Consider the following 230686-nt stretch of genomic DNA (forward strand, 5'->3'; position numbering starts at 1 on the left):
CGATGTGGCCCCAGTCGGTCTGCAACGTCTGCACCTGCGCTCCGGGCATGTTCCGGGCATCGCCCCGGGCGTCCTCTTCGGTGAAATAGAGGTCAGTCGCCGAAGGCATCAGGCAGGCGGGCATGGTGATGGCCGACAGCGCCTCCCCGTAGTTGCCCGCAAAGACCGGGTTGTCGGCAAGGTTGCCCTGTTGCCAGGTGTCCAGAACCGTGAGCAGGTTGTTGGCGTCCTGGGTCAGGTGGTCCTGTTCCCAGCATTGCAGCAGGTGCTCAATGGATTCAAAGCCGACCCCTCGCCAATGTTCGTGACGAAAGAACGCCTGCGAGTACGCCCAGCCGGCATACACCCGGGCAAAGGCCCGGAGCCCCCGAACCGGCGGTGTCCGGTAGTGACCGTCCTGGAAGTCCCGGTCACAGGTCAGGGCCGCTTTCACGCCTTCCAGGAAGACGCGGTTGTGGGGATGGCATCGGGCCGTGCAGCAGGTGGCGAGGACCGCCCCGACCTGGTCCGGGAACAGGCTGCCCCACTGCAGTGCCTGCATGCCGCCCATGGACCAGCCCATCACCAGGGCCAGGCGGGCGCCGCCGAATACCTCGTCAACCAGCCGTTTCTGAAGCTGTACGTTGTCGAACAGGCTGACCCGGGGAAACCGGTGTCCACCCTGTGCCCCGAAGGTATTGGAGGGGGACGAGGATTCGCCGGCCCCGAGCAGCGACGGAATGACGATGCAGTACTGGTCCGGATCCAGGGGGCTGTCGGCGCCGACCCAGGGATGATTGCCGGCGGCCGCACCACCGTAGTACGTGGGCAACAGGATCAGGTTGTCTTTTGGTGCGTTCAGTTCACCGATCAGGTGGTAGTGCAGTTGTGCCGAGAACAGCGTCTCGCCGCTCGAAAGGGCAAGGTCACCTGCTTCGAAATCCTCGATAATCCATTGTTTTTCTGTCATTTGTTCCTAGTTCCCGGACCCTGGTGTGGGATGCCCTGGTCTCCTTTCAGGTCTAATTTACATACATGGTGGCATGTAAGTTGAATGGGGAATCCTTAGAAAGAAACGTGCCAGAAATCCATTGATCGGCCCGAAATGCCGGAGCCACACGAGGAATACCATGACTGACCTGACCGACACCAAAGCCCTGCAACAGTCGCTGGCCGACGCGGGCGTGAAGTACGCCATTGCCAGCTACGTGGACATCCATGGCGTGACCAAGGGCAAGTTTGTGCCCATTGCCCACCTTGGACAGATGATGGAAGGCTCCGAGCTCTACACGGGCGCAGCGCTGGACGGCGTGCCCCAGGACATCTCCGACGATGAGGTGGCGTCCATGCCGGATGCCAGTGGCGTCGCGGTCTGCCCCTGGAATCGCCAACTGGCCTGGTTCCCGGGCAACCTGTACCTGAATGGCGCACCGTTCGAGGCTTGCTCCCGCAACGTCTTCCGGCGTCAGCTGAGTGCCGCCGAGGACATGGGCTATCGGTTCAACCTGGGCATCGAGACCGAGTTCTTCCTGTTCCGGGACACCGAAGACGGCGGCTTTGCGCCGCTCAGTGACCGCGACAACCTGGGCAAACCCTGTTACGACCCGCGCACCCTGATGGACAATCTGCCGATCATGGACGAACTGGTGGATGCCATGAATGAGCTGGGATGGGACGTCTATTCGTTCGACCACGAGGACGCCAACGGCCAGTTCGAAACCGACTTCAAGTACGCCGACGGCCTGACCATGGCCGACCGCCTGGTGTTCTTCCGGATGATGGCCAACGAAATTGCCCGCAAGCACGGCGCCTTTGCCAGCTTCATGCCCAAGCCCTTCGCCGACCGGACCGGAAGCGGGGCGCACTACAACATGTCCCTGGCTGACCTCAAAACCGGAGAAAACCTGTTTGAGCCCCAGGGCGACGATCTGCACAACTGCGGCATCAGCAAGATCGCCTACCACTTCATTGCCGGAGTCCTCAAACACGGCGCCGCCATCAGTGCGGTGATTGCCCCGACCGTGAACAGCTACAAGCGTCTGGTACGCCAGGGCAGCATGTCCGGCTCCACCTGGGCGCCGGTGTTCATGTGCTACGGCTCCAACAACCGCACCAACATGATCCGGATTCCGGGCATGGGCGGGCGGATCGAATGTCGGGCAGCGGATATCGCCTGCAACCCCTACCTGGGCGGCGCCCTGATTCTGGCCGCCGGCCTGGAGGGCATTCGCGAGGGACTGGATGCGGGCGAGCCTCATCACGAGAATATGTACAACTACAGCGATGCGGATATTGCCGAGCAGGGCATCGAGTACCTGCCGCGCAACCTGGGAGAAGCGGTCGAGGCTTTCGAGGCGGACCCGCTGGCCAAAGAAGTGTTTGGCGAGACGCTGTTCAACAGCTTCATCGAGTACAAGCAGGCCGAGTGGGAAAGCTACCAGAACCACGTGTCTTCCTGGGAGCTCGAGCGCTACCTGAAAATGTTCTGATCCTTCCTCTCTACTATCCACTGGGGCGACTGTCGTCGCCCCAGCAGAATTCCGCCTTAAAGACTGTCAAATCGTTTACATTCTGTGTCCCGTCTTTCGACTAGAGTGCTGGGTTTTCGCCGCTGGGCATGATAAACATCAAGTCGCGATTTCGTTGCTTACCGGGCTCAGGCCCGGTTCCAAAACACAACAATAACGAGGAGTTCCCAACGTGGAGTCGAGTCCGCTGATCTCGATTGGTCTGCCAATCTCTCTGTTTATCATCATGGTTGGCATCGGTCTGACCCTGACGCTCCGCGATTTTGGCCAGGTCACCCGCAATCCTCGCAGCATTGTGGTGGGCACCATTGCCCAGATCCTGCTGATGCCCCTGGTGGCCTTCGCGATCGCCGGCACGCTGGGGCTAGCGCCGGCGCTCGCGGTTGGCCTGGTGATCATTGCCGCCTGCCCCGGTGGCACCACCTCCAATCTCTTTGTGCTGCTGGCCCGGGGCCACATTGCCCTGTCCATCCTGCTGACCGTTTCGGCCAGCCTGATAACAATCGTGACCTTGCCCTTTTTCACCAACTACGCGTTGCAGATGTACTTCGGTGAGGCTGCCAACATTTCCCTGCCGGTGGGCAAGACCATCGCTATGCTGGTGGTGATTGTCCTGCTTCCGGTCTCCATCGGCATGATCATCCGAACCCGGGCGCCGGCAACGGCACAAAAAGCCGAAGGCATTGTCAGCATTTTCGGCGGCATTGTGCTGCTGTTGCTGATCATCGCCCTGCTGTGGGGTTCCCGGGAGCGGTTGCCCGAGCTGCTCTCCCAGGCGGGGCCGGCGGCCTTCCTGCTCAACCTGATCGGTGTGGCCATTGGGCTGGGGGTCAGTCGCCTGGCGGGCCTGTCCCAGCGGGAATCCCTGGCGATCGCCGTGGAGTTGGGTATCAAGAACGGCACCATTGCGCTGATGGTGGCTCTGACCCTGCTAGAGTCCAGCGAAATGTCGATCCCGGCCGTGGTCTACAGCGTGTTGATGTATGGTTTTGGCTGCATCCTGATCGCCATGGGGCGCAGGTTAGTGCCCGCTCCCCAGTAACCGCCAGAACTGGCGCTGGAAGAACGGCGCCTGATGCTTCAGTGAGAACAGCCGGGGGGAGAACAGCCAGGTCTGGGTGATGCCCATAAGATAGGTGTAGCCCAGCAGCCCGAGGTCTTCCGGCGCTTCCTCCGATGTTATCCGCCCGTCCCTCTGGGCCCGCTCCACCAGAGCCTGAAACAGGGCAATGATCGATCGGGTCAACTGCCGTTCCCGTTTCAGGGTCCGGTTCATGGCCTCCGTCAGTTCGGTCTTGTTCAGCAGTATCTCGAACGACTGCCGGTACTTCCGGTCATTCGCGAGCAAGCCCAGCCAGCGTTCAATGAAGTGATTCAAGCCATCGATCGGGGTGTCGTTCATGGCCCGGCATTCGGCGACCAGAGCCTCCAGCGGTTCCTGGGAGTAGGCCAGCACCGCCTCGTACAGATCGTCCTTGGTCTGGAAGTGCCAGTAGATCGGCCCCCGACTGCAGCCGGCTTCCTTCGCAATTCGGCTTAGCGTGGTCAGCGAATACCCGTCCCGACTGAACAGCGTCAGCGCGGCGTCCAGCACTGTCTGGCGGGTTTTTTCGGCGTCTTCCTTGGTACGGCGCATCGGTAGTGTCTTTCTCCAGTTATCTGTGCAGCCTGCAGGTTGGTGTGGGGAGGTCCTGCCAAAACTGTGCGGAGCCATGGATGGCGAAGCTCAAGCGTCACATGGATGTGCCGCAAGGAGCGTGTTTTGGCAGGACCTCCCCACACCAACCCCCTCCGGAAGCCACAAAAAAAGGGCACGAATATCGTGCCCTTCGGCGGTTGATCAGGCAAGTCCGTATGAGCTTAAAGCTCGCCGTCCGCCGCCATCTCCATGTAGTCATCGTTGAAGCGCAGCTTCACGTTGCCCTCGTCACCCATGACCGAACCGTCCGGGAACTCGATGCCGACGAAGTCCGGGCTCATGGCACCCTGGCCCAGCAGGCCCTTGTCGAAGGAGAACTGACGGACGCTGTCCATCGCCTCGTGGGCTTCGTCGCTGTTGATGAAATCCACCGACATCTGCGGCTCCCAGAACATCCTCATGCCAGCCAGCTGGGCTTCGTACCCGGCCTGGTCGGTACCGGACAGCTCGCCCAGGAACGCGCGGGCTTCCTGGCCTTCCTCGCTGTCGGACGACAGGATGCTCATGGTTTCATACCAGGCACCGACCAGCGCTTTGCCCAGCTTCGGGTTGTCCGCCAGGGTCTCGGTGTTCACCAGGGTCAGGTCCTTGATGTGGCCCGGGATCTCGCTGGAATCGAACAGCTTGGTCGCACCGGGGTAGGCTTCCACTTCTGCCAGCAGCGGGTTCCAGGTCGCCACGTGGCGAACGTCGTCGGTCTGGAACGCCGACACCAGATCGGCATCGGAAATGTTCACCACGCTGATGTCGCGCTCTTCCAGGCCAACGGTGTTCAAGGCCCGGACCAGCAGGTAGTGGGATACGGACAGCTCCACCAGGTGCACGGTTTCGCCTTCCAGCTCGGCAATGGACGTGGCGTCCTTGGACACCAGACCGTCGTTGCCGTTGGAGTAGTCGCCCACGATCAGCGCGGTGGTGTCGACACCCGAGGCGGCGGGAATGGAGAGCCCGTCCATGCTGGTGGCCACCACGCCGTCAAACTGGCCGGCGGTGAACTGGTTGATGGATTCGATGTAGTCGTTGACCTGCACGATGTCGACGTCGATGTCGTACTTGTCGGCCCACTTTTTCATGATTCCGTAGTCCTCGGCGTACTGCCAGGGCACCCAGCCGGCGTAGATGGTCCAGGCGATGCTGAAGGACTCTTTTTCCTGGGCGAGTGCGCCCAGGGACAGGGAGGCCGTTACCAGACCGGCCGCAAGACGCTTGCTGAAGTCACGTTTTTTCATGGTGTCTCTCCTCGGGCCTTGCCCGTTTTTCCAGGGTTGGTGTTCCAGGGTTGTTGTCATTGGTTGCTGGGGTTGTCGGCATGTCATTCGCTGGCCTCTTCCACGATCACCACCGGGGTGCCCGGTGAAACCGCCTGACCCGCTTCCCGGCGGACATCGACCACGCGACCGCTAACGGGGCTCAGCAGTTCGATTTCCATTTTCATGGACTCGATGATCGCCACGGGCCGCTGGGCTTCGATGGTGTCGCCGGCCTGCACCAGGCACTCCCACAGGTTGCCGGCCACGTGGCTTTCCACCGCGTGTTGGCCCTTCGGGAGGTTGGCGATGTCATCCTCGCCGGTGTCTTCCAGCGGCGCTTCGGAACTGAAGTTGATCTGGCCGGACCTGATCCAGCGTTGCAGTTCCTCATCGAAGGCCTGTTGGCGCCGGCTGGTGAAGTCACGGACGTCGTCGTGGTTGTCTGCGAGGAACTGTTCATAGTCCCTGAGGTTGAAGCGGGTCTCCTCGACCCGGATCGGATAATCGCCGTTGGGAAAGTCGCGCCGGATCCGTTGAAGCTCGGCGGCGCTGACTTCGTAAAAACGCACTTGGTCGAAGAACCGGAGCAGCCATGGCTTGCCCTCTTCGAAGAATTCGGTGGTGCGATAGCGGTTCCACATCTGCAGGGTGCGCCCCACGAACTGGTAGCCGCCGGGGCCCTCCATCCCGTAGATGCACAGGTAGGCGCCGCCGATGCCGACAGAGTTCTCCGCGGTCCAGGTCCGGGCCGGGTTGTACTTGGTGGTGACCAGCCGATGTCGGGGATCCAGTGGCGTCGCCACCGGCGCGCCGAGGTAGACGTCGCCCAGTCCCATCACCAGGTAGCTGGCCTCAAACAGGGTTTTCTTGACCTGTTCGATGCTCTCCAGGCCATTGATGCGCCGGATGAATTCCAGGTTGCTGGGGCACCAGGGGGCGTCCTTGCGCACCGACTGCATGTATTTGGCAATGGCGGTGTGGCAGGCCTCGTCATCCCAGGACAGGGGCAGGTGCACAATGCGGGCGGGAACATCCCATTCCGGCTGCTGCTCCAGTTCCTTTTCGGCGCCGATCAGAAGGTCCAGCAATGTGTGCTGGTCCAGCTTGCGGCTGTCGTAATGCACCTGCAGGGAGCGAATGCCCGGCGTCAGCTCCAGAATGGCCGGGTGATTGCGGTCCCGGAGCCAGAGCATCAGCGCGTGGGCCCGGAAGCGCAGGCGGATATCCAGTTCCATGGGGCCGTATTCCACCAGCACGTAGTTGTCGCCAGCGGCGCGATAGACCACGCCGGTTTCGTGCTGGTCGGTGTTCAGTGCCGCCAAAACCGGCGTCTCTGGCCGGGTGGGCGTAATGTCCAGGGCAACTGCGGTGTCTGCGGAGAGTCCGGCCACGGATTCGTCCTGGGCACGGCGCAGATCCACCGCCTGGTCCTGGCTGACCGGCACAAACCGGACCTTGTCGCCGGCCTTGAGCTGCCCCAGTTTCCAGAGATCCGCGCTGATGACCGTGACCGGGCAGACGAATCCGCCGAGGCTGGGCCCGTCCGGGCCCAGGATCACTGGCATGTCCCCGGTGAAATCCACCGTGCCCACCGCGTAGGCGTTGTCGTGAATGTTGGACGGGTGCATGCCGGCTTCGCCACCGTCGCTGCGGGCCCATTCGGGTTTCGGTCCGATCAGGCGCACGCCGGTGCGGCTGGAGTTGTAGTGAATCTCCCAGTCGCTGTCGAAAAAAGTGTCGATGTCCCGCTCGGTGAAATAGTCCGGCGCGCCATGGGGACCGTAGGTCACGTGCAATTGCCAGGTCTTCCCGATCGCCGGTTTCAGGTGCGTCGGCAAGGTGGCCGCGGCGACCGGTTCGGCATCCGGCAGGGTGAGTACATCCCCGGCGCGCAGGGCCCGACCGCAATGGCCGCCGAACTGGCCCAGGGTGAAGGTACTGCAGGAGGTCAGATATTCCGGGCAGGTCAGCCCTCCCCGGAACAGGACATAGGCCCGGGCGCCGTCCGCGGTGGTGGCACCCAGTTTCAGGGTGGCGCCTGCAGGCACATCGACGACCTGCCAGAAACCAACCGGTTCATCGTCCAGGCTGGCGCCGAGTTCGGCGCCGGTCAGGACAATCTGGGTCGGTCGGTTAAAGACCAGGGTCGGGCCCTTCAGGGTGATTTCCAGACCGGGGACGCCCTCATCGTTACCCAGCAACCGGTTGCCGAGGCGGAACGAGTAGCTGTCGAACGGCCCCGAGGGTGGCACGCCGACTTCCCAGTAACCGATCCGGCCGGGGTAATCCTGAACGGTCGTCAGGGTCCCGCCGTTGACGACGTCGACGGTGGTTGGGCGGTAATCGAACTCATTGAGCGTGCGGGTGAACAGGCGGCCCTCGATGAAGCGCGGGTCGTCCAGGACCTGACGCACGTAGTTGAGGTTGGTTTCGATGCCGTAAAGCTGGCTGTCGTCCAGTGCGCTGATCAGGTGCTGGCGGGCGGTTTCGCGATCCCGGTCATGGACAATCACCTTGGCCAGCATCGGGTCGAACAGGGGCGATACTTCGGTACCCGGTTGTATCCAGTGGTCGATCCGCAGGCTGTCGTCTTCAGGCCAGCGGACGTTGGTCAGCAGGCCGGCGCTGGGCTGGAAGTCCTTGTTGGGGGCCTCGGCGTAGAGTCGCACCTGTATGGCGTGGCCATCCGGTGTCAGCTTGCTGGCCAGTTTCGACAGGTCCGGCAGGGTGCCCATACCCAGTTGCACCATCCAGCGCACGATATCGACCCCATAGACCTGTTCCGTGACCCCGTGTTCCACCTGCAAGCGAGTGTTGACCTCGAGGAAGTAGAACTCGGCGGTGTCCGGGTCATAGATGAATTCCACTGTGCCGGCGCTGCGATAGGCGATGCGCTCGCCCAGCTGGCGGGCGGTGGTGTGCATGCGCTCACGGACGGTATCGGTCAGCCCCGGCGCCGGGGCTTCTTCAATCACCTTCTGGTTGCGGCGCTGGGCCGAGCAATCGCGCTCGCCCAGGGCAACGACCCGGCCCTCGCCGTCACCGAACAGCTGTACCTCAATGTGGCGGGCGTGTTCGACGAATTTCTCCAGGAACACGCCGCTGTTGCTGAAATTGTTCTGGCTCAGACGCTGGACCGATTCGAAGCTGTTGCGCAGGTCCTCTGCGCCGTAGCAGCGGGACATGCCGATACCGCCACCACCGGCGGTGCTCTTGAGCATCACCGGGTAGCCAATCTGCTCGGCAGCGGCCAGGGCGTCGTCCAGGTTCGAGAGCAAGTCGGTACCGGGCAACAGCGGCACACAAGCCGCTTCTGCCAGGGCACGGGCGGTGTGTTTCAGGCCGAATTGTTCCATCTGTTCGGGGGTGGGCCCCAGGAACACCACGCCCCCGGCCTCACAGCGGCGGGCGAACTCGGCGTTTTCACTGAGAAAGCCATAACCCGGATGGATGGCGCCGGCACCGCTCGCCGCCAGGACCTCAAACAGTTTGTCCTGATCCAGGTAGGTGGCTACCGCCGACCCTTCCCCCAGTGGCCAGGCCTCATCGGCCTGACGCACATGAAGCGAGTCGGCATCGGCCTCGGCGTACACCGCAACCGAGGTCATGCCCATCTCGCGCAGGGTCCGGATGATCCGGCAGGCAATGGCGCCCCGGTTGGCAATCAGCACCTTGTCGACCTGTCGGTTCAGCTCCATACCAGCACCTCGATCGGTGTCGGGTTGTAGGCGTTGCAGGGGTTGTTCAACTGCGGGCAGTTGGAAATCATCACCAGCACATCCATCTCAGCCCGCAGCTCGACGTATTTGCCGGCGTCGGAAATGCCGTCGGCAAAGGTCAGCCCGCCGTCGGCGGTGACCGGCACGTTCATGAAGAAGTTGATGTTGTGGGTAATGTCCCGCTTGGTCATGCCCAGCTCCTCGTGCTCGGTGACCGCCACCAGCCAGCTGTCGCGGCAGGCATGCATGCATTTCTTCTCCAGGGCATAGCGGGTGGTATTGCTTTCGGCGGCACAGGCGCCGCCTAGGGTGTCGTGACGGCCGCAGGTGTCGGCCGTGATTTCCAGCATCACGTTGTTTTCCGAAGACATCAGCTTCGAGCCCGCGGTCAGGTAGACATTGCCCTGCTCGCGGATGGTGTCCACCGCACTGTAGCGTTCGGTCGGGTTGTGGGCGTTGTAGAACAGGGTGTCGGCAGCCTGGTTGCCTTCCAGGTCCAGGATGCGGACGGTTTCTCCGGCCTTGACCACTTTCAGGAAGTACTCACCCGCCGGTACGGTCTCGCGGAAATTGGCATTCTCGGGATGCAGTTCGCTCTCTTTAATCATGTCCGGCCTCCTCGCGATCAGGGCTGCATCAGGTGATACAGGGCGGTGTTGGCGAAGGCGCGGGTGGCCTCCGGCGACGAAATCTTGCAGGGATCGGCATCGGTCACCGGGGCGGCCCTGAAGAGCTGGTAACGCAGGGGATGGCTGGGGTACTCGGCGGCGGTGTTGAGCGGATGCGGGCAGGTGTGCAGCACCACAATGGTGTCCATCTCGAACCGCAGGTCCACGGTAGCGCCGGCGTGGGAATGATCGCTGACGTACGCCATGTTGCCGTCGTCGTCGGTTTTGACCTTGCTGAACCAGTTCAGGTTGGCGGTGAGGTCCTTCTTGCCCAGACCGTATTTGGCCAGTTCGTTCAGGAAGCTGGAAAACCCGTTGCGGTGGTAGTGGTTGTGGGCGTCCTGATAGGTTTTCCGGCCCCAGCGCTGCGCCACCAGGTCGGCGTTGCAGGTACCGCTGACGGTATCGTGCCAGCCCAGATCGTCACGAATGATGGAGGCAAAAACCCGGCCCATGTCGGATAACAGGACATGGCCCCGGGTCAGCAGGAAGGTGTGCTGGTTCTTCAGGGTGTCCGGCATGTTGTACCGCTCGAGCGGGTTCTCGGGGTTGTACATCAACATGCCGACATTGGCACCGCCGGTTTCGTCGATCAGGCGCAGCACGTGGCCGCGGCGCATGATGAAGGACCAGTGGGATCCGCCGGGAATCAGATCGTCGTAGAGGGGGGCTGCTGTCTGCAACATGGCCTTTTCCTCCTGGCTAGGGCGTTTAAAAAAACGAGAGGCGTCAGTAACTGAACGATCCTCCCGGGCTTTTGTCCCGCCGTGTAGCCTTGGAAAAGGCCGTCAACTCTCGGACCAGTCGCCTGCGATTCCCGTTTGGGAAAGAGCAGGCCGGAACCCTAGTTGACCATTTGTCAGATTGTCGCGCTTTGATTGTGGTTTCAGTAACCGACTTCTCGCTGCGTAGAGGGACCTCTGCAGTGTCTGTGCCAATCTCCCAGGCTGCTGTTTTCAAGCCCTTTCAGGGTATTTGATCGAGGGAATGTGCATTTTTTAGGGGCGTCCGCACCCTTACGGTGCACGCGTGGGAAGGCGGTTTGGGGTGGCAATGGAGGGGGCCGGTCGGGCATCAATCCCGGCAACTACTACCAAGGGATGAGTTTTTCGCCCCCATCGAATCATTCACCTTATCCCGGTTGGGGTCTACATTGAATGAGTAAGCGCGACAGGCCGCGTTGCCAGCGACAAACACAACAAGAGGTCGAGACCATGATCTACGCACAACCAGGAAAGGATGGCTCCGTCGTTTCTTTCAAATCCCGTTACGAAAACTACATCGGTGGCGAGTGGGTTGCCCCGGTAAAAGGTCAGTATTTCGAGAACATCACCCCGGTGACCGGTGATGTGATCTGCGAGATTCCCCGTTCCACCGCCGAAGACATTGAAGTGGCGCTGGACGCTGCCCACAAGGCCGCGCCGGCCTGGGGTAAAACCTCTGTCCAGGAGCGTTCCAACATTCTCCTGAAGATCGCCGATCGCATTGAGGCGAATGTGGAGAAACTGGCGGTCGCGGAAACCTGGGACAACGGCAAGGCGGTCCGCGAGACCCTGAATGCGGACATTCCCCTGGCGGCCGATCACTTCCGTTACTTTGCCGGCTGCCTGCGTGCGCAGGAAGGCCATCTGGGTGAAATCGACGCCAACACCGTGGCATACCATTTCCACGAGCCCCTGGGCGTGGTGGGCCAGATCATTCCCTGGAACTTCCCGCTGCTGATGGCGGCGTGGAAGCTGGGCCCCTGCCTGGCGGCCGGTAACTGCACCATACTCAAACCCGCGGAACAAACACCGGCCAGCATCCTGGTGCTGATGGAGATCATCGGTGACCTGCTGCCGCCGGGCGTGCTCAACATCGTCAACGGCTACGGCATCGAGGCCGGTCAGGCCCTGGCCAGCAGCAAGCGCATCGCCAAGATTGCGTTCACCGGCTCCACCCCGGTTGGCTCGCATATCCTCAAGTGCGCGGCCGAGAACATCATTCCCTCCACCGTGGAGCTGGGGGGCAAGTCGCCCAACATCTACTTTTCCGATGTGATGAAGGGCGAGCCCGAGTTCATCGACAAGTGTGTGGAAGGCCTGGTGCTGGCGTTTTTCAACCAGGGCGAAGTCTGCACCTGTCCGTCCCGGGCCCTGGTGCAGGAAGACATGTTTGAAGAGTTCATGCAGAAAGTGGTTGAACGTACCAAGTCGATCAAACGCGGTAACCCCCTGGATACCGATGTGCAGGTGGGCGCTCAGGCCAGCAAGGAGCAGTTCGACAAGATCATGTCCTACCTGGCCATTGGTAAGGAAGAGGGCGCCGTGGTGCTGACCGGGGGTGATCGCGAGGAGATGGGCGAGGAGTTCAACAACGGCTTCTACATCCAGCCGACCCTGTTCAAGGGCGACAACAAGATGCGCGTTTTCCAGGAAGAAATCTTCGGGCCGGTGGTGGGTGTAACCACCTTCAAGACCGAGGAAGAAGCCCTGGCCATCGCCAACGACACCGAGTTCGGACTGGGTGCCGGCTTGTGGACCCGCGATACCAATCGTGCCTATCGGATGGGCCGCGCCATTCAGGCCGGTCGGGTCTGGATGAACTGCTACCACGCCTATCCGGCCCACGCCGCCTTCGGCGGCTACAAGAAGTCCGGTGTCGGCCGTGAAACCCATAAGATGGCGCTTGAGCACTACCAGCAGACCAAGAACATGCTGGTGAGCTACGACACCAATCCGCTGGGTTTCTTCTGATCGATCACTGCGGTAAACGGGCCCTTCCACACGGGCCCGTGGGTGAGTCAGCACAGCGGATGTGCACCTTCCTGCTCCCGGCGTCTGGCCAGGAGCGCTTCTGCGGAAGTTTTGGGTTTTCTGTCGCTTTCTTTTGGCCCTTCCCAGGGCCTTTTTTGTACCCCGGGACCGGTCATCGGCGCGGTGGAAAATGCGCCTTTTGAACCCCGAAAAACAGTGCCAAAGTAGCATATGGGGGCTGGTTTGCCGCCGCTACGATGGTTAGTGAGTTATCGGCTAGACTGATAATGCAGCATCAACGCCTAACAACGACGACAAGACAAGAGGTGAGCATTATGTGGACCAAACCAGCTTACGAAGATCTGCGCATCGGTTTCGAAGTCACCATGTACTTCGCCAATCGCTGAAACGAGACGACGGCCAGCTCTCACACGCTGGCCGTTTTCGTTCCGGAGTTCCGTTCATGCAGATTCATGTCCTCGGCTCCGCCGCCGGCGGTGGCTTCCCCCAGTGGAATTGCAATTGCGCCAACTGCGACGGCTTCCGCAAAGGCAATCTTAACGCTCGTGCCCGTACCCAGTCCTCCATCGCTGTGAGTGAAGATGGTGAGTACTGGATCCTGTTCAATGCCTCCCCGGACATACGTGCCCAACTGGCCTCGTTTGCGGCCATGCAGCCGGCACGAGCCCTTCGCGATACCGGCATTGAAGCCATCCTGCTGATGGACAGTCAGGTTGATCACACCACCGGATTGCTGTCTCTGCGAGAGGGTCTGCCCATGGATGTCTGGTGCACCGAGCAGGTACACGAGGACCTGAGTGGTGGCTTTCCGCTGTTTCGCATGCTGCAACACTGGAACGGTGGCCTGAACTGGCGACCGGTCAAGGCCTCGGAGCAGGAGACGTTTACCATTCCTTGCGCCCCGTCCATTCGGTTGACGGCCATCCCCTTGCTCAGCAACGCACCACCCTATTCGCCACGCCGGGATAAGCCGCATCCCGGCGATAACATCGGGATCTTTCTGGAAGACACCCGCACCGGCAAAACGGTGCTCTATGCCCCCGGCCTGGGCGAGCCGGACCAGCGCATCCTGGACTGGATGGACAAAGCGGATGTGATGCTGGTTGACGGGACCGTGTGGCACGACGATGAGATGATTCGCCAGGAGGTGGGCACCAAGACCGGACAGGCCATGGGGCATCTTGCCCAGAGTGGTCCGGGCGGGATGATCGAGGTGCTGGATACAATGCCGGCCCGACGCAAGATTCTCATTCACATCAACAACACCAACCCGATCCTGAACGAAGACTCGCTTGAGCGTGCCGAACTGGCGCAACACGGTATCGAAGTCGCCTGGGACGGGATGCACATCGATCTGTCGGGGAAGCCATGAACGCCATCGCCACCACCGCCATGAACCGCCAGGATTTCGAGCATGCCCTGCGGGACAAGGGACGCTTCTACCACATCCATCATCCCTACCACAAAGCTATGTACGGCGGTCAGTGCACACCGGAACAGATCCGTGGCTGGGTCGCCAACCGCTACTATTACCAGATCAACATTCCCCGGAAAGATGCCGCGATCATGGCCAATTGTCCGGATGCCGGTGTGCGGCGGATGTGGCTGCAACGGATCCTGGATCACGACGGCCACGACGGTGACGAGGGGGGAATCGAAGCCTGGCTGTGTCTGGCGGAAGCGGTGGGGCTCACCCGCGACGAGGTCATTGACCAGCGCCATGTCTTGCCCGGTGTCCGGTTTGCCGTCGACGCCTATCTGAATTTTGCCCGGCGCGCGACCTGGCAGGAAGCGGCCTGTTCCTCACTGACTGAGCTGTTCGCTCCGGAAATCCACCAGTCACGCCTGGACAGCTGGCCCCAGCATTATCCCTGGATCGAGGAAACCGGCTACAGCTATTTCCGCAAGCGTCTGTCCGAGGCCCGGCGCGATGTGGAACACGGGCTCACGATCACGCTGGATCATTTCACGTCGCAGGCCGATCAGGCCCGGGCCCTCGACATACTTCAATTCAAGCTGGATATCTTATGGTCTATGTTGGATGCGCTGACTATGGCTTACATGCATCAGACGCCGCCGTACCACAGCGTCACCGATCAGCAGGTATGGCACCGGGGGCTGTGATGGATGACGTGATGGCCCGGACCCCGAAATTTCGCCGGGGCTTCCGCTTCCAGTGGGAGCCGGCCCAGGAGTCCTATGTGCTGCTGTATCCGGAGGGCATGGTCAAACTCAATGGCAGCGCCGGCGCCATCCTCAATGAGGTCGACGGCGAGCGCAGCGTGGCCGAGATCGTGGCGTCACTGGAACGACAGTTCCCGGACGCCGGCAGCCTCGGTAAGGACGTCACCGAATTCCTGCAGGATGCCAAGCAAAAACACTGGATCGAACTGACATGATGGCCGTTAAAACTGCTCAGGGTTCGCCCTCTGTGGGCCCGCCACTCTGGCTGCTGGCGGAGTTGACCTATCGCTGTCCGCTGCAGTGTCCCTACTGTTCCAATCCGCTCGACTTTGCCCAGACCGAGCAGGAGCTGAGCACCGAGCAGTGGGTCAGTGTGCTGCGTCAGGGGCGCGCCATGGGCGCGGCCCAGCTTGGCTTTTCCGGTGGTGAACCGCTGGTGCGACCGGATTTGCCCGAGTTGATCGCCGAGGCCCGGCACCTTGGGTACTACACCAATCTGATCACCTCCGGACTGGGCCTGAATGAGGCCAAGGTGGCGGCATTTGCCGACGCCGGACTGGATCATATCCAGGTCAGTTTCCAGGCCTCCGATCCGGAGCTGAACAACGCGGTTGCCGGCTCGCGCAAGGCGTTCGACCAGAAGCTGGCGATGGCGCGGGCGGTGAAGGAAGCCGGTTACCCGATGGTGCTGAACTTCGTGATTCACCGCCACAACATTCACCAGATGACCGACATTATCGATCTGTGTGACCGGCTGGGCGCGGACTATGTCGAGCTGGCCACCTGCCAGTATTACGGCTGGGCGTTCGAGAACCGGGAGGGCCTGATGCCGTCCAGGGCCCAGCTGGAGAAGGCTGAGGCGGAAGTGAACGCTTACCGTCGCCGGCTGGAGGCGGATGGGTCGGCCATGAAACTGATCTTCGTGACGCCCGACTATTACGAAGAACGCCCCAAAGCCTGCATGAACGGCTGGGGCAGCCTGTTCCTGACGGTAGCCCCGGATGGCACCGCACTGCCGTGCCACAGCGCCCGGTTGCTGCCCATCGAATTCCCCAACGTGCGGGACACGGAATTGCGAACCATCTGGTACGACAGCCCCGGTTTCAATCACTACCGAGGCGACAGCTGGATGCCGGAGCCCTGCCGCTCCTGCGACGAGAAAGGCAAAGACTTCGGCGGTTGCCGCTGCCAGGCCTACCTGCTGACCGGAAACGCCGACAACGCCGACCCGGTCTGTAGCAAGTCATCCCATCACGATCGGATTCTTGCGGCCAGGAGAGCCGCGGATCACGCCACGGCCGGCATCGAGGAGTTAACCTTCCGAAATGCGAACAATTCACGGCTTTTCTTTCGGGGCTGAATGCGCCGAATCCGATAACGCCTTCGCGAGTGCGAATAACACTCGACCGCCCCTCAGTGCCTGGCAAGCCGCCGCTGCGCTCACACAGCGGGGCGACCTGGCGGTCTCCGACTCGGGCGTTTTCTGGCTGGAGTTCGATCCGGCCCTCGGTGGTGCCGTGATTGTGGGCCTGTCGGACCGAGGCATCACCAGGCCCGCCGGCTCCCTGCAGGTACGCAGCCGGGTCAATGGCTATGGTGGCGGCGCCCTGTGTGCCGGTGCCGGTTGCCTGTACGCGGTATCGGAACAGCAGCAGGTGGTGCGCGTTGGTCTCGATGACTGCAGTCAACGGGTCCTGTTGACGACTGAATCCGGAGCCTTTGGCGGTCTGGTGGCCGATACCGGTCGCTCGCGGGTGCTGGCGGTGCGGGAGGGGAATGCCTGCCAGCAGTTGGTCGCCATGGACGACGCGGGGCACCTGTCGATTCTTCACCAGGGGCAGGATTTCTACAGCGCTCCGGCGCTGTCACCGGATGGCCGCAAATTGGCCTGGGTCAGCTGGCAACTGCCGGACATGCCCTGGATTCAGTCGACACTCTGGACCGCGGAGATCAACGACGACGGCTCCCTCTACAACACCCGGGCCTGGGCACCACCGGTCGAGGCCAGCGTTCAACAGCCGGTGTTTTACGGCGAGGATTTATGGTTGCTCTCGGATCATGAGGGCTGGTGGCAGCCCTACCGGTTCCTGAACCAGGACAGAGTGGGCGTCTGGTCGCCCACGGATGCGCCGACCCTGGATCATGCCAACGCCCCCTGGCAGCTGGGTGAACGGCACCATTGCGGTTTGCCCGGGGGAGGCTGGGCGCGGGTCCGTTATCGGCAGGGCGTCGCCGAGCTGTGGCTGCAGCGGCTGGCAACGGGAGCTCCGGAGCGGCGAGCCTGTCATTTCACCGATTTTCGCTGCGTTCAAAGTGTTGGCGACCACGTTTATTGCGTTGCCCGATCCGATGTCACGCTGGATGCCGTGCTGAAAATTTCCGCAACGACCGGAGAGCTCCAGGTTTTGGCCGGAGGCGAGGTGCCCTGGGAGACCTGGCCGGTGGTGCGCCCGCAGAATGTCTTCGTTCCGGCGGATAGCGGTGGGAGACTGCCCGTTCAGGGATTCCTGTACCGCCCCGAGCCGATGGCCGATGAGCTGCCGCCGCTTATCCTGATCGCCCACGGTGGGCCGACATCGGCCGCTTATCCGGTGTTCAATCCCCAGATTCAGTTCTGGTGTCAGCGGGGTTTTGCGGTGGCGGAAATCAACTACCGGGGCAGTACCGGGTTTGGCCGCGCCTTCCGGATGGCCCTCGCCGGTCGCTGGGGGGAGGCCGATGTCGAGGATATGGGGCGTGCAGCCAACCATCTGGCGCATCTCGGTCTGGTAGACGGTGATCGGGTCTTCATTCAGGGCCGCAGTTCCGGCGGCTACACCGCGCTCATGGCGCTGGTGCTCAGCGACCGGTTCGCCGGCGGTGCGAGCCTGTACGGGGTGACCGACCCGTTGCGGCTGCGGGCCGCGACCCACCGGTTCGAATCCGGTTACCTGGACTGGTTGCTGGGCCCGCCCGAGGCTTTCCCGGAGCGCTGGCAGGATCGCACCCCCCTGAACCGCGCCGCCAGCATCAACGCTCCGGTGGTGTTCTTCCAGGGCGGACTGGACCAGGTGGTGGTGCCCGAACAGACCCGCGCCATGGTCGGAGCGATCCGGGCGACGGGCGGAGCGCCGGAGCTGCACTGGTTTGACGGCGAGGGACACGGCTTTCGCCAGCAGAGCAGCCAGGCCGGCGCCATGGAATGGCTCTGCAGTTTTTACCGGAAACATGGCAGAAATGCCGATGTCCGGGCCGATAACTTGAGTTAAACTCTCGGGTATTCCTATAACAACAAACTGTCGAGAGCGCCCGATGAGTCACGACATATCTGCTCTGCGCAAGTTCGTTTCCCCGGAAATCGTTTTTGGTGCCGGGTCACGAAAATCCGTTGCCAACTTCGCCAGCAACTTTGGCGCCAGGCACGTGTTGCTGGTGTCCGATCCCGGGGTGGCGGCCGCCGGTTGGGTCCAGGAAATTGTCACCCTGCTGACCGACGCCGGCATCCGCACCACTGTGTTTACCGGCGTGTCACCCAACCCCAAGGTCGCCGAGGTGATGGAGGGGGCCGAACTCTACAAGTCCAGTGAGTGCGACGTGATTGTCGCCATTGGCGGCGGCAGCCCGATGGATTGCGCCAAGGGGATTGGCATTGTTGCCACCCATGGCCGAAATATCCTGGAGTTCGAGGGAGTGGACACCATCTCGAACCCGTCCCCGCCGCTGATCCTGATTCCGACCACCGCCGGTACCTCCGCCGATGTGTCCCAGTTTGCGATCATTTCCGACCCGGATCGCCGGTTCAAGTTTTCGATCATCAGCAAGGCGGTTGTCCCGGATGTGTCCCTGATTGATCCGGAAGTCACGGAAACCATGGATACCTACCTCACCGCCTGCACCGGTGTTGATGCCCTGGTGCATGCGATCGAGGCGTTTGTGTCGACCGGCAGCGGGCCGTTGACGGACACCCACGCCCTTGAGGCGATTCGCCTGATCAACCGCAACCTGGAACCGCTGATCAGCAACACGTCCGATCCGTTCCTGCGGGAACAGATCATGCTCGCTTCCATGCAGGCAGGACTGGCCTTCTCCAACGCCATTCTCGGTGCGGTGCATGCCATGTCACACAGTCTCGGCGGCTATCTGGATCTGCCCCACGGTCTCTGCAACGCGCTCTTGCTGGAGCACGTGGTGGCGTATAACTACAGTTCTGCCGAAGACCGGTTCCGCAGGGTCGCGGAGGCCATGGATATCGATACCCGGGGCATGGGCCGGGCGCAAATCAAGCTGCGCCTGATGCAGCGCATCATTGAGCTGAAGAAGCGGGTGGGGCTCGAAACGAGCCTGGCGAAACTCGGCGTCTCGGTCTCGGACATACCCTACCTGTCGGGCTTCGCCCTGCAGGATCCCTGCATTCTTACCAATCCCCGCAAATCGTCGTTGCGGGATGTTCAGGTTGTCTATGAAGAAGCCCTCTGACGACCAGGATAGTGGCTACGGAATTGGCGATCTGCTCGGGCTGGGAAGCCAGTCCGTGCGCAAGAACTATTACCCGGCGCTCCAGGACCGGATCGACGAGCTGGAGCAGGAGCGAAACCGATACAAGTGGCTGTTTGAGAACGCCCTGCACGGCATCTTCCGGGCCAACCTCCGCGGTGGTTTCCTCGACTGTAACCCGGCCATGGCCCGCATCTGCGGGTACCCGAACGCCGACGAGCTGAAGCAGCGGGTGATCCGGCTGCGGGAACAGCTGTTCTGCAGCTCCGCGGAGTTTGATGCCGTTCGCCAGGAACTGCTCGATGAGGGGCGTCTCAGTGCCAGGGAAACCCGGTTGCGGAGGGCGGATCAGACCCCGGTGCATGTGGCGCTGACCCTGTTGCGCCGGCCCGACCTGGGGCCGGAAGTGGTCGAGGCCTTCGTCGCAGATATTACCGAACGGGTCCAGGCGCGGCAGAAGCTGGAGCAGCTGAATCTCGATCTTGAACGGCGGGTCGAGGAGCGCACGGAGGCCCTGCAGAACGCCAATGTGGGCCTGCGGTACCAGATCGAGGAACGGGAAAAGGTCGAACGCGAACTGGTGCTCGCCATGGAGGCAGCCCGAGAGGCCAACCGCAGCAAAGACAAATACCTGGCCGCGGCCAGTCATGACTTGCTGCAGCCGCTGAATGCCGCCCGGTTGATGATCTCCGCTTTGCAGGATAGCCGACTGCCGCAGCAGGAAAGCCGGATGGTGCACCAGGTGCATCGGGCCCTGGAAGGCGCCGAGGACCTGCTGGCGGACCTGCTGGACATATCCAAGCTGGACCAGCAGGCGATGCAGCCGGACCTCGTGATCACCGATCTGGGGGCCCTGCTCAAGGGGTTGGGCGAGGAGTTCGATGCGGTCGCCACCAACGCTGGCTTGGATTTCCGGGTCCATACCCGGGCGGCGCTGGTCAGAACCGATCAGCGCATGCTTACTCGCATTGTGCGTAACCTGTTGAGCAATGCCTTTCGCTACACCCGCAGCGGTGGTGTCCTGTTGGGACTCCGCCGCCGTGGCGATCAGTTCCGGATTGAAATCTGGGACACCGGCGTTGGTATCGAGGCCGGTAAACTGCGGGATATCTTCACCGAGTTCCATCAGTTGTTGCCGCAGGGCACCGGCGGTCGTCAGGGCGTCGGGCTGGGGTTGGCCATCGTCGAACGGATGGTTCGGGTTCTGGGCTACGACATCGACGTGGCGTCACGACCGGGAAAAGGCTCCCGGTTTATGGTCAGCCTGCCGGTGGAACACACCCTTCAACGCCAGTCGGTAGCGCAACCCCAAAGCCTTCAGGCCTTCGACAGCGGTTTTAACGGCGCCCGGATCCTGGTGATCGACAACGAGCCGGCCGTGCTTGAGAGCATGCGTTTATTACTGGAACAGTGGAACTGTGCGGTGCTGGCGGCCCCCGGTGAAGCCGGTGCGCTGGCGCTCCTGGAGCGGCTTGGAACGGACGCCGCGCCCGCGGTGATTCTGGCCGACTATCACCTCGATGATGAGTTGACCGGTTGTGAAGCGATCCATGCCGTGCGCCGCAAACTGGGGCGCGACATTCCCGCGGCCGTGATTACCGCCGACCGCAGTGACGACACCCGGCGCCTGATGCGTGCCCAGAATCTGCCTATCCTGAACAAGCCGGTCAAGCCGAACCGGCTGCGCGCACTGCTGACGAGTCTGCTCTCAACCACTTGAAACGGTGGGGCGGGGAACGACTACACTCATGTAAGGATGATCCGTTGTTCAACTACAGGGGGAGCAACCATGAGTGCCCAGGAATCCGGACTGACTAACCATGAAGTGACCATCTGCCTCGCTGGCGGTGCTGTTCTCGGGCCGTTCAATGCAACCTGGACAAAGAACGAGGGCGGAGACGTAAGGGAACTTGTGCGGGAATACGATGCCTTTCTTCAGGGCGAAAAGCAGCACCGGTTCAAGTTTCACCTTCACGACACCTACACCAACACGGTGCATACCCTGATTGTGAATTTTGAGCAGGTGACGGGCATTTGTGATCATGTCCGGCTCCGATCGAATTCCGGCTGATACAAAATAGCCGGAGTGCCGTAGACGCTGACAATCCCGTGTGTAAATGGATAGACAGGAGGGAATATGAGCGAGTATCGAACCGAACGGGACAGCCTTGGTGAAGTCCATGTGCCCGCCGAAGCGCTTTGGGGAGCCCAGACCCAGCGGGCGGTGGAGAACTTTCCGGTCAGTGGCCAGCCACTGCCTCCGGCCTTTATTGCGGCCGTTGCTTACATCAAGTGGGCCGCAGCAGAGGCGAACGCCAGCCTGGGGCTGCTGGAGAACGACCTCCGGGACGCCATCGTTTCCGCCTGCGAGGCACTGGTGCAGGGTGAGTTTTCGGATCAGTTTCCGGTCGACCGCTATCAGACCGGCTCTGGCACCAGTACCAACATGAACGCCAATGAAGTGATTGCGGCAATTGCCGGAAAACAGGGGGTGGAAGTGCATCCCAACGATCACGTCAACATGAGCCAGAGCTCCAACGACGTGATTCCGACGGCGATTCATGTCAGCGCCGTCATGGCGGTGAAGCAGAAGCTGATTCCGGCATTGACTCATCTGCGCGGGATGATTTACGAACGCGAGGCAGAGTTTTCGGAGCAGGTCAAAACCGGGCGTACGCATCTGATGGATGCCATGCCCGTCACGTTGGGGCAGGAGCTTCGGACCTGGCGGGAGCAGTTGCTGGCCACTGAAAAGCGGGTTGAGGCTGCCGCGGACGAGCTTTTGTCGGTACCGCAGGGCGGCACGGCTGTCGGCACCGGGGTCAATGCGGCGCCGGAATTCGCCGAGCAGTTCATCAAGTTCCTGAAAGCCAACACCGGCCACGGTTTCCGCTCCCTGGACCACAAGTTCCTGGGACAGAGTGCGGTCGATGCGCCGGTTGCGCTGTCTTCCCAGCTGCGGGGCACTGCCATCGTACTGACCAAGATCGCCAACGACCTGCGCTGGATGAACAGTGGTCCGATTCATGGCCTCTCCGAGATCAGCCTGCCGGCCCTGCAGCCCGGCAGCAGCATCATGCCTGGCAAGGTGAACCCGGTTATCCCGGAGTCGGTCGCCATGGTCGGTGCCCAGGTGATGGGGCTCGACAGCGCTGTCGCCATTGCCGGTCAGTCCGGGAACTTCCAGTTGAACGTGATGCTGCCACTGGTCGCAGGGAATCTGCTGGATATGCTGGACCTGCTCAGCAACTCGGCCAACATGCTGGCTGACAAGGCTATCCGGGACTTCAGCGTCAATGCCGAGAACCTGGATGCCGGTGTGGGGCGCAACCCGGTTCTGGTGACTGCGCTGAACCCGGAGATTGGTTACAGCCTGGCCGCTGACATTGCCAAAGAGGCGTATCGAACCGGGCGCCCGGTGATCGATGTGGCGGAGGAGCGCAGCGGGCTCAGTCGCACGCGACTGGAGCAGTTGATGGACCCATTGAAGCTGACGCGCGGCGGCATCGCCTGAATCTGCGGCACCGCTGATGGATTGGTGAGGATCAGGCCGAGAAGGAGTTCGAGTACTTGCTGATATCACTGGAGTTGTTTGTGATGCTGGTGCTCGCCAATGGCGTACCGGTGGTTGTGGCCCGTGTCCTCAAGCGGCACTGGGCGGCACCAATTGATGGCGGCCGGCGGTGGCGGGACGGTCGCCCGATCCTGGGTACCAGCAAAACCTGGCGCGGCCTGATCTCCGGTTCCCTTAGTTGCGCCCTGTTTTCCCTGTGGGCCGGCCTTGGTTTTGCCTTTGGTCTGCTGTTCGGTCTGCTGGGGCTGATGGGCGATCTTGTCAGCAGCTTCACCAAGCGCCGGCTCGGGCTGGACTCGAGCGCAAGGGCCCTGGGTCTGGATCAGATTCCGGAATCGGCGCTGCCAATGGCATTGGCGGCGATCTGGCTGCCAGTTAGCTGGTGGAGCGCGTTGTTGATCGTGGCCCTGTTCACCGCCTCAAACATACTGTTTTCGCCACTGCTATACCGGCTGGGCATCCGTCGCCACCCCCACTGACCTTTAGCTGGTCACTGGGGACCTCGGGTGAGGGTATGGACCGTCACCTCCGGGGGACAGTTCAGCCGGACATTGACGACCGAAGTGCCCGAGCCCGGAGACGTATAGCCCTGCATGCCATTGGCCTGCCAGTACCCTCGGCCGAGGTGGCGCGGGCAGTCCGAATCCAGTGTCACCGGTATGCCGCCCGGCAGGCAGATCTGACCGCCGTGGGTGTGACCGCAGAGGAATACGTCGTAGCCGGCGTGCGCGGCTTCCCGCCAGATTTCCGGGGTGTGGCTCAGCAGGATGCTGGTGCCGTTAAGGGGAATGTCGTCCCCCGCCCGATGCAGGTTGTGCACCTTGTAGAAATGGGCGTCGTCCACGCCAGCAAGATAGATCTGCGCGCCGTTGTGCTCGATGGGCAGCATTTCGTTCATCAACAGTGAATAGCCCATGTCCTCAAGGCCAGGCACCATGCGGACGCTGTCGTGATTGCCCAGCACGGCATAGGCCTTGCCGCGAATGGCATCACGCAGCTGCAACATACCCTCCAGGGCCTCGTCCACCGGGCCCCAGGTCAGGCGTCGATAGTCGCCCGTGAGTACGCAGAGATCATAGTCCAGGGGCTCAATCTGGCGAATCACGGCCTTCAGATTGGCCTCGTCCATGTCCACATGCAGGTCGGTCAGATGAAGGATGCGGAAGCCCTCGAAGGCTGCCGGAAGATCAGGCAGGCGAAAACGGTTGTAGACGGTGTCGATGCGTCGGCTGTTATCCTGTCCGCGACCGAAGAGACCGACCAGTTTCAGGCAGAAACGTATGAAGCCAGGCGCGTTGGCGACGTTTTCCAGGTGGAAGGAGGATCCCCGGCGGCCGAACACGAGGGCCTCGGCTTCCCGTTCGATGTTGAGTCTCTGGCGCGCGTGGACCGGTCCCAGCCTGAGGCTGAGGCGATACTCCAGCAACTCATCCTGATTTTGAGGTGTGCGAGCCCTTGCCGTCATCTTTCTGTCCTTGATGTGCCGAACGGGCGATTGTCAGATCGCATAGTGGCAAACCCTGCCTGTCAGTATGGTTGGCGCTCCGGGGTATGCAACCAAACGAACGCAATGTTCATGTTCGGACGCCCCGACTGAGCCATTGGTAAAATTACACCGTAACAGCCACAATCTTGAACATTGAACGCCCCCAATCAACCGCATTTGAGAATCGAGGACATCATGGTGACATCGTGCGATATTCCAGGGCTGAATGTGCCCCGAAGCCGTTTCCCCGACCCGGAGCAGGATCTGCCGCAGACTGACACTGAAGCCCGTCTTGTCCTGGGTGGCGGCTGCTTCTGGTGCGTTGAAGCGGTATTTCTCGCCATGGACGGTGTCAACAAAGTGGAATCAGGCTATGCCGGAGGCAGCGCCGAAACCGCCAATTATGAAGCCGTCTGCACCGGAACAACCGGCCACGCCGAAGTCGTGGATATCCACTATGACCCGTCGAAAGTCAGTTTCGGGGCGCTGCTTAAGGTATTCTTCTCCGTGGCGCACGACCCGACCCAACTGAACCGCCAGGGTAACGACCGGGGTACCCAGTACCGCTCGGCGGTATTCTACGAAACGCCGGACCAGAAACAGATTGCCGAAGCCTACATCCAACAACTGGATGCAGCCGGCGTTTATCCGGCGCCCATAGTAACAACGCTCGAGCCGCTGGAAGCGTTCCATCCGGCTGAGGCCTACCATCAGAATTTTGCGGCGCGCAATCCCTATCAGCCGTACATCATGGCGGTGGCTGCCCCGAAAATGGAAAAACTGGTGGACAACTACGGCGATCGCCTGAAACCGGAGTACGTCGATAACGACTCTGACAACAACACGGCCTGAAGAGGTAAACGATGAGTGTTTCTGCTACGGGTTACGACCTGACACCGCTGACCAAAGCGCAAATCGATGAGAGGGCAGCCGACCTGACGCCCGAAGAGCGCCAGGTGCTGCTTGATCACGGCACCGAGCACCCGTTCTGCGGCACCCTGCTGGACAACAAGAAGAGCGGAGCTTATCACTGCCGACTGTGTGATCTGCCATTGTTCAGTTCGGATTCGAAATTCGATTCCGGCACCGGCTGGCCCAGCTTTTTTCAGCCTTACGATCCGGAGCACATCCGGTATCTGGAAGATACCAGTCTGGGTATGGCGCGTACTGAGATTCGCTGCCCGCGGTGCGATAGCCACCTGGGGCACGTCTTCCCTGACGGTCCGCCGCCGACCGGTCAGCGTTACTGCCTGAACTCCGTTGCCATGGTGTTCAAGGAAAACGGGTAACAGGAAACGGGGCGAAAGCCCCGTTTTTTATGGGCTGTTCCCCGTCACCGAGGCCACGTAGTGGGCGACCGCACGGATCTGCTCCTCCGAGAGCGAATCACTGAATGCCGGCATGAGGCCCACTCCGCCTTTCACAGCATTCTGGACCTGGGTCTCCGAGGGGGCCAGTTCATCGAGGTTCGGACCGATTTCACCCGCAGAGCCGGCATCCGAGAGAGTGTGGCAGATGGTGCAGGACGGCTGGGCCAGTTCCATAAAGACTTTCTTGCCCTGTTCGACCAGTTCGTCCGCGGTGGCGTTGGTGGCCAATAAAACCCAGGCAAGGCTCAGTGCTGAATGCTTGATCATGGCTTCGATCCAGAAAGGCGATGACAGGGGCGGCCCAGGCTGCGCACCGCCCCCCATTTGGCTTTAACTGACGGCAACGGTCACGCCATGGTCGCTCCAGCCGTTGTGGCCATAACCTCGCTCATTGTCGATCCGCCCCTCCGGCTGGCTATTGCCCTCGACATCGGTCGCCTTGCTGACGATCCGATATTCGCCCGGCGACAGGTCGGTGGCCATCACGAATGGCCGCCAGGCGAAGGGGCCCAGGTCCGGCCCGAGAAAACGTGCGGCCTTCCAGGACTTGCCGCCATCGATCGAGACCTCGACTTTGTCCAGGGGAACTGTGCCACCCAGCGCCACGCCGTAAATCATGTTGCGTCCGCTGGTCCCGGTTTCGAGGGGGGAAGTGACCCAGGACTTCACGTTCATCTCCCACATGGACGGCTGGTCCGGCGATCCCTTCTCGCCAACATCGCGGATGCGGTAGCTGGAGGCCTGGATCTTCACGTCGGTCTGGTTCTCGGTAAAGGCGACCTGTTTGACGTATTTGACGTTATTGACGCCGTAGAATCCCGGCACCACCATCCGCAGCGGGCCGCCGTGAGTCAGGGGCAGAGGTTCGTCGTTCATCTCCCAGGCCAGCAGGGCGTTTTCCAGGGCCCGGGTCGGCACCGAACGCTCCACTGTCACCTGTTTCGGATCCAGCCCATCCGGCAGCTCCTCGCCGCCGGTACTGGTGATGTATTCCATACCGTCGGCCATGCCACCAAGGGCTGCCACTACATCCTTCAGGGGGACACCGGTCCACATCACGCAGCCGGCCGCACCAACCGACCACTGGGTTCCTCCGGCGCCATGTGGAAAGAAGGCGCGGCCATTCCCTGAGCACTGCAGCACCGACGCTGTGGTTGTGACGCCGATGTCCTTGAGCTCGCCGATGGTCATCGTTTTCGGGTTCTTCACGCCCTCAATCCGGACCTCCCAGGCGTCCCTGTCGGCGACGATGGACTCGGGAGGGGTCGGCAGGTTGTTGCGGACGAACAGCCGGTCGCTCGGTGTGACGACACCCTGGCCAATGGCATCCCGTCGGGTTTCCATGGTGTTGGTGCTGTGGACGATGAGCGCGTTCCGTTCCTTCCAGGCGGCGTAGTCAGGCAGGGTCTTGGGTTCTTCCGCTTTCGCCAGTGGCGCGAATCCCAGCAGGCTAACGGCGGCCATGGCGCCGGCGCTGCCCAACAGAATCTGGCGTCGCCCCTGGTTGATAAGCCCGGGGTCATTTGCACCCCGCTGAATGCTGGTTCCCTGTTTCATGATCCGTCTCCCTCGGTCTTGTTATTTTACGGTTGACTCTTCGCTGAGGCGCTACCTGAAGCAAAGAATATCTTTATTACTTATAGTGCCTGATCACTTAATGATCAATCCGGGGGGTGGTTATTCAGAGCCGCCGCGAGTCGCTATAATCCGCGGCGGACGCGAAGGACCCGGGGATATCTGGAACGGTGGTGTGCTGATGATTCGACTGAAAATGAACCCGCTGACGGAGTCTGCCACGCTGCTCCGGCGCGCCGGGGTGGTGCTGGGCTCGGTGGGCTTAACGGCCCTGTATTCGCTGCTGATCCTGCTGAGGGCGCTGTTTGGCAGACTGAACCGACCTATTGTGGATCAGTATTGCCGGGAATGGTCGGCGGCGCTGTTGCGACTGGTGCGGGCTAGTCTGGCGGTGCGGGGGGCGGTTCCGGATTTCGGGGACGGCCGCCGCTACATCATCATGTGCACCCACGCCAGCCACTACGACATTCCGGTGACCTTCGTCTCGCTCCCCGGCTCCATCAGGATGTTGGCGAAGAAAGAACTGTTCAGCATTCCTCTGCTCGGTCACGCCATGCGGGCTGGAGAATTTCCCTCCGTGGATCGGTCCAACCGCCAGCGTGCCGTGGAAGACCTCAACCGCGCCCGCGCCATGATGGAAAGCGGCATTGTGTTATGGGCGGCACCGGAAGGCACGCGTTCGCCAGACGGCAAACTGCTGTCCTTCAAGAAAGGCTGTTTCCATCTCGCCCTGGATACCGAGGCCGTGATCGTACCCGTCGCCATCCGCGGGATTCATCGTGTGCTGCCGGCGCGGACCTGGCAGATCAATCTGGGTCAGCCGGTCGATGTTCGTGTCGGCACCCCCCTGGACACGGCCGGCAAGACCAAGGCGGATCTCGAGGAGGTCATGACCGACGTGCGGGGCAGGCTTGAAGAGTTACTGGGCAACGGCGAGGCAGAGTAACTGACCGCCGTTGCGGGGGGGGTCACGCCGTGGACGCGGATACCACAGTGGAAAACAGGTAGCCGGTGTAGGCCACGTAGACGACAAGGAGGACGGCGCCGTCCGCGCGACTCACGAGTCGTCGCCAGCCCGTGAGGCCAGAGCCCATCAACAGCAGTCCTACCGTCAGGGCCAGCATAAGGGTCCAGTCCCGATACAGGACTTCCGGGTCGACCCTCAATGGTTCAATGGCTGCGGCCAGGCCTACGACCGCCAGGGTGTTGAAGATTCCGGAGCCGAGTATGTTGCCCAGGATCAGGTCGTGTTCGTTCTTCTTGACGGCGGCGAGGGCCGAGGCCAGTTCCGGCAGCGAGGTACCGATGGCGACGATAGTCAGACCAATAATCAGATCACTCACGCCGAGCGCCTGGGCAATGGTCACCGCGCCCCAGACCAGAAGCCGTGAACTCACGATCAGCAGAATCAGCCCGACCACCAGCCAGACAATGGCCGTTTTCAGAGGCATGGGGTGAGCGATCACTTGCGCCTCCGCCTCGCCAGCGAGAGTATCGTCCTTGCCGCGCAGGCCCTGGAAAATGGACCAGCCCATGACGGCCGCAAACACCGCGAGCAGTACCCAGCCATCAAGGCGCGAGAGCTCACCGTCTATCAGTTGGGCGCCGGCAATCAGCGTCAGTACCACCAGCAAGGGCAGTTCTTTGCGGATCACCTGGGAGTGCACGGCGATGGGGGCGATGATCGCAGTCAGGCCAACGATCAGGGCGATGTTGGTGATGTTCGAACCGTAGCCGTTACCCAGGGCCAGGCCGGGGTTGCCGTCGGCCGCTGCCATCGCGGATACCGCAAGTTCCGGGGCGGAGGTGCCGAAGCCGATGATCACCATGCCAATCAGCAGCGAGGGCATGCCCAGGTGCTTGGCGGTCGCGGCAGCACCCTCGACGAATTTATCGGCACTCCAGACCAGCAAAATCAGTCCGGCAATGATTGCGCCCACAGCCATTAGCATAGAAAAACCTCAGTTGATGAAACGTCCGAGCATGAACACCCCGGCATAGCCCAGCGTGTAGGCCACCAGAAGGTGGGCAAGATACCGCATGTAGGCACCAAAGGTCAGCCCCGGGATTTTGCTCATTGCCACGATGCCGGCGGCGGAGCCGATGAGGAGCAGTGAACCTCCGACGCCGACCGCGTAGGTCAGCCCCATCCACTCGCCCGGGCTCATGGTAATGCCGGCTTTGAGCAGGGCCGCGGTCAACGGCACGTTATCGATCACTGCCGAGAAAATGCCCATCAGGTAATTGGCGTACAGCGGCGGCAATACATCGTAAATGGCAACTAAAGAATCGAGCGCATGGATTTCCTTGAGCATGCCAACCAGAAGCAGGATGCCAAGGAAGAACAGCAACGTCTCGAACTCAATGATACGAATGTATTCGAGGATCGGGTCCAGGTCGGAATCATCGCTCATGAATCGGGATACCAGGAACATGACCGAAAGTCCGAACAGGAAGGTCAGTACCGGCGGTACGCCAAACAGAGCGTTGCCGCTGATTGTGCCCAGGATTGTTAACAAAAACAGTCCGCTGATGACGGCATCGACCGGTCGGATTTCATTGCGCGTGGAACGCAGGGTGACGATACCGGTCAGACCCCGTGACAGGAAAACTGCGAGCACAAATACGGTGATGGACGCGGGGATGGCAAGGGTGAGCAATGTCAGTATTTCCACCTTGTCCGCGAGGAATATCATCAGCGTGGTGACGTCGCCGGTAATCAGTGAGACGCCTCCGGAATTCACCGCGAAGACCACCAGGGTGACAAACTGAAGGCGTTTTTTCAGGTCCAGATCCAGCGACAGGATCAGTGAGCATGAGACTAACGTAGCGGTGATATTGTCTGCCAAAGACGAGAAAATGAAACAGAAAAGTCCGGTCAGAAACAGCAGCTTTCGTTCGCTTACCTGCTTCGGCATGATCAGGTAAATCAGGTTCTCGATCATCCCTTTCTTGTTCAGGTAAGCAACGAAGGTCATAGCTGCGACCAGGAACAACCAAAGACCCGCTATCTCGGCAATGCTTTCAGACAGGCCGGTCGAGATAGCAGCGGTTTCGCCCTCACTTCCGCTGGCAAGAAACAGAAGAATCCAGCTCAGGGTGCCAAAGAACAGCGTCACCTTGGCTTTGTTGATGTGAATGACTTCCTCGAAAATGACGCCAAGCAGCGCCAGAACAGCAAGAGCGATCAGAACAGCTTCTAGGGCAGACATTGGGGAACCCCGTCCAGATTGCAGTTGGAGGGCCGTTTCAGGGGCCCGGAAAAGTTAATGGGGCGGGATTTTAGACCTTTGACCTGAAGCAAACCACTGTTCGTAGTTGACCCATGTGGTGGCAAACGTTGGCTAAGAGTCATGCGCAATGCGAATCGATTGACAATCGCAATTTATTATTTCGGCGAAAATCGGGATAATTGCGCCCACATTCAGACCGGAAGCGAACGGCAGCGCCCTTTACCTTGCGCTTGACCGGCTTTCGACAGGCTCCCCTGCTGATCGTGGGGGAGTACACAGGCTTAATACTAGCTAGGGTATAGACCAATGGCCGTTAGACAGGCAGACGTAGTGCTGGTCGGCGGTGGCGTCATGAGCGCCACCCTCGGCATGATGCTCAGGCAGCTCGATCCGTCCCTGGACATCGTCATGGTGGAACGTCTCGACCACGTTGCCCATGAAAGCACCGACGGATGGAACAACGCAGGTACCGGCCACGCCGGATACTGTGAACTCAATTACACGCCGGAGACCGAGGATGGTGACGTAGCCATCGATCGGGCACTCCAGATCAATGCCCAGTTCGAAGTGTCACTCCAGTTCTGGTCCTACCTGGTGGAGCAGGGCATGTTGCCCGACCCCAAGACCTTCATCAATCGCACGCCCCACCAGAGTTTTGTCTGGGGCGAAAAGGACGTGGCCTTCCTGAAGCGCCGTTTCGAGCGTCTGAGTGCCCATCACCTGTTCCGGGAAATGGAATACACCGAATCCCCGGAGGATCTGGAAGAGTGGATGCCGCTGGTGGTCAAGGATCGTGACCCGATGCAGAGAGTGGCCGCCACCCGGATCAAACACGGCGCCGACGTGGATTTCGGCTCGCTGACCCGCAGCATGGTGAAATACCTCGAAAGCCAGCCCAATTTCGAGCTGATGCTGAGCAGCCCCGTGCACTACATCGACCAGCGCGACAACGGGCGCTGGAAAGTCCGGGTCCGGAACCAGAAGACTGGCGAGCTCACCAAGCTGGAGACGGGCTTTGTATTCCTGGGTGCTGGTGGCGGCGCCTTGCCGATGTTGCAGAAGTCCGGTATTGAAGAGGCGAAGGGCTATGGCGGTTTTCCGGTCAGTGGTCAGTGGCTGGTGTGTCGCAAGCCTGAGATTGTCGAGCAGCACCATTCCAAGGTTTACGGGAAGGCTCCGATTGGGGCGCCCCCGATGTCCGTGCCGCATCTGGACACGCGGATCATCAATGGCGAGCCGGCCCTGCTGTTCGGGCCGTTTGCGGGCTTCACCACCCGATTCCTGAAGCAGGGGTCGATCTTTGATCTGTTCGGGTCGGTCAAGCCCACTAACCTGCGGCCGATGCTGTCCGTGAGCAAGAGCAACATGGACCTGACCCGCTACCTCATTGGTGAGGTATTCCAGTCCCACAGCGACCGGGTCGCATCCCTGCGCAACTTCTTCCCGGATGCCCGCGAGGAAGACTGGGAGCTGAAGATGGCCGGTCAGCGGGTACAGATCATCAAGCAACTGGACGGCGGTGGCGGGAAACTCGAGTTCGGTACCGAAATCGTGGCCGCCAAGGATGGAACGCTGGCAGCCCTGTTGGGCGCGTCACCGGGAGCCTCGACAGCCGCCAATGCCATGCTTGATGTCCTGGAGCGCTGTTTCCCGGAAAGCCTCAAGAACGCTGAATGGCAGGAACGCCTGAAACACCTGGTTCCTTCCTACGGCCAATCGCTGGTTGAGGACGAGGCATTACTTACAAAAGTGCGTGAAAGAACGCTCTCAACGCTCAAGTTGGGCTGATATTCCAAATCGGTATATGTGGCTCTGAAGCACTGTAAGTGCAGGTTTTAAAAACCCGCACTTACAGTGCTTTTTTTGTTTTGGGGCCAGTCAGATTTGCGATTTCTCAAGTAACGCGTAGGGTTAATAGACACCCCACGCAAAGGAGAGAGCCTATGAGCGAGCATAAGTACAATCCGGACAAGGGGTACATTGCACTCCTTGGTTGGAGCTTGAACGCTATAGAAGCCGCAGACAAATTCGACCGTCGTTATGTGGTGGTCGCTCCGGACTGGGCAGAAGCCTACTGCAAAGAGCACGACATTCCCTACGTGCCCTGGAACTTCGAACGCCTCAACGACCGATCCGTCGAAATCGCCCAGACCCTCAAAGATATGGGCGTGGATGTGGCCATTCCGCTGTTTGAGGAAACCGTGGAGTGGGCAGGGGCTATTAACTCGGTCCTGATGGACAAGCCGCGCCTGTTTGGTCAGGCCATGCTGCTGCGCGACAAGGCATTGATGAAGCGTCGTGCCCAGCTCGGTGGTATTCGGGTCGGGATCTTCGAGGAGGCGCACGATAAGGGCGACGTCATCCGTTTCCTGAAACGCGTCAACCAGACACTGCTGAAACTGGACGGTGACCCGAATGACCCGATTCACCTGAAAGCCTTCGACAAGGCCGGGTGCCTGGGCCACCGGGTGATCCGTACGCCCGATGAAGTCGATACCATCCCGGAAGAAGAGTTTCCCGTACTCATGGAGTCCCACCTTGATGGTTGGGAGTTCGCGGTGGAGGCCTGGATCCATAATGGCAAGATCGCGTTCCTCAATATCTCCGAGTACGTGACCCTGGGCTATTCCGTGTTCGTGCCCGCGACGCCGGACCTTGAAAAGTATCGAGACCAGATCCGGGGCGAGATCGAAAAGCTGATCAAGACCTTCGACATCGATTTCGGCTTTATTCATCCGGAATACTTCGTGACCAGCGACAGCACCATGTACTTTGGCGAGGTGGCTTACCGTCCACCGGGATTCAAGGTATTCGAGCTGCTGGAGCGTGCCTATGGTTTCAACGCCTATCAGGGCATGATCCTGACCTTCGATCCCAAGACTACCGCCGAGGAAGTGAAAAACTTCTTCCCGAAAGAGGTAGTGGATGCCAAGGGTTACGCCGGATGCTTCGGTGTCTATCCGCGTCGCCGGGTGGTCAGCAAGCTTGAGATTCCGGAGGAGACCGAGAACCACGAGTATTTCGAGTCTCACGAACTGACCCCGCCGCTGGAGGAAACCGTGACCAAACGGACCGCCTTCGGTACGCATTGGGGACTGATCTATTTCTTCGGCGACGATCCGTACGTCATGCGGGATCTCCTGAAACATCAGGAAGAACTCGATTTCTATGTATAATCAGGAGAAGCTTTAATAACAGACGGGTTTGGTGCAGGCCCTGAGGATAATCGTTTGAACGATCACCAACCGGGCAGCGCAGTACCGGCAGTCAATTTCGACAAGCTGGTGCAACGACTGGATGAGTCAATCCAGGTTTTGGAGGAAAGCCGGCCATTTGCCAAGGCCGGCAAGCTTCCGCGCGTGTTCGACATTGCCCGACGGGTCCTGCAGCAACCGGAGGGATGCCGGGTCATAGAGGAGCGCGCCGAGCGGCTTGAGCTCGCCGGCGTGTATATCGGCACTGATTGGGCCGATCCCGGCATTCTTCTGCCCGCTCTCACCACCCACTCCCTGCAGAGCAAGAACGCAGACACGGTGGTAATCGAAGCCTTCAGTGAGCTCCGCCTTCTGGCGGTGGCTCGCGGATTCTACCTGCATCCGTCGGTTTCGGCGGAGCAGGCTCATCACTACCTGACCCAGGTGCTTGCCATTAATCTCGGCCTGCTGTTCGGCATGACCGGCGAGGCGGAGCGTGAGCAGGGCAGGTTAGCCAACATCAGCCAGGCCGTGGTTCAGTATATCGCTGAACACATTGGCTACGAACACGTCATCGACAGCCTCATCGAGGAAATCTGGCGGATACTTCAGCAGCGGCCGATTCAGGTCACCGACGTGCGTCGGATGATTACCCAGATTGCCCTTTGCCGCGCCGATCCCCAAGCGGACCTCGGTGGTGCCGGCCGTGGCGCCGACCGTCTGATTTCCAGCCTGTACGGGCCCACCCGAGCCTGCAGTGAGGATCCCGGGGCCGTGGTCTACGAACAGCGTCTGGAGTCCATGGACGCCCAGGCTCTGCAGAACGAAGCCACTGGTTTCGCCCGCTCCATGCACGACACGGGGCTGGTGTCGCCCTATCACGCCTGTTTTGTTCGGTTTATCCTGGAGGATCAGGACGCGCTCCTGAGCGAAGCTCTGGGGTTGTCGAGCACCGGGCGCGATTGCCTGCTGTGTTATCGCGAGCTGGTCTGTACCCTGATTCAGGAAGGCGTGTATCCCGAAACTGCCCAGGGCATTTATGGCCTGGCGCTGATGCTGGAGCGGGGCATCCTCTACCAGCCGCCGGTCGCGCCGGCTCTCTGGCGCCAGGCGCGCCTGTCCCTGAGTCCGTGCGCCCGTGAACGCCTGCAACTGGCCTATGGATACCAGCCTCAACCCGGAGCCTGGTTGATTCAGGGTGTGCTCAGTATGCTGGGGCAGCCACTTGGCGTGGGGCAGGGCAACAACCCCACATGCCAGTCTGCCCGGGCCCTGTCCATGTGGGCCTACAACGATCCGGACTACCTCCTGCAGATGGTAGCCTGGGCGGCCCGTGACAACGAAATCATCATGCATTTTGAGGGTAAGCCGGTGTCGTCGGCCCGCAGCGTGGGCGGTGTGGCTTCGGAAGTGACCCTTGACCTCGACCCGGTGTCGCTGGTGGTCGTGCCTCACCTGGACCGCATTTACGCCGAAATGGGCCGGCTTGTAGCCGGTCGGAAGGGCGACCCGCACCAGTGGGTGAACCCGGAATTTCACGGCTGGTCTGCCGGTCGTGGCTTTGCCATCAACGTGGACGTTGCCACCGGAAAGCTCGACGATCTGGAGGGCTTTATCCGCCATTTCTATGCCAGTTACCACCCGTACTATAACGGCAACCAGCCGCTGATCCATCCCCAGCCTGCGGGCGTGGCCGTCACTGACAGCGCTGCCCGATTTATCGGCTGGCACGCGATTACGGTGCTGCGGGTGGCGCTGGATCCCGAGGGCGAGATGCGGGTGTACTTCTTCAACCCCAACAACGACAGTGGCCAGAACTGGGGTGACGACGTGCGTGTAAGTACTTCCGGCAACGGTGAGCGGTTTGGCGAATCCTCGCTTCCGTTTGAGCAGTTCACGTCCCGACTGTACATTTTCCATTTCGATCCGCTTGAACGCGGCGAACCTGCCGATGTCGGCGAGGATGAGCTGAAACGCGTGGTTGATGGTGTATACCGGAGTTGGGGTGAAGGCCGTGTGCCAGCCGAAGCCCTGCAGGCAGAACCGCCGGTCTCCAGCTGACGGCGGACCAGCCTGATCTGTTCGCCGATTTTCCCCTTCTTTGACATCCGATGCCCTGACTCAACGTAAAGCTCGTCAGGGAGAGGAGTCATGGCTGAAGAATGCTATGCTCGGACACACATCCAGCTGCACAGGGGACAATCATGGCAAGTGAACTACCCGCCAGGGCCCAGACCGGGGCCGAGCTGTTCGTCAAAGCCCTCGAGAATGAAGGGGTGAGGTACATCTTCGCCGTGCCGGGCGAAGAGAATCTGGATCTGTTGGAGGCCCTGCGCACGTCCAGCATCCAGCTGGTGCTGAATCGACACGAACAGGCCGCCGGTTTTATGGCCGCGACCTATGGCCGCTTGACCGGGCGGGTGGGGGTATGCCTGTCAACATTGGGGCCGGGCGCGACCAATCTGGTGACCGCAGCCGCCTACGCCCAGCTTGGCGGTATGCCAATGATGATGATTTCCGGGCAGAAGCCGATTAAATCCTCAAAGCAGGGGCTGTTCCAGATTCTGGATGTGGTCGACCTGATGCGTCCCCTCACCAAATACACGCGTCAGATCAGTAACGCCAACACGATTCCCGCGAAGGTGCGTGAAGCCTTCCGTCTGGCGTCCGAGGAACGTCCCGGTGCCGTGCACCTGGAGCTGCCGGAAGACATAGCGTCTGAGCACCCGGAACCGGATACTCATATCTTTGAACCCAGTGATGCGCGGCGCCCGTCCGCCAGTGAGAAAAGCCTGGAGATGGCGTGCGACATGCTACGCAAGGCCCGGCATCCGCTGATCATGATCGGTGCGGGTGCGAACCGAAAACGCGTGTCCCAGGCCCTGATCCATCTGGTCAACGTCACCGGTATTCCTTTTTTCACCACCCAGATGGGCAAGGGCGTGGTTGACGAACGTCACCCAAGGTATCTGGGCAATGCAGCCCTGTCGGCAGGAGATTTTGTCCACTGCGCCATCGACCACGCCGACCTGGTTATCAATGTGGGTCACGACGTGGTCGAGAAACCTCCGTTTTTCATGAAGGCCGGCGGCAAGCAGGTCATCCATGTGAATTTCAGTGGTGCCGACGTCGATCCGGTTTACTTCCCTCAACACGAGGTGGTGGGGGACATAGCCAACAGCGTGGAGTACATGGCGGAGCACTGCGGCCATTGCGCCAGCCACGATTTCTCCTGGTTCATGGACGTCAAGGCAGCAGTGGACCGGCATCTGAAGGACCGGTCGGACGACGACCGTTTCCCGGTGATTCCCCAGCGCATCGTCAGCGATGTACGCCGGGTGATGCCGGAGGACGGCATCATTGCCCTGGACAACGGCATGTACAAACTCTGGTTTGCCCGCAATTACCCGGCCTACGACAACAACACCGTGCTGCTGGACAATGCCCTTGCTTCCATGGGGGCAGGCCTGCCCAGCGCCATGATGTCAGCGATGCTGTACCCGCATCTGAAAGTGATGGCGGTGTGCGGTGATGGCGGGTTCATGATGAACAGTCAGGAAATGGAAACTGCCGTGCGCCTGAACCTCAACTTGGTGGTGCTGGTCATCGACGACAGCGCCTATGGCATGATCAAGTGGAAACAGAGGCAGGAGGGCTTCGAAGACTTCGGGCTGGACTACCGGAATCCGGATTTCGTGAAGTACGCTGAGTCCTATGGCGCGACCGGCCACCGGATAGCGCGTACCGAAGACCTGCGTCCAACCCTGGAGCGGGCGCTGGCCGAAGGCGGGGTTCATCTGGTGGACATCCCGGTGGATTACAGCGAAAACCGCCGGGTGTTCGATGAAGAGCTGGCGGACCTGACCTGCCGGCTCTAGGCGGTGTATGATGCCTACCCCGATTTTGAAATAGAGGAACCCCTGGCATGATCCGTTCGCAGTTGCGAGGCCTCGCCGCCGCATTAATGCTCGCGCTCCTGGCGGGCTGTAGTAATCCTGAAACGCCCCAGGAAGTCGCCGAGGCTTTCTGGCAGTCGGTCGTCGAGAACGACGCCGATGACGTTGCCGAATTCTCGACGCTGGCCGATGCCGCGCAATTCGACGGGTTTGGAATGGATTGGCAGGGGGTTTCCATTGGCTGGGGCAGGGTGGTCATCGATGGTTCCAGCGCAACCGTGGAAACACGCTTTCTCAGCGCCGGTGATGGCGAGGAAGCGGGTCGCAAAGTCCTGACGTTTCTCGAGCGCAGGGACGACGAATGGCGAGTCGACTATGAGCGCACGCACCGGGTGGTCACCGAACGCTCAATGTTCGACGGCGTTATTGGAACGCTTAATGACCTGAGGGACCGCCTGAGCGATAGCATTAACAGGTCGTCGGACAGCATGGGTGACCGTCTGGACGAGATGGCCAGGGAGCTGGAAGCGCTGTCGGCGGAAGCGGAAAAACGCTCACGGGAAGCGCTTGAGGAGTACGGTGAAAAACTCCAGAAGCACATTGAGGAACTGACGGAGTCCATCGAAGAGGCATTGAAGGACAGGCCTGATGCCAGCCCCCGGGACCGTGAGCTGCTGGAGGCTTCCCGGCAGGACCTGAGTACGCAGGGTGAGCGTCTGGATGAACCGGACCTTCGGGCTTTCGCAGAGAGCAGTCGGGCGGTTACCCAGACCCGGTTCCGGCTGGCAGAAGTAGATCAGGCGCGTTTCGAGGACTATCAGGATGACTGGCAGGAATGGATCGAGGAGATCGAAGAGGATCTCTCCGACCTGATGGAAGAGATGACTGCCGGGCAGGGTTAACGGCCCGGCAGTCATTCCTGGGCCACGCCATCAGAAGAACAGCGTAAAGCCGGAAGACAGCTCGATGTTGTGGGTCAGCTGTGACTCGCGAATGAGATCGCTGGTGAACATGTGATCCCGGAAATCCACGTGAACGGTCAGCCAGTCCAGCAAGACCACCCGGAACCCGGTGCCCAGAGTGGTGGTGAAATTGCTCTCACCGCCAAACTCGGTATTGCCGACACCGCCGACCACGTAGAAGGCGGAGTTGAAGGTCAGCGAGTCACTGAAAAACACTTCGCCCGGAAAAATGTTATAGCCGACAAGGAAGTCGTAGTAGCTGTAGTCCCGATCGGAATCGCTCAGTAGCCTTACGTTATCGCCACTGAGTTCCTCGAACGACGTCAGACCCGCCTCGGTAAACCCGTAATTAAACTGCAGGAAGAAGTCCTCGGTGGCATGGAATGCCGCACTGACACCCAGCAACGGTTCGCTGCTGAAGTTGTCGATCGTCATCATGCCGGCAAAGGCGCCAATCTCGAAAAACTCCGCATCGATATCCGCCTCCTCGATACTGCGGGGTTTGACCTCAGGTGAGATCACCTGCACCGGCGCCGGTTTTTCACTGTCCCCCGTTTCCTGTGCAGTCGCCCATTGTGGAATGGCCAGCGAGCACGCCAGTAGCAGTGCCTTGCCGGTCCCGTAGTCAGAGATTCCTGACCTCAGAAGAAGGTGTTCAGACCGATTTTCCATTCACTTAAACCTGTGCTGTCTGAATTGGAGGAAACCGAATACACGCGGTACTCGGCACGAACAAGAAAATTGCGACCGATGTAATAACTCAGGCCGCCGCCGACGTTGAACGCGTCCGCATCGCCAAGGTCGCTCAACAGAACCTTCTGGCGGGCGTCGAACGAAAAGCGGGAAACCCCGGCCAGGGCATAGGGGGTCAGGTCCCAGCGGTGGAAAGGCTCGATGATCAGGTTGGCGCTGTAATAGTCACTGGTGACCGAGCGGTTGTAGATCTTGCCCGCCTCCAGTTCCGCGCCCAGCCAGGTGAGGGGCCGGTAACCGACCGCCAGGCTGAAGCTGGTGGACTGTTCAAACAGGCCGGTGGTGAAGCCCACGCGCCAGCTGGAGGCCAGGTATTCGCCATGCCCCACCTCGGGCAGGTCGGCCGGAAGCCCGGTCGGCAGCAGGGTGCGCCCGAGCTGGGCGGCCTTGGTCCACCCTTCCTCGCCAGAGGCAGAGCGTACCTTGTACCAGTTGGTCTTGCGCTTCAGCAATTCAACCTGTTCCCCTTTCTCGATCACATGGAACACCGGATAACCCCGGCCCGGTGCCGTGTGCAGTTCAATAAACGGATCCACCACCTCAAGCACGGCGCTTTCATCGTCAAAGGCCGTCTGTGCGTCGGCATCTGCCATCGGCACGGTCAACAAAAGCAGTGACAGGAAAACGTTCCGGCAGAGATTACCGGGGAACGGAGACGGCAAGCTTGTGATGGTGTCTGTGATCGCGTTCATAAGTTCGATGCCGATGCCCAACAAGTTTGTTAAATAATGTGAACTAATGTAAAGAACTGTTTTTATTGAAAAAAAATGGATATGTGATGGAACTCTGACGAGCGTTCGGGCGTTCAGCAATAGTCCATGCGTCGTTTCGCGAAGGGAATCACAGAAACTTAATCGAAAGGCAAATGATTAAGTTTTATTTGGAAAACCTGTGCTAGCTTATTTAACGGAATTTAACGAATGAAGCATGTCCCAAGAAAACTGACCGTCCGGTCAACCAAGAGCCACCAAAAAAGAGCTTCCCGGACAGAGTCGGTCAACTCAAAAGTCAGTCCCCTGATTGTTCACGGTGAATTGTCAGCGCCAAGCCGGCGATCTGGCACAGGAGCAGGATGGTGACGTCTCAAAAACCGTGGTCTGGTAACGGACCGGCAACAACGAAATCAGTCTGGGCGCGGGTCGGGCTTCTCTCCCTGATGCTTTCTGCGGGTAGCCACGCTGTGGCAAGCGAAGACACGGCTCCGCAGAATCAGGACAGTGCTGGAGTCGGTGCACCCGCGGCTGCGCTCGACCAGATCATTGAAACGCCGATGTCGGTTCGCAAAAGTCGCGAGCGGGCGCAGCGTGCAGTCAATGAATTGTCCCGCGACATCCAGGACCTCAAACAGTCCGTGGTGGTCCTGAACAAGGATCTCCGGGTGCTGGAGGAAGACCTGCTGTTCCCGGCGAACACCCGTTTTCACGTGTTCCTGTCGTTGAACGTGGGGGAGTTCTTCCACCTCGAAGGGGTTGAGTTGCGGCTGGATAACGAAACCATTGCCTCCTACCTGTACAGCGAAGAGGAGCGCGTGGCGCTGGCCAAGGGCGGCATGCATCGCCTGCATCTGGGTAACGTCAGTGCCGGCGAGCATACCCTGTCGGCCTTCTTTATCGGGCAGGGGCCCAATGGCCGGGAATACAAGCGTGGCAGCAGCCTTCGCTTCACCAAGGCGCAGGGACCCAAGTATGTCGAGCTGAGCATTGCCGACTCCGAAGCGCGGCAACAGCCTGAATTTACCGTTCGGGAGTGGTAAGCCATGATGCTCGCGCGCGCTGCCCATCGAACGCTCAGAGGCGCCCTGGCCGGGCTGGCCCTGGGGACTCTGTGTCTGCCAGCCGGCGCCGCTCGGCCGATGTCCGAGGTTCACGATCTTAAATACGGTGCGATCCTGTTCGAGTTTTACCAGCAGAATTATTTTGAAGCGCTGGTGGAGTATGCCTGGGCCGAGGATAAGGGGGGTGTGCAGAACCACGGCACCTACCCGGAGCTGTTGAAGGGCGGTATCAGCCTGTCCTACGGCCTGGATACCCAGGCCGAGGATATCTTTACCCGCGTTGCCCAGGCCAACCTGACCGAGGAAGTGCGTAACCGGGCCTGGTTCTACCTGGGCAAGATGCAGTACCTGCGGGGCGACACCAGCGTTGCCGCCCGCAATCTGAGCAATATCCAGGGCCCACTGCCGGAAGCGGTGGATGCCGAGTACCGTTACCTGGCCGCTCTGGTGAACGTTAAGCTGGGCTACTTCTCCGCCGGTGAGGCCGTTGCCGACAGTATTGACGATGACAGCCCGTTTGCTCCGTATTTCTACTTCAACCTGGCCATCGCCTATGGCGCCCAGGAGAATTCCGGCCGCGCGATCGCGGCGCTGGAAAAGGTCATTGATCTGGACGACGGCAGTGAGGAGCTTCGCCGTCTGGCCGACCGCGCCCGTATGGCGCTTTCCTTCCTCTACGCCGGCCGGGACGATCAGGCCAATGCGGCACTGCAGCTGTCCCGGATCAGCAGTACCGGCGCCTATTCCAATCGCGGCCTTCTGGGCGCCAGCTGGATGGCCATTAACGAAGGCGCTTTCCGCGATGCCCTCGGCCCGCTGGATGTGCTGACCACTCGCTCCATTGCGCTGCCGGAAGTCCAGGAAGCGATTCTTCTTCAGCCCCATGTCTATGAGCAGATGGGGCTGAACGGTCGGGCGGCCCAAGGCTTTATCGACGCTGATCACAAGTTCCGGGACGCCCTGGACTGGCTCCAGAAGGCCAGGCAGTCACTGGAGCACGCGGATGTGATGGAGCTGTTTGTCCAGAACCTTGATCAGGTCCTGGGGGAAAGCGACTGGTTCGGTGCTGCGCCGTCGGTCTCCGTCAACCATCTCTCGCCGTTCCTGGTCGAGTTGATGTCGGATCACAGCTTCCAGTCCGTGCTCAAGGATCTGAGAGACCTCTATGCGATTCGCAACAACCTCGAAAACTGGCAGGCGCGACGGGACGATTTCGACGTCATTCTGGCCGCCCGCGCCGGCAGCATTGACGGTGAAAGCCATCGCCAGGGCCTGTCCCGGCTTGCTCGCCAGGTGAGCGAGAGTCGCCAACGCTATCAGGCGTTGGCCGGCCGGATGGACAGCCTCGCGCCGGATGCGCAGGAACGTCTGAAGTGGCAGCTCGAGGACCTCGCCTTTGATATTACCCGGAGCGAGAACATGCTCGAGGCGCTCAGCGGTGCCCACACCATTTCCGGGGGAGGTCAGTTCAGTCAGGCGGTGGTCCGGATGATGGCGCAGGTCGATGACCAGATGGTGCGCACGGAAGGTCTGATCACTCGTCTTGAAGACGTCATGCGCACCCTGGTGGCGACCGAACTGGATATTCACGAACAGCGCCTGCAGCAGTACCAGGTCGAGGCTCAGCTGGCGAAGGTCCGGATCCTGGACCGTTCGCTGAAGGATCTGGAAGTCATCGAAGAGGACGGACAGTCGCCGGAGTCCGCTGCGGCCCCCGCAGAACAGGCGGAAGGAGGCGATCATGCGATCTAGGATTCTGCTGCTGACCCTGTTTATTGGCGGCTGCGCCAACTTCGATGGCGGCCCCACCATTGGCCGGATTCAGGAAAACCATCAGCCGTTGGCGGATATTCCCCTGCCGCGGGTGATGCATGAAGACGTTCGCCGCGAGTACCGGGAACTGCTGAAAACCATTGAGGACCGGAAGCTCAAGGAACAGATCGAGCGCCGTATTGCCAGTGTTTACATGCTGGAAGGAGACTACAACCAGTTGCGTGGTGTGCTGCCGGGCGACAACGGCTATTTCCCCGACGCCATCGATGCCTACCAGGAACTGCTGCAGAAGTACCCGGATTCCGAGGAGAACGCCGAGGCCATGTATCAGCTCGCCAAGGCCTACGACCTGGATGGTCGGGACCAGGACGCGCGAACCGTACTGAAGCAGTTCATCCAGGACCATCCGCACTCCGGGCGACTGGCCGAGGTCTATTTCCGCAAGGGCGATATCCATTTCCGGCATGAGGAGTACGAGCAGGCGGAACAGGCGTACAAGGCGGTAATCGCCCTGGGCGGGGATTCGGCCTTCCTGAACAACTCCTATTACCTGTTGGGCTGGTCCCAGTACAAGCTGTCGGATTATGACAACAGCCTGATGGCCTTCTCCCAGGTTCTGGACCGGCTGGTACCGGAAGACGGCAAGGTCGAGAAGCTGGATAACGTCAACCGCTCCCTGGTCGATGACACCTTGCGTATCATGAGTGTCGGCCTGGCCTACGCCGGCGGCGCCTCGAAAATCGACAGCATGTTCGCCAATCGGCCGGAGAGCGCCAAGTACACCTGGATTCTCTATTCCAGCCTCGGCAAGCATTACCTTGAGAAGGAACGGTACGAGGATTCGGCCTCATCCTTCCGGGCCTTCGTCATGCAGAACCCGGACTCCGACCGCGCGCCGGAAATGCACGCTGACATGATCCGCGCCTATGTGGATGGCGAATTTTCCCAGCAGGTGCTGCCGGAAAAAGAAAGCTACGTTCGCAACTACGGTATCCGGTCTGAATTCTGGAAAACCAAGTCCGCGGACATCAAGGCCAAGGTTATTTCCAACCTCAAGACTTACATCGACGAGCTGGCGCGGCATTACCACGCCACCGGTCAGCGCCTGAAGCGTGAGCTGGCGGAGGGCTCCGTGGCCGCTGCCGCCAAGGTAGCCAGTGTCTCGGAACAGCGCACCAGTTTCCTGAAGGCGGCCGAGTTCTACGGCGAATACGAGCAGACCTTCCCGAACGATCCCCGTATCCCGGAAATGGTGTACATGCGCGCCGAAGCAGCCTTCGACGGTGGCGATTACCCGACTGCCATCACCCATTACGAGCGCAGCGCCTACGAATTCAAACATCCGAAGTATGGTCCGGACGCCGGCTATGCCGCGATCATTGCCTACCAGAAAGAACTGGAACGCCTGATCGATGCCGGTGGCAAGGGGTCGGAGAAGGTCACCGCCTGGCGCAGCAAGGGCGTCGACAGCCAGCTGCGGTTTGTCCAGGCCTACCGGGATGACGAGCGTTCCGGTTCGGTACTCGCCAAGACCTCCGAGGAACTGTTCGCCCTGGGTCGCTATGAACGCGCCCTGGAAGTGGCCACCAGCATTGTCAGCCGCGAAGGGGATGTCGACCGGGAGTTGAACCGCACGGCCTGGGGTGTCATCGCCCACAGCCAGTATGAGCTGGGCCGGTTCCCGGAAGCCGAAGCCGGTTATCGCAGCCAGCTGCGCTACATCGATGGCAGCGACCCGCAGTTCGCCGAAGTCACCGAGCGCATGGCCGTCACCATCTACAAGCAGGGTGAGCTTGCTCTCGAGGCGGATGACCTGGCCGGTGCCGTGGATCAGTTCCTGCGCATCAAGGTGGTGGCGCCAAGAACCGACGTGCGGGTGATCGCTCAGTTTGACGCCGCCACCCACCTGATGACCCTGGAAAACTGGGACCCGGCCCTGGCGGAAATGAACGAGCTGCGCCGGCTCTTCCCCAACCACAAGCTGGCCGCGGACCTGCCCCAGAAGATTGCCTGGGCCTACGAGCAGGACGAGCAGTGGCTGAAGGCCGCACGCGAGTATGAAGACATATACCGCAGCAACGCCAAGGCCGACGTGCGCCGGGATGCGCTGTTCCTGTCCGCCGAGCTGTATGAAAAGGCGGGCGAGGACCAGCAGGCGCTCACGTACTTCAAGAAGTGGGCCTTCGATTACGAAGAACCCTTCGACACCCGCATGGAAGCGCGCTACCACGTGGCCTACCTGTACAAGCGGATGGATGACCTGAACCGCCATCTTTACTGGTTGCGCCGGGTGATCGACGGCCACAACAAGGCTCCGGCCAACTGGCAGAGTGACCGGTCGGCGTGGCTGGCGGCCTGGGCCAACAACGAATACGGCGACTACTGGCGCATCGAGTTTGACCGGGTCCGGCTCCGTCATCCTCTGAACAAGAGCATTCCCCGCAAGAACGAGAAGCTCAAGAACGCCCTGGACCGGTACCAGAAAGCGGTTGGCTACGAGATGGCCGGGCAGACCACCCGGGCCACGTTCAATATTGCCGATCTCTACGGCCAGTTCGCCCGCGAGCTGATGGACGCCCCGCGACCGAGTGGCCTCAGCCAGCTTGAAGCCATGCAATACGAACTGGTGCTCGAAGAACAGGCGATTCCGTTCGAAGACCTCGCGATTGAGGTACACCAGGCCAACATCGAACGGTCCTGGGGCGGCATGTTCAACCCCTGGATCGCAAAGAGCTTCGACGCAATGGCGAAGCTGAACCCGGCTCGATTCGACAAACAGGAAGTACAGGTGGCGTATGGCGATGGTATCCGTTAAGCCCTGGCGCGCGGGCGCATTCATGACCGCGGTTCTGCTCTCCGGTTGCGCCGGACTGGGCACTGTCGGTGGTGTGGATAACGCCCCGGAAGCCCCGGCCAAAAAAGTGGTGGAGAGCAAGCCGGCGAAGCCGAAGGACGATGCGGCCAGCCAGCGCTACCTGCCCAAACAGGCGTACGATGCGCAGGGCAAGAAGGTGGCGTACGTGCCGGCCCCGAACCCCTATACCAGTGCCTCGGCCCCGGTGCCGCCCGAGGCCGTCACCCGGTTCCGTACCGCAAACGGCCTGATGGCCGACGAACAATACCGGGATGCCCGAAAGGCGTTCGAAGCCATTACCCGGGACTATCCGGATCTGTCCGGGCCCTGGCTCAAGCTGGGTGAACTGGCGGAAATCGGTGAGCGCATGGAGCGGGCGGAGAAATCCTACCGGAAGGCGCTGGCGGTCAATCCGGAGAATGTAAACGCCTACCTCGCCCTGGCCATGTTCCAGCGGCGCAGTGGCGATTTTGAAGCCGCCCGCGACACCTATGTTTCAGCGCTGGAACTCTGGAAGGACTTTCCCGAGGCCCACCTGAACCTGGCGATCCTGTACGACCTGTACATGAACCAGCCGGCGTTGGCTCAGCCGCATTTCGAGGCCTACGACTTCCTGACGAACGGCGACAACCCGCAGGTGGCCGACTGGCTGATCGAGATCCGGCGCCGCACCGGCATCGAGACCAGCTTTATCGACAATCCGCCGCCGAAGAAGCCGGAGGAGACCGTTTCCGCGGAGCCCATGGCGGCGGAGAAGAGCCCGGAAGCCGAAAACACTGAAGAGAAAGGCTAGGAGATCGCCATGCTGAAAACCAGAGCGCACCTCGCCGTTATCGCCGCCCTCGCGTCACTGACCCTGGCGCCAGGCGCCTCGGGGCAGGACAAGATTGACCTGGAAAGCACCTTCGTCGGTGACAAGGAGCAGCCCTCGGTCAGTTACTTCATTCCCTGGAAACCACCGGAAGGGCCCGATCAGCTTTACCGGTCAATCACCTCTGTGTCCGGCAAGGTGTTTGAAGTGGTGGACCGGGATATTCACTCAAGAACCATGCAGTTCTACGACGAACTTTCTCTGGAAGCGCCCGCGGGCACGTCCGAGTAAAGCAACAACCAAAACCGATCTATTCGATTAGCGACGTGTGGAGTACCCATCATGAACTTTTACTCAAGCATTGTTTCATTCTTCCAGGAAGGCGGCGCCTTCATGTTCCCGATTGCGCTGGTGCTGATGGTCGGCCTGGCTATTGCCGTTGAGCGCTGGCTGTTCCTGAAGCGTGCCTTCCATTCCAACAAGCACGCCTACGGTGAGCTGCTGCCTCTGATGAATGAAAACAAGTTCGACGAGGCCGAGAAAGTGGCCCAGGACAACGGCTCTGCCATTGGTCGTCTGGTCGCCGTGGCGCTGGACACCATGCGCGCTTCGCCGCGTCGTGACGACATCCACGCCGCCATGCAGGAAGGTGTGATGGAAAGCATTCCACGCCTGTCCAAGCGCACCAACTACCTGTCCATTCTGGCCAACGTCTCCACCCTGCTGGGCCTGCTGGGCACCATCATCGGTCTGATCGCGGCGTTTACCGCAGTGGCCAACGCCGACCCGGCGGACAAGGCCACCCTGCTGTCGCAGTCCATCTCTGTTGCCATGAACACCACCGCATTCGGTCTGATCGCGGCGATCCCGTTGCTGCTGATCCATTCCCTGCTCCAGAACAAGACGCTGGAAATCGTCGAGAGCATCGAGATGGCCGGTGTTAAGGCCCTGAATACCATCGTTCGCAGCAACCGTCGGTCTGTTAATACGCGTGAATCCGACGCCTGATCGCAGCAGGTAATTCGTTATGTTTGTAAAACGCAGAGAACCTGAAGAAGCAGACATTGATATCACCGCGTTCATGAATCTCATGATCGTTCTGGTGCCGGTGCTGCTGATGAGCATGGTGTTCAACCACATCTCAATTCTCGAGCTCAACCTGCCCGATCTGACCGGTTCCCAGACCGCCAGTGCCGAGGAAAACCGGCAGCTTGAGGTGGTGGTGCGGGAGTCCGCGATCGAGGTCTACTACCCCAGCGGCAACCTGGTGAAGACCATTGACCGGGTCGAGGCCACGGACGATGGCAAGGAGGCGCATCACGATTTCCGCGCCCTGTCAGATGTCCTGCAGGAGATCAAGCGCCGGCTGGCGGCGAAGAACATCGCCAAGAAAGATGCCCTGTTGCTGTCGGAGCCGGGGGTGACCTATCAGTCGCTGGTCTCGACCATGGATACGCTGCGCTCGGCCAAGACCGTTGTGGTTGCCGAAGCCGTGGATGTGGAGCTGTTCCCGGACATCTCCCTGGGTGATGCACCGACGAAGAAAGGAGGGAAGTCATGAATGAAAAACTGACTTCCTTCGGCCTCCAGGGCAGCGCCAAGGCATTCATGAAGCCGGCCAAGCTGAACCTGGTGTCCCTGATGGACATCTTCACCATTCTGGTCTTCTTCCTGCTGCTCAACTCCGGCAGCAATGAAATCCTCAAGGTCAACGATGTTGTCCTTCCGGATTCCACTGCGGAAGAGCGCCCCAAGGAGACCACCGTGGTGACCATCACCGAGGAGGACATCCTCGTGGACGGCCGCCCCGTTGCCACCATCAACGAAGTGATCACGTCCAATGGCCTGATTGACGGGCTGATGGAGGAGCTTCGGTTCCAGGCCACCAAGCGCACGGAGCTGACCGAGCGCGAGAAAACCCTGGGACGGGCGGTAACCATTCTGGGTGACCAGGAAATTCCCTACGAACTCCTGAAGCGGGTGATGTTGACCTGTGCCAAGGCGGATTATCGGGATCTTTCCATGGCCGTTTCCCGCGTTTCCAGCAACAGCGGCGCCTAACGGAGGGAATCGATGACTGCAATGACAACAACACCCTACGAATTCGCTCTGCCCTGGGACGCCAGTGGTGACGAAGACAGCCGCTTCAAACGCATTCTGAAACGACTGTTGCTGTTGCTGCTGTTGCTGGCCGTGGTCTTTCCCTGGCTGCCACTGCCGGAAATCGAGCGGGAGGAAAAGGAGCGGGTGCCACCCAGCCTGGCCAAGGTTCTGATCGAACAGCGCAAAATAGCACCGCCGCCACCCCCGCCGGAGCCGGTCAAACAGGAAGAGAAGACTGAAACGGTCGAGAAGAAAGCCGCTCCGGAACCGGCGCCGGCCAAGGAAGTGAAGAAGGCCCGGGAAAAGGTCTCCAAGATGGGTGTGGCTGCCTTTTCCAAGGAGCTGTCTTCACTGCGCAGTTCTCTGGACGTGGCGAAGCTCCAGGCCCGGAACACCAACGTGAAAACCGGTGCTGCGGCCAAGGCCGCCCGCTCGGTACTGGGCGCGACCTCCGCGACCAAGACCAGTGGCGGCGTGAACAGTTCGGTGATGAACGATTCCGGCAGCGGAACACAGCTGGCGGCGCACTCGTCCACTTCGGTTGATAGCCCGATTGGCAGTGGCACCGGAGGTGGCGGCAGTGGCAGCAGCGGCGGCGGTTCCCATCGCTCAAGCGTTGACGGTGGTCGTGACATGGAATCCATCCGCCGGGTTTTCGAACAGCACAAGGGCGCTATCTACGCCTTGTATAACCGGGCGCTGCGAAGCGATCCGGGGCTCAAGGGCAAGTTTGTGTTCCATATCGTGATCGAGCCGGATGGCAGCATCTCCAGCATCAATCTGGTGGACAGTCAGCTGGAGGATCAGAAGCTGGAACTCAAGCTTCTGGCCCGGATTCAGATGATTTCCTTCGGACCGGAGGATGTCGCAGCCACACCGGTCAATTACAAGTTCGATTTTATGCCTGGTTAAAGGTCAAGGGGCTCCGGCCATTCCCGGTCGGAGTCTGATTGTCCTCGGATGTTCAGGCAGGGGAGTAGGATCATGCATACATTTCAAAGGAAGGCCCGCGGCCTCATGCTGGCTGGTCTGGCCGCAGTCGGGCTGAGCGGTTGCTTTGAGGGGGAACTGAGCGAAAACGATCAGAACATCCTCTCTGACCAGCCCTTTGCTTACGTGGTCCGGGATTATCCGGATATGGGGGATACGTCGTCACTCAATATTCGACCGCCCCTGGATCCACGTGCGCCCTATGCGTTCAGGCCGGGGGCGAAGCTGATGGTGCGTGATCGAATAGCCCTGAGTTCCAGCGAACGCAGCATCCTTGATGACTACTTCGGTAGTACCGGATACGACGTCAAGGATCTGGACGTCTCGCCGGACGGCGAACGCATGGTCTTTGCGGCTCATGGTCCTGCGGGCAATGGCTCCCACAACACCTGGAACATCTACGAATACACCTTCGCGACCGGCAAGATTCGCCGTGTCCTGGCGGAGGACGATCTGGCCAACGCCGGTGAGGACACCAACCCGACCTACACCAACGAAGGCAAGATTATCTTCTCGTCGTCGCGGCAGCATGGTCGCGGTGACTGGCGACTGCTGGATCTGCGCGAGTATCTGGAAGACTTCAATGAGCCGGCATCGCTCCTGCATTCGGTGAACCCGGACGGAACCGAGCTTGCCCAGATTACCTTCGGCCAGTTCCACGACATCGAGCCGAGCACCATGAACGACGGCCAGGTCGTCTTCATTCGCTTTGGCCGCCTTTATGAAACGCTCCAGGACTGCACCCTGGAAAACATTGATAACCCCAACTTCAACCAGCAGCCCCATGGCGGTGGGTACGGTCAGGGTAACGGCAGCAAATTCCCGTCCGGCCTCGAAGAACCCAAGGAATGGACCGTTGAAGACAAGTGCGGCGCCTCGTTGGCCGGCCAGGTGGAAGGCGAGCGCGTGTTCGTCGAGGACGTGCTCAGCATGTACCGCATCACGCCCAGTGGCGGCAACGTACACCGCTACTTCGGCAGCCTCAGTGAGGAATTCTCCGACGCCTCCTTCATCCACTACATGGATCCGATCCCGCTCGATGATGGCAACCTGTTGACCATCATGCGCCACGTCTACAACCCGGTTTACGGTGGCGATGTGGTCATGGTCAACAGCCAGAACTTCTTCGCCGTGGGCAAGCCCGTGGACGAGAGCGTCATTGGTGAGGCGGAAGAATCCATGACGCCGGGGCTGGTGAACTTCTACCCCAACCAGGTGTCGCCCGCGGGCTGGTACAGCGCCGTTGCTCCCTATGGCGACGGGTCCGGCCGACTGCTGGCCAGTTGGGCCCAGTGCCTGACCTCGGAGGCGGAAATCACGGGGGTTTGTGAAGGCTCCTCGACTGTCGACAATCTGAGCGATCCCCAGTACGGCATCTGGATGGTGGACCCGCAGCAGAATACGCGGCTGCCCGTCGTTCAGGGCCACAAGCGTGCGCTCTATACCGATATCGTCATCGCCGATGCCAACGAGCTGGCCCAGCCCTACACCGGCGATCAGCACACCCTGAACCTGGAAGAAAACACCGCCCTGTTCCACATTCGCAGCGTCTACGACATGGACGGGGCCGACATGGCGGAATTGTACGACGGCGGTATTGAAACCCGTCGCGATCCCTCGCTTACGCGCCCGGACGACCGGTCTGAACGGTTTATCCGCGTGCTGGGCAAGCGCGACATCCCGCCGGAGCTTGAGCAGGCCATCCTGACCGATCCAGTTCTCAACCCCGCTGATGGACCGCAGCCTCCGCTGGGCCTGACGCCGCTGGTGGGCTCCGGTAACCGGGCGCTCTACGATGTACTGTCCTACGCGATGGTGGAGCCGGACGGTTCCGCGATGGTGAAAGTACCGGCCGAAACCAGCTTTACGTTCGAGGTGGTGAACAAATACGGCAAACGGGTCGATTTGATTGCCGCTGAGGATTACAACTACAACTACCTGACCCAGCACCCGCAGTCGCTGCTGCTGGAGGATGGGCAGTTGCTGAAGTGTTACGGCTGCCACGATCCGGAAGTGGACATTCCCCACGCCCGCACGGACATCGAGCTTGCCTCGGCCAACCCCGGCGCACCGGGCGATGCCATGCCATTCCCGAACGCGAATCCCACGATCATTGCCTCGAACTGGAAAGACACCATGGCCGAGGCCCTGCTGAACTCGCTGGGTCAGTTGACCACTACCTGGGCGGACACCGTTCGCTACGAGGACTACTGGAGCAATCCGCCGGACGATTCCCTGGCCTTCGAGATTCCCTACGCCGACCTGAACACGCCTGCGCCGGTTACCGACGTGTCCTGCCTGACCAACTGGACCAGCGACTGCAAGGCCACCATCAATTATAAGGAACATATCCAGCCGATCTGGAACAGCTGTCGGGTCGACCCGAACACCGATTCCGTTACATCGTGTCAGAACTGTCACCGGGCGGCGGAGAACAAATCCTGTGCCGAGGGCGGCGGTGGCGGCGGTGCCAGCACCAACCTGTTGCTGGGCAACGGCAATGCCTCCTGGGATGGCCGCCAGCTTGAATCCTATGTCGAGCTGTTCGAGCCGGATTACTATCTGAAGCAGGAGAACGGCGAGTGGGTTGAAGTGGATCCAACAGTCGATGGTGCCTGCCCTGAAGGGGTTCAGGGTGACCTGACCGTGTTGCCGGACCCGGGGGTCTGCTTTGCACGGCGGTTGATGAGTGCGCGCGGCGCGATCGCCAGCGCCCGCTTCTTCAGCCTGTTCGATGACGACCCCGATGATGACCTGTACCAGGTGGAAACCACGGGGACCGCGGCCATCAGGCAATCCCACATGGGCATGCTCACCGACGCGGAGCTTCGCCTGATTGCCGAGTGGCTCGACAGTGGTGCCCACCTGTACAACGACCCGGAAAAATTTGAGTTCCCGACACCATAAGAAGGATAAGAAACGTGACAGTTGCAGTAAGCCAGAGCGACATCATAGACCTGGACAACTGGGCCGCCCCGAATCTTGAGTTACAACGCCCGGGGTGGGAACTTCCACCCCGGGAGTCGTGGCAGGTAAACAGCAAATTCCGCCAGACCAACGTGCGTGCCAAAACCAGCACACTGTTCAAGCGGTTTAATCAGCACTATTTGTCGATTACCACCCACCGCCGTAAGAAGGAGTTGCCGGAGCAGGTGCTGGACCTGACCTTTGTTGACCCAGCGCCGAGGGAAGTGAAGGACAACCGGTACAAACTCTGGTTCGTGGCGATTTGCCTGCTGACCGTGCCAGCGGCCATCTATTCGTTTCTGCCGGCTGCGCCACTTTGGCTCCTGGCGCCGGCAGTTGTGGCGCTGGGGCTGATGGCGCTGGCCCTGCGCCTGCGCAGGCACTGCTACGAATTTGTGGCGTTAAACAGTGATGTGGTGCTGTTTCGTTTGGATGCCATGGTGTCCGACGAAGCCCGCCTGACCAGCTTTATCGAGGGGGTTCGTGCCGGAATTGCCCGGGGCCAGGCCCAATTACCGCCAGGCAAGCGACGCATTCCCCTGGCGGTAGCGGAAATGCGCCGGTTATCCGAGGAGGGAATGATCTCCAGAGAGGAATACGAAACCATCAAGCAAAACTGGTTCGGGTTCTAGCCGGATTCCCTGGCGCCCCGCAACATAGCCTGCAACAGCTCTTCGGCATCGAACTTGGTCAGCGCCTCATTGGCGCCGACCTGGTTCGCGTAACTCAGGCTCATCTCGCTGTTCAGTGAGGTGTGAAGAATCACGTAGGGCGGTTTCAGGGCCGGGTTGTCTCGTACGTTGAACGTGAGTTCGTAGCCGTCCAGCCCGGGCATCTCAATGTCGCTGACCAGGATGTCGATGGGCCTGCCCAGTTCGTTGTTCTTCAGCAGAATCTGCAGCGCCTCGTCACCGTTGGAGGTGACCTGATAGGAAATGTCCTTGCTGTCCAGAACGTCCGACAACTGTTTGCGGGCCACCTGGGAGTCGTCCACCAGCAGAATGTTCAGGGCCTTCAGGGTTTCGCTCTCAACGTCGGTGAGCGTTACATCCCGGGTCACCAGTGATTCCGGATACACCTTGGCCAGCAACAGCTCGACATCCAGCAACTGGATGATGTCCCCATCCACGTCCAGTAGGCCGGTGATGAACGCCCGGTCCCCCAGTGCCTTGGGGGGCGGCATCACATGCTTCCAGTCCGCTTCGATGATCTCGTGCACACCCCGCACTAGGAAGCCGATCTCCTGACGCTGAATGTCGGTGATGATGATCGACGCTTTCTGCTGCTCCTCCGCAGTGAGCGGAGGATTGCCCACCGCCGCGGCCATATCAATCACCGGCACGGCGGAGCCCCGGAAGGTGGCCGTGCCAATCACCGCAGGGTGGCTGTGGGGCAGCTTGCTCAGCCGCATGAACGGAAGAATTTCGCGAATTTTCAGTGTGCCGATCCCGAACAGGCGGGCACCGGACAGCCGAAACAGCAGGAGTTTCTGGGCCTGTTTCGTTTTGCTGGACATACGGCTGGATCCTTTCAAAAAAAAGCCCCCGGGCTCGGGGGCCTGCTGGCATAACGATTAAGGATAGCCCGGAGAAACGAAAGTAAGCCGACGTGCCTCAGGTGTGTCGCCATAGTAGCAGCCATGTCCTGAAGCAATATTCAACAGCTTTGTTGCAAATGGTGACCGGGCCTTTCAGAGGTTATCGACCGGAACCGGGAAGTCATTAGGCCGGATAGGTCACCCACTGGCCCATAATTGGCTACGCTTTAGGAATCACGATCCCTTCGATGCGATGCCCCTTGGCCTGGCCCGCAAGCGTCGCCAAAACGAATCTGGAGGTCTCTATGAAACCTCGCCAAGGGCGCAACCATTCCCGTTCTGTGCCGCATTTTACAGACCTGCAGGGGGTCTGGCGTTCGCAAGGTTACGGCAAAATACTGGCCATAGAGGGTGATCGGTACACCTTGTTTGAGGAAACGGCCATCAGCTGCCTACCGCTTTACAGGGGCACTCTTGAAGAACTCGGACATCATTACGAGGATCTGGCAGTGTCTCCGGCCGGTCAGGCGTTCAGTGCCCACCGGGTGAGTGGTGTGGCGCGCATTGGCTTTCGCCGCCTGGCCGCCTTACCCGCCCACGCCGATGACACCCCGAAACAGGACCCGGCGGACCCGGAGTACAATTTCGAAATATTTTGGCGGACCTTCGACGAGCAGTACGCGCTGTTTGAACTGAAAGGCGTGGCGTGGGACCAGGCATACCACACCTATCGCCGGCAAATTCATTCCGGCAGCTCACGGGAAACGCTGTTTGCCACCATGGCTGCCATGCTGAGGCCGCTTAAGGACGGACATATCCGATTGCACACGCCCTCGGGCCATTACAATGCCGGCGCCCACCCCGCACTTTATCAGCGGCTGACACGGGAACTGGAAGACGCCAGTGATGACCGCGAACTCACCAGCTACCTGGGTGATCTGAAAGAATGGCTCCACGGCCTCATCCATGAGGATTATCTCGTCAACGGAGTTAATCACGGCGGCAACCGCTTGGTGGAGTGGGGCCGCCTCAGTGATGGTATCGGCTATCTGAATATCCGTGCCATGGCTGGCCAGAGTGGTAAGACCGGCGAACCCGCAGCTGATCTGAATGCTATTGACGGCGTGATGAAGGCGGTACTCGCCGATGTCGGCGAACTCCCCAATCTGGTTGTCGATCTCCGCAATAACGGCGGGGGCTACGATGGCGTTGCCCTGCGGTTTGCCGCCTACCTGATGGATCGAAAACGGCTCGCTTTCACCAAGTCAGCCCGCCATGGCAACGGTTTTACCGGCAAACAGGCCATCTATGTTAACCCTGCCTCGGAAACCTACAGTGGCAACCTGTTTGTGCTGACCAGCGAGCTGACGGCCAGTGCCGCGGAAATCTTCGTACTCTCTTTGCTTCAGCACCCCCGCCTCACCCTGATTGGTGAGCCTACTCACGGCATCCTTTCTGACACCCTGGAGCGCCATTTGCCAAACGGCTGGCACCTGACCTTATCCAACGAAATCTACCGGGCCTCCGATGGCCAGGTTTACGAAGACGTGGGAATTCCTCCCCATATCCGTCTGCACTACCTTGGCCGAAAGGGGCGCGAGGAGGGCAGGGATCCGATGCTGGAGAGGGTGTTGAAGCTGGTCGGGGGGTGATGGTTGCGGTTTGCATGCTGACTTTATGGGGGCGTAAACGGAAAAGGCCCTGAAATCAGGGGCTTTTCTATGGGTGTTTGGTGGAGACGGCGGGAATTGAACCCGATGTTTCAGGGTTTCAAAGCAACACAGAAAACCACAATTACCTTTGGAACAGCTACTTATAAAAATCCATTCCCACTGATAACCACACATCAGCACAACCCCGTTGACACTTTGTTGACACCTGACAGAAGCGGATGGCGGAACGGGAGAACTGTAGGCTGCTATCTATTTACCCATAAGAAGTTGCTGAGATTCAGGTCAGTATAGATGAGCTCACACTGCTATTCGACAGTATCGACCAAGGGAGTAGTTGAACAAACTTTGTTTAGCGTTATCAGTTTTCAAAGGCGCGGAGTTCGAGGGGAAAATTTGTGGAGTCGTCGGTGTTCCTTTTACCTACTTCCTTTATTATTGATCGACGTGACGGTACGCTCTCGGTTCAAAGCTGGATTAAAGCTTAGTGAATTTCTCTTGGCACCCCCTCGGGAGCTTTTGGCGTGGCTAATTTGCCTTGCTCTCTCGATTTATCCTCCCAGTTCGGAGACCAAATGATCCGAGAGTATTCAAAATAGTCTAAGTTAGGAAAACCGTATCGTGCACCGAACGCAAAAAACTCAGCTCGTTCCTTATATCCAGGGGTTGAGAGGGGTTGCCATAATCGCCGTTGTTTTAGCTCATGCCGGATTTGAGTTTTTTGAGGCGGGCTTTATTGGTGTCGACATTTTCTTTGTCCTATCCGGCTACTTGATAACTGGTCTTCTGGTCAGGGAAATAGACAAAACAGGATCTATAGATTTTCTCGGATTTTACGCGAGAAGGCTGAAGCGTTTATTTCCTGCGCTAGCCCTCATGATTTTAGTCGTCAGTGCATTCCTTTTGACTTTCATGAGCCCTTTGTATCAAGCCGAGCAGCATGGTGCCGCCCTCAGCGCTATTGCCTGGGTCAGCAATCTATACTTCGCGTTTTCTTCAAGTAATTATTTTTCACCGAATCAAGAAGAAAATGTCTTCCTTCACACCTGGTCACTGGGCGTGGAGGAACAGTTTTATTTGTTTTGGCCTTTTTGGGTTATGTTCGCTATTGGCGGATTCTGGGCGGGGAAGGAGGGTAATAGAAGCAAGAGACGCCTATTTATCGTTTTGGTACTGACAGCTATTTTTGGGTTTTGCTTCTCCGCTGTTGTCACTTTTCTTCATCCAGAATGGGGTTTTTACCTTCCTATTTCTCGTGTGTGGCAGTTTGCGGCGGGCGGTGTGGCCTTCGTTGGAGTCGCCAATGGGCAGCGGTATTTCCCGCACGAAATGAGAGCTCAAAAACGATTACTCCTTAGTAGCGTGGCGTGGTGTGGTTTCTTTCTACTAATCTGCAGCTTCGGAGTAATCGATCAGAGTAAAACTTATCCAGGTTGGTGGGCGTTGTTCCCAACTCTTGGATCGGCCTTTCTTCTTTTCTCATTGGCACTCTTAAAGAGTCATCCTATTGATTGCTGGTTGCGATATCGCCCCGTCCAATTTGTGGGAGACATTTCTTATTCTCTCTATCTCTGGCACTGGCCTGTTCTTGTTATCGGTAAACTGATTTTTCCTGGTGGGGGTGCCGCTTACCTTTTAGCATTATTGCTTTTGGCAGGGTTGTTAGCCTTAGCCTCACATTTTCTGGTGGAAAACCCTATTAGATACCATGAGCGCTTGTCTTCCAAAAATCGCGAGGTGCTAGCCGGCAGTACTGTATTCCTTCTGGCCTTTTTGACGCTTGGAGGAGTGTGGGGAGTTGTGATTTCTGAGTGGCGCGACTCCGGAACCATAGTTGAATTCGAAAAGTCGCTTGGCGATTTACCCAAAATTTATGCGATGGAGTGCGATCCCCCGGTTCAATCAGATGAAGTTGAAGTTTGCAGTTTCGGAACTCAGCAAGCTGAAAAAACGGCTGTTTTGTTGGGAGATAGTGTTGCCGCTCAATGGTTTCCAACGTTTGAATCAATCTTCACCGACGCTGGCTGGCGTTTCCTTGTCATTACTAAATCCGCCTGTCCGATGGTTGATCAGAACCATGTTTATTATCGAATAAAACGTGAGTATACCGAGTGTGCATCTTGGAGGCGTAAGGCATTGAAATATTTGAAGGGGGTGTCACCGGATCTTGTGTTGACTTCCTCTAGCCGAACTTACCCTTTTAGTAAAGATGACTGGAGAGATGCTGGCGGGCGAATCCAACAAGAACTGTCGGAAACTTCTACAAATCTAGTGGTAATTGCTCCCACCCCGCTATTAGGGTCGTCTGGTCCACGCTGTTTGGCTCGCTACTCTGCTTTGTCAGAGGCTTTTGCCAATGATTGTTCGGTCTCACTGTCTTCCCAAAACCCAATTGATGAAGTGCTCAAGGACTCAATTGAAGACATCCCCAATGCCTATTTCATGGATTTCAATTCGGTGATCTGCCCGAACGGTCTATGCAAGCCCCTTCAAGGAACAAACATCGTCTACAGGGATCACTTACACCTGACAGCCTCATACGCCCGTTTTTTGCAGACAGAGGCGCGTCAATTCTTATCCTCACTGGCAATTGAAGGGTTGAGTGATGTCATTCGAACTCAGTGAAGCCAATTATTCAAGGTGCGGATATTGAACCCGATGCCGCAGCGCTTCAACGCAACACTGAAAACCACAGTTCCTGAAAATCCAGAGAGTTCCGTTAATTGAGGCCCACATAGAACCGCACAACAACACAGCGCCGTGGACAATTTAGCAAACTACAGCACAGCGCGATCTCGCTGCGACGATTTGGATGTCACCAGTAAGCTTCCGACCGGTGTTTCAATAGAGCGAACGCTTGGTCCGTTACATCTGTGGACATTGTGTGGACTGGTCCTTGTCTGATCAGGATGTATAAACAAAAAAAAAGCCCCTGAAATCAGGGGCTTTTTTCTGGGTAGTTGGTGGAGACGGCGGGAATTGAACCCGCGTCCGCCAGTACTCAACCTTGAGGATCTACATGCTTAGCGTCCTTCTATTGATTTAACTTCAAGCGACCCGAAGGTCAGGGTGCAAGAAGCGATCTCTTTAAATCTTAGCCGTTAGTCAGTGAGCTCTGGCTAACGGAGCATCCCGTAAGCGATGACGTCCTGAGATGTTGCTCTGGGCTACGGGCGACCCAGTCAGGACGACTAGCAGCTTACGCTGCTAGTGCGTAGTTTTCGTCGTTTGCGACTATTGCGTTGCAGCTTTGGATTAACGAGATTCGCTGCCATCTCGACATGCACTCAAGGGTTCGCCACCAGCGTCGAAGCCATGTCGTCCCCTTATGCTCAGTATATGTGTCCGGTTTGCCGGACTTCAAGGCTTGTTTCTGTTTTACGGCCAATCAGGCCTGCTACTTGTACCTACCCCGGCTATCCCGCCTTGCGCTCCAGTTCGCTCTGTCGGCCGGCCAGAGCCACGTGGCTCAGGGCCTGGAAGCTTTCCTGGAAGTACCCTATGAGGGCATTCGGGTCGGCCTGGATATTTTTGTCCATGGTAATGCCGAACTGCACGGTGCCGGCGTAACTGAAAATACTCATGCCAATGCCAATGGATCCGCTCTGGGGTACCCAGAACATCGGCTGGGTGACCTTTGCGCCGGCGAGATATAGCGGCTCTTTGGGGCCCGGCACGTTGGTCAGGACGGCCGAAGCCTTGTTGCTCAGCAGGCTCAGTGCCCGCCGTTCCAGAATGTCGGGGCCACGTCCGAACAAATCAAGGAGGCTGTAGGTAACCTGGGCCTGGTAGGAACGTTTCAGCCGGTTCATGTTCTCCTGGACCTGGCGGAAGCACATTACCGGATCCTGCACTTCCACGGGAAGCGGCACCAGGACCAGGCCAAACCGGTTGCCGAGGGTCTCGATGGGTTGGTCCAGCGGGCGCAGGTTGAAGGGCACGGCGACGCGCAGGCCGCACTCCGGAATGGCTTCCTTGTTTGCGGCAAAGTGTCGTTGCAGGGCGCCGGTGGCAGTGCACATCAGGATATCGTTCACCGTGCCGCCCAGTGCCTTGGCGCAGGCTTTCACTTCGGCCAGGTCCAGCGGTTCTGCCCAGGCCACCTGTTTGCGACCGCTCAGGGGCTGTCTCAGTCCGGTCTTGGGTTCAAAGGGGGCCAGCCCGAGTTTGAGCAGGTCCAGGGCTACCTCTCCCGCCGTGGAGGCCAGCTTGACCGGGTAATTCGGTTCTTCGCGAACCGATTGGATAAACAGCCGGGTCTGGTAGTTCGCCATCTGCACATTGTCCACGGCCCGGCTGAGAGCGCTCTGGAGCCACGATTGTTTCCGGGCGGGCACGGGTGAGGCAGATGCCACTTTTTTCAGCTTCGGCTCCGGCGTCCGGTCGGTGAGTGAGAGCATCACTCGAACCAGGGATATGCCGTCAGCGATGCAGTGGTGAATGCGGATCAGTAAGGCGCTGCCGCCCTGGTAATTGTCGATGTAGTGCATTTGCCAGAGGGGGCGGCGGAAATCGAGGGCGGTACTGTTCAGGTCGCCGACCAGTTGCTGGAGTTGGGCCTTATCGGCATTACCGGGGAGGGCTACCTGGTGCAGGTGATTGTCCAGATCGAACAAGGGGTCTTCCTGCCAGTAGGCGCGGTCACCTTTATCCACCACCCGTTGGCGAAACCGCCGGAAACGAAGGAAACGCTCTTCCAGAATGCGCCGCAGATGACTGACCGAAATCTGTCGATCCAGCGCCAGCACACCGCAGATCATCATCGGATTTTCTGGTGTGTCCATGCGCAACCATGCGCGATCTACTGCAGACATCGGAGTACGAGTTGGTGACATATGCATTCCCTTTGCAAGCAATCAGGACACCCGAGTATAGGCTTGATGAAATTTTGCGCAAAGAGGATAAGTATGCGACACATTTGGCTGTGTCGCACTTGACGAAAGTCAGGTTTCAGTAGGGTAGAGAGAAAGAATCTCAGGCGTTGGCTTCGCGCATGATGCGCTGCTTCTGGCGGTTCCAGTCGCGTTCTTTTTCGGTCGCCCGCTTGTCGTATTCCTTCTTGCCTTTCACCAGGGCGATCTCACACTTTACCTTGTTCTTCTTCCAGTACAGGGCAAGGGGGATGCAGGTGTGGCCTGCCTGGTGCACTTTCCCCATGATCTTGGCTATTTCCTTGGCGTGAAGCAGCAGTTTCCGGGTGCGGGTGGGGTCTGCAATCACGTGCGTGGAGGCCGTGTTCAGAGGTGTGATGTGGGAACCAAGCAGCCAGGCCTCACCGTCTTTCAGCAACACATAGGCATCCACCAGCTGGGCCTTGCCGGCACGCAGGGACTTTACCTCCCACCCTAACAGGGCAAGGCCCGCCTCGAAGCGTTCCTCGATGTGATACTCGTGTTTCGCCTTCTTGTTGAGGGCGATGGTACTGCTCGGAGTTCCGGGCTTTTTCTTGCTCATGAATCAGGTAATCCGGGTTCGGACGAATGAACGAGTCTGCCGGAGCTTCACCGGCAAAACGCGCATTGTAGCTCAGGAGTGCCAGACCGGTCACGAAATCGCCGTTATCCGGGCCGTGCGCTCGTGCGTCTGCGAGTCCATCGGCTACAATATGTGGCCAGAACCTATCAGGGACGCGAATGCCTACGCCGTATCAGACACCTATCGGGTCCTTCACCCGCCCAACCACGTTTTTCTGGGCTGCCGTCGGCGCGACGGTCGGCCTCGCGAATCTGTGGCAGTTCCCCTCCCTCGCCAGCCTGCACGGCGGAGGGCTGTTTATCCTGCTCTACCTTGCGTGTCTGTTGTTGGTGACGCTGCCGTTAATGGTGACCGAAGCGACTCTGGGGCGATATTCGCGTCATGGCATCGTATTGGCGATGGACGGCTTCATCCGGAGCGCCAAGGTCTCCCGTTGGTGGATGCTGGCGGGACGTCTGGGAATTCTGGCGGCGTTTCTGGTGCTCTCCTTTACGGTGGTGTTCGGTGCCATTGCCCTGGCCTACGTGTTCTTCGGTGCCATGGGGAAGTTTTCGGGGGTAGACCAGCGCGGGGCTACCGAAATTCTCTCCGGGTTGGTGTCGGACCCACGGGAGTATCGCCTGTTCATGGGGTGGCATGCCCTGTTTCTGATACTGGTGATCTGGGTGTCCATCCAGGGCGTGGTCAAAGGTCTTGAGCGCACGCTGAGAGTGGTGGTGCCGGGGACCTTGTTATTGATGCTGGGGCTTTTCGCGCTGGCAGCGTGGCACGGTCGGATTGACGGTGCGGTCAGTCACCTCCTTGAAATGCACCCTGAGGACGTGACTCTGGGGAGCGTCAAAGCAGCCCTGTTTCATGCTTTCTTTACTCTTGGTCTTGGCATGGGGGTGTGGGCTATTTTCGGGGCGTATACGGCACCCGGCACGCGATTGAAACGCTCCATTCTTGCCGTGGTGCTGATGGACACATTGGTGGCCATGGTCGCGGGTCTGATGATTTTCGCGGTGGCCACCGATGGCAGCAGTTTTGACGGCGAACGCGGCTTCGGCCTGTTGTTCGTATCCCTGCCTGTTACCCTCGGGCAGTTGCCGGCCAGCCAGTTTGTGGTTGCGGCGGTGTTCCTGATGGTGGTGATGATCGTCTGGACCACCTCGCTGGCCCTGATGGAGCCGGTCGTCGGTTGGTTTCGGGAATGGATGGGTGCGCCCCGTGGCTGGTCCGCATTGATTGTTGGGTTGGGAGTCTGGCTCGCGGGTCTGGCTTCTCTGCTCTCTTTTAACCTCTGGGCCGACGACCGCTTTGCGGGAGCGACGGTGTTCCGCTGGCTGGAGCTCATCACTGGCGGGCTGCTGATTCCGGCCGCCGCCATTCTGATTTCCGTCTTCACTGGCTGGCGGCTCACCCGGAGCCTGTCACACCGTATCCTGGGGCAGGCACCGGCTTTCTTCGCCGGGATCTGGTTCTGGGTGATGCGATTGGTGTTGCCGGTGGTGGTTGCCTACATCGGTGTCCAGTACACCGCGTTTTCCCTGACCAACCTATGCGATTCCGGTAGTGATGGTATCTGGTGCGGCCAGCCGGCAACCGTCATGTCCGAAATGGACGATGACGCTGTGGCGGTGGAAGGTCCAGCCACCCAAACGCCATCGAAGCAGGGCGATGGTCAATCCGAGGCGCCAGCGGAAACCCCGCCGGTAAGCAAAGAGCCGGCCGGGGAGTCGGCACCGGGTGAAAATGCCCCCAAAGACGGTGATATCCTTTATCATAGCGTCTGATCAAGCGTGTCTTTGCACGCACCTCTTTGTTTTGTACAGCGCGTTCATTAGCAGGTCGACCGGTTCCGATGCCCCATCAGATTGATAAAACAGCCCTTGTCATGCACTCCGCGGAGCGGATGTTTCACTTGGTGAATGATGTCGCCCGCTACCCGGAATTTCTGCCGTGGTGCGCCAACACCGAGATCCATGAGCAGAATGACGGGGAGCTCACCGCTTCCATGGAAATTGCCAAGGGTGGAGTAAGGCACACCCTGACGACCCGCAACCAACTGCAGATGCCGGAGGCCATCGAGATGAGTCTGGTGGATGGCCCGTTCCGGAACCTCCGGGGCCGCTGGCACTTCAAGTCCCTGGATCACAATGCGTGCAAGGTGATTCTGACGCTGGAGTTCGAATTTGCCGGCTCGCTCTCGCGCATGGCGTTCGGCACCGTGTTCAGTCAGGCCGCCAACACCATGGTGGATGCGTTTTGTAAGCGCGCGGATGAACTCTATTCGGGAGGTCTGTGATGCCACATGTGGAGGTTGCTTACGCCCGACCGGACAAGCAGGAAATCGTGCCGGTGACAGTGCCAGAGGGCACCACCGCGCTGGAGGCGGTCAAGCTCTCGGGTATCGTTGGAATCTTCCCGGAGGTTGATCCGGACGCCATCGACATGGGTATCTTCGGTAAGGTGATCAAGGATCCCGCTGCCCATGAGCTGCGCGAAGGCGATCGGGTGGAGCTCTATCGGCCACTCAAGATTGACCCGAAACAGGCGCGCCTGAACCGGGCCAAGAAGAAGGGGTAGATCGCGGTCAGTAGGCCGGCGTTTCTTCCAGCAGCTGGGCTTCGTAATGGGAGAAACGGTCGTTGTCGTAGTAGACGATGATGCGTTGTTCCCGGATGTCCCCGCCACCGCGCTGGAAGGTGTAGATATAGTATTCCCGGGAGGCGTCAACCGGGTTCAGCATCATGGGTGTCCCCATCACTGCGTGCACCTGGCTACGGGGCATTCCCTCGGTGAGTGCGGTCAGCTCTTGATCGGTCACGATGTTGCCTTGCTGGACGTTGATCTTGTACACGCCCGGGAAGCCACATCCGGTCAGAATGAGAGTGAGAATCAGAGCTGTGAGCTTTTGCATCGCCGGGGGAAATCCTCTATCTTGAAATCGCCTGCCTGAGGCAGGTGTGGCACGGGGTAACCGTTTAATGGCGGCTTCATCATACCGGAAGCCGTGAAGCACACCAAAGAGCGAATAGTAACATGTCATCTGAAAACGCCGAATTACGAAAAGTCGGTCTTAAAGTTACTCTGCCGAGAGTCAAGATCTTCAATATTCTTGAGAATGCCGACGAGCACCATTTGAGTGCCGAAGACGTTTACAAGAAGTTGTTGGAGCAGGGGGATGACGTGGGGCTGGCGACTGTGTACCGGGTGCTGACCCAGTTCGAAGCGGCTGGGCTGGTCCTGCGCCACAACTTCGAGGGTGGCCATGCGGTCTTTGAGATGGCTGGCGATGATCATCACGATCACATGGTCTGCACGCAGACCGGCGAGGTCATCGAGTTCGTTGACGAAGTCATCGAAGAACGGCAGAAAAAGATTGCTGAGGAGCGCGGCTACGAGATCGTCGATCACAGCCTGATCCTCTATGTGAAGCCGGTGAAATCGTAAGGCAAAAAAAGGGCGGGTGAATCACCCGCCCAACAGCTCTCAGGATCGAGAGGGGTAGAGGTTCAGGGGCAGCCTCAGTGATGGGTGGCCTGTCCCTTGGAAAACATTTCCTGAGCGTGTGCAATGGTGTGCTCAGTCATGTCAACGCCGCCCAACATGCGTGCCACTTCGCTGATCCGTCCCTGATCGTCCAATGTTTCAATCTTCGAGAACGTTGCATCGCTTTCGGTGAACTTGCTGACAAACAGGTGCTGGTGGCATTGCGCCGCCACTTGCGGGAGATGAGTCACGCACAGCACCTGACCGTTCCCGCCCAGGGTTCGTAGCAGGCGTCCGACCACTTCTGCGGTACCGCCGCCAATACCCACATCCACTTCGTCAAAGACCAGGGTCGGTGTGGTTGACGTCTGGGCAACCACGACCTGGATGGCGAGGCTGATCCGGGAAAGTTCACCGCCAGAAGCGACCTTGGCCAGGGGGCGAGCCGGCTGGCCCGGGTTGGCGCTAACCAGGAACTCAATGTCCTGCTCGCCGTGGGGGGCGGGTTCATCCTTGGCGTTGCGGCTCAGGTGTGTCACGAATTGCATCGCAGGCATGCTCAGCTGGGCCAGTTCTTCGGCAATGCGCTGGTCGAGCTCCACGGCCGCCTGTTCCCGGGCTTCCGTCAGCTGGCTGGCGAGTTGGTCGAATGCCGCTCGCTGTTTTTCCAGTTCCGCTTCCAGTTGTTCCAGACTGCCGGCACCGCCATCGAGTTCGGCCAGTTCCGCGGACAGTCGCTGATGTAGTTCCGGCAGTTCCTCTGGTGTAATCCGGTGCTTGCGAGCCATCTGATAAATGGCGCTGAGTCGTTCTTCCACTTCCGCCAGTCGTTCCGGGTCCGCTTCGTAGTCATCCACAAAACGTCGCAGGTTGTCGCCGGCCTCACTGATCTGAATCTGGGCTTCGTTCAGCATCTGGATGGTGTCTGCGAGCGCGGGAACCTCTACGGGAAGTTGCTCCAGTTGCTGAAGCGCCTGGCGGACCATGTCTGCGGCACTGGTTTCCTCTTCGGTACAGAGCAGTGCGGCCTGATGGCTGCTGTGCAGTACCGAATCGGCCTGACTCAGTTGCGCCTGTTCCTGTTCCAGCTGTTCCTGCTCGCCATCTTCCAGATTCAGCCGATCCAGCTCTTCCACCTGGTAGCGCATCAGTTGCAGCTTGGCTTCGGTTTCGTCGGCATTCTGCTGGCGCTCGGTCAGGCGCTGGCGGGTCTGGTGCCAGGTCTTCCAGGCGGCATGGGTGTCGGCGGCCAGGTTTTCGACGCCGGCAAACTCGTCCAGCAGTTTGCGGTGGGTTTCCTTGCGCAGCAGTGACTGGTGCTGATGCTGGCTGTGAATGTCCATCAGCAGGCCACCCAGGTCTTTCAGGTGGGCCAGCGGACAGGGTTGGCCGTTGATGTAGGCTCGGGAGCGGCCATCCTTGCTGATCACGCGGCGCAGGATGCAGTCGCTGTCGTCATCCAGTTCGTGATTTTCCAGCCACTGGCCGGCCTCGGGAATGTCGGATACATCGAAGGTGGCGGTAATGTCTGCGCGCTTGGCGCCATGGCGAACGGCACCGGCGTCGGCTCGGCCGCCCATGGCCAGACCAAGGGCATCCAGGACAATGGATTTGCCGGCACCGGTTTCACCGGTGAGAGCCGTCATGCCTTTGTTGAACTGGAGTTCCACCCGTTCGGCAATGGCGTAGTTGGAAACCGTAAGCTGTGTGAGCATGCAGAAAACCTCCGCGTCCTTCGAAATGCAGCGCTGACCGTCCCGGTACGGGATCTGGCCGAATACTGTGATTTCATACAGTGACTGTGAATATATACAGGCTTTTTGTGGTTTGCAAATTCCCGGGCGTGAATTTGTGCCGGATTAATGGCTGGGGTGGTTGAAACCTGCAAGCTGGGCCCCATATCCGTTCGCAACTACAGTTTTCCGGCTCGCCGCGGTCGGAAGTCACGTTGAATCGGCCGTACAGACATCGGCCGCCGGATAGTTAGCAGGAGTGGTCATGAGCACTGACGAAAACCGCAACGAACAGGTAGAAGACGAGTTGAAAGAAGCAACCGAAGCGGCCGCCGAGGAAGCCCAGGCGGACGATGAGGTGGTTGAGAGCGAAGACTCCGAGGTTGAGGCGCTGCGGGCTCAGGTCAAGGAAGCCCAGGAGCAGATGTTGCGCTCCCAGGCCGAAATGCAGAATGTCCGTCGGCGCGCCGAGATTGACGTCGAAAAAGCGCACAAGTTCGCCCTTGAGAAGTTCGTCAAGGAATTGCTGCCCGTTGCGGACAGCCTGGAGAAGGCTGTCGAAAGTACTGAAGCCAACGAGAACACCGGTGAGCTGGTCGCTTCCATTCGCGAGGGTGTGGAAATGACTCTCAGTCTGTTCATGAACAGCCTCGAGAAGTTCAACGTTGAGCAGCTCAACCCGGTGGGTGAGCCGTTCGATCCGCAGCAGCACGAAGCCATGTCCATGGTGCCGGCGCCCGATGCCGAGCCGAACAGTGTTGTGGCTGTGGTGCAAAAGGGCTACCTGCTGAATGGTCGTGTTGTGCGTCCGGCCATGGTGGTTGTCGCCAAGGCAGAGGAATCGCCAAAAATTGATGAGCAGGCTTGAAAAGTCGATTAAAGCGCCAATATAGCCAGTAAATGGCGAGAGCCGGGGCAATTTTCTCCGGGAAAGCATTCAGAAGAATTGGAGTGACTCAATGAGCAAGATTATCGGTATCGACCTGGGAACCACAAACTCCTGTGTTGCCATCATGGATGGTGACAAGGTTAAGGTTATTGAAAACGCCGAGGGTGATCGTACTACGCCGTCGATCATCGCGTACACCGACGACGGTGAAACCTTGGTAGGTCAGTCTGCAAAGCGTCAGGCCGTGACCAACCCGAACAACACCCTGTACGCCATCAAGCGTCTGATCGGTCGCCGCTTCGAGGACGACGTGGTCCAGAAAGACATCAAGATGGTGCCCTACAAAATCACCAAGGCGGACAATGGTGATGCCTGGGTTGAGGTGAAGGGCGAGAAGATGGCTCCGCCGCAGGTGTCTGCAGAAGTTCTGAAGAAGATGAAGAAGACTGCAGAAGACTACCTGGGCGAGAAGGTAACCGAGGCGGTTATTACCGTACCGGCCTACTTCAACGACAGCCAGCGTCAGGCCACCAAGGACGCAGGCAAGATCGCCGGTCTGGAAGTGAAGCGCATCATCAACGAGCCAACTGCGGCGGCCCTGGCCTACGGACTGGACAAGAAGAGCGGTGATCGCACCGTGGCGGTTTATGACCTCGGTGGTGGTACCTTTGACCTGTCCATCATTGAAATTGCCGATGTTGATGGCGAGCACCAGTTCGAAGTACTGGCCACCAACGGTGACACCTTCCTGGGTGGTGAAGACTTCGACCTGAAGATCATCGAGTTCCTGGCCGACCAGTTCAAGAAAGACAGCGGCATTGACCTGCGCGGTGACTCTCTGGCGATGCAGCGTCTGAAGGAAGCGGGCGAGAAGGCGAAGATTGAGCTTTCCAGCAGCCAGCAGACCGATGTGAATCTGCCGTACATCACGGCCGATGCCAGCGGTCCGAAGCACATGAACGTCAAGCTGACCCGTGCCAAGCTTGAGTCGCTGGTCGAAGACCTGGTCCAGCGCAGCCTGGAGCCGTGTAAGGTTGCCTTGCAGGATGCGGGCATGAAGGCAGGTGAAATCGACGAAGTTATCCTGGTCGGTGGGCAGACCCGTATGCCGCTGGTGCAGGAAAAAGTTAAAGATTTCTTCGGCAAAGAAGCCCGTAAGGACGTGAACCCCGATGAGGCGGTCGCTATGGGTGCCGCGATTCAGGCAGCCGTTCTGTCTGGCGACGTGAAAGACGTGTTGCTGTTGGACGTAACACCGCTGACCTTGGGTATCGAAACCATGGGTGGCGTGGCGACTCCGCTGATCGACAAGAACACCACGATTCCGACCAAGAAGTCGCAGACGTTCTCCACAGCGGATGACAACCAGACCGCGGTCACCATCCACGTGGTTCAGGGTGAGCGTAAGCAGGCCGCTCAGAACAAGTCGCTTGGCCGTTTCGACCTGGCTGATATCCCGCCGGCGGCGCGAGGGGTTCCGCAGATCGAAGTGACCTTTGACATCGACGCGAACGGTATCCTGAACGTGTCTGCAAAAGACAAGGCGACCGGCAAAGAGCAGTCCATCGTGATCAAGGCCTCTTCCGGCCTGAACGACGACGAAATCGAGAAGATGGTGCGGGACGCCGAGGCGAACGCCGAGGAAGATCGCAAGTTCGAGGAGCTGGTTCAGGTCCGCAACCAGGGTGATGCGATGGTTCACGCCGTTCGCAAAACTCTGACTGAAGCTGGCGACAAGGTCAGTGACAGTGAGAAAGAGTCTATCGAGGCTTCCATCAAGGAGCTCGAGACCGCTCTGGAAGGATCGGACAAGGACGATATTGAAGCCAAGACCCAGAAGCTGACAGAAGTCTCTTCGGAGCTGGCTCAGAAGATGTATGCAGAAGAGGGTGCGCAGGCCCAGCAGGCTGGTGGGCAGGAAGACGCCCAGGCCCAGCAGGCTGACGACGCCGTTGACGCCGAGTTTGAGGAAGTCAAAGACGACGACAAGCGGTAATTCTGACGTACATCAGGTAGTTGGAAAACGCGGGGAGTTCCCCGCGTTTTCCGCGTTTAAAAACAGGGTTTTAAAGCATGGCCAAGCGCGATTATTACGACATTCTCGGGATTTCCCGGGATGCGGACGAGAAGGAAGTCAAGCGAGCCTACCGCAAGCTTGCAATGAAGTATCACCCCGACCGTAACCCGGACGACACCGACGCCGAGAACAAGTTTAAGGAGGCCAGCGAAGCCTACGAGATTCTGGCGGACGACTCCAAGCGGGCCGCCTATGACCAGTTCGGTCACGCCGGCGTTGATGGTCAGGCCGGTGGTGGCTTCGGAGGTGGCGGCGCCAGCTTCTCCGACATCTTCGGCGATGTCTTTGGTGACATCTTTGGTGGCGGTGGCGGACGAGGCCGCAATACCCGTGGTGCGGATTTGCGCTACACCCTGGAGCTGGATCTCGAAGAGGCGGTGAAGGGCAAGAACGTTCAGATCAAGATTCCCGGTCATCGGGAGTGCGAAGTCTGTGATGGCAGCGGTGCGGAGAAAGGTTCGACACCGGAAACCTGTGGTACCTGTAAGGGTATGGGTCAGGTGCGGATGCAGCAGGGTTTCTTCACCGTGCAGCAGGCGTGTCCGACGTGCCGTGGTTCTGGTCAGATCATCAAGAATCCATGTAAGGCCTGCCATGGTCAGGGCCGGGTTCAGGAAGAGAAGACGCTGTCGGTGAAAGTGCCGCCGGGCGTGGATACCGGTGATCGTATCCGTCTCTCCGGCGAAGGTGAAATGGGCGTTGATGGCGGGCCGCCGGGCGACCTGTACGTACAAATCGCCGTGCGTGAGCATTCCCTCTTCACCCGGGACGGCCGCAATCTGTATTGCGAAGTCCCCATCAGTATTGTTGATGCCGCCCTCGGTGGTGAGCTGGAAGTGCCGACCCTCGATGGCCGGGTGAAGCTGAAAATCCCGCCCGAGACCCAGACCGGCAAGCTGTTCCGCCTGCGTAACAAGGGTGTGAGCCCGGTGCGTGGTGGTCCGGCCGGTGACCTGCTGTGCCGTGTGATTGTTGAAACGCCGGTCAACCTGACCAAGCGCCAGAAGGAACTGCTGGATGAATTCCAGCAAACTCTGGACGGCGGCAACGGTACCGAGCATGCTCCGAAGAAGACCTCCTGGTTCGAGGGTGTGAAAAGCTTCTTCGATGAAATGAAATTCTGAGCGGCCGATTAAAGGGAAGTGCGAATATGAGGGTAGCAATCATCGGCGCCGCCGGGCGCATGGGCAAGGTGTTGATTGAGGCGGTTGACGGTACCGAAGGTCTGGAGCTGGGCGCGGCCGTCGTCGAGCCGGGCAGCAGCCTGGTCGGGGCCGACGCCGGGGAAATGACCGGCATCGGCAAAACCGGTATCAAGATGGCCGGTGGTCTGGATGCGGTGAAAGATGATTTTGACGTACTCATCGATTTCACCTTTCCGGACCTCACCCTGGCGAACGCGGAATTCTGCAAGGCCAACGGCAAAATGCTGGTAATCGGAACCACGGGAATGTCCGAAGCCGAGAAAGAGCAGCTCGCCCTGGCGGCGGAGTCCACGCCGGTGGTGTTTGCGCCCAACATGAGTGTGGGGGTCAACGTGGTGCTCAATCTGTTGCGTACCGCCGCCCAGGCTCTTGGCGACGATTACGACGTTGAGATCATTGAGGCCCATCACCGCCACAAGAAAGACGCGCCCTCCGGCACTGCGCTGCGCATGGGTGAAGTGGTTGCCGACGCGCTGGGTCGCGATTTGAAAGAGTGCGCGGTCTATGGCCGCGAGGGCTTTACTGGCGAGCGAACTCGTAAGGAAATCGGTTTTGAAACCATTCGTGCCGGCGATGTCGTGGGCGATCATACGGTGTTGTTTGCCGCCGAGGGTGAGCGGATTGAAGTCACCCACAAGGCGAGCAGTCGCATGACCTTTGCCAAGGGCGCCATGCGCGCGGCCCTGTGGCTCAAGGACAAGCCGGCCGGGCTGTACGACATGCAGGACGTATTGTCGCTGAAATAGAGCTTCGCGGGTGATTATACATGGACAGAAAGCCGCTTATTTTTTACAATAAGGCGGTTTAACTGCACCAAGCGTAGCTTTGAAAACGCCCAGGGAACCAATAGGGTTCCCGGACAACAAAAAGCGGGACGGAGTTTTGACTCCCTCTCGCTTTTTTGCGACCTGAATTTGCGCTTGCGTTCCTGTTCGTGACGAACCGATACGCCACTCGATGAGGATACAAGCCTTGAGCACACCTGCAATCCTTGCACTCGCAGACGGAAGCCTGTTCTACGGCACCGCCATTGGCGCTGACGGAGAAACCAGTGGTGAGGTGGTGTTCAACACCGCCATGACCGGCTACCAGGAAATTCTCACCGATCCGTCCTACTCCCGCCAGATTGTCACCCTGACTTATCCCCACATCGGTAATACCGGTGTTAACGAAGAGGATGTCGAGTCGGATCGCATCCAGGCTGCTGGCCTGATCATCCGCGATCTGCCGCTGATAGCCAGCAACTGGCGCAGCACGGGCACGCTGGACGAGTACCTGCGAAGCAACAACATTGTTGGTATTGCCGATATCGACACCCGTCGCCTGACGCGCATTCTGCGCGACAAGGGCTCCCAGAACGGAGCCGTTGTTGCCGGCGCCGACGCCACGGCTGAGCGTGCCCTGGAGTTGGCCAAGGCGTTCCCTGGCCTGAAAGGCATGGATCTTGCGAAGGAAGTGACCTCGGAAAAGGTCTGGAGCTGGACCCAGAGCGAGTGGACCCTGAACGACGGCTACGGCGAGCGCGGCGAGGCCCGGTTCAAGGTGGTGGCCTGGGATTACGGGGTCAAGTTCAACATCCTGCGGATGCTGGCTTCCCGCGGTTGTGACATCACCGTGGTGCCGGCCCAGACTCCGGCTGCGGACGTTCTGGCCATGAATCCGGATGGTGTGTTCCTGTCCAACGGTCCTGGCGATCCCGAACCGTGTGATTACGCGATCAAGGCGATCCGGGAAGTGCTGGAAACCGAGATCCCGGTCTTCGGTATCTGTCTTGGGCATCAGCTGCTGGCCCTCGCCAGCGGTGCAAAATCCATGAAGATGGGCCACGGTCACCACGGCGCCAATCACCCGGTGCAGAACATCGCTGACGGCACGGTGATGATTACCAGCCAGAACCACGGCTTCGCAGTGGACGAGACTTCCCTGCCAGGCACGTTGGAGGCGACGCACAAGTCGCTGTTCGATGGCACCTTGCAGGGTATCCGGCGCACCGACAAGCCGGCGTTCAGCTTCCAGGGGCACCCGGAAGCCAGTCCGGGCCCCCACGACGTGGCGCCACTGTTCGACGAATTTATCCGGCTGATGAAAGCCCGGTCTGCCTGAGGGCAGTGCTTCCGGGCTGACGTCCGGAAGCGATACGCGCCGCGTTTTGCGCTGCAAGAATTTTAACGTTGCTGACAGGTTTACCACGACATGCCAAAACGTACTGACATCCAAAGCATCCTGATCCTGGGCGCGGGCCCCATCGTGATCGGGCAGGCGTGCGAGTTTGACTACTCCGGAGCCCAGGCCTGCAAGGCCCTGCGAGAGGAGGGTTACCGGGTCATTCTGGTCAACTCCAACCCGGCGACTATCATGACCGATCCGGTGATGGCCGATGCCACCTACATTGAGCCGATCACCTGGAAAACCGTCGCCAAGATCATTGAAAAGGAAAAGCCGGATGCCCTGCTGCCGACCATGGGCGGGCAAACCGCGCTGAACTGTGCCCTGGATCTGGAAAAGCACGGTGTGCTGCAGGAGCACGGCGTTGAAATGATCGGTGCCAATGCGGACACCATCGACAAGGCGGAAGACCGGGATCGCTTCGACAAGGCCATGAAGAAGATCGGTCTCGAGTGCCCCCGTGCCACCATCGCCCATACCATGGAAGAGGCCTGGAAAGTCGCCGACGATATCGGTTTTCCATGCATTATCCGCCCCTCGTTTACCATGGGTGGCTCCGGTGGGGGGATTGCCTACAACCGGGACGAATTCGAAGAGATCTGTACCCGTGGCCTGGACCTGTCCCCGACCAATGAACTGTTGATCGACGAATCGCTGATCGGCTGGAAGGAATACGAGATGGAAGTGGTCCGCGACAAGGCGGACAACTGCATCATCGTCTGCGCCATCGAGAACTTCGACGCCATGGGCGTGCACACCGGTGACTCGATTACCGTGGCCCCGGCCCAGACGCTGACGGACAAGGAATACCAGATCATGCGGAACGCCTCCCTGGCGGTCCTGCGTGAGATCGGTGTGGAAACCGGCGGCTCCAATGTACAGTTCGGCATCAATCCCGAGACCGGCCGGATGGTGGTCATCGAGATGAACCCGAGGGTGTCCCGTTCGTCCGCGCTGGCATCCAAGGCCACGGGGTTCCCGATTGCCAAGGTCGCGGCCAAGTTGGCGGTGGGTTACACCCTGGATGAACTCCGCAACGAGATCACCGGTGGTGTCACTCCGGCCTCGTTCGAGCCCAGCATCGACTACGTAGTCACCAAGATTCCGCGGTTTACCTTTGAGAAATTCCCGCAGGCTGACGCCCGACTGACCACCCAGATGAAGTCTGTGGGTGAGGTGATGGCGATCGGTCGCACGTTCCAGGAGTCCCTCCAGAAGGCCCTGCGAGGCTTGGAAGTCGGCTCCGAAGGGTTTGATGAGAAGCTGGAGCACCTTAGCTCCGAGGATTCCCAGGAAACTCTGATCAGCGAGCTCAACGTGCCCGGGGCGGAGCGCGTCTGGTACATCGGCGATGCCTTCCGTGCTGGCATGAGCGTCGACGATGTGTTCCAGCATACCCACGTGGACCCCTGGTACCTGGTGCAGATTGAAGATCTGATCCGGGAAGAGCAGGCCCTGAAATCCGCCGGCAAGGCCGACATTGATCAGGCCACGCTGTTCCGCCTGAAGCGAAAGGGCTTCTCGGATGCGCGTCTGGCCAAGCTGCTGGGCATCTCGGAAGTGAGCCTGCGCAAACTGCGTCACGATCTGGGTATCCGTCCGGTCTACAAGCGGGTCGACACCTGCGCCGCAGAGTTTGCCTCCGATACCGCCTACATGTACTCCACCTATGAGGAAGAGTGCGAGGCCGACGCCAGCGATCGCGAGAAGATCGTGGTGATCGGAGGTGGTCCGAACCGAATTGGCCAGGGTATCGAGTTCGACTACTGCTGTGTACACGCGGCATTGGCCATGCGTGAAGACGGTTACGAAACCATCATGATCAACTGCAACCCGGAGACTGTGTCCACCGACTATGACACCTCCGACCGGTTGTATTTCGAGCCGATCACCCTTGAGGATGTGCTGGAAATCATCCACGTCGAGAAGCCCAAGGGCGTGATTGTCCAGTACGGCGGTCAGACTCCGCTGAAACTGGCGCGTGGCCTGGAAGCCGCCGGCGTACCCATCATCGGGACCAGCCCGGACGCCATCGACCGGGCTGAAGACCGTGAGCGGTTCCAGCAGATGATTACCCGTCTGGGGCTGAAGCAGCCTGAAAATGCCACCGTGCGCAGTCACGAGGAAGGCATTCTGGCGGCCCGGGAGATTGGCTACCCCCTGGTGGTTCGTCCCTCCTATGTTCTGGGTGGGCGCGCCATGGAGATCGTCTACGATGAAGACGAGCTGGTGCGGTACATGCGGAACGCCGTGCTGGTATCCAATGACAGTCCGGTCCTGCTCGACCACTTCCTGAATGCCGCCATCGAGGTGGACATTGACGCCATCTGTGACGGCAAGGACGTGGTGATTGGCGGTATCATGCAGCACATTGAGCAGGCCGGCGTGCATTCCGGTGACTCCGCCTGTTCGTTGCCGCCCTACACCCTGTCCCAGCAGGTTCAGGATGAGATGCGCGACGCCGTGAAAAAGATGGCAATCGAGCTGGATGTGGTCGGCCTGATGAACGTGCAGCTGGCGTGGCAGGATGACGAGATCTACGTCATCGAGGTTAACCCGCGTGCGTCCCGTACGGTACCGTTCGTGTCCAAGGCTATCGGGGTCTCCCTGGCCAAGGTTGCGGCACGTGCCATGGCAGGTGTGTCACTGGCCGATCAGGGGTTCACCAAGGAAATTATCCCGACCTATTACGCGGTGAAGGAATCGGTGTTCCCGTTCAACAAGTTCCCGGCGGTGGATCCAATCCTCGGGCCGGAGATGAAATCGACCGGTGAGGTCATGGGGTTGGGCGACAGCTTCGACGAAGCCTTTGCCAAGGCCGCACTGGCGGTTGGTGAAAGCCTGCCGGTCAAGGGTACCGCCTTTATGTCGGTCCGGGATGTGGATAAAGCGGGTGCTGCCAAGGTAGCGCGGGATCTGGTGGACGCCGGGTTCAAGCTTATTGCCACCACCGGAACCGCCAAGGCCCTGAAAGAGGCTGGTATCGAGGTGGAGCGGGTGAACAAGGTCCGCGAGGGGCGTCCGCACATTGTGGATGCCATCAAGAATGGTCAGGTTCAGCTGATTATCAACACCACTGAAGGTCGCAAGGCGATTTCGGATTCGGCGCAGATTCGCCAGTCCGCCCTGCAGGCCAAGGTGACTTACACAACGACTCTGGCAGGTGGCGAAGCCTTCTGTCGGGCCATCAAATTCGGCCCGGAGCGCACTGTACGTCGCCTCCAGGATCTTCACGCAGGAAAGTGAGACTATGGCTGACAGAGTACCGATGACTAAGGGAGGCGAGAGCAGCCTCCGCGCTGAGCTTCAAAAGCTGAAGTCCGAAGATCGCCCGCGAGTGATTGCAGCTATTTCCGATGCCCGTGAGCATGGCGATCTTAAAGAAAATGCCGAATACCATGCGGCCCGTGAACAGCAGAGTTTTATTGAGGGTCGTATTCAGGAAATCGAAGGCAAGTTGTCCGCGGCCCAGGTGATTGACGTCACCACCATGGACAACCACGGCAAGGTGATTTTCGGCACTACGGTTCATCTTCTGAACATGGATACGGACGAGCAGGTGGTCTACCAGATCGTGGGAGAGGATGAGGCCGACATCAAGGCTGGCAAGATTTCCATCTCTTCACCCATTGCGCGTGCTCTCGTAGGCAAAAACGAAGGGGATGTGGTGGCCATTCGGGTGCCCTCTGGCACGGTCGAATACGAAATCGAAGAGGTTGAGTACGTCTGACACGGAAGTGCGGCCACAAAAAAAGCCGGCTCGGGATTCCCCCAGCCGGCTTTTTTATGCCTGATCGGCGCCCGGTTTCAGTTCTTGTGGCGCAGCAGGTTGGACAGTTTCGGGTTGGGCTTCTTGGCTCGACGCAGGATGACGGCGATCTTGCCGATGGACTGGACCAGCTCTGCCCCGGATGCCTCACACAGGGCATTTACCGCTTCCTGGCGGGCGTCCCGATCCTGGCTGGCAACCTTTACCTTGATGAGTTCGTGGTCGTTCAGGGCGCGCTCCAGTTCTTCCTGAAGTCCTTCGGACAGGCCTTTGTCACCAACAATGATGACTGGCTTCAGATTGTGGGCGATAGCCCGGTATTCCCGGCGCTGTTCCGGTGAAAGACTCATGATGTAATCTCTTTATGGGTGCAATTAACAAAACGTCAGCGGTGCATGCGCTGGCAACATCGTATAATCCGCGGATTGTAACAGATCACTTCCCGGTAGAAATGGCCGTTAACACTTACGGTGGGGAATGGCCGATTGCCGGAACATTTCAGGGGTGGCTGGGTCAAATGAGTCGTCCGGGCGTTGTAATTTCAGATTTGGCGCCCAATATGTGGGTTATGGCCGCAATTTTTCAGGATTGCATGGGCTGTCAGGGCCGCCCCGAGGGTCGCCCGTCTGTGGTCGATACGGATAGGCCGTTTCTGGTGGACGGGCGTACAATTGGTGTAAGGTGTCAGAAAAGGGTGGTTCCCGCGAGGACAGCTCTTCAATTCACAGGTGATGATCCTTGAACGATATGGCAAAAAATCTGGTTCTCTGGCTAATAATAGCCGCCGTACTGCTGATGGTGTTTCAGAATTTCTCTCCCACCCCCAGCGGTCAGCAAGTCAATTACTCCCAATTCGTTGAAATGGTCCAGCAGGGCCAGGTCAGCAAGGTGACGATCGATGGCCTGGAAATCCAGGGTACCCGTGGTGACGGGTCCCAGTTCCAGACCATCCGGCCGCAGGTTTCCGACAACAAACTGATGGATGACCTGCTGGCCAACAGCGTTGAAGTTATCGGTAAGGAGCCCGAGAGCCAGAGCCTGTGGACGCAGTTGCTGGTGGCCGCGTTCCCGATATTGATCATTATCGCGTTGTTCGTGTTCTTTATGCGACAGATGCAAGGCGGTGGTGGCGGCAAAGGCCCGATGTCGTTCGGCAAGAGCAAAGCGCGTCTGATGAGTGAAGATCAGATCAAGACGACGTTTGGCGACGTCGCTGGTGTGGACGAAGCCAAGGAAGACGTGAAGGAGCTTGTGGATTTCCTTCGGGATCCCAGCAAATTCCAGCGTCTTGGTGGCAGCATCCCCAAAGGTGTCTTGATGGTCGGTCAGCCGGGTACCGGTAAGACCCTGCTTGCCAAGGCGATCGCCGGCGAGGCGAAGGTGCCGTTCTTCTCCATTTCCGGCTCGGATTTCGTCGAAATGTTCGTGGGTGTCGGTGCCTCCCGGGTACGTGACATGTTCGAGCAGGCCAAGAAACAGAGCCCGTGCATCATCTTCATTGATGAGATTGATGCGGTCGGTCGCCATCGTGGCGCTGGCATGGGTGGCGGTCACGACGAGCGCGAGCAGACCCTGAACCAGTTGCTGGTTGAAATGGACGGCTTTGAAGGCAACGAGGGTGTCATCGTCATCGCCGCCACCAACCGCCCTGACGTACTCGATCCGGCGCTCCTGCGTCCGGGACGTTTCGACCGCCAGGTTGTGGTTGGTTTGCCGGACATCATCGGTCGTGAACAGATCCTCAAGGTACACATGAAGAAAGTGCCCCTGGCGGATGGCGTTGAGCCGGTCCTGATTGCCCGCGGTACCCCCGGATTCTCCGGTGCGGACCTCGCCAACCTGGTGAACGAAGCGGCCCTGTTTGCGGCCCGCCGTAACCAGCGACTGGTGTCCATGGAGGAGTTCGAACTCGCCAAGGACAAGATCATGATGGGCGCGGAACGCAAGTCCATGGTGATGAGCGAGAAGGAAAAGCGGAACACGGCGTACCACGAGTCCGGTCACGCTATTGTTGGTCGTCTGATGCCCGAACACGATCCGGTCTACAAGGTCAGCATCATCCCCCGGGGCCGTGCCCTGGGTGTCACGATGTTCCTTCCGGAGGAAGACAAGTACAGTCACAGCAAGCGGTTCCTGATCAGTTCCATCTGCAGCCTGTTTGGCGGACGTATCGCGGAAGAACTGACCCTCGGTTTCGATGGTGTTACCACCGGTGCCTCCAACGACATCGAGCGGGCCACGAGTCTGGCCCGCAATATGGTGACGCGCTGGGGACTGTCCGAAAAACTGGGTCCGCTGCAGTACGACACCGACAGCGAAGAGCCGTTCCTGGGGCGTTCTGCCGGTCAGGCGCAGACGGTCTATTCTCCGGAAACCGCGCAGCGCATTGATGAAGAAGTTCGCAACATCATTGATGAATGCTACGAGAAGGCGCGTCAGCTGTTGATCGACAATCGCGACAAGCTCGATCTGATGGCGGATGCGTTGATGAAGTACGAAACCATCGACCGCTTCCAGATCGACGACATCATGGAAGGCCGGGTTCCACGCCCACCAAAAGGTTGGGGCGACAGTGGTCCGACCGGTGGTGCCAAGGTTGATGAGCCCGAACCGGCGCCCGAGTCCAAGGGCTCCGATGACGGTCGTCAGCCCGGTGTCGGTCGGCCTGCCGGCGAGCACTGACACCACCAGCGACCTGTAGGTGATACCTCTGCGCCGCCCGGAATCCGGGCGGCGTTTGTTTTTGTTCTTCAGAAAAAAAGGTTTGCTATGGAAATGAATTTTGCCGGGCGGGCGTTGGATATGTCCCGTTGTCATGTAATGGGCATCCTGAATGTCACGCCTGACTCTTTTTCCGATGGTGGTCAATTCAATCGCCCGGAGGCGGCGATGGCGAGAGCCCGGCAAATGGTCGCAGATGGCGCAGCATTTATTGACGTTGGTGGCGAATCCACCAGGCCTGGCGCCACGCCAGTCTCGGTCCAGGAAGAGCTTGATCGGGTCTGCCCGGTAATCGAGGCGATTGTCGGGGAGCTGGACGTGGTGGTGTCGGTGGATACCAGCGCGCCGGAAGTGATGGCCGAGACCGCGCGCCTGGGTGCCGGGCTCATCAATGATGTCCGGGCGCTGCAGCGTGAGGGGGCCCCTGAGGCTGCGGCAAAGGCCAATGTTCCTGTCTGCATCATGCATATTCAGGGTGAGCCGGACACCATGCAGGATCGTCCGGAGTACCGGAATGTCTGTCGGGACGTCAGTTCCTTTCTGACGGAGCGAATGCGGGTGGCGGAACTGGCAGGCGTGCGGCCCGAAAACATCATCCTGGACCCGGGGTTCGGGTTCGGGAAAACGGTAGAGCACAATTTCCGGCTGCTCGCCGCACTGGAGCAGTTGCACGTGCTGGGTCACCCTCTGCTCGTGGGTATGTCCCGAAAGTCCATGCTGGGTGCAATTACTGGGCGGGATGTAAATGAACGGTTGCCCGCAAGCCTCGCCGCCGCGACAATATCAGCCATGAAAGGGGCCAGCATCGTCCGGGTGCATGATGTCCGCGAAACAGTGGATGCCGTCAAGGTAGTGGCGGCCATGAAGGAGGGGCGTTAATGTCCGATAGAAAGTATTTCGGCACCGACGGGATTCGGGGCCGGGTCGGCGAATCACCTATTACACCGGAATTCATGCTGCGCCTGGGCTGGGCCGCCGGCCAGGCTTTCAAGCGTGATGGTCAGCGCAATAGCGTGTTGATCGGCAAGGACACCCGCATCTCGGGTTACATGTTTGAATCAGCACTGGAGGCGGGCCTCGCGGCTGCAGGCGTCGACGTCAAGCTGCTCGGGCCAATGCCAACCCCCGCCATTGCCTACCTGACCCGGACGTTCCGGGCGTCCGCGGGCATTGTGATCAGTGCCTCCCACAATCCGCACCATGACAATGGCATCAAGTTTTTCTCGCCCGCCGGGACCAAGCTCGACGATGCTCTGGAAGAAGAAATTGAGCGTTGGCTCGATAAGCCCCTGGAAGTGTGCGCTTCCGAAGAGCTGGGTAAGGCCTCCCGCGTGGATGACGCCCCGGGCCGGTATGTGGAATTCTGCAAGAGTACGGTGCCCAACGAGTTCGCCCTCGACGACATGAAGATCGTCCTCGATTGTGCTCATGGCGCAACTTATCACGTGGCACCGAAGGTGTTCCGTGAGCTGGGGGCAACAGTGTCGGTGATCGGTGGCGAGCCGGATGGCCTCAACATCAACCTCAATGTCGGGTCCACCTACCTCGACGGACTCAAGCGGGCGGTGGTTGAGCAAGGGGCGGATCTCGGCATTGCCTTTGATGGGGACGGCGATCGGGTATTGATGGTCGACCGGGATGGCTCTGAAGTGGACGGTGACGAGTTGTTGTATGTCATTGCGTCCCAGCGTTTTGCGGAGGGCCGTCTCAAGGGTGGTGTGGTCGGTACGCTGATGACCAACCTGGGTGTCGAGCTTGCCTTGCGGGAGCAGGGTATTGAATTCGAACGGGCCAAGGTCGGTGACCGGTACGTGATGGAGCGGCTGGTGGCCAACAACTGGATGCTCGGAGGTGAGGGGTCGGGGCACATGGTGATCCGGGACTGCACCAGCACGGGTGATGGCATTGTCTCGGCGCTCCAGGTCTTGCTCGCGATCAGCAAATCCGGAAAGACGCTGGCCGAGTTGCGCCAGGGAATGAGCAAGCTGCCCCAGACGATGGTGAATGTCAGGGTTGCGAAGCGTTTCGATCCCCTTGCACGGGACGACATTGCCGCCGCTGTCAGAAAGGCTGAATCCAAACTTGGCGAGGCCGGTCGGGTGCTGCTGCGGGCCTCCGGCACTGAGCCGCTCATCCGTGTGATGACCGAGGGGCAGGATGCTGCGGAGATTGACCGTATAGCCCAGGAGCTGGCTGCGGTGGTGAAGAGTTCTACCGCATAATTTTGTATTTTCAGGCGGTTGTCTGTCGGGAGGGACTGCTGTATAGTTCGCCCTCCCTCGAATTTGGGAACTGTTATGCGTCGCAAGATTGTAGCCGGAAACTGGAAAATGAATGGGTCGAAAGACCTTGCCAAGAAGCTTGTTGGCCATGTCCAGTCAGAGGTCGGTTCTCTTGATAATGGCGTGGAGGTTGTTATTATCCCTCCCGCGATTTATGTCAATGATGTCGCAAAGCAGTCCGGCGGTGATTTGGCTGTCGGGATCCAGAACGTCGGCCAGTGGCAGTCGGGAGCCTACACCGGAGAGATATCTGCGGACATGGCGAAGGATCAGGGGTGTCGCTACGCCCTGGTTGGTCATTCGGAGCGGCGCCAGTTGTTTGGCGAAAGCGACGAAGTGGTGGCCGCCAAAGTTGAGCGATTGACGTCCTGTGGTCTTACGGCAGTGGTTTGTGTCGGTGAAACCCTCGACGAACGTGAGGCCGGCCAGGCAGAAGCTGTCGTAGCCAGGCAGGTCAAGGAAGGGTTGGCCAATGTGGCAGCCGACCAATGGGACAGAATTGTTGTGGCGTACGAGCCGGTCTGGGCGATCGGTACGGGTAAGACCGCCACTGCAGAAGATGCCCAGGCAATGCACGCTTCAATCCGCGGGGTGCTTTCAGAGATCGGGGCGCCAGCCGAAAGCATTTCCCTGCTTTACGGCGGCAGTGTAAAAGCGGATAATGCAGCGGCGCTTTTTGCCGAGCCGGATATTGACGGCGGTTTGATCGGCGGGGCGTCTCTGGTAGCAGAAGATTTTGTGAGTATTTGCCGGTCTGTTCCGGCAGGTACCAAAAGTTAAAGGTTCGCGAGAGTCGATATGGATTGGATGGAAACACTGGTAGTCGTTGTGCACGTGGTGATCGCGGTGGCACTGGTGGGTCTTGTTCTGATCCAGCAGGGCAAGGGCGCAGATGCCGGCGCCGCTTTTGGTGGCGGTGCGTCCCAGACGGTATTCGGCAGTCAGGGTAGCGGAAGCTTTCTGACCCGCCTGACCACGATTCTTGCAATCGTCTTTTTTGTGACAAGTTTTTCGCTGGCGGTCTTCGCCAAGCAGCGTGCCGAAGTGGCGGGTGAAGCTGGTATTCCGGTTGTTGAGGAATCCAAGGAAGCGGCACCGGCTGAGCAGGCTGCGGAAGGTGATGCAGCGCCGGACAGCGGAGCCGAGAACGGGGAGTCTGATCTCCCTGAGCTCGAGTAAGAGTGTTGCCCGGGTGGTGGAACTGGTAGACACGCTATCTTGAGGGGGTAGTGGCGAAAGCCGTGCCGGTTCGAGTCCGGCCCCGGGCACCATATTAGAAGAAAAACGGCTTGGAATCTCCAGGCCGTTTTTTTTGGTCAGTCCTTGACCAGTTCCTCCGGCGTCTCTATACTCCGGCGGATATTGGAGCCAGCGGGCGTAAGCGCGCAGGTTTCTGGCAGGCCAGGTGTCTGTCAGCAGGAAGCGGTTCACCGGTTTGCTTCCTGTGAGTTCTTGCAACAAAGGGCCCCATTTTCAGGGGCTTTTTGATTAAGGGGCCTGGCGCATCAGGTCCTGGTGCATAAAAAGGGCTGATCAACAGCCCTTTTTTTGTTTTTGGGGCCGGTAAATTTGAGAACGGAGACGGCATAACTTGTCAGCCAAGCTTAAGCAACTGGAAGACATCCTTCGGCCGGTGGTCGAAGGCCTGGGCTATGAGTTCTGGGGGATTGAATATCGCTCGCAGGGGCACCATTCGAAGCTGCGGGTGTTTATCGATGATGCCGAGAATGGCATTTCGGTTGAAGACTGCGAAAAAGTCAGTCGCCAGATCAGCGGTGTGATGGACGTGGAAGATCCCATCCAGTCGGAATATACGTTGGAGGTTTCCTCGCCCGGAATGGATCGGCCGCTGTTTCGTCTGGAACAGTATGAAGCCTTTGCAGGCCATCAGGTCCAGATCCGGTTGCGGATGGCGTTTGAAGGCCGTCGCAAGTTCCAGGGTCTGATCAAAGGCATTGAGGGTGATGATGTGATTGTGGTGGTTGATGACCACGAATATCTGTTGCCGTTCGACAGCATCGAGCGGGCCAACATCATCCCGGTGTTTGAATGAACACATCTGAACAAATGTCAGTGGACGCACAGTTTATCTTGAGGGCAGGGCAATCGAATGAGTAAAGAGATCTTGCTGGTGGTTGAATCCGTCTCGAACGAGAAGGGAGTCGAGAAGGATGTGATTTTTGAGGCGATCGAGCTTGCGCTCGCCACCGCTGCCAAAAAACGGTACGAGGACGAAGAGGCCGATATCCGGGTTTCCATTGATCGTCGCACCGGTGAATATGAAACGTTCCGTCGCTGGCTGGTCGTGGACAACGATGCGGTCCCGGCCCTGGGAACCGAGCTGACCTTGCAGGAAGCAGAAGAGATCGACGGCAATCTGAAGCCTGGGGATATCTACGAGGAGAAAACCGAATCCGTGGCCTTTGGCCGGATTGGTGCTCAGGCGGCCAAGCAGATCATTTTCCAGAAGGTTCGGGAAGCGGAGCGCACCAAGATTGTCGACAGTTACCGGGATCGTGTCGGTGAGCTGGTCTCCGGCACCGTCAAGAAGGTTACCCGCGACAACGTGATTGTCGATCTGGGCGCAAACGCCGAGGCGCTGTTGCCCCGGGAAAATCTCATTCCCCGGGAAACCTTCCGGATGGGGGATCGGGTTCGCTCACTCCTGTTGGAGATTCGCACCGATCATCGCGGCCCTCAGTTGATTCTGAGCCGGACCGCCCCGCAGATGCTGATCGAGCTGTTCCGCATCGAAGTGCCGGAGATCGCCGAGGATCTGATCGAGATTCGCGGTGCCGCCCGTGATCCGGGCTCCCGCGCCAAGATTGCAGTAAAAACCAATGACCGCCGGATCGATCCGGTGGGCGCCTGCGTCGGTATGCGCGGTTCGCGTGTGCAGGCGGTGTCCAACGAGCTGGGCGGTGAGCGTGTTGATATCGTGCTTTGGGATGATAACCCCGCTCAGTTGGTGATCAACGCCATGGCGCCGGCGGAAGTTGCTTCCATTGTTATGGACGAAGACCGTCATACCATGGAGGTCGCGGTCGGGGAAGATAACCTGGCGCAGGCGATCGGTCGTAACGGACAGAACGTCCGGTTGGCCACAGAGTTGACGGGCTGGACCCTGAACGTGATGACCGAAGAAGAGGCCGGTGAACGTCAGGAACAGGAGTACAATCGTCTGGTGGATCACTTTACGAGCAATCTGGATGTGGACGATGAATTCGCCGGTATCCTGATTGATGAAGGTTTTACATCCATCGAAGAAGTGGCCTATGTGCCGATGGAAGAGATGCTGGCGATCGAAGGCTTTGACGAAGACACCGTCACTGAGCTCCGTCGCCGCGCCAAGGACGTTCTGCTGAACCAGGCCTTGGCAAGCGAGGAAGCACTCGAGGGTGCCGAACCGGCAGAAGATCTTCTGGCGATGGAAGGCATGGACCGCAGCCTGGCGTTCAAGCTGGCTGGTATGGGCGTGCGCACTATGGAAGATCTCGCGGAGCAGTCGGTAGGTGATCTGCTCGAGATTGAAGGTATGGATGAAGAGCGTGCCGGTCAGCTGATCATGACTGCACGTGCCCCCTGGTTTGAAGACCAGGCTTAATTCGGGAGGAGGACCAGTATGGCTGAAGTAACGGTAAAACAACTGGCCGATGACGTAGGCGCTCCCGTGGATCGTTTGCTGAAGCAGATCGTGGAAGCGGGCCTGAAAGCCCGTTCTGAAAATGATTCTGTGTCCAGCGATGAGAAGCAGCAGTTGCTGGCCTATTTGAGAAAAAACCACGGTGAGGCGGATTCAGAACCCCGCAAGATCACCTTGAAGCGCAAAACCACAACCACGCTCAAGGCCGGCAAGGCCAAGACCGTCAACGTGGAAGTTCGTAAGCGCCGTACCTATATCAAGCGCGCCGAACTGCAACCGGAGGCCGAAGCGCCGCAGCCGGAAGTGGTAGAAGAGGAGCGTAAGCAGGAGCCCGCACCGGTGGCGGAAACGCCGAGCGCGGCCGCAGAGCCGGCACCGAAGGCCGAGGCTGAAGCTGCTGCGAAACCGAGTGATGAGCCTGCTCCGGAAGCGTCCGAGCCGGTTGCCGAGGAGAAGCCCAAGAAGGCGGCCGAACCCGAGCCGATTCCTGCGCCGGAAGATATGCCGATTCCGCCGCCTGAAGGCGAAGGGAAAGACAGAAAGCCGAAGAAGAAAAAGGAAAAAGCTCGAGAGCGCGGCGATGAGATTGAAGAAGGCAAGCCGAAGAAGAAATCGGCGGGCCATCGTGGTCCGCGCAGCCGACCGGTGGACGAGCCTCTGGTGATTTCCGAGGACGAAGAAGATACCACCCTGCGGAAACCGCTGCGTGCGAAAAAGAAACCCAAAGAGAAGCGTCATGGCTTCGAGAGGCCGACCAAACCAATGGTCAGAGAAGTAGAGATTCCCGAAACGATCACCGTAGGTGACCTTGCCCAGCGTATGGCGGTCAAGGCCGCAGACGTGATCAAAACCCTGATGGGCATGGGCGTGATGACCACCATCAACCAGGCACTTGATCAGGAAACCGCTGTTCTGGTGACCGAAGAGTTGGGTCACAAGGCGAAGACCGTCAGCGAAGACGCGTTCGAAGAGGAAGTGCTGAGCGAGTTCTCCTTTGAAGGTGGCGAGAAGACCAAGCGTGCCCCGGTTGTGAGTGTTATGGGTCACGTTGACCACGGTAAGACGTCATTGCTGGATTACATCCGCCGTACCAAGGTTGCCTCGGGCGAGTCCGGTGGCATTACCCAGCACATCGGTGCTTACCACGTCGAAACCGACCACGGCATGGTGTCTTTCCTGGATACCCCGGGTCACGCGGCGTTCACCGCCATGCGTGCTCGCGGCGCCCAGTGCACCGACATCGTTATCCTGGTTGTTGCAGCGGATGACGGCGTCATGCCGCAGACCAAAGAAGCCGTACAGCATGCGCGCTCTGCAGGCGTCCCGATTGTCGTAGCCATCAACAAGATGGACAAGGAAGGCGCTGATCCGGATCGGATCAAGAGTGAGCTGGCGGCCCTGGAAGTTGTTCCGGAAGACTGGGGCGGCGATGTTCAGTTCGTCCCCGTTTCCGCACACACGGGTGATGGTATCGAGGCACTGCTGGAAGCGGTCTTGCTGCAGTCGGAAATTCTTGAGCTGGAAGCCTCTCCGGATGCCCCGGCCAAGGGTGTTGTGGTCGAGTCCAGTCTCGAGCGCGGCCGTGGTTCTGTAGCTACCGTTCTCGTCCAGAACGGTACCTTGCGTCAGGGCGACATGGTCGTAGCCGGTTCTTACTTCGGTAAGGTCCGGGCGATGACCGATGAAGCCGGCAAGCAAACCAAGGAAGCAGGACCCTCCATTCCGGTAGAGATCCTGGGTCTCAACGGTACCCCGGATGCCGGTGACGAGTTCTTCGCCGTAGCCGACGAGAAGAAGGCGAAGGAACTGGCCGAATTCCGTCAGACCCGTGAGCGCGAGCAGCGTCTCCAGCGTCAACAGGCGGCCAAGCTTGAGAACCTGTTCGAGAATATGGGCAAGGACGAGGTCAAAACCCTCAATGTAGTGCTCAAGACAGACGTGCGAGGTTCTCTCGAAGCCATTACCAAGGCGCTGCAAGATCTGGGCAACGACGAAGTTCAGGTCAAGATCGTGTCTTCGGGCGTAGGCGGTATTGCCGAGACCGACATCAGCCTGGCGATGGCGACCAACGCGGTTATCTTCGGTTTCAACGTACGTGCCGATGCGGCGTCCAAGCGCCTGGTCGAGCAGGAAGGCCTGGATCTGCGCTACTACAGCATCATCTATAACCTGATCGATGACGTGAAAGCGGCTCTGACCGGCATGCTGGCACCGGAGTTCCGCGAGGACATCGTCGGTATTGCCGATGTGCGCGACGTGTTCCGTTCGCCGAAGTTTGGCCAGGTTGCGGGTTGCATGGTGACCGAAGGTACTGTTTACCGTAACAAGCCGATCCGCGTCCTGCGGGATAACGTGGTGATCTTTGAAGGCGAACTGGAATCCCTGCGTCGTTTCAAGGACGACGTGCCCGAGGTCCGCAATGGCATGGAATGTGGTATCGGTGTTAAGGGCTACGACGTGAAGGTTGGTGACCAGATCGAAGTCTTCGACCGCGTTCGGGTTGAGCGCAAGCTCGAATCCACGGGGGCCTGATGCCAAGAGAGTTCAGTCGTATTGATCGCATCGGCGACCAGATGCAGCGTGAACTGGCCCAGCTGATCCAGCGGGAGGTTAAGGATCCGCGGGTCGGTCTGGTGTCGGTCAACGCCGTGAAAGTGAGTCGTGACCTCGGTTACGCCGATGTCTACGTGTCGCTGTTGTCCACCGAGGAACTGACCGAGGACTCGGCCGAGGTGCAGGACTCCCTCAAGGTACTGGCCAAGGCGTCAGGGTTTCTGCGAGGGCAGGTCGGTCGGGCCATGAAACTGCGGGTTGTGCCCCAGCTTCGCTTCCACTTCGACACCCTGCAGGGCTACAGCCGTAAGATGGACAGCCTCATTCGGAAGGCCGTTGGCGATAAGCCGGCGGTCGACCGCGATGAGGACGACCGCCAGGATGATCCGGAGCAGAACGCTTGAGCCGCAGACGCAAGGGTCGTGAGGTTAACGGCATTCTGGTGATCGACAAGCCTCAGGGGGTGACCTCCAACGGCATTCTGCAGCAGGTCAAGCGCCTGTATGGGGCCGCCAAGGCCGGCCATACCGGCGCGCTCGATCCGCTGGCAACCGGTGTGCTGCCGCTGTGTTTCGGAGAGGCCACCAAGTTCTCCCAGATGATGCTGGACAGCGACAAGGCCTACATCGCAACCGCCCGCCTGGGCGTCCGGACCGAAACCGGCGACAGCGAAGGGGCGGTTGTGGAGGAGAAGCCGGTGGAGGTGGATCTGTCGGCCGATCACCTGGAATCCGTCTTGGACGGTTTTCGCGGCAACATCCAGCAGGTTCCTTCCATGTACTCCGCCCTCAAGCACAAGGGGCGTCCTCTCTATGAATACGCCCGTGAGGGCATTGAGGTTGAGCGTCCTGCCCGGCCGGTGACGATTTATGAGCTGACCCTGCTGGCGGTTCGGGACAACGAACTCGACATTGCCGTCAGCTGCACCAAGGGTACGTATATTCGCTCACTGGTGGAGGATATCGGGGCTGTCCTGGGTTGTGGTGCCCATGTCACGGCATTGCGCCGGACCATGGCGTCCGGCTTTACCCTGGACAGTGCCCATAAGGTTCCGGAACTTGAGGCCATGCGAGAGCGCGGCGAGAGCCTGGATGGACTTCTGGTTGCTCCGGACGCGGCCTTGTCGATGTTCCCGGAAGTGAAGCTGGCGGGGCCATCGCTGGTATCGATATTGAACGGACAACCGGTTAGAATAACCGGTCAATCCCAACAAGGTTTCGTGCGCGTCTATGGCAACGAGGGCTTCGTGGGGTTGGCGGAAGCAATCACCGAAGGCGAGGGGGTCAAACTGGTCCCGCGCCGATTGGTGAAGAACAGCGATCAACGCTAGACGTGTCGCTGGTTAGCCGGGCTGTAGAGATGCGCGGTTCGGCCGTATTCGAGAGCATCGCAAACAATGAGGTGAAATATGGCACTTTCTGCCAGTGAGAAGTCACAGATCGTTAAGGATTTTCAGCAAGGTGATGGCGATACCGGTTCTCCTGAAGTTCAGGTTGCACTGCTGAGCGCCAACATCAACAAGCTGCAGGATCACTTCAAGACCAACAAGCAGGATCATCATTCCCGCCGTGGTCTGATCCGGATGGTAAACCAGCGTCGTAAGCTGCTGGACTACCTGAAGCGCAAGAACGCCGACCGTTACCTGGAACTGATCCAGCGTCTGGGCCTGCGTCGCTAATCCGGTCTTTTCGACCTGAAGGCTGCTTCCGGCATGGCCGGAGCACGCCGGCAACCGGTGGAACCGTTTCGGGTTCTGCCGGTTGTGCTTTTCTCACCAGCAATACCGCAGTGGAAGTGTCGGTGATGTCGAAGGATTCCCTGTCGTAATGGAAAGCCGAAATCGATAGCAGGTTGTTGAAAAGCCCGGGCGGACTTCCTCTTGGTCGTCCACCGTCTTACCGGGGTTTTGCAACAGCCTGTTAGCTTTCAGACGGGTTGCCTTTCGGATCACATGACCAACACTGGCGGCCAACGATCGCACGCATGGGTGTGTCGATTGAATCAATCTGGAATAGAGTTATCAGGAGTTTTTTGTGGATCTGAAACCTGTCAAAAAGACATTTGAGCTTGGCGGCAAGACCGTCACTCTGGAAACCGGTCGCATCGCCCGTCAGGCTACCGGGGCCGTTCTCGTGACCATCGATGACGTATCCGTACTGGGTACGGTAGTTGGTGCCAAGGAGCCGAAGCCGGGTCAGGGCTTTTTCCCGCTGACCGTTAACTACACCGAAAAAACCTACGCCGTCGGCAAGATCCCGGGTGGCTTCTTCAAGCGGGAAGGTCGTCCTTCCGAGAAGGAAACCCTGACCTCCCGCCTGATCGACCGTCCGATTCGTCCGTTGTTTCCGAATGGCTACATGAACGAAGTTCAGGTTGTGCTGACCGTGATGTCGGCCAACAAGACCCAGGATCCGGACATTGCCGCCATGCTGGCCGCGTCTGCCGCCCTGTCCATCTCCGGTATTCCGTTTGATGGCCCCATCGGCGCCTCCCGGGTGGCCTTCACCAATGAGCGTGGTTACTTCCTGAACCCGACCTTTGAAGAGCTGGAAACCTCCTTGCTGGACATGGTGGTTGCCGGTACCGAAGACGCGGTGCTGATGGTTGAATCCGAAGCCAAGGGCCTGACCGAAGACCAGATGCTGGGCGGCGTACTGTTCGCGCACCAGGAAATGCAGGTTGCGGTCAGCGCCATCAAGGAATTTGCCGCTGAAATCGGCAAGCCGCGCTGGGAATGGCAGCCAGAGATCGAGAATACCGAGCTTCTGAACGCCATCAAGGGCGAGTTCACCTCGTCCATCGAAGAAGCCTACAGTATCCGTGACAAGATGGAGCGCTATGCCCGTCTGGGTGAGATCAAGACGGCTGCGGTCGAGAAGTTTGCCGGCGAAGAGGAAGGTCAGCCGACCTCGGAAGTGGTCAAGAAGTACTTTGGCAAGATTGAGAAGACCGTGGTTCGCCAGCAGGTTATCGATGGCAAGCCGCGCATCGACGGCCGTGATAACAAGACCGTTCGTCCGATTGAGATCGAAGTGGGCGTTCTGCCAAGCACTCACGGTTCTGCACTGTTTACCCGTGGTGAAACCCAGGCCATCGTGACTGCGACGCTGGGTACCGCCCGCGACATGCAGATCATTGATGCCCTCGAAGGTGAGCGCAAGGATCCGTTCCTGTTCCACTACAACTTCCCTCCGTACTCCGTAGGCGAAGCAGGCCGTATGGGCAGCCCGGGTCGTCGTGAGATCGGTCACGGCCGTCTGGCCAAGCGTGGTGTTGCCGCGGTCATGCCGACTATTGAAGAGTTCCCGTACACCATCCGTGCGGTTTCCGAGATCACCGAGTCCAACGGTTCCAGCTCCATGGCCTCCGTATGTGGCTCCAGCCTGGCCCTGATGGACGCGGGTGTTCCGCTCAAGGCCCCGGTCGCCGGTATCGCCATGGGTCTGGTCAAGGAAGGCGACAAGTTCGCGGTCCTGACCGACATTCTGGGTGACGAGGATCACCTGGGTGACATGGACTTCAAGGTTGCCGGTACCAAAGACGGTGTCACTGCCCTGCAGATGGACATCAAGATCAACGGCATCACCGACGAGATCATGGAGCTGGCCCTGGAGCAGGCTCACGAAGCACGTCTGCACATCCTCGGCGAGATGAACAAGGTTATTGCGGAGTCGCGTCCCGAGCTGTCTGCGCGCGCGCCGAGCATCACCACCATCAAGATCAACCCGGACAAGATCCGCGACGTCATTGGTAAGGGCGGTGCCACCATTCGCTCGATCTGTGACGAGACCGGAGCGTCTATTGATCTGGACGACGATGGCAACGTGAAGATTTACGCGGACAACCAGGAAGCGGCCCAGGCTGCGGTCAACCGGGTTAAGGAAATCACCGCGGAAATCGAAGTGGGCGCAATCTACAAGGGGCGTGTCGAGCGTATTGTCGACTTTGGCGCCTTCGTCAATATCCTGCCCGGCAAGGACGGTCTGGTGCACATCTCCCAGATTTCCGAGCGCCGTATCGAGAACGTGACTGACGAGCTGAGCGAAGGTCAGGAAGTTCTGGTCAAGGTACTGGATGTGGATAACCGTGGCCGCGTTAAGCTGTCCATGAAGGAAGTTCAGGAAGGCGAGCAGCCGACCGACTTCTCCGCCTGATAGCTAACCGCTAGACGGTCTATGGAAACCCGCCTCTCCTTCAGATTGGCGGGTTTTTCTCGTTTGGGGGGCTTGTTTCGGGCCGTCCCCAGTCCTCAACAGATTCTTAAAACCGGCCAGTGGCCCTGGAGAGGAAATCCAGAACAATTTGCTTGTAGGCCGGGATCACGAACGTTGAAGCGTGCGGGGTGTCGGTTTGCAGAAATTCTTTCGGTTCTTCCGCTGCCGCGTAAAGTTTCTTGCCGTGGTGGAAGGGGATGATGCCATCGCGGACACTGTGGATAACCAGCGTGGGCACAGGGCTGATGCCGTCGATGCGATCGACGCCCTCGTACTCGGCCGGAATGGCCCAGCTTAGGGGTATCTGGAACAACCAGGTCAGCCAGAAGCTGTCCAGTTTTTCCCTGGCAATGCCGCGAAAGCCTGAGAAGGTGCCATCCAGTACCACGCCCTGGATTTCAGGCTCCTCGGCCCGCTTCACCCATTCGCTGGCCAGCGGGATGCCGAGTGCCCCGCCCAGGCTTTGGCCCAGGAGAAATACCGGGGTGTCCTGAGTCTCCGGTTTTGCTGCCAGCCAGCGCATGCCCGTTTCCACATCATGGAGGGCGCCTTCGATGTCCGGTGCCCCGGTGGACTTACCATAACCGCGGTAGTCGATGGCGAAGACGTTGTAACCTTCACCCGGTAGCCAGGCCACGTTGAGGATGTGGCTGCTGACGTTCTGGGCGTTACCATGGAGGAAATAGACGGTGCCCTTCGTATCATCCTTGTCGGTCGCGGCCGGGAGCCACCAGCCATGCAGGGTCTCACCGTCGGCGGTGTCGAGGTAGATGTCCTCGTACGCCAGGTTCAGGCGGTCCGGAGTGATGTAGGTCACCTTGTCCGGAAAAAAGAATACGCTGCTGCAGCCGCTCTGCAGCAGGGTGGCCGTTAACAGTCCCAGCACAAGAGCGCCGGACTTGATTCTTGTTGCCGTTAAAAGTACGCGTGCAGTCCGGCTTGCCATGTGCTCTGGTACCTGTCGTAGTGGTCTTCCCGGGTGAATTCTGCAAACACGCTGAAGTCCCGGCCGAGGTGCCAGTTGCCGCGGGCGTAAACCTGATCCTGTCGATGCTGGCTGCTGGCAATCCAGGCCTTGGTCCTGGCGCCGGCAATCAGGCTGAACCGGTTGTTCTGGTGCAGCAGTCCGAGGTCGGCACCCGGAGCGGCGTCGTAGCCGCGATCAAGGTCGTCGTCGATCTCAAGGACGGCCGTGGCAATGGCAAAAACCTGGATCTGTTTGCCAAGCATCCAACTGCCGCCGGCGCCGCCTTCGAGATAAGGCGTCAGAACCCGCTTATTCCCCGTGTCGGTGCGCCGGCCGCCAAAGCCGACCTGCCAGGACAGTGGCGAGAAGAACTGGTCTCTGGGGCTCAGGGACCGGATCTCCACGCCGATCAGCTGCTCCAGTTGCAGTTCGTCGTTATCCGTGTAATAGCGCGCATCGAGCCGCAGGAACTGGAGTTGCGCTCCGGCACGGTAACCGGCCGGCGGGTCCAGAACGTCGTGATAGGCGGGTCGGAGGGTCAACTGGGTGAACTCCCGGTGAGCCAGCTGCCCAGCCCCGATACTGGCCCGGAACGTGTCATGTCCCTGGTCGTCCCGGATGTCAGGCTCGGGAGGTGGTGCCGGCGCCGCGGCGTTGTCGATTTTGCTGCGCTCCGTCAGAAGCTCGTGGGACAGCGGCGCGGCGAATTCACGAGGCCAGCTCTCCGCCTCGCTCTGATAGCGAACATAGTCGTAGGTGGCATCCAGCACATGGGCCCGCTCCTCGGGGCTGAGCGCTCGGACTTCTTCCGCTCCCGGGGCGAGGTAGCCGTTGGCTACTGCAGCAGCCAGGGTCTGCTGATCGTCCGGCAGGGTCTCAAGGCTGTAGGCCACCGAGGTGGCCGCGGATGGGCGGTAATAAACCCCGGCGACCAGGTCCTTGTCGACAACCCAGCGAACGGTATCCGAGGGAATGGCGTGGGTGCTCACCTCATCCAGGAGGTCGGTGCCCGGTCGCGCCACATCAATCAGTGCCAGCAGGCGGTAGGCGCAGTTCTCGTCAAAGAAATAGTAATCGAAGTTATGGTCCCGGATTTCCCAGGCATGCGCCAGCATCAGGTCGACTTCGGGCTGTGTCAGGTTGAGCTTGTACTCCCAGAGATCCCGATGTTCGATGTCCGAATAAAGACGGATCTTTTCGTAATAGGGCTGCACCGTGGTAATGCCGGGGTAACCCCCGAAGATGCCCTTGTAGGCAAACAGTATTTCGCTGTCGTGTGCAGCAGCATCCGCTGCATAGGAAATGGTGTTGGCCAGAAGCAGGTTGGTTTCCGCGTCTTCCTGAGGCGGATCGAGTCTCAGGAAGGTATGTCCAAACATGGAAGACGGGCTGTTCAGGTACGAGGCGGCAAACACCAACGTGACGGTCTCGGTATTGAGGGTCTCGGTCCATTCCTCGTAGGCAGGACAGTTCACGTCGGGTAACGAGAGTTCAAGTTTCTTCCGGAGCCAAGTCGTTCGCGCTGGGAAACGGCACTGGGCATGCCCGTCCCCATCGCCGGGGCGCTGGATCGAGGCGAGCGTCGCCTCCAGTTCGGATTGGGGGGAGTGTTTGCCGTTGTCGCTCAGGAAAAAATCGGGATCATCGGCCTGACTGGTAAAGCCGGTGCCGAGGGTGTCCGTTTGGTAATGGCCCAGTGTCAGCCAGGCCGGATCCTGAGAGAGAGTCTGGGTGTTTCGGGGTGTGTCTGCCTGCACAGGCGCGGTGAGGGCCAGCCAGAGCAAGGCTGGTCCGAGGCGAAGCAAATAGCCCATGGGTGTTTGAAGCGTCCGGATCTGAGAGCGAATGGGTCAGGATAGCGCACCGTCCCTGGCGCATGAGCATCCCTGTACGAGGCAGGTTTTAGGCTGCGACGTATTTGCTCAGAGAGTCGTTCTGCTCCAGGAGGGCAACGATGGCGTCGACCGCTTCGCCAGAGGTGGTATCAGAGCTCGGGAAGATGGTGGCAAAGTTATCCTGCAGCACCTTGCGGAAGGCGTCACGGTCAGCTGAATCAACGCCCAGCAAAACCGCCAGGGTGTCGAGGTTTTCGCCAGTGCCGCGCGACATGTCACGGGCCACCTTGTCAATGTTGCTATCCATGTACATGGCCATGGACTGGACCGCCTGGTTGGTTTGGCAACCCAGGGTACCGGTGGTCATACCGAAGGTCTGGTTACCAAAGGTGCCGTTGGTTGTGGCGGCGAGGACGTGAGGGGCAATACCGGACTGCCCCTTCCAGACCATTGCGCCAATGCCACAGCCAGGCTGTGCGAAGGCCAAGGAAGAAGCACCGAGAAGAATTGCACCTGCGATCAGTTTTTTCATTATCCACTCCTTTGTATGGTTTAGCTGTCGTCGCATACCGCACCACCAGCTGGGTGAACTGGCGGTAATGCGGGAACGGCCCTGACTGGTTTCTGTGGAGACAGGATGACCGTTCCACTGAGTATAGTGCAAATCCTGAAATCGCAAGCGTAAAGTTATGTGAGTAATTGATTTAGCCGTGAAATTTCTCAAAATGCGAAACCGCGCAGGGCCTGGATATGAAAAAGCCGGCACTGGAGGTACCGGTGCCGGCTCTGTTTGCCTTCTTGCGTTTGGCTCGTCAGCCGCCAAGGTAGGCGTTCTGCACGTCCGGATTGGCCAGCAGGTTCTTGCCGGTGTCCTGGAGGCGGATTTTGCCCGTCTCCAGCACGTAGCCCCGGTCTGCCAGGTTCAGCGCCTGGTGGGCGTTCTGTTCGACCAGAAACACGGTAATGCCTTCCTCCCGGAGGTGCCCGATGATCTCAAAGATCTGTTTGATCACCAGCGGTGCCAGGCCCAATGAAGGCTCGTCCAGGATGATCATATTGGGCTTGCTCATGAGGGCGCGGCCGATGGCGAGCATCTGCTGCTCGCCGCCCGACATGGTACCGGCACGCTGGTTCTCACGCTCTTTCAGCCGGGGGAAGAGTTCGTAGACGTGTTCCTGGCTTTTGCGGATCTCGCCTTTGGTATTGAAGAACCCGCCCATGTGCAGGTTCTCTTCCACCGTCAGGCCAGAAAAGATCCTGCGCCCTTCCGGAACAATGGCAATGCCGGAGCGCATGATTTGCGCCGTCGGCTCCCGGGTAATGTCGCGGCCCTCAAGGATAACGCGTCCGGAACTGGCCTGTGGGTTGCCACAAACCGTCATCAGCAGCGTCGTCTTGCCTGCTCCGTTGGCGCCGATCAGGGACACGATTTCGCCTTTCTTGACCTCGACAGAGACACCGTGCAGTGCCTCGATCTTGCCGTAATGGGTGTGGACATCTTCTAGTACAAGCATGGTTTTTCCTCAGGCCTCGCCCAGGTAGGCTTTGATCACGTCGTCGTTCTGGCGGATCTCTTCCGGTGTGCCACTGGCCAGGGGGCGTCCCTGGTTGATGACGTTGATCCGGTCTGAGATGTCCATAACCAGGCTCATGTCGTGCTCAATCAGCACCACGGAAACACAGTAATCCTCTTTCAGGCTGACAATCAGCTGATTGAGATCCTTGGTTTCCGCCGGGTTGAGGCCAGCTGCCGGTTCGTCCAACATCAGCAGCTTGGGCTCGGTCACCATGCAGCGGGCAATTTCCAGGCGGCGCTGCTGGCCATACGCCAGGTTGCCGGCTTCCCGGTTGGCCAGGTCCATAAGTCCCACACGTTCCAGCCAGTAGGCAGCTCGATCCAGCGACTTCTGCTCCCGTTCACGGTAATTCGGGGTTTTCAGCAGCCCGGCCACCAGGTTGGTGTTCAGGTGCCGGTGCTGGGCGACCAGCAGGTTTTCCACCACGGTCATCTGGTTGAACAGGCGCACGTGCTGGAAGGTTCTTACCATGCCCAGCCGGGAGATTTTGTAGTCCGGCTTGCCCTGGACTTCACTCCCTTCGAAAAGGATCTTGCCACCCGTCGGCGTGTAAAAGCCGCTCATGCAGTTGAACACGGTGGTCTTACCGGCACCGTTAGGGCCGATGATGGAAACGATTTCGCGTTCCTGAACGTCCAGTGACACCTGGTCTACCGCCAGCAGGCCGCCAAAGCGCATGGACAGATTCTGTACTTCAAGCATCGTCCGTCACTCCTGCTTTTTCAGTTCAATGTGAATACGGCGCATGGGCATGAGCCCCTGCGGACGCCAGACCATCATCAATACCATGGCGGCACCGAAGATCAGCATGCGGTATTCGGAAAATTCCCGGGCAAGCTCGGGCAGGATGGTCACGGCAATCGCGGCCAACACAACGCCAATCTGCGAGCCCATGCCACCGAGTACCACGATGGCCAGGATGATGGCGGATTCCAGGAATACGAATGATTCAGGACTGATAAAGCCTTGCTTGGAGGCGAACACGGTGCCGGCGAAGCCTGCGAAGAACGCGCCGATGGTAAAGGCCGAGAGCTTCACCGCGGTCCGGCTCAGACCGAGGGAGCGGGCAGCGATCTCATCTTCCCGCAGCGCCTCCCAGGCGCGCCCCACCGGCATACGCATGAAGCGACGAATGACCAGGGCGGTGATTACCGCCAGAACCAGCGCAATCAGGTAGAGGAAGATCACCTTGTGTTCACCGCTGTAGGCGATGTTGAAGGTCTCGTGGAAGGATGTGTTGCCTTCACCTTTGACGCGGCGACCGAATTCCATCCCGAACAGGGTCGGGTCGGGAATGCCGCCGATGCCGTTCGGGCCTCCGGTCAGGCTGGTCCAGTTGTTAAGCAGGATGCGGATAATTTCACCAAAGCCAAGCGTCACGATTGCCAGATAGTCGCCCCTCAGCCTCAGCACCGGAAAACCGAGTACCAGACCGAAGGTCGCAGCCAGAAGTGCACCGATAGGCAGCGCGAACCAGAAGGATACACCCAGATACTGGGACAGCAGGGCGAAGGTGTAAGCCCCCACGGCGTAGAAGGCCACGTAACCCAGGTCGAGCAGGCCGGCAAGGCCAACCACCACGTTGAGGCCGAGGGCCAGCATGATGTAAATCAGCACCAGCGTCGCCAGGTCAACCGCACCCCTGGACATAAAGAACGGCCAGAACAGGGCGAGCACCACGATCCCGGTCAGGACCCAGGATTCAATTTTGACCCGCTTGTTCTCGGCCATTGGTTCTTTGTGCGTGCCCGAGCTGAGGCTGGACAGGTTGCCCAGTTTACCCATGATGCTGTCGCGGAACAGCTGGAAGACAAACACCACGAGCGCCGCCAGGAATACGCCCATAATCGTGGTGGCGTTGGCTCCCACAATGGTGACGTTGATGCCCTGGGCCTCAAGGTTAAACCCAAGGATGGGGTAGGAAATAATCAGGGTGATAACGGCACAGAAAAGTGCGTGTTTAATATTTTGAGCAGCCATCAGATCTTCTCAACCTCCGGTTTGCCAAGCAGGCCGGTGGGTTTGAACAGCAGAATGAGGATCAGCAGGCCGAAGGAGACCACATCCTTGTATTCTCCGCTGAGGTAGCCGGAGGTCATGCTTTCAGACACGCCCAGGATCAATCCGCCCAGCATGGCGCCCGGGATGCTGCCAATACCGCCAAGCACCGCTGCGGTAAACGCCTTGAGTCCCGCAATGAAGCCGAACAGCGGATCGACCGAACCGTAGTACATGCCCAACAGAAGCCCGGCTACGGCTGCCAGTGCGGCACCGATCACGAAGGTGGCTGAGATGATTCGGTTGGTGTCGATGCCCAGCAGGTTGGCCATGCCAAGGTCCTGGGACACGGCGCGACAGGCGCGCCCAGTGCGTGAGCGGGCGATGAACAGCGACAGCGCAGTCATGCAGATAAGTGTGGTCACGAAAATCGTGATCTGCATGTAGGACAGGGACATCTGGAAGGCGCCGTCGGATCCGAACTGGAAGCCTCCCTCAATCAACGCCGGGAAACCGATGTTGCGGGAACCCTGGGCAAGGTGCACATAGTTCTGCAGGAAAATCGACATGCCGATTGCGGAGATCAGCGGGATCAGGCGATGCCGTCCGCGAACCGGCCGGTAGGCAACCCGCTCCACAGCCCAGCCCATTGCGCTGGAAACGATCATGGCGCAGACCAGCGCGACAATCAGAATGAGCGGCAACCAGGCAACGCCGAGGGAGGCCAGGCCGGTAATGGCAATCAGCGCCGTGTAGGCGCCAATCATATAGATTTCACCATGGGCAAAGTTGATCATGCCGATGATGCCGTAAACCATCGTATAGCCGATGGCGATCAGGGCGTAGGTGCTCCCGATCGTCAGCCCGTTAATGAGCTGCTGAGAGAAATACAGGAGATCTTGCATTAGTGGAAAACTCCGAAAGCCTGCTCCCTCCGCTGCCGCACGTCCGCCCCGGGATATCCGGAACAGGAGTGGGGGAGGTTCAACAGGAGCCTAGAAAAACACCTTCTCCCGGATCGCGGTGAGAAGGTGCTCTAAAAATTACCGTTTGTTAACGATTTTGGCTTAGTTTACCGGAGTTTTGCTTCCATCTGAATGCCATTCGTAGACAACGAACTCAAACGATTTCATATCGCCGGCCTCGTCGTATTCGACCGTACCGATCGGGGTCTGGAAAGAGCCGCTACGCAGGGCCTCTGCCACCTCGAACGGATCGGTGGAGTCGGCTTGTTTGATGCCATGGGCAACCAGCTGAACAGCTGTGTAGGAAGTCAGCACGAACGGGCCGGAGGGATCTTCGCCCTTATCCTGGAAGGCGGCGACCAGCTCCTGGTTTTCCGCTTTCTTGTCGAAGCTGGGCGGCAGCGTTACCAGGAGGCCCTCGGCCGCTTCGCCGGCAATGGTGTTGATGTCTTTGTTACCAACGCCTTCGGGACCCATAAAGGTGGCATCCAGATTAGCCTGGCGCGCCTGGCGCAGGATCAGGCCCAGTTCCGGGTGGTAGCCACCGTAGTAGACGTAGTCGACGTCAGCCTGCTTCAGCTTGGTCACCAGGGAAGAGAAGTCCTTGTCGCCGGCGGTGATGCCTTCGAACATGGCGATCTCGACGCCTTTGTTCTTCAGGGTGTCGCGAACGGCGGTGGCAATACCTTCACCGTACTGCTGCTTGTCGTGAACGATGGCAACACGCTCAGGATTCAGGCTGGCGAGGTAGTTCGCCGCGACGGGCCCCTGCATGCTGTCCAGACCGATGGTGCGGAAAACCAGCTCGTAGCCACGCTCGGTAATTTCCGGGCTGGTGGATGCCGGTGTGACCATCAGGATGCCCTCATCCTCGTAGATATCGGAGGCGGGCTGCGAAGAGCTGGAGCACAGGTGACCGATCACGTAACGGACACCATCGTTGACCAGGTTGTTGGCAACGGTGACGGCCTGCTTCGGGTCGCACACATCGTCGTATTCGACTGCCACGAGTTCCTCACCCATGACACCGCCATTGGCGTTGATCTGTTCGATGGCCATGCGGGCACCGGAAAATTGCATGTCGCCATACTGGGCGACGGGGCCCGTCATCGGGCCGGCAATGCCGATCTGGATTGCGGCGGCGGCGTGGCCGGCGCCCATCAGGGCAATGGAGGTGCTAACAGCGGTTGCGAGTTTTTTCACTGAGGTTTTCATTAGGTCTGTCCTGTTTGGTTCAGGGTTATTCTTGTGTTCTCAGAGACTCAAACAAACACCACACCCCCCTGCTTGTCAAGCAGACCGGGCATAGTTTGCTCGGGAACACAGGGCTCTGAAAGCTTGCCATCGTGAAAGCAGGTAGCTTCCGATCATGAAGCTTGCTAGCAAAGCCTGTGCCGCTCTAAGAGGCGTCACGCGTCCGTGCTGTCATCCTGGTCGGTAAACACCAGTGCGCGGAAGCTTTCGTGCTCGCGCAATTGCTCGAAACTGAGATCGACAGAGGCATCGTCCCGATAGGCCTCTGAAATGTCTATTGCTTTTTGTAACGTCGCGACCGAATCCTCCCAGCGCCCGATCTCTGCGTAGGCACAGGCCAGCTGGTAGTGGGCGTGGCCATTGTCCGGGGCCAGCTTGAGCGCGCGCTGGCAAAGGCTGATCGCCCACAGGGGTTCCTGGATCTCGAGTACGGCGTCAGCCTTGTAACTCAGTGCCTCCACATCGTCCGGACGCAGGTCCAGAATCTGATCGTAGGCGGCAATCTTGTTTTGCTGCGAGGTCTCCTGGCTTGCTTTAAGCCAGAGCGAGTGCACTTCATTAGTGCGTTCAATTTCCGCCTGGTTTTGATGGATGATGTCGGACTTCTGCTTCAGCTGCTCCTCAATGGCCTCGAGACGCTTCTCGTATTCCACCACCAGTTCGTTTACCCGTTTTTCCGCCAGACTGGTGAGCTGGTTGCGCATGTCACGGATGGAGTTCCAGCCGATCACAACAAGAATGGAGGTGGCGCCGGCGATCAGGTAGAAGAAGTAGGTCACGGTGTCCGTGGCGTATGACATGGTCTTGTCGGCCACCGACAGCTCCTTGTCGACCACCTTTTCAATCAGTTCGGCGCGGGTGTTCTGCATTTCCTTGCGCAGGGCTTTGCTTTCCTCCAGCAGGTACAGCTCAATAAACGGAGTGTACATGGGCTCTTCCAGATCAGAGAGCGCTGCTGCCACGTCATCCGAGGTGACGTCTTTGCGACCGGGGGGGGGCGAGTCTTCGCTCTGCGCCTGTGCTTGCCCGCCCAGGGCCAGGGCGAGCATCAGCATGCCCGCAATGGTTCGCAGGATGGTGGTGAGCTGGCTCCGGCGGTCGGCGCGATGACGACGGAACACGGGATTCAGGGACAAAAACCGGTCTAGGTGTCGGCTGATCATTGAACTGCTTCCGCTTTGCAAGGTTTCGGAAAGTTGCAGACCTTAGCATAGTGGCCGGGGGAAAAAATGCCCCGGGGTTCGAGACAGTCAGGTAGGAACCCCGTTAGGTAAATTTGTCGACTTGCATTTTCTGGTCTAACGACCTCTAATAGTTAGTGGTATAAATAAGTTGGTCGTTTTCATTGACTCAGACCCTTACGGGACTTCATTGGAGTGAGGCTTTAGCCGATGGCGAGTGACAAGCGCGCGTATCTGAAACCGCTCGACGCCACCGATTCAAATCAGCAGGGTATCCAGCCCCCCGATCGGAGCAGTGCTGTGAATAACTATGAGCAGGTACTTGTAGCGTTGCGGCGCGTTATCCGCGCGACGGACCTTCATTCCAAGCGCCTCAGCAAACATGCCGGGCTGACAGGCCCGCAGTTGCTCATCATGCGGACCATCCGGGACCTGGGGCAGGTCACGATCGGTACCATTGCCGACAAGGTCAGTCTCAGTCAGGCGACGGTTACCACCATTCTGGACCGGCTTGAGCATCGTAAGCTGGTGTACCGGGTCCGCAGTACCCAGGACAAGCGCAAAGTGCACGCGCACCTGACTGATGAAGGCGCCGAGATCCTGGCCCGAGCACCGAACCCCCTGCAGGAAGACTTCATCAAGAAGTTCCAGAGCCTGGATGAATGGGAGCAGACCATGATTCTGGCTTCGCTCCAGCGGGTGGCCAACATGATGGACGCGGACGATATCGACGCATCGCCGGTGCTGCACGTCGGGCCCGTGCTGCGCGAGGACGGTTGGAAGGCGGATGCTAAGTCTTGACGAGCGTTCGCCCAGGCTCAGGAGCCCGGGACGGCGTACGTGATGCGGTAAACAGCGCCGGTGAGGTCGTCAGAAACCAGTAGTGAGCCATCCTTGAGTTGGGCAACGTCGACCGGGCGGCCCAGATACTTGCCGTTTTCATCCAGCCAGCCTTCAGCAAAGGGTTCGGTGTCGCCTGCGATCCTGCCTTGCGCATCAACCGGAGTGAACATTATCCGGGCACCAATGGGCACGCTCCGGTTCCAGGAGCCATGCTGGGCCGAAAAAATCCCGCCGCGATAGTGATCCGGAAACATGTCGCCCTGATAGAACAGCATGCCAAGGTCCGCGGCGTGGGCCACGGTTTCGGAGACCGGGAACACCACCCCACCCGGAACTTCCTCATCTTTGTATTCATTGGTTCGAACATGTCCGCCACCGAACCAGGGAAAGCCAAAATGCTGGCCCATGGCGGTCTGTTGATTGATTTCCCCGGGTGGAATGTCGTCACCCATGCCATCAACCTGATTGTCGGTAAACCACAGGTCGCCGGTGGTTGGATGAAAATCCTGGCCAACCGAATTTCGAATGCCCAGAGCATAGACTTCGCGATCGGTCCCGTCTCGACTGATCCGGATAATGCCGCCGATGCCGATTTCACCGAAGGTGTTCAGGTATTCCCTTTGGGTTACGTTGTATGGCTGGCCAAGTGAAATGTAGAGCCTGTTGTCCGGGCCCACGTCGCAGACCCGAGCGGTGTGGTTGGAGCTGACAAACTTTTCAGGAATCAGCGCACCCGCCGGTATGACCTCCAAGGTTTCGGGGTTGGCGTCTTGAATTTGGATTTCCGCCCTCGGATACGCCAACACCCGGTTTTGTTCTGCGATGTAAAGTACTCCGTCCGGGGCAAAGCACGGGCCGTTAGGCATGGACTTTTCGATGAAGGGAGCAAAGTTCCTGACCTCGTCCGCGATGCCATTCCGGTCATGATCGATGATGGCCCAGACTTCAGATTTCAGGGTGCCCACGAAGGTGACCATGCCCCGTGGGCCGACGGCCATATGGCGGGCACGAGGGGCCAGTGCATAGAGTGTGATGGCAAAGCCATCGGGTAAGGAGATGTTTTTCAGGATGCCTTGGATGGCCCGCGCCTGCTCGCCCTGTTGCTCGATGATTTTAAATCCGGTTTGGGATTTCGCGAGTGCTTTTAGGGTGTCATTTGGCTGGGCAAGTGCTAAAGGGTGGAGCGCAGCAATACTCGCGGCCATGCAGAATGCAGAGGCGATTTTATTCATGGCCCCCCTCCCTGGCCGAGCGTGGCGTGGCGAATTGGCCGGAAGACTTCGGTTCTCCGGTTTCCACGCCCGTCTCAAAGGAGTAAAGACGGCAGCCCCGTGAGCGTCAAGGCGAGCGCTCACAGGCCGCGCCGGTTTCTAGTGCACACGAGCTCCCGAACGGGGTTTGTTGCCGAAGCAGACCTGAAATACATCATTGTAATGCTTGGCAAAATTCACGGTAAGACCTTCTTTGAGGTAGTCCGGCAGTTCCTCGTAGTCTCCGCGGTTTGCTTCCGGAAGGATCAGGTTGCCGATTTTCTGACGGCGCGCCGCAATGACCTTCTCCCGAATACCGCCGACGGGCAGTACCTGGCCGGTGAGGGTCAGTTCCCCCGTCATGGCGATGTTCTGTTGCGGCGATTCCTTGCGGGCGATGGACAGCAGGGCCGTGGCCATGGTGACGCCGGCGCTCGGACCGTCCTTGGGCGTTGCGCCCTCCGGGACGTGCAGGTGCACGAAGGACTTGTCAAAGAAGGTTGGATCCCCCTTGAAGCGTTTCAGGTTCGAGGAAACGTAACTGTAGGCGATCTCCGCCGACTCCTTCATGACGTCGCCAAGTTGGCCGGTCAACCGGAAGCCGCGCTGGCTGGTGTGAATCCGCGATGCCTCGATGCTGAGGGTTGCGCCACCCATGGCCGTCCAGGCCAAGCCGGTGACAACGCCAATGCCTTTCAGGGATTTTTCCTTGCGGAAAGCCGGTTGCCCCAGATAATCCGCGAGGTCGGAGACGCCGACCTTGACCGGGATGTCCGGGGTTTCCAGCAATTTCACGATGCCCTTGCGAATGATTTTGTGCAGCAGCTTTTCGAGATTCCGGACCCCGGCTTCCCGGGCGTACCCTTCAATGACCTGCTTGATGGCGGCATCGGTAATGTTGAGCTGCTTCTTCAGAAGACCTGCCCGCTTGAGCAGACGGGGCAGCAGATAATGCTTGGCAATGGCGAGTTTTTCCTCGGCAATGTAGCCGGACAGGCGGATCACATCCATGCGGTCCAGTAAGGGCCGGGGGATGGTGTCCAGCTGGTTGGCGGTGCAGATGAACAGCACCTTGGACAGGTCCATCCGCACGTCCAGGTAGTGGTCGAGGAATTCCCGGTTCTGTTCAGGATCCAGGGTCTCCAGAAGTGCCGAGGCCGGATCCCCCTGGAACGAGGCCCCGATCTTGTCGATTTCATCGAGCATGATCACCGGGTTGGCGACCTTTGAGTCCTTGAGCGCCTGAACGAACTTACCGGGCATGGCACCGATATAGGTGCGCCGGTGCCCCTTGATTTCAGCCTCGTCCCGCATGCCGCCGACACTGAAGCGGTAGAATTTTCGGCCAAGCGCATCGGCGACGGAATGGCCAATCGAGGTCTTGCCGACGCCCGGAGGACCGACCAGCAACAGGATGGAGCCGCTGACTTCGCCCTTGAACGTGCCTTCTGCCAGGAACTCGACAATCCGGTCTTTGACGTCGTCGAGCCCATCGTGGTCCCGATCCAGGATGCGCCGGGCCTCGGCAAGGTCAAAGTGGTCATCGGAGTGGATGCCCCAGGGTACCTGGGTCAGCCAGTCGAGGTAGTTGCGGGTAACACCGTATTCCGGAGAACCCTGTTCGAGCACCTGCAGCTTCTGGACTTCGTCCCTGAAACGTTCCTGCACGGCTTCGGGCGGATTCAGGCTGGCTATGCGTTCTTCGAAGCGTTCAACGTCCGCCGTTTTGTCGTCCTTGGCCATGCCCAGCTCGCGCTGGATGACCTTGAGCTGCTCCTTCAGGAAGAATTCACGCTGGTGTTTCTGGACCTTGGCGTTTACCTCCTCGCTGATTTCCGACTGCAGGCGGGCCACTTCCTGCTCCTTGCGCATCAGCAGCAGTACCTTCTCCATGCGCCGGAGCAGGGGAACCGTGTCGAGCACATCCTGGAGTTCGTTGCCCGGTGCGCTGGTCATGGACGCGCCAAAATCAGCCAGCGGTGAACTGTCGTCCGGCCCAAACCGGGACAGGTACTGTTTGACGTCTTCACCGTAGAGCGGGTTGGTGCGCAGCAACTCCTTGATGGTGCTGATGATGGCGAGGGTGTAAGCCTTAAGCTCGTCGGGTTCCTCTTTCGGTTCCCGTGGATATTCCACTTCAACCAGGTAGGGCGGTTTACGTCGGAGCCACTGCACAATGCGAAAGCGCTGCAGACCCTGTGCGATAAACTGAACCTTGCCGCCTTCACTCTGGGCCTGGTGCACGCGGACCGCACAGCCCATGGTTTCCAGTTGTTCGCTGGCGGGAATGCCCTGCTCGGCATCGTGCTCCTCCACAAAGCAGATGCCGAGTACCCGGTGGTCGGTTTCGCCCACGCGCTTGAGAGTTTCCTGCCAGGGATCCTGATTGACCATGATCGGCTGGACCTGGGCCGGGAAGAAGGGCCGGTTGGAAACCGGCAGCACGTACATGCGCGTTGGCATCATCTGCTGTGGCAGCGCAAGGCTCTTGCTGTGCTCATCCTTTCCGATGTACTCAGTCAGGTCTTCTTCGAATTCCTCAAGCGACTCTGTGCGATTTTCGTCATTCATGCCGTGAAGTATCCATGGGGAAAAGTTGGGGGAATCATATCTACTAGCTTATGTAACGGCAGTTACGGCTATTTCAAGGATTTGGCCTTGTGGTGGCAGATGCTTGATTTTTGGCGCTCTGGCCCCATGTCCTCTGGCAGTTACGATGATTCTTCCGACTATGCAGGTGCAATGGATGAGCGATTCTCCGTATATTTTTGAAGCCACCATGGAAAACTTCCAGCAGCAGGTGATGGACGCTTCCGCCACTACGCCGATCCTGGTGGATGTCTGGGCCGAGTGGTGCGCGCCCTGCAAACAGCTGACGCCGGTTCTGGAAAAACTGGCGAATGACTATCAGGGTGGCTTTCTGCTCGCGAAGGTGAACGCGGACGAGCAGCAGGATCTGACCTCCAGTCTGGGCGTTCGAAGCCTGCCGACCATCATTCTGGTCAAGAACGGTCAGGCGGTGGATGGCTTTAATGGCGCCCTGCCGGAGGGTGAAATCCGCAAGGTGCTGGACAAACATGTCGAAGCGCCGGAAGAAGATCCTTATGACAAGGCCCATCGTCTTTGGGAGGGGGGGGACGTCGATGGTGCTCTGGCCATTCTGTCTGAGCTCAACCGCAAGGATCCCGAAAATCTGAAGGTGTTGATTGACCTGGCCCAGCTGAAAGCGGAAATGGGCGATCTGGAAACCGCAGAGCAAGTGCTTGAGAGCCTGCCGCCGGAAGAGAAGATGCAGCATCAGACCAGGCAGCTGGCGGCCCGTGTGAAGTTCTTGAAGCAGTCCGCCGAGTTGCCACCGATCAAAGATCTGGAAATGGCCCTGGAGCAGGATCCGAAAGATCCGAATGCGCTGCACCAGCTGGCGTTGCACCACGTTCTCCTGGAAAACAATGCGGATGCCATGGAGTTGCTGATCCGACTCATGCAGGTCGACAGCAAGTACAAGGACGAGGCGGCCAAAACGACGTTGATCGAGCTCTTCGATAAACTGGGTAACAACAACCCGGATGTCCGTACCTACCGCCGAAAGCTCTACACCCTCATGCACTGATTGAACCAGCCACCGGGCGCCGCGGCCAGCCCGGGAGCATTGCCATGCCCGAGGGGAACCATTCGGAGTGTTTCGGTTTCAAATGATGAGGCACGACGAGCGGAGACTCATCATGGGGCATTACGGTTGGCGCTTTCTCGGGGTGGTGCTTTTGCTCGGAGCGGTCGCAGGCTGCGCTACCCACCAATATTCCGAAGCGCCCGCGGTGGCTGTTTCCGGGGAATGTAGGCAGCAGTTTCTGCGCTGGCAGGACCAGGTAGCCGTCGATGGTCGCTTCGATGCACAGGACTGGTCGCCGCCGGGCTTTCCCTATCTGCGAGTCGACCGCTTTCTCGCCAGCTTTGAGTTGGCCGAATTGTCTCCGGTGCAACGCCGGGACTGGTTGAGGCGGGCGCATGGCAAGGCTCTTACCGCATGGCGCTATGAAATGCAGGGTGGGCCGGTCGCAGCTTCCCAATGGCTGGCCGGGTTGCAGGAGTGTGCCAGTCAGGCCATTTCTACCCTTATGTCGGAGCCTGACTTATGGCCCGGGCTGGCCGACGTCGCGGAAGTGCCGGACAGTTACAGCACCACCGCCCGAGTCCTTGGCGTGTACCCGCTGGTTGCCCCGGTCGTGCGTTGGCGCGCCACCGTTACCATGACGGACCTGGCCGAACAGTTTGCCCAGTACGATGCACAAGCCCCCTGGAGGACCTATCTCCCTGTCACATTTCCGGAAGGTGATCGCAGCTGGCCAGCTTCCTACAAGCGGGACTCGCTGGGTGTGCCGGTGTTAAAGGATGAAACCCTCAGAGGGCTATTTCAGCGGCACGCGCCAGGCTGGCGGATAGAGACCCGGGATCGCAACGACGTCCCGGGCGTGCCCGGTCGAGATGAGAGTGGAGACTTGCATTTCCGGCCTGAGCCCGTGGTGTATACGCACCTCAATTATGTCTATCAGGACGGGGTTATCCTGCCGCAACTGGTTTATGTTCTCTGGTTTGCAGCCCGGCCAGCGGAGGACGGGCTGGATATCTACGCCGGTGCGCTGGACGGGTTTGTCTGGCGGGTAACCGTCGGTGAAGACGGCCAACCACTGGTGTACGACACCATCCACCCCTGTGGCTGCTATCATCAGTGGCTGCTGGTTGACGGTGGCCTGGTGCTGAAGGAGGGCGTTGATTTTGAGGCCGCGCGACTGTGGCTACTCGGCTCGGTGTCGAGCGATGACAAAGCGCCACTTCTGTCATTATCGGCGAGCGAACACCAGCTGGTGAACGTCGCCGCGGGTGGGGTGGCCACCGAAGGGGCAGTGAGGTCTTACCGCCTGGAGCCCCTGGATGGGCTCAGGGGGCGGTCTCTTCAAGGGGGGCGCCTGTACGGTGGGGATGGGCTTATCGACGGAACCGAGCGACCGGAACGCTTTCTGTTATGGCCAACGGGGGTCCCGTCCGCCGGGGGAATGCGACAGTGGGGACACCACGCGGTATTATTTGTCGGACGCAGGCATTTTGATGATCCTTACCTGCTTGAGCGGTACTTCCGGTCGCTCCGTTAACGCATGATCCAAACGGGTTGATTGCCTGTCTTGCTATTCGGCAATTGGTTGGGCTGTCTCCCTGAGGCCGCCGAAACGTTTGTAAAAGGCCTCATTCGGACGGGGCAGAGGGCCAGAGGCGTTCTCAAGATGTTCATCCAGCCATTGCTCGGCGCGGGCATAGATTTTCCGGTACAGGTTCCGGCACAGTTGCTTAGCGCTTCGGCCCTCCCAGTCTCCGGGAAGCAGCTCATCGGGCAGCTGCGGATCTCTCAGAAGAATTTTCCGGTACTCATGAATCAGCAGAATCCTGGCGAGCAGGCATTCCTGGGGTGTCAGGTTGTCATTTGACTGCAATTCCCGCCAAAGCGGTCTGAATTGTTCGAGAAAGTGGCGATAGCGGTATGCCAGCTCGTCCAGATTCCAACTCTCCCGGACTTGCAGTCTGAGGGCTCTGGGGCTTTTCTGTTCCAGAGGCTGGGTCTGCATGACAATAGTGTCGTCCAGTGCTCCCCACTCCTGCAGCATCGGAATCAGTTGGTGGCGGGTATAGCGGGGATGCTCCATGACGCCGGGTGCAATGTTTCCAAAGCTGAGCCACTTCAGCTCATCCCGGACTTTCTGCTTCGTCTCAGAATCCAGCTGGTTCAGGAAGACCAGGCACCAGCTCCCGCTCCATTCCTCATTGGTAATGCTGTAGACATGTTGAAAAGCCTGTTGGAATCGACGGAGTCCGGGGCCCGTCAGGCTGTAGTAACTGCATCGCCCGATCCGCTCGGTCTGGAGCCAGGTTTCCTGAACCAAGCGATAGACCGACGTTCTGATCAGTCGTTGGCTGATGCCTATGGGTTCCAGCAGCTTCATAAGGCTGCCCAGCCACACTGTGCCACCCCTCGGCGCAATCGCGTCACCGTAAACGGTAATGATGAGTGAGCCCGCTCTGAGAGGGCGCTTTTTCTGAAAATCTTTTACAAGGTTTTCTAGCTGAGTCTTGGCTGACATGATTTTGGTATCGAATTCATAAAATTAAGAAACTTTGTCGTGTCGCTATTATGCGGTTCTTGCCGTTGAGGTAAAGCGCACCCTTCACCCGCGCCCAGACTGGCGGCTTTGCCGAAGGTCGACTTTACTCTCAACAGTGCTTCCGGATGAAACCAAAACCGGTTGACACTGGAATTATGATACAATAACTTCGTTTGATATTCGTCAACGGTATCGAGTTTTTTGCCGGTGGTGAAGGTTCTGAGTCTTTCTGGTCTGGTTCTGTGAGGCAAGGGCCGGTTTGAAGCGGGGTGGTGGTCCGTGATTCGTGACACGAAAGTGGAGCGAAAATGTCAGGCCACCGTCTTATTTCTGAGATACGAGAGCGGGGTGGCTCAGCCCCCACACAATTCGGGAGAACAAAAACAATGCTTAGCACAATGATGCGTCGCGCGGGTAAATGCGCAGCAGTCGCTGCCGCTGGTCTCATGATGATGAGCGCCCAGGCAGCCGAACCAATCAAAATCGGGTCCTTCCTCTCAGTGACAGGGCCAGCCTCCTTTCTCGGTGACCCCGAGCTGAAAACGCTTGAGATGTACGTCGAGAAGATCAACGAAGATGGTGGTGTCCTGGGGCGTCAACTCGAACTGATTCATTACGATGACGTAGGTAATGCCTCCTCAGCCCGTAACTTTGCGAGCCGTCTGCTTCGCTCTGACCGGGTTGATATTATCGTAGGCGGGAGTACCACCGGTGCCACAATGGCCGCTGTTCCTCTGGTGGAACAAGCGGGTGTTCCTTTCATTTCACTCGCTGGCGCAGTGGTTATTACAACACCGGTGAAGAAATGGGTTTTCAAGACGCCGCAAACTGACCGTATGGCCGCCGAGCGTGTTCTGGGTGATATGAAAGAGCGTGGCCTGACGAAAGTGGGTCTGATTTCCGGAACCGGCGGTTTTGGTAGCTCTGGCCGTGCCCAGACGCTCGAAGTCGCCGAGATGATGGGTGTCGAAATTGTGGCCGACGAGACCTACAGTGGATCCGATACCGACATGACCGCGCAGCTGACCAACATCCGGAATACCGACGGTGTTCAAGCTGTATTGAACTTCGGTTTCGGGCAGGGCCCGGCCATTGTTACTCGTAACTACAACCAACTGGGCATCGAACTTCCGTTCTACCAGTCTCACGGTGTGGCATCCGATAGCTTCCTCGAGCTTGCCGGTGATGCAGCCGAGGGTCTTCGTCTTCCCGCCTCACCTCTTCTGGTGCCGGATTCCCTGCCGGAATCTGATCCCCAGAAAGAGGTGGTTCAGAACTACAAGTCGGAATACGAAGCGCGCTGGGATTCCAAGGTATCGACCTTCGGTGCCTACGCATACGACGGCCTGATGCTGGCTGTCCGCGCGATCGAAGAGGCAGGAAGCACTGATCCGGAAGCCGTTCGCGACGCTCTGGAAAGCATCAGTGGCTACGTTGGTGTGACTGGCGAGTTCAATATGTCTCCTGAGGATCACAACGGTCTTGATGCCGATTCGTTCCGGATTCTGGAAGTCCAGAATGGCGACTGGAAGCTGATCGACTGATCCTATCTGTAACTTGTCTTTCCGCTGACTGATGACTGCCCGTTCCCGAGAGGGTGCGGGCAGTCAGTCAGCCGGTGTTCGACCGGAATCTAGGCTATGTTCTCGGAATTCTTACAGTATCTCTTTACCGGGGTTACTATCGGTGCAACCTATGCATTGATCGCCCTTGGCTTTACCCTCATCTATAACGCCAGCCACGTGATCAACTTCGCCCAGGGCGAGTTCCTGATGATCGGCGGTATGGCGACCGTGTCCCTCACCGCCATGGGCGTGCCCATGATCCTTGCGGTGGTTCTTGCCGTTGTACTGGCCGGAATTCTGGGTATTCTTTTGCAGCGGTTTGCCATTGCTCCGGCAAAGCAGGCAGACGTGGTAACTCTCATTATCATCACCATCGGCGCCTCGATCTTTATCCGCGGTATTGCCCAGATTGTATGGGGTAAGGAATACCACGTGATGCAGAATTTCACGAGTGACGAGCCGATTCAGGTGTTTGGCGCTGTCCTGAACAGTCAGAGCCTATGGGTTTTGGGCATTGGCGCCGTGCTCGTCGTGGCGCTCGTACTGTTCTTCACCAGGACGCTGATCGGTAAAGCGATCCTGGCCACGTCCATGAACAAGGAAGCGGCGCGCCTGGTGGGCATCCGGACACAGATGGTGCTGATGCTGGCGTTCATGGTATCTGCGCTGCTTGGCTCGGTCGCCGGCATTGTGGTGGCCCCGATTACGTTCACCTCTTATGACATTGGCATCATCCTCGGCCTGAAGGGCTTCGTTGCTGCGGCGATTGGCGGTCTGGGCAGTGGTCTGGGTGCGGTTGTCGGCGGGCTTCTGCTCGGCGTGGTCGAGGCAATGTCGGCTGGTTACCTGTCCTCCGACTACAAGGATGCCGTTGCATTCTCCATGATCCTGCTGGTGCTGTTCTTCCTCCCCCGCGGATTGTTTGGTGCCAAAGTAGTGGAGCGTGTCTGATGTTGAATCGTCTTATGCAGTCACGCCTCCGGGGAGTAATGGTCCTCGCGCTGATTCTGATTATTCTTCCTGCCTTTCTCGGTAACCCGTTTCACTATGAGCTGGTTACCCAGATGGCAATTATTGCGGCCACCGTGGTGGGCCTGAACCTTCTGGTAGGCTACGCCGGTCAGATCAGTCTGGGTCACGCCGGTTTCTTTGGCCTCGGGGCCTATTTCACCGGTATCGCAACCGGGACCTACGGATGGCCGTCAGTGCCGGCGCTGCTGGTTGGTGCCGTTGTTGTGGGTATCATTGCCTGGGTGGTCGGGCGACCGATCCTGAGGCTGAAGGGGCATTATCTGTCCATGGCGACCCTCGCCGTCGGTTTTATCATTGCCATTATCCTGAACAACGAGCGTGCTCTTACTGGCGGCCCAGACGGTATGCCGGTTCCGGCGTTTGAGGTGTTCGGCTGGGAATTGAGCACGTTTGGCCAGTACTCCCTGTTTGGTCTTCAGATTGAAGGCTTCCAGGCCTGGTACATCTTCGCCAGTGTGGTCCTGCTGGTGGCTGTCTGGTTCGCGCTGAACCTGATTGAATCGCCGATTGGCCGTGCCTTGCGCTCGGTACACGGGTCGGAAGTTGCTGCCCGCGTCGTGGGTGTGAATACCGCCAAATACAAAAGCCTGGTGTTTGTCATTTCTGCCGTTTACGCCAGCCTGATGGGTAGTCTCTATGCCCACTTTCAGGGCTTCATCACGCCGGCAGTCGCAAGCTTCGAGTTCTCCATTCTGTTCATCACCATGGTCGTGCTGGGCGGCATGGGGTCGACGTTCGGTGTCATTCTGGGCGCCGTCGTGTTGAAGCTCTTGCCTCAGGTTCTGGCCGATTTCCAGGAGCTGGAGACCGTGATGTTTGGTCTGATTCTCATGCTGACCATGATTTTCATGCCGAAAGGCCTTCTGCCTACCTTGACCGCAGTCGTTTCCACGAAACTGGGTAAGAAAAAAGCCGGAGGTGCCGCATGAGTGCACTGGTTGAAGTAAAGGGGCTGGACAAGGCCTTCGGTGGCGTTCATGCGGTTGAGGATGTCAGCTTTGCGGTAGAAGCCGGGCAGGTCTTTTCGGTGATTGGTCCGAATGGCGCTGGCAAGACCACCCTGTTCAATCTGATCACTGGACTGTATACGCCGACGGGCGGCGAAATTCGGTTGAATGGCGAGAGCACGACTGATCTCGAGCCCAACGAGCTCGCCGAGCGGGGCATGTGCCGGACATTCCAGCAGATGCAGATCTGTATGAACATGACCGCCATTGAAAACGTCATGCTCGGTCGTCATCTGAAGCTCAAGAGTAACCTGTTCACCACGTTGTTCCGTCTGCCGGCATTGCGCCGGGATGAGGCGGCCGCGCGTGCGCGGGCTGCGGAGCTTATGGAATATGTAGGCTGCGGGGAGTATCTCGAGACCGAGGCGTCGGCCATGTCCTACGGTGCGCTCAAACGCCTCGAGATTGCCCGGGCACTGGCCGCCGAGCCGCGGATCATTCTCCTTGACGAGCCGGCGGCCGGCCTGAATGCAACCGAGACGGCGGCGCTGGAACAGCTGATCCGGAAGATTGCCGACGAGGGTACGACGGTGATGCTGGTTGAACACGACATGAAACTGGTGATGGGTATTTCCGACCGGCTTCTGGTTCTCAACTATGGCCGCGTATTGGCCGAAGGTACCCCGGCAGAAATCCGCCAGAATCCGGATGTTATCGCTGCCTATCTGGGTGGCTGAGTAAGGAGGCAATTCGAATGACACAGCAAAACACGGGAATTGCGCCTGCCCAGTCACGTGGTGAGCAGGCGATTGGGACCATTGTGCGGGAGCACCAGGCGCTCTGGCGCACGCTTGATCTTCTTGATCAGCTTCTGCACGACATGAACATCAATCAACAGCGTCCGGACGAAAAGCTGTTGACCACCATTTTCGATTACATTCAGCACTTTGCCCGTCGGGTGCACAGTCAGCCCACTGAGATTGTGCTGTACCGGCTGCTCGGAGAAAAGTCTCCGGAGTCCGTGCCGCTTCTGGAAAAGCTCTCCAAAGGCTATGAGATTGGCGATGTGAAAGTGAATGAGCTGCGTCAGCTGCTCAAGGCCTGCATGGAAAAGTGGCCGGAGGGGCGTGAACAGTTCAGTCATGCGCTGGCCCGCTTTAGTGAAGCCCTGCGCAAACACATCCGCAAGGAAGAGGGCGTGGTGATCCCCAGAGCTCGCGATCTGTTCAGCGAGGGGGACTGGGAACAAATCATTGAAGCCCGGGACGTGGAGAACGATCCCCTGTTCGGCGAACGGGTCCGTGATGAGTTCCGGGAGCTTCGCCACCAGATTGTCAGCTATACGCCTGAGCGTTTCGGTGGTCTTGGCCTGAAGCACGAAGAGCGTATGACGGCCCCCCACGAGAAGGAGGAACTGCTGTCCGTCAAAGGCCTGGTGACCTCCTATGGCCAGATCGAAGTCCTCCATGACGTCGATATCAAGATCAACAGTGGCGAGATCGTGTCGCTGGTCGGGGCCAATGGTGCCGGCAAATCAACCTTGTTGATGACCATTTCCGGTCTGCAACCGGTCGATCGTGGCAGTGTGCTGTTTGAGGGCAAGGATCTGGGCAAGGTAGGTACCGATCAGAGGGTCAGTCAGGGCATCGTTCAGGTGCCGGAAGGACGCCAGGTATTCAAGGATCTGAGTGTCCATGACAACCTGTTATTGGGGGCCTACACCCGTGGCCGGACCCCGGAAGTCGCCGAGGATCTCGAGCGAATGTACGGCAAGTTTCCGATTCTCCGGCAGAAGCGTCACAACCTGGCCGGGGAGCTTTCCGGCGGTCAGCAACAGATGCTGGCCATGGGGCGCGCACTGATGGCCCGCCCCCGGCTGTTGCTGCTTGATGAACCAAGCATGGGCCTGGCGCCGCTGATCATCGAAGAGATCTTCAACATCGTCAAGGAGCTGAAAAAGGAAGGTATCACCATCTTCCTGGTTGAGCAGAATGCCTCCCAGGCGCTGGCTCTGGCCGATAGGGGCTACGTCCTCGAAACCGGCCGCGTGGTGATTGAGGGCACCGGCAAGGAACTGCTGAGCAACGAGAAAGTCCGTGAGGCCTACCTGGGCATGTAACGCCAGCTCGTTTTTGAAGCACAAATAAAAGGGGGACAGGTCGCTAAACCTGTCCCCCTTTTATTTGCCTGTGACTTTCTCCCTGGGGTCCAAGACAGGGAGAAAATCTGGCAGCCCGGTTTTACTCGGGCTTCTTGGCAACCAGTGTCAGGATATCGTAGCTCGCAACCATTTCGTCGTTCTGGTTGTGAACCTGTACATCCCAGACCACGACACCCTGTGGGTGCCCGTCCGGCGATGTCCGACCCTGATCGATTTTGCGCTTGCAGGTCAGCCGTGCCCGGATGGTGTCTCCCGGTGCAACCGGCTCGATAAAGCGGAGGGTGTCCAGGCCGTAGTTCGCCAGAACCGGGCCTTCGCCGGGAGAAACGAACAGGCCGGCCGCCGCGGACAGCACAAAGTAACCGTGGGCGATGCGCTTGCCGAACTGGGATTCCCTTGCGGCCAGTTCATCAAAGTGCATGTAGAAATGATCACCGGACAGGCAGCCGAAGTTGACGATGTCCGCTTCGGTGACAGTGCGGCGGTGGGTCAGCAGGGATTCGTTGATCTGCAGATCCTCGAAGTGCCGACGGAACGGGTGAACGTCGTATTCAATCAGTTCGGCACCACGAACGTATTCGCCGGTCACGGCGGCCAGCATCGTGGGCGAGCCCTGGATCGAGGTGCGCTGCAGGTAATGGTGAACTGCACGGATACCGCCCAGCTCCTCACCACCACCGGCTCGGCCCGGCCCGCCATGCTTGAGCATGGGCAGTGGCGAACCATGGCCGGTGGATTCCTTGGCAGCTTCCGCGTTCAACAGGTGCAGGCGTCCGTGGTAGGCCGCCAAGGCTGGAACGATCTTGCCAGCGATGGCCGGATCACGAGTGGTCAGCGTGGTGACCAGGGAGCCACGGCCCTTGGCAGAAAGCGCCAGAGCATCCTCAATGGTGTCGTAGGGAATAACCGTGGCGACCGGGCCAAACGCCTCGATATCGTGGGCTCCACAGCCGCTTTCGGGATTGCGGCACAACAGCAGGTGCGGCTCGATGAATGCGCCGTTTTCGGTGCCTTCGCCAGTTGGCTTGAAGTTGTCATCGCCACCAACTACCAGCTCGCTGGTCTTCAGCAGTTCCTGGATATTGGCTTTGACATCCTCCAGCTGGTCAATGGAGGCCAGTGCCCCCATCCGGACGCCTTCTACGGAGGGGTCGCCCACAGTGACCTTGGACAGGCGCTCCTTGAGCTTGTCACAGACTGCCTCAACCTGATCGCGGGGCACCATGACACGACGAATCGCCGTACACTTCTGGCCGGCTTTGGCGGTCATTTCACGGCCGACTTCCTTCACGAAAATGTCGAATTCCTCGTGCTCTGGGGTGACGTCCGGAGCCAGAATGGCGCTGTTCAGGGAATCCGCTTCGGCATTGAAGGGGATGGAGCGATTGATGATATTCGGGTGATTGCGCAACTTGCGTGCGGTGGCTGCGGAACCGGTAAAGGTCACTACGTCCTGCTCTTCCAGGTGCTCGAACAGGTCGCCGGTGCTGCCGATGATTAACTGCAGGCTGCCTTCGGGCAGGGCGCCGGATTCCTGCATCAGGCGAACCGCCAGTTCGGTGACGTAGCAGGTAGACGTGGCCGGCTTCACGATGGACGGCATGCCTGCCAGGAACGTGGGTGCGAATTTCTCCAGCATGCCCCAGACCGGGAAGTTGTAGGCATCAATGTGTACGGCAACACCACCGCGGGGTACCATGATGTGGGTGCCGGCAAAGTGGTTGTTCTTGCCCAGTGGCACCACCGGTCCCTCGTGGAGGACGTTGCCTGAGGGTAGCTCGCGTCGGCCCATGCTGGCGTAGGAAAACAGGGTACCGAAGCCACCATCAATATCGATACCGTTGTCGCCCTTGCTGGCGCCAGTGTGCATCGACAGTGCGTACAGTTCCTTCTTGTGCTCCTGCAGGTACATGGCCATAGCCTTCAGGGCCAGGGCACGCTCCTGGAAATCCATCGCCATCAGGTTCTTGCCGCCAACCTTACGGCCATATTCAACGGCATCTTTGAAATCAAGGGTATCGTCGTGGGTGTGGGCCACGATCTCGCCATTCACGGCGCTGGGCAGAGCCTTGGCGGCCTGCTCGCCGACCCACTGGCCGGCGATGAAACTTTTCAGGACTGACATTGGAAACTCCGTTCATTTCTGAAAACGTGAAGGCAAGTCCTGTCATACAGGACTTGCCTTTGTCGGGTCTTGATGGGCAGTTGTCGAAAAACGACTTACATTTCGTCGTAGTCGAGAACAACCTTGTCGGAGACCGGGTAGCATTGGCAGGAGAGTACGTAGCCTGCTTCGACTTCGTAATCCTCCAGTGCGAAGTTCTGGTCCATTTCCACTTCGCCTTCCACCACCTTGGCGCGGCAGGTTGAGCAAACGCCGGCTTTGCAGGAGAAGGGCAGGTCTGCGCCTTCCTCGTTGCCGGCGTCGAGAATGCTCTTGGTGTCGCGCACCAGCGGGAAGGTCAGTGACCGACCGTCGGCGATCACGGTGACTTCACTGATGGACTGTGGATCGACCTTGATGTCTGCACGGTCCTTGCGAGCCTGGGGCGCCCCACCAGCCGGGGTAAACAGCTCGAAATGGACCTTGCTCTTGTCCATGCCATGGTGGAGCAGAGAGTCGCGCACTGTCTCGGTCATCAGCTGGGGGCCGCAAATGAACGCCGCGGTCAGGTCCTTGGCATTGATCCAGTGGTCGAACAGCGCATCACACTTCTCGTGGTCGATGCGGCCGTTGTACAGGTCGATGTCCTGCTCTTCGCGGGTGAAGATATAGACCAGGTTGAAGCGCGCCATGTACTCGTTCTTCAGGTCCTGAAGCTCGTCCCGGAACATAGTACTGCTGGTCGCCTTGTTGCCGTAGAAGAGAGTGACTTCACTCTTGGGCTCGGTCTCAAGGGTGGTCTTGATGATGGACAGGATGGGCGTGATGCCACTACCGGCTGCAACCGCGAGATAGTTGCCTTCACGCTCGGGGTCCAGATCCACGGAAAAATGCCCCTGTGGTGGCATGACTTCCAGGGTTTCTCCGGGCTTGAGCTGCTCATTGGCAAACGTGGAAAACACGCCACCGGGAACCTTTTTGATGGCAATCCGGAGATTCTGATCATTAACGCTGGTGCAGATAGAGTATGAGCGGCGGACTTCCTCGCCGTTCATTTTTGTTCTGACCACCAGATGCTGGCCTTGCTTGTAGGCAAACTTGTCTGCCAGGTCATTTGGCAGATCGAAAGACAGTGATACGGCGTTTCTTGTTTCAGGTCTGACCTCTTTGAGGGTCAGTGGGTAGAATTTATTCATGATCGTATCGGCTCTAGATGCATTTGAAATAGTCGAAGGGTTCGAGACATTCCCTGCAACGATAAAGCGCCTTGCAGGCGGTCGATCCAAATTCGCTCACCCGCTCGGTCTCGTGGCTGCCGCAACGGGGGCAGGTGATGACCTCGGGTTCGCCGAGCAGGCTCATTTTGCTGGAGCTGCCCTGGGGCGGTGCGATTCCGAACGCTCTTAGCTTCTCTTTGCCTTCGTCTGTGATCCAGTCGGTGGTCCAGGCGGGGGTCAGCACCTGATTGATCTTCGGATTCCGGAACCCCGCCGCGCGCAGGGCCTCCGAAATCAGTTCTTCAATCAGCTCAGTGGCCGGGCAGCCGGAATAGGTTGGCGTGACATCGACGGACAGTTCTTTCCCGTCCCATCGAACCGCCCGGACAATACCGAGTTCCACGACGCTTACCGCCGGCACCTCGGGGTCCTTAACCTCTTCCAGAAGGGCCCAGATATCTTTCTCGGTCAGCAGATCGGGGCGAGCGTTGGCCGGTACCCGGTCGCTGGCGATCAGGATATCTACCGCTGACCTTGCGTCGGAATCACCATGTTTTGGCATCGGGATAGGCCCTCTGCAGAAACTGCATTTCTGCCAGAATGAAACCAAGATGTTCGGTGTGTTCGCCGTGTTTTCCGCCCATATACATCCAGGCATCTTCGGCGCCGGGAGTCAGGGTGGCCTGAGCGAGAACTTCACTGACCAGACCATGCCAGTCGTTCTTAAGCTGCTCAGGGTCCGGGCCAATGCCGGCCTTCGCCATCAGCTCATCGGTTTCGTCCGGGGTGATCAACTCGCCGGTGAAGCGCCACAGGATATCGATCGCATCCTGCATGCGGCGATGGCTTTCTTCGGTGCCATCACCCAGGCGTTTCACCCACTCGGATGACCGGCGGAGGTGGTAGGTGGCTTCCTTGAGCGCCTTGGCTGCAACGCCGGCAATCCGCTCGTCATTGGCTTCGCTCAGGCTCTTGAGGGTGAAGTAGTGCCAGACATCGAAAAAGAACTGCCGGCCCATGGTGACCGCATAGTCTTCGTTCGGCTGCTCGGTCAGGAGCAAGTTGCGATAGTCATGGGCATCCCGGCGGAAGGCCAGCTTGTCGGCATCCCGGCCATCGTCAATCAGCTCAGCGGCATACTCGTACCAGTTGCGGGCCTGGCCGACGAGGTCGAGTGCAACGTTCATCAGTGCCATCTCTTCCTCGAGCGCGGGCGCCTTGCCACACAGCTCGCTAAGGCGCTGGCCAAGAATCATGTCGGAGTCTGCCAGGCGAAGCAGGTATTCTTTGAGTGCTTCAGATTGTGTCATGCCAACGCTCCTTACATGTGTCCGACTTCGTCAGGCAGCTCGTAGAAAGAGGCGTGCCTGTAGATTTTGTCTTCAGAGGGATCGAAAAGGACCTCTTTTTCGTCGGACGCAGACGCGGTGATCGTTTCGGAAGGCACAACCCAGATGCTCACACCCTCACTACGGCGTGTGTAGAGATCGCGGGCATTTTCCATGGCCATTTCTGCATCGGAAGCGTGCACGCTGCCAACGTGCTTGTGATTGAGACCATGCTTGCTGCGAACAAAGACTTCGTATAGGCGCCATTCAGACATAATAGATTCCTCCGATATCAAGCGGCTTCTGCGCGCTGCTTTTGTTTTTTGGCATAGGCGACGGCGGCTTCGCGAACCCAGGCGCCTTCGTCGATTGCTTTCTTGCGAGTGCTGATACGCTCGCGGTTGCACGGGCCGTTACCCTTCAGAACGTCGTAGAATTCCTGCCAGTTGATTTCACCGAAATCGTAGTGGCCGGTTTCTTCGTTCCATTTCAGGTCCGGGTCAGGCGCGGTGCATCCCAGGAACTCAAGCTGCGGCACGGTCTGGTCGATGAACATCTGGCGCAGTTCGTCGTTGCTCTTACGCTTGATTTTCCAGGCCATGGACTGCTGCGAGTTGGGGGATTCGTCGTCATGCGGGCCAAACATCATCAGTGCCGGCCACCACAGACGGTTAATCGCGTCCTGAACCATGGCTTTCTGTTCTTCGGTGCCTTCGCGCATCATGTCCAGCAGGATCTGGTAGCCCTGACGCTGGTGGAAACTCTCTTCCTTACAGATGCGAATCATGGCGCGGGAGTAGGGGCCATAAGAGGTGCGCTGCAGCACCACCTGGTTAACGATGGCGGCGCCGTCGACCAGCCAGCCAACCGCACCCATATCGGCCCAGTTCAGGGTCGGGTAGTTGAAGATGCTGGAGTACTTGGCCTTGCCCTGGTGCAGTTTCTCGATTTCTTCGTCGCGGTCAGCGCCCAGAGTCTCCATGGCGCTGTAAAGGTACAGGCCATGTCCGGCTTCATCCTGGATCTTGGCCATCAGCTGAAGCTTGCGCTTGAGAGTGGGAGCCCGGGTTACCCAGTTGCCTTCCGGCAGCATGCCGACCACTTCCGAGTGGGCGTGCTGGGAAATCTGGCGGATCAGGGTCTTACGGTACCCTTCCGGCATCCAGTTTTTCGGTTCAATTTTCGTTTCCGCATCGACCTTTTCCTGGAACGCGCGCTCTTCGGGCGACATCTCTTCCAAGGTTTTAAGGCGCTTGCTGCCGGTTTCAACGAGCTGGGCGTACATACATTACCTCCGAATCGGGCTTTTTGTTCTGTTGCTCCGTGAACAGTCCTATCCCTGTGAATACTGTGGAACCTTAGCCTAATATTATATGATACTGAATAAATATCAAGAAATGTTTTTGTGTGTCATATCGGCTTTGGCGTGACGATTTAAGGTCCGTATAATTTTGAAAGAAAAGAATAATTTGTTTTTGTCGAGTGATTTTTAAAGTTGCTGGAAATAAGGAAGTCAAAAAATAAAACTAATTGGTTAGAGCTGGGAAGGCTGGCTCGGCCGGGGCGTCACCCGGCCGAGCGCTGGAGAGGTGGGCCGTTATGATTTACGGCGGTCGTGGACCCGTTTTGCCTTGCCTTCAGAGCGGGCAAGACGGTTGGCTTCAACGATCTCGATCCGGGTGCTGATGCCGATGTAGGACTTGATGTGGTGAGCCAGTTCTTTGGCTGCACCCGCGCGGGTCTCCTCACTGTCGGAGGCGTTCGGTTTCAGTTCTGCGCGGATGTCGACACAGTCCAGATTCCCGTCTTTGTAAACCTCGATCTCGTAGTGAGGCGCCAGCGCTTCACACTTGAGAACCTGCTCCTCGATCTGGCTCGGGAACACATTGACCCCGCGGATGATCAGCATGTCATCGCTGCGGCCGGTGATTTTGTCGATACGGCGCATCGGGCGAGCTGTTCCCGGAAGCAGGCGGGTCAGATCACGGGTGCGATAGCGCAGGATCGGCAGGGCCACCTTGGTCAGGGAGGTGAATACCAGTTCACCGTATTCCCCGTCGGGCAGAACTTCGCCGGTTTCCGGGTTGATGATTTCTGGATAGAAATGGTCTTCCCAGATGGTGGGGCCGTCTTTGGTCTCAATGCATTCCATGCCGACGCCGGGGCCCATCACTTCGGACAGCCCATAGATGTCCAGTGCCTGGATGCCGAGCCGTTCCTCGATTTCGGTGCGCATGGCATTGGTCCACGGCTCGGCGCCGAAGATTCCAAGGCGCAGTGGCAGCTTGTGGGGATCGATGCCCTGGCGTTCCATTTCGTCCGCAATATTGAGCATGTAGGACGGGGTCACCATGATGATGTCAGGCTGGAAATCGGTAATCAGCTGAACCTGTTTCTCGGTCTGGCCACCTGACATGGGGATCACCGTGCAGCCAAGGCGTTCGGCGCCGTAGTGAGCCCCAAGACCGCCGGTGAACAGGCCGTAGCCGTAGGACACGTGAACCTTGTCGCCCCGGGAGCCGCCGCCAGCCCGAATGGAGCGGGCAACGACGTCGGCCCAGGTACTGATATCACCCTGGGTATAACCCACCACGGTCGGCTTGCCGGTTGTGCCGCTGGAGGCGTGAACACGGACAACCTGGTCCATCGGAGTGGCAAACATGCCGAACGGATAGTTATCCCGCAGGTCGGCTTTGGTGGTGAATGGAATCTTGGCCAGATCGTCCAGCGAGTTGATGTCCATCGGCTTCAGGCCGATTTCATCAAATGCGTTTCGATAGAAAGGCACGTTGGTGTAGGCATGGACGACGCTCCAGCGCAGACGCTGAAGCTGTTCGTGGCGGAGCTCGTCGATGCTGGCGGTCTCCATGCGGTCAAGTTTGCCAAGTTTTTGTGATGGTAAGCTCATAAGTCTGTCCTGCTTGTTTTTGTGCTTAACGGGAGCGTTGCATCCGAGGGATCAGCCAACGCTGTCGACCCGTTCAATAATCAATGCGATACCCTGCCCGACACCAATGCACATGGTGCAAAGTGCGTAACGTGCCTTCAGGCCTTCTTTGTGGCGGCGCTCGAGTTCATTCAGAGCCGTGGTCACCAGACGAGCGCCGCTCATGCCAAGAGGATGCCCCAGGGCGATAGCGCCGCCGTTCGGGTTAACGTGTTCTGCGTCGTCCGGCAGGCCGAGGTCCCGAGTGACAGCCAGCGCCTGGGCGGCAAACGCTTCGTTCAGTTCGATGACGTCCATATCGGCCAGTTCCAGGCCAGCGGTTTTTAGTACCTTGCGAGTAGCCGGCGCTGGACCGAAGCCCATAATGCGTGGCTCAACCCCGACGGTCGCCATGGCGACCACGCGGGCCCGCGGTTTCAGATTGTACTGCTGCATCGCATCGCTATTGGCCAACAGCAGGGCGCAGGCGCCGTCATTGACGCCGGAAGCATTGCCGGCGGTCACTGTGCCATCGTCGCGGAACGGGGTTGGCAGGGAGGCCAGTTTCTCAAGACTGGTTTTCCGGGGATGCTCGTCGGTGTCAACAATCAGTGGATCCTGTTTGCGTCGGGGCACACTGACGGGTGTGATCTCATTCGTCAGGCGGCCTGCAGCCTGAGCAGCGGCTGTCCGCTGTTGGCTGCGCAGGGCAAACGCGTCCTGATCTTCCCGGGAGATGCCAAAATCAGCGGCAACGTTCTCGGCGGTTTCGGGCATGGAATCGATGCCGTACTGCTTTTTCAGTACCGGGTTGACGAAGCGCCAGCCGATGGTGGTATCGAAAATTTCTGCCTTACGGCTAAACGGAGTATCTGACTTGCCCATGACGAACGGCGCCCGGGACATGGACTCCACACCCCCTGCAAGCATCAGGCTAGCTTCGCCGGTACGGATGGCGCGCGCTGCGCTTCCGACTGCGTCCATGCCAGAGCCGCACAGGCGGTTGATCGTGCTCCCGGGAACGTCGACCGGAAAGCCAGCAAGCAGCAATGACATGCGGGCAACATCGCGATTGTCTTCGCCAGCCTGGTTGGCACAGCCATACAGGACATCATCAATCTTTGACCAGTCCACGCCCGGGTTCCGTTCCATCAGGGCTTTCATCGGAATGGCTCCGAGGTCATCGGCCCGAACGGACGCCAGGGCACCACCATAGCGGCCGACCGGGGTGCGAATGGCATCAACGATGTAGGCGTCTTGCAAGCGAGTATCTGCGCTCATGAGTTTTCCTCCGAATTAATAACAGGGCCGCGGACCTGGTAGGATTTTCCCCGGAACAGGGCAACAGTACGGCCGTCCTGATTGGTTACGGTGATGTCGTAGACGCCTGTTCGGCCACCGCGGGATTGTTCTTCGGCTGTTGCAGTCAATACGTCGCCGACCTTGGCGCCATACATGTAGTCGATGCTGCATCCGGAGGCGACGGTGGCCTTGTCATAGGTGTTGCAGCTAAAGGCAAAGGCGGAATCGGCGAGGGTGAACAGGTAGCCCCCGTGGCAGGAGCCATGTCCCTGAATCATGTCGTCGGTCACGGTCATGCTCAGAACGGCCCGGCCGGGGGCGATGGATTCGATTTTCATGCCCAGGTTCTGACTTGCCCGATCCCGGGCAAACATGGCTTCCGCACAGCGTTCGGCCAGTTGTTGCGGGTTGGTATCGGTCATGCGTAAAACCCCTTGTCAGCATGATGGTTTTTCCGGAGCAGCAAGGCCGGCCGATAGCGGTCTTCGCCGTAGCTGTTCTGGATGTTGGTGAGAACCTGAAATACCCGGCCGTTGCCAAGCCGGTCGCTCCAGCTCAGCGGTCCTTCCGGATAGTTCAGTCCGGCTTTCATGGCCAGGTCGATATCCTCTTTGGTTGCCACCCCGTGCAGCTCTGCATCGGCTGCCTCGTTCGCCAGCATGGCCACCGTGCGCATGACCACAAGGCCTGGGCGATCTTCGATCACGCTCACGGAGATGCCCGCTTTTTGAAGCAGGGCACAGGCATCGGCTCGGGCCTTGTCTGTGGCCTGGTCAGCGACACTAACGGCCAGCCTGGTGGCCTTGCCGAAGTCAAACGCCAGGTCGAACAGCGTCAGGTTGGGCGTGCCTTCCAGTCGGGCGCGCTCGGTCGCCATGCGGCCGTCGGTAAGAGCCAGTACCGCTTCTCCGAACCGGAGTTGCCCGGGCCCGTCCCGCTCAACAATTTCGAGGCCGGCCTCACGGAAGCGCTCAACCAGTTGGGCGGCAGGTCCCGTCTCGCCCTCAACGATCAGTCGTGTGTCATCGCTCTGGCAAGCGGGCTCGGTGCCAGGTTCCGGGCGCTCACTGTCTTCAGTGTAGCGGTAGAAACCCTGGCCGCTCTTGCGGCCGAGACGACCCGCCTCAACCAGTTCCTTCTGAATCAGTGAGGGAAGAAAACGGGTGTCCTGGTAATAGGAGTTGAAGACCGAATTGGTCACGGCATAGTTGACGTCGTGTCCAATCAGATCGGTCAACTCAAACGGCCCCATCCGGAAATTGCCCGCTTCCCGAAGGATGGCGTCCAGGGTCGCCGGGTCCGCCGCCCCTTCCTGGAGCAGTCGAAGGCTCTCAGCGTAGAACGGGCGGGCAACCCGGTTAACGATAAAGCCGGGTGTAGAAGTGGCGAACACCGGTTTCTTGCCCCAGTTTGTCGCGGTGGCGTGGACAATCTCTGCCACGGCATTATCCGTCGCCAGGCCTTTTACCACTTCCACCAGTGCCATCAGCGGTGCTGGATTGAAAAAGTGCATACCTACCAGGCGCTCCGGGTGGCGGAGTTTGGCGCCAAGTGCGGTGACCGAGATGGAGGAGGTGTTGGTGGCAAGGATGGTTTCTTCGTTGCACAGCTCTTCGAGGTCCGCCAGAAGCGTGCGTTTGATCTCGAGATCTTCGACGATGGCTTCAATGACCAGCCCGCTGTCGGCGATTTCCGACAGCGCACTGACCGGATGAATGCGGCCTACAATGGCGTCGAAGGTTTGCTGCTCCAACTTGCCCTTGTCCACCCGGCGCTGCAGTTGTTTTGCGACGCCCGCCCGGCCGGCTTCGGCAGCGCCCTCGCGCTGATCGTGAAGGTAGACCTTGTGACCTGCCTGGGCGGCAACCTGGGCAATGCCAGAGCCCATGGCGCCGGCACCGATGACGGCGATCGCGGTCTGGGTATCAAGTGCCTGAGTCATTTACTTCCCCTTGAAGGTCGGCGTGCGTTTCTCCATGAAGGCGGCAACGCCTTCACGGTAATCCTCGGACCGGCCAGCCATTCGCTGGAGATCTCGCTCAAGGTTGAGCTGCTCTTCAAACGTGTTGCTGGCACTGGCGTGCAGAGCGCGCTTGATCAGGGCCAGACCCTTGGTGGGCTGGGTGGCAAAGTGCCTTGCCAGTTTCATGGTCTCTTCCATCAGCGCCTCGTTATCAACACAGCGCCAGATCATGCCCCAGCTCTCGGCCTGTTCGGCGCCGATCTTGTCGCCCAGCAGGGCCATGCCCTTGGCTCGTGCCATGCCAGCGACCCGGGGTAAGGTCCAGGTGCCGCCCGAATCGGGGACCAGGCCGAGCTTGCAGAATGCCTGTACGAAACTGGCGGAGCGCGACGCGAGCGTTATGTCACAGGCGAGCGCAATGTTCGCGCCGGCGCCGGCAGCAACGCCATTTACCGCGCACAGGACCGGCATGGGCAAGTCTCTCAGGCTGCGCAGGAGCGGGTTGTAATATTTTTCGAGGGACTCGCCGAGGTCGGGAGCTTCCTGGCCCGGGGCAACACTCCGATCAGACAGATCCTGACCGGCACAGAAACCGCGGCCGGCGCCAGTAATCACCAGTACGCGAACTGAGCTGTCCTTGCGTACCTTGCTGACAGCGTCCCGCATCTGCTCGTGCATCTCGACGTTAAAGCTGTTCAGGTTGTCGGGGCGGTTGAGGGTAAGCAGGGCCACACCCTGATCGATTTCGAGAAGAATGCTCGGCTGAGTCATGGCGTTGTCCTATCAATATAGTAAAGGGTGACTTTCGGGGGCACGGTTTAGCGGCCCGTAAAGCGGGGTTTACGTTTTTCCCGGAAGGCGTCGAGGCCCTCCTGCCGGTCTTCCGTGCCAGCGAGTACCGTGAAGGCATGGCGTTCAAAACGCAGGCCTTCGGCAAGATTCATATCATTGGCCTTGCGCACAGATTCCTTGGTGAGGCGAACGGCAATGGGGGCTTTCCGGGCAATGGACTGTCCGATCTGGACGGCCCTCTCCAAGGTTAGTTCGGGTTGGCAGATTTCACTGACCAGGCCGGCCTGAAGGGCACGAGTTGCGCTGATGGGCTCGCCGGTAAGTGCCATGTGCATGGCCAGGGATTCGCCTACTTTGCGCACAAGCCGCTGGGTGCCACCCGCACCCGGCATAATGCCGAGATTGATTTCCGGCTGGCCGAAGCGGGCATTTTCGCCGGCAATGAGAATGTCGGCATGCATGGCCAATTCGCAGCCCCCGCCAAGCGCAAAGCCATTGACGGCCGCGATGATCGGTTTGGAGAAGCGGTCTATGCGCTGCCAGTGCGCGACTCTGGGATCTTCCAGGATGCCGACGAGGTCTCGTGCGGCCATTTCATTGATATCGGCGCCGGCCGCGAATGCCTTTTGGCTTCCGGTAATCACCACGGCCCGAGTGTCAGGGTCGGCCTCGGCGTCATCCAGCGCCCTGGACAAGTTGCCCAGAAGTTCAGTATTGAGGGCATTGAGCGCATCGGGACGATTCAGGGTGAAGACGCGAACCCCGTCCGCGGGTCCGTCGACGAGCAGGTTGTTTGGCATAAGCAATCCGGTGTGGCTTTGTTTTTGTTGGCAGCAGATCTGAGCTACTCGGAATCAGAGTTGCCACCAGGCGATGTTCGATTGACGAAGTGGCCGATTGGGAAAATAAGTATATCTTTTAATTGATACTCGTCAAGAATGCATGGGTCTAACTTTTGTATCACATTGGAAGGAGGGCTGCGTGGTTTTGTTAGTGTCTGATAAATCGATGAAAAATACGTTTTGAGCCAGGTTTAAGGGCGAATTGACCTAACTAAAAGCGGCTTCATGAATCCTGGTTCTGTGAAAAATGCCGCGAAAAACTATAAAGTTATCCAGAAAGTGAATCAGGAATTGTGATTGATTTGCTCGCCACAGCCAGAAAGAGGGAGGGGAAATGCCCAGTTTCAGTATAGAAGGTGTAAAGCCTGTTGTTCATCCGTCCGCTTACGTCCACCCGACAGCGATTCTTATTGGCGATGTCTGGGTGGGCCCGAACTGCTATGTGGGTCCGGCCGCCTCTCTACGGGGTGATTTTGGGCGTATCGTCTTAAAGGAAGGAGCGAACATTCAGGATACTTGCGTAACTCATGCCTTTCCCGGCAAGGATGTGGTTGTCGAGGTAAACGGTCATGTGGGGCATGGCGCCATCCTTCACGGATGCACGGTTGGCGAGGATGCCATGGTAGGGATGAATGCTGTGGTGATGGATGAGGCGGTTATTGCACCCCGATCCATCGTCGGTGCGTGTGCTTTTGTGAAGGCTGGATTTTCATGCGATCCCGGTTCCCTGATTGTAGGCTCTCCAGCCAAGGTGCTGCGGACCCTGAGTGACAAAGAGATTGCCTGGAAGCGGAAAGGGACCGAGGAGTACCAAAGGCTTACGACGCGCTGCCTCGAGACTGTCGAAGAGTGCGCGCCCCTTGCTGAAGCCGACCCGGAAAGGCCAAGGCTCGAAATGAGCGATTATCAGCCCAAACACGAGCAACCTTGAATTCGGTAACCGAACAGGCTTCGCGTCCAGATTTCGCAGTTACTAAAAAAGCCGGGCTTCGCCCGGCTTTTCAGGTTAAGACGGGGCAGGGTTAGCCGTTCCCTTTCTTCATCTCCTCATACTCTTCCTCAAAGAAAAACTTCTCTTCCCCGAACGCCGGCTCCAGCTCGTGCAGCCAGGTGGCGGTTTCGCTGTACTTGGCGAAGAACGGGCGTTGCACCCAGTCGGGGTTTCGGCCCTGAAGGAAGCGCAGGACGAAGACCTTCTCGCCGGCGATTTCCGCGATGCCCTGGATCTCAACCTTGCCCGGGCCTGCGCTCATGGACGGCCCGCGGGCGGTGCGTGCCAGACCGCTGACGCTCTTCATGGCCTCGCGGTAGATCTGGAACGCCTCGGCCAGAGGCACTTCGAAGTAGTTCTTGGCGCCGGTGTCCCGCTCCACAAACATGTAGTAGGGAATGATGCCGAGCTGGACTTCCTTCTTCCACAGCTTGGCCCATGCCTCGGCATCGTCATTGACGTGCTTGATCAGCGGGCCCTGGGCACGGATTTCAGCACCGGTCGCGCGAATGCGGCGAATCGCCTCTTCGGCAATGTCGGTGGTGATTTCCTGCCAGTGGTTGTAATGGGCCATGATGGCGACGTGCTTGCCCGCATCCACGAGTTTGGCAAACAGATCGATCAGCTCGTCTGCATCCTTGTCGGTCACGAAGCGATAGGGCCAGAAGGTCAGCGCCTTGGTGCCGATGCGGATGGTCTGGATGTGGTCGAATTCCGGTTCAAGCAGGGGTTCGAGGTACTGGACCAGGTTCTTGGTCTTCATCACCATCGGATCGCCACCGGTGACCAGCAGATCCGTCACTTCGGTGTGTTCCTGCAGGTAGCCGTGCAGCTTTTCGGCTTCGGTGCTGGCCATCTTCAGGTCTTTATCGCCGACGAACTGCGCCCAGCGGAAGCAGAAGGTGCAGTAGGAGTGGCAAGTCTGGCCCTGGGCCGGGAAGAACAGGACGGTTTCCCGGTACTTGTGCTGAACGCCGTCCAGTACTTCGCCATCAAGCTCCGGCATGTTCATTTCCATCTGCCCGGCCGGATGCGGGTTCAGTTCGTCGCGGATTTCCTTGGCCACCGCCTGGATGTCCTTCTTGTCGGCACCGCTCCGGTGCATCTCGGCCATTCGCTCGTAATGCTCGTCTTTCAGCATGCCTTTCTGCGGAAAGACCAGTTGGTAAATCGGGTCGTTGGGAACCTTGTCCCAGTTGATCAGCTCGTTGATCACGTACTCATTTACCCGGAAGGGCAGCACGCTGGCCACGACCTTCATTTCGAACAGGGTTTCTTCGGGGAGGTTCTGGATGATCTCGATCTTGTCGAGCTGTCGGTCGGTGTAGACCTTGAAGCGCCGTTCTTCGAATTCGGTTGTGGGAATCCGATTCGGAAAGGTGACGATGGAATTCATAGATCGCCCTCTGAGTTGAGTGCCAATAGACAGGAGCGTGGGATTACCATCACTCCGCTGGTTAAAAAACGGGCAGGGGAGTATACATAAGTTGGTCTTTCTTTTCAGGTCTAATTAAAAAACCGTGTGCGACTCGAGGGTTATCGGCATCTTGTAAGCGAAAAAGTGCAGAAAATCGGCTAAATATCGCTAAAAGTCGTGATAGGTGCGGGTGAGCAATTTTTAGTGTGTGAACTAAATGCTCTTTGGTAGGAATACTACGACCTTGGTCTGAATATGGTTGTTTGATGGTCTAAATACAGTCATTATTCCGTAAGTAATCGCAAGTTATTTCATTTCAAGGGATTGGAATGCCTGTTTAGTTGAGCGTGCTAACGATAATGTAGTAAAAATACTACGTAAAGGCGGGGATCCCTCAGTTCCGGACGAGACCGGGTGCCCAGGGCCAAAAGCCGTTAACTTACAGGGTGATCGGGCGTGAATCGGACAGGAAAAGTGGGAAAGCTGTTCTATGCTTGATGGAGGTTCTGCGCGCTGTCTTGCGGCGCCACTGTCACGCGGATACACCCATAACAATGTCACGCGGATACACCCATAACAATACTCTGCAATCTATCGCAGCTAATCGACACCGCACGCGCCTGGCTGCTGATCGTGGCCCGCGCTGCACTCTTTGATGCCAAGGGGAGGGTTTGATGTACCAGGACGATGATCCCATTGAAACCAGTGAATGGCTGGACGCGCTCGAGTCTCTGATCGAGCAGGAAGGCGTTGACCGGGCCAAGTATATTCTCGAGAGGCTGTCCGAGCGGGCAAGCCGAGATGGCACCGAGCTGCCTTACTCCATTACCACGCCGTTCCGTAACAGCATTCCGGTGACTCAGGAAGCGAGGATGCCGGGCGACCTGTTTATGGAGCGTCGTATCCGGTCGCTCATTCGCTGGAATGCCATGGCGATGGTGCTTCGAGCCAATCAGCGTCCTGGCGAACTGGGCGGGCACGTCTCCTCCTTCTCCTCTGCGGCCACGCTCTACGACGTCGGATTCAACTATTTCTTCCACGGCGGTGACGAAAAGCGGGAATCGGATCTGGTCTATTTCCAGGGCCACTCTTCCCCCGGCATCTACGCCCGGTCCTATCTGGAGGGCCGGTTTGAAGAGGAGCAGCTGGATAAATACCGGGAAGAGGTGGACGGCACAGGCCTTTCCTCGTACCCGCATCCGTGGCTGATGCCGGACTACTGGCAGTTCCCGACCGTTTCCATGGGCCTCGGCCCCATTCAGGCCATTTACCAGGCCCACGTCATGAAGTACCTGCACAGCCGCGAGCTGATTGACATGGGCGAGCGCAAGGTGTGGTGCTTTGTCGGTGATGGTGAATGCGATGAGCCGGAAACCCTGGGCTCCATTTCCATGGCGGGCCGGGAAAACCTGAGCAACCTGATCTTTGTTGTTAACTGCAATCTGCAGCGGCTGGACGGCCCGGTACGGGGCAATGGCAAGATTATCCAGGAGTTGGAGGGTATCTTCCGGGGTGCCGGTTGGAACGTGCTCAAGGTTGTCTGGGGCCGGATGTGGGATCCGCTGTTCGAGAAAGACAAAGACGGACTGATGCAGCGCGTGATGGACGAAGCCGTCGACGGCGATCTGCAGAACTTCAAGAGCAACGGCCCGGCGTATACCCGCAAGAACTTCTTCGGCAAGTACCCTGAGCTGTCCAAGCTGGTGGAGAATCTGTCGGACGAAGACATCAACAAACTCAACCGCGGCGGGCACGACCCGTACAAGATCTACGCGGCCTATCACAAGGCCGTGCACGATCACGGTAACCGGCCGACCGTTATCCTGGCCCATACCATCAAGGGGTACGGTTTCGGTACCGCCGGTGAGGCCCAGAACACTGCGCACTCCCTGAAGAAACTGGATCTGGATCAGCTCAAGGCGTTCCGTGACCGGTTCGGGGTGCCGTTGAAGGACGAGGAACTCGAGGAAGTTCCGTATTACCGTCCTGCCCCGGACAGCCCGGAAATGGTATACATGAAAAAGCGCCGGCAGGAACTGGGGGGCTTCTACCCGAAGCGTCGCAAGGATTGCCAGCGCCTGGAAACGCCGCCCCAGGACACCTTCAAGGCCCTGCTGGAAGGCTCCGGTGAGCGTGAGATTTCGACCACGATGGCCTTCGTTCGCATGTTGACGGCACTGACCAAGGACAAGCGGATTGGCAAGCGCGTCGTTCCGATTGTGCCCGATGAGGCGCGAACCTTTGGTATGGAGGGGATGTTCCGTCAGTTGGGGATCTACACCTCCGAAGGCCAGAAGTATGTGCCGGAAGACCGTGACCAGATCATGTACTACAAGGAAGATAAAAAGGGCCAGATCCTCGAGGAGGGGATCAACGAGGATGGCTCCATGGCGGCCTGGATGGCAGCGGCCACGTCCTACAGCACTAACAATTTCCCGCTGGTGCCGTTTTACATCTTCTACTCCATGTTCGGTTTCCAGCGGGTCGGTGACCTGGCTTGGGCCTCCGGTGACATCCAGGCGCGTGGCTTCCTGATCGGCGGCACAGCCGGTCGTACCACGCTCAACGGTGAGGGCTTGCAGCACCAGGATGGTCACAGCCATATCCTGGCCCAGACCATCCCCAGTTGTAAGGCCTACGATCCCGCGTATGGCTATGAGATGGCGATAGTTGTGCAGCATGGCATCAAGGAAATGTTTGAAGACAACCAGAACGTCTTCTACTACTTGACCATCGAAAACGAAAACTACCAGCAGCCGGCGATGCCCAAGGGCAAGAAAGTTGAGGACGGTATCATCAAGGGCATGTACCTGCTGGACTCGATCGAAACCAAGGGTCGCAAGAAGACGCCGCGGGTCCAGTTGCTGGGTTCCGGTGCCATTCTGAACGAGGTCCGGGCTGCAGCGGAGCTGCTGCAAGAGGACTTCGGTGTTGCCAGCGACGTCTGGAGCGTCACCAGCTTCAATGAACTGGCCCGTGATGGCCTGCACGTTGAGCGCTGGAATCGACTGCACCCGGATGATTCGCCGAAGAAGGCCTACATCACAGAGTGCCTGGAGAAGCAGCAGGGGCCGGTGGTGTCCTCCACCGACTACATCAAGCTGTTGTCCGAGCAGGTGCGCGCCTACATTCCCAAGACCTACCTGACCCTGGGCACCGACGGTTTCGGCCGGAGTGATACCCGTGAGAAGCTGCGCAGCCACTTTGAGGTGGACCGCTATCATGTGGCGGTCACCGCACTGACCGCTCTGGCACGGGATGGAGAGGTCAAGAATGACGTGGTTCTCGAAGCCATGCGGAAGTACGGAATCGATCGCAATAAAACGAACCCGGTGCTGAGCTAAGGAGACCGCCATGAGTGAGCAGGAAATCAAGGTTCCGGATCTCGGCGGTGCGGACGAGGTCGAGGTTATCGAGATCATCGTCAGCAAGGGGGATTCGGTTGAGGAAGAGGATCCCATCCTGACGGTAGAGTCCGACAAGGCGTCGGTCGAACTGCCGTCCCCGGGCGCCGGCAAAATCACCAGCATTACGGTGAAGGTTGGCGACAAGGTTAAGGAAGGCGATGTCGTCGGGACCATGGAGGCCGACAGCGGTGACTCGGGCTTGGACGAAGAGGCCGAGGACAAGCCCGACGAGAAGTCCGAGGAAGCGCCTGAGGCCAAGTCCGAGGACGAGTCTGAAAAAAGCAAACCGGCACCGAAAAAGTCCGGTGGGTCCCGGAAGGAAACCGTCAAGGTTCCGGCGCTCGACGGGTTCGATAACGTGCCGGTTATCGAGATCAATGTCGCCGAGGGTGATTCCATTGATGCCGACGATCCGCTGGTGACTGTCGAGTCCGACAAGGCGACCATGGAGATCCCTTCGCCCTTTGCCGGCAAGGTTGGCAAGATCCTGGTGTCCGACGGCGACAAGCTCTCCGAGGGCGATGATCTGATTGAGATGACCGTCGAGGATGAGGGAGGAGAGTCCGAAGGCGAGGTCGAATCAGAGGCGGAGCAGCCAGCGTCCAAAGACCAGGGCAAGTCTGAGGACAAGCCCAGGAAGCAGGAGGAGGCGCCGCAGCCCCAGGGCGCGACCTATGAACCGCCGGCGCCGGGCACGAAGGTTCACGCCGGCCCGGCCGTCCGTAAACTGGCCCGAGAGCTGGGTGCGGATCTGACCCGCGTCAAGGGCTCAGGGCCCAAGAGCCGGATCCTCAAGGACGACGTTCAGGCCTACGTGAAAAGCCAGTTGCGGCAGGCTCAGCAGGGCGGTGCGGTAGGCGCCGGTTCTGGAATTCCGGGCGTGAAGCTGCCTGATTTCAGCCAGTTCGGCGATATCGAGAAGGAAGCGATGTCCCGCATGATGGCGGCGACAGCCACCAACATGCAGCGAAGCTGGCTGAACGTGCCTCACGTTACCCAGTTCGAAGATGCGGATATCACCGACATGGAGGATTTCCGCAAGGCGCAGAAGGCGGCCGGCGAGAAAAAAGGCGTGAAGATGACGCCCCTTCCTTTCCTGCTGAAAGCCTGCGCTACCGCGCTGGCGGCGTTGCCACAGTTCAATGTCTCCCTGGACATGGACAGGAAGGAAGTGATCCGCAAGAAGTACATCCACATTGGCATTGCCGTGGACACGCCTAACGGGCTGATGGTTCCGGTAATTCGTGATGTGGACAAGAAAGGGCTCTGGGAGCTCGCGGCGGAGAGTGCCGATCTGGCTCAAAAAGCCCGTGACAAGCAGCTCAAACCTGCGGAAATGCAGGGTGCCTGTTTCACAATCACCAGTCTCGGTGGTATTGGTGGCACCGCGTTCACACCGATCGTGAATACGCCGGAAGTGGCGATCCTGGGCGTTTCCAAGGCAGCCATGAAGCCGGTTTGGGATGGCAAGGCCTTCCAGCCCCGGTTGATGCTGCCGTTGTCGCTGTCCTACGATCACCGTGCGGTGAACGGGGCGGACGCGGCGCGTTTCACGACGTTGCTGAGCCAGTTGCTGGGGGATATCCGGTCCCTGTTACTGTAACAGGCGATGGGCTCCGGCATTTTCCGGAAGTGAAAAAGCCGGGAGGGCATGACGCCCTCCCGGCTTTTTTTGTGTGGTCGGAATTCAGTTGGCGAAGAACATCCAGTCAAAGTAATCGTGCAGGTCCTGCATGGTTGCCGCTTCGTAAGGCTGGGTCAGTTCAAACAGCAGGTTCTGGTCTTTGGCTTTTTTCATCGTGTCACCTCATTGGTTAATAAGCTGAACAGGGCGGAGTGTCTCCGTCGCATTCCTTGCAAGGTATTTAAAGCATCAGCCATGCCAAAAAGGTCCAGCTGCTAAGTTTCTGAATTTATTAGTATGAAGTTTGGCGTAGCGTAGGGTGCGAGGGTGGTATGGTTCAAGACGGTGCCGTTTGCACCGGGATGGAACGAAAAAGCCCCGGCAAATGCCGGGGCCTTCCCTGAGTTAACTTCTAAAGGAGCTTAGAAGTTGTACTGCGCGGCAAACAGGATGCGGCTCGCATCGCCGTCGGTGCCATCAACGTTTTCACGGTCCAGCAGTGCGTATTCGACACCCATCATGACGTTCTTGACTGGTGTCCACTGGTAGTTGGCCATGATCGCAGAGTTGGTTTCACTCTGGTCAGCGACTGCAACGCCATCGGCTTCCGCGTCGTCCCAGTCAACGGTGACCATGCCGTAGCCGACGTTGATGCTGCGACCGCCGCCCAGGCTGATGCCGGTGCCAATGGTGCCGCCGTAGCCGGTGATGGTTTCGACATCACCAGAGGCTGGGTCAACATAGGCGCTGGCGGCACCGAAGTTCTCACCAGAGCGGTACAGGTAGCTGTTCGCGCCGTCAGTGTAGGACAGGCTGCCCTGGATGGTGAACATATCGGTCAGCGCGATCTTACCTGCGACGAAGGTCGCGAAACCGAAGGACGATTCATCGTTGGTGCCGTCGTCATAGCCCACCTGATGTGCCAGGACGGCTGCGGAGTACGACAGGCCGCCGGCGGAATCTTCCAGGCGAGCCGTCAGCGACGGCATGGACTGCTTCTGAATGCCGTTGGCTGCATCTGTTACGAAGCTGGAGCGCGGATCCTCAAGGGAGAGTGACAGCGGACCAGTGGTGTAACGAACCTGGGGGATGCGGCTCTGGTAGCCTGCTACGCCCGGAAGCGAGTCGAAGTCGAGGGTTGAGGTGTTGCCGACGAAACTGGTGTAGTTCGACCAGGTCTGACCGGCCAGAACGTTCATGTAGGAGCCGTAAGCGTGACGCAGACGGAGGCTGCCGCCGCCACCACCACGGAAGTCACCTTCCACGTTGACCATTACGCCTTCGGGGCTGGTGGCCTTAACGCCGATCCGGCTCTGGAAAGCGTCAGCGCCGAAGTGACCTTCGGCCGCGTTGTCGTTACCTGCGAGACCAGCGTAGGAGCCCGAACGGGTACTGAGCGCCTGGTTACTGTCGATATCGTAACTGGCGTTCAGGCGCGCGTAACCATAAACGGCCATGTCGTAATCGCCAGCGGTGAAGCTGACGGCGCCGGCTTGTCCAGCCACGCCCAATACTGCTGCTGCTGCCGTCGCACGAATTGCCGTTCTTAATTTGTTGCTTTGCATCGTTGTTGTCTCCACACATTATTGTTGTTGGACCCAGAAACAAGGTAGTTACGAATTTGTGACAATTCAAATGAATTCACACATTATTTAGACGAATGTCTATAGCCGCTTTTCCTTGTTTGACAGACATCTGCGGTTGATTAATTGGCGTACAATCGTTCCATGACCTCCGAAAGTACATATCTGCAAGACACCACTTTCGCGTTTCTCGACATCGAAACGACGGGAGGCAACTCTTCGCGTGACCGGATTACCGAGATTGGTATTCGTTTCTGGCGTGCCGGAGAAGCGGTTGGGGAGTGGCAGACCCTGTTGAATCCCGAGACTCGTATCTCCCGGTTTATAGAGAACTTTACGGGCATTTCCAATGAGATGGTATCGGACGCCCCGTTGTTCGCAGATGTTGCCGACGACCTGGAGGCGCAACTCGAGGGCACGGTGTTCGTTGCTCACAACGCCCGTTTTGACTACGGCTTTATCAAATCCGAGTTTCGCAGGCTGGGGCGCGTATTCTCGGCCAGGGTGCTGTGCACGGTAAAGTTGTCCCGCCGGCTTTACCCGGAATTTCACCGGCACAACATGGATGCCCTGATTGAGCGCCATGGGCTGGCCCGGGTGCAGCGTCACCGGGCCATGGGGGATGTCGAGGCGATGCTGTCGTTTTTCCTCCATGCCCGGATGGACAAAGGCGATGGGCGACTGGAGCAGGCAATCGGGGACCTGCTCCAGCGCCCAAGCATTCCCTCGCACCTGCCCCTGGATACGCTTAAGGACCTGCCGGTGGGGCCCGGTGTGTACCGGTTTTACGGTGAGAATGATGTGCTGCTCTATGTTGGCAAAAGCACCAGCATCGCCCAGCGGGTCGCTTCCCATTTTTCCGGAGATCACAACACCAGTCGCGGTGTACGGATGTCCGAGAGCCTCCGCAGGGTGGACTGGACCGAAACCGCCGGAGAATTGGGCGCGCTGCTGTTGGAGCTCAAACAGATCAAGACTTTGAAGCCGATGTTCAACCGTCGGTCCCGCGCTGCCAAAAACCTGGTGAGTATCGAGTTGAGCGAAAACGACGAAGGTTTCCTACAGGCGCGTCTGGTTCGGGAGATCGAGCCGCACCGGTTGGGTGACTATTTCGGTTTGTTCCGAAGCAAACGTGACGCCGAACGTGCGCTAAGCGGCATCGCCACGAAAAATGACTTGTGCAACCGCCTGCTGGGGCTGGAGCCTGATCATGCTGGCGCCTGTTTCCAGCGGGCACTCGGGCGCTGCAAGGGGGCCTGTGAAGGGCAGGAGGATGTGACCCGTTATAATCTTCGAACCCAGATCGCGTTCCACAGTTTGCGTTTGCAGACCTGGCCATGGAAAGGGCCGGTAGGCGTGGTCGAGCGCGACCGGTTGGCCGGGCGAACCGACATCCTGGTGGTCTATAACTGGATGCATGTCGCAACGGTGCATGAGGAGAGTGATGCCCATGAACTGTCCCTGCGAGGCCAGGCGGTCACGTTTGACCTGGATTCCTACAAGCTTCTCATCAAGGCGTTGATGGGGCGGGATGGCAGGGATCGGAAAATTATTGAATTGCCGGCGGTCGGTGAACCGGATGTTCTTATGCCCTGAGTGGCGTATCATAAAAGATGCATCCGCATACGTACTTACTTGCCCGGTGCGGTAACTTTACTATCGTAGTGCGTCCAACCGCGATTCCCGAGAGAGATTTATGAACAGAGAGCCCGTCACTCGCGAACTTTTCAATGAAGTCATGGTCCCCAATTACGCCCCCGGTTCAATCATTCCGGTTCGAGGCGAAGGCTCCCGCATCTGGGATCAGGAGGGTCGGGAATTCGTCGATCTCCAGGGCGGCATCGCGGTAACCTGTCTTGGGCATACCCATCCGGGTCTTCTCGGGGCATTGCAGGACCAGGCAGAAAAACTCTGGCACCTGTCCAATGTTATGACTAACGAGCCGGCGCTGCGTCTTGCCAAGACGCTGTGCGACCTCACCTTCGCCGAGCGTGTGTTCTTTGCAAACTCGGGCGGCGAAGCCAACGAGGCGGCATTCAAGCTGGCCCGTCGCTATGCCTGGGAGCATTACGGGCCCGAAAAGAACGAGATTATTTCCTTCAAGAATGCTTTCCACGGTCGCACCCTGTTCACCGTCAGTGTCGGTGGGCAGCCCAAGTATCTCGAAGGTTTCGAGCCGGCACCCGGTGGCATTCACCACGCTGATTTCAATGATCTGGAATCTGTGAAGAAGCTGATCTCTAAAGAGAAGACCTGTGCTGTGGTGGTCGAGCCGATTCAGGGTGAGGGCGGAGTCATGCCCGCGGATCCGGAATTCCTGAAGGGGCTGCGCCGACTGTGTGACGATAACAACGCCCTCCTGGTTTTCGATGAAGTCCAGTCCGGTGTGGGCCGGACCGGGCATCTGTACGCCTACGAAATGTATGGCGTGGTCCCCGATATCCTGTCCAGTGCCAAAGGATTGGGCGGTGGCTTCCCGGTTGCTGCCATGTTGACCACCGCCAAGGTGGCGGCCAGCCTCGGTGTGGGCACCCACGGCAGCACTTATGGCGGCAACGCGTTGGCCTGTGCCGTCGCGCAGAAAGTCGTCGACACGGTCAGTCAGCCAGATATTCTGAAGGGCGTGAAGGCCCGGTCGGATCGCCTGCGCAAGGGCATGATGGACATCGGGGAACGCTATGGCGTGTTCAGCGAGGTTCGTGGTGCGGGCCTGCTGCTGGGTTGTGTGCTGACCGAAGCGTGGAAGGGCAAGGCCAAGGATTTCCTCAACGCGGGTCTTGATGAAGGGGTGATGGTACTGGTGGCTGGCCCGAACGTTGTCCGTCTGGCGCCTTCGCTGATCATTCCGGAATCCGACATTGAAGATGCGCTTGAGCGCTTTGAGACGGCGGTGAAGAAGCTGACGGCGTAAGGAGTCAATATGTGGCTTGTACGTCCGGCGCAACCGGCTGATTTGGAACAGATACTCGAGATCGCGGGCACCCAGGGTGCCCGCCTTTCCTCGACCCTGCCCAAACAGTCGGAGGCCCTTGCGCAGAAAATAGAGCACTCCCTGGCGTCGTTTGCCGGCAAGGTTCCGGCCAGCGAGGCGCCGAGATTTCTTTTCGTTCTCGAGAATACGGTCACCGGGTCCGTGGACGGCACGGCTGGCATTGATGCCCGTGCAGGCAACGGCCAGCCGTTCTACAACTATCGGCGCGATGCCCTGATTCACGCTTCCCACGAGCTGGGTGTGTCGCGCCGTGTTGAGGTGCTGTATCCTTCCCACTCCCTGACCGATCAGACCCTGCTCTGCTCCTTCTCCATCCGCCCGGAACTTCGCAACACCGACGCATTCGAGCTGTTGTCACGTGCCCGGATACTGTTCATTGCCGAGCATCGGGACTGGTTTTCATCGCGGGTGGTCGTTGAGATTCAGGGTGTGCAGGCAGACGATGGCAGTGTGCCATTCTGGGACAGCCTCGCCCGGCACTTCTTCAACATGGATTTTGAGACCGCGGATCAGTACTCGGCCGTGTTGAGCAAGACCTTTATTGCCGAACTGATGCCGCCCAATCCGATCTACGTAACCTTACTGACCGAAGAGGCCCAGTCGGCTCTGGGACAGGCCCATACTTTGACGGCGCCGAATTTCGAGTTGTTGCAGCGCGAGGGCTTTCATGCCGGTTGCTACCTCGATATTTTCGACGCCGGGCCGGTGCTGGAGGCCCGTACGGATTCGCTTCGCACCCTGGTGACCAGCCATCGCAAAACCCTGCATGGCCGGCATGACGAAGCCGGAGACCTCTGCCTCATTGCCGCCGGCGAAGCTTCAGACTTCCGGTGCGCATTAACGCACGTGGAAGAAACCCTGGACGACGAACTCAAGGTGTCAGTGAAAACCTGGACGTTGCTGGGCAAGACTGCCGGCGACGCGGTAAGGATTGCGCCTTTATGACGACACCAACCCGGAAGGAGGGCGTTACATGCTGGTGATTCGCCCGCTCCAGGAAAACGATCTTGATGATCTTTACACCATGGCGCAGAACGCCGGGAAGGGGCTGACTACCCTGCCAGCAGATCGCGAACTGCTGCAGAAAAAGATTGCCCATGCCCGGGAAACGTTCAATCAGCGCTGTGCGCCGGAAGCCGGCCTGTACCTGTTTGCGCTGGAAGATACCGAGAAGAAGAAAGCCGTGGGTATCAGCGGTATTCAGGCGAGGGTCGGGCTGGACGAGGTGTTCTATAATTACCGGCTGAGCGTAACGGTGAACGCCTCCAGAGAATTGGGGGTTCACGTGCGGACGCCCACTCTGCATCTTTCCAACGACATGACCGATACCAGCGAAATCTGCTCGCTGCTGTTGTCCGATGAATACAAGGGCGGAGGCTGCGGTCTTCTGCTGTCGCGTTGCCGGTTCATGTACCTGGACGAGTTCCGCAAGCATTTCTCCGAGAAGGTTTTTGCCGAGATGCGTGGGGTATCCGACCAGCATGGCCGCAGTCCCCTGTGGGATGCCTTGGGCAGCAAGTTCTTTGACATGGAGTTCAGCGAGGCCGATATGCTCTCGGGGCTTGGTAATAAGGCCTTCATCGCCGAACTCATGCCCAAGTACCCAATCTACCTGCCGATGCTGCCGGACTCTGCCCGCGCCGTGGTTGGTCGCGTGCATGAGAATACCGCACCGGCGCTCAGGATGCTCCAGGCGGAAGGTTTCAACTTCAACGGCATGGTGGATATCTTCGATGGTGGGCCGGTGGTCGAGGCGTTCGTGCATAACGTCCGGACGGTAAGGGATTCCGTGAACCGGTACGCGATGATCACACAAAACCCCGTTGACCTGGATGTGCCTGCCCGTGAGCGGGTGATGGTGTCCAACCGCTCGTTCAGGGATTTTCGTGTGACCACGATACCGGCCAGCTGCATTGGCCCCGATACCGTCAAGATGCCTCCGGCGGTGGCCGAGGCGCTGCAAGTGGAGTCCGGTGATCCGGTCCGACTGGCACCGTTGAAAGACAATGGTCCTCTGCCCATTAATACTTACAGAGGGCAAGACAAAGCGGACGACAGGGTTCGGGAACATCGCAGCCGTTCCTCGAAGAGCTGAGGCGCAGCTCGTCGCCGCATTTCCAATCTACAGAATTCCAGTACCGGGAGGTGCTTTGATATGGCAAACCTGACAGGCGAACTTTTCATAGATGGATTATGGCTTCAGGGTCATGGTGCCTCGTTTGAGTCGATTCAGCCCGTTACCGGAGAAACCGTATGGGATGGCAATGGTGCCAACCTGGAGGATGTTGATGCCGCTGTCCGTGAGGCCAGGAACGCGTTTCTGAAATGGCGGCGGAAAAGCTTTGCGGAACGCCAGGCAGTGGTCGAGGCGTTCGGTGCCCAGCTTGAGGCCCACAAGGAGGAACTGGCACATCAGATCGGTCTCGAGACCGGTAAGCCGCTTTGGGAATCCCGTACGGAAGTTGCCGCCATGATCGGCAAGATCGCCATATCCGTGAAGGCCTACAATGATCGCACCGGGCATTCCGAATCCGAGGTGGCCGGCGGCCAGGCCGTTTTGCGCCACCGTCCTCACGGTGTGGTCGCGGTGTTCGGCCCCTACAACTTCCCCGGGCACCTGCCGAACGGGCACATTGTGCCTGCCTTGCTGGCGGGTAACACCGTGGTCTTCAAGCCCAGCGAGCTGACGCCCGGCGTCGCGGAAATGACGGTCAAGCTGTGGGAAAAGGCCGGTATACCCGATGGTGTGGTTAACCTCGTGCAGGGGGCGTCGGATACCGGGAAATCCCTGGCCGGCCATCCCATGATCGACGGTCTGTTCTTCACCGGCAGTTCCACCGTCGGGCACCTGCTGCACGAACAGTTTGGCGGCCAGCCGGAAAAAATCCTGGCGCTGGAAATGGGGGGCAATAACCCTCTCATCGTTCAGGACGTTTCGGACATCGACGGGGCGGCGCACCACGCGCTGCAATCGGCGTTTCTCTCTGCTGGCCAGCGGTGCACCTGTGCCCGCCGCCTGTTGGTACCGAAAGGGAAGAAGGGAGACGAATTCCTGAACCGACTGGCGGAGTTGTGTGGCCGGATCCAGGTTGGTGAATTTGACGCTGATCCTCAGCCGTTCATGGGCTCGGTCATTTCCCCCGAGGCCGCGGAGAAACTTCTGGCGGCCCAGGCCAGCATGCTGGAGAAGGGCGCGAAATCCCTGCTGGAAATGAAACAGGTCAAGCCGGATACCGGGCTGCTGACGCCGGGTATCGTGGATGCGACCGGCCTGGACCTGAGCGATGATGAATTTTTCGGACCGTTGCTGACGGTCTATCGTTACAAGAGTTTCGATGGGGCCCTGGAGCTGGCCAACGACACCCGTTACGGGCTGTCTGCCGGTATCCTGACTGACGATCGGAAACTGTATGAACGGCTCGCGGAAGAGGTGCGCGCTGGCATCGTGAACTGGAACCGGCCGTTGACCGGTGCCAGCAGTGCCGCGCCGTTCGGTGGCGTGGGTGCCAGCGGTAACCATCGCCCCAGTGCTTATTACGCGGCGGACTACTGCGCGTGGCCAATGGCCTCGCTGGAAGCTCGCAAGAGTGAGGTGCCGGACAGTCTTGCGCCCGGCCTCAATTTCGACAAATAAGAACGGAACCGACAGCGATGGTGAAGCACGCGGTAGAAGCAAATTTCGACGGTCTGGTCGGCCCCACCCACAACTACGCGGGGCTTTCCTGGGGTAACGTTGCCTCAAAATCGAATGTGCGAGCAGAGTCCAATCCGAAAGAGGCAGCGCTCCAGGGCCTGGCAAAAATGAAGCGCCTGGCAGATCGGGGTTATGTGCAGGGAGTTCTGCCTCCACACGAGCGCCCGCACATTCCGACTCTCAGGAAGCTTGGCTTCGAAGGCACCGACAGCCAAATCCTTGAAAGCGTGGCCAAGGCCAGTCCATCAATTCTGGCCGCGGTTTCGTCCGCCTCGACCATGTGGACCGCCAACGCCGCGACGGTTTCTCCGAGTGCTGATACCCGCGACCATCGGGTTCATTTTACCCCGGCAAACCTGAGCGCGAAGTTTCACCGTTCTATTGAACATGTGGTCACCGGGCGGTCGCTGAAGTCAATCTTCGCGGACGAAGGCTATTTCGCACATCATCCGGCGCTGCCGTCAGTCGGGCAGTTTGGGGATGAAGGGGCGGCCAACCATACCCGGCTGTGCGGTCGTTACGGAGAGCCCGGGGTTGAACTCTTCGTTTACGGCCAGATCGCCTTCAATGAACAGGCGCCGGCGCCAAAGAAATTTCCCGCCCGCCAGACCCTGGAAGCCTCGCAAGCCATTGCCCGACTGCATGGGCTTAAGGATCAGAATGTTGTTTTTGGCCAGCAGAACCCGGAAGCCATCGACGCCGGCGTGTTCCACAACGACGTGATTGCCGTGGGCAATGGCAACACGTTGTTCTACCACGAGATGGCTTTTCTCGAGGAAGAGCAGGTGCTCGCGGGTATTCGTTCCCGGCTGACCGGGACCGAGCTGGAAGCCGTTCGGGTCACCAGTGCCGAGGTGCCCATTGAGGATGCGGTGGCCTCCTACCTGTTCAACAGCCAGTTGTTGAATACTCAGGATGGCATGTTACTGGCGGTGCCGGGGGAATGTCGGGAAGTGACGTCGGTCAGTCGGTACCTGGACGAGCTGGTTAACTCCGGCGGCCCGATTACCTCGGTGGAAGTGTTTGATGTGAAACAGTCCATGCGTAATGGAGGCGGACCGGCCTGCCTGCGATTGCGGGTGGTGCTGTCCGATGATGAGCTGCAGGCCATGCATCGCGGGGTTCTGCTGACCGATGCCTTGTATGAGCGCCTGACGACCTGGGTGAAAGCCCACTATCGGGACCGGCTCTCACAGGAAGACCTGGCGGATCCGATGCTGCTCCAGGAAGTGCGCAAGGCCCTCGACGAGTTGACCGGTATCCTCGGCCTCGGATCGATCTACGATTTTCAGCTCTAGGCCGCGATCGAAGACGTCAGCATGTCCATGGTGTGGCGAATCAGGGCATCGGCGGAGAAGGTTTCGCTGTCTCTCAGCTCCGACTGGCACAGCAGTATGACCCCGTGCAGGGCCCCGCGCAGGTAGAGTGCCGTCTGCACCGGGTCCGTGATCCTCTCCCGGCTCATGGTGCCATCCTCAAGTCCCTGGCGGATGGCGCCAATCATCAGTTCCATCAGCTCGGCCTTCGAGCAATACATTTCCTCGGCCTGACTTTCGTCGGCTTCCGCCATAGCCGTTGACGCCTGGGTCAGTGCGGAAAAGTAATCCGGCTCCTCCTGATAAAACCGGTAATACGCCTCGCCCATGGCTGAAATCTGCTCCAGACCGGTATCGGCGGTTGCTTTCGCGTCCTGAAAGTGCGCAGTCAGGCTTTGGCCCGCCCGCAGCATGATGCCTCGTTGAATGGCCGCCTTGTCCTTGAAGTACACATACAGCAGCGCCCGGCTGAGGCTGGCGGTGCGGGCGATGTCGTCCATTGAGGTTCGCTCGTAGCCTTTCTCTGAAAATACCAGTTCGGCGGCATCAAGAATGGCATCGTATCGGGCCTGTTTCTCCCGTTCTCGACGGGTCTTAAGCGGTTCACTCATGGCGTCTTCCATTTGTCTGCGACTGCAGGGGCATCATACCTGAAAGTGGATAAAAGCTGATTATTGACAAAATGTCAAAGAATGACATTATGTCCATATGCATCTTTTGGGTTTCCGACGGAGCGGGTACCTACCACCAACATGAATATGGACGAAAGGACTGATCATGAAGCCATTTACCCAGTCATTTGCCGCTGTTTCCCTCGTTGTATTTTCAATGGTGCTGGCCGGATGCAAGGCCGGTGATGTGTCATCCGAGAGCAAGGAACCAAAGGTATCGGTGCGTGTCGCCGAGGTGACTGGGGGCCAGGTGGAGGGTGTTCCCCTGCGTTTTTCCGGGATTGTTCGGGCGACACAGCGGGCAACACTGACGTTTCAGGTGAGCGGTACCCTGAAGGAGCGTGCGGTGGAGCTGGGCCAGCGGGTGGCTGCGGGTGATTTGCTGGCCCGCGTCTACAATCCCGCGCTGGCGCCGGCACGGGATTCGGCCCGGGCCAAGCTGGAGGAACTGAATACCCGGTATGAGCAGGCCCGGCGCGAATGGGATCGTTCGAGCCGGCTGCATGAACGCGGGGTGGTGTCCGAGCAGAGTCTGGAACAGATTGCAGCCAGAAGGGATTCGCTCCGGGCCAGCGTGGCCACCGCTGAAGCCGCCCTTGCCGAAGCCACGCAGCTCCTGAACGAGAGCACATTGCGTGCGCCTTTTGCCGGACGGGTTGAGGCCCTGCTGGTCGAACCGGACGAATTTGTTGCTGCCGGCCAGCCGGTGATGCGTCTGTCCTCGCCACAGGGGCGGGAAGTGGAGGTCCGTGTTCCCGCATACCTGCTGGATCATGTGGCACTGGAGCAGGAGTTGCCGGTCTGGTCGGTGCAGGACCGAAGCCGTCCCCAGCAGACTGGATCGGTGGTCGAAATCGCACAGGCGGGGGCGGTGCGCGGCGAACTGCATCCGGTCCTGGTCAGCGTGCCGGTGAATACCCTGGAGCCGGGTGAACCGGTCGAGGTCGGGATTACGCCGGTAAGAACCTCGGCAACCACGGTGCCGCTGCTGTCGGTGATCCGGATGGCCGAGGGTACCGGTGTGTTCCGGGTGCGTGGCGGGGAAGCGAGGCGTATCCCGGTGACCGTTGAGCGGGTGATCGGTGAGCGTGTCGTGGTCCGTTCCGACGCACTCGCTCCCGGAGACCAGGTGGTGTACGCGGGTATGACGCGCCTGACCGACGGCGATGCAGTGGAGGTGCGCTGATGACTCGCCGGCTACTGAACTGCCAACGCCTGCTCGGCATGGTGGTCACCATGTTGTGTCTGCTGGGTATAGCGGCTTATAGCACCATGCCGCGCCAGGAAGACCCCTCGTTTCCCTACCGTGCCGGGATGATCAACGTCAATTACCCCGGCGCCAGTGCTGACGCCGTCGAACGGCTTGTGCTCCGGCCTCTGGTCGATGAACTGCGCCAGGTTGAGGAAGTGGAGTTTACCCAGGGTACGGCGCGAACCGGCGTTGCGTTGGTGAAACTGCGGCTGAATGACACCATTTATGAAACGGATCCCGCCTGGGATCGGGTCCGGCTTGCCATGGAACGGGCCCGGAAGGATTTTCCGGATGACGTCGGACAAATGGCGCTTGATGACCGGTTGATAGATATACCGGCGATCGTTCTGGCGGTTTCCGGTGGCCCTTCGGTAACCAGCCTGACAGACGTCGCCGAACGTCTGAAACAGAATCTTTCGGACATCAACGGGGTGTCGCGTATTGACCTGGAGGGCGATGCCGATGAGCAGATTACCCTGGCTCTCGATGATGCCGCGCTGTACCGGCTGGGTATTTCCCCGGCTCGGGTCATGGACACGCTGGCCCGCCGCAACCAAACCATTCCCGGTGGTTTTGTGGTGGTAAACGGGCGGCGCCTGTCGGTACTGCCAAACAGCGAATTTGCGGACATTGATGCTATCCGGGCGACGCCGATTGAGCTGCCGGACGGTTCTCAGGTCCCTCTTGCGGCGGCCGCCGATGTCTGGCGAGGGCCGGTTGAGCCGAGGCAGCCGGAAACCTGGTTTGACGGCGAACGGGTTGTGCTGGTTTCCATCATTATGGAGGAGGGCACAACCGACGCGATCCGTTTCGGCCAACGGGTGCGGGAGCGGGTGAACGAGATCCGGACAGAATTCGAGCCCTACGAGATCCGGGAAATGTTTTTCCAGCCCGACAAGGTGGGGGACCGGCTGGATAACCTGGCCTGGAGTCTGGTGTTGTCGGTCCTGATCATTGTTGCCGTCGTGTTCACCGGTATGGGTATCCGCATGGGCCTGCTGGTGGCCTCGATCCTGCCCATGGTGGCGCTGATCAGTGTCGGCCTCTATGACCTCGGAGGTGGCGTGCTGCACCAGATTGCCGTCATCGGCATGGTCATTTCCCTAGGCATTCTGATCGACAACGCCATTGTAATCGTGGAAAACATCCAGGGGCTTCTTGATGAGGGCATGCGGCGCCTTGATGCCTTACGTAAGGCCGTTGCCGAGTTGGCGGGTCCTCTGGGCGCCTCTACGGGAACGACGCTGGCGGCATTCGCTCCGCTGTTGCTATCCAAGGGTGGCGCCGCCGATTTTACCCGCGGCGTACCGGTGATGATCATGCTCACCCTGTCGGTAAGTTACCTGCTGGCGATTTCGGCTGTGCCGCTGCTGGCCGCCAGATTCCTGAAGCCCCGGCGCAACCTTGGCAAGGACCGGCTGTCGGGGCTCGCCCGGTTTTTGGGTGACCTGGTGTTTCGTTTCCCCGGCCGTCTTATTGCCGCCGGCAGCCTGCTGGTGGCCCTCAGTGTGGCGATGACGCCGTTCATGGCCCAGCAGTTTTTCCCGAATGCCGACCGGCCCCGGGTGATCGTCGAGCTGTACATGCCCGAAGGCACCGATCAGGCGCGTACTGCGCAAGCTGCAGCGGACCTGGAACAGATGATCCGTACCCGGCCCGATGCCCTGGAAATTCACCGGTTTGTCGGCTTTACCGGCCCAAGCTTCTATTACAACCTGCAACGGGCTCCGCAGGCACCCAATCGGGCCCGGCTGGTGATTCGCACGCCGACCCTGGCAGATACCACCGAGATGATTCACTGGGTGCGGGCCCATGTGAGCGAAGCAATGCCGGAGCTGGATGTCACCGTTGGTATTCTCGGGCAGGGGCCGCCCAGGGCGGCACCGGTGGAAGTCCGGGTCTATCATGCCAATGATGAAACCCGCACAGAGGCCGTGGAGCAGATCTTTGGTGTTCTTCGGGGTATCGAGGGCACCGTCGATGTTCGCCATGACCTCGACATTGGCGTTCCCAGCATCGCCATCAATGTCGACGATGCCACTGCTGCACGATACGGGCTGACCCGGGCAGATGTGGCCCAGAGTCTCTATGGCCAGAGTTTCGGCGTGGTGGCCGAACGCTATCGCCAGGAGGAGGACCCGATTCCCCTGGTTCTGAGATCCCGGGAGGGCACGTCTCTGCCGCTGTCCCGACTGCTGTCCGTCAACATCTACAACAATCAGGGCGACGCCATACCGCTATCGGCGGTCGCCAGTGTTGAAACCAGCTGGGAGCCGGCTGTGCGATATCTCCGGGACGGTGTGAGGATGAACACGGTTACCGCAAACCTGCTCCCCGGGTATGGGTTCAGCAAGGCCCTGGATGGCATGTATCGTGCGCTTGAAGCCAACCCCCTGCCGGCCGGAACCCGCATCGAAATGGGCGGTGATGCGGAAGGATCGGGTGATGCCAACGGCGCATTACTGACCGCGGCGCCCATCGGCGTGTTGCTGCTGCTGTTTTTCCTGTTGCTGCAGTTCAATTCGTTCCGTCGCGTGGGCATTATCCTGTTGACGGTTCCTCTGGCTACGGTGGGGATATTCCCCGGTCTGGTGCTATCGAATTCCCCGTTTGGCTTTCAGTCGCTGCTGGGGGTAATTGCTCTGGTGGGCATTGTGGTGAACAACGCAATTGTGTTGCTGGATGTCATGGACCGGCGGTTGGAGGCGGGTGCGGGCATCCGTGACGCCGTGCGCCAGGCAGTCGAGAAACGCACCCGTCCGATTCTGTTGACCACGGCCACCACCGTGGCTGGGCTGTTGCCCCTGGCTTTCTCAAGCTCAACGCTCTGGCCGCCAATGGCCTGGGCAATAATCTCCGGCCTGCTGGCGTCCACGGTCCTGACCCTGCTGGTGATTCCGGCCGTCTGCACGCAGCTGATCAAAACCCCGGTGCCCGAACCAGAGAATGCCCCGGCCTGACTCCCGGACCGGTCAGGCTCCGGTGCGATGCCGGGCCCTGATCAGCAAACCGACGCGCTGGCCCACCGGCACATCCCGGTTCGGGAACACGATGGATTCCGGGATGCTGCCTACCCGGTAACAGGTGCTCTCGTCCTCCCAGATCACCGTGCCGGGCTCGTATTCGGTAAAGTTGGCCACATTATCGGGCACATGAAACTCGAAGCTGGGCCCGGTGTTCAGGATCTCGTGAACCACTTCAAACACCGTCAACCCGGCTGACGAGCCCCGCGCCATTCCGGGGGCAGGGGCGCCGCGAAACCGTCGGCGCAAGGCATCCCGGATGCCTCTGAACCGGCTCAGATCGTTTTGCCCGAATGGTCGCACCTTCCCCAATTCCACCGTAAAGCTTTCGGCGCCCAGCTGCGACGATGAAAAGGAGGAGAAGGTCGTTCCCGACTTATGCTGAAGCAGCAGGGTCTCCACGTCGGCCTCCAGCAGGAAATCACACTGATCAGCCGGCACCTGTCGACCTTCCACGAACGGATACAGGGCAAATTTCTCCCGCCGCGACGGCCGGATCGCCGTGTGCAGATCGTAGTGGGAAAGCGCGACCGCATCGTGGGTCTCCGAGAATTGCAGGCAGAGCCTCTCGATCAGCCGTGCTCTCGATGCCTCGGGCAGATCACTGTACTCGGGCTTGTTGTGGGCACCGTGGAACAGACGGTTCATGTTCACGTCCAGAAACCGTTCACCGGCCACCATGGCAGGCGGGTTGCCCAGAATCAGCAACAGCGGGCAGGCCAATTGCCAATCACCGCCCAGCAGTTCGCCGACCAGGCCATTCAAAACCTCAATGGGCGCGGTTTCATTCCCGTGGACACCGGCGGAGATAATCAGGGCTTCGTTGTTGGGATTTGAACGCTCAGCGGGAGGCGTCAGTTCGAGAATTCCCACTGCTCTTCGGACTACGCGAGTGTCGTCAGCCAGCATCGCTTCGGAGGCGGGTAGATCCGAGGAGGCATTGGTCAGCGTGTGGGTAAGCCAGTCTGCGGAACCGGAAAACAGGTTAAGGTGTGCCGTCATTCGAATCCCCGAATAAGTCTTGGGGGCTGGCAGGGTGTTGCCTCCCGGGAGTGTGTGAAGCCATGGACGGCTTCACTCAAGCGCCCATGGACGGGCGTGTGCGTCTCCCGGGAGGCAACACCCTGCCAGCCCGGGCATCAATGTTCGAAAGCGGGGAACCTCAGTTGCTGATAGGCCGCTGATGCCGCAAAAGATGATTCTCAAGCTTGCGGAAAGCGAACACCAGAATAAAGGTCAACATCATGTAGATCAGCGCCACAAAGATGAACGCATCGAACGGCGCATAGAACCGGGAGTAAATGTTCCGGGCCGCGCCGGTCAGATCCACAATGGTCACCACGCTGGCGATCGCACTGGAATGCAGCATGAAGATGACTTCGTTGGAATAGGCTTGCACCGCACGACGGGCCGCACTGGGCAATACGATGCGCCGGATGCGCATGAACCAGTTCATGCCGTAGGCCTTGGCGGCTTCGATCTCGCCGTGGGGCGTTGCGACAATCGCGCCCCGGATAATCTCGGTGGTGTAGGCCGCGGTATTGAGGGCAAAGGCCAATAGTGCCGGGTAGAACGGTTCCCGGAAGACTTCCCACCAGAAGGTTTCCTGAATACCCGGAATCTGGGCAATACCGTAGTAGATGATGTACAGCTGGATCAGCAGGGGCGTACCCCGGAACAGGTATGTGTAGAGCCATACCGGGCCGGAAACGAACGGATTCCTGCTGGTTCGCATGATCGCCAGGGGAACGGCACAGACCAGGCCGATGACGAGAGAGAGGAAAACCAGTTGAACGGTGTTCACCAGACCATTCCAGTATTCCAGGATGGTCATGGCGGTAAAGATTTCGTTCTGGTTCAGCCACTGGGTGATAAAGTCTGGCATCGTTTATCCCCCCTGAACCACGCCAACATTGGCGCGTTTGTCGAGCCACTTGATGAACAGCTCGGAGCCGGCGGTCAGTGCCAGATACACGAACGCTACCGGTATGAAGAAGTGAAATGGCATCCGCTCGGCCTTGGCGGCCTCCTCGGCAACCCGGACCATGTCCGTCAGGCCGATGATGGAAACCAGCGCCGTGGTCTTGAGCAGAACCTGCCAGTTGTTGCCGATGCCGGGAAGCGCGTGGCGAAGCATTTGCGGGAAAATAATCCGGCGGAACGTGTGCCAGCGGGTAAATCCGTAGGCCCGGGCAGCTTCAATCTGCCCCGTTTCGACCGCCAGGAAGGCGCCGCGAAAGGTTTCGGTCATGTAGGCGCCAAAGATCAGTCCGATGGTGACGACACCAGAAATGAACGGGTCGAACTGGAAGAAAAAGTCGATTTCGTAAGCCTCCCACAGCAGATCGGAGAGGTTATTCACGGCCACCTGGCCACCGTAGTAGAACAGCAGCATCATAACCAGGTCCGGGACTCCGCGAATCAGCGTGGTATAGGCTGTCGCGACACCTCTGGCCAGACGGTTGCTGGATAGTTTGGAGGAGGCGCCAATCAGTCCGAGAGTGACGGACACGGCCAGAGAGAGGAAGGCCAGTTCAATGGTTATGACTGCCCCGTCGAGTAGTTCCGGGCCATAGCCTTTCAGATCGAGCATGGAAAAGTCCGGTGGTCAGGGGTGGCCGGTGTGGCCACCCCTGCGGTTTTACATCTTGATGTCGTAGTTGAAGTACTTCTGCATGATGGTGTCGTAGGTGCCATCATTCTTCAGTTTCTTCAGAGCCGCATTGACTTTGCCGGCGAGATCCTTGTCACGCTGACGCATGGCAACGCCTACACCCTGGCCCAGTTTCACTTGCTCGCCCACTTCCTGGAAGCCTTCTTTGCTCAGGATGGTCTGCTCGCCCACCGGGTAGTCTACGAAGGCAACATCCAGGCGCTGACCCTCGAGGTCCAGAACCATGTCGTCAGCGGTGGTGTAGCGCTTGATGGTGACAATGCCGCCCATGTTCTCGGTGACGTAAGTGTCCATGGTGGTGCCGCGCTGAACGCCGACAACCTTGCCTTCCATCGCCTTCATGTCGGTCACGTCGGTGTCGAAACCTTCACGAGCGAACCAGCCGCCGGGTGTGTTGTAGTACGGCTCGGAGAACAGGACGCGTTCGGCCCGCTCCGGGGTGATGGACATGGAGGACATGATGGCGTCGAACTTTCGAGCCAGCAGGCCCGGAATCATGCCGTCCCATGCCTGGATAACGAATTCGCAGTCTGCTTTCATTTGTTCGCACATGGCTTCGGCCAGCTCGACTTCGAAACCGGTCAGTTCACCATTTTCGTCCTTGTATTCGAACGGCTCGTAAGGCACGTCGAATGCGATACGGATTTCTTTCCAGTCTTTGGCCTGGACCGTGCCGGCCGCCAGGGCCAGGGCACAACTCGCTGCAACAATAAGTTTCTTCATGTGTCACTTCTCCAGTGGTTTGCCTTTTCGGCTTATTTTTTATGGAAGCTTTGCATCCAGTACGAACTCAAGATAGCACCGAGTGTCAGAAGTTGGGAGCCAGGAACTGTTTCATGCGTTCCGATTCCGGATGATCAAACACTTTTTCGGGGGTACCTTGCTCTTCGATCACGCCCTGATGCAAAAACAGGACCTGAGTTGACACATCCCTTGCAAAAGCCATCTCGTGAGTCACCACGATCATGGTCCGGCCTTCCTCGGCCAAACTCTGCATGACCTTTAAAACCTCGCCAACGAGCTCCGGATCCAGGGCCGACGTCGGCTCATCGAACAGCATGACTTCCGGCTCCATAGCGAGCGCTCGGGCAATCGCGGCCCGTTGTTGCTGGCCGCCGGACATCTGGGCCGGGTAGTAATCCTTGCGCTCGTAGATACCGACTTTCTGCAGGTAGGCCTCGGCGCGTTCGATGGCCTCCTTCTTGGGCACCTTCAATACGTTTACCGGCGCTTCAATGATGTTTTCCAGCACGGTCATGTGGGACCAGAGATTGAAGCTCTGGAACACCATGGACAGCTTGGCCCGGATCAGTTCGACCTGCTTGTTATCGGCCGGAATTCGTTCACCCTTGCGGTTGGTTGTGAACCGGATTGGGTCACCGTGCACGATAATGTCGCCGGATGTGGGGGTTTCAAGCAGGTTGATGCAGCGCAGGAAAGTACTTTTGCCAGAGCCGGAACTGCCGATCAGGGAAACAACATCGCCTTTGCGAGTTTCCAGGGAAATGCCCTTGAGCACTTCCAGTTTGTCGAAGGTCTTGTGAATATCCCTGCAGATCAAAGGCGCTTGGTCCGCCATCTGTCGCTCCCGAGGCTGTCAGTCAAAGGCGCATGTTTTACGGACTGTGGCTGCGGAAATCAATACCCATTACTTAGGGTTTTGCCGCTCTTCCCCACAATACGTTGCATGTCGCTGTGTATCAAAGTATCTGAAATGCCGTGGCAGTCTGCCGGCATCACAGTCTTGTTTGCGAATGTCGTGCCGGCGACTCCGGTGGGACCGGCATCCGGATCACTTCACTGCCTTCTTTCTCCAAATCCCGCATGGCATCGCTGACGAATCGAACATGGGCGGTGGCGGCTTTTTGGGCGGCGCCGGGTTTGCCCGAGGTCACGGCATCGTAGAGCTGGCGGTGCTGCCGGACGATTTTTTTTCGCATTTCCTGCCGTGGGTTCAGGTTGGCGACGGAGGCCTGCACCGTCATCAGCATCATATTCTTCAGGCTATTCAGGACATGGACCAGAACCGGATTGTGGGAGGCTTCCACGATGGCGAGGTGAAAGCTGTGGTCCGCGCGTGCGTTGCTCAACGGGTCTGTCTCTTCCAAGGCCCGGAAGGCCTTGGTGATGCGGTGCCGGTCCAGGCTGGTTGCCCGTTGGGCAGCGAGGAATGCCGCCTGACCCTCCAGTTGTTCGCGGACTTCCAGGAGATCGTAAAGTGTGCGGGGGTGGCCCTCGAACAGGTGCATGAGCGGGCTCTGGTCATCGATCCTGTTGGAGCCGGGCACCATGCTGGCGACAAAGGAACCCTTGCCGTGCCGGGTCTCGATGACACCGCGGCCCTGAAGCTCATGCAGTGCCTCACGGATGATTGCCCGGGACACGCCAAGGCGGGCGGCCAGCTGGCGTTCCGACGGAATTTTTTGTTCCGGCGCCAGCCCACCATCAAGAATAAGTCGCTCGAGTCGGTACGAAATTTCCTGGGATATAGCCATGCAGATGCCTGTTTGTGCCCGCTGGTCTGACCAGTGACTGTTGTAATTGTAAGTGATTAGTCCTTCAACCAGTATGCTCCCAAGCCCTGTAAATATGGACGATTCCGTCCAGTTCGTCCATTTGTAATGCAGGAAAAACTGGTCTGACCAGTGTCAGGATGGCTGGACTAAACACCGATTGGCTACGAATATCTTTCTAATGCCGGTCGTTGTACTGCATCGTACCGGCGTTGATCAGACGCTGAGAAAAACAACGCTAACGGAGATGTGTCGATGAACTCGAACAAAAACATCCGTATTCACGGTGACACGGCCGAGGCTCCACCTCGGAGAAGTTTTCTGAAAACGGCCGCGGTGGGCGCGGCCTTCGCAGGCGCGATGCTGATGGGCGCAGGCCAGGCCCAGGCCGCAACGACCTGGAAAATCCAGTCAGTCTGGGACGCCGGCACGGTCGGCTATGACCTGTTCGAAGACTGGTGTAATGGAATGGAAGAGAAATCCGGCGGTGAACTGATTTTCAAGTGTTTCCCTGCCAAGGCCGTCGCCGCCGATAGCAACTCACTGTTCGATTCGGTTCGCAGTGGTGTTCTTCAGGGCATGAACCCATTCACTCTGTACTGGTCCGGCAAGATTCCCGCTTCGGTTTTCCTGTCGTCCTATCCAGGTGGCCCCGATCAGCCTCACCAGTGGGACACCATGTTCTACTCACTGGGGATGCTGGAGAAAACCCGGGAAATCTACAAGAAGTTCGGGCTGTTCTACGTGGGCCCGATCCAGCACGACGCAAACATCATCCACTCCAAGAATCCGGTAAACAGCCTCGAAGACTTTAAAGGCATGAAGCTCCGGGTTCCCGGCGGTATGGTCGCCGAGGTATTTCAGGCGTTCGGGGCTTCGACTGTGAGCCTTCCTGGTTCTGATATTTTCCCGGCCCTGGAAAAAGGCACCATCGATGCGGCCGATTACGTGGGCCCGGCGGTGAACTGGGAACTGGGCTTTTCCCAGGTGACTGATTACATCCTGTTCGGACCTCCAGGCGTTATGTCGATCTACCAGCCGGTAGACCTGATGGATCTGACCGTCAACCTGCGCGCCTGGAACGCTCTGGATCCGAAACTGCAGGAACTGGTTGAGGACGAAGTGCGCATCTACTCCCAGAAGCACTACCTGACCATTCAGAAGCGCAACGTTGAGGCCATGAAGAAGTTCAAGGATGCGGGTGACACCGTGAGCCGTCTGAGCCAGGATGACGTGGATGAGTGGCGCCGCAAAGCCATCCCGATCTGGTACAAGTGGGCGAACAAGGACGAGAGTGCCCGTGAGATCTTCGATATGCAGATCGAGTATATGATGAACGATACCGTCGGCTATATCGATGAGGCTGATCTTGAAGGCGTACCGGGCCGGTAACACCTTCCTGGACTAACAAATAAGAAACAAGGGGAAGGTCAGGGACGACTCCGAATGAGGAGTTCCGCCTTCCCCGTTTTGTGGCTGAGGAAGTAACAACATGTCTGATCTCGAAGGTTTCGGATTCGTAATGCCGCACTGGTTCTACTGGGGCTGGCTTGCGGTCATGCCGCTGATCATGATGGCCTGGGACAAATGGAGCACTGGTCACGGAGGCGGTAGTGCTGAGCCGGAATTGACACCAGGTGAATTACAGGCGGAAGAGGATGATCCGCTTATTTATCTCCAGTTCGAAGGGAACTGGTTTACCAAGGTAGTGGACTGGGTCTGCGACAAATCCGGTCTGTTCGTTTCGTTCTGGACGATCAATGCCGTTGTGTTCTATTTCTTTGGCGTGATCATGCGCTACGTCTTTAACACACCCTCCATCTGGGTCCATGAAGCCAGCTTCCTGCTGTTGGGTATGCAGTATATGCTGGCCGGGGCCTTTGCCATGCTTCATGGTGCCCATGTGCGTGTGGATGTGATGTACAACATGCTGCCAGCGCGGGGAAGAATTGGCCTGGACATCTTCACTTCGATGTTCTTCTTCATTTTTGCCCTGATTCTGCTGGTTACCTCCTGGACCTTCTTCCAGGATTCCTACGCCATGAACGAAACCACGGTTGAGACCTGGGGCATTCAGCACTGGCCGGCTAAAGGCATGATGGTACTGGGTTCATCACTTCTTTTACTCGCAGGCATCTCCAAGCTGATCAAGGATATTGTCCTGTTTGTCCGCCTTGGCCGGGAGCGCAACGCATGACTACAAATACAACAACTGCGCCGGGCAGTAACCTTGTCGGGAAACTGAGTACCTGGCTGATGATTATCGCCACAGTGGCACTGGCGTTTGTCATCTGCGTCGAAATGATCAACATTCTTTTCTACGATCCGTGGAGCGACGAGAAATTCCTGTTCAGGCTCTCCGGTAGCCTTTCTGACGTCAAGGTCGGGCCTCTGACCTATCTGATGTTCGGTTCCCTGGCCGTAGCTCTGATGATGGGGCTGCCGCTGGCTTTCGTGACCGGTGGTCTGGGTGTGCTGTTCATCTACCTGGTGGGCGACGCAATGATGCTCAACCTCGTGCCGGGACGCATCTTCCCGATGATGACCAACTCTGACCTGGCGGCGATACCGCTGTTTATCTTCATGGCCTCGATGCTCGAGCGGGCTGGCTTGATTGAGGAAATGTTCAGTGTGGTCTACAAGTGGATGGGTGGCCTGAGCGGTGGTCTGGCGACAGCAACCATTCTGGCCTCAACCCTGCTTGCAGCCATGGTGGGGGTTATTGGTGCCGCTGTTGTCACCATGGGCATCATCGCTCTGCCGGCGATGCTCAAACGCGGTTACGATCAGAAGATCGCGCTGGGCTCGATTATGGCGGGTGGTACTCTGGGCATATTGATACCTCCCTCAATCCTGGCCATTCTCTACGCGGTTGTTGCGCAGCAATCGGTCGGTGAGCTTTATCTCGGCTCCGTGATCCCGGGCCTGATGCTGTCTTCCCTGTACATTGCCTATGTACTGATCCGCAGCTGGATTAACCCGAAGTTGGGGCCGCCGGTACCGGTGGAAGAGCGGATTAGCCTGAAGGAAAAGCTCCTTCTCACGAAAAACCTGATTGCTCCGCTGATTCTGGTGTTTCTGGTGCTGGGTCTCCTGTTCGGTGGCATTGCAACGCCCGTGGAAGCGGCCGGTATCGGCTCCTTTGGCGCCATCGTGGTGGCCATGATGCACGGCAGGTTCTCCATTGCCGGACTGCGTGAAGCATCCGTAACCACTACCAAGGCATCCGCCATGGTGCTGTGGATCATGTTCGGTGCCTCGGTCTTTGTTGGCTTCTACATCCTTCAGGGTGGCCAGCAATTTGTGACGGATGCCATCCTGGGTACGGGCATGTCGCCTTACGGCATTCTGTTCCTGCTGATGTTCCTGCTGGTGGTTCTGGGTATGTTCCTGGACTGGGTGGGTATTCTGCTGCTGGCAGTTCCCATCTTCATTCCCATCGTCAAAGCGCTGGAGTTCCCGGGTCTGCTGGGCTTCCCGCCGGTGTCAGGTGATGACGTTGTACTCTGGTTTGGTGTGCTGTATCTGGTCAATATGCAGATGTCATTCCTCAGTCCGCCATTCGGTTACGCATTGTTCTACCTCCGCGGCGTATGCCCGCCTGAAATATCCATGGCCACGATTTTCAAGTCGTCCCTGGTGTTCCTGGCGATTCAGGCGCTGGGTCTGTTCATGTGTATCCTGATTCCCGGCATCGTAACCTGGCTGCCGGGGCTGGTTTACGGCTAATACACTCAAGGAGTAACGCACTATGTTGACTATTAACAGGCTGGATCTGGCCGATGCCCGCATTCTGATTGAGGGCGCGGCGGAAAAGGCCCGGGAGATCGGAGTGCCCATGTGCATTGCGATCGTTGACGAATCCGGCAATCTGATCGCCTTTGAGCGCATGGACGGTGGCAAGATCACCAGTGTGACCATTGCCCAGGACAAGGCGTTCACGGCGGCAGCCGCCAAGAAAGCTACCCACGACTACAACAAGGCCAACGTTCCGGGCAGCCTGGCGTTTGGCATTCACACCGAGGTCGGTGGTCGTTTGAGTTCAGTCGGTGGTGGTCTTCCCGTGATTGTCGACGGTGAAGTCGTCGGCGGAATCGGGCTGAGCTCGGGGACGCCCCAGCAGGACATGGACTGTGCCCAGGCGGGCATTGACCATTTTGAAACCAAACGCAGTTGATTGCTGTCAGACGTGAACGGGCGGGCCTTCGGGTCCGCCTGCCCCCTTCGCCCGAGAGCGGAGAATGACGTGACACGAATCCAGAGAACGTTATGACTACCAAGCCGAAAGTCAGCAAAGCCGAGCTGGCCGAGCAGTTCCGGGCTTTTATCGACCCGAACTTCGTTATCACCGATAACGAAACCATGAAACCCTACGAGTGCGACGGCATGTCGATGTACTGCGAGATGCCGTTGCTGGTGGTGCTTCCGGAAACGGTTGAGCAGGTGCAGCGGGTCATGCGCATCTGCAACGAAAACCAGGTTCCGGTGGTGGCCCGGGGCGCTGGGACCGGCCTCAGTGCCGGCGCCATGCCCAACAAGGAGGGTGTGGTGCTCTCGCTGGCCAAGTTCAATCGTATCCTCGAGATTGACCCGCTGGCACGAACGGCACGGTTGCAGCCGGGCGTTCGCAACCTGGCGATCAGCGAGGAGGCTGCCCAGTACGGGCTTTACTACGGTCCGGACCCGTCATCCCAGATTGCCTGCACCATCGGCGGCAACGTGGCCGAAAACTCGGGGGGTGTGCACTGCCTGAAATACGGTTTGACGGTGCACAACCTGCACAGCGTTGAAATGGTTACGGCCGAAGGCGATGTGGTCACCGTCGGTTGCGATGGCCTGGACGCCTGTGGCATGGATCTGCTGGCGCTGATGACCGGCTCGGAGGGCCTGCTGGGTGTCGTCACGGAAGTGAAGGTCAAACTGCTGCCGAAACCCGAGGTGGCTCGCGTGGTCATGGCCGGTTTCGACAGCGTCCAGAATGGCGGTGATGCCGTCGGAGGCGTTATCTCCCACGGCATCATTCCCGGCGGTCTGGAAATGATGGACGGCCACGCTATTGTGGCGGCCGACGACTTTGCCCAGGCCGGGTATCCCCGCGAGGCCAAGGCCCTGTTGCTGTGCGAGGTTGATGGCACGGAAGAGGAAGTGGACGAGCACATCGCCCAGGCGGAGGAGGTGTTCCGCAAGTTCGGTGCAACCTCGGTCCGAACCTCCCAGAGCGAGGAAGAACGGGCACTGCTCTGGAAAGGCCGCAAGTCAGCGTTCCCTGCGGTTGGCCGGATTTCGCCCGACTATTACTGCATGGACGGGACCATTCCCCGACGGGAGCTGGCCAATGTGTTGCTCCGGATGGAGGAAATGTCCGAGGAGTTCGGTCTCCGTGTCGCCAACGTTTTCCACGCCGGTGATGGCAACCTGCATCCGCTGATCCTGTTTGATGCCAACGTGCCGGGTGAGTTCGAGCGCACCGAAGCGTTCGGCAGCAGCATACTCAATCTGTGTGTTGAGGTGGGTGGATGCATCACCGGTGAACACGGTGTCGGCGTCGAGAAGATACGGCAGATGGCGGTTCAGTTCAGTGACGACGAACTCCAGCAGTTCCATGACGTGAAGGCCGCTTTCGATCCCGCCGGCATCCTCAACCCCGGCAAGGGTGTGCCCGCGCTCAAATTCTGCCAGGAATATCGTTCCCTGGAACACAAACAACACAAGCACGAACATACGGAAGCCGCCCATGGCTGATATTTCCCAACATTTGCAGGAGCAAGTGCTCCACGCTCGCGATGGCGGGCACAAACTCAACATCGTCGGCGGTGGTACCAAGGCCTTTATGGGCCGGGAAGCCGATCCCGATGCCGGTACCCTCAGCGTGGGCGAGCATACCGGTATTGTTGAGTACCACCCGGTGGAACTGGTTCTGACGGTTCGCGCCGGTACACCGCTGAGCGACATTGAGGCCACGCTGGCCGAGCAGGGGCAGGCCCTGCATTTCGAACCGCCCCGGCTGGGCGCGGCCTCCACCATCGGGGGAACCCTGGCCGCCAATCTGTCCGGCCCGGCGCGGCCCTGGACCGGCTCCGTGCGGGACCAGGTGCTGGGCATCCGGTTACTGAATGGCAAGGGCGAGCACCTTCGATTCGGCGGTCAGGTGATGAAAAACGTGGCCGGCTATGATGTCTCCCGGCTGCAGGCCGGCGCCATGGGCAGCCTCGGTCTGATTACGGAAATCAGCCTCAAGGTAATGCCGAAACCGGCCGCGTCCATGACTTTGGTTCAGGACATGTCGATGGAAGAGGTGATCCGTTACATGAACAGCCGGTCCGCCGAGCCCAAGCCCATCACCGGGGCGTGCTGGGTCGACGGCAAGGTCTACCTGAGACTGTCGGGTGCCCGATCGGCGGTTGAGGCGACCGCAGACAAGTGGTCGGGTGACGTGATGGAGCAGGGGGAGAAGTTCTGGCAGTCCGTACAGGATATGCAGCACGAGTTCTTTGCCGGTAACGATGTCCCGCTGTGGCGCTTCTCGGTCGGTTCCACCGCCGCCAATCCGAAGCTGGAGGGTGACTGGTTTATCGACTGGTCCGGTGCTCAGCGCTGGTACCGAGGTTCCGGTGAGCTGAAAGACATGGAACCCCTGGCCAAGGCTGCCGGAGGACAGGTGAGTCTGTTCCGTGGTGGCGACCGCTCCGGTGAAGTCATGCACCATCAGCCGGAAGCCCTCAAGGGCATCCAGCGCCGCCTCAAGAACGCCTTCGATCCGGATAATATTTTCAATCCCGGACGCTTATACAGCTGGTTGTAAGAGCAGGAATACGATGCAAACTAATCTCGTTCAACAATTTGCCAACACAGCGGAAGGGCAGGAGGCCGAATCCATTCTGCGGGCCTGTGTCCACTGCGGCTTCTGCACCGCAACCTGCCCCACCTATCAGGAACTGAATGACGAGCGCGACGGCCCACGGGGCCGCATCTACCTCATGAAGATGTTTCTTGAAGGGGAGGAAGCCACCGAGAAGACCCGCGAACACCTGGACCGGTGCCTGACCTGCCGGAGTTGCGAGACCACGTGTCCGTCCGGCGTGAAATACGGCCGCCTCGTCGACATCAGCCGCGGTCTGATGGAAAAGGAGCTGCCGCGCGATCCCAAGGATAAATGGCTGCGCTGGGGCCTGGCTCGGGTGCTACCCCATCGCCAGCTGTTTGGTGTGCTGCTTCGGCTCGGACAGGTGTTCAGGCCGGTGCTCCCGGAAAAACTGCGCACCAAGGTGCCCCCGAGAAAGCAGGCCAGCCCCTGGCCCGCCGCCAGTCACAACCGGATCGTGCTTGCGCTCGCAGGCTGCGTGCAGCCATCAGCGACCCCCAATACCAACGCGGCGGCTGCTCGGGTGCTCGATAAGCTGGGCATCACCATGGTGGAGGCGCCCGAGGCAGGCTGCTGTGGCGCAGTGAATTACCATCTTTCCGAGCATGAAAAAGGCCTGGAGCGGATGCGCCAGAACATCGATGCCTGGTGGCCGGCCATTGAGGCCGGTGCCGAAGCCATCGTCATGACGGCGTCCGGCTGCGGTGCCATGGTTCAGGACTACGGTCACCTGCTGAAAGATGACCCGGTCTATGCGGCCAAGGCCCATAAAGTCAGCGAGCTGTGCACGGATCTGGGTGCCTTCCTGCTGAAGCAGGATCTGGAGGCGCTCAAGCTCGACCAGAGTCCGGGCAAGGTTGCCTTCCATTGCCCCTGTACATTGCAGCACGCCATGCAGCAGAACGGCGTGGTCGAACAGGTACTTACCAAGGCCGGGGTGAACCTGGCGGAAACCAAAGACAAGCACCTGTGCTGTGGTTCTGCCGGAACCTACTCTGTGCTGCAGCCGGAACTGAGTCAGCAGTTGCTGGGTAACAAGCTGAAGGCGCTGACCGTGGACAATCCGGATCGCATCGTGACCGCCAACATCGGTTGCCAGATGCATCTGGAGACCAAGGCCAAGGTGCCGGTTCAGCATTGGGTTGAATTGCTGGATCAGTGAGGCGGGGTTGAGCCACCGGCAGGTGGCGCTTTAAAGGCCGGTGGTTTTCCACCGGCCTTTTCTGTTTCTGTAGACTAGAGGTCGTTGAAAAATGCGGCGTAGCTCTTTGGCATAACTTCGCCGAACGCTTCCATTATCCATGCTTCTCTTTCGGCGTCAGTGATGGTTCCCCCGGTTCCATCTGGATCGAACCACTCCGCCTTGATGTTCATTGAGAGCCGATGCCAATCCAGCACTTTTTGGGCATTTACGCCTTCTAGTGCCACAAGCTCCAGATAAGCCTTCTTGAACTTATCGATATTTTCGAGGCCCGGATCGGTTTCGTCAGTGCCAATTATATGGTCACGAACAACTGCGACATCCGTCAGGGACGCGGGGACGTCTTCGCCCAGGAACAGATGGGTTTGGCCCTCTTTCGCCCAGAACGCAGTCACTTTAGATACCTGGTTAATAACGAGATGCGTTAATTCATGTCGGTACTCTTCTTCGGCAAAGTCCGGCGAAATCTTGATTCCGCTGGTGGATGATCTTCCAATTCGATCGTTGCTGGTTGCGCAAATCTGAATCTTCTTGAAGAAGGGTTCCCATTGGTCGTTCCAATCTTCCTGTCTGGGGTCAAAGGTGGGGTTGTCTGCAAAAAATTGGTCGTACCCTTCATGAGCTTCCACCATGACGTCCCGCACTTTTTTGGGATCTCTCTCGTTGACCAGGGCGTTGTAAACGAAGGCATACTGGAGGTCAGGGTTGGAGCTTGGATCCTGCCAGTCTGCAGATCCAGCTGGCATTTCTATTTCCCCACCAAAGTAGTCGGAAATTTGGTCGATCGTTACCCGTTTTTCAATGCCCCCATCCAGATAGGTAAGCTGGCTTACCTCGGAAGCAAACTGGTTGAGATCCCTGAAGCTTACCACTCGCTTCATTGCGTAAAAGGTGTCCCAGTTCAAGCCGAACTGCGGCAAGATGACATCCATTGCACTCTGGGCCTTGGTCGCCGCGGTTCTCAGATCGTCGTTGGAGTGGGTTGTCAGGTTTGAAAACACGATGAAGTTTGCAGATTCAAAATAATAATCGCTTAAAGAACATTTCTCCTGGAAAATATCGGCATCAGGATTCTGGTACTCCTTATTAGTCTCACTGCTGAAGTAGAAGTCTCCATCTACCGGATCCGGGGCACCTTCTTGATTGTCGCCACCGGCAGGATCGCTCGTGATTGCCGTGCCACTGCCTCCGCCTCCGCCGCAGGCTGATAGAGCAAGGATAATCATGAGTGCACCAATCAAAGTCCATATTCTACTGTTCATCGACATTCCCTATCTATTGATTAATTACAGCGTTTCGACGAGAACGTCCTGGTAGGCGTTCAATGTCCCGCTAAACAGACCACGCTTTTAGAATTCCCATTTTTGCGAGTCAACAATGTATAAGGTAGCCCTGAATGATAAATAGCTCAAAATTATGTCGGTTGATATCTACGTGGAACTGGCGCTCCAGCAATGGATCGAGCTTCTGGACCAGTAAAACCGGACTGGTTTCAATGCATTCCCTGTGGGGTTCGTTATACTGCCGCGGCATATAACTTACCCACAGGGAGTGGATTTTTATGCCATGGATTCTGGCAACCTTCGTTTTTTCGGCCATCTTCAATGCATCGGCGCACGCCGAGGTTTATACCTGGATCGACAGCCGGGGCATCGCGCATTTCTCGGATTACCCGCCCGGCAAGATTCCCCATCAGGAAATCGATATCCAGCCGACGTCCACGGTGCCGATGTCCGAGAATCTCCGGCAGGGAAAGCGTGTTTCCGGGATCCGTGACGATGTGCGGGGATTGCTGTCGACGTCGGACCGACCGGTTCGAAACAGCGGCGCCGCCGCCAAATCCCGTGCCAAGCTCCAGAAGATCTGTGACAATTACCGACGGAAACTGGATCGTATCCAGTCGAAGCTCCGGTCCGGTTACAGCAACGACAAGGGCAACACACTGCGTCACCAGAGACGTAAGATCAGCCAACAACACAGCCGGGAATGTATTCTGCGCTAGTTGCCCAGACCGGGGTATCTGGCTCCAGCGTTACGTTACCCATGGCAATCCGAATAACACCTGCTTGGGAATCACGAAGATGACGAATTTGCCGCAACTGACAGATGCCTTACTGACCCTCGATGAGCGTGTGGCCGTGCTTACCCTGAATCGGCATGACCTCCGCAACGCCCTGACCGGTTCACACCTGATAGACGACATCGTCACCACGGCCGAGTGGGTTAACCGGTGTGAAGATGTATCCGTGCTGGTGATCACTGGTGCGGGTTCTTCGTTCAGTGCTGGCGGGAACATTCGCGACATGGCCGAGCGGGGTGGGGATTTCGCTGGCGATGTCGCCGAGTGTGCCGACCGGTACCGTCAGGGCATCCAGCGGATTCCCCTGGCGCTGCAGGCGGTGGAGGTACCGATCATCGCAGCGGTCAATGGTCCTGCCATTGGTGCGGGGTTTGATCTGGCCAATATGGCGGACATTCGAATCGCCTCCGACCGAGCCAAATTCGGCGAGACCTTCCTCAATCTCGGCATTATTCCCGGTGACGGTGGCGCCTGGTTGATGCAGCGCCTCATCGGCTATCAGCGCGCGTTCGAACTGACCCTCACTGGCCGAGTCGTTGAGGCAAGCGAAGCCAAAGAGTTAGGGATCGTAATGGATGTGTTTCCGATCGAGGAGCTGATGCCGGAGGCCCTCAAGCTGGCGAACCGGATGGCCAGCCAGCCACCCAAGGCAACACGTCTGACCAAACGCCTGATGAAGATGGCCCAGCGCATGGAGCTCAAGGATTTTCTGGATCTCTGTGCCTGCTTCCAGGGGATGTGTCACAACGAGCCCGAGCATCTGGAGGCGGTGAACCGGATGATGGCTCAGATGGCAAAAAAATAGCTCCGGCACCAAGCGGCCCTGGCGCATCAGTCCCAGTCAATCGACTGATCGTTTTTTGATCGAAAAAGCTGGGAAAATTGACCTGAAGGGGTGTTCATTTCTCAGTGTGCGACTATATTGGTTGGGCCAAAAGCTGTAACCGTATGTAACCATCGGAGCACGCTGACATGAATGAAAATCTTCTCGCTCTTGTCCTGCTGAACGATCCAAACTACACCCTTCAGTCAAATTTCCAGGAAGATTCCGAGTCGGAATCGGACCCGTCCCAATCATCCTTTGAGCTGCTCTCCGAAGAGGGGGAACTGGTCGGTTATGTAAAGACATGGCAGGAGGAGGACGACTTTGCCGGTTTCGTCCATTTTGATGCCGACGGCAATATCCTCGACTGGAAGGTATTCTCGAAAGCGCACCCATCCGAGTTGCCAAAAACTGCCTGGTCCCGGACGCGCCCTCGCCTTTGACCCGCCTGGGTCATTCCGGGGGCTCCAGATTCCTGATCTTGCCAGTGCCAGACCTGTGGCGAAAGGAGCGAAGAGTAGTAAACTGATGTCTGGCGTTGTTCCCACAAAGGAAGGTTGGTTCTCGTGAAATTGAAAGGGATGTCCCTGGCTGTGGTGTTCGCTGTGGCCGGGTGTGGAGGTTCTGGCAGTGGTGATGTGGTTCAGACGGTCGAAAGCAACGAGGCTGGCAGGACCTCAAACACGGTTGACGGGTTGGTCTGTTCTGGCACATCGCCCGGCCTCCCTGGCTGTTGGGTGACATCCTGTGATCCCGCCCGGGCAGAGTTCACCGATCTGTACTTCCGCTCGGCAGTCTCCTTCGCAGAGACCGGAGAGGTCCGGCATTACCTCCAGCGTTTTGATAATGCCAACTGCGTTGGGCCCGCCATCCGTACTGAACAGTTGTTTTCGGGCATTACCTTCGAGCTTTTCCCGCGAGTTATCGGTGAGGATGAAGCGAATGTCGATGGGCGTATCCAGTTCGAGTTGCCTGAAAATGACGTTTCCGATGGATTGGAACGAAAATCCCTGACCCCCTACGACATCACCGCGCAAGGTGAACTCTGCTATGACACGGACGTGGTGAGATTTTTCTCCACCGGTTGGTCGGCCACCTACAGCAAGGATACGACGGCTACGATTTCATACTCTGACTGTCTCCTGGGGCAGCCCCGATAAAGCCGACGCGGGCCTTGCCCCCTTGGTTTGGGATGAGTGTCTGAATCCGCAGGGAAAAGCGACTGTGTCTGTGCTTTCAAATCGACTCGCCGTTTGCCGAGTGGCTCTTTTTTGACTGGCGAAAGGGTGCAATTTCGGCAAGGCTTGTCTAAAATTTGTACAAAACGGCGACATGGCGTTTATCTAAGCTGCCAGAGGGAGTTGGGAGTCCTGGTTTAACACCAATACGTTCAGGGACGACAGATCGTGAAAACCAGACACTCTCTCGTGACTGCGGCCATTGCGGGCCTTATGTCGTTGCCCGTGTATGCTCAACTTTTCGAAGTCTCCACCAGCCGTGAGTTTCAGAGCGCGCTCTCGGCCGCCGCTTCTAACAGCCAGAACGACACCATTGTTCTCTCCGCTGGCATTTACGCACCCACCACTCCCGGCCAGCCGTTTGTTTACAACAGCACTCAGGGCGATGATCTTCGGATCGAAGCTGAAACCCCGGGGGAGGTGCTACTGGATGGGCAGTCGCGGGCCGAGATACTTTACTTGAATCACGATTCAACCAACGTTCCTCCAGGCTTTTCTATCAAGGGTATCCGGTTTCAGAATGGCAGAGTGACCGGGACGGGGCACGGCGGAGCACTCACTGTACTCAACGCCGGTTTGCTGTTGGACGGGACTGCGTTTGCCGGTAACACCACTGACAGGCCGAATTCCGGTTCCGCAGTTTTAATGAACGCCGGCGATGGGCAGGGAGAGCTGCGGATAATCAATAGCCAGTTCGTGAACAACGTCGTTGATGTCGGATCGCCAAGCTCCAACGGTTCGGCCATCTTTCTTTTCGGGGGCTCCTTTGCAGTCACCGACAGTGAGTTTGTGGGCAACCGCAGCGATTCCTGCGGTGTTATCTACACAGACAGCACCCTGGACAGTTCGGTTACCGGATCGGACTTCCGTTCCAACCGCGCGGCAAGGGGCGCAGCAATCTGTAGCAGCAGCGGGTTACTGACCATTTCCGGTTCCGAGTTCCGAAATAACGAGGCAACCGGCGAAGGGGGCGCCATACTGGGTTTTGACGGCCGCGTCCTGCTTGAAAATTCGACCCTGGCGAACAACCGTGCAGACAGTGCGGGTGCGTTGATGAGCTCTGCGGTTGAACTCCGGCGTTCGGTCGTCCTGGGCAACACGGCATCCCGGCTCTCCATCGTGTCGGCGGACCGGGATCTCCATGCCGAGAACAGTCTGTTTGAGCTCAACCAGGTGCCGGACTCCATTGACAGCGGTACTGTTCGCTGTGAGCGGGCCTGTCGGATAGTGAACAGTGTGTTCGAGCGTAACACGGGGGCGCCGTCGATTAAGATGGTGTCGGGAAACGCGGACAATCTGGTTGTCGCCAACTCCCTCCTGCTGGCAGGTAACGCTTCTGCATTGGCGTTTGCCGACGCCAATGTTCGGGCAACGGTTCTGAACAATTACATTTCGCCTGCCTTGTTGCCGCTTCCTGAATCCCAAATTGATCAGCAGGGAAACATCCTGGACCAGGCCTACGCAGGGCTGGACCCGGGTTATCATCCTCTTGAGGGATCAATCCTGGTCGACGCGGGTACCTCCGAGGCTCAGCTGGTTGCGCTGGCTGAAACGGATGTCCTCGGGAATCCCCGGATTGCCGGCGCTGATGTGGACATCGGTTGGGTCGAGTACGGTTCCAGCCCGACGGCACCGGTCGTTTCCGGTCTCGCTCTGGAGACCCTTGACGCCAGTAATCTGGACAGCCTGAGCTTCTCGTTCAACGTGGAGCTGGCGGAAGGCCGCTCGCTGGTAAGCACGGAGCTCTGGACGGATGAAGAGCCGGACTACGTCCTGGTATCGCCCCAGGGAGGCAGCCTCGGCGGCGTGGTGTTCATGAACGGCGGGGCGCACCAGATCCGGGTCCGCGTTACCGATTCGCAGGGCGAGCGTTCCGAGGCCGGTTATTCGTTCACGTTGAACAGCCTCGGTACGGAGACTGTGGTCCTCAGGGTTGAGGATCAGATAAGGGCTGCCTGCGCGGAGGACCTGACTGACTGCGGAGTCGACGTGGACGCGTTCGTGGCACAAGCCATTGAAGAGGCGAGATCGGCCTGTAAAAGCGATCCCTCGTCCTGCCAGATTGAAACCGGTTCCTTTGATCCAGGTACGATTTCGGCCATGGCGCGCGGGGACTGGAACCTTTACGGCACGGGGCGAGATATTACCGACCTGGCGACGGTGTTTGCCGATGCCCGCGTGGTCTGGTTTCACAACGGTGGCACCTGGGAGGCCTTCTCCACCCAGCCGGACGTGATCAGCGTTCTCAACGCCAAAGGCATCCCGAGAATTTCGAAAATTCCTGCTGGCCGCGGGTTTTGGGTCAGAAAATGAGGGGCCGGTAAAATGTTGGGACGACCTCTGAGCGCCGGCCTGATGGCGTTATCGTTGTTGGCCTGCAGTGGCGCAAATGATGGCGAGTCCATCAGTATTCGCCAGGTCGCAGTCACAGATAGCGATGGCACAGAACTGACTTCGGTGGCACCGAATCAGACCTTCCTCGTCAGTTGGAACGTGGCTGCCGTCAGGCCCGAACAACGCTACTCGATCTGGATCCGAGCCGTCAGCGCGGCCGATCCCGGAGGAAGGGAAATAGCCTTCCAGAAGTGCGCAGAGCCGGGCACCCGGGGCTCTTTTGCTTGCGATAACCTGGGCCAGATCAGTTGCTTGCTGGATACGGGCAGACAAGTGACCTGCCAGATAGCTGGAGAGGAGCGCCTCACCACCCTGGCTGCAAACAACTTTCAGTTGATGTTCGAAGCCTGCATGTTCGATCGGTCGGGTAACCTGCTTTGCCAGAACAGAGACCTGGGGGCTTCGATCAATCTATCCACCGGGGATAGCTCTCCTCCACCGCCCCCCGAACCGCCTGCGGAGCCCGACGAACCCGTCGATGAGCCACCTGTCGACGATGATCCGCCCCCCGACGATGACGATCCACCGAATAATGGTGGAGGTAATCCCGGGGGAGGCCCAGGTGGAGGAGGTCCGCCAGGGAGGGATGACGACGATGACGAAGTGGAGGAGCCTCCAGTAGAGGAGGAACCCCCGGTCGTGGAAGAGCCTCCAGCTGAGGAGGAACCTCCGGTCGTGGAAGAGCCTCCAGTCGAGGAGGAACCCCCGGTCGTGGAAGAGCCTCCAGCTGAGGAGGAACCCCCGGTCGAAGAGGAGCCGGTCGTGGATGAAACCGGCACTGTGGAGGCCGAGCTGCCTGAGGAACTCCAGCCGCCCGGGGTCCCGGTGCTGTAGTCTTCGGGTTCCAGGTAGGCCCAAGAGGTGCGTTGCCGAGTTAATGAAAGATTGGGAGCAGCCTGAATTTCAGCAACGTGCGTAGCCATCTTTTGCCACAATTTATGCAGAAAGGGATCGAGATAGGTTCTTTATCAATCGTCTATGGTGACTGGGTGATTTCTTACTTAGGAGCTGGATATGGGCACCACAGAAACGATTGAGAAATGGCTGGATAAATGCGATTTGGCTCGACAGGCTCAGGATCGGTATGACCAGGATCCAAGTCCAACCAATTACTCGGAACTGAAGAAAGCGCTCTATGAGAGGGGGATTATGGAGGAGCGAGTGGACCCCAGAGCAACCCATTCGCATAGGGTTGGAGGCTGAGCGGAAGCTCACTGGGTACCAGAAACAACAAAGCCCGCTAAAAGGCGGGCTAAGTCATTGAATCTGATGGTGCCCGGAGGCGGAATCGAACCACCGACACGGGGATTTTCAATCCCAAGCATCCAAAATCTGACAAAAAAAGCTAAAAAAATATCGCATATAAAACAGCAAAATACGCGATTTATGTTTCGCGCTTATCCGTGCTCTGCGGCCAAATTTTGTGATTTAGTGCCCCATGAGTGTCCCATGGCGCATTATTTCGATTAACGAAATTCTGGCTGACGGCACTTCCATGCCGCACCCAACCCAACTGCAAAAATCGGGATAAACTGCCAATTGATTTCGGTAAATCGGGGGGCGGCACATGGGTGGTCCTAACAGCGGAAAGTCCTGGTCTGCATCTGCTAAAGGCGAGATTGAGGATTATCGCTCGGTGGATGTGCGCAGTTTAAATCGGGCAGGGGCGTTTATCCATCGGCGAAGGGGTACGGTCAGCTGGAGGGTCGGTGAGCGATCGTTGGGCTACGCCCACTACGTTGCGGATGATGAATCCGTCACGCTGAAATACGTTTACCGGGTGCCTGGGGCGGAACCCCAGTCATTGGAACAGGATATTCCGGTTACGTGGACACCCTGCCACCTCGGCGGGCAACGCCCCTGGTTCATTTGCCCGGGATGTCGGCGGAGAGTGGCGTTGCTGTACGAAGCCAAAACCTTCCGGTGCCGAAAGTGCCTCAATCTGTCCTACCGCTCGCAGAAAGAAACCGATTCCGAACGAGCAATCAGGCGTGCAGAAAAAGTGCGTGAGCGGCTGGGGTGGCGCGCTGGCATTTTGTGCCCCAACGGTGGTAAGCCGAAAGGTATGCATCATAGGACGTTCTTCACCCTCACGTCGTTGCAGCATCATCTTCAGCAGCAGGCGATGGGTGGTCTTCTCGCTGCGATCGACAGACTGAATTAATCATGTAGCCCTGTCCGACCATTTGCCGCCGGGGCCTGGAGAATTGGCCCGCTGATCAAAGGCTGATAAAGTCAGCAAGACATTAATTAACAACCATAAAAGATCACGGGCGTTAGGGAGCAAGGTGTGCAGGGATCAGGGCAAACCCCAACGAACTTCGGCTTTCTTGAAGAGCACGATCCGCTCTTCGTTGAACTGGCGGTTGCCGCAGAACGGGCTTTTTCCAGCGATCCCAATACCACGCTCATCAAGCTCCGCCAGCTTGGTGAAGCGCTTGCCCAGCACCTTGCTGCGTTGTCTGGGATCGAGTTCGACGAGCAGACGAGCCAGTCAGATCTACTCTTTCGCCTGAACCGCGAGCTTCGCCTGGAACCCCAGGTAAGAGAACTGTTCCATACCCTGCGCATCGAGGGCAATAAGGCCACACACCAGTTTCGTACCCGCCACAAAGAGGCGATGGATGGACTGAAGTTGGCTCGTGAGCTGGCCATCTGGTTCCACCGGTCGATTGGTGACGCCGGCGCAAACTTCCGGCCAGGCCCTTTTGTCCCGCCAGCAGATCCCAGTGCCGAATTGCGGCAACTTCACGCTGATATTGAAAAGCTTCGTCATGAGCTTCAGCAGGCCAACATGGAGCTGGACAGCAGCCAGCAGTTGGGTGAACTGATCCAGAAGGAAAAAGCCGAGTATGAGGCGCTTGCGCTGGCCATGGATGAAGAGTCCCGTGCTTTGGCTGAACAGGCCCGGGGGCATGAGCAGGTCCTGGAACAGCAGCGGCAGGAGTATGAACAAAGAATTAAGGCGCTGCAGGATCAGCTGAATCAGCAAGGTGAGCCGGCGATAAAAGAACAGCGCCAGCAAGTAATGAAGAAGGCGCTTGCTGCCACTGATAAGCTGGTTCTGAATGAAGAACTCACCCGAATACTCATCGACCAGCAGCTGAATGAGGCGGGCTGGCAAGCCGATAGCCAGGAGATCACCTACCAGAAGGGCGCACGCCCGGAAAAAGGGGTGAACCGGGCCATTGCAGAGTGGCCGACCAAGCACAACGGTGAAGGCGGCCGCGCGGACTATGTGTTGTTTGCCGGCTTAACCCCCATCGCAGTGGTCGAAGCCAAAAAAGAAAACACCAACGTTGCCGGGAAAATCGGACAGGCCGAGCGCTACAGCAAAGGTTTCAAAATAGATGCGCCGCTGGTGGGCGCCTGGGAGATCACTGGTCGAACGGTTGCGTGGCCGTCAGAGGAGGAAGGTCATTACCTGGTGCCCTTCGTTTACTCGTGCAACGGTCGTCCCTACGTGCCGCAGTTGGCGGAACAGTCGGGCACCTGGTTCCGTGATGTGCGCGAACCCAGTAATACCAGCCGGGCATTGCATGAGTTCCACACGCCGGAAGGCTTGCTGGATCAACTTGCCCGCGACAAGCGCAAGGCCGACGAAGAGTTGAAGGCTGAACCTTTCGGTTACCTGAAGCTGCGGGATTACCAGCAAATGGCGATATCCGCGACTGAAAATGTCTTGTCGCAGGGTGCTCGTTCAGCCCTGTTGGCTATGGCAACGGGCACGGGCAAAACCCGCACCGTTATCGGTCTGATGTATCGGTTCCTCAAAAAAGAGCGGTTCCGTCGAATCCTGTTTCTAGTGGATCGTACTGCTTTGGGCCAGCAGGCCATCGATACGTTTAATGAAGCACGGCTCGAGCAGAGCCAGACGTTGAGCACGGCCTACAACGTCGCTGAAATGGGAGATATGGCCGCCGAGGCGGAAACGCGGGTGCAGGTGGCCACCGTACAGGCCATGGTCAAGCGCATCTTTATGAGCGACGAGCCGCCACCCATCGACCAGTTTGATTGCATCATCATTGACGAAGCCCACCGGGGATACACCCTTGATCAGGAGATGACCGAAGGCGAGTTGGCCACGCGGGACACCAGCCAGTACATCTCCAGTTATCGCCGGGTCCTGGACTACTTCGATGCGGTGAAAATCGGCCTCACGGCAACCCCAGCTAAACATACCACCGAAATCTTCGGTAAGCCGGTGTACACCTACTCCTACCGGGAAGCGGTGGCGGACGACTGGTTGATCGACCACGAACCACCTATCCGTTACGAAACCCTGCTCACCCAGAACGGGATCACCTTTGAGAAGGGTAAGCCGGTCGAAGTGATCAACACCCAAACCGGCGAGGTGGATACCACAGAGCTGGAAGACGAACTGAAGTTCGAGGTGGATGCTTTCAACCGCAGGGTGATCAGCGAAAACTTCAACCGCGTGATATGTGAACAACTGGTCCATGAGCTGGATCCCTTCGGCGACGAGAAAACCATGATTTTCTGCGCCACTGACCTTCACGCGGACATGGTAAAGCGCCTGCTGGATGAAGCGTTCAAAGATCTCTACAACGGGGACTACAACCAGGCCGCTGTCGCCAAGATCACCGGCCAAAGTGACAAAGTAAGTCAGTTGATCCGGCGTTATAAAAACGAGCGTTACCCCAACATCGCGATAACCGTGGACCTGCTCACCACCGGTATTGACGTGCCCAAGATATGTAATCTGGTGTTCATGCGCCGGGTTCGGTCACGAATCCTGTACGAGCAGATGATTGGCCGCGCCACCCGCCGTTGCGACGAGATCGGTAAGACCGTGTTCCGTATTTACGATCCCGTGGACATCTACGCTGCCCTGCAAGACGTGAATACCATGAAGCCGCTGGTGAAAGACCCAGGCATCACCCTGGAGCAGCTGGTAGAGGAAATCACCGACGAGCACAAGCTGGAAAAGGCGCTCAACACCCCCGGTGAGCAAGAAGGCGAAACCCAGGCGGATGCGGTGCTCAGCCAGCTTGGTCAAAAGCTGATGCGGGTGCTGCGCAAAGCGGAGAAAAAAGCTGAATCGAAGCCAGCCCTGAAACAAAAGCTGGATGAACTTCATCAGGCCTGGGGGCACGAGCCCAAGTCCCTTCACACCCACCTTCACAAGCTGGGGCCGCGTAAAGCTGCGGAGTTTATTCGTCAGCACGGTGGGCTTGTGGACCAGCTGTCGGAAGTGAAGTCACTGGCGGGTAGTGAATACATGCCAGTGATCTCCGAGCATGAGGACGAAATCCGGGACAGAACTCAAACCTACGGCGAGTACGAGCGCCCTGAAGACTACCTGGACAGCTTCAATCAGTTCATCAAAGAGCAGATCAACCAATCCGCCGCGCTGGCGGTTGTGGTCAATAAACCCCGCGACCTTACCCGGGAGCAGCTGCGTGAAGTGAAGTTGCTGCTGGACAACAACGGCTTCTCGGAAGCCAAGCTGCAAAGTGCGGTGCGTAATCAAACCAATCAGGAAATCGCCGCCAGCATCATCGGCCATATCCGCCGGGCGGCGCTGGGGGAGCCCCTGAAGCCGTTTGAGCAGCGTGTTGCGGAAGCCATGGATCGCATCTATTCGCAGCACAACTGGACTCCCGCCCAACGTAACTGGCTTAACCGTCTGGCGAAGCAGCTCACCCACGAAGTGATCATCGATCGTGAAACGGTGAACCAGCTGCCCGCTTTCCAGGGTGGCGCCAAGCGGCTTGATAAAGTTCTTGGGGACCAGCTCGATACGGTGCTGGAGGAGCTGGGCGAGGCCATGTGGCCAACGCAGGTGGCTTCGTAGAGCAGATGCTGCCTGTAATAACGCTGATTGCAACAACCCCCAGGGTCGACTTGCTGGAGCAATTCGCGCTGCCTTCGATTCGTCGTCAGTCATGCCAGCCTTCCATGGTATTGATCGTTTCGGATAACCGCAGGCTTGAGGCATCTGAAAGGCAGTCTATTCGGTCCCACTTGCCAGGCATCGACATTGTCTTTTTGGAGAACGCGCACAGCCCCGGAGCTGCTGGCTCCTGGAATACCGGCCTACAAAAAATCTCGCAGTTGTTTCCAGCCTGTTATGTGGCGATTATCGACGACGATGACCGCTGGACGGCAAACCATTTGGCCACGTGTCTGAAATGTTCTGACCATGGTGCAGCGGATGTTGTCGTCTCAGGAATTCATGTCGTCATCGATGGCCAGATCAAATACACGAACGTGCCTTCCCGTCTGATCGCCCAAGACTTTTTGCGGGGAAACCCTGGCTGGCAGGGGTCTAACACCTTTATCAAAGCCGAAACCTTACGATCGGTTGGCGGGTTTACTGATGGCCTAACAAGCTGCAACGATCGCGACCTTGCCATTCGCGTCCTTGATGGCCCGGCAGTCACGGTCAATTTCACAGGGACAGCAACGGTGTTCTGGCAGTGCAACGGGAACCCCTCGGCACTGTCGGCACCCCGATCAGCCCAGAAGCTAAAGGGGTGTGCGCAGTTTCTTCAGTTGCACGAAAAGCGGATGTCGCCTGCTGATAGGGAGGCGTTTTTCGACCGCGTCGAGACGCTTTTTCAGTGGTCCAGAAACGACATTGAAGCAGAAAAGTACAGGCTTGCCGTTGACTAATAGTTTTCATCCCACAGCCCCCCCAAGCTATTCAACAGTGCTTTCAGACCGAATGCTTCGGTTGTTGAAGCGCTGCTCAGAACAATACCGGGTTGCCCCCATCCTGATAGCCATCGCCCATAAAAATCAGGCGGGGGAGTTGCGCAGAGCCTTATCAAGCGCGCTCAATCAGAGCCTCGTCAAACGGGGAATGGCGCAAGTTGTCGTTTTGGACGATCAGTCCGATGCACGGTGGCAAGTCCATGTACGTGACCTGCTCACTGATCCGGCCGTCACGGAGCTGTCTGCGGAATGCGGTTCGCCCGCAAGAGCGCGAAACCAATTGCTCGATTGGGCCGACAGGCAGCCCTCCATTGAGTGGGTGGCCCGTCTTGATGCAGACGACGAGTTTGTGGATAACCACAGCCTTGAAGCCCTTCTTGAGGCACCGAGAGTCCCAGAGGCAGTCGCCGTTGTCGGGAGCAACGCGCTGCGACAGGGTGAGGAAATCCTGCCTTGGGTGAATCGAGCCAATGCAGAAGAATTATTCGATCTCGATCATCTGACGGCCTATGTGAAGCGTTTTTCCTCGGGCGAGCAGGAACGCGAGTTGCCGTCTTGCAACCTTGTTCTGAAAAACCGGCTGGGGTTGCGTTACCCCAATACCCGCAGCGCCGAAGATCACTGGCTGCTGTGTAATCTGATCATCAAATATCCCGGGAAAGTGTGTGCGGTTTCTGATTCGCTCTACTGCATATATAAACTCGGGGGAACGGATACCTCGGCGAACCGGTCGACCGGGGTCTGGCATGATCAACGCCAGCGCCTTGCCTACTTTCTGGAAAGGTTGAATCGCCTGAAGAAAGGGCCGTTCCATATCGTGGGCTATGGTATGGAGGGCATTGTTTGGTGGCAGGGCGAACAACTCGTGAAGGAGTTCTACCCCTGGGCAATGCCGGATGAAGATGTGGAACGTCTGGATCAGCTTCTCGCCAACGCTCCATGTTCAATTCCAGAAGTCACCTGGATCAAGGCCAATGGCGTGTGGCAGTACCGGACTCCCAGGCTGGAGAGCCGACCGGTGGGTACGCACATGCCCAAAGAAACGCTTTCAAGTTTCTTGCAGGGTCTTTACCGGTCCCGAATCTGTGCCCTCAATATCAAAAGGGACAACCTGCGCCTCGATAACGAAGGCAATCTCCTCTACATCGATATTGGAAAAGACATTTGTGGGCTGTCGACCAGCCTCTTCCTCGATATGGCCGCCAGGCTCTACTCCATTGGGGTGCTGGGCAATGACGACGAGGAGCTGGTTCGCAGGCTGTCCTGGAGAACCCAGGACGAATCACTGGGGCAATTGCCAGGCTTCAGCGACTTTTATCGGGAGCTTATGGAGGACCTGCACTCCAGGCCCATGGTGGGACAGTACCCGCCGCTGCCAGCGAAAAGATACGATCAGGTTACGCTGTTAATCAAAGCCTGTGCGCAAGATGCCCAGGGCTTCTTCGAGCAGGTTTCCCACATTGTCCATCAACTGGCATACCCTGCTAGCTTCGCACAAATACTTGTTTTGATTGATGATCACCCGGGTCCTTTCCTACGGCAGTATGCGGAGCCGGACCTGCCATCATTAATCGAGCAAACGGAACAGCTCAAAAAGGCAGGCATAGTCGATGGATACCTCATACCTCCCGCTGACACCACGACCATTCAGGAAGTCTATGACCAGTGGTTCAACAGTCGTGAGGTGGTGCAGACCCACACGACTAAGAATGCCCCTCTCTATCCTCAGATATGGGCTTTCTCCGTGCTCGATACCCCTTATGTTTTGCAGTGTGACTGCGATGCTCTTGTGGGTCGGAAAAGCTGGAACCACGATTTCCTCGCCGACATGCTCGACGCTATCCGCCCGAAAAACGTTGTTGGCGTGGGGTTCAACATTCCAAAGTGGACAGATCTTTTTTTGGAGTATTTCGGCGAGCCGGGTCAGTTCGCTCCGGAAGTCCGCTTCGGTCTGCTAGATCTTCAGGGTGTCAAGGAGCACCTGCCCATTAACAACCCGGTTGAGAATGGCCGTTTCAAATTGACTTGGCATCGCGCCATCCAACAGTACCAGCGATCCAATGAGTGCTGCACCTGCGTTCGTGGTGGCGATCCCGCCTCGTTCTACGTTCACCCCCAGAATACTGATAAGCCCGCCCTTCGCTCTGGCGTCATCCGGGACCTGATTGCTCAAGGGATCTTACCGGCTCATCAGGAAGAGCAATTCGATTTGGTTGTCGAACCGGAATGGCAATACCCGGAGCGGGGAGAGCCGGTCATATTCCTGCTCAAGGGCCGTTGTACGCCTGCCCAAAAATTGCATCGTTGCCTGGATTCTCTGGCTCGACAAACCGACCAGTCCTTCGGGGTCATTCTTATTGACGACGCCAGTGGGTTTCAGAAAACGTGGTACTACCCGATGATGCTCAGCGACTTTGAAGGTCGCTATACCCTGGTGCGACACGCACAGCGAAAGGGCCGGATGCCAAACTTCCTGCTGGCAATCCACGAGATCTGTGCGAGAGCGGACTCGCTAATCGTTGTTCTGGATCAGGATGATTTTCTGATGCGGGACGACGTGGTGGCTCAACTGCTCGTTGCGAGGAGTCGGGGTAGCGATCTTATCCAGATGCCTATGTATCGGCCTGACAAGCCTTTGAAGCTATACCAACCCGATTACCGTCAGCCTCGTAAGCAGGGGGCAGGTAACACCTGGGCCCATTTGAGGGGTTTCAGAAAGTCCCTGTTCCAAAAGGTGCCGGAGCGGTACTTCAAAAGGCCGGGAGGTGACTGGTTTGACTGTGCGACCGATTACGCCACCATGCTCCCAATGTCGGAGTTGGCTGAGAACCCAGCCTTCCTGGATACTGGCTACGCATACTGGCATGAGCGGGCACCCTACAGTGCCAGCCACAAAGCCCATCAAGCCGAATTGATTCCGGAAATACTGGCTAATCCGATTGCCAAAGAACTTGCTGAACCCACGCCAGTCGACGAAGAATGCGGGACATAGACAGGGACGCGCATCCGTCATAAAGCCACCAGTTCGGGGTTGTCGTTTGCGACCTAGACAGGAAGAAGAGGGGCTCCGCTTCCCGAATCCGCTCTGGGCAGGCGTGCTTCAACCACTGCTCAGTTGGAACTCTGTCCAGTTCTGAAACCACACGTCTACCAGCTTCGCGATCAAGGCTGGTCAGCGACGCCAGCAAGGGATAAGGATTTATGGATGCATCCCCAGAGGAGTCAGGAGCGTGCAACCAGAAACCGGGCCAGTCGAGGGGGTGTGCGATGGGCAAAGCGACTCTGCGCTCACCCAGCCAGTTATGATAGGTGCAAGCCAGTGGAATCCGCGCGCCAAGATTTTTCGGTCGAGCAATGGAGGGCAGTAGGTTCATACGGCTTAACTCCACGGGGAGGCGGAGCTGAACGAACGCCACGAGTGTGACCAGCCCTGTGGAGGGCCAAGCAACCAGGTCAGGGCTTAGTTGCCGTGCAGTGTCCTCCAGCAACTCAGAAAACCCTTCCGCGGGCTGCGTGCCGCTCACCACAAATCTTTTACTGGCCCCCACGGTTCTGCCGTTGCAGATGTTCAGGTCCCAGGCCGGGTTTATTGATTGTTGGTTAAAGCGGACGACTTTGTCGCCAGCCCGCGGCGCGGCGCTTCCATCACCGTTACCGATCAGATACCAGCTGCTCAACTTTTCCCATTCCTTGCTGGAGAACGATCATGCCTCCCGTCTTTCGGATAAAGAAAACCGGCCTCGCGTTTGCCCCTTTTAAAATGCAAAATGATTGGCCCCTCTGTATGTCCGAAATAACAATTGCCGGCATCATAAAGCCAGCTTTCGAATGGCAGGGCAAGACTAATTTCAAGGTTTACGCATGACCAATAACGACATCGTTCAAAAACTCTGGAACCTCTGTGATGTCCTTCGGGACGACGGCATCAACTACTCGGATTACGTCACCGAGCTGGTGCTGTTGCTGTTCATCAAGATGGTTCATGAAAGCACCGAGGCCGGCACGCTCAAGAAGCATCCGCTGCCGGAAGGTTGCCGCTGGGCAGACTTGAAGGATAAGGATGGCATCAACCTGCTGAACGACTACAAGCGCATCCTCCTGACCCTGTCCACGGGCAAGGACGGTGAAGGCAACGTGATCCACGAAGATCCTTTGATTAGTGCCATCTACGCGGACGCACAGACCCGCCTGCGGGAGCCCAGCCACCTTCGGCAAATGGTCGTGGCTCTGGATCAGATCGATTGGTTCAGTGTGCAGCAGGACGGTCTGGGGGATCTGTACGAAGGCCTGCTTGAAAAGAACGCCAACGAAACCAAATCCGGGGCCGGTCAGTATTTCACGCCCCGGGCGTTGATCAACTCTATGGTGCGTTGCCTGAAGCCCCAGCCTGGTGAAGTGATTCAGGACCCAGCAGCGGGTACGGCAGGCTTCCTGATTGCGGCCGACCAGTACATCAAGGAGCAGACGGACGATCTGTTCGACCTTAATGCTCAGCAGCAGGCATTTCAGCGTAACAAGGCCTTTGTGGGCATTGAGCTGGTGCCCGGAACCCGCCGCTTGGCCCTCATGAACTGCCTGCTGCACGGCATGGAAGGCGATGAGGAAGGCGTGGTGCATCTGGGCAACGCGCTGGGTCAGGCTGGTGCGAGCCTGGCCAAAGCGGATGTAATCCTAGCCAATCCGCCGTTCGGCACCAGCAAGGGCGGTGACGCCAGCATCACCCGGGATGACCTCACCTACAGAACCAGCAACAAGCAGTTGGCGTTCCTGCAACACATCTACCGCAACCTGAAGCCCGGAGGCCGGGCGGCCGTGGTACTGCCGGATAACGTACTGTTTGAAGCCGGGGTTGGCACTGATGTGCGTCGGGACCTGATGAACAAATGCAACCTGCACACCATCCTGCGCCTGCCCACCGGCATCTTCTACGCCCAGGGCGTGAAAACCAACGTGCTGTTTTTCACCAAGGGCAGCGCTGCGGACAAGCACCAGGAAGAGAACTGCACCGAGAACGTCTGGGTGTACGACCTGCGCACCAACATGCCCAGCTTCGGCAAACGCACACCCTTCGGTGACGCTCACCTGAAGCCGTTTGAAGCTGTTTATGGCGATGATCCCAACGGCCTGAGCGAACGCGAAGAAGGCGAGTACAGTTTCCACGCCGAAGACATCGAGTTGCCGGAAGAATCCGACGAGAACGAGGGTGTAGACCCACGCCTCGCCCACAGCCGTTGGCGTTGTTTCAGCCGTCAGTGGATTGCCGAACACAAGGGCGACTCGCTGGACATCTCCTGGCTGAAAGACAGTGACAGTGTGGATGCGGCCAACTTGCCGGAGCCAAGTGTGCTGGCGGGTGAGGCCATGGGTGAGCTGGTTCAGGCGCTGGGTGAGCTGGACGCATTGATGCGGGAGTTGGGGGCTGAAGAGGAAGCTGATGGGACGCGAGTGCTTTTGCAGGAAGTGATGGGTGAGGTTAAGTAATGGCTTTTAACTCAACGCCCCAACATGTTGTTGAACAAAATATCAACGGCCTTCTTGAAATCCACAGTACATGGCAGAGGCTCCCTCTGTCTCTTATTTCCGATGTAAAGAATGGCTTTGCTTTCAAGTCGGCTGATTTCAACGTTCAAGGCGAAGGTGAAAGGCTAATCCGTATTCGAGATGTTCTGCCCGGTGATACTAAAACATACTACTCGGGGGCTATCCCCAACGGTTACTGGGTCAATCCCGACGATATTGTTGTGGGTATGGATGGTGATTTTAATTTAGCATGGTGGCAATCAAAGCCGGCCCTGCTGAATCAGCGTGTCTGCCGTTTGGATGTTATCTCGCGAAACTACGAGAAACGTTTTTTCTATCGAGTCCTGCCGGGGTATTTAGAAGCAGTCAATTTGAATACATCTTCAACCACGGTCAAGCACCTTTCGTCGAAGACCTTGAATGAGCTTCTTATACCGTTGCCCCCCCTCGCCGAACAAGAAGTCATCGCTGACAAACTCGACACCCTGCTGGCCCAGGTGGAAAACACCAAAACCCGCCTCGAACGCATTCCCCAGATCCTGAAGCGCTTCCGCCAGTCCGTGCTGGCTGCGGCGGTGAGTGGGCGGTTGACGGAGGAGTGGCGGTCGAATTCTGATTCGTATGGTCATGAAAGTGCGGAAGACTGGAAGTGGCCACCGGTTCCAGTAACTTGGGAAGTGAAACGTTACCCTGAGTTGGTTGAGAGTCGGTTGGGCAAGATGCTCGATAAAGCCAAAAATTCCGGTATTCCCACCAAGTACCTTGGCAATATCAATGTAAGATGGTTTGACTTCAATCTAACTGACGTTCAGGAAATCTTGGTATCGGAAACGGAGCGAAGTGAGCTTGCGATTCGGCCCGGCGATGTCCTGATTTGTGAAGGAGGAGAGCCGGGTAGATGTGCAATCTGGGATTCTCGCCTTGAAGGGCAGATGGTTTTTCAGAAGGCGCTTCATCGCGCCCGGGTTTCAAAGGCCCTTATACCAGAATGGCTTGCCCTGAATCTGAAGCATGACGCTGACAGTTTGGTCCTTGACCAGCTCTTTACAGGAACAACTATTAAGCATCTCACTGGTAAGGCGCTAAAGACGTATCCGCTGCGGGTTCCACCAGTAGAAGAACAAACTGAAATCGTCCGCCGTGTAGACCAACTCTTCGCCCATGCCGACCGCATCGAACAGCAGGTCAATAGCGCCCTGGCTCGCGTCAACAACCTTACCCAGTCCATCCTAGCTAAAGCCTTCCGGGGCGAGCTGACCGAGCAGTGGCGCAAGGACAACCCGGATCTGATCAGCGGCGAGAACAGCGCAGAGGCGTTGCTGGAACGCGTCAAGGCCGAGCGGGCGAAGGTGGTAAAGCCGAAGCGGACACGAAAGGCCAAGGCTTCGGCATGAGGTTCCGGGTCGTGACACAGCAGTCTGACGTCATGAAGGCGGGGCTGGGTGTGTATCGTCGACCGGCAACGCTACAGGCCCAGGAGAGCCTATGACGGCTCCCGTGTCCATGGGTTTGCAGTCAGAGATCTTCTCGGCCAGCGCTCCTTTAGGCCGCGTAGAACGTCTTCCTCGGCCGTGCAGGGGCTTAGCAAAGTTGCGAACTCCTTGCCGTCCATCATGACGGTCCACGGGGTCAGTTGCGGTTCCTGTTCCCGCTGCAGTTCTTCCAGCAGGTCGGGCTTGTGCTGAACAATCCAGTCCGCCAGGTCAGGAGTAATGACTTCCGCAGGTCCAACGGCGATCTTGCTGCCCATGATCAGCTCGGCAGTCAAGCCCTGCTTGGTCAGGTAGTTGAGTGCGCCCATCAGAACACCACCTTATCTGCCTGTGAACCTGCGATCGGTTCGTCAGCCGAAGAAGATTGCGATGGTGATGTCGCCAAAGTCTTGATGTCGTCTTCGTGACGGAGCCGCCGGACGACTTCAAGACTTGGACGACTTGGATCCGATAACTTTTTTTGGCCTATTCGCCACTGCACGTTGGATCCGATTTTTCCCAAGCATTTACACTCAATTCCCAGTTGCCGAAGCGCTGGGGCTGTGCGTCTCAGGCTGTCACCCAGACCCTTCGGGGTTCGGGGCCAGGCGTCGCTTTGCCTCGGGCGAAAATCTTCGAGAATGGTGAACCACTGTTTGGCCGGGAGGTCCTGAACCCGTCCTGGGTTCAGCTCAATCCAAGCAAGAATCGCCAGCGCCACGGGGCTTCCATCAAGGGTTCTTTCCAGTGCATCTTCACGGGCCGCGTTGAACTGCTCCATGAACATCTCCTCTGGCAATTCCATGGCTTTGGCGACTGCCATTCCCAGGTAGGCGAAGTCGAGCAGGCGGGGGCGTTGGTCGGGGGGTAAAAAGCTATCGGGCAGGTACTGCAGGGCCATCGCTGCGATATCCAACAGTCCGCCAAGGATCTGGGCGCGGTTCCGCTCAAAGTTGGCGTGTAGCTCATCATGAAGACAGGCGTTGGTGATCAGTGGGAGTTCAATGCTCAATGCTCGTGATAAGGCGTCCTGTTGTGTGACCGTGGCCGCAATCCCGTTCAGGATGATCGGGCGCTTGATTTTCAGCACGACCTCATCGCTGTCGCTGTATAACTTGCGCTTGCTGTAACCTGCGCCAGTGGAAATCTGGCACATGGCATCCTGGAGCGTGTCCGGCAGGTAACTCACGTTCTCCAGGCTGATCACGTGGTTCGTTGCGCTGGACACGAACAGGTCGTCGGTATTTCTGGGCAGGGCGCGCAAATCACTGGCGTTAGGGTCGATGATTCTTCGCAGGGATGTCTGGGTGGTTGATTTGGCGGAGCCCTGTTCCCCGATCAGCTCCAGGATCGGGAACGGGGTGCTGGAACGCAGGCACTCGATCAGCCAGGAGATCACCAAAAGATGCTTGTCGGGTGGGATGTTGGCGATTTTCCAAAGCGTGGAAATATCGCCACTAGGGGTAGGGCGTGGCAGTGGCTCCGTGCTGTCCGAGCGGCAAAACATAACCGGGGCTTCTTCGATGGACCATTCGCCAGCTTGCAGGCAGACGGCCATGTTCTGGCCTGGTTCCGCGAGGTCAATCCAGTGCTTGTCCTGCTCGCTCGCTACCCGGGTGTAGACGGGCCGATGCTCCTGCATCGCGATGCCTTCAAGGGTCATTCGTGCTTCACGCAGCGCCTGATCCCGGATGGGCTTTCCGAACTCGGCGTAGAACGCCGCTGTCAGCCAGTTGCAGAATGCCTTGCCACCCAGGGCCCTGACTTCTCCTGTGGCTTCTTGCCGGACATACGCCGTTTTGTTGTCATCGTGGAACAGTTCAGAGTTGTCCCGGACAAAGGCGACGATCTTGTCGGTCTGGGGCTGCTTGTCATCTTCCTGGGCAGGGGCTGAAGAAGGTGGTTCTTCAGGCGGAAGCAGCCCTTCCTGGTATTCAGCAAGTACTGCTTCAGATCCGTCTGCTTGGTAGACGTCGCTCCAGTCCTTTGCGCTTTGTGGGCAGGTCCACGAGCATCCGCTCTTAATGCCCGCGCTCTTGCCAGCCGTGTCGTTATCGACGGCGACAACCAGCTTCAGATTCGGGTTCTTTTCCCTGATGGCTCGCACGTTTCCGGGGATGTTGGCTTCGCCGACACCACAGGCGACGGGGAGTGTGGTGGCTTCGTGCAAGCGGTATCCATCGGCCACGCCGGCACACACAATCAGGCGCCCGGTTAGTGAACCGAGTTCACTAATGCTGAAGCCGATTGGCGTGAACGTGCCCGCGACTTTCCCGCCCCTGGTGACCAGCTTGTCGTTGGGTTTTGCGTCCGGGCGCTGCCGGACCTTCTCGGCCAGGATGCGTTCCTGTCCGCAGGAATCGCCGTTGGTGTCGAACAACGGTCGGAACAGGGCGCTTCCACGCCACTGTGCGCATACCCGGTTGTCATCATCATAGATGGGCAGATCGATGTTTTCGGCCCAGCAGCCAAGTTCCCGCATAGCCTGTGGATCAATTTGCTTGCGGACAAGGTAGGGATGGCTATCGAGGCTCTGATCCTGTGGGGAAGTGTCCGAGGTGTTCATACTTCGCCCCTCCCGCCGATCTGCGCCGCGTAACCCTGCTTGATGCCCTCCATGAACTCCGCACGGTCGAAGAGCAGCTTTCGGCCGAAGCGGTAAACCCCGGGTAGGTCGTGCCCCTTGGTGAACAGCAGGTGCCGCACACCGCCGATGGTGAGTGCCGGTTCGGCCTCGCACAACTGCGTGAGGTTCATGAGAGTTGCGTTGTGATGGGAACGGATTTCGCTAGATTGATGATCTGCTTGCTGGACGTTGAGTTCTTTCATGTTTACTGCCTCTCTGTAATTGCCTGTTGTCAGGCGTCGATAGCAGTACACCAGCGAAATGAAGGGGCTTGGCCGAAGTCAGGTATGACTTAACCGAATTCGGTTAGGTTGTAGGTGGTTGTGGGATGGCACGGGGCTTGTGGTTGTGTGACTACCTATTCCTACTTCAACGGTTAGGCATGGTTCGGAAGGGTTTTCTGGGCGTGACGCACAGCAACGCGGAAATTCAGGCAATGCTGGTTGAAAGGGCAAAGAGCCCGGGCAGGCCAATTGGAGCTCTTTCGATACGGCTACGCCGAGTGGGGCGCAGTAGATAACGTTGCCACAATCTGGTCGTCAAGCAGACCACCAGATCATGGCAAAACGCAGTATTGCTGGAACGCTGTCGTCTCAATAGTCCCCACTCTGATGGCCAATTAAGGTCAGAGAATAGGCCAAGCAGGTTAACTGTCCAGCGTTCACTTTAGGCTTTCCGATGTTTCCTCGCGGCTTCTAAATGGGAGCGGACGGTATCGGGATGGATGTCTAAGCCGGCTTGTTGCATATCGGCGGCAAGGGAACCTGCGTTTCCGCCTGTCACCGGGTTTCGCTTTGCTTCGGGCTCGGGGCCATAGGCTTTCTGTACCGCGACATCGACCATTTTTTCTAATGACACTATTTTCTTTTTCAGTCCGGATACGACTTGGGGGGTAGGGTGCTTTTCGATCGACTGTCGCGCCATATTCTGCTCGACAACTCGGTCCAACTCCGTTTCCCGGATACCCAGAAGGGCATCCTCTGGAAGCGAGCTTGCCGGGCAGTAACTCCGTGGATTGTCGCCCGGATAGCGTGTGCCTTCAGGTCTATGACAAAGCTCCATCCACTGTCTGGAATCTGGATTCGATATCCACAAGGAAGATGATTCGGGTGCGCCCTTGCCTGGCTTCCCGTTGATGCGGAGAAGTTCGTTTTTCAGGAGGTTTCGGCCTGCACCCGTCAAGGATAGATCCCAGATACCCTCGATCTGTTGTAGGTCCCTTTTGTTCGATTCCAAAACTGAGTTGAGCTCAGGGACAAGGTGGCCGTCAAAGTCTGCTGCGGCAAGCGTCGCGTCGAATTCGGGCTTTTCCCAGCCAGGCAAGTTGATCAGGTCAATCTGAGATGGTCCTTGGTCGGTGATCTGCTGTCTGATGGATGCAGCTGTGGCTGGACTGAGATTGCGGTCGGTTAGCAAGCAAAGAGGGCCTCCGTCAGTTTTACACAGTGGGGCCAGCCATATTTTTGCATTACCGCGTGACACGAGGCGGGCAGGTCGAGCGTGGGCGTTATAGACCACGTGCACTGATATCGGGAGTAGCTCCCGCAATATCCATTCAATAATCCTTGCCGGTGAGCAGGCTGTTTTCATCTTTTCGGAGGCGCGGTCGGAGGCTTCTTCAATCGTCAGGAGTCGGTACTGCATTAATTGCACCTTTATTGGCTTGAGGTCCCGAAGATGGCATCGGCCATTCGTTCAACAACCGATGCTTTGTGATCTTGGGTCAGGTGGCTGTAGCGTTGCACCATCGCCAAGGTTTTGTGGCCGAGTAGGTCGGCTATTTCTCGAAGACCTGCGCCGTTCATGGCCAGGTAGCTGGCGGCTGTATGGCGGAGGTCGTGGAATCTGAAGTCGTTAAGTTGGGCGCGCTGAAGGGCTGTCTGCCACGAGCGTTGGAAGTCCAGAGGCTTGTCTTGCGTTTTCTCGGTACGGCCGGGAAATACGAGTGAGGTATCGTCGATGGGGCGGATCTTTGCCCAGTCTTGCAGGGCCGTGAATGCTGGGCCCGCAAGAGGGACCGTTCGCGAATCTCCGTTCTTGGTATCCACAAACGTAATGCGGCGGCGTTTTAGGTCTACGTCCCGCCAGCGCAAGCCAACGATTTCACCTTTTCGCCCGCCCGTGGTGATGGCGAGAAGAACAATGATGAGTAGTTCCGGGGTATCCTTCGCCTGTGTGCAGGCTTCCAGCAAACGTGTGCGCTCGTTGTCTGACAGGAACTGGGTTCGGCCTTTGGCTTCCCGGCCTCGACGGATCTTCCTGCATGGGTTGTCTTGAATCCAGCCCCATTCTTCGGAAGCTGCTTCGAGCACGGGACTGAGGGATGCCAGGTAACGGTTCACGGTCGCCTCGGACCTTGGCTTGCGTGATTTTCCTGCAAGGTAGGGTGTTGATTTCAGGTCGTCCCGCCATTCCGTTAGCAGTGGTGCCGTAACATTCAGAAGAGCGGTATCACCACCTTTTTCTTTCCACCATTGCAGATGGGTGTGGCGATGAGCTTGGTCCTTGAGGCCTGGCAATATGTCACGGATGTAGCGGTCAATGGCTTCGCCCAGGGTCTTGCCTTTTCCAGCGGAGGATTGGAAATGCCGCCCTTCGCGGATGGCTGCTTCAGTTTGAACGGCCCAACGTTTGGCGTCGGTAAGCCTGGCGAAGGTGGCCGACACGGGGGAACGTCCGTGCAGGCGGATTTTTACGCGGTGGGTGATCTTGCCGTCTTTGCTGATGCGCTTTTCAAAGGCTGCCATGTGAGTGGCCTCGTGTAGCCGTCATGTGCTGGGGGGAGCCGCGGTTTAACGTCCATGTTCGACTGGCTCGCTTGCGTTGTTACAAACTGTTACGTCCTAGCGTACTTCGCAGTCTTTCGTGAAGGCAAGAGGGGACGTTGATGCGACGTGCTCGGTGACGTTTGTCGGGGATGACCGGCGGATCAGGCGGTGTCGAGGCAGCTTTGGCCTACAGGCTCATTGGCCAACGAATATGGGTCGTTTGATGGGGAGTTTTGTGAATTGGTGTCCCATGAGTGTCCCATGGGGTGATCCAGAAACAACAAAGCCCGCTAAAAAGCGGGCTAAGTCATTGAATTCGTTGGTGCCCGGAGGCGGAATCGAACCACCGACACGGGGATTTTCAATCCCCTGCTCTACCAACTGAGCTATCCGGGCATGTTGCGCTACTGCTGTGCAACGGGGCGCTATTAAACCGGTTTCGATGTTTTGAGTCAAGGCTGCGCCGGAAAATTTTCCGAATCTTTTCAGGGTTGATCAGGCTTTGATCAGCCGGGCTTTACTGCTCTGGTGGAACGTAGCCTTCGGCTTGGTCGAAAGGCTCGTTGTCGAAGAAATGTTCCATTTGCGCCTGCAGGTACTTCCTGGTATTCGGGTCCATCAGGCTCAGGTGTTTTTCGTTGATCAGCATGGTCTGCTGTGCCTGCCATTCCTCCCAGGCCTGCTTCGAGATGGTGTCGAAGAGTTCCTGGCCCTTCTTGCCGGGCATGGGGGGGAAATCCAGACCGTCGAGCTCTTTCTGGTATTTGCGGCAGAAAACAGTGCGGCTCATGTTGGCTCCTGTTGGCGAATTGAATCCCGCGGCATGATAACAGATCGGGCGCGGCGGTTGCGCTGATCGGCCTCAGAGCAGGGCAGTCTGCTCGGGTGCGGTCAGTAGCGTACGAATGGGGGCCGGCAGGCCCAGAGTCAGGGCTTCATCCCGATGCAGCCAGCGAAGTCGGTCGTCATCGGCCACGCCTTGATCTCCCGACACGGTCAGTCTGGCGGGCTGGATGTGCAGATGGTAGTGGCTGAAGGTGTGGCGAAAGCCGCTGATCAGGTCAGGGTCGCTGCATTGCACCCCCAGTCGGCGTTCACAGGCTTCCTGCAGCTCATCCGCCCCTATGGCCGGGTCGAGCTCGGGCAGACTCCACAGGCCTCCCCAGATTCCGCTGGGCGGCCGGCGTTCCAGCAGGATCCGGCCTGCGTCGTCCTCAAGAATCAGCATCCAGGTTGTCTTTTCGGGCTTGGCTTTCTTGGGCTTGGAGCCGGGATACAATGTGGCCTCGCCCCTGAGGTATGCGGCGCAGCCCTGCTGAAGAGGGCAAGCGTCGCAGTTGGGACGGGTGCGGGTGCACACCATGGCCCCCAGATCCATGATCGCCTGGGTGTAGTCCCGTACCCGTGCGTCAGGCGTGTGTTCTTCGGCGTACTGCCAGAGCTGTTTCAGAACAGCGGTCTGCCCCGGCCAGCCCGGCACCGCGTGATAGCGCGCCAGCACGCGCTTGACGTTACCGTCCAGAATCGCGGCGCGTTTGCCAAAGGCTTGCGCCACGATAGCGGCGGCGGTGGAGCGACCAACGCCAGTCAGTGTTTCCAGTTCCTCCTGGCTGTCCGGGAATTCGCCGCCGAACTCTTCCACGACAGTTTTGGCGGCTTTCTGCAGGTTGCGCGCCCGGGCGTAGTAGCCAAGGCCAGACCAGTGGCTGAGAACGTCATCCACCGGCGCATCGGCCAGGGCGCGAACGTCGGGAAATCGTTCCATGAAAGCGTTGAAGTAGGGGATCACCGTGGTTACCTGGGTCTGCTGAAGCATAATTTCAGACACCCAGACCCGGTAGGCATTCTGGTTCGTGTGCCACGGCAGGTCGTGCCTGCCGTGCTGGTCGTACCACTCAAGCAGATTGTCGGCGAAACGGTCTGCCATTACTTGAACAGACCTTTGAGTTTGTCGCCAAGTTCTTCCTCAAGCTTTTCCTGAATCTTCTTTTCTGCTTTATCGGTAGCGCGGTCTACTTCTTCCCTGGCCTTGGCCTTGGCTGCGTTGGAGGCGATGGTTTTCAGGGTGTCACGGAAGCGCGAACCATCGAACGAGCACAAGCCAGCGGGATCCTCGGAGAAATTACCCCGGCACTCTACAGGAATCACCACGTTCTCAACGTACTCGGTTACCCGGCAGGCTTCATCGCGGTGGATCTCGCCCACAATCCGCAGGCCCGCCTCGTAGTCGAGCGTGGTCTGCTTCAGGTCGATGGTGCCGTCGCCCTCGAGCTTCATGCCGGCGAGCGCAGCCACAAGGTCGGTGTTCTTCAGGATGTTGCCGTTGATGTCCAGGGTGCCGCGCATATCGTTGAAGGGTGTTGTTGTACCCCAGTCAGTCGTGCTCAGGTCTTCCTGGTTGGCGATCGCAATGCCCTGGCAGGCCATGCGGGTCAGGTTCATATTGCGGAACTGGCCTTCGGCCAGGTTGAAGCTGATCTGCCCATCCGCCTTCTCGCGCAATACCGAGACGCGGTTGCCTGTCGTGGTCACATTGACCTTCAGGTTGGCGCCGCCAGAGAGCATGTCCACCTCGGCCAGGTCAGTGAGCAGCGGCAGGGTCTGGACGTTTTTGACGTCGGAGCCGATCTTCCATTTCGGATTATCGCTGCGGGCGTCCAGGGAGACGTTGGCACCGAAGCTGCCCTCGTAGAGTTTGCCGCTGAACTCGTCGACCTTGATGAGACCATCTTTGGCCGTTGTGCTGGCTTTGATCTCATTGATGGTCAGGTTACTGACAATGAGCTCGGCCAGACCGAAATCGATATCCAGCAGCAGGGTGCGCAGGGTTTCAAGCGGCAGCAGGTCGCTTTCCGGAGCGCTCTGTGCTGCCTTGGCTGATGCTGTTTGGTCCTCTGACTCAGCGTCGCTTTCGCCCGCTTTGGCATCGTCTTCGGATTTCGGGGGCAGATAGCGGTCCGCATTCAACTTGTCGCCCTGGAGGTTGAACACGATGGCGCTGTTGGTGAGGTTGTAGCTGCCAGTCCCGGCGAACGTGGTGTCGTCGAGTATGAGCGTCAGGTCCGACAAGGCGACTTTGCCGGGCTCGCCACCCACCTTGGTGGAAAAGGCCAGGGCGTTGAGTACGTCCGGATCGCTGGTGGGTACGGCAGGTTGCCCCAACTGGTTAAGCAGATCCTTCAGAGAGAACTCCTCGACATTGATCGAACCGCTGAGGGCAGGCTTGTCACCAAAGCCTTTGACGTCCAGATCCGTGGTCATCGAGAGGTTAGCGAAACTGGCGGTGAACTCGCTCAGGGTTGCGGTTTCGTTCTCAAGGTTGGCCTGGGCGGAGCCGGTCAGTTCCGCGGTAACCGATTTGCCACCAAAGGGTTCGCCGTTCATGTCGAACACCGCTTTCAGGCCGGAGACGGCAAAGTCATTAAGCGCCTCATTAGCGGCGAGCCGGGCACTGATGCTGCCATCGACCTCAAATTGGGGTTTGGCGGTCTCGACCCGGAAGCTGATGTCCAACGGAAATTCGGAGCCCAGGGTAATCTGGCTGGCGTTCACGTTGAAGTTTTCAAGTGTGACGGACTGGCCGGTGCTTTTGTCGGTGTAATGCACCTGGGCATTGGAAATCTCGACGTTATCAACATTGAAGTTCAGTGGCTCTCCGCCGGTTTCTTCTCCGGCTGGCTCTGGCTGCTGCTCCAGCTCGGCTTGAGCGGTCTGCGACTCGCCTTCTGCATCGCTTTCAGCAGGTTCCGGCATGATCCGGGTCCAGTTGCCTTGGCCTTGTTCATTCACCTCGAGATTCGCTTCCAGTCCGCTCAGGACAAATGTATCGACCTGGGGTGACATGGAAATCAGGGACCAGAAATCGAGCTGAGCCACCATCTGCTCCAGGGCCACAAACCGGTTGCCCTCCAGGTTGGCCTGAACATTGTTCAGTTCGAGGCCGAGGGGAATAAACGACCATCCGATATCGCCTTCCAGGACGAGGTCGAGGTTGGTCTGTTTTTCGACAGCCTGCTCAATCTGGGGTTTGTAATCGTTGGGGTTGATCACTGCCATCGCAACGGCGACTGCCACCACGGCCAGCAGTATCAGTGCAATAACCGCGATCAGCAGATAACGAACAGCTTTCATGGGTGAGGCATCCTTTTCCGGAGAGCTTGTTGGGATTCGAAGTGAATCCTGACGCTAATTAGCCCAAGGATAACGCAGGGTTAATAAATTAACAGCGGGGGAGTATGACAATGCTGTAGTGTTGAGCCAAAATACACATCCTTATTATTCCGACTACATTGATGCAAATAAACATAAGAAGGAGTTGGCTGTGGCTATTACCGTATCGATTGAGCTGAACCGGGACCTCGAAATTCCGGGTGGCTACGATGAAGTCTTTGATTTATTGGCCGATGTGCCAAGCTCTGCCAGTCATTTCCCGAAGGTCCACAAGCTGACCGACCTGGGAGACAATGCCTACCGCTGGGAGATGGAGAAGGTCGGCGTGGACAAGCACGCCATCCAGTCCATCTATGCCTGCAAATACCACGCAGACAAGGAAGCCGGTCGCATCACCTGGGAGCCGGTGAAAGGTGAGGGTAATGGTGTGGTGCGAGGTTCCTGGACCATCAAGGCCAAGGGCGACAACGTGACCGCCGTGAAATTCCAGACCAGCGCCGAGCTTACGGTGCCGCTGCCCAGTCTGCTGAAGCTGGCAATCAGTCCGGTCATCAAGCACGAGTTCAACAGCCTCGTGGATACCTACATGAGTAACCTGAAAAAGGCGGTCTGACCCGTTTCAGGCTATCGAGTCAGTTGAACCGGTTGTGGGACTCCGGCGGGCATAAAAGGTATAATCCGCCAATCGAAAGTTTGCGGTCACGTGCCGCCCAATTGCTACGGAGTCCCCATGGCCGAACGTAAGGCTCGGGTAGAACGAAATACCCTCGAAACCCAGATTACCGTTGAGATTGATCTCGACGGCACCGGCAAGTCCAGTTTTGACACTGGCGTCCCTTTCCTCGAACACATGATGGACCAGATTGCCCGCCACGGGCTGGTGGATCTGAACATCGTTTCCAAAGGTGACCTGCATATCGATGATCACCACACCGTGGAAGACATCGGTATTACCCTGGGGCAGGCGTTCAAGCAGGCCGTTGGTGACAAGAAAGGCATCCGTCGCTACGGCCACGCCTATGTGCCGCTGGATGAGGCGCTGTCGCGTGTGGTCATCGATCTGTCTGGCCGTCCGGGCCTGATGATGGATGTGCCCTACACCCGCGGGGCTGTCGGTGGCTTCGACGTCGACCTGTTCGAAGAGTTCTTTCATGGCTTCGTGAATCATTCCATGGTGACGCTGCACATCGATAACCTGAAGGGCAAGAACACCCACCACCAGATCGAGACCGTCTTCAAGGCCTTCGGTCGTGCCCTGCGCATGGCGATCGAAATGGACGAGCGGATGGCGGGCATCACGCCCTCCACCAAAGGCTCCCTGTAACACGTCACCGAACAGGACACCGAATTCCATATGAAGACCGTTGCCATTATCGATTACGGCATGGGGAACCTGCACTCGGCCCGTAAGGCGGTGGAGCACGTGGCGCCGGACGTCAGGGTGCTGGTTACCGACAACGCAGACCAGATCCGCGAGGCGGACCACGTCATCCTGCCCGGCGTCGGCGCCATCCGTGACTGCATGCACGAAATCCGTCGGCTGGAAGTGGACACGCTGGTGCGGGAAGTCTCCCGGGACCGTCCGTTTCTCGGAATCTGTGTGGGCATGCAGGCCCTGATGTCCCGCAGCGAGGAAAACGGCGGGGTGGACTGCATCAACCTGTTCCCTTCGCAGGTTCGTTATTTCGGCGACCACCTTGTCGAAAACGGCGAGCGACTGAAAGTGCCGCACATGGGCTGGAACGAGGTGCAGCAAACCGTCGATCATCCCATGTGGCACAACATCCCCGACGGTGACCGCTTCTACTTTGTTCACAGCTATTACGCTGAAGCCGAGGGCAATGCCGACATTGCCGGGCGCAGCCACTATGGTGTGGACCTTGCGGCGGCCGTTGCCCGCGACAATATTTTTGCGGTCCAGTTCCACCCGGAGAAGAGCGCCCGGGCCGGCCTGCAGCTGCTGAAAAACTTTGTTGACTGGTCCGGCAAGTAACGCCGGAGCGTCTGAACGATTAACACGGACATTGCTTTATGCTGATTATCCCTGCCATTGATCTCAAAGACGGAAAGTGTGTGCGCCTGCGTCAGGGCCGGATGGACGACTCCACCGTGTTCGGTGATGACCCCGTTGATATGGCCACCCGCTGGGTGGAAGCCGGTGCCCGCCGTCTGCATCTGGTGGATCTCAATGGTGCCTTCGCCGGTGAGCCTGTTAACGGTGAAATCGTGCAGGCCATTGCCCGCAAGTACCCCGACCTGCCGATCCAGATCGGTGGGGGGATCCGTTCAGCCGAAACCATCGAAGCCTACCTCAAGGCCGGCGTGCAGTGGGTGATCATTGGCACCAAGGCGGTCAAGGAGCCGGAGTTCGTGACCGAGATGTGCAAGCGCTTCCCCGGCCACATCATTGTGGGTCTGGATGCCAAGGATGGTCGCGTGGCCACCGACGGCTGGGCAGAAGTGTCCGAAGTGATGGCGACCGACCTGGCGAAACGTTTTGCCAATGACGGCGTCGAGTCAATCGTTTACACCGACATCAGCCGCGACGGCATGATGCAGGGCGTGAATGTCGAAGCCACCGCCGCGCTGGCCGAAGAGGGCGGCATCCCGGTGATCGCCTCCGGCGGTGTCACCAACATGGATGACCTGAAGCGTCTGGCAACCGTCGCGGACAAGGGCATTCTCGGTGCCATTACCGGTCGTGCCATCTACGAAGGTACGTTGGACGTTGCTGAAGCGCAGGCCTTCTGCGACGGCCTCAAAGCGTAAGGGAGCAATCATGGGTCTGGCAAAACGCATTATCCCGTGTCTCGATGTCGACAAAGGCCGCGTGGTCAAGGGCGTCAACTTCGTTGATATCCGGGACGCCGGCGATCCGGTCGAAGTGGCGCGCCGCTACAACGAGCAGGGCGCCGACGAGATAACCTTCCTGGACATCACGGCCAGTCACGAGAGTCGCGACACTACCTACGAGACGGTCGAGCGCATGGCAGCGGAGGTTTTTATTCCGTTGACCGTGGGTGGCGGTGTGCGGACTGTGGATGATATCCGCAAGCTGCTGAATGCCGGTGCCGATAAGGTCTCCATCAACACCGCCGCCGTGTTCAATCCCGAATTCGTGCATGAGGCCGCCGAGCGTTTTGGGAGCCAGTGCATCGTGGTGGCCATCGACGCCAAGCAGGTCAGCGCCGAAGGTGAAGAGCCACGCTGGGAAATCTTTACCCACGGCGGCCGCAAGCCCACCGGGCTGGATGCCGTGGAATGGGCCCGGAAGATGGTCGAGATGGGTGCCGGCGAGTTGCTACTGACGAGTATGGACCGCGACGGCACCAAGATCGGTTTTGATCTGGGGCTGACCCGTGCCATCAGTGATGCGGTGATTGTTCCGGTGATTGCATCCGGCGGCGTCGGAGAGCTGCAGCACCTGGCCGATGGCGTTACCGAAGGGGGGGCCGATGCGGTGCTGGCGGCGTCCATCTTCCACTTCGGTCAGCACACCATCCCCGAAGCCAAGGCTTTCATGAAAAGCCAGGGTATCGAAGTCCGGGACTAGGGCTTCCTGGCGTAGGCAGGCCTTATGGCCTGCTTTTCCCCTTCCACGAACATTTCCCGATTGCCGTTGCGAATGGCCCAGAGTCCACTGACGGTCGCTATGGCCACACCCTGGGCGTCCAGCTCCGGCAGATGCTTCTCCAGGTAATCCACGGTCACTTTATGCGGATGCCCGATGCCGATGGCGCTGCCGTTTTCCCGCGCGCGTTTGATCAGCAGCTTGAACTGCCGATCAACGAATTCCTCAGTCTGTTCGTGGTCGAGAAAAACGTCCCGGCTCAGGCTGGGGATCTGGTAGGCGCGGGCAACATCGCCCGCTACGGACGACGCTATGGTCCGGCTGTCAACGAAATAGATTGGGTACTGCCTCAGCTCCTGCATGACCCAGTCCATGGTTTGAAGCTTCTGGGTCATCAGGCTGCCCATGTGGTTGTTTACGCCCTGAACGTAGGGAATCGACTGAAGTGCCCGCCGCAGTGTGGTAGCGATGCGCTTTTCATCCATGTCGGAGGTCAGGCCGCCGGGCCCAAGCTCAAAATTTCGGGTATTGGCCATGGGCGCGTGCAGCATGATTTCCTTGTGCCGCCTGTGGGCCAGCTTGGCCAGTGGAACCGTGTAGCGCCGGTACGGCAGGAACGCCAGGGTTAGAGGCTGGTCCATCTGGGCCAGGCGCTCGCCTTCCTGAAGGTTGTGCCCCATGTCATCAATAATGATGGCAATGGTCGGCAGCACGGAACTGCCCGCAGTCTCCTTGTCCGGTTCGGACCCGGCAACGGGCAGGGCAGTCAGCGCTGCCGCCAGGATGGAAAAACGCAACAACCTCACTGCGCGGAGTCCTGTCCCTCTGATGCGGCCTTACCATTACTCTTGCGGTTAAGGATGTGCATACCCTTGAGCAGGTTCAGGGCTGAGCGCAGCTGGTAGTCCCGGTCCGTCAGTGAAGCCGTTGTGGAGTCCTCGGACTCATTGTCCTTCGCCGGCTGGTCGCCCTCATTCTGGCCTTCAAGGTGCCCGCTCAGGTCCGCTTCGGTGAAGAACGGCTGGCTGTCCAGTTCCTTCAGCTCTGCCGGACGAACCTCGATATCCGGCTTGATGCCCGTGGCCTGGATGGACCGACCGTCCGGTGTGTAATAGCGGGCGGTGGTCATCTTGATGGCGTGGTTCTCGTCCAGCGGGATCACGGTCTGGACGCTGCCCTTGCCGAAGGACTGCATGCCCATGATGACTGCGCGCTGGTGATCCTGGAGTGCGCCGGCCAGAATCTCCGAGGCGGAGGCTGAGCCACCGTTGATCAGGACCACAATCGGCGTGTCTGCCATCACATCGCCGGCCTTGGCGCTGAAGCGCAGGCGTGAGCTCTGGATGCGGCCTTCGGTGTAGACGATCAGGCCTTCATCGAGCAAGGCATCGGCGGTTTCCACGGCCGCCTGGAGAACGCCGCCGGGATTGTTGCGCAGATCAATGACCAGACCGTCGAGGCCGCTGCCATGGTCATCCTCGAGTGAGCCGAGCGCCTTCAGGAACTGGCTGCCGGTGTCTGCCTGGAACTGGGTGATGCGGACGTAGCCGTAGCCGTTGTCGAGCATCCGGGATTTTACACTGGTGACCTTGATGACATCGCGCTCCACCTTGATCTCAATGGGGGCGCTTTCGCTTTCACGCATGATGGTCAGGGTGAGGATGGTGCCCGGTTTGCCGCGCATAAGCTGAACCGCTTCTTCCAGGCTCATGCCCTTGACCGGTTTTTCATCGAGCTTGATGATCAGGTCGCCGGCCTGGACGCCGGCTTTCTGGGCCGGCGTGTCATCAATCGGCGCAATTACTTTAACGAAGCCGTTTTCCATTCCGACTTCGATGCCGAGACCGCCGAACTCACCGGAGGTGCTTTCCTCCAGCTCTTCGTAATCCTTGGGGGCGAGGTAGGTAGAGTGGGGGTCCAGGTCGGACAGCATGCCCTTTATCGCGCTTTCCAGTAGCTGGCGATCATCCACCTCTTCCACATAGGCGTCCTTGATGCGGCTGAAAACCTCGGTGAATTTACGCAGGTCATCCAGAGGGAGCTGTTTTTCCGGATCCGGCAGGGTGATCTCGACGCGTTCGCCGTCCTGGATGCCTTCGAGCAGCTGTTGGCCCTGGGCTTCATCCTGAGCGAGTGCCAGTCCGGAGGCAGTGCTGAAACAGGTGGCGAGAGCAATGGCGCGCAAAGGAAAGACGTGGAGTGGACTTCTGACCCGTTTCATTCACTTATCCCGTTTTTATTCCGATAGTTGGACTGGTTTCCCTGATTTCAGACAGTATGGCGTTAGCTGGGGCGTTTGTCAGCCCTCCTGCCACGCTTCAGTTGGCCAGCCAACGTCTGGGGTTGTCCGGCTTACCGTTGTGGCGCACTTCGAAGTACAGCGCCGGGCTCTCGGTGCCGCCGGTACGTCCGGCGAGGGCAATCGGTTCGCCCGCCGCCACCCAGTCGCCCGGGCTGGTGAACAGGCTGCTGCTATGGCCATAGAGTGTCATGTAGCCGTCGCCGTGATCAATAATGGTGATCAGGCCAAATCCCCGGAGCCGGTTGGCGAACACAACACGCCCGTAATGGATGGCCCTGATTTCGGCGTCCTCGTCGGTGCTGATCAACAGGCCATTGCGGCGAAGCTTGCCGTCTGCGTAGCGATCACCGAAGCCGCTTTGCACCTTGCCTTGCACGGGCCAGGGCAATTTGTCCCGCAATGAAACAAAGGGTTGCGACTCGTTGGGTGAGGGAATGCTGGCAATTGCCTGCTGGACTTCCTTGAGAAGCTTCTCCAGACGCTTTCGGTCCGATTCCAGGTCCTCTCGCTCACTTTGGCGGTTCCGGATGTCGGCAGTCAGGGCGGCCAGGGTTTCCTCGCGGGCCTTGCGTGACCGGGCCAGTTCTTCCTGGCGTTGGGTAACGTCCGCTTCGGTTCGGGCCAGTTCTACCCGGGTGGCCTCGACGTTGGCCCGGGTTTCCTTGAGCTCTTGCAGGCTTTTGCGAAAGGCCTCCAGGCGATCGACCGTGTCCCGGCTCAGGTATTCGTAGTAAGTCATGGTCCGGGCAATCCGGTCCGGGTCAATCTCGTTCAGCAATACCTTGACCGCCGGGGCATCGCCTTCCATCCAGGCGGCCCGGATCTGTCGCTTCAGGCTTTCGCGCTGACGGTCGAGGGTGCGGGTCAGGCTCTGTTCTTCGTCTTTCAGTGCGCGCAGGCGTTGCTGCTGCTGGGCCGCCTGCTGGCGCAGCGACCGCCGCTCCCGGGTCAGCCGGCTGATCTTGCGCTCGGTCGAGGCCAGCTGCTGCTCAAGGGTTGAGCGATCCTCCTCGGCATCAGCCAGCCAATCGTCGATGTCCTCAATCCGTTCTTTGAGGTCTTCGATCTGGGCCGGGGTGACCTCATTATCCGCATACGCCGGCGCTGCGCCCAGAAGCAGGGCGAGCGCCAGGGCCGAGAGCAACTGCAACACGCCTGCCTGCCCTGCAATCAATCGATCTTGACCAGGCTGTGTCCGGTCATCTCCTTGGGCTGTTCCATCCCCATCAGGGTCAGCAGGGTCGGTGCCACATCGCTCAGGCTGCCTTCATCCCGAAGGGATGCGTTGCGCGGTCCGGTATAGATCAGCGGCACCGGGCCAATGGTATGGGCCGTGTGGACCTGGCCGGAATCCGGGTCGGTCATCTGTTCACAGTTGCCGTGGTCGGCCGTGATCAGAGCTTCACCGCCGACCTCGTCAAGGGCTTCGACCACGCGCCGTACGCATTCGTCAAGGCATTCGGCAGCCTTGATGGCGGCGTCGAGCTTGCCGGTGTGTCCGACCATGTCGCCATTGGCATAGTTGCACACGACCAGGTCGTACTTGCCACTCTTGATGGCCTCGACGAGCTTGTCGGTCACTTCCGGCGCGCTCATTTCCGGCTTCAGGTCGTAGGTCGCCACTTTCGGGGAAGGAATCAGTATGCGGTCCTCGCCTTCGAACGGGGTCTCGAGACCGCCGTTGAAGAAGAAGGTGACGTGGGCGTACTTCTCGGTTTCCGAAATTCGCAACTGGGTCTTGTGCTGCTTGGCGACGTACTCACCCAGGCCGTTAACGAGTTGCTCGGGCGGGTAGGCGCAGCTGGTCTTGATGTCCGCCGCGTACTCGGTGAGCATCACGAAATCGGCCAGTTCCGGGTGCTTCCGGCGGTCGAAGCCCTCGAAATCCTGCTGGACGAACGCGCGGGTCATTTCCCGGGCCCGGTCCGCCCGGAAGTTCATGAACAGGACGGTGTCGCCGTCATTGATCGTACCGTCGGGTTCGCCGGCGACGTGAATGCGGGTCGGTTTCACGAATTCATCGTTTTCGCCCCGTTCGTATGCCTGCTCAAGGCCGTTTACCGGATCGGCCGCGGTATACTCGGCAGTGCCCTGGGTCATCAGGTTGTAGGCAGCCTCAACTCGGTCCCAGCGGTTGTCCCGGTCCATCGCGTAATAGCGGCCCACGATGGACGCGACTCGGCCGACGCCCAGTTTTTCCATTCGGGCGGCGGCTTTTTCCAGCGAGGCCTTGGCGCTGCGCGGCGGCATGTCCCGGCCATCAAGGAAGGCGTGGATATAGACCTCCTTCGCGCCCCGTGCTGCGGCCAGTTCGGCGCCGGCGATGATGTGGTCTTCGTGGCTATGGACGCCTCCGGGCGACATCAGGCCCATCAGGTGAACCGCACGGCCGCTGCTGACCGCCTTGTCGATGGCGGCGCAAAGCACTTTATTCTTCTGGAAGGTGCCATCCTCGAGATCTTTGTCGATTCGGGTCAGGCTCTGGTAGACGACCCGGCCGGCGCCCAGGTTCATGTGGCCGACTTCCGAGTTGCCCATCTGGCCCTGAGGCAGCCCTACGAACATGCCCGAGGTGTTGATCAGGGTCTTTGGCTGGTTCTGCCAGAGCTTGTCCCAGAACGGGGTGTTGGCATTGCTGATGGCATTGTCTTCGGCCGGGTCACGGTGGCCCCAGCCATCCAGGATAATCAGAGCAGTCGGCTTGCGCGTCGCGGTCATCACTTCATCCGGTTTGGTGGAAATGTTGGTAAACGGGAGTGCAGATTCTAACCGTTTTCATTCGCACAAGCCATGTCGGCTGCCTTCTGTGACCGCGCCCGTGTGTGTATAATCCTGCCAAATTATTTTTCAGGGTACTTTCATGGATCGCTTGTTCGAATTCGTTGTTAATCACTACATTCTTGTGTCGCTGTTTGTGGCGTTCCTGCTTGCCATCCTGTTCCTTGAATCCCGTCGGGGCGGTGCGAAAATCTCCGCGCAGGAGGCTGTCACGCTGATCAACAAGGACGAAGCCGTGGTGGTGGATATCCGTGACCGGAAGGAGTTTGGTGAAGGCCGGATCACCGGGTCGGTCAATATTCCCCTGAACAGCCTCAAGAGCCGCACGGCCGAACTGAACAAGTTCAAGGACAAGCAGATCATCGTGGCCGACAAGATGGGTCAGCATTCTGCCATGGCGGTGAAGCAGCTCAATGCCGAAGGTTTCACCAATGTGGTGCGGCTCAATGGCGGCGTTGCCGACTGGAGGAGCAGCAACCTGCCACTGGTGAAAAAGTAACGGTGGTGGTCGGGCCTTGATCTGAACCGCAATCTGCCGCACTGTTTCACATTAGCCGGCGGAGCCACGCAGTAGAATGTTCCGGCATCACGCTTCCTAACAACGGGCCCCGGGCCCATGATCGAGAACGAAAGGACTGAACATGGCTGAGAATCAGCAAGCCGCAGCAGGCAGCGAAAACGAAACCCAACCCCAGTTTGCCCTTCAGCGCATCTATGTGAAGGACCTGTCTTTCGAATCACCGAATTCTCCGCTGGTGTTTCAGGAACAGTGGAAGCCACAGGTCAACATGGACCTGAACACCTCACACAACAAGGTGAGCGACAACCAGTATGAAGTGGTGTTGTCCCTGACGGTGACCGCCAAGGTCGGTGAGAAGGTTGCCTACATCGTAGAGATCCAGCAGGCCGGCGTATTCCTGGTGCAGGGCATTGAAGGCGCGCAACTGGGCCAGATGCTGGGCGCCTACTGCCCGACCATCCTGTTCCCGTATGCTCGCGAGGCAATCGATGGCATCGTTGGCAAGGGTAGCTTCCCGGCCCTGATGTTGGCCCCGGTGAATTTCGACGCTATCTACGCCCAGGCGCTCAAGCGCAAGCAGGAAGAAGCCGCGGGTGAGGCCAAGGAAGAGCAGCAGACGCACTGAACCTGCCTGACCTTGCACAAAAAAACCGGCCTTGGCCGGTTTTTTTGTGTCTGGTGCCGAGGGCTCAGACTGCGCCTTCGAACCCCAGTTGCCGCCAGGCTTCATAGACCACGAGAGCGGCGGTGTTGGACAGGTTCAGGCTACGGCTGTCCGGTCGCATCGGGACCCGCAGGCAGTGTTCGGTGGCCAGCGATGCCCGCACTTCGGCGGGCAAGCCACGGGTCTCCGGGCCAAACATCAGGTAGTCGCCGGCCTGATAGGTAGCCTCATGATAGCCGCGGTTGGCTTTTGTCGTCAGGCCGAACAGGCGTCGGGGCTGTTCGGCCTCCAGAAAGGCTGCGTAGCTCTGGTGAACCGTGATGGTGGCGTATTCGCTGTAATCGAGACCGGCGCGGCGCATCTGCTTGTCCTCCAGGGTGAATCCCAGTGGCTCAATCAGGTGCAGCCGGCAGCCGGTATTGGCGCAGAGCCGAATGATGTTGCCGGTGTTCGGCGGTATTTCCGGCTCGTACAGCACCACATTCAGCATCGCGTCTAGCGCTCGACAGCCAGGGCAACGCCCATGCCGCCACCGATGCACAGGGTGGCGAGGCCCTTGTGGGCATCGCGACGCACCATTTCATGCAGCAGGGACACCAGGATCCGGCAGCCAGAGGCGCCGATCGGGTGGCCCAGTGCAATGGCACCGCCATTTACATTCACCTTGCTGGTGTCCCAGCCCAGATCCCGATTAACGGAGATGGCCTGGGCGGCAAAGGCCTCGTTGGCTTCCACAAGGTCCAGATCATCGACGCTCCAGCCGGCCAGTTTCAGACAACGCTGGCTGGCCGGAATCGGGCCGGTTCCCATGATAGTCGGATCAACGCCGGCATTGGCGTGGGCCTTGATGGTGACAAGCGGAGTGAGACCGAGCTCCCTGGCCTTGTCGGCGCTGCAGACCATGACGGCGGCGGCGCCATCGTTCAGGGACGACGCATTGGCGGCAGTGACCGTGCCATCCTTCTTGAAGGCCGGGCGCAGTTTGCCCAGGCTATCGGCCGTCACACCAGCGCGGGGACCCTCGTCCTTGTCCACGATTACAGGATCACCCTTGCGCTGGGGAACCGGGATCGGAACGATCTGGCCATCAAAGTAGCCAGCTTCCCGGGCGGCGACGGCTTTTTGCTGGGAGGCGGCGGCAAACTCGTCCTGTTCCTCCCGGCTGATGCCGTATTTTTCTACGATGTTCTCGGCAGTAATGCCCATGTGGTAATCATTGAAGGCATCCCAAAGGCCATCGGTAATCATGGTGTCGATCATGGTCCAGTTGCCCATGCGCTGGCCATTGCGGCTGTTGGGCAGGACGTGGGGAGCCTGGCTCATGCTCTCCTGGCCGCCGGCAATCATCAGTTCGGCGTCGCCGCAGCGGATTGCCTGGACGGCCATATGGACGGCTTTCAGGCCAGAGCCGCAGACCTTATTGATGGTCATGGCCGGCACGGACGCGGGGATGCCTGCGTTGATTGAAGATTGGCGGGCGGGGTTCTGGCCACAGCCCGCGGTCAGTACCTGGCCGAGAACCACCTCATTCACCTGGTCACCGGCAACGCCGGTCTCTTCCAGGATGGCCTTGATCACGGCGGTGCCAAGCTGGTCGGCGCTCAGGCTGGAAAGGCCACCGCCGAAGGTTCCGATGGCGGTACGCTTGGCTGCAACGATGACGACATCACGCATGGGAGTTCTCCGGTTTATTGGGCGCGGATCCCGAGGGTGACCGCGCGGACAGAATGGGAATCTGCGGGCATTGTATCCGGAAACCACCTGACGGCCAAAGAGACCAAAGCAGGGGACTGAGACGACCCCGGCAGTTACATGTTGAGACTGCGGCCGCCATCCACCGGCAGGATCTGGCCGGTGACAAACGGCGCATCGCACATAAGAAAGGCAATGGTCCGGGCGATGTCATCGGGATGACCGGTCCTCGCCAGCGGCGTCTTGTCGAGGATTCTCTGCTGATGACTGTCGTTCACTGCGGCATCGCCTTCCGGCCAGAGGATTGCTCCGGGCGACACTCCGTTGACACGGATTGCCGGTGCCAGGTCTGTGGCCCAGGATCGGGTCAGCGCGGCGAGCCCGGCTTTGCTTGCGCAATACAACGGGTGGTCGGCCAACGGTTTCTCGCTATAGATGTCGATCATATTGACCACGCAGCCGCCCCGTTCACGAAGGGCCGGAAGGCACGCCTGCAGCAGGAAAAACGGTGCCCTCAGGTTGGTGTGGAGGATGGTGTCCCAGTCCTCCGGCTTCGCTTCCGGCGTGGCGTTTGGATAAAACACGGACGCGTTGTTTACCAGCCCGTCCAGCCGGCCCCACCGGGCGGCTCCTGCTTCACCCAGGTTCCGGACCTGATCGAGGTCGCTCAGGTCTGCCTGCAGGGCGGTGGCTGACTCGGGGCGACTCCGGTTCAGGCTGTCTGCCAGCGCATCGGCCTGTTCCCGCCGGCTGCGGTAGTGGATAACAAGGTTCCAGCCGCGGTCATGCAGGGTCTTGGCAGTGCGGGCGCCCAGTCGGTGGGCGGCGCCGGTCACCAGGGCAACGGGAGCGGTATCGGCCATGATCGTTCCTCAGGTTGAAGAGTGGGACAGTGCCTGCTCTATACGACGCAGGCGCTCATGGCGGATTGCTTCACCCAGTGCCTTACCCTTGAACCCCTGGGCCATCAGCGCTTTTGGCTCGACGCCGGAGGCCGCGTCCGCGGCCTGTTCCAGCCGCTGGACAATTGGCCGTTCCGGTTGGGGCAGCGCGCACGCCAGCACCTTCAGCAACGACACGAATCGTTCGGGCCGGCGCCAGAGGTCGGCGACGTCAAGTAACGAAAGCAGGTTCTCGGCCGTGATCGTGCCTGTTGAAGTGGCATCCGGGTTGTCGATCGCCGGGATGAATTCGGCGACGAGGCGGGCCAGATTCTGGCAGTCGTTCGGTGCCTTCAGCGCGGCCATGCGTCGCTCGCACTCCTGCTTGGGGAGAGGCGACATCAAGGCGGCGACGCGTTCTTCGGTTGAGCCGAGCTCGCGATGGATGCAGCGAAGCGCCGCCATGGCCTGTTCAAACCGGCTGTCCGGCGTCAGTTCCGGCATCAGGCTGGCGAGCGCGCCGCAATCCCGGAGGACTTCGAAGAAGATGCCGGGCTCCTGTTCGTGCAGGGCCCGCTGGACCTCCTGCCATACCCGCTCGGGCACCAGATGCTCGACTTCTCCGTCCGCCACCATCCGGCGCATCAGGCTCATGGTTTCTTCGCACACCTGGAATCCCAGGGGCCGGAAGCGCGCAGCAAACCTCGCCGTTCTCAGAATGCGCAGCGGGTCTTCCGTAAATGCGGCGGAGACATGCCGCAACAGGCGCCTGTCGATATCCTGCTGGCCATGGAAGGGGTCGACGATCTGTCCCTGTTCGCTTTTGGCCATGGCATTAATGGTGAGGTCGCGACGCTTGAGGTCGTCCTCCAGCGTAACGTCGGGGGCGCTGTACACGCTGAAGCCGTGGTAGCCGTGCCCCTGTTTGCGCTCAGTGCGGGCCAGGGCATATTCCTCGCGGGACGCAGGGTGGAGAAAGACCGGGAAGTCAGCCCCCACCTGTTTGAACCCCCGCTTCAGCATGTCGTCTGGAGTGGCGCCAACCACAACCCAGTCACGGTCCTTGACCTCCAGGCCCAGGAGTTCATCACGGACGGCACCACCAACCAGATAGGTTTGCATGAACGGGCTGTTTCCTCTCACGTTGTCGTTCGGGGGATTATCCGGGTCAGGGCAGTGCGAGGCAAACCGGCGATGCCAGTCATAAAAAAGCCCGGCCGGTCAAAGCCGGTCGGGCTTTCGTAAAGATGGAGTCTGAGGTCAGAATGCCGTGCCGAACTCCAGGGCTGCACCTACGTCCGCGTCGCTGACAAGTGCGCCCAGATCCATGCGTACCCCCATCAGGTTCAGGCCGAGACCGGCGGTGAACTGGGTTTTTTCCTCGATGCCGTCGTTATCGTCATTGCTGGCGAGATTCTGGCGGACCCCGACACGCAGCTGGGCATAGTGGTAGACGTCGAATTCCGCGCCGAGAGCCAGCCACTGGGTATCGTCCTCGTAGCCGAACGCCTCCTTTTTGGTCAGGTCGAGTTCGGCGGTGATGACGTGGTATTCGCCGATGTGGGCGATACCCGCGGTGACCATCGGGTCGAGTTTTAGAGTGTACTGTTGCTCAAGGGCCGGCTTGCTCTGAGCAGAATCCAGTTCCATCGGGATCAGGTTCTTGATGGTTAGTCCGGCGTTCCACTGGCGGTCCTCCCCAAACCGGTAGGCGGCGCCGATGTCGACGTTGAAGCCGCTCTTGTCGGTCTGGTTCTCATCGGCATCGAAGTTGTCGTCTTCAAAGCCGGAAACCGTTTCGGTGTACTGGAACGTGCGAAGTTCCACATACTTGGGCGACAGGCCGAGTTGGAACCGGTTGCCGTTGTTCAGCTCAAACTGGCGGGCAAAACTGATGCCGGCTTCCCCGACTGCTGAGGCCAGAATCCGTGCCCGGGAGTCGAGCTGCACGCTGCCGTCGGGGTTGGTCACCAGATCCAGGGCGTTGTCGACGTCCTGTGCCGTGGCGGCAGTGGCTACGGCGTCCAACAGCGCTTCGTCGTTGTCGGAGAGCTCACCACGAACCGTGGCCGTCAGGTTGGCGTTGGTGAAAAAGCCGACCGAGACAGTTTTGCTGGGCACTGCCAGGGCCAGTCCCAGTCCGGCATTGCCCCGGACGGTGTCCTTGTCAAAGGCCACCAGACGATCCCGGAGATCGGCGGCACTGTCCTGAATGCTCTGGGGGGCATCGGTGTTCGGGTCAAAACCGGAAATCGCCGATTCGAACTGGCCAATCACATCCTGGATGTCGTCGACCTGGTCAACGGTCTCTTCCTCATCCGCGGCCCGGGCGTTGACCGAGGGCAGTATCAGGCCGAAATCGTCCGACCAGTCGTGATGGTTGCCCGCCATCATGGCCGGGTTGGTGGCGGCTGCGTCTGCCGGGTGGGCGATCGCCACACCGGTGCCGCCCATCGCGAAGGAACGGGCCGACATGAATTGCTGAGGGCTGGCCAGCGCGGAGGCGGAGACGACGGACAGGCCAATGGCCAGAGAGAGTTGGGGCAGACGATTGTTGTGCATTTATTGGGGATCCTGTTGCGAAAAACGGGTAAAACTTCCGGTAATTGGCGGATAAATAGGAGGTTAGAGTAGAACCAGGACCAGAACACGTCCTAAGCGGTAACGGTTTGTTTTTGATATGTAAACGGAGGCAGTTTTTTGCCGCTCCGGAATCCGGCGTAGGGCTTGAACCGATGTCCATTCAGGTATATCAGTGGCTTATGGAAACTGGCGCGAATCTTTCATGGCGACCCCGAAATGATGTTTTCGGAGAGTGACAATGAACCTTCGCAAGATAGCCGTTCCCGTTCTTGCCCTGGCCCTCGGGGCATGTGCGTCAAATGGCGGGTATCAGGACGCGGATCAGCGAGACGCCCAACTGGAGCCGATCACCGTCCGGGTCAGCGGCTTCGGAACCTATGAGGATGCCTCCAGGGACCGTTTGAACACCCGCAAGCGATTGCTGGCCCGGCGGGCATCCCAGCTCGACGCCTATCGCAACCTGGCAGAGCGGGTCTACGGAACCGTGATATATGGCAGCTCAACGGTGAACGATTTTGTCCTGCGCAACGACACCTTCCGCACCTACGTCGACAGCTATATTCGCGGCGCCAAGATGGTGGCGGTGAATGAGCACAGTGACGGCGTGGTTGAAACCGTTATGGAGCTGAAACTGGAGCCCAGGTTCCGTGCCTGTGTATCAAAGGTCGCGGATGATCAGGTCCAGGATCTGTGCCCGATACCCATGCCCCGCGATAACGACAGTATCGGCGACGTGCAGAGCAGGGGGGTTGACTCCCTGTACTATCTGGACTGACCGGCAATCGGGCCCGTCAGAATCGGTGATACGCGGGCATTTTGAGGCTTTTGTTCATGATACTTCGATGCATTCTGCTGGCGATGACCCTGGTATCCGCTGGCACTGTTCAGGCCATAGTACTGGAGGGTGTCGGGCACGGTACCATCGTTCATGGCGACCTGGAATCGGCGCGCGCCGATGCCCGTCAGGCAGCCCTGCGTGATCTGGCGCTGCAGTATGAAGCCCGGGTCAGTACCCGGGACACGATGGAAAATGGCGTGGTCACCGAATCCCACATGCAGGTTGCGGCCAGTGCGAGGGCCCGCAACGCCCGTGTTGTCGACGAATACCGGAGCGGAAATCTGCTAAGGGTGACAGTGCGCGCGGAGATGTCGGAAGGCCAGGGGAGTCGTTGCGGCGTGGGTGCGGCGGCCGGTTTGAGAAAGCGTGTGGCAATCACAGGGTTCCCGGTGCTGTATCCTGACCAGGCCCGGATCGGTCGAATTGATGATGCCGGCGAGGTCTTGCCGCAACAGCTTCAGGACCGGTTGCGCGCGGGCAATGAGCTGCAGGTTTTCGGAGCAACCACTACCCGGATGTTCGACGATCTGCTCAATGCCCCCACGGTGCAGCAGGGAGATAACCGCCTGACCAACGTGCTTCAGCTCGCTCGCGAATTGGGGGCACAGTTTGTGGTGACCGGGGTCATACGTGATCTCGGAGTTGCCGATCCCTCGGCCTGGGGCACCTCGGTGCTGGACCGGGTGCAGCGAGGTATTGGTGCGGTTGATCAGAACCGGCGCTTTGTGGTGGATCTGATGATCTTCGACGGGTTCAGCGGGTCGCCGGTTTTCCAGCAACAGTTTTCGGCGACGGCCGAATGGGATGCCGGGCCGGGTGCGTCGGACGGATTCGGTTCATCGGGGTTCCAGCATACGGCCTACGGTCAGGCAGTGAACGGCGTGCTTGATCAGATGGTTCGGGAAGTCAGCGGTGCGCTGGCATGTCAGCCGTTCATGACCCGGGTTACCCGCGTTGACGGCCATACCGTGACTCTCGCCTCGGGAGCAACGGCGGGCCTGCGTCCGGGCGATGAGCTGCATCTGTACCGTAGCGCTCGCTACTTCGATTCCCTGGGTGGTACCCCGGAGCTTCGGGATGCAAAGCTTTCGGTAACGCTGAACAACGTGCACCCGGATTTCAGTAACGGTCGCATGCCGACTATCGGCACCCAGGTGAACATCCAGCGGGACGACATCGCCATCGTCTGGTGAGGTCAGGCCGCTTCCGCCGCAGCGATGTCGCGAATCTTGCCAACCATGGCGCGCAGGCCGTTGCCGCGGGTCGGGGAGATGTGGCGGAACAGATCCAGGCTCTCGAACAGCTCGTCGATGTCCGTGGTCAACAACTCTCTCGGAGATTTTCCGTTCAGCGCCACCAGGATGATGGCCGCAAGCCCGCGAACGATCATCGCGTCGGAATCGATCAGCAGATACAGCTTGCCACTGTCTTCGTCGAAGTAATGGATCAGCCAGACCTGGCTCTGGCAGCCATGCACGTAATTCTCTTCCACACGGGCTTCGTCCGGAAACGCAGGCAGTTGTTTGCCCAGGTCAATGATGTACGCGTAACGTTCTTCCCAATCGTCGAGAAACTCGAACGCATCGGTGACATCGTCAAGGGTGGTTTCGGTGCCCAGCGGGTTGTTCTTGAAGTCCTGTTCGCTAGCGGTCATTACAGCATTCCCAGTTCGAGCTTGGCTTCGTCGGTGAGCATGTCGTTGCTCCACGGCGGATCAAACGTCAGGTCCACGGTTACCTTGTCCACATTGGGAACGTGTTCGACCTTGCACCGGACATCTTCACAGATCACCGGACCCATGCCGCAGCCGGCGGCGGTCAGTGTCATCTTGATGTAGACATGGTTACCGTCGTCGGTGCCATTGTTGATCTGACATTCGTAGATCAGCCCGAGATCCACAACGTTTACCGGGATTTCCGGGTCGTAGCAGTTGCGCAGGGCTTCCCACACCTGGTTCTCGTTGACGGTCCCATCCTCGGGGGTCTCGAAGCTGCTTTCCAGGGGTTGTTTTCCGAGCGCATCGGCGTCGTGGCCTTCGATGCGGGCAAGGTTGCCGTTAACCGCTACGGTGAAAGTGCCGCCCAGTGACTGTGTAATGGTCACAAAGGTGTCGGCCGGGATCATGATTTCAGTTCCGGCGGGAACAAGGCGGGCTTCCACCTCGCGTTTGGTCAGGACCACTTCCCGTTCTTGCATGCCCAGACTGGCCTCTCTGTTATCTGTTGTCTGCCCGAGAGCTTGATTCAACCGGACTCAGGCGACGGTGAAACTTTCCCCGCAGCCACACTCGGCGGTGGCATTCGGATTGCGGAACTGGAAGACGGAATTCACTCCTTCAGTCACGAAATCGATCTCGATCCCGTTGACCAGGGGTAAGTGTTCCTCTTTGACAAACACATCGACGCCATCAATATGGAAAATCTTGTCGTCGGCGGCGGCTTCCTCGACCCACTGGGTCTCGTACTTGAAACCGGAGCAGCCACTTTTCCTGATGGCCAGCCGGATGCCCTTGGCCTCCGGCTTTTTGTCGAGTTGTTTGCGCACGTGCTTGACCGCGCTGGGCGTCATGGTGACGGCGACGGTCGGGGTGAAGACTTCGGCTGTCATAATTCCACCTCCATCAGGCAAACAGGCGCTGGACTTTCTGCAGGGCGGTGAACAATTGTTCCACCTCGTCCAACGTATTGTAGAACGCAAATGAGGCCCGGGCAGTACCGGGAACTCCATAGAAATCCATCAAGGGCATGGCGCAGTGATGGCCGGTGCGAATGGCGATGCCCTGCTGATCCAGCAGCGTACCGATATCACTGGGGTGCAGGCCGGCGATTTTAAAGGACATCACAGGCACTTTCTGTTTCGCGGTACCAATGATTTCCATACCCGGCACGGTCTCGACCAGTTGGTTGGCTCGCTCAAGCAGGTTGGCTTCCGCCGCCTCCATGGCCTGTCTGTCGAGACGATTCAGGTAGTCAATGGCGGCGCCCAGGCCCACCGCTTCGGCGATGGCGGGGGTGCCGGCCTCGAATTTGTAGGGCAGGGTGTTCCAGGTGGTGCGCTCGAACGACACCCGCTCAATCATTTCGCCACCGCCCTGATAGGGCGGCATTTCCTCCAGAAGCTGAGCCTTGCCGTAGAGTACGCCGATACCGGTCGGGCCAAACATCTTATGGGAGGAAAACACGTAAAAGTCGCAACCCAGCGCCTGCACATCCGGCTGATAGTGCGGAACCGCCTGGGCGCCGTCCACCAACGTAAGAATGCCCAGGGACTTGGCCTGCTCGACCAGGGCAGCCACCGGATTAACCGTGCCCAGAACGTTGGAGACGTGGGTGATGGCAAAGATCCGGGTGCGCTCGTTCAGCAGGCTGGTGAAGGATTCCGGGTCCAACTCGCCATCCGGCGTGATCTGGATCGGCACCACCTTCGCGCCGGTACGTTCGGCAATCATCTGCCAGGGCACAATGTTGGCGTGATGCTCCATCTGGCTGACCAGAATCTCATCGCCGGGCTTCAAGCGTGCGGCCAGCCCGTTCGCCACCAGGTTGATGGCCTCGGTGGTGCCGCGGGTCCAGATGATTTCCCGTGTGCTTTCGGCGTTAAGGAAGCTGCGAACGGTTTCCCGGGCACCTTCGAACGCAGCCGTCGCCCTGTCCCCGAGCGTATGCGCGCCCCGGTGAACGTTGGAGTGCATTTCCCGGTAGTAACGGTCCATGGCATCCAGAACTGCCTCCGGCTTCTGGGCCGAGGCGCCATTGTCCAGATACACCAGCGGCTTCCCGTTCACCTGTTGTGACAGGATAGGAAAGTCCCGGCGTAAGGCGTCTACGTCGAACGCCGGTTTGTTGGCTGCGTTTGCCACGGACAGATCCGTCATAACCGGTTACGCCTCCTCGAAGGTCTGGTCGAAGAACTGGTTCAGCCGGGTTTGTGCGGTCTCACGTACCGCTTCTACCGGAATCTGTTCGACCAGCTCATTGATGAAGGCCATGGTTAACAGCACGTTAGCCTCGCGCCGGCCAATACCGCGGGAGACCAGGTAGAACAGGGATATTTCGTCCAGCTGGCCGATGGTGGCACCGTGGGCACACTTCACATCGTCCGCGTAGATCTCCAGCTCCGGCTTGGTATCGATCTCTGCACCATTAGACAACAGCAGGTTTTTGTTGTTCATATCCGCATTGGACTTCTGGGCGTCCTGGTGGATGTGAATACGGCCGTTGAAGACCGCGTGAGACTGGTCGGCCGCGATATTGCGGTAGGTCTCTTCGCTGTTGCAGTGGGCCGCGACATGCTCGATGTTGGTGTGGTTGTCATAGTGCTGCTTGCCCTGAGTAACCACCACTCCGTTGAGCTTGCACTCTGCGCCTTCACCTTCCAGGCGAACCTGCAGATCGTGGCGGCGCAGGGGGCCGCCAAAACCAACGCAGTGGCTCTCAAAGCGGGAGCTGCGTTGCTGGCGGACGCCAGTGGCGCCGATGTGCTGAACGTTCTCGCCTTCCATGTTCAGGCGGACGCTGGTGATATTGGCACCTTCGGCCACGTTGAATTCTGTCACCGTGTTGACCATCACGGTTTCCGAACCGCTGGAGATGTACTCCTCAACGAGGGTGATCTGGCTGTTCCGGCCGGCATCCACAAAAACCCGGGGGAACGCCGAGCCGCTCGCGCTTGCGGTGACTTCGTGGACAATAAACAGCGGCTGGTCGAGAACTGCGTCCGGTTTCAGGCGGATCAGCAGGCCATCCTCGAAGCGGGCCGAATTCAGTCGGGCCATCTGCACGGCTTTGTTGTCGAGCGTACTGTCCAGACGGTCGGCCAGCTCGGTTGCTTCCTCGTCGGAAAGGTCGCCGAAACTCTGGATGGAGATGCCGTCGAGATCCGGGTATTCGCTTGCCTCCGGCATCATCACGCCGTTCAGGAAGACCACCTTGTAACCGGGCACCGCGAGACTGCTGCCGGCCTTACCGTCGGCTGGCAGGGAAATGGCCATGTCGTCGGTCAACTTCAGGTATTTGCTGGAATACTTCCAGTTTTCCGTTTTCCGCGTTGGCAGCGGCATGTCGACCAGCGCTGTGCCGCGTTGCTTGCGCAGGGCCAGCAGAGGTTCCGGCAGGGATTGTCCGGCCGGGCGCAGAAACGCGGTGGAAAGAGTCGGTGCGGGTTTCATTCCACGGTCTCCTTAGTTGGCTGAACTGTCGGCAGTTTCTTCATCCTTGATGCCCAGCCAGCCGTAGCCGCGCTCTTCCAGTTCCAGGGCCAGTTCACGGCCGCCGGATTTGACAATCTTGCCGCCGGCCAGAACATGCACGTGGTCCGGCACGATGTGGTTAAGCAGGCGCTGGTAGTGCGTAACCATGAGAATGGCGCGATCTTCGGCCCGCAGCGCGTTAACGCCTTTGGATACGACCTGCAGGGCGTCGATGTCGAGGCCGGAGTCGGTTTCGTCCAGAATCGCCAGCTTCGGCTGTAACAGGAGTGCCTGCATGATTTCGTTACGCTTCTTCTCGCCGCCGGAGAAACCTTCGTTGACGCCGCGTTTAAGGAAGGCCGGGTCAAGATCCACCTGCTTCGAGACCTCCTTCGCCAGCTTCATGAATTCGGCTGCGTTCATTTCCGGTTCGCCCTTGTGGGCGCGCATGGCGTTGACCGCGGTGCGCAGAAACTGAAGGTTGCTTACGCCGGGAATTTCTACCGGATACTGGAACGCAAGGAAAATGCCTTCGCGGGCCCGTTCTTCGGTCTCCAGGTCGAGCAGGTTTTCGCCGTTGAGGGTGACCTCACCGCTGGTGACTTCAAATGCTTCGTTGCCTGCCAGCACCTGGGACAGGGTACTCTTACCCGAGCCGTTCGGGCCCATGATGGCATGAACTTCCCCGGCCTTGATCTCCAGGTTGATACCCTTGAGGATTTCTTTGCCCTCAACGGATGCGTGCAGGTTCTTGATGCTCAGCATTTGTGGGGTTCTCTCTTCGTTAATCTGTATGAATTCGTTTATCTGTGTGTCCGGGATCGCCGACTTTAACCGACGGAGCCTTCCAGGCTCACCTCGAGCAGCTTGCCGGCTTCCACCGCGAACTCCATCGGGAGTTCCTTGAATACCTCTTTGCAGAAACCGTTGACGATCATGGACACGGCCTGCTCCGGTTCGATGCCACGCTGGCGGCAGAGGAACATCTGCTCGTCACTGACCTTGGAGGTGGTGGCTTCGTGCTCGACGATGGCGGACTTGTTCTTGCTTTCGATGTACGGGAAGGTGTGCGCGCCGCAGCGGTCGCCGATCAGCAGCGAGTCACACTGGGTAAAGTTGCGCGCACCTTCCGCCCCGGGGCCAAACTTGACCAGGCCGCGGTAGGCGTTGGAGCTCTTGCCGGCCGAGATGCCCTTGGAGATGATGGTGCTGGACGTGTTCTTGCCCAGGTGAATCATCTTGGTGCCGGTGTCGGCCTGCTGGTAATTATTTGTCAGCGCCACCGAGTAGAACTCACCCACGCTGTTTTCACCGCGCAGGATGCAGCTCGGGTACTTCCACGTTACCGCGGAACCGGTTTCCACCTGGGTCCAGGAAATCTTGGAGTTCTTGCCGATGCAGGCTCCACGCTTGGTGACAAAGTTGAAGATGCCGCCTTTGCCTTCCTCGTCGCCCGGGTACCAGTTCTGCACTGTTGAATACTTGATCTGGGCATCGTCCAACGCCACCAGTTCAACCACGGCCGCGTGCAGCTGGTTCTCGTCGCGCATGGGCGCGGTACAGCCCTCAAGGTAGCTGACGTAGCTGCTGTCTTCGGCGATGATCAGGGTGCGCTCAAACTGGCCCGTGTTGGCCGCGTTGATCCGGAAGTAGGTGGACAGTTCCATGGGGCAGCGCACGCCCTTCGGAACATACACGAACGTGCCGTCGGAGAAGACCGCCGAGTTCAGACCGGCGAAGAAGTTATCGCCAGCAGGAACCACAGACCCAAGGTACTTCTTGACCAGTTCCGGGTAGTCCTGAATCGCTTCAGAAATGGAGCAGAAGATGACGCCAGCCTTGGCCAAAGGCTCCTTGAAGGTGGTGGCTACGGACACCGAGTCGAAGACCGCATCCACGGCAACGCCTGCGAGCTTTTCCCGCTCGTGCAGGGGGATACCGAGCTTCTCATAGGTTTTCAGCAGCTCAGGATCCACTTCATCCAGGCTCTGGGGCATGTCTTCCTTGCGCTTCGGCGCGGAATAGTAGGAAATCGAGTTGTAATCGATTTTCGGGTAACCCACATGCGCCCAGTCCGGCTCGTCCATCTCGAGCCAGCGACGATAGGCTTTCAGACGCCACTCCAGCATCCACTCCGGTTCTTTCTTGATCCCGGACAGGCGGGCGATTACGTCTTCATTCAGGCCGGGTTCGAACGTATCGGCTTCGATGTCGGTCACGAAACCGTGCTCATATTCCCGTTTGATCAGCTCGTTCACCTCTTTGTCGGTGGTCGCCATGATCGTCGCTCCGTATTCTCTCATCTCGGGCCATCTGGCCCTTGGTGTGCCGGCAGCCTGTGTTGTCTGGCCACCGGGCGGATGTCATCAGTTTGGGTGTTGCAGTGATCGCTCACTCCGTGAGTACGCCCTGCAATCGGTTTTTGGATGACGGGTTGTGTTGGCCGGCTGTTGTTTGTAAACGTAAAAAACCGGCGGAACCCGCTGCTTCTGGCGAGCGATTATACAATACCATAGTAAAATAGTCAGGTATTAAATTGCGCGAGCGGTGATTATACCGTAATCAGGGGCGACGGCACCAAGGGAGTGGTTATCGGGCCGATTGGTTGGGCGTGATCTTCGACTAATTGCTATTCGGCAGTGCGGTACAGGTCGCCCAGCTCTGTGGAGTAACTGACGCCCACCAGTTTCCAGCCACTTACGTCCGGCTGGTAATACGTAAAGCGCCAGGCGATGGCGGCGGCCTCGAACTTCTGCAACCAGGTTTCCCGGGTGAAGTCGCTGGCGATGATTTCCGTTGCCACGTGCGAGCTGCCCACAGGTTCGCCAGCCTGTTGCCGAACCTGTTGGAAGTAGGTGGCCGCTTCCTTGGCCGAATCGTCGTAGGCTCCTGAGTCAACACCAAGGTAGGGGCGCAGGCTGCTGTATGCGGCGACGATGCGACCGCTGGCGATCATATCCATGAACGAACCGGTTTGCTTCCGGATATCCTCGCGGGTAGAGAGCACTTCGGCGAGGGTCACGGAGCTGGCGATTAACAGCCAGATCAGGGTGAGCAATGAAATGGTCGGGCGCACGAGTCAGACCTCCGTGTGAAAAAGTCGCGTCAGGTAGCTGAAATCCAGATTAGCCGGTGTTCCTTCAGGCCGGGGTATCCGGACGGTGTGACCGCTGCCGGGAGCGTAGTCCACTTTGCTCCCGTTCAATGTCTCCATCGCCGCCGCGGCGAAGCGGATATTTCCCGCCGGGGTAATCAGCTCCAGCGGGTCGCCCGGTGCAAACCGGTTTTTGACCTCAATGGTCAGCCACCGACCGTCGTTTTCCTTGATGGCACCGACAACCTGTTGAGTGCCGAGCGACGATGAGCCCTGCTCGTAAGACTGGTACTCCTTCGGCGGATGCCGGCGGAGGAAGCCTTCAGTGTAGCCCCGGTTCGACAGGGCTTCCAGTTGGTCCATCAGCCCCATGTCAAAGCTCTTGCCCTGCAGTGCATCGTTGATGGCGCGGCGGTAGACCTGGGTGGTTCGGGCAACGTAATAGGTACTCTTGGTGCGACCTTCGATTTTCAGGGAGTGCACGCCCATTTTGACCAGCTCCGACACGTGCTGGACCGCGCGAAGGTCTTTGGAATTCATGATGTAGGTGCCATGCTCGTCCTCGTAGGCGGGGATGAAGCCGCCGGGGCGGTTTGGCTCTTCCAGCAGGATTTCCCTGGGCTCCACTTCCTGGGCGCTGTTGCCGGCGGAGGTGGCGATCAGGTCGCCGGTCTGGTCGTGGTTGTACTGGACTTCTTTGTAGTTCCACCGGCACGCGTTGGTGCAGGCGCCCTGGTTGGCGTCCCGGTGATTCATATAGCCGGACAGCAGGCAGCGTCCGGAATAGGCCATGCACAGGGCGCCATGGACAAAAACCTCCAGTTCCATCCCGGGCACCCGTTCCCGGATTTCGCGAATCTCATCGAGCGCCAGTTCACGGGACAGGATGACGCGACTGATTCCCTGTCGGCGCCAGAATTCGACGGTTGCCCAGTTGACGGCGTTTGCCTGCACCGAGAGATGTATAGGCTGATCCGGCCATTTTTCCCGCACCAGCATGATCAGTCCGGGGTCGGACATGATCAGGGCGTCTGGTTGCAGGGCCAGCGCTGGCTCCAGATCCCTCAGGTAGGTGCGCACCTTGTCATTGTGGGGCGCGATGTTGGACACGAGGTAGAAGCTTTTCCCGAGCGAATGAGCTCGCTTGATGCCCGCCCCAAGCGCTGCAACGTCTTTGAAACTGTTGTTACGTACCCTCAGGGAGTAGCGTGGTTGTCCGGCATAGACCGCATCGGCACCATAGGCGAAGGCGGTTTCAAGGTGTGCCGGGGTGCCGGCGGGGGCGAGCAGTTCAGGGGTATTCATCTTGGCTCCGACGGGGTGGTCTGGGGAATCGGTATGCGTCATTTCGGTAAAAGCAGGCATTCTGCCGTAAACCGGTCGGAACTCCCTTGATCCTACTCAAAGGTCGTATTGATTCTTTTCAGCTAACAAGTGTACGCTGGATGGTGTGCCCTATTGGGCCAGATTGTGTATTGGGAGGAGTTTGCATGTCATCAGAGCCTCTGAGGCCGGAAATGGCACGGGTTACCTTGAGTGCGCGGGTAAGCTCGTTGATCAGCGTTCAGCTCGCCCGCGGTAAAGTGGGCGTGGAAGCTGTTGCGTCTCAGCTGCACATGAGTCGTTATACGCTGCATAAGAAGTTGAAGCGGGAGGGCCTTACGTTTGCGCGCCTTCTGGAGGATGTCCGGCGCAAGCAGGCACTGACTTACATGCAGGATAAGACCAAGCCGCTGGTGGAAATCGCCGAGCAGCTTGGGTTCTCGGAACTGAGCGCATTCAGCCGGGCATTCAAGCGCTGGATGGGAACCTCCCCGGCTGAATACCGCTCCGTCAGACTTTCCTGAATACCAGCGAGGCGTTGGTTCCGCCGAAGCCGAAGCTGTTGCTCATCACCAGATCCAGGGTCTGGTTGTCCATCCGCTCCCGCACGATCGGGTAGCCCTCGGCCCCTTCGTCCAGGTTCTGGATATTGGCCGACGGTGCAATAAAGCCTTCGCGCTGCATGATCAGGCTGTAAATGGCTTCGTGCACACCGGCCGCGCCGAGGGCATGGCCGCACAGCGGTTTGGTTGAGCTCAGCGGTGGGATCCTGTCCCCAAAAGTATCTTTCAGAGCTTTCAGTTCGGTGACGTCCCCGGCGGGTGTGCTGGTGCCGTGGGTGTTCACGTAGCTGATCTCACCTTCGACATTTTTCATGGCCTGCTGCATGCAGCGGACAGCGCCTTCGCCACTGGGCGCGACCATGTCTGCGCCGTCGGATGTGGCGCCGAAACCGACGAGCTCACCGAGAATGGTCGCGCCTCGAGCCTCCGCATGCTCGAGGGCTTCCAGTACCAATGTTCCGCCGCCACCGGAGATAACGAACCCATCCCGATCCTTGTCGTAAGTACGGGAGGCCAGTTCCGGGGTTTCGTTGTACTTGGTGGACAATGCGCCCATGGCATCGAACAGCAGGCTGAGGCTCCAGTGAATGTCTTCACCGCCGCCGGCGAGCATGATGTCCTGACGGCCCAGGGCGATCAGATCAGCTGCGTGGCCAATGGCGTGGGCACTGGTGGCGCAGGCTGAGGTAATGCCGTAGTTAACGCCGGTGATGCCAAAGGCGGTGGAGATCGAGGCGTTTATGGAGCTGCCCATAGTGCGGGGGACCCGATACGGTCCGACCCGGCGAATGCCTTTTTGGCGATGGGTGTCGATGGCATCCAGTAGTTCCACGGTCGAGGCGCCGCCGGTGCCGAAAATGGCGCCGGTGGTGTTGGCCTTGATGTACTCCTCGCTCAGTCCGGACTGTTCAATGGCTTCACGGGTGGCCAGGTACGCGTAGCCGGATGCTGGACACATGAACCGAAAGAGTTTCCGGTCAATCAGCTCCGACAGGTTCAGGTTAATCTGGCCGCAGACGTGGCTACGAAGACCGTTGTCCCGTGCTTCTTCACTGAATCCGATGCCGGGGCGGGATTCCTTCAGGGACTGGGTGACTTCTTTCAGATTGGTGCCAAGGCTGGAGACAATCCCCATGCCGGTGATAACAACACGACGCATCTTTCTAACTCCTAAAAATCATCGGTGGAGGTGAACATGCCAACCCGGAGGTCTTTGGCGGTGTAGATTTCCCTTCCGTCCACTTCCATGCTGCCGTCGGCAATGGCCATGGTGAGCTTGCGCTTGATCAGCCTCTTGATATCGAGACGGTAGGTCACTTTCTTGGCAGTTGGCAGTACCTGACCGAAGAACTTGACCTCGCCTGCACCCAGTGCGCGCCCTTTGCCTTCGCCGCCACTCCAGGCCAGGTAGAAACCCACCAGTTGCCACATGGCGTCCAGGCCCAGGCAGCCGGGCATCACCGGGTCGTCCACGAAATGAACCTTGAAGAACCACAGGTCCGGGTTGATGTCGAGTTCGGCCACAAGACTGCCTTTGCCGTAGGCGCCATCGTCGGCGCTTACGTGAGTAACGCGGTCGACCATCAGCATTTCATCGATCGGCAAGCGCATGGACCCCTTGAAAAGTTCGCCATGCCCGCACTTGATGAGGTCTTCTTTCTCAAAATGATCTGGATTCATAGTGCCCGTGTCTCTGTTACAGAATGATTTACTGTAACTGTAGCTCGTATCTCGCGAGGAGCTATTGACCATTAGTGGATGATTACGTGCACCGGGCGGATTTAGGGCTCAATGATCATCCCGGACGGGTGTCGGGTAGTCTACCCCTCCTTTCCGTCCGGTCTCGGTGAGGCAAGAATCCCGGTGTAACGGGCAAGAAAAATCCCGAACGCCACCAGCCATAACAAGGTGCTGCTGCCAATGCCAGGGTGCCAAGGGATAACGGAAAGCGCCGTCAGAACCCGGATTGCGGCAGCGAGGTGAATGGCCACAAACGCCAGGACCATGCCTCGCGGCAGAATCAGCGGGCGCCCCGTGTGCCCGAGGGATACCCGGGCAATCACGCCGAGAATGAGGCAACTGATCGCTCCGGTGCCGGCGGCGTGGCTCCAGGCGTTGGACGGCCAACCGGCGAGCTGGGTGCCTGCCAGCAGGACCAGGGCGACCGGAACCCAGAGAATGGACAGATGCAGCATCCAGAGCAGTGGCTCCCTGCGCGTAAGCCAGCCTTTCCAGCCGGCCAGCCGGACCGTTATCAGGATTGCGGCGGCAACGGCGAGTACGCCGCTTGTGTTTTGCCAGCCCAAGACAAGTGTTGCCATCAGAAGGATCATGGAGGCTAGCGACGCCATGTCCAGGGCTGGTACGACCTTGATTGCTGTGGACTCAAGGCCTTGCTGTCGCATCCAGCCCGCAGAAAATGCCGGCGTGATGCGCCCGCCGATGATGCTGATCAACGCCATGGCCATGATCAGTGCGCCGTAGCTGTAGGTCATGTCGAGTCTGAGTACGAAGCCCACTTGCATCAGCCACAAGAGTCCAAGTACCACCATGATCAACAGCTGACGTGTTTGTCTGGCGCTCCAGATACGCCAGCCTGCATCCAGCATCACCAGTGGCAGGAATGCGAGGTTCACCGTGTGCACCAGCCAGTCGGGCAGACCCGCGCCGAAAGCCAGCAGAACTCGACCGGCGAGCCAGACGCCCCACAGAACGACGAGGCGCCCGCCGTGGGTACGTGACGTCTGGGTCCAGACGCAAACGGCGGTCAGCAGGAAGCCGGCGATAGCCGCAGAAAGAAAGCCGAACAGCATCTCATGCTGGTGCCAGAACAAGCCGGGCAACGCCAGGGGCAGGTTGATTGCCCCCGTCACCTGCAGCACCCAGACCGGGATGAAGAGCAGAGCCAGGATGACCATGGACAGGAAAAAGATGCGGAACGGGTGGCTGAAGAGCTGCCGGATATTGGCGGATTCCGTTGCGTCAGGGATAGGAATGACCTTCATGGTTGGGCTCCCATTAATACATTCATATAGAATGTATGTTGTAGGTTTTTGCCCGGAATGGCCATACCCCCTACCGGGTACTTGTGCGTACAATGCCGCTATTGCATTGATTTAAAAGGTAGCCTGATGAGCGCGTATCTGATCCTGAAACACCTGCATGTGACCACAGCGTTGATTACCGTCGTTCTGTTTGCGGTTCGTTTGCTGATGGACCTGGTCGGCAGACCCGGTTGGCGCCAGACGCCATTGCGCTGGATTCCCCATGCTAACGATACGCTATTGCTCACGGCGGCCATAGGGCTCGTTGTCGTGACGCCCTGGATGCCCTTCGTTCATGGCTGGCTCACGGCCAAGATCATCCTGTTGATCGGCTATATCGTGGCCGGGGCCTTTGCGCTGAAACCCACACTCAGTAAACCGTTCCGGGTGGTGGCCGCCATGCTGGCTCTGGTTCAGGTGGCAGGAATCTTTCATCTGGCGCTCTTCAAACCCGCATTTGGCTGAAGCGTCAGCGCCGTTCCTGTTTCTGCCCCATAGCGAAATTCCGAAAGGCATGTTCAAACACTGCGCCGCTCGAAGCGGTCACCGACAACTTTTTTGATTCGGATCAACCATGGCCTGAACGCAGTTGAAAAGCTGAGCTACATTTAGAAACGGAGGAGGTTAAAGGTTCCCGCCATTGAAAGAGGTGGAGAGCGCGATCCCAATCAACTTTGCTGCGTTGTCCTGGTGGCGCGACGAGGATTTCATCGGGCCGGCGTTCTGGTGGGAAGTCACTTTGGATGAGGCGAGTGCTTCTCTCTGAAGCTCAGGGAATTCGCAATACAATTCGAATCGCGGAATTGTTAGTACCCCCGCCGCTTTCATAACAAGCTTTTGTAAGCACGTTGTTAATAAGTTCTTTTAGCTGCTTCCAGAAGACCAACTAGGGTTTTTCTGAGGAGAAAGGCAATGGACCATGCCGGAAAAGGTTCCACCACACCACTCAAGCGCTGTGCAATTTTTTTGACTCTCGCAGTTGGTCTGATTGTAGCCGGCCTCTCGTTGGGCCAGCCAAGGGAAGCAATTGCATTGTCGGATGTGCAGGTTGAGGAGCTCGTCAAGCGTTCCTTCCAATACGTTGCCATGTACAACGTCAATAACAAAAGTGCGATCCAGAACCGCGGCTGGAACACCTGCGTTGCAGACACCCAGCTGAAAGACCACACGCTCAAACTTATCGCCCGGCCGAACAACGACTCGCTTTACATCGTCTGTATGCTCGATCTGCGAAAGGATCCGGTCATCCTGGAAATGCCTGCATTCGATTCCAAATACGTCTCGCTGATGATTACCGGCTACGACCATTATGTGAACATCCCGGTCTCGACCCGGCAGGGCGATTTTCAGCAACCGGAAACGATGCTGATCTTCAGCGAGCGGACCGCAGGTTACGAAAAAGGCGAGCGGGTGAAGGGGGTCGACCGGTACTTTGAGGCGACTGGCGATTTCCTTTCGGCCGTGTTTCGGGTGATGCCCCATTCCAACGATCCCGAACGCTTTGATCGCATCACCAAGCAGATGAAGTCGGTCGATTTGCTCACCCTTTCAGAGATGCGCGGCGAAGAGCCGGAATCCATCGATGACGTCGACTTTCCAGCGGTCGGCGAGACCGATCTGGATATCTTCGAGAACAACCTGTTGGAGGTGATGCAGTTCGTGTTCAACCATACGACTTTCGATTCGGGTAATGAGCTGGATCAGGAACTGCTAGCTCTTTATCAACCGCTCGGCGTGGTGCCCGGCCGAACTTACAATCCCGAAAAGGTCGCGCCGCTCGACGGTGAACGCGTCCGCAAGGTTGCAGAACGAATCGAAGCCGAAGAAATGGCTAAAGCTGGCCAGATGGCTGCCAATACCGGGCTGTTCAAGACAAAGGGTGACATTGGCCTTGAGCTGCTGCTGTTCCAGTCGGTGTACGGGCCTATTGGCCAGCCTGCGGTCGAAGCCGTCTACCCGGCCGTTGGCACAGCCGATGGCGAACCAATGAACGCGCAAAACGATTATGTGATCCGGATGACGGCCGACGAGTTGCCGCCTGCGCAAGCGTTCTGGTCACTCACTCTCTATGACACAAAAAACGGATTCTTCATTCCCAACGATCGTAAGAAGTACAGCGTGGGCGAGAATGGAGGCATGCAACTCAATGAGGACGGCGGAATCGAAATCTATATCGTCGCTGAAAAGCCCGAGGGCGTGCCGGAGGAAAACTGGCTGCCGCTGAAACGCGGCGACTACGGGATTGACGTTGTTCTGAGGGTCTACGTACCTGACCTCAAAAAATTCGAGACCTGGACACCGCCCAAGGCGGAAAAGTTATAAAGGCATCCGAAGGCCGTAGACGAAGACGTGTGTTGTTTCTCTCTACCTGGATTTCGCCAAGAAATGAGGGAGCAAAACATGAACACCAAAATGAAGTTTTCCGTGATTTCTGTCATTACGCTTTTTTTCGCGCCTTGTACCTGGGCGGCAGATTCCTACGCCGGCTACGGAGCGGGACCTACAGCTGATGATCACATCGGCGAAAAGGAGTACTCGCCCTATCTCAATATGGGGTATCCCCAGCGCATTTTTTGGGGTGACACCCACTTGCACACGGCCCTTTCGACCGACGCTGGGATGATCGGTAACCGGTTGGGGCTGGAGGAAGCCTACCGCTTCGCCCGAGGTGAGACAGTTGTCTCCAGCGCCGGCGTGCGTGCACGGCTCCAGCGGCCGCTGGATTTTCTTGTCGTGGCCGATCATGCGGAGAATTTGGGGCTGGCGCCGATGATCGCTGAGCGCAATCCTGACCTGCTGGCAACGGATTTTGGCCGGCAGATTTCACAACTCGTTTACGATGGAAATTACGGCCAGGCCTACGCACTCTGGGGGCAGGGGATGAGTGCGGGACAGGATCCCCTCGCGGGGGAGACTGGCCTGATTCGCTCCATGTGGGAGCGGGTGACGAAAGCTGCTGAACGATTCAACGAGCCGGGCCGGTTCACTGCACTGATCGGCTTTGAGTGGAGCTCAAGCCCCGGCGGTAACAATTTGCACCGCAATGTCATCTTTCGCGACGGTAAGGACGAAGCCGACCAGATCATTCCGTTGTCCAATTACGACACGACCGACCCTGAAGATCTGTGGGCCTGGATGCAGGCATACGAGGAAAGGACCGGTGGCCGGGCGTTAGCGATTGCACACAACGGCAACCTTTCCAATGGCCTGATGTTTGACGATGAGACCCTCTCCGGCAAGGAAGTCGATCGGGATTACGCCGAGCGGCGGATGCGTTGGGAACCGGTCTACGAAGTCACTCAAATCAAGGGAGACGGCGAGGCACACCCGGCACTGTCACCCAACGACGAGTTCGCCGATTACGGAACCTGGGACAAGGGCAGTTTTGGTCCGGAACCCAAGACGTCAGACATGCTTCCGCGTGAATACGCCCGTGAAGCCTTCAAGCGGGGTCTTGAGTATGAAGAGCGTCTTGGGGTAAATCCGTTCAAGTTCGGCATGATAGGCTCCACTGACAGTCACACCTCACTGGCGACAACCGAAGAGAACAATTATTTCGGCAAAGCCACGCCTGCAGAGCCTTCGCCCGGCACCGAGCGCATCGAAGAGAAGATCACGGGCTTTATGCAGGAACCGAACGGTCCGGACATAACTATCCGTCACGTAAGTACGTTGGCTTCTGGATTGGCCGCGGTTTGGGCAACTGACAATACCCGGGAAGCGATCTGGGATGCGTTGCAGCGTAAGGAGGTTTATGCCACCACGGGTACGCGTTTGATGGTTCGCGTATTCGCCGGCTGGGATTTTGAAGAATCCGAAGTGCAGAGACCGGACTTCGCCAAGACAGGGTATTTGCGAGGCGTACCCATGGGGGGCGATCTGACTCAAGCCCCGGAGGGCAAGTCGCCGACCCTTATGATCAGAGCTTTACGCGATGCAGACGGAGCAAACCTGGACCGAGTTGAGGTCATAAAGGGCTGGATGGATGCTGCGGGCAAGCTGCATGAACGGGTATATGACGTGCTGTGTTCGGATGAGCGCGTGATAAATGACCAGCATCGTTGTAAAACGCCGGTGGGCAATTCCGTCGATGTAAAGACGGCGACTTACAACAATAGCATCGGGGATGCGCTGATGATGGCCTTTTGGAAGGATCCTGACTTTGATCCTAATCAGCGCGCTTTTTATTACGTGCGCGTTCTGGAGATTCCGACGCCACGCTGGACGACCTATGATGCGGCCTTTTTCGGCACTGAATTACCCAAGGACGTCGAGCCAACTCATCAGGAACGCGCCTATACTTCCCCCATCTGGTACTCGCCTAAGGGCTAGGTTTCATTTCACGGTGATTGGGGGGGGATTCATGGTAATGGCGACCGAACAGGTTCGCTGGGCAAGTTGATGCTGGCTGTAATGCAGTATTAACGGTCTATTTTCTCGGATAGCTCATCCAGTTTGCTTTGCACCAACCGGAGCTGGCGCGCAATTTCATCCCGCTCGTCGTGCGCTTTCTGAGCCTGCTGTGCATTCTGTTCCTCGCTCATCACCTCCAGAATGGCGCCAATCATCATGTTCAGGAACACAAACGCCGTCAGGAATATGAAGGTGAGGTAGTACAGCCAGCTCAGCGGATACTGCTCCATGGTGGCGTACATCACATCGGTCCAGTCCTCGAAGGTGGCCACCCGGAACAGGGTCAGCATGGCAATGGCCACGTCGCCCCATAATTCCTTGTCGACCTCGGAAAAGAACATCGCGCCCATGGCGGCGTAGATGTAGAAGATGATGAACATCAACAGGGCAATATAGCCCATCCTTGGAATGGCCTTGAGCAGGGAGTTAATCAGGAAGCGCAGTTCCGGCACTACCGACACCAGACGCAGTACCCGGAATACCCTCAGCAGCCGACCCAGCAGGACGGCTTCGGAGTTATCCAGCGGAATCAGACTGCCGATAACCACCAGCGTGTCGAACAGGTTCCAGCCGTCCAGGAGGAACCGTCGTTTCACCGGGGCGGCGGTAAATCTGAACAGGATTTCGATCAGGAAGAACACCGTGATGGCGTTATCCATGACCGTGAGCCCCTGTTCGACAAATGGTGGTAAATCATAGGTCTTCGCGCCGATCGTCAGTGCCGAGAGGATGATGATGGCAATGACGACGGCCTGAAAAATTTTACTGGCTTCAATCCGGCGCAGGGTACTGAAACCGGCAAAGGTACTGAGTTCCGAAGACATGTTAGGGCTCCAGGTAAAATCGATCGCCGCAATTCTAATGGCAGGAGGCGTGCGGGGATAGCATCGCAGAGCGTTTATGGAACCCGATCACGTTAGCCTGAGTATGATTTGCCACTCGTCTTCGCTCACCGGCATTACCGATAGCCGATTACCCCGACGAATCAGGGGCAAACCTTCAAGACCCGGCAGGCCTTTGAGCTCATCCAGTTGGACGAGCCGGGGGAGCTTGTGCACGAATTTCATATCCACGGCCTGCCAGCGGGGCTGTGCGGGTGTGCTCCGGGAATCGTGGTAGGCCGAGGCGGGGTCAAACTGGGTCGGGTCCGGGTAGGCGCCTCTGACCACTTTCACAATACCGGCGATGCCAATGCGCTTGCAGCTGGAATGGTAGATGAAAACTTCATCCCCTACGGCCATCTCTCGCAGGAAATTTCGTGCCTGATAATTGCGCACGCCGTCCCACGGAATAGATTTGTCCGGTGCCTTGGCGAAATCGTTGATACTGCACTCGGAAGGTTCGGTCTTGACCAGCCACTTAGCCATGGGTACCTCGCTCGGTTGACTCGCGCAGTATACCCGACAAAAACGCCCCCGGAACCGGGGGCGCAGGGTTTTGGGCGCGGCGCGCCGTAGGAGGACTGGATCAGTTCTTCACGCCTGGAGGCATGGCTGACGGATGTTCCGGCCGGTGAGGGCGGTTCAGCGGGTAGAACAGGTGCGGAGTCGCCAGTTCCGGCAGGTCGGTGCGTTCCTCGTGCGCGGCCCACTCCACACGCTCGGCCTTGCGGATCGCGTAATGCATCCAGATCAGGGCGGCGGCGACGATGACGAACATCAACATGAAGCAGCTCTGCCAGATGCCGGTCACGTCATTGAGAACGCCGAATGCCAGGGGCAGGATAAAGCCTCCGAGGCCGCCGATCATGCCCACGACGCCGCCGACCGCGCCCACGTGCATCGGGTAATACACCGGAATGTGCTTGTACACTGCGGCCTTGCCGAGGGACATGAAGAAACCCAGCGTGAAGATCAGCACCACGAACATGGGCAGGCTCATGTCCAGAGTGAACGGGATATCGCCCTCAATGCCATGGACAATGTAGTCGGTGGGCGGATAGCTCAGCAGGAAGCTGCAAATGACCGAGGCGGTAAACGTCCAGTACATCACTCGCCGGGCACCGAAGCGGTCTGACAGCCAGCCGCCAAGGATACGGAACAGCGAGGCCGGGATGGTGTACAGGGCGGCGATCATGCCGGCGGTCTTGATGTCCAGGCCGTACACGCCGATCAGGTAGTGCGGCAGCCACAGCGCCATCGCGACAAAGGCCCCGAAGACAAAGAAGTAATACAGGGCAAAGCGCCACACCCGCAGCTCCCGCAGTGGCTCCATCTGTTCGATGAATGATTTCGCTTTCGCGCCCCTGCGCTCGGCCGCCAGAGGATCTTCCTTGGCCAGCAGGATGAACAGGACCCCCATGATGGCCAGAACCGTGGCGTAGACCTGCGCAGTCTGTTCCCAGCCCAGGGCCACCAGTAGGAACGGCGCGCCGAAGTTGGTCACCGCAGAACCGACGTTACCGGCACCAAAAATTCCCAGCGCTGTACCCTGACGGGCCGGTTCAAACCAGGCGGCGGTGTAGGCCACACCCACGATGAACGAGCCCCCCGCCAGGCCAACACCGAGTGCACCCACGAGCAGCATCGGGTAGGTGGTGGCGAAGGTCAGCAGGTAGACACAGGCGGCGGTGGTAAGCATCAGGATCCCGAACACCCAGCGGCCGCCATAACGGTCCGTCCAGATGCCGAGGAACAAACGGCTGATGGAGCCGGTAAGGATCGGTGTGGCCATCAGCAATCCGAGCTGGGTATCCGAGAGCGAGAGGTCCTCGGCGATACGGATGCCGATGATCGAGAAGATGGTCCAGACCGCAAAACACAGGGTAAACGAGAACGTCGATAAACCCAGGGCGCGGTACTGCTGAGGCTGTGTCGGGGTCGTCATGTCCGCCCTCCGTTGCTGCATGTGTTGATGTTTTAACCATACCAAAGACAGGGTTTTTTCATGCGGGGCATTGGAGGTACCTCCGGCAGGGTGGGGCGGTGGTAGAAAAGTAGGGCCAATCGCCGGAGGGGTGATAGGCCATTGATTTCTCTGGTGGGGTACCCGCCGAATCCGTTGATTTGCGTCAAGTAAGCAGGTCATCGGGGTGTGGGCTAATGGCTGACAGATATCAATTGCCGCCCCGGTATCCGGGGCGCATGCCTGTCATCGGAGAAGCCCATGAAAATAATGATTGCCTACGACGGATCGCGGAATGCCAGGTTGGCTCTGGCCCAGACGATCACCATGTTCCGCGAACTGAAACCCCAGATCGTTCTGGTCGCGGTTGCCGAAAACCCTCGGGACATTACCGCCGGCAACGAAGACCTGTTCCAGCAGGAAGTCTCGGAGCTCAAGGCCTACCTGAACGAAGCCATGGAGGTCTGCCGTAACGAAGACGTCGGTGCCGAGACCATGCTGCTGGAGGGGGATCCCCGCAAGATGCTGCTTTATGCCGCCGAGAAAAAAATCCATCCGGACATGCTGGTTATTGCCCGCCACAGCCATGAACCGGATGGCGGTTTCATCGCCCGCTCTCTCACCTATTTCGTGGATGAACTGGATTACATGACCTTCGGCAGCGTGAGTTCGTTTCTCGCCCGACGGATTCAGTGCCCACTTCTGATCCTACCCAGCCGTTGAATCGGCCAGTTTGAGTTTTCGATTGATAGCCCAAGGAGGCTGACATGAAAGTCGCTGACGTCTTCCACTTCAGGAACGCCGAGATCAAGGCGTTGCACCTGACCTGGATCGCATTCTTTATTACCTTCTACGTCTGGTTCAACATGGCGCCGCTGGCATCGAGCATGCTCAAGAGCGTCGATTGGCTGACCGCCGACGATATTCGCCTGTTCGCCATTTGCAACGTGGCGCTGACCATTCCTGCCCGGATTATCGTGGGCATGGCGCTGGACCGCTTCGGCCCGCGCCGGGTGTTCTCGGTGCTGATGGTGTTGATGGCCATCCCGGCGCTGGTGTTCGCCTTCGGTAATACCATGACCCAGTTGCTGGTCAGCCGGCTGGTGCTCAGCTCCATCGGTGCCAGTTTCGTGGTGGGTATTCACATGACCGCCATGTGGTTCAAGCCCAAGGACATCGGCTTTGCCGAAGGTTTCTATGCTGGCTGGGGCAACTTTGG

The 230686-nt window shown here is 58.6% G+C and carries 196 protein-coding genes, 2 tRNA genes, 1 other RNA gene, 1 pseudogene and 1 riboswitch (2 of these 201 running past the window's edge); of the genes and pseudogenes, 113 read left to right on the forward strand and 87 right to left on the reverse strand.

Annotated elements, in window-relative coordinates:
- Positions 1–949, reverse strand: the 5' portion of a protein-coding gene (locus QQF73_RS02665) for an alpha/beta fold hydrolase (protein WP_219866975.1). It extends 83 nt beyond the left edge of the window; 949 of the gene's 1032 nt are visible here — the first part of the coding sequence; it begins with the start codon at positions 947–949; the stop codon falls past the left edge of the window.
- Between the two features lie 160 nt (positions 950–1109).
- On the opposite strand from QQF73_RS02665, the gene glnT reads away from it, so the two are divergent.
- Together glnT and QQF73_RS02675 are read left to right on the forward strand one after the other, a co-directional pair.
- On the forward strand, positions 1110–2468 hold the full coding sequence (glnT, locus tag QQF73_RS02670) for a type III glutamate--ammonia ligase (protein WP_219866974.1): 1359 nt from the start codon (positions 1110–1112) through the stop codon (positions 2466–2468).
- Between the two features lie 211 nt (positions 2469–2679).
- Positions 2680–3549: a bile acid:sodium symporter family protein gene (locus QQF73_RS02675; protein ID WP_219866973.1), complete on the forward strand. Its 870-nt coding sequence runs from the start codon at positions 2680–2682 to the stop codon at positions 3547–3549.
- On the opposite strand, the gene QQF73_RS02680 is transcribed toward QQF73_RS02675, so the two are convergent.
- From QQF73_RS02680 to QQF73_RS02700, 5 genes are all read right to left on the reverse strand, one after another.
- Complete coding sequence (locus QQF73_RS02680; RefSeq protein ID WP_219866972.1) at positions 3529–4143, reverse strand: TetR family transcriptional regulator; 615 nt, start codon at positions 4141–4143, stop codon at positions 3529–3531. The two genes, QQF73_RS02675 and QQF73_RS02680, sit on opposite strands and share 21 nt — an antisense overlap.
- A 224-nt stretch (positions 4144–4367) precedes the next feature.
- Positions 4368–5435: a putative urea ABC transporter substrate-binding protein gene (locus QQF73_RS02685; RefSeq protein WP_285367137.1), complete on the reverse strand. Its 1068-nt coding sequence runs from the start codon at positions 5433–5435 to the stop codon at positions 4368–4370.
- An 83-nt stretch (positions 5436–5518) separates the two neighbouring features.
- Positions 5519–9154, reverse strand: a complete 3636-nt coding sequence (uca, locus tag QQF73_RS02690; protein WP_285367139.1) for an urea carboxylase — start codon at positions 9152–9154, stop codon at positions 5519–5521.
- Positions 9145–9783, reverse strand: a complete 639-nt coding sequence (locus QQF73_RS02695; protein ID WP_285367141.1) for an urea amidolyase associated protein UAAP2 — start codon at positions 9781–9783, stop codon at positions 9145–9147. Before QQF73_RS02695 ends, uca begins: the two co-directional genes overlap by 10 nt.
- A 17-nt stretch (positions 9784–9800) precedes the next feature.
- Positions 9801–10529 (reverse strand): urea amidolyase associated protein UAAP1, encoded by a 729-nt coding sequence (locus QQF73_RS02700; RefSeq protein ID WP_219866968.1) that lies wholly within the window; start codon positions 10527–10529, stop codon positions 9801–9803.
- Between the two features lie 58 nt (positions 10530–10587).
- A riboswitch (guanidine-I (ykkC/yxkD leader) is annotated at positions 10588–10702 on the reverse strand.
- 355 nt (positions 10703–11057) lie between these two features.
- Here QQF73_RS02700 and exaC point away from each other — a divergent pair.
- From exaC to QQF73_RS02760, 12 genes are all read left to right on the forward strand, one after another.
- Positions 11058–12578, forward strand: coding sequence for an acetaldehyde dehydrogenase ExaC (gene exaC, locus QQF73_RS02705; RefSeq protein WP_219866967.1), 1521 nt, complete (start codon positions 11058–11060; stop codon positions 12576–12578).
- Between the two features lie 335 nt (positions 12579–12913).
- Positions 12914–12985: a pyrroloquinoline quinone precursor peptide PqqA gene (gene pqqA, locus QQF73_RS02710; RefSeq protein ID WP_007153157.1), complete on the forward strand. Its 72-nt coding sequence runs from the start codon at positions 12914–12916 to the stop codon at positions 12983–12985.
- Between the two features lie 56 nt (positions 12986–13041).
- Positions 13042–13971, forward strand: a complete 930-nt coding sequence (gene pqqB / locus QQF73_RS02715) for a pyrroloquinoline quinone biosynthesis protein PqqB (protein WP_285367144.1) — start codon at positions 13042–13044, stop codon at positions 13969–13971.
- Positions 13968–14723 carry a pyrroloquinoline-quinone synthase PqqC gene (pqqC, locus tag QQF73_RS02720; RefSeq protein WP_219866965.1) on the forward strand — a complete coding sequence of 252 codons (756 nt, stop codon included), beginning with the start codon at positions 13968–13970 and terminating at the stop codon, positions 14721–14723. Before pqqB ends, pqqC begins: the two co-directional genes overlap by 4 nt.
- Positions 14723–14998 (forward strand): pyrroloquinoline quinone biosynthesis peptide chaperone PqqD, encoded by a 276-nt coding sequence (gene pqqD, locus QQF73_RS02725; protein WP_219866964.1) that lies wholly within the window; start codon positions 14723–14725, stop codon positions 14996–14998. Before pqqC ends, pqqD begins: the two co-directional genes overlap by 1 nt.
- Positions 14995–16143 (forward strand): pyrroloquinoline quinone biosynthesis protein PqqE, encoded by a 1149-nt coding sequence (gene pqqE, locus QQF73_RS02730; RefSeq protein WP_219866963.1) that lies wholly within the window; start codon positions 14995–14997, stop codon positions 16141–16143. The genes pqqD and pqqE overlap by 4 nt, the downstream gene beginning before the upstream one ends.
- Positions 16109–18031 (forward strand): alpha/beta hydrolase family protein, encoded by a 1923-nt coding sequence (locus tag QQF73_RS02735; RefSeq protein WP_285367148.1) that lies wholly within the window; start codon positions 16109–16111, stop codon positions 18029–18031. The genes pqqE and QQF73_RS02735 overlap by 35 nt, the downstream gene beginning before the upstream one ends.
- 43 nt (positions 18032–18074) lie before the next feature.
- The gene (gene ercA, locus QQF73_RS02740) at positions 18075–19238 is read left to right on the forward strand and encodes an alcohol dehydrogenase-like regulatory protein ErcA (RefSeq protein WP_219866961.1); all 1164 of its coding nucleotides are present in this window, start codon (positions 18075–18077) and stop codon (positions 19236–19238) included.
- Entirely contained in the window at positions 19222–20976 is a 1755-nt protein-coding gene (locus QQF73_RS02745; RefSeq protein WP_285367150.1) for a PAS domain-containing hybrid sensor histidine kinase/response regulator, read from the forward strand. Before ercA ends, QQF73_RS02745 begins: the two co-directional genes overlap by 17 nt.
- Before the next feature lie 69 nt (positions 20977–21045).
- Complete coding sequence (locus QQF73_RS02750; RefSeq protein ID WP_218635610.1) at positions 21046–21327, forward strand: hypothetical protein; 282 nt, start codon at positions 21046–21048, stop codon at positions 21325–21327.
- Positions 21328–21393: 66 nt separating this feature from the next.
- Positions 21394–22770: a class II fumarate hydratase gene (locus tag QQF73_RS02755; RefSeq protein ID WP_285367152.1), complete on the forward strand. Its 1377-nt coding sequence runs from the start codon at positions 21394–21396 to the stop codon at positions 22768–22770.
- A gap of 56 nt (positions 22771–22826) precedes the next feature.
- Complete coding sequence (locus QQF73_RS02760; RefSeq protein WP_219866958.1) at positions 22827–23309, forward strand: CDP-archaeol synthase; 483 nt, start codon at positions 22827–22829, stop codon at positions 23307–23309.
- A gap of 11 nt (positions 23310–23320) precedes the next feature.
- On the opposite strand, the gene QQF73_RS02765 is transcribed toward QQF73_RS02760, so the two are convergent.
- Complete coding sequence (locus QQF73_RS02765; RefSeq protein WP_219866957.1) at positions 23321–24295, reverse strand: metallophosphoesterase; 975 nt, start codon at positions 24293–24295, stop codon at positions 23321–23323.
- A 216-nt stretch (positions 24296–24511) separates the two neighbouring features.
- Between QQF73_RS02765 and msrA the strand changes: the two genes are divergently transcribed.
- Together msrA and msrB are read left to right on the forward strand one after the other, a co-directional pair.
- Complete coding sequence (gene msrA / locus QQF73_RS02770) at positions 24512–25168, forward strand: peptide-methionine (S)-S-oxide reductase MsrA (protein ID WP_285367156.1); 657 nt, start codon at positions 24512–24514, stop codon at positions 25166–25168.
- Positions 25169–25179: 11 nt separating this feature from the next.
- Positions 25180–25605 (forward strand): peptide-methionine (R)-S-oxide reductase MsrB, encoded by a 426-nt coding sequence (gene msrB / locus QQF73_RS02775; RefSeq protein WP_219866955.1) that lies wholly within the window; start codon positions 25180–25182, stop codon positions 25603–25605.
- Positions 25606–25632: 27 nt separating this feature from the next.
- On the opposite strand, the gene sorU is transcribed toward msrB, so the two are convergent.
- Together sorU and sorT are read right to left on the reverse strand one after the other, a co-directional pair.
- Positions 25633–25953: a SorU family sulfite dehydrogenase c-type cytochrome subunit gene (gene sorU / locus QQF73_RS02780; protein ID WP_285367159.1), complete on the reverse strand. Its 321-nt coding sequence runs from the start codon at positions 25951–25953 to the stop codon at positions 25633–25635.
- 63 nt (positions 25954–26016) lie between these two features.
- Entirely contained in the window at positions 26017–27243 is a 1227-nt protein-coding gene (gene sorT, locus QQF73_RS02785) for a SorT family sulfite dehydrogenase catalytic subunit (RefSeq protein ID WP_219866953.1), read from the reverse strand.
- A 199-nt stretch (positions 27244–27442) separates the two neighbouring features.
- On the opposite strand from sorT, the gene QQF73_RS02790 reads away from it, so the two are divergent.
- Positions 27443–28207: a lysophospholipid acyltransferase family protein gene (locus QQF73_RS02790; protein WP_285367160.1), complete on the forward strand. Its 765-nt coding sequence runs from the start codon at positions 27443–27445 to the stop codon at positions 28205–28207.
- A 22-nt stretch (positions 28208–28229) separates the two neighbouring features.
- Here the strand turns inward: QQF73_RS02790 and QQF73_RS02795 are convergent, their stop codons facing one another.
- Together QQF73_RS02795 and nhaD are read right to left on the reverse strand one after the other, a co-directional pair.
- Positions 28230–29213, reverse strand: a complete 984-nt coding sequence (locus QQF73_RS02795; RefSeq protein ID WP_285367162.1) for a calcium/sodium antiporter — start codon at positions 29211–29213, stop codon at positions 28230–28232.
- 9 nt (positions 29214–29222) lie between these two features.
- On the reverse strand, positions 29223–30473 hold the full coding sequence (gene nhaD / locus QQF73_RS02800) for a sodium:proton antiporter NhaD (RefSeq protein WP_219866950.1): 1251 nt from the start codon (positions 30471–30473) through the stop codon (positions 29223–29225).
- A gap of 327 nt (positions 30474–30800) precedes the next feature.
- On the opposite strand from nhaD, the gene mqo reads away from it, so the two are divergent.
- The 5 genes from mqo (at position 30801) to QQF73_RS02825 (ending at position 38486) form a co-directional block, all read left to right on the forward strand.
- Positions 30801–32282, forward strand: coding sequence for a malate dehydrogenase (quinone) (gene mqo / locus QQF73_RS02805; RefSeq protein ID WP_285367165.1), 1482 nt, complete (start codon positions 30801–30803; stop codon positions 32280–32282).
- A 155-nt stretch (positions 32283–32437) separates the two neighbouring features.
- The gene (locus tag QQF73_RS02810) at positions 32438–33670 is read left to right on the forward strand and encodes an ATP-grasp domain-containing protein (protein ID WP_219866948.1); all 1233 of its coding nucleotides are present in this window, start codon (positions 32438–32440) and stop codon (positions 33668–33670) included.
- Between the two features lie 54 nt (positions 33671–33724).
- Positions 33725–35749 (forward strand): hypothetical protein, encoded by a 2025-nt coding sequence (locus tag QQF73_RS02815; RefSeq protein ID WP_219866947.1) that lies wholly within the window; start codon positions 33725–33727, stop codon positions 35747–35749.
- A 143-nt stretch (positions 35750–35892) separates the two neighbouring features.
- Entirely contained in the window at positions 35893–37566 is a 1674-nt protein-coding gene (locus QQF73_RS02820) for an acetolactate synthase large subunit (protein WP_219866946.1), read from the forward strand.
- Between the two features lie 47 nt (positions 37567–37613).
- Entirely contained in the window at positions 37614–38486 is an 873-nt protein-coding gene (locus QQF73_RS02825) for a hypothetical protein (RefSeq protein ID WP_285367169.1), read from the forward strand.
- A 30-nt stretch (positions 38487–38516) separates the two neighbouring features.
- Here QQF73_RS02825 and QQF73_RS02830 read toward each other — a convergent pair whose 3' ends face one another.
- Positions 38517–39218 carry an outer membrane beta-barrel domain-containing protein gene (locus QQF73_RS02830; protein ID WP_285367170.1) on the reverse strand — a complete coding sequence of 234 codons (702 nt, stop codon included), beginning with the start codon at positions 39216–39218 and terminating at the stop codon, positions 38517–38519.
- Positions 39188–39991 carry an SH3 domain-containing protein gene (locus QQF73_RS02835; RefSeq protein WP_219866944.1) on the reverse strand — a complete coding sequence of 268 codons (804 nt, stop codon included), beginning with the start codon at positions 39989–39991 and terminating at the stop codon, positions 39188–39190. Before QQF73_RS02835 ends, QQF73_RS02830 begins: the two co-directional genes overlap by 31 nt.
- A 488-nt stretch (positions 39992–40479) precedes the next feature.
- On the opposite strand from QQF73_RS02835, the gene QQF73_RS02840 reads away from it, so the two are divergent.
- The 11 genes from QQF73_RS02840 (at position 40480) to QQF73_RS02890 (ending at position 53203) form a co-directional block, all read left to right on the forward strand.
- Positions 40480–41052 carry an AraC family transcriptional regulator gene (locus QQF73_RS02840; RefSeq protein ID WP_285367171.1) on the forward strand — a complete coding sequence of 191 codons (573 nt, stop codon included), beginning with the start codon at positions 40480–40482 and terminating at the stop codon, positions 41050–41052.
- Between the two features lie 3 nt (positions 41053–41055).
- Positions 41056–42825 carry a tetratricopeptide repeat protein gene (locus QQF73_RS02845; protein WP_219866942.1) on the forward strand — a complete coding sequence of 590 codons (1770 nt, stop codon included), beginning with the start codon at positions 41056–41058 and terminating at the stop codon, positions 42823–42825.
- Positions 42815–45661, forward strand: a complete 2847-nt coding sequence (locus QQF73_RS02850; RefSeq protein ID WP_285367172.1) for a tetratricopeptide repeat protein — start codon at positions 42815–42817, stop codon at positions 45659–45661. Before QQF73_RS02845 ends, QQF73_RS02850 begins: the two co-directional genes overlap by 11 nt.
- Complete coding sequence (locus QQF73_RS02855; protein WP_285367173.1) at positions 45642–46493, forward strand: tetratricopeptide repeat protein; 852 nt, start codon at positions 45642–45644, stop codon at positions 46491–46493. The genes QQF73_RS02850 and QQF73_RS02855 overlap by 20 nt, the downstream gene beginning before the upstream one ends.
- Before the next feature lie 9 nt (positions 46494–46502).
- Positions 46503–46802 (forward strand): hypothetical protein, encoded by a 300-nt coding sequence (locus QQF73_RS02860; RefSeq protein WP_219475177.1) that lies wholly within the window; start codon positions 46503–46505, stop codon positions 46800–46802.
- Between the two features lie 51 nt (positions 46803–46853).
- Complete coding sequence (locus QQF73_RS02865) at positions 46854–47519, forward strand: MotA/TolQ/ExbB proton channel family protein (protein WP_219475174.1); 666 nt, start codon at positions 46854–46856, stop codon at positions 47517–47519.
- A 19-nt stretch (positions 47520–47538) separates the two neighbouring features.
- Entirely contained in the window at positions 47539–48072 is a 534-nt protein-coding gene (locus tag QQF73_RS02870; protein WP_219866939.1) for an ExbD/TolR family protein, read from the forward strand.
- Positions 48069–48572: an ExbD/TolR family protein gene (locus tag QQF73_RS02875; RefSeq protein ID WP_219866938.1), complete on the forward strand. Its 504-nt coding sequence runs from the start codon at positions 48069–48071 to the stop codon at positions 48570–48572. The genes QQF73_RS02870 and QQF73_RS02875 overlap by 4 nt, the downstream gene beginning before the upstream one ends.
- Positions 48573–48584: 12 nt before the next feature.
- A complete protein-coding gene (locus QQF73_RS02880) occupies positions 48585–49526 on the forward strand; it encodes an AgmX/PglI C-terminal domain-containing protein (protein WP_219866937.1) in 942 nt (313 codons plus the stop codon).
- Between the two features lie 72 nt (positions 49527–49598).
- Complete coding sequence (locus tag QQF73_RS02885; RefSeq protein WP_285367176.1) at positions 49599–52511, forward strand: hypothetical protein; 2913 nt, start codon at positions 49599–49601, stop codon at positions 52509–52511.
- Between the two features lie 14 nt (positions 52512–52525).
- The gene (locus QQF73_RS02890; RefSeq protein WP_219866935.1) at positions 52526–53203 is read left to right on the forward strand and encodes a hypothetical protein; all 678 of its coding nucleotides are present in this window, start codon (positions 52526–52528) and stop codon (positions 53201–53203) included.
- On the opposite strand, the gene QQF73_RS02895 is transcribed toward QQF73_RS02890, so the two are convergent.
- Positions 53200–54087, reverse strand: coding sequence for a chemotaxis protein (locus tag QQF73_RS02895; protein WP_219866934.1), 888 nt, complete (start codon positions 54085–54087; stop codon positions 53200–53202). The genes QQF73_RS02890 and QQF73_RS02895 overlap by 4 nt on opposite strands.
- A 326-nt stretch (positions 54088–54413) precedes the next feature.
- On the opposite strand from QQF73_RS02895, the gene QQF73_RS02900 reads away from it, so the two are divergent.
- The gene (locus QQF73_RS02900; RefSeq protein ID WP_219866933.1) at positions 54414–55760 is read left to right on the forward strand and encodes a S41 family peptidase; all 1347 of its coding nucleotides are present in this window, start codon (positions 54414–54416) and stop codon (positions 55758–55760) included.
- Positions 55761–56399: 639 nt separating this feature from the next.
- Positions 56400–58403: an acyltransferase family protein gene (locus tag QQF73_RS02905; protein ID WP_285367177.1), complete on the forward strand. Its 2004-nt coding sequence runs from the start codon at positions 56400–56402 to the stop codon at positions 58401–58403.
- A 336-nt stretch (positions 58404–58739) separates the two neighbouring features.
- On the opposite strand, the gene ssrA is transcribed toward QQF73_RS02905, so the two are convergent.
- From ssrA to smpB, 3 genes are all read right to left on the reverse strand, one after another.
- Positions 58740–59104, reverse strand: a transfer-messenger RNA (tmRNA) gene (gene ssrA, locus QQF73_RS02910).
- 90 nt (positions 59105–59194) lie between these two features.
- A complete protein-coding gene (locus tag QQF73_RS02915; RefSeq protein WP_219866916.1) occupies positions 59195–60613 on the reverse strand; it encodes a wax ester/triacylglycerol synthase family O-acyltransferase in 1419 nt (472 codons plus the stop codon).
- 139 nt (positions 60614–60752) lie between these two features.
- Entirely contained in the window at positions 60753–61232 is a 480-nt protein-coding gene (gene smpB / locus QQF73_RS02920) for an SsrA-binding protein SmpB (RefSeq protein WP_219866915.1), read from the reverse strand.
- Between the two features lie 179 nt (positions 61233–61411).
- On the opposite strand from smpB, the gene QQF73_RS02925 reads away from it, so the two are divergent.
- The 3 genes from QQF73_RS02925 (at position 61412) to QQF73_RS02935 (ending at position 63821) form a co-directional block, all read left to right on the forward strand.
- Entirely contained in the window at positions 61412–63028 is a 1617-nt protein-coding gene (locus QQF73_RS02925) for a sodium-dependent transporter (RefSeq protein WP_285367179.1), read from the forward strand.
- 68 nt (positions 63029–63096) lie between these two features.
- Positions 63097–63540, forward strand: coding sequence for a type II toxin-antitoxin system RatA family toxin (locus QQF73_RS02930; protein ID WP_285367180.1), 444 nt, complete (start codon positions 63097–63099; stop codon positions 63538–63540).
- Entirely contained in the window at positions 63540–63821 is a 282-nt protein-coding gene (locus QQF73_RS02935) for an RnfH family protein (RefSeq protein WP_285367182.1), read from the forward strand. Before QQF73_RS02930 ends, QQF73_RS02935 begins: the two co-directional genes overlap by 1 nt.
- Before the next feature lie 7 nt (positions 63822–63828).
- On the opposite strand, the gene QQF73_RS02940 is transcribed toward QQF73_RS02935, so the two are convergent.
- A complete protein-coding gene (locus QQF73_RS02940; protein WP_219866911.1) occupies positions 63829–64155 on the reverse strand; it encodes an outer membrane protein assembly factor BamE in 327 nt (108 codons plus the stop codon).
- Between the two features lie 122 nt (positions 64156–64277).
- Here QQF73_RS02940 and fur point away from each other — a divergent pair, with 122 nt between their 5' ends.
- Entirely contained in the window at positions 64278–64688 is a 411-nt protein-coding gene (fur, locus tag QQF73_RS02945; RefSeq protein WP_219866910.1) for a ferric iron uptake transcriptional regulator, read from the forward strand.
- A gap of 74 nt (positions 64689–64762) precedes the next feature.
- On the opposite strand, the gene recN is transcribed toward fur, so the two are convergent.
- Positions 64763–66442, reverse strand: coding sequence for a DNA repair protein RecN (gene recN / locus QQF73_RS02950; RefSeq protein ID WP_285367183.1), 1680 nt, complete (start codon positions 66440–66442; stop codon positions 64763–64765).
- A gap of 283 nt (positions 66443–66725) precedes the next feature.
- Between recN and grpE the strand changes: the two genes are divergently transcribed.
- The 7 genes from grpE (at position 66726) to greA (ending at position 76527) form a co-directional block, all read left to right on the forward strand.
- Complete coding sequence (gene grpE / locus QQF73_RS02955) at positions 66726–67328, forward strand: nucleotide exchange factor GrpE (protein ID WP_219866908.1); 603 nt, start codon at positions 66726–66728, stop codon at positions 67326–67328.
- A gap of 91 nt (positions 67329–67419) precedes the next feature.
- The gene (gene dnaK, locus QQF73_RS02960; protein ID WP_219866907.1) at positions 67420–69345 is read left to right on the forward strand and encodes a molecular chaperone DnaK; all 1926 of its coding nucleotides are present in this window, start codon (positions 67420–67422) and stop codon (positions 69343–69345) included.
- 77 nt (positions 69346–69422) lie between these two features.
- Positions 69423–70550, forward strand: a complete 1128-nt coding sequence (dnaJ, locus tag QQF73_RS02965) for a molecular chaperone DnaJ (protein ID WP_219866906.1) — start codon at positions 69423–69425, stop codon at positions 70548–70550.
- Between the two features lie 26 nt (positions 70551–70576).
- A complete protein-coding gene (dapB, locus tag QQF73_RS02970; protein ID WP_219866905.1) occupies positions 70577–71377 on the forward strand; it encodes a 4-hydroxy-tetrahydrodipicolinate reductase in 801 nt (266 codons plus the stop codon).
- Positions 71378–71603: 226 nt separating this feature from the next.
- A complete protein-coding gene (gene carA, locus QQF73_RS02975) occupies positions 71604–72734 on the forward strand; it encodes a glutamine-hydrolyzing carbamoyl-phosphate synthase small subunit (RefSeq protein ID WP_285367184.1) in 1131 nt (376 codons plus the stop codon).
- Between the two features lie 90 nt (positions 72735–72824).
- Positions 72825–76043: a carbamoyl-phosphate synthase large subunit gene (gene carB / locus QQF73_RS02980; RefSeq protein WP_285367185.1), complete on the forward strand. Its 3219-nt coding sequence runs from the start codon at positions 72825–72827 to the stop codon at positions 76041–76043.
- 4 nt (positions 76044–76047) lie between these two features.
- On the forward strand, positions 76048–76527 hold the full coding sequence (gene greA, locus QQF73_RS02985; protein ID WP_219866902.1) for a transcription elongation factor GreA: 480 nt from the start codon (positions 76048–76050) through the stop codon (positions 76525–76527).
- A 77-nt stretch (positions 76528–76604) separates the two neighbouring features.
- Here greA and yhbY read toward each other — a convergent pair whose 3' ends face one another.
- Positions 76605–76916: a ribosome assembly RNA-binding protein YhbY gene (gene yhbY, locus QQF73_RS02990; protein WP_219866901.1), complete on the reverse strand. Its 312-nt coding sequence runs from the start codon at positions 76914–76916 to the stop codon at positions 76605–76607.
- A gap of 388 nt (positions 76917–77304) precedes the next feature.
- Here yhbY and ftsH point away from each other — a divergent pair, with 388 nt between their 5' ends.
- From ftsH to pnp, 13 genes are all read left to right on the forward strand, one after another.
- Positions 77305–79248: an ATP-dependent zinc metalloprotease FtsH gene (ftsH, locus tag QQF73_RS02995; protein WP_219866900.1), complete on the forward strand. Its 1944-nt coding sequence runs from the start codon at positions 77305–77307 to the stop codon at positions 79246–79248.
- An 87-nt stretch (positions 79249–79335) separates the two neighbouring features.
- Positions 79336–80166, forward strand: coding sequence for a dihydropteroate synthase (folP, locus tag QQF73_RS03000; RefSeq protein ID WP_285367186.1), 831 nt, complete (start codon positions 79336–79338; stop codon positions 80164–80166).
- Entirely contained in the window at positions 80166–81509 is a 1344-nt protein-coding gene (gene glmM, locus QQF73_RS03005) for a phosphoglucosamine mutase (protein WP_219866898.1), read from the forward strand. Before folP ends, glmM begins: the two co-directional genes overlap by 1 nt.
- Before the next feature lie 75 nt (positions 81510–81584).
- Positions 81585–82349, forward strand: a complete 765-nt coding sequence (gene tpiA / locus QQF73_RS03010) for a triose-phosphate isomerase (protein WP_219866897.1) — start codon at positions 81585–81587, stop codon at positions 82347–82349.
- A gap of 18 nt (positions 82350–82367) precedes the next feature.
- Positions 82368–82748, forward strand: coding sequence for a preprotein translocase subunit SecG (secG, locus tag QQF73_RS03015; protein ID WP_219866896.1), 381 nt, complete (start codon positions 82368–82370; stop codon positions 82746–82748).
- A gap of 7 nt (positions 82749–82755) precedes the next feature.
- Positions 82756–82840: transfer RNA gene (locus QQF73_RS03020), tRNA-Leu, on the forward strand.
- A gap of 320 nt (positions 82841–83160) precedes the next feature.
- A complete protein-coding gene (gene rimP, locus QQF73_RS03025; protein ID WP_219866895.1) occupies positions 83161–83622 on the forward strand; it encodes a ribosome maturation factor RimP in 462 nt (153 codons plus the stop codon).
- Positions 83623–83679: 57 nt separating this feature from the next.
- Positions 83680–85173 carry a transcription termination factor NusA gene (gene nusA / locus QQF73_RS03030; protein ID WP_285367187.1) on the forward strand — a complete coding sequence of 498 codons (1494 nt, stop codon included), beginning with the start codon at positions 83680–83682 and terminating at the stop codon, positions 85171–85173.
- Between the two features lie 18 nt (positions 85174–85191).
- Positions 85192–87744, forward strand: a complete 2553-nt coding sequence (gene infB, locus QQF73_RS03035; protein ID WP_219866893.1) for a translation initiation factor IF-2 — start codon at positions 85192–85194, stop codon at positions 87742–87744.
- Complete coding sequence (gene rbfA / locus QQF73_RS03040) at positions 87744–88169, forward strand: 30S ribosome-binding factor RbfA (protein ID WP_219866892.1); 426 nt, start codon at positions 87744–87746, stop codon at positions 88167–88169. Before infB ends, rbfA begins: the two co-directional genes overlap by 1 nt.
- Positions 88166–89095 carry a tRNA pseudouridine(55) synthase TruB gene (gene truB, locus QQF73_RS03045; protein WP_219866891.1) on the forward strand — a complete coding sequence of 310 codons (930 nt, stop codon included), beginning with the start codon at positions 88166–88168 and terminating at the stop codon, positions 89093–89095. The genes rbfA and truB overlap by 4 nt, the downstream gene beginning before the upstream one ends.
- A gap of 78 nt (positions 89096–89173) precedes the next feature.
- Positions 89174–89443 carry a 30S ribosomal protein S15 gene (gene rpsO / locus QQF73_RS03050; RefSeq protein ID WP_219475037.1) on the forward strand — a complete coding sequence of 90 codons (270 nt, stop codon included), beginning with the start codon at positions 89174–89176 and terminating at the stop codon, positions 89441–89443.
- Positions 89444–89804: 361 nt separating this feature from the next.
- Complete coding sequence (gene pnp / locus QQF73_RS03055) at positions 89805–91919, forward strand: polyribonucleotide nucleotidyltransferase (protein ID WP_228743449.1); 2115 nt, start codon at positions 89805–89807, stop codon at positions 91917–91919.
- 106 nt (positions 91920–92025) lie between these two features.
- Here pnp and QQF73_RS03060 read toward each other — a convergent pair whose 3' ends face one another.
- From QQF73_RS03060 to QQF73_RS03100, 9 genes are all read right to left on the reverse strand, one after another.
- Positions 92026–92925, reverse strand: coding sequence for an alpha/beta hydrolase (locus QQF73_RS03060; protein WP_219866889.1), 900 nt, complete (start codon positions 92923–92925; stop codon positions 92026–92028).
- Complete coding sequence (locus QQF73_RS03065; protein WP_285367188.1) at positions 92895–94760, reverse strand: Lnb N-terminal periplasmic domain-containing protein; 1866 nt, start codon at positions 94758–94760, stop codon at positions 92895–92897. The genes QQF73_RS03060 and QQF73_RS03065 overlap by 31 nt, the downstream gene beginning before the upstream one ends.
- 88 nt (positions 94761–94848) lie before the next feature.
- Positions 94849–95313, reverse strand: coding sequence for a DUF3015 domain-containing protein (locus QQF73_RS03070; protein WP_219866887.1), 465 nt, complete (start codon positions 95311–95313; stop codon positions 94849–94851).
- Between the two features lie 280 nt (positions 95314–95593).
- On the reverse strand, positions 95594–96295 hold the full coding sequence (locus QQF73_RS03075; protein WP_219866886.1) for an ABC transporter ATP-binding protein: 702 nt from the start codon (positions 96293–96295) through the stop codon (positions 95594–95596).
- A gap of 9 nt (positions 96296–96304) precedes the next feature.
- Positions 96305–97060: a high-affinity branched-chain amino acid ABC transporter ATP-binding protein LivG gene (livG, locus tag QQF73_RS03080; RefSeq protein WP_219866885.1), complete on the reverse strand. Its 756-nt coding sequence runs from the start codon at positions 97058–97060 to the stop codon at positions 96305–96307.
- Positions 97061–97066: 6 nt separating this feature from the next.
- Positions 97067–98338 (reverse strand): high-affinity branched-chain amino acid ABC transporter permease LivM, encoded by a 1272-nt coding sequence (locus QQF73_RS03085; RefSeq protein ID WP_219866884.1) that lies wholly within the window; start codon positions 98336–98338, stop codon positions 97067–97069.
- The gene (livH, locus tag QQF73_RS03090; protein WP_219866883.1) at positions 98338–99261 is read right to left on the reverse strand and encodes a high-affinity branched-chain amino acid ABC transporter permease LivH; all 924 of its coding nucleotides are present in this window, start codon (positions 99259–99261) and stop codon (positions 98338–98340) included. The genes QQF73_RS03085 and livH overlap by 1 nt, the downstream gene beginning before the upstream one ends.
- Before the next feature lie 162 nt (positions 99262–99423).
- Entirely contained in the window at positions 99424–100536 is a 1113-nt protein-coding gene (locus tag QQF73_RS03095) for a branched-chain amino acid ABC transporter substrate-binding protein (RefSeq protein WP_219866882.1), read from the reverse strand.
- A 194-nt stretch (positions 100537–100730) separates the two neighbouring features.
- On the reverse strand, positions 100731–101738 hold the full coding sequence (locus QQF73_RS03100) for a TPR end-of-group domain-containing protein (RefSeq protein WP_416383199.1): 1008 nt from the start codon (positions 101736–101738) through the stop codon (positions 100731–100733).
- Positions 101739–102056: 318 nt separating this feature from the next.
- Here QQF73_RS03100 and QQF73_RS03105 point away from each other — a divergent pair, with 318 nt between their 5' ends.
- Positions 102057–102557 carry a MarR family winged helix-turn-helix transcriptional regulator gene (locus tag QQF73_RS03105; RefSeq protein WP_219868075.1) on the forward strand — a complete coding sequence of 167 codons (501 nt, stop codon included), beginning with the start codon at positions 102057–102059 and terminating at the stop codon, positions 102555–102557.
- A gap of 17 nt (positions 102558–102574) precedes the next feature.
- Here QQF73_RS03105 and QQF73_RS03110 read toward each other — a convergent pair whose 3' ends face one another.
- Both QQF73_RS03110 and lon read right to left on the reverse strand, forming a co-directional pair.
- A complete protein-coding gene (locus QQF73_RS03110) occupies positions 102575–103831 on the reverse strand; it encodes a PQQ-dependent sugar dehydrogenase (RefSeq protein ID WP_285367189.1) in 1257 nt (418 codons plus the stop codon).
- A gap of 138 nt (positions 103832–103969) precedes the next feature.
- Positions 103970–106420: an endopeptidase La gene (gene lon / locus QQF73_RS03115; RefSeq protein ID WP_285367190.1), complete on the reverse strand. Its 2451-nt coding sequence runs from the start codon at positions 106418–106420 to the stop codon at positions 103970–103972.
- A 175-nt stretch (positions 106421–106595) separates the two neighbouring features.
- Here lon and trxA point away from each other — a divergent pair, with 175 nt between their 5' ends.
- Positions 106596–107459: a thioredoxin gene (gene trxA / locus QQF73_RS03120; protein ID WP_285367191.1), complete on the forward strand. Its 864-nt coding sequence runs from the start codon at positions 106596–106598 to the stop codon at positions 107457–107459.
- A gap of 112 nt (positions 107460–107571) precedes the next feature.
- Complete coding sequence (locus tag QQF73_RS03125) at positions 107572–108996, forward strand: hypothetical protein (RefSeq protein ID WP_285367193.1); 1425 nt, start codon at positions 107572–107574, stop codon at positions 108994–108996.
- 33 nt (positions 108997–109029) lie between these two features.
- Here the strand turns inward: QQF73_RS03125 and paaX are convergent, their stop codons facing one another.
- A complete protein-coding gene (gene paaX, locus QQF73_RS03130; protein ID WP_219866877.1) occupies positions 109030–109977 on the reverse strand; it encodes a phenylacetic acid degradation operon negative regulatory protein PaaX in 948 nt (315 codons plus the stop codon).
- A gap of 407 nt (positions 109978–110384) precedes the next feature.
- On the opposite strand from paaX, the gene QQF73_RS03135 reads away from it, so the two are divergent.
- From QQF73_RS03135 to QQF73_RS03160, 6 genes and pseudogenes are all read left to right on the forward strand, one after another.
- On the forward strand, positions 110385–111542 hold the full coding sequence (locus QQF73_RS03135; RefSeq protein ID WP_219866876.1) for an ABC transporter substrate-binding protein: 1158 nt from the start codon (positions 110385–110387) through the stop codon (positions 111540–111542).
- A gap of 96 nt (positions 111543–111638) precedes the next feature.
- Positions 111639–112514 carry a branched-chain amino acid ABC transporter permease gene (locus QQF73_RS03140; RefSeq protein ID WP_219866875.1) on the forward strand — a complete coding sequence of 292 codons (876 nt, stop codon included), beginning with the start codon at positions 111639–111641 and terminating at the stop codon, positions 112512–112514.
- Complete coding sequence (locus QQF73_RS03145; protein ID WP_219866874.1) at positions 112514–113524, forward strand: branched-chain amino acid ABC transporter permease; 1011 nt, start codon at positions 112514–112516, stop codon at positions 113522–113524. The genes QQF73_RS03140 and QQF73_RS03145 overlap by 1 nt, the downstream gene beginning before the upstream one ends.
- Positions 113521–114279 carry an ABC transporter ATP-binding protein gene (locus tag QQF73_RS03150; protein ID WP_219866873.1) on the forward strand — a complete coding sequence of 253 codons (759 nt, stop codon included), beginning with the start codon at positions 113521–113523 and terminating at the stop codon, positions 114277–114279. The genes QQF73_RS03145 and QQF73_RS03150 overlap by 4 nt, the downstream gene beginning before the upstream one ends.
- A 17-nt stretch (positions 114280–114296) precedes the next feature.
- Positions 114297–114746, forward strand: a pseudogene (locus QQF73_RS03155) (hemerythrin domain-containing protein); the annotation flags it as partial.
- 210 nt (positions 114747–114956) lie between these two features.
- Positions 114957–115661, forward strand: coding sequence for an ABC transporter ATP-binding protein (locus QQF73_RS03160; RefSeq protein WP_324125400.1), 705 nt, complete (start codon positions 114957–114959; stop codon positions 115659–115661).
- A gap of 121 nt (positions 115662–115782) precedes the next feature.
- Here the strand turns inward: QQF73_RS03160 and paaZ are convergent, their stop codons facing one another.
- From paaZ to paaF, 12 genes are all read right to left on the reverse strand, one after another.
- Positions 115783–117828 (reverse strand): phenylacetic acid degradation bifunctional protein PaaZ, encoded by a 2046-nt coding sequence (gene paaZ / locus QQF73_RS03165; RefSeq protein WP_285367194.1) that lies wholly within the window; start codon positions 117826–117828, stop codon positions 115783–115785.
- Between the two features lie 95 nt (positions 117829–117923).
- A complete protein-coding gene (gene paaE / locus QQF73_RS03170) occupies positions 117924–119003 on the reverse strand; it encodes a 1,2-phenylacetyl-CoA epoxidase subunit PaaE (protein WP_285367195.1) in 1080 nt (359 codons plus the stop codon).
- Between the two features lie 13 nt (positions 119004–119016).
- The gene (gene paaD, locus QQF73_RS03175) at positions 119017–119586 is read right to left on the reverse strand and encodes a 1,2-phenylacetyl-CoA epoxidase subunit PaaD (RefSeq protein ID WP_285367196.1); all 570 of its coding nucleotides are present in this window, start codon (positions 119584–119586) and stop codon (positions 119017–119019) included.
- Positions 119570–120334: a 1,2-phenylacetyl-CoA epoxidase subunit PaaC gene (gene paaC, locus QQF73_RS03180; protein ID WP_219866868.1), complete on the reverse strand. Its 765-nt coding sequence runs from the start codon at positions 120332–120334 to the stop codon at positions 119570–119572. The genes paaD and paaC overlap by 17 nt, the downstream gene beginning before the upstream one ends.
- Before the next feature lie 11 nt (positions 120335–120345).
- On the reverse strand, positions 120346–120627 hold the full coding sequence (gene paaB, locus QQF73_RS03185) for a 1,2-phenylacetyl-CoA epoxidase subunit PaaB (RefSeq protein WP_219866867.1): 282 nt from the start codon (positions 120625–120627) through the stop codon (positions 120346–120348).
- 17 nt (positions 120628–120644) lie between these two features.
- Positions 120645–121637 carry a 1,2-phenylacetyl-CoA epoxidase subunit PaaA gene (gene paaA, locus QQF73_RS03190; RefSeq protein WP_219866866.1) on the reverse strand — a complete coding sequence of 331 codons (993 nt, stop codon included), beginning with the start codon at positions 121635–121637 and terminating at the stop codon, positions 120645–120647.
- A gap of 312 nt (positions 121638–121949) precedes the next feature.
- Entirely contained in the window at positions 121950–123260 is a 1311-nt protein-coding gene (gene paaK, locus QQF73_RS03195; protein WP_219866865.1) for a phenylacetate--CoA ligase PaaK, read from the reverse strand.
- 51 nt (positions 123261–123311) lie between these two features.
- Positions 123312–124559, reverse strand: a complete 1248-nt coding sequence (gene pcaF, locus QQF73_RS03200; protein ID WP_285367197.1) for a 3-oxoadipyl-CoA thiolase — start codon at positions 124557–124559, stop codon at positions 123312–123314.
- Entirely contained in the window at positions 124556–125002 is a 447-nt protein-coding gene (gene paaI, locus QQF73_RS03205) for a hydroxyphenylacetyl-CoA thioesterase PaaI (protein ID WP_219866864.1), read from the reverse strand. Before paaI ends, pcaF begins: the two co-directional genes overlap by 4 nt.
- Positions 124999–126522, reverse strand: coding sequence for a 3-hydroxyacyl-CoA dehydrogenase PaaH (gene paaH / locus QQF73_RS03210; protein ID WP_219866863.1), 1524 nt, complete (start codon positions 126520–126522; stop codon positions 124999–125001). Before paaH ends, paaI begins: the two co-directional genes overlap by 4 nt.
- Positions 126523–127314, reverse strand: a complete 792-nt coding sequence (gene paaG, locus QQF73_RS03215) for a 2-(1,2-epoxy-1,2-dihydrophenyl)acetyl-CoA isomerase PaaG (protein WP_219866862.1) — start codon at positions 127312–127314, stop codon at positions 126523–126525.
- 47 nt (positions 127315–127361) lie between these two features.
- Positions 127362–128135 carry a 2,3-dehydroadipyl-CoA hydratase PaaF gene (gene paaF / locus QQF73_RS03220; protein WP_219866861.1) on the reverse strand — a complete coding sequence of 258 codons (774 nt, stop codon included), beginning with the start codon at positions 128133–128135 and terminating at the stop codon, positions 127362–127364.
- A gap of 376 nt (positions 128136–128511) precedes the next feature.
- On the opposite strand from paaF, the gene paaY reads away from it, so the two are divergent.
- Entirely contained in the window at positions 128512–129108 is a 597-nt protein-coding gene (gene paaY, locus QQF73_RS03225; RefSeq protein WP_219866860.1) for a phenylacetic acid degradation protein PaaY, read from the forward strand.
- A gap of 91 nt (positions 129109–129199) precedes the next feature.
- Here the strand turns inward: paaY and QQF73_RS03230 are convergent, their stop codons facing one another.
- A complete protein-coding gene (locus tag QQF73_RS03230) occupies positions 129200–130564 on the reverse strand; it encodes a KamA family radical SAM protein (protein WP_219866859.1) in 1365 nt (454 codons plus the stop codon).
- Positions 130565–131259: 695 nt separating this feature from the next.
- Here QQF73_RS03230 and aceE point away from each other — a divergent pair.
- Together aceE and aceF are read left to right on the forward strand one after the other, a co-directional pair.
- Positions 131260–133929, forward strand: a complete 2670-nt coding sequence (gene aceE / locus QQF73_RS03235) for a pyruvate dehydrogenase (acetyl-transferring), homodimeric type (RefSeq protein ID WP_219866858.1) — start codon at positions 131260–131262, stop codon at positions 133927–133929.
- Between the two features lie 10 nt (positions 133930–133939).
- On the forward strand, positions 133940–135595 hold the full coding sequence (gene aceF, locus QQF73_RS03240) for a dihydrolipoyllysine-residue acetyltransferase (protein WP_285367199.1): 1656 nt from the start codon (positions 133940–133942) through the stop codon (positions 135593–135595).
- 443 nt (positions 135596–136038) lie between these two features.
- Here aceF and QQF73_RS03245 read toward each other — a convergent pair whose 3' ends face one another.
- Positions 136039–137181, reverse strand: a complete 1143-nt coding sequence (locus tag QQF73_RS03245) for a DcaP family trimeric outer membrane transporter (protein ID WP_219866856.1) — start codon at positions 137179–137181, stop codon at positions 136039–136041.
- 162 nt (positions 137182–137343) lie between these two features.
- On the opposite strand from QQF73_RS03245, the gene QQF73_RS03250 reads away from it, so the two are divergent.
- From QQF73_RS03250 to astB, 6 genes are all read left to right on the forward strand, one after another.
- Complete coding sequence (locus tag QQF73_RS03250) at positions 137344–138795, forward strand: exonuclease domain-containing protein (RefSeq protein ID WP_219866855.1); 1452 nt, start codon at positions 137344–137346, stop codon at positions 138793–138795.
- Between the two features lie 100 nt (positions 138796–138895).
- A complete protein-coding gene (locus tag QQF73_RS03255; protein ID WP_219866854.1) occupies positions 138896–140110 on the forward strand; it encodes an aspartate aminotransferase family protein in 1215 nt (404 codons plus the stop codon).
- 9 nt (positions 140111–140119) lie between these two features.
- On the forward strand, positions 140120–141136 hold the full coding sequence (locus tag QQF73_RS03260) for an arginine N-succinyltransferase (protein WP_219866853.1): 1017 nt from the start codon (positions 140120–140122) through the stop codon (positions 141134–141136).
- A gap of 28 nt (positions 141137–141164) precedes the next feature.
- A complete protein-coding gene (gene astA / locus QQF73_RS03265) occupies positions 141165–142286 on the forward strand; it encodes an arginine N-succinyltransferase (protein WP_219866852.1) in 1122 nt (373 codons plus the stop codon).
- A gap of 60 nt (positions 142287–142346) precedes the next feature.
- Positions 142347–143825, forward strand: a complete 1479-nt coding sequence (astD, locus tag QQF73_RS03270) for a succinylglutamate-semialdehyde dehydrogenase (RefSeq protein ID WP_219866851.1) — start codon at positions 142347–142349, stop codon at positions 143823–143825.
- 17 nt (positions 143826–143842) lie between these two features.
- Positions 143843–145183: an N-succinylarginine dihydrolase gene (gene astB, locus QQF73_RS03275; protein ID WP_219866850.1), complete on the forward strand. Its 1341-nt coding sequence runs from the start codon at positions 143843–143845 to the stop codon at positions 145181–145183.
- Here astB and QQF73_RS03280 read toward each other — a convergent pair.
- The gene (locus QQF73_RS03280; protein ID WP_219866849.1) at positions 145180–145812 is read right to left on the reverse strand and encodes a TetR/AcrR family transcriptional regulator; all 633 of its coding nucleotides are present in this window, start codon (positions 145810–145812) and stop codon (positions 145180–145182) included. The two genes, astB and QQF73_RS03280, sit on opposite strands and share 4 nt — an antisense overlap.
- 166 nt (positions 145813–145978) lie before the next feature.
- Between QQF73_RS03280 and QQF73_RS03285 the strand changes: the two genes are divergently transcribed.
- Together QQF73_RS03285 and QQF73_RS03290 are read left to right on the forward strand one after the other, a co-directional pair.
- Positions 145979–147058, forward strand: a complete 1080-nt coding sequence (locus QQF73_RS03285) for an efflux RND transporter periplasmic adaptor subunit (RefSeq protein ID WP_285367200.1) — start codon at positions 145979–145981, stop codon at positions 147056–147058.
- Complete coding sequence (locus tag QQF73_RS03290) at positions 147058–150084, forward strand: efflux RND transporter permease subunit (protein ID WP_285367201.1); 3027 nt, start codon at positions 147058–147060, stop codon at positions 150082–150084. The genes QQF73_RS03285 and QQF73_RS03290 overlap by 1 nt, the downstream gene beginning before the upstream one ends.
- A 12-nt stretch (positions 150085–150096) precedes the next feature.
- On the opposite strand, the gene QQF73_RS03295 is transcribed toward QQF73_RS03290, so the two are convergent.
- The 6 genes from QQF73_RS03295 to QQF73_RS03320 form a co-directional block, all read right to left on the reverse strand.
- Positions 150097–151149, reverse strand: a complete 1053-nt coding sequence (locus tag QQF73_RS03295; protein ID WP_285367203.1) for a succinylglutamate desuccinylase — start codon at positions 151147–151149, stop codon at positions 150097–150099.
- 160 nt (positions 151150–151309) lie between these two features.
- A complete protein-coding gene (locus QQF73_RS03300; RefSeq protein ID WP_219866845.1) occupies positions 151310–152032 on the reverse strand; it encodes an ABC transporter permease in 723 nt (240 codons plus the stop codon).
- Between the two features lie 3 nt (positions 152033–152035).
- Positions 152036–152740, reverse strand: a complete 705-nt coding sequence (locus QQF73_RS03305; RefSeq protein WP_219866844.1) for an ABC transporter permease — start codon at positions 152738–152740, stop codon at positions 152036–152038.
- Positions 152741–152788: 48 nt separating this feature from the next.
- Positions 152789–153544 (reverse strand): transporter substrate-binding domain-containing protein, encoded by a 756-nt coding sequence (locus QQF73_RS03310; RefSeq protein WP_219866843.1) that lies wholly within the window; start codon positions 153542–153544, stop codon positions 152789–152791.
- Between the two features lie 85 nt (positions 153545–153629).
- A complete protein-coding gene (locus tag QQF73_RS03315) occupies positions 153630–154400 on the reverse strand; it encodes an ABC transporter ATP-binding protein (RefSeq protein WP_219866842.1) in 771 nt (256 codons plus the stop codon).
- Positions 154401–154557: 157 nt separating this feature from the next.
- Positions 154558–155316 carry an FCD domain-containing protein gene (locus QQF73_RS03320; RefSeq protein WP_219866841.1) on the reverse strand — a complete coding sequence of 253 codons (759 nt, stop codon included), beginning with the start codon at positions 155314–155316 and terminating at the stop codon, positions 154558–154560.
- A gap of 273 nt (positions 155317–155589) precedes the next feature.
- On the opposite strand from QQF73_RS03320, the gene dctP reads away from it, so the two are divergent.
- From dctP to glcF, 7 genes are all read left to right on the forward strand, one after another.
- Positions 155590–156726: a TRAP transporter substrate-binding protein DctP gene (gene dctP / locus QQF73_RS03325; RefSeq protein WP_219866840.1), complete on the forward strand. Its 1137-nt coding sequence runs from the start codon at positions 155590–155592 to the stop codon at positions 156724–156726.
- Between the two features lie 100 nt (positions 156727–156826).
- Positions 156827–157531 carry a TRAP transporter small permease subunit gene (locus QQF73_RS03330; protein WP_219866839.1) on the forward strand — a complete coding sequence of 235 codons (705 nt, stop codon included), beginning with the start codon at positions 156827–156829 and terminating at the stop codon, positions 157529–157531.
- Positions 157528–159063 carry a TRAP transporter large permease gene (locus QQF73_RS03335; protein ID WP_219866838.1) on the forward strand — a complete coding sequence of 512 codons (1536 nt, stop codon included), beginning with the start codon at positions 157528–157530 and terminating at the stop codon, positions 159061–159063. Before QQF73_RS03330 ends, QQF73_RS03335 begins: the two co-directional genes overlap by 4 nt.
- Positions 159064–159085: 22 nt before the next feature.
- Positions 159086–159511 (forward strand): GlcG/HbpS family heme-binding protein, encoded by a 426-nt coding sequence (locus QQF73_RS03340; protein WP_218635505.1) that lies wholly within the window; start codon positions 159086–159088, stop codon positions 159509–159511.
- A 92-nt stretch (positions 159512–159603) separates the two neighbouring features.
- On the forward strand, positions 159604–161076 hold the full coding sequence (locus QQF73_RS03345) for an FAD-linked oxidase C-terminal domain-containing protein (RefSeq protein ID WP_219866837.1): 1473 nt from the start codon (positions 159604–159606) through the stop codon (positions 161074–161076).
- Positions 161069–162136 (forward strand): glycolate oxidase subunit GlcE, encoded by a 1068-nt coding sequence (gene glcE, locus QQF73_RS03350; RefSeq protein ID WP_285367207.1) that lies wholly within the window; start codon positions 161069–161071, stop codon positions 162134–162136. Before QQF73_RS03345 ends, glcE begins: the two co-directional genes overlap by 8 nt.
- Before the next feature lie 13 nt (positions 162137–162149).
- Positions 162150–163358 (forward strand): glycolate oxidase subunit GlcF, encoded by a 1209-nt coding sequence (glcF, locus tag QQF73_RS03355; protein WP_285367208.1) that lies wholly within the window; start codon positions 162150–162152, stop codon positions 163356–163358.
- Between the two features lie 74 nt (positions 163359–163432).
- Here glcF and QQF73_RS03360 read toward each other — a convergent pair whose 3' ends face one another.
- Positions 163433–164659: a hypothetical protein gene (locus QQF73_RS03360; protein WP_219866834.1), complete on the reverse strand. Its 1227-nt coding sequence runs from the start codon at positions 164657–164659 to the stop codon at positions 163433–163435.
- 299 nt (positions 164660–164958) lie between these two features.
- Here QQF73_RS03360 and QQF73_RS03365 point away from each other — a divergent pair, with 299 nt between their 5' ends.
- The 12 genes from QQF73_RS03365 (at position 164959) to QQF73_RS03420 (ending at position 183527) form a co-directional block, all read left to right on the forward strand.
- Positions 164959–165399, forward strand: a complete 441-nt coding sequence (locus QQF73_RS03365; protein WP_219866833.1) for a DUF4124 domain-containing protein — start codon at positions 164959–164961, stop codon at positions 165397–165399.
- A 79-nt stretch (positions 165400–165478) separates the two neighbouring features.
- Complete coding sequence (locus QQF73_RS03370; RefSeq protein ID WP_219866832.1) at positions 165479–166282, forward strand: enoyl-CoA hydratase-related protein; 804 nt, start codon at positions 165479–165481, stop codon at positions 166280–166282.
- Between the two features lie 167 nt (positions 166283–166449).
- Positions 166450–166743, forward strand: a complete 294-nt coding sequence (locus tag QQF73_RS03375; protein ID WP_285367209.1) for a hypothetical protein — start codon at positions 166450–166452, stop codon at positions 166741–166743.
- A 123-nt stretch (positions 166744–166866) separates the two neighbouring features.
- Complete coding sequence (locus QQF73_RS03380) at positions 166867–167460, forward strand: hypothetical protein (protein WP_285367211.1); 594 nt, start codon at positions 166867–166869, stop codon at positions 167458–167460.
- A gap of 246 nt (positions 167461–167706) precedes the next feature.
- The gene (locus tag QQF73_RS03385) at positions 167707–169851 is read left to right on the forward strand and encodes a right-handed parallel beta-helix repeat-containing protein (protein ID WP_285367212.1); all 2145 of its coding nucleotides are present in this window, start codon (positions 167707–167709) and stop codon (positions 169849–169851) included.
- Between the two features lie 12 nt (positions 169852–169863).
- The gene (locus QQF73_RS03390; RefSeq protein ID WP_219866828.1) at positions 169864–170766 is read left to right on the forward strand and encodes a hypothetical protein; all 903 of its coding nucleotides are present in this window, start codon (positions 169864–169866) and stop codon (positions 170764–170766) included.
- A 1063-nt stretch (positions 170767–171829) separates the two neighbouring features.
- Entirely contained in the window at positions 171830–172096 is a 267-nt protein-coding gene (locus tag QQF73_RS03395) for a hypothetical protein (RefSeq protein ID WP_285367213.1), read from the forward strand.
- A 126-nt stretch (positions 172097–172222) separates the two neighbouring features.
- A complete protein-coding gene (gene hsdR / locus QQF73_RS03400) occupies positions 172223–175750 on the forward strand; it encodes a type I restriction-modification system endonuclease (protein WP_285367214.1) in 3528 nt (1175 codons plus the stop codon).
- Entirely contained in the window at positions 175726–176571 is an 846-nt protein-coding gene (locus tag QQF73_RS03405; protein ID WP_285367215.1) for a glycosyltransferase, read from the forward strand. Before hsdR ends, QQF73_RS03405 begins: the two co-directional genes overlap by 25 nt.
- A gap of 52 nt (positions 176572–176623) precedes the next feature.
- A complete protein-coding gene (locus QQF73_RS03410; RefSeq protein ID WP_285368278.1) occupies positions 176624–179605 on the forward strand; it encodes a glycosyltransferase family A protein in 2982 nt (993 codons plus the stop codon).
- A gap of 869 nt (positions 179606–180474) precedes the next feature.
- Positions 180475–182094, forward strand: a complete 1620-nt coding sequence (locus QQF73_RS03415) for a class I SAM-dependent DNA methyltransferase (protein ID WP_285367216.1) — start codon at positions 180475–180477, stop codon at positions 182092–182094.
- Positions 182094–183527, forward strand: coding sequence for a restriction endonuclease subunit S (locus tag QQF73_RS03420; RefSeq protein ID WP_285367217.1), 1434 nt, complete (start codon positions 182094–182096; stop codon positions 183525–183527). Before QQF73_RS03415 ends, QQF73_RS03420 begins: the two co-directional genes overlap by 1 nt.
- An 89-nt stretch (positions 183528–183616) precedes the next feature.
- Here the strand turns inward: QQF73_RS03420 and QQF73_RS03425 are convergent, their stop codons facing one another.
- The 9 genes from QQF73_RS03425 to QQF73_RS03465 form a co-directional block, all read right to left on the reverse strand.
- Positions 183617–183934 (reverse strand): hypothetical protein, encoded by a 318-nt coding sequence (locus QQF73_RS03425; protein ID WP_285367218.1) that lies wholly within the window; start codon positions 183932–183934, stop codon positions 183617–183619.
- Positions 183934–186171 carry a primase/helicase family protein gene (locus tag QQF73_RS03430; RefSeq protein WP_285367219.1) on the reverse strand — a complete coding sequence of 746 codons (2238 nt, stop codon included), beginning with the start codon at positions 186169–186171 and terminating at the stop codon, positions 183934–183936. The genes QQF73_RS03425 and QQF73_RS03430 overlap by 1 nt, the downstream gene beginning before the upstream one ends.
- Positions 186168–186434, reverse strand: a complete 267-nt coding sequence (locus QQF73_RS03435; RefSeq protein WP_285367221.1) for a hypothetical protein — start codon at positions 186432–186434, stop codon at positions 186168–186170. Before QQF73_RS03435 ends, QQF73_RS03430 begins: the two co-directional genes overlap by 4 nt.
- Before the next feature lie 463 nt (positions 186435–186897).
- A complete protein-coding gene (locus QQF73_RS03440; protein WP_285367223.1) occupies positions 186898–187875 on the reverse strand; it encodes a hypothetical protein in 978 nt (325 codons plus the stop codon).
- An 11-nt stretch (positions 187876–187886) separates the two neighbouring features.
- Positions 187887–188978, reverse strand: coding sequence for a tyrosine-type recombinase/integrase (locus QQF73_RS03445; RefSeq protein WP_285367226.1), 1092 nt, complete (start codon positions 188976–188978; stop codon positions 187887–187889).
- Positions 188979–189319: 341 nt separating this feature from the next.
- Positions 189320–189395: transfer RNA gene (locus QQF73_RS03450), tRNA-Phe, on the reverse strand.
- A gap of 121 nt (positions 189396–189516) precedes the next feature.
- Positions 189517–189789, reverse strand: coding sequence for an oxidative damage protection protein (locus tag QQF73_RS03455; RefSeq protein ID WP_219866827.1), 273 nt, complete (start codon positions 189787–189789; stop codon positions 189517–189519).
- Positions 189790–189861: 72 nt separating this feature from the next.
- Complete coding sequence (gene mutY, locus QQF73_RS03460) at positions 189862–190926, reverse strand: A/G-specific adenine glycosylase (protein WP_285367229.1); 1065 nt, start codon at positions 190924–190926, stop codon at positions 189862–189864.
- Positions 190926–193130: an AsmA family protein gene (locus QQF73_RS03465; protein ID WP_219866825.1), complete on the reverse strand. Its 2205-nt coding sequence runs from the start codon at positions 193128–193130 to the stop codon at positions 190926–190928. The genes mutY and QQF73_RS03465 overlap by 1 nt, the downstream gene beginning before the upstream one ends.
- Before the next feature lie 190 nt (positions 193131–193320).
- Here QQF73_RS03465 and QQF73_RS03470 point away from each other — a divergent pair, with 190 nt between their 5' ends.
- The 5 genes from QQF73_RS03470 (at position 193321) to hisF (ending at position 196722) form a co-directional block, all read left to right on the forward strand.
- The gene (locus QQF73_RS03470; RefSeq protein ID WP_285367231.1) at positions 193321–193782 is read left to right on the forward strand and encodes an SRPBCC family protein; all 462 of its coding nucleotides are present in this window, start codon (positions 193321–193323) and stop codon (positions 193780–193782) included.
- A gap of 117 nt (positions 193783–193899) precedes the next feature.
- Entirely contained in the window at positions 193900–194493 is a 594-nt protein-coding gene (hisB, locus tag QQF73_RS03475; RefSeq protein WP_007153401.1) for an imidazoleglycerol-phosphate dehydratase HisB, read from the forward strand.
- Positions 194494–194523: 30 nt separating this feature from the next.
- Complete coding sequence (gene hisH / locus QQF73_RS03480; protein ID WP_219866822.1) at positions 194524–195162, forward strand: imidazole glycerol phosphate synthase subunit HisH; 639 nt, start codon at positions 194524–194526, stop codon at positions 195160–195162.
- A gap of 38 nt (positions 195163–195200) precedes the next feature.
- Positions 195201–195938, forward strand: coding sequence for a 1-(5-phosphoribosyl)-5-[(5-phosphoribosylamino)methylideneamino]imidazole-4-carboxamide isomerase (gene hisA, locus QQF73_RS03485; RefSeq protein ID WP_218635489.1), 738 nt, complete (start codon positions 195201–195203; stop codon positions 195936–195938).
- A gap of 10 nt (positions 195939–195948) precedes the next feature.
- Positions 195949–196722 carry an imidazole glycerol phosphate synthase subunit HisF gene (gene hisF / locus QQF73_RS03490; protein WP_219866821.1) on the forward strand — a complete coding sequence of 258 codons (774 nt, stop codon included), beginning with the start codon at positions 195949–195951 and terminating at the stop codon, positions 196720–196722.
- On the opposite strand, the gene QQF73_RS03495 is transcribed toward hisF, so the two are convergent.
- The 4 genes from QQF73_RS03495 to gpmM form a co-directional block, all read right to left on the reverse strand.
- Positions 196719–197501 carry a divergent polysaccharide deacetylase family protein gene (locus QQF73_RS03495; RefSeq protein WP_285368279.1) on the reverse strand — a complete coding sequence of 261 codons (783 nt, stop codon included), beginning with the start codon at positions 197499–197501 and terminating at the stop codon, positions 196719–196721. The two genes, hisF and QQF73_RS03495, sit on opposite strands and share 4 nt — an antisense overlap.
- A gap of 41 nt (positions 197502–197542) precedes the next feature.
- Positions 197543–198961, reverse strand: a complete 1419-nt coding sequence (locus QQF73_RS03500) for a S41 family peptidase (RefSeq protein ID WP_219866819.1) — start codon at positions 198959–198961, stop codon at positions 197543–197545.
- A 97-nt stretch (positions 198962–199058) separates the two neighbouring features.
- Entirely contained in the window at positions 199059–200192 is a 1134-nt protein-coding gene (locus tag QQF73_RS03505) for a murein hydrolase activator EnvC family protein (protein ID WP_285368280.1), read from the reverse strand.
- Between the two features lie 20 nt (positions 200193–200212).
- The gene (gene gpmM, locus QQF73_RS03510) at positions 200213–201760 is read right to left on the reverse strand and encodes a 2,3-bisphosphoglycerate-independent phosphoglycerate mutase (protein WP_285367239.1); all 1548 of its coding nucleotides are present in this window, start codon (positions 201758–201760) and stop codon (positions 200213–200215) included.
- Between the two features lie 142 nt (positions 201761–201902).
- Here gpmM and QQF73_RS03515 point away from each other — a divergent pair, with 142 nt between their 5' ends.
- Positions 201903–202319 (forward strand): rhodanese-like domain-containing protein, encoded by a 417-nt coding sequence (locus QQF73_RS03515; RefSeq protein WP_219866817.1) that lies wholly within the window; start codon positions 201903–201905, stop codon positions 202317–202319.
- Positions 202320–202461: 142 nt separating this feature from the next.
- The gene (secB, locus tag QQF73_RS03520) at positions 202462–202965 is read left to right on the forward strand and encodes a protein-export chaperone SecB (RefSeq protein ID WP_219866816.1); all 504 of its coding nucleotides are present in this window, start codon (positions 202462–202464) and stop codon (positions 202963–202965) included.
- 64 nt (positions 202966–203029) lie between these two features.
- On the opposite strand, the gene trmL is transcribed toward secB, so the two are convergent.
- The 5 genes from trmL to QQF73_RS03545 all read right to left on the reverse strand — a co-directional run bounded on the left by trmL (position 203030) and on the right by QQF73_RS03545 (position 208139).
- On the reverse strand, positions 203030–203494 hold the full coding sequence (gene trmL, locus QQF73_RS03525; protein ID WP_219866815.1) for a tRNA (uridine(34)/cytosine(34)/5-carboxymethylaminomethyluridine(34)-2'-O)-methyltransferase TrmL: 465 nt from the start codon (positions 203492–203494) through the stop codon (positions 203030–203032).
- Between the two features lie 5 nt (positions 203495–203499).
- Positions 203500–204678: an acetyl-CoA C-acetyltransferase gene (locus QQF73_RS03530; protein WP_285367244.1), complete on the reverse strand. Its 1179-nt coding sequence runs from the start codon at positions 204676–204678 to the stop codon at positions 203500–203502.
- A 134-nt stretch (positions 204679–204812) separates the two neighbouring features.
- Complete coding sequence (locus tag QQF73_RS03535) at positions 204813–205559, reverse strand: pteridine reductase (RefSeq protein ID WP_219866813.1); 747 nt, start codon at positions 205557–205559, stop codon at positions 204813–204815.
- A gap of 9 nt (positions 205560–205568) precedes the next feature.
- Complete coding sequence (locus QQF73_RS03540; RefSeq protein WP_285367247.1) at positions 205569–206699, reverse strand: tRNA nucleotidyltransferase/poly(A) polymerase-related protein; 1131 nt, start codon at positions 206697–206699, stop codon at positions 205569–205571.
- 138 nt (positions 206700–206837) lie between these two features.
- Positions 206838–208139 carry a conjugal transfer protein TraF gene (locus QQF73_RS03545; protein ID WP_219866811.1) on the reverse strand — a complete coding sequence of 434 codons (1302 nt, stop codon included), beginning with the start codon at positions 208137–208139 and terminating at the stop codon, positions 206838–206840.
- 259 nt (positions 208140–208398) lie between these two features.
- Here QQF73_RS03545 and QQF73_RS03550 point away from each other — a divergent pair, with 259 nt between their 5' ends.
- The gene (locus QQF73_RS03550; protein WP_219866810.1) at positions 208399–208935 is read left to right on the forward strand and encodes an LPP20 family lipoprotein; all 537 of its coding nucleotides are present in this window, start codon (positions 208399–208401) and stop codon (positions 208933–208935) included.
- 56 nt (positions 208936–208991) lie between these two features.
- Positions 208992–210191, forward strand: coding sequence for a flagellar assembly protein T N-terminal domain-containing protein (locus QQF73_RS03555; protein ID WP_285367249.1), 1200 nt, complete (start codon positions 208992–208994; stop codon positions 210189–210191).
- A gap of 2 nt (positions 210192–210193) precedes the next feature.
- Here the strand turns inward: QQF73_RS03555 and QQF73_RS03560 are convergent, their stop codons facing one another.
- The 9 genes from QQF73_RS03560 to trhP form a co-directional block, all read right to left on the reverse strand.
- A complete protein-coding gene (locus QQF73_RS03560; RefSeq protein WP_219866808.1) occupies positions 210194–210652 on the reverse strand; it encodes a SufE family protein in 459 nt (152 codons plus the stop codon).
- Positions 210652–211194: a putative Fe-S cluster assembly protein SufT gene (gene sufT / locus QQF73_RS03565; RefSeq protein WP_219866807.1), complete on the reverse strand. Its 543-nt coding sequence runs from the start codon at positions 211192–211194 to the stop codon at positions 210652–210654. Before sufT ends, QQF73_RS03560 begins: the two co-directional genes overlap by 1 nt.
- A gap of 57 nt (positions 211195–211251) precedes the next feature.
- Positions 211252–211605: a HesB/IscA family protein gene (locus QQF73_RS03570; RefSeq protein ID WP_219866806.1), complete on the reverse strand. Its 354-nt coding sequence runs from the start codon at positions 211603–211605 to the stop codon at positions 211252–211254.
- Positions 211606–211618: 13 nt separating this feature from the next.
- Positions 211619–212872 (reverse strand): aminotransferase class V-fold PLP-dependent enzyme, encoded by a 1254-nt coding sequence (locus QQF73_RS03575; protein WP_285367253.1) that lies wholly within the window; start codon positions 212870–212872, stop codon positions 211619–211621.
- Positions 212873–212878: 6 nt separating this feature from the next.
- Complete coding sequence (gene sufD / locus QQF73_RS03580) at positions 212879–214165, reverse strand: Fe-S cluster assembly protein SufD (protein ID WP_219866804.1); 1287 nt, start codon at positions 214163–214165, stop codon at positions 212879–212881.
- A gap of 12 nt (positions 214166–214177) precedes the next feature.
- Positions 214178–214951, reverse strand: a complete 774-nt coding sequence (sufC, locus tag QQF73_RS03585) for a Fe-S cluster assembly ATPase SufC (RefSeq protein WP_219866803.1) — start codon at positions 214949–214951, stop codon at positions 214178–214180.
- A gap of 65 nt (positions 214952–215016) precedes the next feature.
- Entirely contained in the window at positions 215017–216465 is a 1449-nt protein-coding gene (sufB, locus tag QQF73_RS03590; RefSeq protein WP_219866802.1) for a Fe-S cluster assembly protein SufB, read from the reverse strand.
- 350 nt (positions 216466–216815) lie between these two features.
- Complete coding sequence (locus tag QQF73_RS03595) at positions 216816–217262, reverse strand: hypothetical protein (protein ID WP_219866801.1); 447 nt, start codon at positions 217260–217262, stop codon at positions 216816–216818.
- Positions 217263–217265: 3 nt separating this feature from the next.
- On the reverse strand, positions 217266–218585 hold the full coding sequence (trhP, locus tag QQF73_RS03600; RefSeq protein ID WP_285367257.1) for a prephenate-dependent tRNA uridine(34) hydroxylase TrhP: 1320 nt from the start codon (positions 218583–218585) through the stop codon (positions 217266–217268).
- Between the two features lie 185 nt (positions 218586–218770).
- On the opposite strand from trhP, the gene QQF73_RS03605 reads away from it, so the two are divergent.
- Positions 218771–219127 (forward strand): helix-turn-helix transcriptional regulator, encoded by a 357-nt coding sequence (locus QQF73_RS03605; protein WP_219866799.1) that lies wholly within the window; start codon positions 218771–218773, stop codon positions 219125–219127.
- Here QQF73_RS03605 and fabB read toward each other — a convergent pair.
- The 3 genes from fabB to QQF73_RS03620 all read right to left on the reverse strand — a co-directional run bounded on the left by fabB (position 219114) and on the right by QQF73_RS03620 (position 222171).
- Positions 219114–220325: a beta-ketoacyl-ACP synthase I gene (gene fabB / locus QQF73_RS03610; protein ID WP_219866798.1), complete on the reverse strand. Its 1212-nt coding sequence runs from the start codon at positions 220323–220325 to the stop codon at positions 219114–219116. The two genes, QQF73_RS03605 and fabB, sit on opposite strands and share 14 nt — an antisense overlap.
- A gap of 11 nt (positions 220326–220336) precedes the next feature.
- Complete coding sequence (fabA, locus tag QQF73_RS03615; protein ID WP_219866797.1) at positions 220337–220846, reverse strand: bifunctional 3-hydroxydecanoyl-ACP dehydratase/trans-2-decenoyl-ACP isomerase; 510 nt, start codon at positions 220844–220846, stop codon at positions 220337–220339.
- A 140-nt stretch (positions 220847–220986) separates the two neighbouring features.
- Positions 220987–222171 (reverse strand): NnrS family protein, encoded by a 1185-nt coding sequence (locus QQF73_RS03620; protein WP_219866796.1) that lies wholly within the window; start codon positions 222169–222171, stop codon positions 220987–220989.
- A gap of 126 nt (positions 222172–222297) precedes the next feature.
- Here QQF73_RS03620 and QQF73_RS03625 point away from each other — a divergent pair, with 126 nt between their 5' ends.
- The 3 genes from QQF73_RS03625 (at position 222298) to QQF73_RS03635 (ending at position 226542) form a co-directional block, all read left to right on the forward strand.
- Positions 222298–222675, forward strand: coding sequence for a SirB2 family protein (locus tag QQF73_RS03625; RefSeq protein ID WP_219866795.1), 378 nt, complete (start codon positions 222298–222300; stop codon positions 222673–222675).
- 447 nt (positions 222676–223122) lie between these two features.
- On the forward strand, positions 223123–224532 hold the full coding sequence (locus QQF73_RS03630; protein ID WP_285367263.1) for a DUF1214 domain-containing protein: 1410 nt from the start codon (positions 223123–223125) through the stop codon (positions 224530–224532).
- Positions 224533–224610: 78 nt separating this feature from the next.
- Complete coding sequence (locus QQF73_RS03635) at positions 224611–226542, forward strand: DUF3604 domain-containing protein (RefSeq protein ID WP_228743332.1); 1932 nt, start codon at positions 224611–224613, stop codon at positions 226540–226542.
- Between the two features lie 89 nt (positions 226543–226631).
- Here QQF73_RS03635 and QQF73_RS03640 read toward each other — a convergent pair whose 3' ends face one another.
- The 3 genes from QQF73_RS03640 to QQF73_RS03650 all read right to left on the reverse strand — a co-directional run bounded on the left by QQF73_RS03640 (position 226632) and on the right by QQF73_RS03650 (position 229449).
- Positions 226632–227447, reverse strand: coding sequence for an ion transporter (locus tag QQF73_RS03640; RefSeq protein ID WP_219866793.1), 816 nt, complete (start codon positions 227445–227447; stop codon positions 226632–226634).
- 87 nt (positions 227448–227534) lie between these two features.
- On the reverse strand, positions 227535–227990 hold the full coding sequence (locus tag QQF73_RS03645) for an EVE domain-containing protein (protein WP_219866792.1): 456 nt from the start codon (positions 227988–227990) through the stop codon (positions 227535–227537).
- A 100-nt stretch (positions 227991–228090) separates the two neighbouring features.
- Positions 228091–229449: an MFS transporter gene (locus tag QQF73_RS03650; RefSeq protein WP_219866791.1), complete on the reverse strand. Its 1359-nt coding sequence runs from the start codon at positions 229447–229449 to the stop codon at positions 228091–228093.
- 279 nt (positions 229450–229728) lie between these two features.
- Here QQF73_RS03650 and QQF73_RS03655 point away from each other — a divergent pair, with 279 nt between their 5' ends.
- Positions 229729–230190 carry a universal stress protein gene (locus QQF73_RS03655; RefSeq protein ID WP_218635458.1) on the forward strand — a complete coding sequence of 154 codons (462 nt, stop codon included), beginning with the start codon at positions 229729–229731 and terminating at the stop codon, positions 230188–230190.
- A gap of 44 nt (positions 230191–230234) precedes the next feature.
- Positions 230235–230686, forward strand: the 5' portion of a protein-coding gene (locus tag QQF73_RS03660) for an MFS transporter (RefSeq protein WP_219866790.1). Its footprint extends 1054 nt past the window's final position; only the first 452 of its 1506 coding nucleotides appear in the window; the start codon lies at positions 230235–230237; its stop codon lies off the right edge, out of view.

Source organism: Marinobacter albus, assembly GCF_030238305.1.
Lineage (GTDB): Bacteria > Pseudomonadota > Gammaproteobacteria > Pseudomonadales > Oleiphilaceae > Marinobacter > Marinobacter albus.

What these genes read in the sequence shown, in the direction of transcription:
- QQF73_RS03135 (WP_219866876.1), top strand. Translation starts at nt 110,385, where the DNA reads ATGCTTAGCACAATGATGCGTCGCGCGGGTAAATGCGCAGCAGTCGCT.
- QQF73_RS03260 (WP_219866853.1), top strand. Translation starts at nt 140,120, where the DNA reads ATGTGGCTTGTACGTCCGGCGCAACCGGCTGATTTGGAACAGATACTC.
- QQF73_RS03310 (WP_219866843.1), bottom strand. Translation starts at nt 153,544, where the DNA reads ATGAAGAAACTTATTGTTGCAGCGAGTTGTGCCCTGGCCCTGGCGGCC.
- smpB (WP_219866915.1), bottom strand. Translation starts at nt 61,232, where the DNA reads ATGAGCAAGAAAAAGCCCGGAACTCCGAGCAGTACCATCGCCCTCAAC.
- sufD (WP_219866804.1), bottom strand. Translation starts at nt 214,165, where the DNA reads ATGAAACCCGCACCGACTCTTTCCACCGCGTTTCTGCGCCCGGCCGGA.
- QQF73_RS03075 (WP_219866886.1), bottom strand. Translation starts at nt 96,295, where the DNA reads ATGCTTGTACTAGAAGATGTCCACACCCATTACGGCAAGATCGAGGCA.
- pqqE (WP_219866963.1), top strand. Translation starts at nt 14,995, where the DNA reads ATGATGGCCGTTAAAACTGCTCAGGGTTCGCCCTCTGTGGGCCCGCCA.
- aceE (WP_219866858.1), top strand. Translation starts at nt 131,260, where the DNA reads ATGTACCAGGACGATGATCCCATTGAAACCAGTGAATGGCTGGACGCG.
- QQF73_RS03060 (WP_219866889.1), bottom strand. Translation starts at nt 92,925, where the DNA reads ATGGCAAGCCGGACTGCACGCGTACTTTTAACGGCAACAAGAATCAAG.
- QQF73_RS03150 (WP_219866873.1), top strand. Translation starts at nt 113,521, where the DNA reads ATGAGTGCACTGGTTGAAGTAAAGGGGCTGGACAAGGCCTTCGGTGGC.
- QQF73_RS02855 (WP_285367173.1), top strand. Translation starts at nt 45,642, where the DNA reads ATGGCGATGGTATCCGTTAAGCCCTGGCGCGCGGGCGCATTCATGACC.
- glmM (WP_219866898.1), top strand. Translation starts at nt 80,166, where the DNA reads ATGTCCGATAGAAAGTATTTCGGCACCGACGGGATTCGGGGCCGGGTC.
- QQF73_RS02900 (WP_219866933.1), top strand. Translation starts at nt 54,414, where the DNA reads ATGAAACCTCGCCAAGGGCGCAACCATTCCCGTTCTGTGCCGCATTTT.
- pqqB (WP_285367144.1), top strand. Translation starts at nt 13,042, where the DNA reads ATGCAGATTCATGTCCTCGGCTCCGCCGCCGGCGGTGGCTTCCCCCAG.
- pqqC (WP_219866965.1), top strand. Translation starts at nt 13,968, where the DNA reads ATGAACGCCATCGCCACCACCGCCATGAACCGCCAGGATTTCGAGCAT.
- QQF73_RS02820 (WP_219866946.1), top strand. Translation starts at nt 35,893, where the DNA reads ATGGCAAGTGAACTACCCGCCAGGGCCCAGACCGGGGCCGAGCTGTTC.
- QQF73_RS03315 (WP_219866842.1), bottom strand. Translation starts at nt 154,400, where the DNA reads ATGGCGGACCAAGCGCCTTTGATCTGCAGGGATATTCACAAGACCTTC.
- QQF73_RS03345 (WP_219866837.1), top strand. Translation starts at nt 159,604, where the DNA reads ATGACTACCAAGCCGAAAGTCAGCAAAGCCGAGCTGGCCGAGCAGTTC.
- QQF73_RS03425 (WP_285367218.1), bottom strand. Translation starts at nt 183,934, where the DNA reads ATGGGCGCACTCAACTACCTGACCAAGCAGGGCTTGACTGCCGAGCTG.
- QQF73_RS02680 (WP_219866972.1), bottom strand. Translation starts at nt 4,143, where the DNA reads ATGCGCCGTACCAAGGAAGACGCCGAAAAAACCCGCCAGACAGTGCTG.
- QQF73_RS02915 (WP_219866916.1), bottom strand. Translation starts at nt 60,613, where the DNA reads ATGTCACCAACTCGTACTCCGATGTCTGCAGTAGATCGCGCATGGTTG.
- paaK (WP_219866865.1), bottom strand. Translation starts at nt 123,260, where the DNA reads ATGAGCTTACCATCACAAAAACTTGGCAAACTTGACCGCATGGAGACC.
- recN (WP_285367183.1), bottom strand. Translation starts at nt 66,442, where the DNA reads ATGCTCACACAGCTTACGGTTTCCAACTACGCCATTGCCGAACGGGTG.
- astB (WP_219866850.1), top strand. Translation starts at nt 143,843, where the DNA reads ATGGTGAAGCACGCGGTAGAAGCAAATTTCGACGGTCTGGTCGGCCCC.
- livH (WP_219866883.1), bottom strand. Translation starts at nt 99,261, where the DNA reads ATGCAAGATCTCCTGTATTTCTCTCAGCAGCTCATTAACGGGCTGACG.
- paaY (WP_219866860.1), top strand. Translation starts at nt 128,512, where the DNA reads ATGCCCAGTTTCAGTATAGAAGGTGTAAAGCCTGTTGTTCATCCGTCC.
- QQF73_RS02930 (WP_285367180.1), top strand. Translation starts at nt 63,097, where the DNA reads ATGCCCCATCAGATTGATAAAACAGCCCTTGTCATGCACTCCGCGGAG.
- grpE (WP_219866908.1), top strand. Translation starts at nt 66,726, where the DNA reads ATGAGCACTGACGAAAACCGCAACGAACAGGTAGAAGACGAGTTGAAA.
- QQF73_RS03095 (WP_219866882.1), bottom strand. Translation starts at nt 100,536, where the DNA reads ATGAAAACCTCAGTGAAAAAACTCGCAACCGCTGTTAGCACCTCCATT.
- QQF73_RS02695 (WP_285367141.1), bottom strand. Translation starts at nt 9,783, where the DNA reads ATGATTAAAGAGAGCGAACTGCATCCCGAGAATGCCAATTTCCGCGAG.
- QQF73_RS03530 (WP_285367244.1), bottom strand. Translation starts at nt 204,678, where the DNA reads ATGCGTGATGTCGTCATCGTTGCAGCCAAGCGTACCGCCATCGGAACC.
- hisH (WP_219866822.1), top strand. Translation starts at nt 194,524, where the DNA reads ATGAAGACCGTTGCCATTATCGATTACGGCATGGGGAACCTGCACTCG.
- QQF73_RS03440 (WP_285367223.1), bottom strand. Translation starts at nt 187,875, where the DNA reads ATGCAGTACCGACTCCTGACGATTGAAGAAGCCTCCGACCGCGCCTCC.
- paaE (WP_285367195.1), bottom strand. Translation starts at nt 119,003, where the DNA reads ATGAATAAATTCTACCCACTGACCCTCAAAGAGGTCAGACCTGAAACA.
- folP (WP_285367186.1), top strand. Translation starts at nt 79,336, where the DNA reads ATGGAAATGAATTTTGCCGGGCGGGCGTTGGATATGTCCCGTTGTCAT.
- lon (WP_285367190.1), bottom strand. Translation starts at nt 106,420, where the DNA reads ATGAATGACGAAAATCGCACAGAGTCGCTTGAGGAATTCGAAGAAGAC.
- QQF73_RS03645 (WP_219866792.1), bottom strand. Translation starts at nt 227,990, where the DNA reads ATGGCTAAGTGGCTGGTCAAGACCGAACCTTCCGAGTGCAGTATCAAC.
- QQF73_RS03255 (WP_219866854.1), top strand. Translation starts at nt 138,896, where the DNA reads ATGAACAGAGAGCCCGTCACTCGCGAACTTTTCAATGAAGTCATGGTC.
- astA (WP_219866852.1), top strand. Translation starts at nt 141,165, where the DNA reads ATGCTGGTGATTCGCCCGCTCCAGGAAAACGATCTTGATGATCTTTAC.
- paaD (WP_285367196.1), bottom strand. Translation starts at nt 119,586, where the DNA reads ATGCCAAAACATGGTGATTCCGACGCAAGGTCAGCGGTAGATATCCTG.
- QQF73_RS03550 (WP_219866810.1), top strand. Translation starts at nt 208,399, where the DNA reads ATGAACCTTCGCAAGATAGCCGTTCCCGTTCTTGCCCTGGCCCTCGGG.
- exaC (WP_219866967.1), top strand. Translation starts at nt 11,058, where the DNA reads ATGATCTACGCACAACCAGGAAAGGATGGCTCCGTCGTTTCTTTCAAA.
- QQF73_RS03330 (WP_219866839.1), top strand. Translation starts at nt 156,827, where the DNA reads ATGTCTGATCTCGAAGGTTTCGGATTCGTAATGCCGCACTGGTTCTAC.
- QQF73_RS03085 (WP_219866884.1), bottom strand. Translation starts at nt 98,338, where the DNA reads ATGGCTGCTCAAAATATTAAACACGCACTTTTCTGTGCCGTTATCACC.
- QQF73_RS03605 (WP_219866799.1), top strand. Translation starts at nt 218,771, where the DNA reads ATGTCATCAGAGCCTCTGAGGCCGGAAATGGCACGGGTTACCTTGAGT.
- QQF73_RS02745 (WP_285367150.1), top strand. Translation starts at nt 19,222, where the DNA reads ATGAAGAAGCCCTCTGACGACCAGGATAGTGGCTACGGAATTGGCGAT.
- QQF73_RS02735 (WP_285367148.1), top strand. Translation starts at nt 16,109, where the DNA reads ATGCGAACAATTCACGGCTTTTCTTTCGGGGCTGAATGCGCCGAATCC.
- sorT (WP_219866953.1), bottom strand. Translation starts at nt 27,243, where the DNA reads ATGAAACAGGGAACCAGCATTCAGCGGGGTGCAAATGACCCCGGGCTT.
- QQF73_RS03635 (WP_228743332.1), top strand. Translation starts at nt 224,611, where the DNA reads ATGAACACCAAAATGAAGTTTTCCGTGATTTCTGTCATTACGCTTTTT.
- tpiA (WP_219866897.1), top strand. Translation starts at nt 81,585, where the DNA reads ATGCGTCGCAAGATTGTAGCCGGAAACTGGAAAATGAATGGGTCGAAA.
- QQF73_RS03620 (WP_219866796.1), bottom strand. Translation starts at nt 222,171, where the DNA reads ATGAAGGTCATTCCTATCCCTGACGCAACGGAATCCGCCAATATCCGG.
- QQF73_RS03335 (WP_219866838.1), top strand. Translation starts at nt 157,528, where the DNA reads ATGACTACAAATACAACAACTGCGCCGGGCAGTAACCTTGTCGGGAAA.
- paaI (WP_219866864.1), bottom strand. Translation starts at nt 125,002, where the DNA reads ATGACCGATACCAACCCGCAACAACTGGCCGAACGCTGTGCGGAAGCC.
- QQF73_RS03430 (WP_285367219.1), bottom strand. Translation starts at nt 186,171, where the DNA reads ATGAACACCTCGGACACTTCCCCACAGGATCAGAGCCTCGATAGCCAT.
- QQF73_RS03340 (WP_218635505.1), top strand. Translation starts at nt 159,086, where the DNA reads ATGTTGACTATTAACAGGCTGGATCTGGCCGATGCCCGCATTCTGATT.
- QQF73_RS03140 (WP_219866875.1), top strand. Translation starts at nt 111,639, where the DNA reads ATGTTCTCGGAATTCTTACAGTATCTCTTTACCGGGGTTACTATCGGT.
- hisB (WP_007153401.1), top strand. Translation starts at nt 193,900, where the DNA reads ATGGCCGAACGTAAGGCTCGGGTAGAACGAAATACCCTCGAAACCCAG.
- QQF73_RS03555 (WP_285367249.1), top strand. Translation starts at nt 208,992, where the DNA reads ATGATACTTCGATGCATTCTGCTGGCGATGACCCTGGTATCCGCTGGC.
- QQF73_RS03465 (WP_219866825.1), bottom strand. Translation starts at nt 193,130, where the DNA reads ATGAAAGCTGTTCGTTATCTGCTGATCGCGGTTATTGCACTGATACTG.
- QQF73_RS03245 (WP_219866856.1), bottom strand. Translation starts at nt 137,181, where the DNA reads ATGCAAAGCAACAAATTAAGAACGGCAATTCGTGCGACGGCAGCAGCA.
- QQF73_RS03560 (WP_219866808.1), bottom strand. Translation starts at nt 210,652, where the DNA reads ATGACCGCTAGCGAACAGGACTTCAAGAACAACCCGCTGGGCACCGAA.
- QQF73_RS02885 (WP_285367176.1), top strand. Translation starts at nt 49,599, where the DNA reads ATGCATACATTTCAAAGGAAGGCCCGCGGCCTCATGCTGGCTGGTCTG.
- QQF73_RS03360 (WP_219866834.1), bottom strand. Translation starts at nt 164,659, where the DNA reads ATGAACAGTAGAATATGGACTTTGATTGGTGCACTCATGATTATCCTT.
- nhaD (WP_219866950.1), bottom strand. Translation starts at nt 30,473, where the DNA reads ATGTCTGCCCTAGAAGCTGTTCTGATCGCTCTTGCTGTTCTGGCGCTG.
- glcE (WP_285367207.1), top strand. Translation starts at nt 161,069, where the DNA reads ATGGCTGATATTTCCCAACATTTGCAGGAGCAAGTGCTCCACGCTCGC.
- msrB (WP_219866955.1), top strand. Translation starts at nt 25,180, where the DNA reads ATGAGTGTTTCTGCTACGGGTTACGACCTGACACCGCTGACCAAAGCG.
- QQF73_RS02940 (WP_219866911.1), bottom strand. Translation starts at nt 64,155, where the DNA reads ATGCAAAAGCTCACAGCTCTGATTCTCACTCTCATTCTGACCGGATGT.
- fabA (WP_219866797.1), bottom strand. Translation starts at nt 220,846, where the DNA reads ATGAATCCAGATCATTTTGAGAAAGAAGACCTCATCAAGTGCGGGCAT.
- QQF73_RS02880 (WP_219866937.1), top strand. Translation starts at nt 48,585, where the DNA reads ATGACTGCAATGACAACAACACCCTACGAATTCGCTCTGCCCTGGGAC.
- QQF73_RS02755 (WP_285367152.1), top strand. Translation starts at nt 21,394, where the DNA reads ATGAGCGAGTATCGAACCGAACGGGACAGCCTTGGTGAAGTCCATGTG.
- secB (WP_219866816.1), top strand. Translation starts at nt 202,462, where the DNA reads ATGGCTGAGAATCAGCAAGCCGCAGCAGGCAGCGAAAACGAAACCCAA.
- sufC (WP_219866803.1), bottom strand. Translation starts at nt 214,951, where the DNA reads ATGCTGAGCATCAAGAACCTGCACGCATCCGTTGAGGGCAAAGAAATC.
- astD (WP_219866851.1), top strand. Translation starts at nt 142,347, where the DNA reads ATGGCAAACCTGACAGGCGAACTTTTCATAGATGGATTATGGCTTCAG.
- QQF73_RS03110 (WP_285367189.1), bottom strand. Translation starts at nt 103,831, where the DNA reads ATGAATAAAATCGCCTCTGCATTCTGCATGGCCGCGAGTATTGCTGCG.
- sorU (WP_285367159.1), bottom strand. Translation starts at nt 25,953, where the DNA reads ATGATCAAGCATTCAGCACTGAGCCTTGCCTGGGTTTTATTGGCCACC.
- paaA (WP_219866866.1), bottom strand. Translation starts at nt 121,637, where the DNA reads ATGTACGCCCAGCTCGTTGAAACCGGCAGCAAGCGCCTTAAAACCTTG.
- paaC (WP_219866868.1), bottom strand. Translation starts at nt 120,334, where the DNA reads ATGACACAATCTGAAGCACTCAAAGAATACCTGCTTCGCCTGGCAGAC.
- ercA (WP_219866961.1), top strand. Translation starts at nt 18,075, where the DNA reads ATGAGTCACGACATATCTGCTCTGCGCAAGTTCGTTTCCCCGGAAATC.
- mutY (WP_285367229.1), bottom strand. Translation starts at nt 190,926, where the DNA reads ATGGCAGACCGTTTCGCCGACAATCTGCTTGAGTGGTACGACCAGCAC.
- QQF73_RS03640 (WP_219866793.1), bottom strand. Translation starts at nt 227,447, where the DNA reads ATGTCTTCGGAACTCAGTACCTTTGCCGGTTTCAGTACCCTGCGCCGG.
- mqo (WP_285367165.1), top strand. Translation starts at nt 30,801, where the DNA reads ATGGCCGTTAGACAGGCAGACGTAGTGCTGGTCGGCGGTGGCGTCATG.
- pcaF (WP_285367197.1), bottom strand. Translation starts at nt 124,559, where the DNA reads ATGAGCGCAGATACTCGCTTGCAAGACGCCTACATCGTTGATGCCATT.
- glcF (WP_285367208.1), top strand. Translation starts at nt 162,150, where the DNA reads ATGCAAACTAATCTCGTTCAACAATTTGCCAACACAGCGGAAGGGCAG.
- QQF73_RS02765 (WP_219866957.1), bottom strand. Translation starts at nt 24,295, where the DNA reads ATGACGGCAAGGGCTCGCACACCTCAAAATCAGGATGAGTTGCTGGAG.
- QQF73_RS02685 (WP_285367137.1), bottom strand. Translation starts at nt 5,435, where the DNA reads ATGAAAAAACGTGACTTCAGCAAGCGTCTTGCGGCCGGTCTGGTAACG.
- QQF73_RS02860 (WP_219475177.1), top strand. Translation starts at nt 46,503, where the DNA reads ATGCTGAAAACCAGAGCGCACCTCGCCGTTATCGCCGCCCTCGCGTCA.
- hisF (WP_219866821.1), top strand. Translation starts at nt 195,949, where the DNA reads ATGGGTCTGGCAAAACGCATTATCCCGTGTCTCGATGTCGACAAAGGC.
- aceF (WP_285367199.1), top strand. Translation starts at nt 133,940, where the DNA reads ATGAGTGAGCAGGAAATCAAGGTTCCGGATCTCGGCGGTGCGGACGAG.
- trmL (WP_219866815.1), bottom strand. Translation starts at nt 203,494, where the DNA reads ATGCTGAATGTGGTGCTGTACGAGCCGGAAATACCGCCGAACACCGGC.
- trxA (WP_285367191.1), top strand. Translation starts at nt 106,596, where the DNA reads ATGAGCGATTCTCCGTATATTTTTGAAGCCACCATGGAAAACTTCCAG.
- secG (WP_219866896.1), top strand. Translation starts at nt 82,368, where the DNA reads ATGGATTGGATGGAAACACTGGTAGTCGTTGTGCACGTGGTGATCGCG.
- QQF73_RS03540 (WP_285367247.1), bottom strand. Translation starts at nt 206,699, where the DNA reads ATGCAAACCTATCTGGTTGGTGGTGCCGTCCGTGATGAACTCCTGGGC.
- paaF (WP_219866861.1), bottom strand. Translation starts at nt 128,135, where the DNA reads ATGCCAAACAACCTGCTCGTCGACGGACCCGCGGACGGGGTTCGCGTC.
- QQF73_RS03125 (WP_285367193.1), top strand. Translation starts at nt 107,572, where the DNA reads ATGGGGCATTACGGTTGGCGCTTTCTCGGGGTGGTGCTTTTGCTCGGA.
- QQF73_RS02845 (WP_219866942.1), top strand. Translation starts at nt 41,056, where the DNA reads ATGATGCTCGCGCGCGCTGCCCATCGAACGCTCAGAGGCGCCCTGGCC.
- QQF73_RS02790 (WP_285367160.1), top strand. Translation starts at nt 27,443, where the DNA reads ATGATTCGACTGAAAATGAACCCGCTGACGGAGTCTGCCACGCTGCTC.
- QQF73_RS03390 (WP_219866828.1), top strand. Translation starts at nt 169,864, where the DNA reads ATGTTGGGACGACCTCTGAGCGCCGGCCTGATGGCGTTATCGTTGTTG.
- QQF73_RS03445 (WP_285367226.1), bottom strand. Translation starts at nt 188,978, where the DNA reads ATGGCAGCCTTTGAAAAGCGCATCAGCAAAGACGGCAAGATCACCCAC.
- paaZ (WP_285367194.1), bottom strand. Translation starts at nt 117,828, where the DNA reads ATGTCAGTCCTGAAAAGTTTCATCGCCGGCCAGTGGGTCGGCGAGCAG.
- uca (WP_285367139.1), bottom strand. Translation starts at nt 9,154, where the DNA reads ATGGAGCTGAACCGACAGGTCGACAAGGTGCTGATTGCCAACCGGGGC.
- paaH (WP_219866863.1), bottom strand. Translation starts at nt 126,522, where the DNA reads ATGACTCAGGCACTTGATACCCAGACCGCGATCGCCGTCATCGGTGCC.
- QQF73_RS03230 (WP_219866859.1), bottom strand. Translation starts at nt 130,564, where the DNA reads ATGAATTCCATCGTCACCTTTCCGAATCGGATTCCCACAACCGAATTC.
- greA (WP_219866902.1), top strand. Translation starts at nt 76,048, where the DNA reads ATGGCTGACAGAGTACCGATGACTAAGGGAGGCGAGAGCAGCCTCCGC.
- QQF73_RS03625 (WP_219866795.1), top strand. Translation starts at nt 222,298, where the DNA reads ATGAGCGCGTATCTGATCCTGAAACACCTGCATGTGACCACAGCGTTG.
- QQF73_RS03290 (WP_285367201.1), top strand. Translation starts at nt 147,058, where the DNA reads ATGACTCGCCGGCTACTGAACTGCCAACGCCTGCTCGGCATGGTGGTC.
- dapB (WP_219866905.1), top strand. Translation starts at nt 70,577, where the DNA reads ATGAGGGTAGCAATCATCGGCGCCGCCGGGCGCATGGGCAAGGTGTTG.
- pqqD (WP_219866964.1), top strand. Translation starts at nt 14,723, where the DNA reads ATGGATGACGTGATGGCCCGGACCCCGAAATTTCGCCGGGGCTTCCGC.
- QQF73_RS03420 (WP_285367217.1), top strand. Translation starts at nt 182,094, where the DNA reads ATGGCTTTTAACTCAACGCCCCAACATGTTGTTGAACAAAATATCAAC.
- QQF73_RS03570 (WP_219866806.1), bottom strand. Translation starts at nt 211,605, where the DNA reads ATGACAGCCGAAGTCTTCACCCCGACCGTCGCCGTCACCATGACGCCC.
- QQF73_RS03145 (WP_219866874.1), top strand. Translation starts at nt 112,514, where the DNA reads ATGTTGAATCGTCTTATGCAGTCACGCCTCCGGGGAGTAATGGTCCTC.
- QQF73_RS03280 (WP_219866849.1), bottom strand. Translation starts at nt 145,812, where the DNA reads ATGAGTGAACCGCTTAAGACCCGTCGAGAACGGGAGAAACAGGCCCGA.
- QQF73_RS03250 (WP_219866855.1), top strand. Translation starts at nt 137,344, where the DNA reads ATGACCTCCGAAAGTACATATCTGCAAGACACCACTTTCGCGTTTCTC.
- yhbY (WP_219866901.1), bottom strand. Translation starts at nt 76,916, where the DNA reads ATGAGTCTTTCACCGGAACAGCGCCGGGAATACCGGGCTATCGCCCAC.
- QQF73_RS03545 (WP_219866811.1), bottom strand. Translation starts at nt 208,139, where the DNA reads ATGCACAACAATCGTCTGCCCCAACTCTCTCTGGCCATTGGCCTGTCC.
- nusA (WP_285367187.1), top strand. Translation starts at nt 83,680, where the DNA reads ATGAGTAAAGAGATCTTGCTGGTGGTTGAATCCGTCTCGAACGAGAAG.
- QQF73_RS03415 (WP_285367216.1), top strand. Translation starts at nt 180,475, where the DNA reads ATGACCAATAACGACATCGTTCAAAAACTCTGGAACCTCTGTGATGTC.
- QQF73_RS03320 (WP_219866841.1), bottom strand. Translation starts at nt 155,316, where the DNA reads ATGGCTATATCCCAGGAAATTTCGTACCGACTCGAGCGACTTATTCTT.
- QQF73_RS02835 (WP_219866944.1), bottom strand. Translation starts at nt 39,991, where the DNA reads ATGAACGCGATCACAGACACCATCACAAGCTTGCCGTCTCCGTTCCCC.
- QQF73_RS02865 (WP_219475174.1), top strand. Translation starts at nt 46,854, where the DNA reads ATGAACTTTTACTCAAGCATTGTTTCATTCTTCCAGGAAGGCGGCGCC.
- QQF73_RS02700 (WP_219866968.1), bottom strand. Translation starts at nt 10,529, where the DNA reads ATGTTGCAGACAGCAGCCCCCCTCTACGACGATCTGATTCCCGGCGGA.
- fabB (WP_219866798.1), bottom strand. Translation starts at nt 220,325, where the DNA reads ATGCGTCGTGTTGTTATCACCGGCATGGGGATTGTCTCCAGCCTTGGC.
- QQF73_RS03435 (WP_285367221.1), bottom strand. Translation starts at nt 186,434, where the DNA reads ATGAAAGAACTCAACGTCCAGCAAGCAGATCATCAATCTAGCGAAATC.
- QQF73_RS02795 (WP_285367162.1), bottom strand. Translation starts at nt 29,213, where the DNA reads ATGCTAATGGCTGTGGGCGCAATCATTGCCGGACTGATTTTGCTGGTC.
- QQF73_RS02750 (WP_218635610.1), top strand. Translation starts at nt 21,046, where the DNA reads ATGAGTGCCCAGGAATCCGGACTGACTAACCATGAAGTGACCATCTGC.
- QQF73_RS03650 (WP_219866791.1), bottom strand. Translation starts at nt 229,449, where the DNA reads ATGACGACCCCGACACAGCCTCAGCAGTACCGCGCCCTGGGTTTATCG.
- hisA (WP_218635489.1), top strand. Translation starts at nt 195,201, where the DNA reads ATGCTGATTATCCCTGCCATTGATCTCAAAGACGGAAAGTGTGTGCGC.
- QQF73_RS03305 (WP_219866844.1), bottom strand. Translation starts at nt 152,740, where the DNA reads ATGCTCGATCTGAAAGGCTATGGCCCGGAACTACTCGACGGGGCAGTC.
- gpmM (WP_285367239.1), bottom strand. Translation starts at nt 201,760, where the DNA reads ATGACCGCGACGCGCAAGCCGACTGCTCTGATTATCCTGGATGGCTGG.
- sufB (WP_219866802.1), bottom strand. Translation starts at nt 216,465, where the DNA reads ATGGCGACCACCGACAAAGAGGTGAACGAGCTGATCAAACGGGAATAT.
- QQF73_RS03370 (WP_219866832.1), top strand. Translation starts at nt 165,479, where the DNA reads ATGACGAATTTGCCGCAACTGACAGATGCCTTACTGACCCTCGATGAG.
- QQF73_RS03300 (WP_219866845.1), bottom strand. Translation starts at nt 152,032, where the DNA reads ATGCCAGACTTTATCACCCAGTGGCTGAACCAGAACGAAATCTTTACC.
- QQF73_RS03065 (WP_285367188.1), bottom strand. Translation starts at nt 94,760, where the DNA reads ATGGGCTATTTGCTTCGCCTCGGACCAGCCTTGCTCTGGCTGGCCCTC.
- QQF73_RS02895 (WP_219866934.1), bottom strand. Translation starts at nt 54,087, where the DNA reads ATGTCCAGCAAAACGAAACAGGCCCAGAAACTCCTGCTGTTTCGGCTG.
- paaB (WP_219866867.1), bottom strand. Translation starts at nt 120,627, where the DNA reads ATGTCTGAATGGCGCCTATACGAAGTCTTTGTTCGCAGCAAGCATGGT.
- sufT (WP_219866807.1), bottom strand. Translation starts at nt 211,194, where the DNA reads ATGCAAGAACGGGAAGTGGTCCTGACCAAACGCGAGGTGGAAGCCCGC.
- dctP (WP_219866840.1), top strand. Translation starts at nt 155,590, where the DNA reads ATGAACTCGAACAAAAACATCCGTATTCACGGTGACACGGCCGAGGCT.
- QQF73_RS03410 (WP_285368278.1), top strand. Translation starts at nt 176,624, where the DNA reads ATGCTTCGGTTGTTGAAGCGCTGCTCAGAACAATACCGGGTTGCCCCC.
- QQF73_RS02830 (WP_285367170.1), bottom strand. Translation starts at nt 39,218, where the DNA reads ATGGAAAATCGGTCTGAACACCTTCTTCTGAGGTCAGGAATCTCTGAC.
- livG (WP_219866885.1), bottom strand. Translation starts at nt 97,060, where the DNA reads ATGCTTGAAGTACAGAATCTGTCCATGCGCTTTGGCGGCCTGCTGGCG.
- QQF73_RS03285 (WP_285367200.1), top strand. Translation starts at nt 145,979, where the DNA reads ATGAAGCCATTTACCCAGTCATTTGCCGCTGTTTCCCTCGTTGTATTT.
- QQF73_RS02935 (WP_285367182.1), top strand. Translation starts at nt 63,540, where the DNA reads ATGCCACATGTGGAGGTTGCTTACGCCCGACCGGACAAGCAGGAAATC.
- paaX (WP_219866877.1), bottom strand. Translation starts at nt 109,977, where the DNA reads ATGTCAGCCAAGACTCAGCTAGAAAACCTTGTAAAAGATTTTCAGAAA.
- fur (WP_219866910.1), top strand. Translation starts at nt 64,278, where the DNA reads ATGTCATCTGAAAACGCCGAATTACGAAAAGTCGGTCTTAAAGTTACT.
- msrA (WP_285367156.1), top strand. Translation starts at nt 24,512, where the DNA reads ATGGTGACATCGTGCGATATTCCAGGGCTGAATGTGCCCCGAAGCCGT.
- QQF73_RS02870 (WP_219866939.1), top strand. Translation starts at nt 47,539, where the DNA reads ATGTTTGTAAAACGCAGAGAACCTGAAGAAGCAGACATTGATATCACC.
- QQF73_RS02810 (WP_219866948.1), top strand. Translation starts at nt 32,438, where the DNA reads ATGAGCGAGCATAAGTACAATCCGGACAAGGGGTACATTGCACTCCTT.
- QQF73_RS02825 (WP_285367169.1), top strand. Translation starts at nt 37,614, where the DNA reads ATGATCCGTTCGCAGTTGCGAGGCCTCGCCGCCGCATTAATGCTCGCG.
- QQF73_RS03070 (WP_219866887.1), bottom strand. Translation starts at nt 95,313, where the DNA reads ATGAAAAAACTGATCGCAGGTGCAATTCTTCTCGGTGCTTCTTCCTTG.
- QQF73_RS03655 (WP_218635458.1), top strand. Translation starts at nt 229,729, where the DNA reads ATGAAAATAATGATTGCCTACGACGGATCGCGGAATGCCAGGTTGGCT.
- glnT (WP_219866974.1), top strand. Translation starts at nt 1,110, where the DNA reads ATGACTGACCTGACCGACACCAAAGCCCTGCAACAGTCGCTGGCCGAC.
- QQF73_RS03575 (WP_285367253.1), bottom strand. Translation starts at nt 212,872, where the DNA reads ATGACGGATCTGTCCGTGGCAAACGCAGCCAACAAACCGGCGTTCGAC.
- QQF73_RS02875 (WP_219866938.1), top strand. Translation starts at nt 48,069, where the DNA reads ATGAATGAAAAACTGACTTCCTTCGGCCTCCAGGGCAGCGCCAAGGCA.
- rpsO (WP_219475037.1), top strand. Translation starts at nt 89,174, where the DNA reads ATGGCACTTTCTGCCAGTGAGAAGTCACAGATCGTTAAGGATTTTCAG.
- QQF73_RS03630 (WP_285367263.1), top strand. Translation starts at nt 223,123, where the DNA reads ATGGACCATGCCGGAAAAGGTTCCACCACACCACTCAAGCGCTGTGCA.
- QQF73_RS03295 (WP_285367203.1), bottom strand. Translation starts at nt 151,149, where the DNA reads ATGACGGCACACCTTAACCTGTTTTCCGGTTCCGCAGACTGGCTTACC.
- trhP (WP_285367257.1), bottom strand. Translation starts at nt 218,585, where the DNA reads ATGAATACCCCTGAACTGCTCGCCCCCGCCGGCACCCCGGCACACCTT.
- QQF73_RS03375 (WP_285367209.1), top strand. Translation starts at nt 166,450, where the DNA reads ATGAATGAAAATCTTCTCGCTCTTGTCCTGCTGAACGATCCAAACTAC.
- QQF73_RS03515 (WP_219866817.1), top strand. Translation starts at nt 201,903, where the DNA reads ATGGATCGCTTGTTCGAATTCGTTGTTAATCACTACATTCTTGTGTCG.
- dnaK (WP_219866907.1), top strand. Translation starts at nt 67,420, where the DNA reads ATGAGCAAGATTATCGGTATCGACCTGGGAACCACAAACTCCTGTGTT.
- QQF73_RS03365 (WP_219866833.1), top strand. Translation starts at nt 164,959, where the DNA reads ATGCCATGGATTCTGGCAACCTTCGTTTTTTCGGCCATCTTCAATGCA.
- dnaJ (WP_219866906.1), top strand. Translation starts at nt 69,423, where the DNA reads ATGGCCAAGCGCGATTATTACGACATTCTCGGGATTTCCCGGGATGCG.
- rbfA (WP_219866892.1), top strand. Translation starts at nt 87,744, where the DNA reads ATGCCAAGAGAGTTCAGTCGTATTGATCGCATCGGCGACCAGATGCAG.
- QQF73_RS03535 (WP_219866813.1), bottom strand. Translation starts at nt 205,559, where the DNA reads ATGGCCGATACCGCTCCCGTTGCCCTGGTGACCGGCGCCGCCCACCGA.
- carB (WP_285367185.1), top strand. Translation starts at nt 72,825, where the DNA reads ATGCCAAAACGTACTGACATCCAAAGCATCCTGATCCTGGGCGCGGGC.
- QQF73_RS03455 (WP_219866827.1), bottom strand. Translation starts at nt 189,789, where the DNA reads ATGAGCCGCACTGTTTTCTGCCGCAAATACCAGAAAGAGCTCGACGGT.
- QQF73_RS03100 (WP_416383199.1), bottom strand. Translation starts at nt 101,738, where the DNA reads ATGATCAGCCGACACCTAGACCGGTTTTTGTCCCTGAATCCCGTGTTC.
- infB (WP_219866893.1), top strand. Translation starts at nt 85,192, where the DNA reads ATGGCTGAAGTAACGGTAAAACAACTGGCCGATGACGTAGGCGCTCCC.
- QQF73_RS02925 (WP_285367179.1), top strand. Translation starts at nt 61,412, where the DNA reads ATGCCTACGCCGTATCAGACACCTATCGGGTCCTTCACCCGCCCAACC.
- QQF73_RS02850 (WP_285367172.1), top strand. Translation starts at nt 42,815, where the DNA reads ATGCGATCTAGGATTCTGCTGCTGACCCTGTTTATTGGCGGCTGCGCC.
- paaG (WP_219866862.1), bottom strand. Translation starts at nt 127,314, where the DNA reads ATGACTCAGCCGAGCATTCTTCTCGAAATCGATCAGGGTGTGGCCCTG.
- QQF73_RS03500 (WP_219866819.1), bottom strand. Translation starts at nt 198,961, where the DNA reads ATGAAACGGGTCAGAAGTCCACTCCACGTCTTTCCTTTGCGCGCCATT.